The 184559-nt window shown below is 60.0% G+C and carries 160 protein-coding genes, 1 tRNA gene and 7 pseudogenes (1 of these 168 only partly in view); 77 read left to right on the top strand and 91 right to left on the bottom strand.

Features of this window, described 5'->3' with window-relative positions; all coding sequences use genetic code 11:
* Positions 1-230: hypothetical protein (locus tag AACY30_RS18090; protein WP_339540858.1), on the top strand; the 230-nt coding region annotated here is incomplete at its 5' end.
* A 4-nt stretch (positions 231-234) separates the two neighbouring features.
* Here the strand turns inward: AACY30_RS18090 and preA are convergent.
* The 3 genes from preA to hydA form a co-directional block, all read right to left on the bottom strand.
* Positions 235-1509, bottom strand: a complete 1275-nt coding sequence (gene preA / locus AACY30_RS18085) for an NAD-dependent dihydropyrimidine dehydrogenase subunit PreA (protein WP_339420064.1) — start codon at positions 1507-1509, stop codon at positions 235-237.
* Complete coding sequence (locus AACY30_RS18080; protein ID WP_339540857.1) at positions 1509-2876, bottom strand: NAD(P)-dependent oxidoreductase; 1368 nt, start codon at positions 2874-2876, stop codon at positions 1509-1511. Before AACY30_RS18080 ends, preA begins: the two co-directional genes overlap by 1 nt.
* Positions 2877-2954: 78 nt before the next feature.
* On the bottom strand, positions 2955-4394 hold the full coding sequence (gene hydA / locus AACY30_RS18075; RefSeq protein ID WP_339468921.1) for a dihydropyrimidinase: 1440 nt from the start codon (positions 4392-4394) through the stop codon (positions 2955-2957).
* Positions 4395-4985: 591 nt separating this feature from the next.
* On the opposite strand from hydA, the gene AACY30_RS18070 reads away from it, so the two are divergent.
* Positions 4986-6473, top strand: a complete 1488-nt coding sequence (locus tag AACY30_RS18070; RefSeq protein WP_339540855.1) for an NCS1 family nucleobase:cation symporter-1 — start codon at positions 4986-4988, stop codon at positions 6471-6473.
* A gap of 82 nt (positions 6474-6555) precedes the next feature.
* Complete coding sequence (locus AACY30_RS18065) at positions 6556-7839, top strand: Zn-dependent hydrolase (RefSeq protein ID WP_339468918.1); 1284 nt, start codon at positions 6556-6558, stop codon at positions 7837-7839.
* A gap of 11 nt (positions 7840-7850) precedes the next feature.
* Here the strand turns inward: AACY30_RS18065 and AACY30_RS18060 are convergent, their stop codons facing one another.
* Entirely contained in the window at positions 7851-8348 is a 498-nt protein-coding gene (locus AACY30_RS18060; protein ID WP_016974875.1) for an Lrp/AsnC family transcriptional regulator, read from the bottom strand.
* Between the two features lie 121 nt (positions 8349-8469).
* Positions 8470-9516: an ornithine cyclodeaminase gene (locus AACY30_RS18055; RefSeq protein ID WP_339468917.1), complete on the bottom strand. Its 1047-nt coding sequence runs from the start codon at positions 9514-9516 to the stop codon at positions 8470-8472.
* A gap of 267 nt (positions 9517-9783) precedes the next feature.
* Here AACY30_RS18055 and AACY30_RS18050 point away from each other — a divergent pair, with 267 nt between their 5' ends.
* Complete coding sequence (locus AACY30_RS18050) at positions 9784-10677, top strand: GNAT family acetyltransferase (RefSeq protein ID WP_339468916.1); 894 nt, start codon at positions 9784-9786, stop codon at positions 10675-10677.
* Positions 10678-10760: 83 nt separating this feature from the next.
* Here AACY30_RS18050 and AACY30_RS18045 read toward each other — a convergent pair whose 3' ends face one another.
* The 5 genes from AACY30_RS18045 to AACY30_RS18025 form a co-directional block, all read right to left on the bottom strand.
* Entirely contained in the window at positions 10761-11780 is a 1020-nt protein-coding gene (locus AACY30_RS18045) for a branched-chain amino acid aminotransferase (RefSeq protein WP_339468915.1), read from the bottom strand.
* Positions 11781-11977: 197 nt separating this feature from the next.
* On the bottom strand, positions 11978-13357 hold the full coding sequence (lpdA, locus tag AACY30_RS18040; RefSeq protein WP_339540853.1) for a dihydrolipoyl dehydrogenase: 1380 nt from the start codon (positions 13355-13357) through the stop codon (positions 11978-11980).
* Positions 13358-13360: 3 nt separating this feature from the next.
* Positions 13361-14620 carry a dihydrolipoamide acetyltransferase family protein gene (locus AACY30_RS18035; protein ID WP_339420082.1) on the bottom strand — a complete coding sequence of 420 codons (1260 nt, stop codon included), beginning with the start codon at positions 14618-14620 and terminating at the stop codon, positions 13361-13363.
* A complete protein-coding gene (locus AACY30_RS18030) occupies positions 14621-15679 on the bottom strand; it encodes an alpha-ketoacid dehydrogenase subunit beta (protein ID WP_049709033.1) in 1059 nt (352 codons plus the stop codon).
* Position 15680: 1 nt separating this feature from the next.
* Entirely contained in the window at positions 15681-16916 is a 1236-nt protein-coding gene (locus AACY30_RS18025; RefSeq protein WP_339420084.1) for a 3-methyl-2-oxobutanoate dehydrogenase (2-methylpropanoyl-transferring) subunit alpha, read from the bottom strand.
* A gap of 195 nt (positions 16917-17111) precedes the next feature.
* Here AACY30_RS18025 and bkdR point away from each other — a divergent pair, with 195 nt between their 5' ends.
* On the top strand, positions 17112-17600 hold the full coding sequence (gene bkdR, locus AACY30_RS18020) for a Bkd operon transcriptional regulator BkdR (RefSeq protein WP_049709031.1): 489 nt from the start codon (positions 17112-17114) through the stop codon (positions 17598-17600).
* Between the two features lie 67 nt (positions 17601-17667).
* Here bkdR and AACY30_RS18015 read toward each other — a convergent pair whose 3' ends face one another.
* Positions 17668-18531 (bottom strand): MBL fold metallo-hydrolase, encoded by an 864-nt coding sequence (locus AACY30_RS18015; RefSeq protein ID WP_339420086.1) that lies wholly within the window; start codon positions 18529-18531, stop codon positions 17668-17670.
* Positions 18532-18699: 168 nt separating this feature from the next.
* On the opposite strand from AACY30_RS18015, the gene AACY30_RS18010 reads away from it, so the two are divergent.
* Both AACY30_RS18010 and AACY30_RS18005 read left to right on the top strand, forming a co-directional pair.
* Entirely contained in the window at positions 18700-19944 is a 1245-nt protein-coding gene (locus AACY30_RS18010) for an NAD(P)/FAD-dependent oxidoreductase (protein WP_339436221.1), read from the top strand.
* Entirely contained in the window at positions 19945-20751 is an 807-nt protein-coding gene (locus AACY30_RS18005) for a sulfite exporter TauE/SafE family protein (RefSeq protein ID WP_339468911.1), read from the top strand.
* A gap of 34 nt (positions 20752-20785) precedes the next feature.
* On the opposite strand, the gene AACY30_RS18000 is transcribed toward AACY30_RS18005, so the two are convergent.
* Positions 20786-21433, bottom strand: coding sequence for a YceH family protein (locus AACY30_RS18000; RefSeq protein WP_339420092.1), 648 nt, complete (start codon positions 21431-21433; stop codon positions 20786-20788).
* Positions 21434-21548: 115 nt separating this feature from the next.
* On the opposite strand from AACY30_RS18000, the gene AACY30_RS17995 reads away from it, so the two are divergent.
* Positions 21549-22058 (top strand): DUF1993 domain-containing protein, encoded by a 510-nt coding sequence (locus tag AACY30_RS17995; RefSeq protein WP_339468910.1) that lies wholly within the window; start codon positions 21549-21551, stop codon positions 22056-22058.
* Between the two features lie 63 nt (positions 22059-22121).
* Here AACY30_RS17995 and sstT read toward each other — a convergent pair whose 3' ends face one another.
* Complete coding sequence (gene sstT, locus AACY30_RS17990; RefSeq protein WP_339468908.1) at positions 22122-23342, bottom strand: serine/threonine transporter SstT; 1221 nt, start codon at positions 23340-23342, stop codon at positions 22122-22124.
* A gap of 239 nt (positions 23343-23581) precedes the next feature.
* On the opposite strand from sstT, the gene AACY30_RS17985 reads away from it, so the two are divergent.
* The gene (locus AACY30_RS17985) at positions 23582-24739 is read left to right on the top strand and encodes an MFS transporter (protein ID WP_339468907.1); all 1158 of its coding nucleotides are present in this window, start codon (positions 23582-23584) and stop codon (positions 24737-24739) included.
* A 4-nt stretch (positions 24740-24743) separates the two neighbouring features.
* Here the strand turns inward: AACY30_RS17985 and nhaR are convergent, their stop codons facing one another.
* Positions 24744-25646 (bottom strand): transcriptional activator NhaR, encoded by a 903-nt coding sequence (gene nhaR, locus AACY30_RS17980; protein ID WP_339420099.1) that lies wholly within the window; start codon positions 25644-25646, stop codon positions 24744-24746.
* A 134-nt stretch (positions 25647-25780) separates the two neighbouring features.
* Between nhaR and AACY30_RS17975 the strand changes: the two genes are divergently transcribed.
* The 4 genes from AACY30_RS17975 (at position 25781) to mnmH (ending at position 29049) form a co-directional block, all read left to right on the top strand.
* Positions 25781-26032: a hypothetical protein gene (locus AACY30_RS17975; RefSeq protein ID WP_339468906.1), complete on the top strand. Its 252-nt coding sequence runs from the start codon at positions 25781-25783 to the stop codon at positions 26030-26032.
* Positions 26033-26073: 41 nt separating this feature from the next.
* Positions 26074-26823 (top strand): TerC family protein, encoded by a 750-nt coding sequence (locus tag AACY30_RS17970; protein ID WP_339420103.1) that lies wholly within the window; start codon positions 26074-26076, stop codon positions 26821-26823.
* Between the two features lie 94 nt (positions 26824-26917).
* Positions 26918-27952: a selenide, water dikinase SelD gene (selD, locus tag AACY30_RS17965; RefSeq protein ID WP_339420104.1), complete on the top strand. Its 1035-nt coding sequence runs from the start codon at positions 26918-26920 to the stop codon at positions 27950-27952.
* Positions 27952-29049 carry a tRNA 2-selenouridine(34) synthase MnmH gene (mnmH, locus tag AACY30_RS17960; RefSeq protein ID WP_339468905.1) on the top strand — a complete coding sequence of 366 codons (1098 nt, stop codon included), beginning with the start codon at positions 27952-27954 and terminating at the stop codon, positions 29047-29049. The genes selD and mnmH overlap by 1 nt, the downstream gene beginning before the upstream one ends.
* A 137-nt stretch (positions 29050-29186) precedes the next feature.
* Here the strand turns inward: mnmH and AACY30_RS17955 are convergent, their stop codons facing one another.
* Both AACY30_RS17955 and AACY30_RS17950 read right to left on the bottom strand, forming a co-directional pair.
* A complete protein-coding gene (locus AACY30_RS17955) occupies positions 29187-30242 on the bottom strand; it encodes a permease (RefSeq protein WP_339420107.1) in 1056 nt (351 codons plus the stop codon).
* Between the two features lie 44 nt (positions 30243-30286).
* Positions 30287-30988 (bottom strand): histidine phosphatase family protein, encoded by a 702-nt coding sequence (locus tag AACY30_RS17950; RefSeq protein WP_339420108.1) that lies wholly within the window; start codon positions 30986-30988, stop codon positions 30287-30289.
* Between the two features lie 251 nt (positions 30989-31239).
* Here AACY30_RS17950 and AACY30_RS17945 point away from each other — a divergent pair, with 251 nt between their 5' ends.
* The 3 genes from AACY30_RS17945 to hemB all read left to right on the top strand — a co-directional run bounded on the left by AACY30_RS17945 (position 31240) and on the right by hemB (position 33872).
* Entirely contained in the window at positions 31240-31938 is a 699-nt protein-coding gene (locus AACY30_RS17945) for a glutathione S-transferase N-terminal domain-containing protein (protein WP_339468904.1), read from the top strand.
* 2 nt (positions 31939-31940) lie between these two features.
* On the top strand, positions 31941-32783 hold the full coding sequence (locus AACY30_RS17940; protein WP_339468903.1) for a PhzF family phenazine biosynthesis protein: 843 nt from the start codon (positions 31941-31943) through the stop codon (positions 32781-32783).
* A 114-nt stretch (positions 32784-32897) separates the two neighbouring features.
* Positions 32898-33872: a porphobilinogen synthase gene (gene hemB, locus AACY30_RS17935; protein ID WP_339420111.1), complete on the top strand. Its 975-nt coding sequence runs from the start codon at positions 32898-32900 to the stop codon at positions 33870-33872.
* A gap of 119 nt (positions 33873-33991) precedes the next feature.
* Here hemB and AACY30_RS17930 read toward each other — a convergent pair whose 3' ends face one another.
* Entirely contained in the window at positions 33992-34606 is a 615-nt protein-coding gene (locus AACY30_RS17930) for a LysE family translocator (RefSeq protein WP_339468901.1), read from the bottom strand.
* A 146-nt stretch (positions 34607-34752) separates the two neighbouring features.
* Here AACY30_RS17930 and AACY30_RS17925 point away from each other — a divergent pair, with 146 nt between their 5' ends.
* Positions 34753-35838 carry a DUF1615 domain-containing protein gene (locus tag AACY30_RS17925; RefSeq protein WP_339468900.1) on the top strand — a complete coding sequence of 362 codons (1086 nt, stop codon included), beginning with the start codon at positions 34753-34755 and terminating at the stop codon, positions 35836-35838.
* Here AACY30_RS17925 and AACY30_RS17920 read toward each other — a convergent pair whose 3' ends face one another.
* On the bottom strand, positions 35839-36633 hold the full coding sequence (locus AACY30_RS17920; protein WP_339540851.1) for a DUF4349 domain-containing protein: 795 nt from the start codon (positions 36631-36633) through the stop codon (positions 35839-35841).
* 156 nt (positions 36634-36789) lie between these two features.
* Here AACY30_RS17920 and AACY30_RS17915 point away from each other — a divergent pair, with 156 nt between their 5' ends.
* Complete coding sequence (locus AACY30_RS17915; RefSeq protein WP_339468897.1) at positions 36790-37206, top strand: PaaI family thioesterase; 417 nt, start codon at positions 36790-36792, stop codon at positions 37204-37206.
* 105 nt (positions 37207-37311) lie between these two features.
* On the opposite strand, the gene AACY30_RS17910 is transcribed toward AACY30_RS17915, so the two are convergent.
* From AACY30_RS17910 to AACY30_RS17900, 3 genes are read right to left on the bottom strand one after another with little or no spacing between them, the layout of a single operon-like run.
* On the bottom strand, positions 37312-38493 hold the full coding sequence (locus AACY30_RS17910) for an acetyl-CoA C-acetyltransferase (RefSeq protein WP_339468896.1): 1182 nt from the start codon (positions 38491-38493) through the stop codon (positions 37312-37314).
* A gap of 11 nt (positions 38494-38504) precedes the next feature.
* Positions 38505-39164 (bottom strand): CoA transferase subunit B, encoded by a 660-nt coding sequence (locus AACY30_RS17905; protein ID WP_065872325.1) that lies wholly within the window; start codon positions 39162-39164, stop codon positions 38505-38507.
* Between the two features lie 34 nt (positions 39165-39198).
* Entirely contained in the window at positions 39199-39897 is a 699-nt protein-coding gene (locus AACY30_RS17900; protein ID WP_339420117.1) for a CoA transferase subunit A, read from the bottom strand.
* A 188-nt stretch (positions 39898-40085) separates the two neighbouring features.
* On the opposite strand from AACY30_RS17900, the gene AACY30_RS17895 reads away from it, so the two are divergent.
* Positions 40086-40991, top strand: a complete 906-nt coding sequence (locus AACY30_RS17895) for a LysR family transcriptional regulator (RefSeq protein ID WP_339468894.1) — start codon at positions 40086-40088, stop codon at positions 40989-40991.
* Between the two features lie 61 nt (positions 40992-41052).
* Here AACY30_RS17895 and AACY30_RS17890 read toward each other — a convergent pair whose 3' ends face one another.
* The 6 genes from AACY30_RS17890 to AACY30_RS17865 all read right to left on the bottom strand — a co-directional run bounded on the left by AACY30_RS17890 (position 41053) and on the right by AACY30_RS17865 (position 48805).
* On the bottom strand, positions 41053-41382 hold the full coding sequence (locus tag AACY30_RS17890; protein ID WP_339420121.1) for a hypothetical protein: 330 nt from the start codon (positions 41380-41382) through the stop codon (positions 41053-41055).
* A gap of 545 nt (positions 41383-41927) precedes the next feature.
* Positions 41928-42773, bottom strand: a complete 846-nt coding sequence (locus tag AACY30_RS17885; RefSeq protein WP_339540849.1) for an NAD-dependent protein deacetylase — start codon at positions 42771-42773, stop codon at positions 41928-41930.
* 8 nt (positions 42774-42781) lie between these two features.
* Positions 42782-43222 (bottom strand): CBS domain-containing protein, encoded by a 441-nt coding sequence (locus AACY30_RS17880; RefSeq protein ID WP_339420123.1) that lies wholly within the window; start codon positions 43220-43222, stop codon positions 42782-42784.
* Positions 43223-43352: 130 nt separating this feature from the next.
* Positions 43353-45302, bottom strand: coding sequence for a DNA topoisomerase III (locus tag AACY30_RS17875; RefSeq protein ID WP_339540848.1), 1950 nt, complete (start codon positions 45300-45302; stop codon positions 43353-43355).
* 165 nt (positions 45303-45467) lie between these two features.
* Positions 45468-47093 carry an MFS transporter gene (locus AACY30_RS17870; protein ID WP_339468890.1) on the bottom strand — a complete coding sequence of 542 codons (1626 nt, stop codon included), beginning with the start codon at positions 47091-47093 and terminating at the stop codon, positions 45468-45470.
* Positions 47094-47158: 65 nt separating this feature from the next.
* Complete coding sequence (locus tag AACY30_RS17865) at positions 47159-48805, bottom strand: GMC family oxidoreductase (protein WP_339540847.1); 1647 nt, start codon at positions 48803-48805, stop codon at positions 47159-47161.
* Between the two features lie 130 nt (positions 48806-48935).
* Here AACY30_RS17865 and AACY30_RS17860 point away from each other — a divergent pair, with 130 nt between their 5' ends.
* On the top strand, positions 48936-49826 hold the full coding sequence (locus tag AACY30_RS17860) for a LysR family transcriptional regulator (protein WP_339468888.1): 891 nt from the start codon (positions 48936-48938) through the stop codon (positions 49824-49826).
* Between the two features lie 47 nt (positions 49827-49873).
* Here AACY30_RS17860 and AACY30_RS17855 read toward each other — a convergent pair whose 3' ends face one another.
* The 3 genes from AACY30_RS17855 to AACY30_RS17845 are packed head-to-tail and all read right to left on the bottom strand — an operon-like array spanning position 49874 to position 52908.
* Positions 49874-50971: a DNA alkylation repair protein gene (locus AACY30_RS17855; protein WP_339540846.1), complete on the bottom strand. Its 1098-nt coding sequence runs from the start codon at positions 50969-50971 to the stop codon at positions 49874-49876.
* Between the two features lie 21 nt (positions 50972-50992).
* Positions 50993-52339: a glutamine synthetase family protein gene (locus tag AACY30_RS17850; protein ID WP_339540845.1), complete on the bottom strand. Its 1347-nt coding sequence runs from the start codon at positions 52337-52339 to the stop codon at positions 50993-50995.
* 11 nt (positions 52340-52350) lie between these two features.
* Complete coding sequence (locus tag AACY30_RS17845; protein WP_339468885.1) at positions 52351-52908, bottom strand: helix-turn-helix domain-containing protein; 558 nt, start codon at positions 52906-52908, stop codon at positions 52351-52353.
* Between AACY30_RS17845 and AACY30_RS17840 the strand changes: the two genes are divergently transcribed.
* The 3 genes from AACY30_RS17840 (at position 52897) to AACY30_RS17830 (ending at position 54987) form a co-directional block, all read left to right on the top strand.
* The gene (locus tag AACY30_RS17840; protein ID WP_339540844.1) at positions 52897-53322 is read left to right on the top strand and encodes a nuclear transport factor 2 family protein; all 426 of its coding nucleotides are present in this window, start codon (positions 52897-52899) and stop codon (positions 53320-53322) included. The genes AACY30_RS17845 and AACY30_RS17840 overlap by 12 nt on opposite strands.
* Positions 53323-53407: 85 nt before the next feature.
* On the top strand, positions 53408-53716 hold the full coding sequence (locus AACY30_RS17835) for an RcnB family protein (RefSeq protein WP_339420135.1): 309 nt from the start codon (positions 53408-53410) through the stop codon (positions 53714-53716).
* 77 nt (positions 53717-53793) lie between these two features.
* Entirely contained in the window at positions 53794-54987 is a 1194-nt protein-coding gene (locus AACY30_RS17830; RefSeq protein WP_339540843.1) for an MFS transporter, read from the top strand.
* On the opposite strand, the gene AACY30_RS17825 is transcribed toward AACY30_RS17830, so the two are convergent.
* Positions 54950-55222 carry a DUF1652 domain-containing protein gene (locus AACY30_RS17825; RefSeq protein ID WP_339468881.1) on the bottom strand — a complete coding sequence of 91 codons (273 nt, stop codon included), beginning with the start codon at positions 55220-55222 and terminating at the stop codon, positions 54950-54952. The two genes, AACY30_RS17830 and AACY30_RS17825, sit on opposite strands and share 38 nt — an antisense overlap.
* Before the next feature lie 132 nt (positions 55223-55354).
* The gene (locus AACY30_RS17820) at positions 55355-56848 is read right to left on the bottom strand and encodes a helix-turn-helix transcriptional regulator (RefSeq protein WP_339468880.1); all 1494 of its coding nucleotides are present in this window, start codon (positions 56846-56848) and stop codon (positions 55355-55357) included.
* 196 nt (positions 56849-57044) lie between these two features.
* On the opposite strand from AACY30_RS17820, the pseudogene AACY30_RS17815 reads away from it, so the two are divergent.
* A pseudogene (locus AACY30_RS17815) lies at positions 57045-57587 on the top strand (hypothetical protein).
* 48 nt (positions 57588-57635) lie between these two features.
* Here the strand turns inward: AACY30_RS17815 and AACY30_RS17810 are convergent.
* The 3 genes from AACY30_RS17810 to AACY30_RS17800 form a co-directional block, all read right to left on the bottom strand.
* On the bottom strand, positions 57636-58799 hold the full coding sequence (locus AACY30_RS17810; RefSeq protein ID WP_339540842.1) for a hypothetical protein: 1164 nt from the start codon (positions 58797-58799) through the stop codon (positions 57636-57638).
* Between the two features lie 14 nt (positions 58800-58813).
* Positions 58814-59701 carry a nitrilase family protein gene (locus tag AACY30_RS17805; RefSeq protein WP_339419497.1) on the bottom strand — a complete coding sequence of 296 codons (888 nt, stop codon included), beginning with the start codon at positions 59699-59701 and terminating at the stop codon, positions 58814-58816.
* Between the two features lie 103 nt (positions 59702-59804).
* Positions 59805-61763 (bottom strand): flavin monoamine oxidase family protein, encoded by a 1959-nt coding sequence (locus tag AACY30_RS17800; RefSeq protein ID WP_339540841.1) that lies wholly within the window; start codon positions 61761-61763, stop codon positions 59805-59807.
* A 262-nt stretch (positions 61764-62025) separates the two neighbouring features.
* Here AACY30_RS17800 and AACY30_RS17795 point away from each other — a divergent pair, with 262 nt between their 5' ends.
* The 7 genes and pseudogenes from AACY30_RS17795 (at position 62026) to AACY30_RS17765 (ending at position 71550) form a co-directional block, all read left to right on the top strand.
* A complete protein-coding gene (locus AACY30_RS17795; protein ID WP_339419495.1) occupies positions 62026-62370 on the top strand; it encodes an FKBP-type peptidyl-prolyl cis-trans isomerase in 345 nt (114 codons plus the stop codon).
* A 12-nt stretch (positions 62371-62382) separates the two neighbouring features.
* Entirely contained in the window at positions 62383-62982 is a 600-nt protein-coding gene (locus AACY30_RS17790; RefSeq protein WP_339469033.1) for a GNAT family N-acetyltransferase, read from the top strand.
* A gap of 561 nt (positions 62983-63543) precedes the next feature.
* Complete coding sequence (gene mgtA / locus AACY30_RS17785) at positions 63544-66249, top strand: magnesium-translocating P-type ATPase (protein WP_339540840.1); 2706 nt, start codon at positions 63544-63546, stop codon at positions 66247-66249.
* Positions 66250-66265: 16 nt separating this feature from the next.
* Positions 66266-66409 (top strand): annotated as a pseudogene (locus AACY30_RS17780) (MgtC/SapB family protein); the annotation flags it as partial.
* Between the two features lie 335 nt (positions 66410-66744).
* A complete protein-coding gene (locus AACY30_RS17775; RefSeq protein WP_339540839.1) occupies positions 66745-67371 on the top strand; it encodes a response regulator transcription factor in 627 nt (208 codons plus the stop codon).
* A 1-nt stretch (position 67372) separates the two neighbouring features.
* Entirely contained in the window at positions 67373-70987 is a 3615-nt protein-coding gene (locus AACY30_RS17770) for a transporter substrate-binding domain-containing protein (protein ID WP_339540838.1), read from the top strand.
* 134 nt (positions 70988-71121) lie between these two features.
* On the top strand, positions 71122-71550 hold the full coding sequence (locus AACY30_RS17765) for a chemotaxis protein CheY (protein ID WP_339468873.1): 429 nt from the start codon (positions 71122-71124) through the stop codon (positions 71548-71550).
* On the opposite strand, the gene dkgB is transcribed toward AACY30_RS17765, so the two are convergent.
* Positions 71547-72365, bottom strand: coding sequence for a 2,5-didehydrogluconate reductase DkgB (gene dkgB, locus AACY30_RS17760; RefSeq protein WP_339468872.1), 819 nt, complete (start codon positions 72363-72365; stop codon positions 71547-71549). The two genes, AACY30_RS17765 and dkgB, sit on opposite strands and share 4 nt — an antisense overlap.
* 140 nt (positions 72366-72505) lie before the next feature.
* Entirely contained in the window at positions 72506-72763 is a 258-nt protein-coding gene (locus AACY30_RS17755; RefSeq protein ID WP_445261443.1) for a hypothetical protein, read from the bottom strand.
* On the opposite strand from AACY30_RS17755, the pseudogene AACY30_RS17750 reads away from it, so the two are divergent.
* Positions 72701-72991 (top strand): annotated as a pseudogene (locus tag AACY30_RS17750) (NAD(P)H-dependent oxidoreductase); the annotation flags it as partial. The gene AACY30_RS17755 and the pseudogene AACY30_RS17750 sit on opposite strands and share 63 nt — an antisense overlap.
* Before the next feature lie 58 nt (positions 72992-73049).
* Here AACY30_RS17750 and AACY30_RS17745 read toward each other — a convergent pair.
* Positions 73050-74132, bottom strand: a complete 1083-nt coding sequence (locus tag AACY30_RS17745) for a 3-deoxy-7-phosphoheptulonate synthase (protein ID WP_339468871.1) — start codon at positions 74130-74132, stop codon at positions 73050-73052.
* Positions 74133-74742: 610 nt separating this feature from the next.
* Between AACY30_RS17745 and AACY30_RS17740 the strand changes: the two genes are divergently transcribed.
* The 11 genes from AACY30_RS17740 (at position 74743) to AACY30_RS17690 (ending at position 84632) form a co-directional block, all read left to right on the top strand.
* Positions 74743-75492, top strand: coding sequence for a carbon-nitrogen hydrolase family protein (locus tag AACY30_RS17740; protein WP_339468870.1), 750 nt, complete (start codon positions 74743-74745; stop codon positions 75490-75492).
* The gene (locus tag AACY30_RS17735) at positions 75493-75924 is read left to right on the top strand and encodes a GNAT family N-acetyltransferase (protein WP_339540837.1); all 432 of its coding nucleotides are present in this window, start codon (positions 75493-75495) and stop codon (positions 75922-75924) included.
* Between the two features lie 92 nt (positions 75925-76016).
* On the top strand, positions 76017-76367 hold the full coding sequence (locus AACY30_RS17730) for a helix-turn-helix domain-containing protein (RefSeq protein WP_339468868.1): 351 nt from the start codon (positions 76017-76019) through the stop codon (positions 76365-76367).
* Between the two features lie 166 nt (positions 76368-76533).
* Complete coding sequence (gacA, locus tag AACY30_RS17725) at positions 76534-77175, top strand: response regulator transcription factor GacA (protein WP_003190387.1); 642 nt, start codon at positions 76534-76536, stop codon at positions 77173-77175.
* A gap of 1 nt (position 77176) precedes the next feature.
* Positions 77177-79000 carry an excinuclease ABC subunit UvrC gene (gene uvrC / locus AACY30_RS17720; protein WP_339540836.1) on the top strand — a complete coding sequence of 608 codons (1824 nt, stop codon included), beginning with the start codon at positions 77177-77179 and terminating at the stop codon, positions 78998-79000.
* Positions 79001-79033: 33 nt separating this feature from the next.
* The gene (gene pgsA / locus AACY30_RS17715; RefSeq protein WP_339419471.1) at positions 79034-79594 is read left to right on the top strand and encodes a CDP-diacylglycerol--glycerol-3-phosphate 3-phosphatidyltransferase; all 561 of its coding nucleotides are present in this window, start codon (positions 79034-79036) and stop codon (positions 79592-79594) included.
* A 63-nt stretch (positions 79595-79657) separates the two neighbouring features.
* Positions 79658-79733, top strand: a tRNA-Gly gene (locus AACY30_RS17710).
* Positions 79734-80249: 516 nt separating this feature from the next.
* Positions 80250-81512, top strand: a complete 1263-nt coding sequence (locus AACY30_RS17705) for a serine hydrolase domain-containing protein (protein ID WP_339540835.1) — start codon at positions 80250-80252, stop codon at positions 81510-81512.
* Positions 81513-81628: 116 nt separating this feature from the next.
* Positions 81629-82966 (top strand): alginate export family protein, encoded by a 1338-nt coding sequence (locus AACY30_RS17700; RefSeq protein ID WP_339419467.1) that lies wholly within the window; start codon positions 81629-81631, stop codon positions 82964-82966.
* A gap of 40 nt (positions 82967-83006) precedes the next feature.
* Positions 83007-84110: a polyamine ABC transporter substrate-binding protein gene (locus AACY30_RS17695; protein WP_339468863.1), complete on the top strand. Its 1104-nt coding sequence runs from the start codon at positions 83007-83009 to the stop codon at positions 84108-84110.
* Between the two features lie 42 nt (positions 84111-84152).
* Entirely contained in the window at positions 84153-84632 is a 480-nt protein-coding gene (locus tag AACY30_RS17690) for a DUF3237 domain-containing protein (protein ID WP_339468862.1), read from the top strand.
* A gap of 19 nt (positions 84633-84651) precedes the next feature.
* On the opposite strand, the gene AACY30_RS17685 is transcribed toward AACY30_RS17690, so the two are convergent.
* Together AACY30_RS17685 and AACY30_RS17680 are read right to left on the bottom strand one after the other, a co-directional pair.
* A complete protein-coding gene (locus tag AACY30_RS17685) occupies positions 84652-85263 on the bottom strand; it encodes a TetR/AcrR family transcriptional regulator (protein ID WP_339419463.1) in 612 nt (203 codons plus the stop codon).
* Between the two features lie 98 nt (positions 85264-85361).
* Positions 85362-87116: a sigma 54-interacting transcriptional regulator gene (locus tag AACY30_RS17680; protein ID WP_339540834.1), complete on the bottom strand. Its 1755-nt coding sequence runs from the start codon at positions 87114-87116 to the stop codon at positions 85362-85364.
* A 271-nt stretch (positions 87117-87387) separates the two neighbouring features.
* On the opposite strand from AACY30_RS17680, the gene AACY30_RS17675 reads away from it, so the two are divergent.
* The 3 genes from AACY30_RS17675 (at position 87388) to AACY30_RS17665 (ending at position 90717) form a co-directional block, all read left to right on the top strand.
* The gene (locus AACY30_RS17675; RefSeq protein WP_339540833.1) at positions 87388-88863 is read left to right on the top strand and encodes a benzaldehyde dehydrogenase; all 1476 of its coding nucleotides are present in this window, start codon (positions 87388-87390) and stop codon (positions 88861-88863) included.
* Between the two features lie 57 nt (positions 88864-88920).
* Positions 88921-89688 (top strand): coniferyl-alcohol dehydrogenase, encoded by a 768-nt coding sequence (locus tag AACY30_RS17670; RefSeq protein WP_339419458.1) that lies wholly within the window; start codon positions 88921-88923, stop codon positions 89686-89688.
* An 81-nt stretch (positions 89689-89769) separates the two neighbouring features.
* On the top strand, positions 89770-90717 hold the full coding sequence (locus tag AACY30_RS17665) for a SphA family protein (protein WP_339540832.1): 948 nt from the start codon (positions 89770-89772) through the stop codon (positions 90715-90717).
* On the opposite strand, the gene mhpT is transcribed toward AACY30_RS17665, so the two are convergent.
* Positions 90695-91903 (bottom strand): 3-(3-hydroxy-phenyl)propionate transporter MhpT, encoded by a 1209-nt coding sequence (gene mhpT / locus AACY30_RS17660; protein ID WP_339540831.1) that lies wholly within the window; start codon positions 91901-91903, stop codon positions 90695-90697. The genes AACY30_RS17665 and mhpT overlap by 23 nt on opposite strands.
* A 305-nt stretch (positions 91904-92208) precedes the next feature.
* Here mhpT and AACY30_RS17655 point away from each other — a divergent pair, with 305 nt between their 5' ends.
* Positions 92209-93534, top strand: a complete 1326-nt coding sequence (locus AACY30_RS17655; RefSeq protein ID WP_339540830.1) for an OprD family porin — start codon at positions 92209-92211, stop codon at positions 93532-93534.
* A 5-nt stretch (positions 93535-93539) separates the two neighbouring features.
* On the opposite strand, the gene AACY30_RS17650 is transcribed toward AACY30_RS17655, so the two are convergent.
* Positions 93540-94028 carry a MarR family winged helix-turn-helix transcriptional regulator gene (locus tag AACY30_RS17650; RefSeq protein WP_339468858.1) on the bottom strand — a complete coding sequence of 163 codons (489 nt, stop codon included), beginning with the start codon at positions 94026-94028 and terminating at the stop codon, positions 93540-93542.
* Positions 94029-94241: 213 nt separating this feature from the next.
* On the opposite strand from AACY30_RS17650, the gene AACY30_RS17645 reads away from it, so the two are divergent.
* The 6 genes from AACY30_RS17645 to AACY30_RS17620 all read left to right on the top strand — a co-directional run bounded on the left by AACY30_RS17645 (position 94242) and on the right by AACY30_RS17620 (position 102306).
* A complete protein-coding gene (locus AACY30_RS17645) occupies positions 94242-95072 on the top strand; it encodes a p-hydroxycinnamoyl CoA hydratase/lyase (protein ID WP_010567568.1) in 831 nt (276 codons plus the stop codon).
* 76 nt (positions 95073-95148) lie between these two features.
* Positions 95149-96597 carry an aldehyde dehydrogenase gene (locus AACY30_RS17640; protein ID WP_339468857.1) on the top strand — a complete coding sequence of 483 codons (1449 nt, stop codon included), beginning with the start codon at positions 95149-95151 and terminating at the stop codon, positions 96595-96597.
* Between the two features lie 62 nt (positions 96598-96659).
* Positions 96660-98534 carry a feruloyl-CoA synthase gene (locus AACY30_RS17635; RefSeq protein WP_339468855.1) on the top strand — a complete coding sequence of 625 codons (1875 nt, stop codon included), beginning with the start codon at positions 96660-96662 and terminating at the stop codon, positions 98532-98534.
* Positions 98531-99766: a thiolase family protein gene (locus AACY30_RS17630; RefSeq protein ID WP_339540829.1), complete on the top strand. Its 1236-nt coding sequence runs from the start codon at positions 98531-98533 to the stop codon at positions 99764-99766. The genes AACY30_RS17635 and AACY30_RS17630 overlap by 4 nt, the downstream gene beginning before the upstream one ends.
* Positions 99767-99794: 28 nt before the next feature.
* The gene (locus tag AACY30_RS17625; protein ID WP_339540828.1) at positions 99795-101537 is read left to right on the top strand and encodes an acyl-CoA dehydrogenase; all 1743 of its coding nucleotides are present in this window, start codon (positions 99795-99797) and stop codon (positions 101535-101537) included.
* 55 nt (positions 101538-101592) lie between these two features.
* Complete coding sequence (locus AACY30_RS17620; RefSeq protein ID WP_339468852.1) at positions 101593-102306, top strand: GntR family transcriptional regulator; 714 nt, start codon at positions 101593-101595, stop codon at positions 102304-102306.
* 6 nt (positions 102307-102312) lie between these two features.
* Here the strand turns inward: AACY30_RS17620 and AACY30_RS17615 are convergent, their stop codons facing one another.
* The 3 genes from AACY30_RS17615 to AACY30_RS17605 form a co-directional block, all read right to left on the bottom strand.
* A complete protein-coding gene (locus AACY30_RS17615; protein WP_339540827.1) occupies positions 102313-103263 on the bottom strand; it encodes a PDR/VanB family oxidoreductase in 951 nt (316 codons plus the stop codon).
* Positions 103264-103291: 28 nt separating this feature from the next.
* Complete coding sequence (locus tag AACY30_RS17610) at positions 103292-104350, bottom strand: aromatic ring-hydroxylating dioxygenase subunit alpha (protein ID WP_339540826.1); 1059 nt, start codon at positions 104348-104350, stop codon at positions 103292-103294.
* A gap of 289 nt (positions 104351-104639) precedes the next feature.
* A complete protein-coding gene (locus tag AACY30_RS17605; protein ID WP_339540825.1) occupies positions 104640-105074 on the bottom strand; it encodes a DUF2169 domain-containing protein in 435 nt (144 codons plus the stop codon).
* A 54-nt stretch (positions 105075-105128) separates the two neighbouring features.
* Between AACY30_RS17605 and AACY30_RS17600 the strand changes: the two genes are divergently transcribed.
* A complete protein-coding gene (locus tag AACY30_RS17600; protein ID WP_339540824.1) occupies positions 105129-105395 on the top strand; it encodes a hypothetical protein in 267 nt (88 codons plus the stop codon).
* Between the two features lie 242 nt (positions 105396-105637).
* Here AACY30_RS17600 and AACY30_RS17595 read toward each other — a convergent pair whose 3' ends face one another.
* From AACY30_RS17595 to AACY30_RS17575, 5 genes are all read right to left on the bottom strand, one after another.
* The gene (locus tag AACY30_RS17595; protein WP_339468847.1) at positions 105638-106093 is read right to left on the bottom strand and encodes a YeeE/YedE family protein; all 456 of its coding nucleotides are present in this window, start codon (positions 106091-106093) and stop codon (positions 105638-105640) included.
* 2 nt (positions 106094-106095) lie between these two features.
* Positions 106096-106530: a YeeE/YedE family protein gene (locus AACY30_RS17590; RefSeq protein WP_339540823.1), complete on the bottom strand. Its 435-nt coding sequence runs from the start codon at positions 106528-106530 to the stop codon at positions 106096-106098.
* A 55-nt stretch (positions 106531-106585) separates the two neighbouring features.
* Positions 106586-107869: a C4-dicarboxylate TRAP transporter large permease protein DctM gene (dctM, locus tag AACY30_RS17585; protein WP_339468844.1), complete on the bottom strand. Its 1284-nt coding sequence runs from the start codon at positions 107867-107869 to the stop codon at positions 106586-106588.
* Entirely contained in the window at positions 107866-108498 is a 633-nt protein-coding gene (locus tag AACY30_RS17580) for a TRAP transporter small permease (protein ID WP_339468842.1), read from the bottom strand. Before AACY30_RS17580 ends, dctM begins: the two co-directional genes overlap by 4 nt.
* A gap of 65 nt (positions 108499-108563) precedes the next feature.
* Positions 108564-109559 carry a TRAP transporter substrate-binding protein gene (locus AACY30_RS17575; protein ID WP_370467854.1) on the bottom strand — a complete coding sequence of 332 codons (996 nt, stop codon included), beginning with the start codon at positions 109557-109559 and terminating at the stop codon, positions 108564-108566.
* A gap of 553 nt (positions 109560-110112) precedes the next feature.
* Between AACY30_RS17575 and AACY30_RS27550 the strand changes: the two are divergent.
* A pseudogene (locus tag AACY30_RS27550) lies at positions 110113-110199 on the top strand (Crp/Fnr family transcriptional regulator); the annotation flags it as partial.
* Between the two features lie 136 nt (positions 110200-110335).
* Positions 110336-111790, top strand: coding sequence for a TrkH family potassium uptake protein (locus AACY30_RS17570; protein ID WP_339468840.1), 1455 nt, complete (start codon positions 110336-110338; stop codon positions 111788-111790).
* A 91-nt stretch (positions 111791-111881) separates the two neighbouring features.
* On the opposite strand, the gene AACY30_RS17565 is transcribed toward AACY30_RS17570, so the two are convergent.
* The 7 genes from AACY30_RS17565 to AACY30_RS17535 all read right to left on the bottom strand — a co-directional run bounded on the left by AACY30_RS17565 (position 111882) and on the right by AACY30_RS17535 (position 119218).
* Positions 111882-112178 (bottom strand): DUF6388 family protein, encoded by a 297-nt coding sequence (locus tag AACY30_RS17565; RefSeq protein WP_339540822.1) that lies wholly within the window; start codon positions 112176-112178, stop codon positions 111882-111884.
* Between the two features lie 17 nt (positions 112179-112195).
* Positions 112196-113404, bottom strand: a complete 1209-nt coding sequence (locus AACY30_RS17560; RefSeq protein ID WP_339540821.1) for a D-alanyl-D-alanine carboxypeptidase family protein — start codon at positions 113402-113404, stop codon at positions 112196-112198.
* A gap of 86 nt (positions 113405-113490) precedes the next feature.
* Positions 113491-114906 (bottom strand): sensor histidine kinase, encoded by a 1416-nt coding sequence (locus tag AACY30_RS17555; protein WP_339540820.1) that lies wholly within the window; start codon positions 114904-114906, stop codon positions 113491-113493.
* Positions 114884-115564, bottom strand: a complete 681-nt coding sequence (locus AACY30_RS17550) for a response regulator transcription factor (RefSeq protein WP_083359030.1) — start codon at positions 115562-115564, stop codon at positions 114884-114886. The genes AACY30_RS17555 and AACY30_RS17550 overlap by 23 nt, the downstream gene beginning before the upstream one ends.
* A 214-nt stretch (positions 115565-115778) precedes the next feature.
* A complete protein-coding gene (locus AACY30_RS17545; RefSeq protein WP_339468836.1) occupies positions 115779-116165 on the bottom strand; it encodes a DUF1850 domain-containing protein in 387 nt (128 codons plus the stop codon).
* Entirely contained in the window at positions 116162-118189 is a 2028-nt protein-coding gene (locus tag AACY30_RS17540; protein ID WP_339540819.1) for a TRAP transporter permease, read from the bottom strand. Before AACY30_RS17540 ends, AACY30_RS17545 begins: the two co-directional genes overlap by 4 nt.
* 75 nt (positions 118190-118264) lie before the next feature.
* Positions 118265-119218: a TAXI family TRAP transporter solute-binding subunit gene (locus AACY30_RS17535; protein ID WP_339468833.1), complete on the bottom strand. Its 954-nt coding sequence runs from the start codon at positions 119216-119218 to the stop codon at positions 118265-118267.
* Between the two features lie 241 nt (positions 119219-119459).
* Here AACY30_RS17535 and AACY30_RS17530 point away from each other — a divergent pair, with 241 nt between their 5' ends.
* Positions 119460-120782, top strand: coding sequence for a chloride channel protein (locus AACY30_RS17530; protein WP_339468831.1), 1323 nt, complete (start codon positions 119460-119462; stop codon positions 120780-120782).
* Between the two features lie 5 nt (positions 120783-120787).
* On the opposite strand, the gene AACY30_RS17525 is transcribed toward AACY30_RS17530, so the two are convergent.
* Together AACY30_RS17525 and AACY30_RS17520 are read right to left on the bottom strand one after the other, a co-directional pair.
* Positions 120788-122065, bottom strand: coding sequence for a DUF2254 domain-containing protein (locus AACY30_RS17525; RefSeq protein ID WP_339468829.1), 1278 nt, complete (start codon positions 122063-122065; stop codon positions 120788-120790).
* Between the two features lie 107 nt (positions 122066-122172).
* A complete protein-coding gene (locus AACY30_RS17520; RefSeq protein WP_339540818.1) occupies positions 122173-123426 on the bottom strand; it encodes a cation:proton antiporter in 1254 nt (417 codons plus the stop codon).
* Between the two features lie 299 nt (positions 123427-123725).
* Between AACY30_RS17520 and AACY30_RS17515 the strand changes: the two genes are divergently transcribed.
* A complete protein-coding gene (locus AACY30_RS17515) occupies positions 123726-125606 on the top strand; it encodes a DUF294 nucleotidyltransferase-like domain-containing protein (RefSeq protein WP_339540817.1) in 1881 nt (626 codons plus the stop codon).
* Complete coding sequence (locus AACY30_RS17510; protein WP_339425983.1) at positions 125603-126325, top strand: 3'-5' exonuclease; 723 nt, start codon at positions 125603-125605, stop codon at positions 126323-126325. Before AACY30_RS17515 ends, AACY30_RS17510 begins: the two co-directional genes overlap by 4 nt.
* A 281-nt stretch (positions 126326-126606) precedes the next feature.
* On the opposite strand, the gene AACY30_RS17505 is transcribed toward AACY30_RS17510, so the two are convergent.
* The 3 genes from AACY30_RS17505 to AACY30_RS17495 all read right to left on the bottom strand — a co-directional run bounded on the left by AACY30_RS17505 (position 126607) and on the right by AACY30_RS17495 (position 131936).
* Positions 126607-128226 (bottom strand): methyl-accepting chemotaxis protein, encoded by a 1620-nt coding sequence (locus AACY30_RS17505; RefSeq protein ID WP_339468826.1) that lies wholly within the window; start codon positions 128224-128226, stop codon positions 126607-126609.
* A gap of 326 nt (positions 128227-128552) precedes the next feature.
* Positions 128553-130220, bottom strand: a complete 1668-nt coding sequence (locus AACY30_RS17500; RefSeq protein WP_339439203.1) for a BCCT family transporter — start codon at positions 130218-130220, stop codon at positions 128553-128555.
* A 228-nt stretch (positions 130221-130448) separates the two neighbouring features.
* Entirely contained in the window at positions 130449-131936 is a 1488-nt protein-coding gene (locus AACY30_RS17495; RefSeq protein WP_339469031.1) for a SulP family inorganic anion transporter, read from the bottom strand.
* Positions 131937-132324: 388 nt separating this feature from the next.
* On the opposite strand from AACY30_RS17495, the gene nhaA reads away from it, so the two are divergent.
* Both nhaA and AACY30_RS17485 read left to right on the top strand, forming a co-directional pair.
* On the top strand, positions 132325-133518 hold the full coding sequence (gene nhaA, locus AACY30_RS17490; RefSeq protein WP_339468825.1) for a Na+/H+ antiporter NhaA: 1194 nt from the start codon (positions 132325-132327) through the stop codon (positions 133516-133518).
* Positions 133519-133900: 382 nt separating this feature from the next.
* Complete coding sequence (locus AACY30_RS17485) at positions 133901-134206, top strand: YdcA family protein (RefSeq protein WP_339419505.1); 306 nt, start codon at positions 133901-133903, stop codon at positions 134204-134206.
* 201 nt (positions 134207-134407) lie between these two features.
* Here the strand turns inward: AACY30_RS17485 and AACY30_RS17480 are convergent, their stop codons facing one another.
* Positions 134408-135451 carry an LLM class flavin-dependent oxidoreductase gene (locus AACY30_RS17480; protein WP_339468824.1) on the bottom strand — a complete coding sequence of 348 codons (1044 nt, stop codon included), beginning with the start codon at positions 135449-135451 and terminating at the stop codon, positions 134408-134410.
* A gap of 188 nt (positions 135452-135639) precedes the next feature.
* Between AACY30_RS17480 and AACY30_RS27545 the strand changes: the two are divergent.
* Together AACY30_RS27545 and AACY30_RS27540 are read left to right on the top strand one after the other, a co-directional pair.
* Positions 135640-136728 (top strand): annotated as a pseudogene (locus AACY30_RS27545) (cache domain-containing protein); the annotation flags it as partial.
* Between the two features lie 90 nt (positions 136729-136818).
* A complete protein-coding gene (locus tag AACY30_RS27540; protein WP_406984843.1) occupies positions 136819-137586 on the top strand; it encodes a methyl-accepting chemotaxis protein in 768 nt (255 codons plus the stop codon).
* A 96-nt stretch (positions 137587-137682) separates the two neighbouring features.
* Here the strand turns inward: AACY30_RS27540 and AACY30_RS17470 are convergent, their stop codons facing one another.
* The gene (locus AACY30_RS17470) at positions 137683-138168 is read right to left on the bottom strand and encodes a flavin reductase family protein (RefSeq protein ID WP_339540816.1); all 486 of its coding nucleotides are present in this window, start codon (positions 138166-138168) and stop codon (positions 137683-137685) included.
* A gap of 320 nt (positions 138169-138488) precedes the next feature.
* On the opposite strand from AACY30_RS17470, the gene AACY30_RS17465 reads away from it, so the two are divergent.
* Entirely contained in the window at positions 138489-139895 is a 1407-nt protein-coding gene (locus tag AACY30_RS17465) for a purine-cytosine permease family protein (protein WP_339468821.1), read from the top strand.
* Here AACY30_RS17465 and AACY30_RS17460 read toward each other — a convergent pair.
* From AACY30_RS17460 to AACY30_RS17430, 7 genes are all read right to left on the bottom strand, one after another.
* The gene (locus tag AACY30_RS17460; RefSeq protein ID WP_339468820.1) at positions 139883-140449 is read right to left on the bottom strand and encodes a sarcosine oxidase subunit gamma; all 567 of its coding nucleotides are present in this window, start codon (positions 140447-140449) and stop codon (positions 139883-139885) included. The two genes, AACY30_RS17465 and AACY30_RS17460, sit on opposite strands and share 13 nt — an antisense overlap.
* A gap of 3 nt (positions 140450-140452) precedes the next feature.
* Positions 140453-143350 (bottom strand): 2Fe-2S iron-sulfur cluster-binding protein, encoded by a 2898-nt coding sequence (locus tag AACY30_RS17455; RefSeq protein ID WP_339468818.1) that lies wholly within the window; start codon positions 143348-143350, stop codon positions 140453-140455.
* Positions 143347-143646 carry a sarcosine oxidase subunit delta gene (locus tag AACY30_RS17450; protein ID WP_339540815.1) on the bottom strand — a complete coding sequence of 100 codons (300 nt, stop codon included), beginning with the start codon at positions 143644-143646 and terminating at the stop codon, positions 143347-143349. Before AACY30_RS17450 ends, AACY30_RS17455 begins: the two co-directional genes overlap by 4 nt.
* A 13-nt stretch (positions 143647-143659) precedes the next feature.
* Positions 143660-144901: an FAD-dependent oxidoreductase gene (locus AACY30_RS17445; protein ID WP_065881107.1), complete on the bottom strand. Its 1242-nt coding sequence runs from the start codon at positions 144899-144901 to the stop codon at positions 143660-143662.
* Positions 144883-145788, bottom strand: coding sequence for a bifunctional methylenetetrahydrofolate dehydrogenase/methenyltetrahydrofolate cyclohydrolase FolD (gene folD / locus AACY30_RS17440; protein WP_339468815.1), 906 nt, complete (start codon positions 145786-145788; stop codon positions 144883-144885). Before folD ends, AACY30_RS17445 begins: the two co-directional genes overlap by 19 nt.
* Positions 145785-146651, bottom strand: a complete 867-nt coding sequence (purU, locus tag AACY30_RS17435) for a formyltetrahydrofolate deformylase (RefSeq protein WP_339468814.1) — start codon at positions 146649-146651, stop codon at positions 145785-145787. Before purU ends, folD begins: the two co-directional genes overlap by 4 nt.
* 470 nt (positions 146652-147121) lie before the next feature.
* Positions 147122-147721, bottom strand: coding sequence for a helix-turn-helix domain-containing protein (locus AACY30_RS17430; protein WP_027603577.1), 600 nt, complete (start codon positions 147719-147721; stop codon positions 147122-147124).
* Positions 147722-148003: 282 nt separating this feature from the next.
* Here AACY30_RS17430 and glnT point away from each other — a divergent pair, with 282 nt between their 5' ends.
* From glnT to AACY30_RS17405, 5 genes and pseudogenes are all read left to right on the top strand, one after another.
* Positions 148004-149338, top strand: coding sequence for a type III glutamate--ammonia ligase (glnT, locus tag AACY30_RS17425; RefSeq protein WP_339468813.1), 1335 nt, complete (start codon positions 148004-148006; stop codon positions 149336-149338).
* A gap of 22 nt (positions 149339-149360) precedes the next feature.
* Positions 149361-150266, top strand: a complete 906-nt coding sequence (locus AACY30_RS17420) for a class II glutamine amidotransferase (protein WP_339468811.1) — start codon at positions 149361-149363, stop codon at positions 150264-150266.
* An 11-nt stretch (positions 150267-150277) separates the two neighbouring features.
* Positions 150278-150952 (top strand): protein glxC, encoded by a 675-nt coding sequence (locus tag AACY30_RS17415; protein ID WP_339468810.1) that lies wholly within the window; start codon positions 150278-150280, stop codon positions 150950-150952.
* A 14-nt stretch (positions 150953-150966) separates the two neighbouring features.
* A complete protein-coding gene (locus AACY30_RS17410; RefSeq protein WP_339468809.1) occupies positions 150967-152295 on the top strand; it encodes an FMN-binding glutamate synthase family protein in 1329 nt (442 codons plus the stop codon).
* A gap of 205 nt (positions 152296-152500) precedes the next feature.
* Positions 152501-153814 (top strand): annotated as a pseudogene (locus AACY30_RS17405) (ammonium transporter); the annotation flags it as partial.
* Between the two features lie 221 nt (positions 153815-154035).
* Here the strand turns inward: AACY30_RS17405 and AACY30_RS17400 are convergent.
* The 5 genes from AACY30_RS17400 to ribBA all read right to left on the bottom strand — a co-directional run bounded on the left by AACY30_RS17400 (position 154036) and on the right by ribBA (position 159301).
* The gene (locus tag AACY30_RS17400; protein ID WP_339468807.1) at positions 154036-155190 is read right to left on the bottom strand and encodes an ABC transporter ATP-binding protein; all 1155 of its coding nucleotides are present in this window, start codon (positions 155188-155190) and stop codon (positions 154036-154038) included.
* A gap of 17 nt (positions 155191-155207) precedes the next feature.
* Entirely contained in the window at positions 155208-156017 is an 810-nt protein-coding gene (locus AACY30_RS17395; RefSeq protein ID WP_339468806.1) for an ABC transporter permease, read from the bottom strand.
* A gap of 6 nt (positions 156018-156023) precedes the next feature.
* Positions 156024-156941: an ABC transporter permease gene (locus tag AACY30_RS17390; RefSeq protein WP_339468805.1), complete on the bottom strand. Its 918-nt coding sequence runs from the start codon at positions 156939-156941 to the stop codon at positions 156024-156026.
* A complete protein-coding gene (locus AACY30_RS17385) occupies positions 156938-157963 on the bottom strand; it encodes an ABC transporter substrate-binding protein (protein ID WP_339468804.1) in 1026 nt (341 codons plus the stop codon). Before AACY30_RS17385 ends, AACY30_RS17390 begins: the two co-directional genes overlap by 4 nt.
* Before the next feature lie 228 nt (positions 157964-158191).
* The gene (gene ribBA / locus AACY30_RS17380) at positions 158192-159301 is read right to left on the bottom strand and encodes a bifunctional 3,4-dihydroxy-2-butanone-4-phosphate synthase/GTP cyclohydrolase II (protein WP_339540814.1); all 1110 of its coding nucleotides are present in this window, start codon (positions 159299-159301) and stop codon (positions 158192-158194) included.
* A 68-nt stretch (positions 159302-159369) separates the two neighbouring features.
* Between ribBA and AACY30_RS17375 the strand changes: the two genes are divergently transcribed.
* Positions 159370-159663, top strand: coding sequence for a DUF1330 domain-containing protein (locus AACY30_RS17375; RefSeq protein ID WP_339468802.1), 294 nt, complete (start codon positions 159370-159372; stop codon positions 159661-159663).
* Positions 159664-159713: 50 nt separating this feature from the next.
* Here the strand turns inward: AACY30_RS17375 and AACY30_RS17370 are convergent, their stop codons facing one another.
* The 7 genes from AACY30_RS17370 to AACY30_RS17340 are packed head-to-tail and all read right to left on the bottom strand — an operon-like array spanning position 159714 to position 164903.
* Positions 159714-160277 carry an NUDIX hydrolase gene (locus tag AACY30_RS17370; RefSeq protein WP_339468801.1) on the bottom strand — a complete coding sequence of 188 codons (564 nt, stop codon included), beginning with the start codon at positions 160275-160277 and terminating at the stop codon, positions 159714-159716.
* A gap of 2 nt (positions 160278-160279) precedes the next feature.
* Positions 160280-161032: a GntR family transcriptional regulator gene (locus AACY30_RS17365; RefSeq protein WP_049708916.1), complete on the bottom strand. Its 753-nt coding sequence runs from the start codon at positions 161030-161032 to the stop codon at positions 160280-160282.
* A gap of 23 nt (positions 161033-161055) precedes the next feature.
* Positions 161056-161445 carry a 4-carboxymuconolactone decarboxylase gene (gene pcaC, locus AACY30_RS17360; protein WP_339468800.1) on the bottom strand — a complete coding sequence of 130 codons (390 nt, stop codon included), beginning with the start codon at positions 161443-161445 and terminating at the stop codon, positions 161056-161058.
* A 13-nt stretch (positions 161446-161458) separates the two neighbouring features.
* Positions 161459-161944, bottom strand: a complete 486-nt coding sequence (locus AACY30_RS17355; protein WP_339468799.1) for a flavin reductase family protein — start codon at positions 161942-161944, stop codon at positions 161459-161461.
* Between the two features lie 12 nt (positions 161945-161956).
* Positions 161957-163438, bottom strand: a complete 1482-nt coding sequence (locus AACY30_RS17350) for an aldehyde dehydrogenase (protein ID WP_339468798.1) — start codon at positions 163436-163438, stop codon at positions 161957-161959.
* Positions 163435-164268: an alpha/beta fold hydrolase gene (locus AACY30_RS17345; protein ID WP_339468797.1), complete on the bottom strand. Its 834-nt coding sequence runs from the start codon at positions 164266-164268 to the stop codon at positions 163435-163437. Before AACY30_RS17345 ends, AACY30_RS17350 begins: the two co-directional genes overlap by 4 nt.
* 44 nt (positions 164269-164312) lie before the next feature.
* Complete coding sequence (locus AACY30_RS17340) at positions 164313-164903, bottom strand: amino acid synthesis family protein (RefSeq protein WP_049708911.1); 591 nt, start codon at positions 164901-164903, stop codon at positions 164313-164315.
* A 511-nt stretch (positions 164904-165414) separates the two neighbouring features.
* Here AACY30_RS17340 and gabP point away from each other — a divergent pair.
* Positions 165415-166824 (top strand): GABA permease, encoded by a 1410-nt coding sequence (gene gabP / locus AACY30_RS17335; RefSeq protein ID WP_339468796.1) that lies wholly within the window; start codon positions 165415-165417, stop codon positions 166822-166824.
* On the top strand, positions 166821-167897 hold the full coding sequence (locus AACY30_RS17330) for a GlxA family transcriptional regulator (RefSeq protein WP_339540813.1): 1077 nt from the start codon (positions 166821-166823) through the stop codon (positions 167895-167897). Before gabP ends, AACY30_RS17330 begins: the two co-directional genes overlap by 4 nt.
* A 2-nt stretch (positions 167898-167899) precedes the next feature.
* Here AACY30_RS17330 and AACY30_RS17325 read toward each other — a convergent pair whose 3' ends face one another.
* The 4 genes from AACY30_RS17325 to AACY30_RS17310 all read right to left on the bottom strand — a co-directional run bounded on the left by AACY30_RS17325 (position 167900) and on the right by AACY30_RS17310 (position 172998).
* Complete coding sequence (locus AACY30_RS17325) at positions 167900-169243, bottom strand: c-type cytochrome (protein ID WP_339540812.1); 1344 nt, start codon at positions 169241-169243, stop codon at positions 167900-167902.
* Between the two features lie 16 nt (positions 169244-169259).
* On the bottom strand, positions 169260-171485 hold the full coding sequence (locus tag AACY30_RS17320) for a xanthine dehydrogenase family protein molybdopterin-binding subunit (protein ID WP_339540811.1): 2226 nt from the start codon (positions 171483-171485) through the stop codon (positions 169260-169262).
* A complete protein-coding gene (locus AACY30_RS17315) occupies positions 171485-171940 on the bottom strand; it encodes a (2Fe-2S)-binding protein (protein ID WP_339540810.1) in 456 nt (151 codons plus the stop codon). Before AACY30_RS17315 ends, AACY30_RS17320 begins: the two co-directional genes overlap by 1 nt.
* Positions 171941-172089: 149 nt before the next feature.
* Positions 172090-172998, bottom strand: coding sequence for a LysR family transcriptional regulator (locus AACY30_RS17310; protein WP_065876275.1), 909 nt, complete (start codon positions 172996-172998; stop codon positions 172090-172092).
* A gap of 106 nt (positions 172999-173104) precedes the next feature.
* Between AACY30_RS17310 and AACY30_RS17305 the strand changes: the two are divergent.
* Together AACY30_RS17305 and AACY30_RS17300 are read left to right on the top strand one after the other, a co-directional pair.
* Positions 173105-174465 (top strand): annotated as a pseudogene (locus AACY30_RS17305) (MFS transporter).
* Positions 174462-175736 carry a glucarate dehydratase family protein gene (locus tag AACY30_RS17300; RefSeq protein ID WP_339540809.1) on the top strand — a complete coding sequence of 425 codons (1275 nt, stop codon included), beginning with the start codon at positions 174462-174464 and terminating at the stop codon, positions 175734-175736. Before AACY30_RS17305 ends, AACY30_RS17300 begins: the two are co-directional and overlap by 4 nt.
* A 54-nt stretch (positions 175737-175790) precedes the next feature.
* Here AACY30_RS17300 and AACY30_RS17295 read toward each other — a convergent pair whose 3' ends face one another.
* Both AACY30_RS17295 and AACY30_RS17290 read right to left on the bottom strand, forming a co-directional pair.
* Positions 175791-177473, bottom strand: a complete 1683-nt coding sequence (locus AACY30_RS17295; RefSeq protein ID WP_339468790.1) for an AMP-binding protein — start codon at positions 177471-177473, stop codon at positions 175791-175793.
* A gap of 172 nt (positions 177474-177645) precedes the next feature.
* On the bottom strand, positions 177646-178581 hold the full coding sequence (locus tag AACY30_RS17290) for a LysR family transcriptional regulator (protein WP_339540808.1): 936 nt from the start codon (positions 178579-178581) through the stop codon (positions 177646-177648).
* Positions 178582-178690: 109 nt separating this feature from the next.
* Here AACY30_RS17290 and AACY30_RS17285 point away from each other — a divergent pair, with 109 nt between their 5' ends.
* From AACY30_RS17285 to AACY30_RS17275, 3 genes are all read left to right on the top strand, one after another.
* A complete protein-coding gene (locus AACY30_RS17285; RefSeq protein WP_339468789.1) occupies positions 178691-180190 on the top strand; it encodes a CoA-acylating methylmalonate-semialdehyde dehydrogenase in 1500 nt (499 codons plus the stop codon).
* A 239-nt stretch (positions 180191-180429) separates the two neighbouring features.
* Positions 180430-181368: a pectate lyase family protein gene (locus AACY30_RS17280; RefSeq protein ID WP_339468788.1), complete on the top strand. Its 939-nt coding sequence runs from the start codon at positions 180430-180432 to the stop codon at positions 181366-181368.
* A gap of 251 nt (positions 181369-181619) precedes the next feature.
* Positions 181620-182870 (top strand): glycoside hydrolase family 68 protein, encoded by a 1251-nt coding sequence (locus tag AACY30_RS17275; RefSeq protein WP_339439207.1) that lies wholly within the window; start codon positions 181620-181622, stop codon positions 182868-182870.
* Positions 182871-183170: 300 nt separating this feature from the next.
* On the opposite strand, the gene AACY30_RS17270 is transcribed toward AACY30_RS17275, so the two are convergent.
* Positions 183171-184307, bottom strand: a complete 1137-nt coding sequence (locus AACY30_RS17270) for a sugar ABC transporter permease (protein WP_339540807.1) — start codon at positions 184305-184307, stop codon at positions 183171-183173.
* A protein-coding gene (xylG, locus tag AACY30_RS17265; RefSeq protein WP_339468784.1) for a D-xylose ABC transporter ATP-binding protein crosses the window boundary here: on the bottom strand, positions 184308-184559 show its end. 1293 nt of this gene lie beyond the right edge of the window; the window shows 252 of its 1545 coding nt (coding positions 1294-1545); the start codon falls outside the window, past its right edge — the gene reads right to left on this strand; the stop codon is at positions 184308-184310.

Below are 184559 nucleotides of genomic sequence, written 5' to 3'. Positions count from 1 at the left end.
GGGGCGAAGCGTTTTGGGTTACTTTTGGCGCTCTTCCAAAAGTGACTCGCCGTAAGGGCGAAACCCTAAGTAGCCGTTACCGCAGAAATGGATATGTACTCATTCCAACCACACCGCATGGTCAGCCAGAGGCCGCCATCGCAGGCAAGCCAGCTCCCACCGTTGAGCGCATTGTTCCTGAAGGAATGCAGTCGAATGTGGGAGCTGGCTTGCCTGCGATAGCGATCTAGAGCGCTACACAGCCTCTCGATAGGGATTCCTCGGATCTTGCGTCCAGTTCAAATACGGCTTGCCCGAGTCGATCGGCACCATCTCGATGCAGTCGGCCACCGGGCAGGTGATCTGGCACAAATTGCAGCCCACACATTCATCATCGATCACTTCGTACTTATGCGTGCCATCCGCCAATTTCAAACTGGCAATCGCCTGGTGCGACGTGTCCTCACAGGCAATATGGCAACGCCCGCAGCCAATACAAGCTTGCTGATCGATCTTCGCAATCACCTGGTAGTTGATGTCCAGGTACTTCCAATCCGTCGTATTGCCCACCGCGCGCCCGGAAAATTCCTGCAGGCTGGCGTAACCCTGACTGTCCATCCACCGCGACAGCCCGTCCTTCATCTCTTCCACAATCCGAAACCCGTGCAGCATTGCCGCCGTGCACACCTGCACCGCGCCACAGCCAAGGGCAACGAATTCCGCCGCGTCGCGCCAGTTGCCGATGCCGCCAATGCCACAGATCGGCAGGCCCTGTGTCTGCGGGTCACGGGCGATTTCGGCGACCATGTTCAGCGCAATCGGCTTAACCGCCGAACCGCAGTAACCGCCGTGGGTGCTTTGTGTGCCAACCACCGGGAGCGCGACCATGCGTTCCAGGTCGACGCTGGTGATGGAATTGATGGTATTGATCAGCGACACCGCATCCGCGCCACCGCGATACGCCGCGCGCGCGGCCACGCGAATGTCGGTGATATTCGGCGTGAGCTTGACGATCACCGGCAGCGAGCAATACGTCTTGCACCAACGCGTGACCTGCTCCACATACTCCGGCACTTGGCCGACCGCCGCACCCATGCCGCGCTCGGGCATGCCATGGGGGCAGCCGAAGTTCAGCTCGATACCGTCGCAACCGGTGGCTTCCACCCGCGGCAGGATGTTTTTCCAGGATTCCTCAACGCACGGCACCATCAGCGACACGATCAACGCGCGGTCGGGCCAGTCCTTTTTCACCTGGGTGATTTCCCGCAGGTTGATCTCCAGCGAGCGGTCAGTGATCAGCTCGATGTTATTGATGCCCAGCACTTCACGGTTGGCACCGTAGTGCGCCGAGTAGCGTGACGACACGTTGACCGCCGCCGGGTCTTCGCCCAGGGTTTTCCACACCACGCCGCCCCAGCCGGCTTCAAACGCACGGACCACGTTGTAGGCCTTGTCGGTGGGCGGCGCGGAGGCCAGCCAGAACGGGTTGGGGGCTTTGATACCGGCGAACACAATCGAGAGATCTGCCATTACGCTGCCTCCACGTTCAGCATGAGTTGGGCGTGCATGGCTTCAGCGGCCAGCTTGCCGTGTTGCACTGCCTGCACGGTGAGGTCCTGGCCAAGGCTGACGCAATCGCCGCCGGCGTATACGCCGGGAATGCTGGTGCGCAGCTGTTCATCGACGAAGATTCTTTCACCGACACGCTGCAGTTGCTGGGCCAGCGGATCGTGCAGCGCCTCGCTGTCAAACCCTTGGCCGATGGCCTTGAAGATTGCATCGGCGGCCAGCTCGAAGGTTTCGCCGGTGGGGTGCAGGCGCCCGTTTTCCATGCGCGTGCGCTGGAAGCGCATGCCGCGCACGTGGCCCTGCTCATCCAGCAGCACTTCTTCAGGCTGGGCCCAGGTCAGCAGGCGGACCTGGTTGGCTTTGGCGATGTCCTGTTCGTGGTGGGTGGCGCCCATATCTGCCAACCCTCGACGGTAAACGAGGTTCACATCACGAGCACCGAGGCGGGCCATTTGCACGGCCATGTCGATGGCGGTGTTGCCGGCACCGAGCACGATGCAGCGGTCGGCCAGGGGCAGTTGGGTCAGGTCGTCGGCTTGGCGCAGCTCGCGGATGTAGTCGGTGGCGGCGAGCAGGCCGGGAGCGTCCTCGTGGGCTAAACCGAGCTGTTTACTGGCGGCCAGCCCGAGGCCGAGGAAGACTGAGTCGAATTGCTGGTGCAGGTCGCTCAAGGTCAGGTTGTCGCCCAGGCGCTGGCCGTGGCGGATCTCGATGCCGCCAATCTGCAGGAGGAAATCCAGTTCCTTCTGCGCGAAGTCATCCACCAGTTTGTACTTGGCGATCCCGTATTCATTCAGGCCACCGGCTTTTTCCCGTGCTTCGAAAATCACCACGTCATGGCCGTGCAAGGCGCTGCGGTGGGCACAGGCCAAGCCTGCCGGCCCGGCGCCGACCACGGCGATGCGCTTGCCGGTAGGCGCGGCGCGGTGGAAGGGGTGTTCGCTGAAGTGTGCATTGTCGATTGCATAACGTTGCAGCAAGCCGATCAGCACCGGGGCGCATTCTTCGGCGTTGTTACGCACGCAAGCTTGCTGGCAGAGGATCTCGGTGGGACACACCCGAGCGCAACTGCCGCCAAGGATATTGGCCGAGAGGATCTTCTGCGCGGCGCCTTGCACGTTTTCGGTGTGGATGTTGCGGATGAACGACGGAATGTCGATTTCGCTGGGGCATGCGTTCACGCACGGTGCGTCGTAGCAATACAGGCAGCGCGAGGCTTCCAGTTGGGCCTGGCGGGCGTTGAGCGGCGGCGCCAGGTCGGTGAAATGGCTGGCGAGCGTGGGTCCATCCTCAGCGGGATGGGGGAGGTGGGTCAGGGTCTGGATCACGGTGTTGGCCTCACGGTTATTGAGGTGCTGCCTCTGATGGGCATTGGTTTTTTGGTGCCTGTGCTCGCGAATGCGATATCAGCGGTTCACAGCGACTGGCTTGGAATACGCCGCCCGCTTGCTCAACTGCTCAAACACCGCCGGATACGCCGGCCGCTCCACATACCGCCCGGCACCGCGTTCGGCACGCAGGTCGCCATCGGCCCAGACCAGCTTGCCCTGGCTGATGGTATGGCTCGGCACGCCGCGCACGGTTTTGCCTTCGAAGATGTTGAAGTCGACTTTCTGGTGGTGAGTCTTGGCGGAAATGGTCCGTGTACCCTCGGGGTCCCACAGCACCAGATCAGCATCGGCCCCCACGCGGATCGCGCCTTTGCGCGGATAAAGGTTGAAGATCTTCGCGGTATTGGTGGAGGTCAGCGCAACGAACTCCTGCATCGACAGGCGCCCGGTGTTGACCCCTTCATCCCACAGCAGCGCCATGCGGTCTTCGATCCCGGCAGTGCCATTGGGGATCTTGCTGAAGTCGTCACGGCCAGCGGCTTTTTGCTCGGCGCAGAAGCAGCAGTGGTCGGTCGCGGTGGTGTGCAGGTTGCCGGACTGCAAACCATGCCACAGCGCTTCCTGATGCCCGCGCGGGCGGAAGGGTGGGCTCATCACGTAGCCGGCGGCGGTCTGCCAGTCAGGGTGCTGGTAGACGCTGTCATCCAGCAGCAAGTGGCCGGCGAGTACTTCGCCATAGACCGGTTGGCCTTTGCTGCGTGCGTAGGTGATTTCATCCAGCGCTTCCTTGGTGGACACGTGCACCAGGTATAACGGCGTGCCGATGGTTTCGGCGATGCGAATGGCGCGGCTGGCCGCTTCGCCCTCTACCTGCGACGGGCGCGACAGCGGGTGCGCTTCCGGGCCGGTGATGCCCTGGGCCATCAGCTTGCGTTGCAGGTGATACACCAACTCGCCGTTCTCAGCATGCACCGTGGGCACCGCGCCCAGTTCCAGGCAGCGTTCGAAGCTGGCGACCAGGGTGTCATCTGCCGCCATGATCGCGTTCTTGTAGGCCATGAAGTGCTTGAAGCTGTTGATGCCGTGGTGGCTGACCAGTTCGGCCATTTCCTCGCGCACCTGCTCGCTCCACCAGGTGATCGCGACGTGGAAACCGTAGTCGGACGCGGATTTTTCCGCCCAGCCCCGCCACAGGTGAAACGCTTCCATCAAGGGTTGCTGCGGGTTGGGAATCACAAAGTCGATGATCGACGTGGTGCCCCCCGCCAGGCCTGCTGCCGTGCCACTGAAAAAGTCTTCACTGGCCACGGTCCCCATGAAGGGCAATTGCATATGGGTATGGGGGTCGATGCCGCCGGGCATCAAGAATTGGCCGCTGCCGTCGAGTGTTCCAGTGCCGGCGGGAATATCCAGATTCGTGCCAATGGCCCGAATGAGACCGCCTGCGCATAAAACATCGGCGCGGTAACTTTCATCATGGGTAATAACAGTGGCGCCACGGATCAACAGCGACATGTCGAGTTCCTCACAGGCTTGACCGGCTTGTGCCAGCTCTAAGTGTTGTAATGCTGCTTACCGATGGCGGGTTAATTCCTGTCATCAGTGACAGGAATAGAAACTAGCCCGAGTTTTTCGATTGGGCAAGAAGATTTTTTATAAGCTTATTCAATTATTAACCTATTGATTTATATAGATAAAATATAAAAATCACCAAAATGTAGCGTTCACTCACCATTTTGACGCACTTGACAGGTTCATAAATTGAGCAACATTTCTTATTGCAAATCAGGCGCTTGAGACATGCCTCTTGACGGGGGAGGGAAATAAAAATAATTGTGTTGCACCAGATTGAGTCCTGAGGGTTCTGACAACTTTCGTATTGTTTAGCCTGAGCAGTGCGGCAAGTACCGCGGGATAAATCGGAAAGCTGATAAACATCAGCACGTTATATAAGCGGTGCGGGTTCAAGGTGGGGTGTCGGCACGGATATTGAGTGCAGTGGCGGCTGGCCGGGCCCGTGATGTCATGTTGTTTACGAGGTACTCCGGCCATCCAGCGCACAGCGTTGGATGAGCAAAAATAATTCGAAAAAACCGTGGAGCGGCCATGCAACAGAACAGATCGCAAGTCATTGAACGCAACGGCCTGTACGAATTAGACGCCGGCCCCGACGTCCTCGACAGCCCTCGCTACAACCACGACATGGCACCGTCCAAGGTGCACGAACGCACTTGGAACAAGTGGCACATCACCGCGTTGTGGGTCGGCATGTCGATCTGCGTGCCCACCTATACGCTGGGCGGGGTGCTCACCGCGTATTTCGGGTTGTCGGTGGGTGAAGCGCTGGTGGCGATCCTGCTGGCCAATATCGTGGTGCTGATCCCGTTGACCCTCAACGCCTTCCCTGGCACCAAGTACGGCATACCGTTTCCGGTGTTGTTGCGTTCGTCGTTTGGCATTCTTGGTTCGAACGTGCCGTGCCTGATCCGGGCGCTGGTGGCGTGCGGCTGGTTTGGTATCCAGACGATGTTTGGCGGGCTAGCGATTCACCTGTTCCTGGGCTCGATTTTCGAGGGCTGGAAGTCCCTTGGCGGCACCGGCGAGGTGATCGGGTTCATGATTTTCTGGACGCTGAATCTATGGGTGGTACTGCGCGGCGCCGAGTCGATCAAACGCTTGGAAACCCTGTCGGCACCGCTGCTGGTGGCAGTGGGGATTGGTCTGCTGGTGTGGGCGATGCCTAATGTGTCGATCAGCGAGTTGATGGCGATTCCACCCAAGCGCCCCGAAGGTGCGAGCCTCACCGGTTACTTCATGGCCGGCCTCACGGCGATGGTGGGTTTCTGGGCGACATTGTCGCTGAATATTCCGGACTTCAGCCGTTACGCCAAAAGCCAGAAAGACCAGATTTTCGGGCAGATCTTCGGCCTGCCGCTGACCATGTTCCTGTTCGCCTCTCTTGGTGTGATCATGACCGCCGCGTCGGTAAAACTGGTGGGTGTGAGCGTGTCCGACCCGGTGACCCTGATCGGCCATATCCAGAGCCCGGTGTGGGTCGCCGTGGCGATGGCGCTGATCATCGTCGCGACGTTGTCCACCAACACCGCCGCGAATATTGTTTCGCCCACCAATGACTTTCAGAACATCGCGCCCAAGCTGATCAACCGCACCACCGCCGTGATGCTCACCGGTCTGGTCGGGTTGGCGTTGATGGGGCATGAACTGCTGAAGAAGCTCGGGCTGATCGTTTCCGATGTAAGCCTGGAAACCGTCTACTCCAATTGGTTGCTGGGTTATTCAAGCCTGCTGGGACCGATCGCCGGGATCATGGTGGTGGACTACTTCATCACCCGCAAACAACAGCTTGATCTCGCAGGTCTGTACCGCGACGACGTGTACCCGGCGTGGAACTGGAGCGGGTTTATCGCGTTTGGCGTGCCGGTGGTGATGACCCTGCTGTCGCTGGGCAGTGATGCATTCAGCTGGTTCTACAGCTACGGCTGGTTTACCGGATCGGCGCTGGGTGGGTTGTTGTATTACGGCCTGAATGCCCTGCGTGGTGTCAGCCCGGCCACCGCCAAATTGCCTTTATAAACACGGTCAATGTGGGAGCAGGCAAGCCAGCTCCCACAGTTGACCGAGTCAGTTCATAAGAATATAGCCTGAGGAGATCCCCATGAACGCTGCCCTCGACGTTCTGCAATCCACCCATCAGCACATCAACCGCGACCGCCTGTGGCAGTCGTTGATGGACCTGGCCAGACTCGGCGCCACCCCCAAGGGCGGTGTGTGTCGCCTGGCGCTCACCGACCTTGATCGCAAGGCCCGCGACTTGTTTGTGCAGTGGTGTGAAGAGGCGGGTTGCACTGTGACCGTCGACGGCATCGGCAACATCTTCGCCCGTCGCCCGGGGCGCAACCCCAACCTGCCGCCAGTTATGACTGGCAGCCATATCGACACCCAGCCCACCGGCGGTAAGTTCGACGGTTGCTTCGGTGTGCTGGCGGGGGTGGAGGTGCTGCGTACGCTCAATGACCTCAAAGTGGAAACCGAGGCGCCGTTGGAAGTGGTGGTGTGGACCAACGAAGAGGGCTCGCGCTTTGCGCCCTGCATGATGGGCTCGGGCGTGTTTGCCGAGAAATTCACCCTGGCGGACACCCTGGCCAAGGTGGACGTGGACGGCGTCAGCGTGGGCGACGCGCTGAACGCGATTGGCTATGCGGGTTCGCGGCCGGTCAGTGGGCACAAGGTAGGCGCCTATTTCGAGGCGCATATCGAACAGGGGCCGATTCTTGAAGACGAGAAAAAGACCATTGGCGTGGTGCTGGGTGCCCTTGGGCAAAAGTGGTTTGACCTGAAACTACGCGGCGTTGAAGCGCACGCGGGACCGACGCCGATGCACCTGCGCAAGGATGCCCTGGTGGGCGCGGCGGCGGTGGTGGCGGCGGTCAATGCGGCGGCGCTTGGGCATCAACCGCATGCGTGCGGCACCGTTGGCTGCCTGCAGGCTTACCCCGGTTCGCGCAACGTCATTCCGGGGGAAGTGCGCATGACCCTGGACTTCCGTCACCTGGAGCCGGTGCGGCTGGACTCGATGATTGCCGAAGTACGCAAAGTGATCGATGAAACTTGCGCCAAGCACGGTTTGAGTTTCGAGATGGAACCTACGGCAGATTTTCCACCCCTGTATTTCGACAAGGGCTGCGTGGACGCTGTGCGTGATGCCGCGAATGGGCTGGGGTTGTCGAACATGGACATCGTCAGCGGGGCAGGGCATGACGCGATCTTTGTTGCCGAACTGGGCCCGGCGGGGATGATTTTTGTGCCCTGTGAAGGCGGCATCAGCCATAACGAAATCGAAAACGCCGCACCGGATGACTTGGCGGCGGGGTGTGCGGTGCTGCTAAGGGCGATGGTGGCCGCGTCGGCGGCCATCGCCAGCGGCAAACTGGCGGCCTGAATGGCGCCCGCTCAGGCCAATTCGGTGGCGGTGTTTTTCACCACCGCCAACTCCGGATGCGCCACCAATTTATCAATGTGCAACTCGTCATTGTTCAACCAGGTCTCGGTCAGTACCCGGTAATGCTCCATGTCTCGGCAGCGCATGCGCAGGCTGTAGTCAAACGGGCCGCTGATCAGCTGGCACTCGAACACCTGCGGGCAGGCCTTCACACAGGCTTCGAAGGCTTTCTGCGCCGAACGCCCGCTCTGGTTGGACAAGGCCACCAACACCAGCAACGACAGGCCTGGTGAAACCATCTGCACATCAATGATCGCCCCATACCCACGGATCACCCCGCGTCGCTCCAGCTTGCGCACCCGCTCCAGGCAGGGCCGGGGCGTGAGGTGCACCAGCGACGAGAGCTTTTCGTAGGTGATACGCCCCTGGTGCCGCAGCACTTCGATGATGGCTTCATCGATGCGGTCCAGCGCAGGGGAAGAATGGGGTCCGTTGGCCTTGGTATCCATGGTTTTCACTTCAAACGGTTGAGAAAAAATGGCGGCAAACGCCTCGCGTTTGCCTGACCCGTCACATGGTACGGCCTTCCTGCGTCAACGTCTGTATGCGGTCGAGGGCTTGCAGCACGCCTCAGGCGCGCTTTTTCTGCTGCGCGCGCGGCTGCTGCGCCAGGCGTGCGAACAGGTCTTTCGGATCCGCCAGGTCCGGCACCAGCGCCAGGTCGCTGCCCACGTCCAGCGCCTTGGCCACGTCCAACACGTAGCGCAGGGCCGAGTAATCTTCGATGGCAAAACCCACCGAATCGAACAGGGTCACTTGGCGCGCGTTTTCGCGGCCGGGCTGCTGGCCGTTGATCACTTGCCAGAGTTCAGTCACCGGCGAATTGTCCGGCATGTGCTGGATTTCACCTTCGATGCGGCTTTGCGGTTCGTACTCGACGATCACCCGGGCGCGCTCGACGATACGTCGGTCCAACTCGGTCTTGCCGGGGCAGTCGCCACCGACCGCGTTAAGGTGCATGCCGGGTTCGATCATGTCATCGGTGAGGATAGTGGCATAGGCCTTGTCGGCGGTGACGGTGGTGACGATGTCCGCACCTTTCACGGCGTCGGCCACGCTGCTGGCCAGGATCACCTTGATCGCCGGGAACGCCTTGAGGTTGGCCGCCAGTTTGGCGGTGGCCTTGGCATCGATATCGAACAGGCGGATCTCATTGATGCCAAGCATGGCATGGAAGGCCAGGGCCTGGAATTCACTCTGCGAGCCGTTGCCGATCAGCGCCATGCTGCGGCTGTTGTCGCGGGCCAGGTAGCGGGCGACCAGGGCCGAGGTGGCGGCAGTGCGAATCGCGGTAGTCAGGGTCATTTCCGCCAGCAGCACCGGTTTGCCTGTGTCGACATCGCCCAGCGCGCCAAAAGCCATCACGGTGAGCATGCCGGCCAGGGTGTTCTTCGGGTGGCCATTGACGTACTTGAAGGCATACAGCGACGCGTCGGATACCGGCATCAGTTCGATCACGCCATCCGGTGAGTGGTTGGCCAGGCGCGCGCATTTTTCGAAGTCCTGCCAGCGCAGGTAGTCGGCGCGGATGTACTCGGCCATCTCGGTGATGCAGGTGGGCAGGCTTTTTTGCGAGACCAGGTAGCAGAGGTCGTTGACGTCGATGTAGCGGGTCATGTGAGGCTCCTTGTTATTCGAGGGTACGTCCAACGTTTTCTGCTGCGCGTGAGGCGGCACGGCAGGCAGGTGCAGTCGGGTTATTGTGTGGGTTATCTGCGGATTTTCCCGGCTGAAACGCAGGGATGGCTCAGCCGGGAAAGCTGAAAAGTGCGGTCCGTCAGCCGAATCGGCTGTGAAAGTGAGATGTGATCGAAATGGGGGAGCTGGCTTGCGCCTGCATTGGTATTGTGGTGTCAGGTCTAGCGCCGCCAGTCAGGAGGAATCATGTCGACCGCAGTACGTCTTGCCCAACCCGCCGATGCCGAGGGGATCAGCCAGGTCATCCTGGCGGCTTTGCACAGCAGCAATGCACGGGATTACCCGGCGGATGTGATTGCGCGGGTTGCGACCAACTTTACCCCGGAGGCCGTGCTGGCGCTGCTCACGCGCCGGGTGGTGCTGGTGGCGATCAAGGATCAGGTGATCGTTGCCACGGCGGCCCTGGACGCCAATGTCGTGCGTTCGGTGTTCGTCAATCCGGCGCTGCAAGGGCAGGGCATTGGCCGGCTATTGATGATCGAGATCGAACTGCGCGCCCGTGAGGCCGGGGTCACGGTACTGAGTGTGCCGTCATCGCTGACCGCCGAGCCGTTCTATACCAAACTGGGGTTTTACACCGTGCGCGATGTTTACCATGGCAACGAGCGTACGTTGGTGATGGAAAAGGCGCTGCTGTCCCGGCATCCCATAGGCCCGTATCGCGACCGTCAGCATCGCGCGCAGGTGGTTGCGTTGTGGCAGGAGGCTTTTGGTTACGAGACGGCGCATAACCTGCCGAGGCTCGCGATCGATAAGAAGCTGGCGGTCAACGATGGGCTTTTTTTCGTCGCGACGGATAAAAAGGTCGTGATCGGTACGGTGCTTGCCGGGTATGACGGGCATCGTGGGTGGCTGTATTCGGTGGCGGTGCACGCAGATTATCGCCGGCATGGCCTGGGTTCCTCGCTGGTGAGGCATGCGGAACAGGCGTTGACTGCCTTGGGTTGTATGAAGATCAACCTGCAGATCACCGGGGGGAATGATGCGGTGGTGGGGTTTTATGAGGCGCTGGGGTATGGGGTGGAGCCGAGAATAAGTATGGGGAAGAAGATTGCGGGGAATATTCCGGCTCAATCTTAAGAACACTGGAGATCCAATGTGGGAGCGAGCAAGCCCACTCCCACATTGGTTTTGTGGTGTTGCCGGTGTTGCGGGTGTTCTGGTTAGACTTTGACGATCCAGCCTTCTGGGGCTTCGACTTCGCCGGTCTGTACGCCGGTCAGCTCTTTGTAGAGCTTCTGGGTGATCGGGCCGACTTCGGTTTCGCTGTGGAACACATGCAGCTTGCCGTTGTACTGGATGCCGCCGATTGGCGAGATGACCGCAGCCGTACCGCAGGCGCCGGCTTCCTTGAACTGGTCCAGCTTGTCGATGAACACTTCGCCCTCGACCACTTTCAGGCCCAGGCGGGTCTGGGCCAGTTCGATCAGCGACAGGCGGGTGATGCCTGGTAGCACCGAAGGCGACTTCGGCGTGATGAACTGGTTGTCGTGGGTGATCCCGAAGAAGTTGGCCGAGCCGACTTCTTCGATTTTCGAGTGAGTCATCGGGTCCAGGTAGATCGCATCGGCGAAACCGGCTTTTTTCGCTTCCGAACCTGGCATCAGGCTGGCGGCGTAGTTGCCACCCACTTTGGCAGCACCGGTGCCTTGTGGCGCGGCGCGGTCGAAAGTGGAGATCTGGAAGTTGTGTGGCACCAGGCCGCCTTTGAAGTAGGCGCCGACCGGGATCGCGAACACCGAGAAGATGAACTCCGGTGCGGTACGTACGCCGATGTTGTCACCGGTGCCGATCACGAATGGGCGCAGGTACAGCGCGCCGCCACTGCCGTACGGCGGGATGAACCGCTCGTTGGCCTTGACCACTTGTTTGCAGGCGTCGATGAACACGTCGGTCGGCACATGCGGCATCAGCAGACGGGCGCAGCTGCGCTGCATTCGGGCGGCGTTCTGGTCCGGGCGGAACAGGTTGATCGAGCCGTCCTTGCAGCGGTAGGCCTTGAGGCCTTCGAAGCATTGCTGACCGTAGTGCAGGGCGGTGGAGCCCTCGCTGATGTGCAGCACGTTGTCGTCGGTCAGGGTGCCTTCTTGCCATTCGTCGTTTTTCCAGACCTGGAGAAACCGCTTGTCGGTCTTGATGTAGTCAAAACCCAGCTTGTCCCAATTGATGCTTTCGTTACCCATGACACCCTCTATCTCTGGTCAACCGCCTGGTCAGAGGCAGGCTTGTCGGTTTTTTTCTGGATGGGCGCAACAATACTTCATTCTTGCTTTATGTGGGAGCGGGCTTGCTCGCGAATGCAGAGTGTCAGTCAGTGCGCCTGTGACTGATCCACCGCATTCGCGAGCAAGCCCGCTCCCACAGGGGAATTGCATCAGAATTACAGGTGTAGGGCGTGGCCCAGGGCCCTTAAAGCGGCTTCCTGGACGGCTTCGCCGAGGGTCGGGTGAGCGTGGATGGTGCCGGCAACGTCTTCCAGGCGTGCGCCCATTTCCAGGCTCAGGCCGAACGCGGTGGACAGTTCCGAGACGCCAGCGCCAACCGCTTGCCAGCCGACGATCAGGTGATTGTCACGGCGTGCAACGACGCGCACAAAGCCGGTTTTCGACTCCAGGGTCATGGCCCGGCCATTCGCGGCGAACGGGAAGCTCGACACGATGCAGTCCAGGCCGGCAGCCGTGGCCTCGTCTGGGGTCTTGCCGACCACCACCAGTTCCGGGTCGGTAAAGCACACCGCCGGGATCGCGGCCGGGTTGAATTCGCGGGATTTACCGCTGATCAGTTCGGCCACCATTTCGCCCTGAGCCATGGCGCGGTGTGCAAGCATCGGTTCGCCGCTCAGGTCGCCGATGGCCCATACGTTGCGCATGCTGGTCTGGCAGTGCTTGTCGATCTTGATCGCCGCACCGTTCATGTCCAGGTTCAGCGCTTCGAGGTTCCAGCCCTGGGTATTGGGTTTGCGGCCCACGGCGACCAGCACTTGGTCCGTTTCCAGCGACAACGTGTCGCCATTCGGATCGCGCACTTGCAGGCAGTTGTCCGCAAAACCGGTGACGCTGTGCTTGAGGTACAGCTTCACCCCCAGTTGCTTGAGGGATTCATTCACGGGTTGGGTCAGCTCGGCGTCATAGGCTGGCAGGATGCGGTCCTGGGCCTCGACCACACTGACCTCGGCGCCGAGCTTGCGGTAGGCAATGCCCAGCTCCAGCCCGATATAACCCCCACCTACCACGATCAGCCGCTTGGGCACGCGTGTCGGTGCCAGGGCTTCGGTGGAGGAGATGATCGGCCCGCCAATCGGCAGCATCGGCAAGTTGACGCTTTTCGAACCGGTGGCCAGCAACAGGTGTTCGCACTGAATGCGCTGGTCGCCGACGTCGACGGTTTTGCCGTCCACCACCTTGGCCCAGCCGTGGATCACTTGCACCTTGTGTTTCTTCAACAGCGCAGCGACGCCCGTGGTCAGGCGGTCGACGATGCCGTCTTTCCATTCCACGCTTTTGCGGATGTCCAGGGTCGGCACATCCACTTCAATGCCCAGTGTCGAGTTCTGGCTGTGGTGGATGGTTTGCTGGAATTGCTCGGCCACGTGGATCAAGGCCTTGGACGGAATGCAACCGATATTCAGGCATGTGCCGCCGAGCGCCTGGCCTTCCACCAGGAGGGTCTGGATGCCCAGTTGGCCGGCGCGAATCGCTGCCACATAACCGCCAGGGCCGCCGCCGATAATCAGCAGTGTGGTATTCAACGTCTGAGACATGCCTTACTCCAGAAACAAGCTGGCGGGTTGTTCGAGCAGGCCACGAATGGCCTGGATGAATTGCGCCGCGTCCATGCCATCGACCACGCGGTGATCGAAGGAGCTGGAGAGGTTCATCATCTTGCGCACCACGATCTGGCCCTTGATCACCATTGGCCGTTCGACGATGCGATTGACGCCAACGATGGCCACTTCTGGCAGGTTCAAGACCGGCGTGCTGACAATGCCGCCGAGTGCACCCAGGCTGGTCAACGTGATGGTGGAACCTGACAGCTCATCGCGGCTGGCCTTGCCATTGCGCGCGGCGGTGGCCAGGCGTGCGATTTCCTCGGCATTGCCCCACAGGCTGCGGGCTTCGGCGTGACGTACCACCGGCACCATCAAGCCGACGTCGCTCTGGGTGGCGACGCCCACATGCACCGCGCCGAGGCGGGTGATGACCTGGGCTTCGTCGTCGTATCGCGCATTGATCTGCGGGAAGTCACGCAGGGCCACAACCATGGCGCGCACGATGAATGGCAGCAACGTCAGCTTGCCGCGCGTGGCGCCGTGTTTCTCGTTGAGGTGCACACGCAGCTCGTCGAGGGCGGTGACGTCGATCTCTTCCACATAGCTGAAATGCGCGGCGCGCCGGGTGGCGTCCTGCATGCGCTGGGCGATCTTGCGGCGCATGCCGATCACCGGGATCTGTTCTTCGACGTTGCGTTCGGCGTAGGGGTTGGCTGCGTTTTTATTTTGCGTCGGACTCTGGAGCAAGTAAGCCTCCAAGTCTTCGTGCAGAATCCGGCCCGCCGGGCCAGAGCCCTGGACCAGGCGCAGCTGAATCCCGGCGTCCAATGCGTGTTTGCGCACAGCCGGGGAGGCCAGCGGACGTTCGTCGGCTTCACGTGCAACAGGCGCCTGGGCCGCGATCACCGGCGCAGGTTTGCTCTCAACCGCCACCGGCGCAGGCTTGGCCTCCACCACAGGGGCGGCCTTCGGCGCTTCCTTCGCGGCGGGCGCTTCCTTGGCGTTGCCGGCACCTTCCACTTCAATACTGATCAAGATACTGCCCACGGCCATGACTTCGCCTGGCTCGCCGCCGAGGGAAATCACCTTGCCATGCACCGGCGAGGGGATATCCACCATCGCCTTGTCGGTCATTACATCCGCCAGCACCTGGTCTTCGACGACCATGTCGCCGACCTTCACGTGCCAAACCGACAATTCAACTTCTGCGATGCCTTCGCCGATGTCCGGCATCTTGATAACGTGCGTGCCCATTCAGACCTCCATGACCCGTTTCAACGCCGCGCCCACGCGGGACGGTCCAGGGAAATACGCCCACTCCTGCGCGTGCGGGTAGGGGGTGTCCCAACCGGTCACGCGTTCGATCGGCGCTTCCAGATGGTGGAAGCAATGCTCCTGAACCAGCGCTACCAGCTCGGCGCCAAAGCCGCAGGTGCGGGTGGCTTCGTGCACCACCACACAACGGCCGGTTTTTTTCACCGACTTGACGATGGTTTCCAGGTCCAGTGGCCATAGGCTGCGCAGGTCGATGACTTCGGCGTCGATGCCGGTTTCTTCGGCGGCGACTTGCGACACATACACAGTGGTGCCGTAGGTCAGCACGGTGACGGCCGAACCGGGACGCACGATGGCGGCCACGTCCAGCGGCACGGTGTAATAACCGTCCGGGACTTGCGCTTGCGGGTGTTTCGACCACGGGGTTACCGGGCGGTCGTGATGGCCATCGAACGGGCCGTTGTACAGGCGTTTTGGCTCAAGGAAGATCACCGGGTCATCGTTTTCGATGGAGGCGATCAACAAACCCTTGGCGTCATACGGGTTGGACGGCATGACCGTGCGCAACCCGCAGACTTGGGTGAACACCGCTTCGATACTTTGGCTGTGGGTCTGCCCCCCGTAGATACCACCGCCACACGGCATGCGCATGGTCAACGGTGCGGTGAACTGGCCGGCCGAGCGATAACGCAGACGCGCGGCTTCGGAGATGATCTGGTCGGTGGCGGGGTAGACATAGTCGGCGAACTGGATCTCGGCGACCGGGCGCAGGCCGTAGGCACCCATGCCCACCGCCACGCCGATAATGCCGCTTTCGGAGATCGGCGCGTCAAACACGCGCGAGCTGCCGTATTTGGTCTGCAAGCCTTCGGTGCAACGGAATACGCCGCCGAAATAGCCCACGTCCTGGCCGAAAACCACCACGTTGTTATCACGTTCAAGCATCACGTCCATGGCCGAGCGCAGCGCCTGGATCATGGTCATGGTTGTGGTGGTCATGGCGGTTTCCACTTCAATACTGTTGTTGTGATCGTTCATGTCAGATCCCCAACGCTTGACGCTGGCGCTTCAAGTGCTCCGGCATCTCTTTGTAGACGTCTTCGAACATGGTCGCGGCGCTTGGAATCTGGCCGCCGGCGAGGGTGCCGTGCTGTTCGGCTTCTTTCTGCGCCTTGACCACTTCGGCCTCAAGTTCGGCACTGACCGCCGCGTGTTCCTCTTCGGACCACTGGCCAATGCGGATCAGGTGCTGCTTGAGGCGGGCAATCGGGTCGCCCAGTGGGAAGTGGCTCCAGTCATCGGCTGGGCGGTATTTCGACGGATCATCAGAGGTGGAGTGCGGCCCCGCGCGGTAGGTGACCCACTCGATCAGCGTCGGCCCGAGGTTGCGGCGCGCACGCTCGGCGGCCCAGGCGGAGGCGGCGTACACCGCGATGAAGTCGTTACCGTCCACGCGCAGGGAGGCGATACCGCAACCCACGCCGCGTCCGGCGAACGTTGTGGCTTCACCGCCGGCAATGGCCTGGAAGGTGGAGATGGCCCACTGGTTATTCACCACGTTGAGAATCACCGGCGCGCGGTACACGTGGGCGAAGGTGAGGGCAGTGTGGAAGTCGGACTCGGCGGTGGCACCGTCGCCGATCCAGGCGGAGGCGATCTTGGTATCGCCCTTGATCGCCGAGGCCATGCCCCAGCCCACGCCTTGGACGAATTGGGTGGCGAGGTTGCCGGAAATGGTGAAGAAGCCGGCGTCTTTTACCGAATACATGATCGGCAACTGGCGGCCCTTGAGCGGGTCACGCTTGTTGGACAGCAGTTGGCAGATCAGGTCGACCAGCGGCACCTCGCGCGCCATCAGGATGCTTTGCTGGCGGTAGGTGGGGAAGCACATGTCGTCGATGTTCAAGGCCAGGGCCTGGGCGCTGCCGATGGCTTCTTCGCCAAGGCTTTGCATGTAGAAAGACATTTTTTTCTGACGCTGGGCGACCACCATGCGGTTGTCGAAGATCCGCGTCTTGAGCATGGCACGCATGCCTTTGCGCAAGATCTCCACGGGGACACCTTCAGCCCACGGGCCCAGGGCCTGGCCCTGGTCGTCGAGCACGCGTATCAGGCCTTTGGCAAGGTCGGCGGTGTCGGCAGGTTCTACGTCGATGGCGGGTTTTCGCACCAGGCCCGCGTCGGTCAGGCGCAGGTAGGTAAAGTCGGTCTTGCAGCCTGGGCGGCCCGAGGGTTCAGGGACGTGCAGGCGCAGTGGTTCATACTGCTGGGTCATGGCTTTCTACGCTCTATCTTGTGAATTTCTTGTAGTGGGCGCGCTAGCTGACAGTCAGTCTCCGGGTAGGAGAAATCTTGTCCTACAACAATCATAGGCGGGGCGTAGAAGAATATTTATCTGTGTTTCATTGCGCTCGGGATCATTTGCGGATAAAAAAACTGCATAAACATAATAAACAGGTGATTTTGTCTCATGCGCAAACTGGATCGTACTGATATCGGCATTCTCAACGCTTTGCAGGAGAACGCCCGCATCACCAACGCCGACCTGGCCCGCTCAGTCAACCTGTCGCCCACGCCGTGTTTCAACCGGGTGAAGGCGATGGAAGAATTGGGCTTGATTCGCGACCAGGTGACCTTGCTGGACGCCGACCTGCTGGGGCTGCACGTCAACGTGTTCATCCACGTGAGCCTGGAAAAACAGAATGAGCTGGCGTTGCAACAGTTCGAAGGCGCGATCGCCGACCGTCCGGAAGTGATGGAGTGCTACCTGATGGCCGGCGACCCGGACTACCTGATTCGCGTGCTGGTACCGACGATCCAGTCACTGGAGCGCTTCATGATGGACTTCCTGACCAAAGTGCCAGGCGTCGCCAACATCCGCTCCAGCTTCGCCCTCAAGCAAGTGCGTTACAAAACCGCACTGCCGCTGCCCGCCAACGGCATCAACCTGGGCGGCTGATAATTAACTGAATCACCGCGGGCCAAATGTGGGAGCAGGCAAGCCAGCGACCACAGGGTTAAACGTTTCAAAGTTGATTGAGTGGGATCTTCAGGTAAGTCACCCCATTGCTCTCTGCCGGCGGCATATTTCCCGCTCGCACGTTCACCTGGATCGCCGGCAACAGCAACGTCGGCATCCCCAGCCCCGCATCGCGCGTTGTACGCATCTCTACAAATGCCGCCTCATCCACCCCGTCGTGCACATGAATGTTACCCGCGCGCTGCTCAGCCACGGTCGTCAGGCATTTCGCCTCACGCCCCTCAGGCGGGTAGTCATGGCATACGTACAATTGAGTCTCCAAAGGAAAGGCCAGCAACTTGCGCATCGACGCATACAGTTGCCGCGCATCCCCACCGGGAAAATCACAACGCGCCGTGCCCACATCCGGCATGAACAACGTGTCACCCACCAGGATCAACCGGTCGTCGATCAAATAGGCCATGTCCGCAGGGGTATGACCGGGCACATGCAGGGCCTGGGCCTTGATGTTGCCGATGTGAAACACCTCATCCGGCGCAAACAAGTGATCGAACTGCGAGCCGTCGGCACGAAACTCCGGCTCGAGGTTGAACAGGTTCTTGAACACGCCCTGCACTTTGCTGATGGACTGACCGATGGCGATCTTGCCGCCCAGCGTGCGGCGCAAGTACGGCGCGGCGGACAGGTGATCGGCATGGGCATGGGTTTCCAGCAGCCACTGCACCTGCAAGCGATGTTCACGCACATAGGCGATGACTTTGTCGGCCTGGCGTGTGTCGGTGCGCCCGGAGGCCGGGTCGTAATTGAGCACCGAGTCGACGATGGCACAGGGGCCATCATCTGCTTCATGTAGGACATAGGTGTAGGTCGACGATGCCTCATCCAGAAAGGCTTGAATCAAAGCGGGCATGGCGGCGGTCCTTGGTAGCGGATTGCGGCTTACATTCGAGATGTTTTCCACATAGGCTTGCGAGCTTAAGGGAAAAAAACGGTCCGAGGCAAAGGATCGACCTGTAACGGGACGTGACGCCATACGGCAACGCCCCTTGTGTGCATTGACGATAAAAGGCGATAGACCATGACCGAACAACACTGGGGCCCTACCATCAGTGGCGATATCGTCGTCATCGGCGGCGGCTCGGCGGGCATCGGCCTGGTGGCCAGCCTGCTCAAGCGCGACCCCCAACTGAATATCACCCTGATCGAACCGAGTGAATACCATTGCTACCAGCCTGCCTGGACGTTGGTCGGCGGCGGCGCATACGACGTCAAAAAGACCCGCCGGCCACTGGCCGACGTACTGCCCAATGGCGTCACCTGGGTGCAAGCCGCCGTCACCGAACTGCTGCCGGACGAGCAAACCCTGGTCCTCGACAGCGGCCAGCGCGTCAGCTGGAACAACCTGATCGTCTGCCCCGGCCTGCGCCTGGCCTGGGAAAAAGTCGAAGGGCTGCAGGACACCCTCGGCCAGCATGGCGTGACGTCCAACTACAGCTACGAGCACGCTGCCTATACCTGGCAGTTGGTGCAGCAACTCAAGGGCGGCAAGGCGATCTTCACCCAGCCGGCCATGCCGATCAAATGCGCGGGTGCGCCGCAAAAGGCCATGTACCTGTCCTGCGATCACTGGCTAAAACAGGGCACTCTGAAAAACATCGACGTTGAATTCAACCTGGCCGGTGCAGCACTGTTTGGTGTGGCGACCTTTGTGCCACCGTTGATGAAGTACGTGGAAAAATACAACGCCCGCCTGGCGTTCAACGCCAACCTGGTGAAAGTCGACGGCCCGGCCCGCAAGGCCTGGTTCGAAGTGAAAGACGCCGAAGGCAGTGTCAGCGTTGAAGAAAAATCCTTCGACCTGCTGCACGTGGTCCCACCGCAGGTGTCCCCGGATTTCATCAGCCAAAGTCCATTGGCTGACGCTGCCGGCTGGTGCGAAGTGAACCCCCATAGCCTGCAACACCTGCGCTACCCGCACATCTTCGGCCTGGGTGATGTATGTGGCACCACCAACGCCAAGACCGCCGCCGCCGTGCGCAAGCAGATCGTGGTGGTCGCCGAGAATCTGCTGGCCCTGCGCAAGCAGGCGGCGCTGCCGCTCAAGTACGACGGTTACGGTTCGTGCCCGTTGACGGTGGAGAAGGGCAAGGTGGTGCTCGCCGAGTTCGGCTACGGCGGCAAGTTGCTGCCAACCTTCCCCCTCGACCCGACCCAGGCCCGACGTTCGATGTGGTTCCTCAAGGCCACCTTGCTGCCGTGGTTCTACTGGAACGGCATGCTCAAGGGCCGCGAGTGGCTGACCCGTCTGAGCAAGGTGGACTGAATGCTGCTGGCCAGTGTGTTGGGATTATTGATGGGCTTGGTCATGGGCCTGACGGGCGCGGGCGGCGGCATCCTTGGCGTGCCGGCGCTGGTGCTGGGCTTGGGCATGAGCATGACCCAGGCTGCGCCGGTGTCGCTGCTTGCCGTCGGCGCGGCGGCCGCGGTGGGGGCGATCGACGGTTTGCGCCATGGCTTGGTGCGCTACCGCGCCGCGTTGCTGATCGCCTTGCTTGGCGCGCTTTTTTCGCCAGTGGGGGTGTTTCTCGCCCACCAGTTGCCGGAAGCGGTGTTGATGGGCCTGTTCAGCGCGTTGATGCTGCTGGTGGCCTGGCGCATGTTGCAGCGCGAAAAGTGCGACGCCGGGCCGAGTGACCATGGCACCGCCTCCTGGGGCCAGAAGAACTGCATGCTCAACCAGCAGACCGGGCGCTTCGCCTGGACCGCCAAATGCAGCGCGACCCTGGCCGCCCTCGGCGCGGTGACAGGGGCTGTATCGGGCTTGCTCGGCGTGGGCGGCGGCTTCCTCATCGTGCCGGCGTTCAAGCAACTGACCGATGTGCAGATGCGCGGAATTGTCGCCACCTCTCTGATGGTGATCAGCCTGCTCTCGCTGGTCGGTGTTGCTGGCGCGTTTCATGCGGGGGTGCGCATCGAGCCGGTGGGCTGGGTATTTATCGGCGCAAGCATCGTCGGCATGTTGGCGGGTCGACGCCTGTGTTCGGTAATCCCTGCGCGCGCCTTGCAGGTCGGGTTTGCCAGCCTGTGCGTATTGGTGGCCGCAGGCATGCTATTTAACGCCTTGATCTGAAACGGTGGCGAGGGAACTCGCCACAAGGATGCCGTCAGCCCTGTTCCAACTGAGCCAGCCGCTCTTCAAGCGCCGCGATCCGCGCTTCAAGTTCTTCAAGGCGGTCTACCGAAACCCCAGCCCCGCGCTCCACCGGACTGCCACGCGCCGCGAGTATCAATTCGATATCGGCCGGATCACCCAGCGCATGGGTGTAGCGATCTTCGCGCTGGCCCGCCTGACGCGGCACCAACACCGCCAGCCCTCGCGCAATCAGGCGCTCAAGTTGATGCACCACCTGTTCGGCATCTTCGAAATCATGCATGCGCCCGCTGCGGGTCAGCAGTTCATTGACGGTCTGCGGCCCGCGCAAAAACAGCAGCCCGGTCAGGATCACCTGCGCCGGCACCAATTCCAGCGCCTTGTCCACGCGATGCTCCCAGCGGTCGGCGCGGCTGCCCATCACCAGGCGGGTAAAACCTTGGCCTTCCAGCGCGCGCAGGCTTTGGCCGACCTGGCCCTGGCTCAGGTTCATCACCGGCTCGCGGCTGGTCTTCTGGTTACAGGCCAGGACCAGGGCATTGAGGGTCAGGGGATAGGTTTCCGGGTTGGTCGCCTGTTTTTCGATCAGGCAGCCCAAAACGCGGATTTCCGTGCTGTTCAGGCGCGGCTCAGGGGTGTCGGTGTCGTGCTCGGCGGTCATCGCGCTTTCCCTATGCAGTGAGCTGCCTAGCCTAATCCTGAAAAAATAAAAGACAAGCGATGGGCATGGCTATAATCGCCGCTGGTTCCAATCCTGCCATTACTGCGAGACTGCCATGACTATTTCCCTGTACGCCGCTTCCATCCCAGTCTTCAAGCAAATGCTCACCGCCCTGAGCGGCGTGCTGACCAAAGCCGAAGCCCACGCCACCGCCAACAACATCGAGCCGAACGCCTTGCTGCAAGCGCGCCTGTTCCCGGACATGTTCCAACTGGTGCGCCAGGTGCAGATCGCCGTCGACTTCGCCAAGGGCGTGTCCGCACGCCTGGCCGAGATCGAAGTGCCGAAATATGAAGATACCGAAGTCACCTTCGCCGACCTGCAAGCGCTGATCGCCAAGGTCCTGGCGTTTGTCGACACCCTTAAGCCTGAGCAAATCGACGGCAAGGAAGGCATCGAGATCATCACTCGCCCAGGCACGCCTAAAGAGAAGCGCTTCAGCGGCCAGTCCTACCTGCTGACCTACGGCCTGCCGCAGTTCTTCTTCCACGTCACCACCGCTTACGCTTTGCTGCGTCATAACGGTGTGGACGTGGGCAAGCGCGACTACATGGGCGCGTTCTAAACACCCATAAAAAAACCGGGGCGGTTCATTCAAGAACCGCCCCGGTTTTTTTATGCGCGGCGTTTAAGCCGGTTGTTCTTCTTTGCCCAGGCATGCAGCTGCGGTGAACAGCACGTCGGTAGAGGAGTTGAGCGCTGTTTCCGCCGAATCCTGCAGCACGCCGATGATGAAGCCTACGGCCACTACCTGCATCGCGATTTCACTGGGAATGCCAAACAGGCTGCACGCCAGCGGGATCAACAGCAGCGAACCGCCCGCGACCCCGGATGCGCCGCAGGCGCAGACGGCTGCAACCACGCTGAGCAGCACCGCGGTAGGCAGGTCGACGGCAATGCCCAAGGTGTGCACGGCGGCCAGGGTCAGCACGGTGATGGTGGTCGCGGCACCGGCCATGTTGATGGTGGCACCGAGCGGGATCGACACCGAGTAAGTGTCTTCATGCAGGCCCAGGCGCTTGCTCAACGCCAGGTTGACCGGGATATTCGCTGCGGAGCTGCGGGTGAAGAACGCGGTGATCCCGCTTTCACGCAGGCACAGCAGCACCAGCGGGTAAGGGTTGCGACGCAGTTTCCAGAACACGATGGCCGGGTTGATCACCAGCGCCACAAACAGCATGCAGCCGATCAGCACCACCAGCAGGTGGGCATAACCGAGCAGGGCGCCAAAACCGGAAGTGGCCAGGGTCGAGGCCACCAGGCCGAAAATGCCCAGCGGCGCAAAGCGGATCACTACGCGCACAATCAGCGTGACCCCGTTGGACAAGTCATCCAGCACCGTGCGGGTGGTTTCGCCCGCATGGCGAATGGCAATGCCCATGCCGATGGCCCAGGCCAGGATGCCGATAAAGTTGGCATTCATCAGTGCGCTGATCGGGTTGTCCACCACACTTAGCAACAAGCCTTGCAACACCTCGCCAATACCACCTGGGGCACTGAGCGTCGCATCGTGGGTGGCGAGTACCAGTGGCGAGGGGAACAGTGTGCTGGCGATCACGGCCACCACTGCAGCGGCAAACGTGCCCAGCAGGTACAGGAACAGGATCGGTTTGATATGGGTTTCCTGGCCATGCTTGTGGTTGGCGATCGACGCCATCACCAGCACAAACACCAGGATCGGTGCCACAGCCTTGAGCGCCGCGACGAACATCTTGCCGATAAACCCGGTGGCTTTCGCCGCCTCGGGCAGCAGCAAGGCCAGCAGAATGCCCGCGATCAGGCCAATGACGATTTGCGTGACCAGGCTGACGCGCGCTAGTCGTTGCAGGAGGGAAGGGGCAGCAGTCATAAGCAGTTGTCTCTAGTTTTTTTAGTGGGGCGCAGCATTGCAAGCAGGGAGGGTGTAGGAAGCAGGCGCGGAGTCTAGCATGCTGTAGGAAATGTCCCTGTCGGTGCGGCATTCCGTCACCCGCGTTCTTCGGTTTTCGCCCAGCCCGACAGACTCTGTTAAGATTCCGGCCTCTCACGTTTCCTATCCTTCAGCGAGCCCTCCGGGTTGTCGTTGATGTCGTTGTTTCTGGAGTTTTCATGCTGTTTCCCATTCTGCTCCTGTCGGCCGCTGGCTTTACTGTGCTGACCACAGAATTCGTCATCGTCGGCCTATTGCCGTCCATCGCCCGCGACCTGAATGTCAGCGTGTCCCAGGCCGGGCTGCTGGTGACGTTGTTTGCGTTCACCGTGGCGGCGTTCGGCCCGTTTCTGACGGCCTATTGCGCGCGTTTCCCACGCAAGCGGCTGTTTATCAGCATTTTGATCATGTTTGGCGTGGCCAATACCGTGGCGGCACTGGCACCGAACATCTGGGTGATGGCGGTGGCGCGGTTGATTCCGGCGCTGGGTTTGCCGGTGTTCTGGGCGCTCGCCAGCGAAACGGCGGTGGACATCGTCGGCCCCGAGTTCGCTGGGCGCGCCATCGAGAAGATTGGCTTCGGTATCGTCTGCGCTACGGTGTTCGGCATTCCGGTGGGCACGCTGATTTCCGACATGTTCGGCTGGCGCAGCGCGTTTGCCATTCTTGCGGTGGTGGCGGTGGCCAAGGCCTTGTTGTTGTTTATCTACCTGCCAGTGACGGCGCCGAAGCACGATGAAGTGACGTTGCGCTCGCAATTCAAGATCCTGCGCAACCCGCTGATGCAGGGCCATATCCTGCTGTCCATCCTGGTGTTCAGCGGCATGTTCACCGCTTACACCTACCTGGCAGACATCCTTGAGCGCCTGGCCGGGTTCGATGGCACGTTGGTGGGCTGGTGCTTGATGGGCTTTGGCGCGGTCGGTTTGATTGGCAATTCGTTGGGTGGGCGCGCGGTGGATCGCCATCCGTTGATCGCGTCCATGCTGTTCTGCGGCTTCATGATCGCCGGCATGGTGGCACTGGTGCCGGCGATTCACTCCACCGTCGGCCTGGCGGCGGCGATGGCGGTGTGGGGCGTGACCCAGGCGGCGATGTTCCTGGTCAGCCATGTACGACTGATGAAAGCCGCCCCCCATGCGCCTGCGTTTGCTGCGTCGCTGAATATTGCCGGGGCCAATCTGGGGATCGGCCTTGGGGCGCTGGTCGGCGGCCATGTGATCGACACACTCGGCCTGGGCAGCCTGGGTTTTGCGGCGTCCGGGTTTATCCTGCTGTCGATCCTGCTGGCATTGTGGCTGATGACCGCCAAGCAACCGGTCGCCTCCAACGCCTGATCCGTCAGGACGGGGGGGTAAACAACTCCCGCCGAGCACCTTCGGTAATCGCCACGATGCCGGGGTGCTTGACCTTGCGTTCCACCGAGATCGCGTAGAAGGACTCGGTCACCGCGACGGTCTGGCCAATCAGTGCAACGCCGTACTGGCGCACCACCTCATCGGCGATCACGCTGGGGGCGATGAAGATGCCGCTGCCGGACTGGCCAAACGCCTGCATCAAGGCGCTGTCATCGAATTCACCGATGATCCGTGGTTGAATCTGTTGCTCGGCAAACCAGCGCTGCAAACGGCTGCGCACGACGGTTTCCGCACCCGGAATCAATAGTGGTGCGCCATGCAGGCAGTGTGGGAAGTCGCCGCTATATCTGTCAGCCAAGGCTTGGGTGGCGAAAAAACTGATGCCACATTCTCCCAGCTTCTGGCTGTAGCCTTTGATATCCAGGTGCGTCGGCATGGGGCTGTCGGAAATCACCAGGTCCAGGCGCTGGATCGCCAGGTCAGCCAGCAGGCGTTCGAGTTTGTCCTCGCGGCACGTGATGCGGATCGGCTCGCTCAGCTCCATGGTCGGCGCGATCAGCCGGTAGACGATGGATTTGGGCACCACGTCCGCCACCCCGACGCGAAACTGGATCTGTTGTTCGTCGGGTTGTGCGCGCAGCATGGCTTCCAATTCATTACCGGTCTGGAACATCTGCTCGGCATACGGCAAAGCCTGGCGCCCGGCTTCAGTCAGCTCCAACTGGCGACCGACGCGCTGAAACAGCGCGACACCAAAGGTCTGCTCAAGCAGGCTGATCTGCCCGCTGATGGTCTGGGGCGTGAGGTTAAGCTGCTCACAGGCGCGCACGATGCTGCCAGTCTTGGCCACCACCCAGAAGTAGTGCAGTTGTCGGTAATTGAGCATGGCGGCCATCACTTCGTAAAAAGCGAAGTATACGCGGGGAAAATACGAATTTTCCTGAACTGTTCTCCTGCATAGAATGCCTCGCTATCGCGGGGCCACTATTTGGACCCAATGGTTCTAACGAGGAATACGTCATGAAACTCAATTCTCTGGGCGCGGCATCGTTGCTTGCGCTTTCATTGGTAGTGATCAGCGGTTGCGATCAGGTCGAAAAAAGCGCCCAGCAAGTGTTGGGCAAGGCTACCGAGTCGGCCAAGCAAGCGATCGATGACACCCACAAAGCCGCCGAACAGGCATTGAGTGAAGCGACAAACGGCCTGATCACCCCGCAGCAGAAGGATGATCAGGAAGAGAAAGCATCAGAATCGAACAGTAAAGAAGCCTAACTGCCCGCGCTTAATTTCCCGTACAACGTCAGGACTGACCTATGGATTACCTGTTACAGCTGGCTGCCAGCCCCACCGCCTGGGTTGCCCTGGCCACCTTGATCGTCATGGAAATCGTGCTCGGCATCGATAACCTGATCTTTATCTCGATCCTCACCAACAAGCTGCCGCAGAAGCATCGGGCCAAGGCACGGCGCATTGGTATCAGCATGGCGTTGATATTGCGCCTTGGCCTGTTGAGCACCATCGCGTTTATCGTGCAACTGACCACGCCGGTATTCGAAGTACTCGGCCAGGGGTTCTCGTGGAAGGACATGATCCTGATCGCCGGTGGCCTGTTCCTGGTGTGGAAGGCGACCACCGAGATCCATCACAGCATGGACCCCGAGCCCGAAGAGAAGGCCAGCGTCGGCAATACGGTAGCCATCGGTTTCGCCGCGGCCATCGGGCAGATCCTGTTGCTTGACCTGGTGTTCTCCATCGACAGCATCATCACCGCCGTGGGCATGACCGAGCACTTGCCGATCATGATCATTGCCGTGGTGACCTCGGTGATCGTGATGCTGGTGGCGGCCGAACCGTTGGCCAAGTTCATCAATGACAACCCGACCGTGGTGATGTTGGCCCTGGGCTTCCTGATCATGATCGGTATGACCCTGATCGCCGAAGGCTTTGGTGCCCATGTGCCTAAAGGCTACGTTTACGCGGCCATGGCGTTCTCCGCGGCCATCGAATGTCTGAACATTGCCAGGCGCAACCGCCACAAGCGTTTGCTGGCGGCCCGGCAGTAACGGCTGAAACCAAAAGGCCGGCTGCGCTCACAAGAGCTCAGCCGGCCTTTTGCTGTCTGTTAGAATTCGCGCACTTGATAGCGTGAGGTCATACATGAACGAGCCGATTCGTCTTACCCAGTACAGCCATGGCGCGGGGTGTGGCTGCAAGATATCGCCCCAGGTATTGGAGGTGATCCTTGCCGGCAGCGGCGCGCAGAACCTCGACCCCAAGCTGTGGGTGGGCAACGCTTCGCGCGATGATGCAGCGGTGTACGCCATCGACGATGAGCGCGGCGTGGTCTCCACCACTGACTTTTTCATGCCGATTGTCGATGATCCCTTCGACTTCGGGCGGATTGCAGCGACGAACGCCATCAGCGACATCTACGCCATGGGCGGTGACCCGCTGATGGCCATCGCCATTCTCGGCTGGCCGGTCAATGTACTGGCACCGGAGATTGCCCGGGAAGTGATCCGTGGCGGCCGTTCCGTGTGCGACGAAGCTGGAATCCCCCTGGCGGGCGGCCACTCCATCGATGCCCCGGAGCCGATCTTCGGGCTGGCGGTCACCGGCATCGTGCAAAAGCGCCATATGAAACGCAATGACACCGCAACCGTGGGTTGCCGGCTTTATCTCACCAAACCCCTGGGCATCGGCATCCTGACCACGGCTGAGAAGAAGGGCAAATTGCGTGAGGCGGATATCGGCCTGGCGCGTGACTGGATGTGTACGCTGAACACACCTGGCAGCCGTTTCGGCAAATTGACGGGTGTCACGGCGATGACCGATGTCACCGGTTTCGGCTTGCTGGGCCATCTGGTGGAAATGGCCGACGGCAGCCGCCTGACGGCCCGCATCGAATACAACAAAGTCCCACGTCTGCCGGGGATTGAGGACTACCTGGATCAAGGTTGCATGCCGGGTGGCACCCTGCGCAACTTCGACAGTTACTCCGCCAGGCTCGGGCGCCTGCAGGAGTTGCATAAGCGTGTGCTGTGTGACCCACAGACCAGCGGTGGCCTGTTGATCGCGGTCACCCCCGAGGGTGACGCCGAGTTTCATGTCGCCGCCGCCGAACTGGGCCTGGCCCTTGAGCCTATCGGCGAACTGGTTGAGCGACAGACCCACGCGGTAGAGGTGTTTTGATGGCCGCTGACATCACCGACTACCGCGATATCTTCCTCAATGACCGGCCGATGATGGATACCCGCGCGCCGGTCGAGTTCGTCAAAGGTGCCTTCCCGGGTGTAGTCAACCTGCCGCTGATGAGCGATAACGAGCGTCAGCGGGTCGGTACCTGCTACAAACAGCAAGGCCAGCAGGCCGCAATCGTGCTGGGCCACGAGCTGGTGTCCGGGGCAATCAAGGCTGAACGCATCGATCAGTGGGCGCTGTTCGCGAAGACCAATCCCGATGGCTACCTGTATTGTTTTCGCGGCGGTTTGCGCTCGCAGATCGTGCAGCAATGGCTCAAGACTGAGGCGGGCATTGAGTACCCGCGTGTGGGCGGCGGTTACAAAGCCATGCGCACCTTTTTGCTGGAGACGCTCGAGCAAGCGGCAACGCAGTGTGATTTCGTATTGCTCGGCGGCATGACCGGCACTGGCAAGACCGAGGTGCTCGGCCAGTTAAACAACGCCCTGGACCTGGAAAACCATGCCAACCATCGTGGTTCCAGCTTCGGCAAGCGCGCCACGGCGCAGCCGTCCAACATAGACTTTGAAAACCGCTTGGCGGTGGACCTGCTGAAAAAACGCGCAGGGGGTATCCAGCAGTTCGTGATCGAGGACGAAAGCCGCATGATCGGCAGTTGCGCGCTGCCGTTGCCGTTGTACAAAGGCATGCAGACGTATCCGATGGTATGGCTTGAGGACAGCGTCGAAGGGCGGGTCGAGCGCATCTTGCGCGATTACGTGGTGGACCTGTGTGCCGAGTTCATCGCGCTGTTTGGCGAGCAGGGCCACGCGGTGTTTGCCGGGCGTCTGACCCAGAGCCTGGCCAACATCCACAAGCGCCTGGGTGGGGAGCGCTTCCAGCGGCTGCAGGCGATCCTGCAGGACGCGCTGGCGGAGCAGGCGCGTAGCGGTGCAGTGGATTTGCACCGCGTGTGGATCGAAGCCTTGTTGCGCGAGTATTACGACCCGATGTATGCGTTTCAGCGGGAGAGCAAAGGCGCGCGGGTCGAGTTCGCGGGAGAGCAGAGGGCAGTAGTGGAGTATCTGCGTAACAGGGTGAATGGGTGATATTCAAGGGCCTATTCGCGAGCAAGTCACTCCCACATGTTGACCGTGTTTCTGCAGGGTAAACGCGGTCTGGATGGGCGCGCGGCGGTGCGACGATTCGACTTGCTCGCGAAAGGGCCATCAGCCCCACTGAATAACTACAGGATGAGCGCCCCGATCAGCCCACACACCACCCCCGCCAGCATGGTCAACCCGGCCACCGTAATCAGCACCCTTGCATCAAAGTCCTTACGCAGCATCAGCAGCGACGGTAGGCTCACGCTGGGCAGGGTCATCAGCAACGCCACGGCCGGGCCGGTGCCCATGCCCAGGGTCATCATGGTTTGTACGATGGGAATCTCTGCGGCGGTCGGAATCACAAACAGCGTGCCGACGATTGCCAGTGGCACCAGCCACATCAGGCTGTTGGTCATGGCGCCGTCCACATGGGGGAATAGCCAGACTCGCGCCGCGCCCAGGACCAGCACCGCCAGGATATAGATCGGAATTGTGCTCCAAAACAGCTGCCACAGGGTGCGTAACCAGCGACTCAGGAACGGTTGCGAGTCGACAATATTGACCTCGGCTATCGCATCCAGTGCGGCTGCCGGCACCTGTTCAGACCGCGCAATGCGCTGCGCCACGAGAGAGACACCCACCACCAGCACAATCCCCGCCACCAGCCGCAGGGCGGTAAAGCCCCAGCCCAGGACAAAACCCATGAACACCAGGGTGGCCGGGTTCAACACCGGGTTGGCGATCCAGAATGCCAGCGCGGCCCCCACCGATACTTGCTGACGCCGCATACCCGCCGCGACCGGCGCCGCACAGCAACTGCACATCATCCCCGGCAAAGCAAACAGCCCGCCGCGCAGGGTGGAGCCCAGTCCGGCGCGGCCAAACAGACGCAGCAACCAGTCGCGGGGAATCAGCACTTGCAGCAATGAGCCAAGAATCACCGCCAGCACAGCGGCCTTCCAGATCGCCAGGAAATACACCTGGGCATAGGCCAGCGCCGCCGCCAATGGTGAGCGTTGTTGATCGTTGAGAATCGAGGCGCCGATGCTGTGGTTATCGGCGGCAACGAAGGCCTTGAGGTAGTAGGGGGACCACTTCACATAGTAGAGGCCAACGCAGGCTACCAGCAGGAACAGTGCAGGTTTCCACCAGATAGACCAGCCCCGGTTGGGCTGGGAGGAAGTGAGGTTAGGCATGGGGATGATCCGCAGGTGAGTCGATAGCGGCATATCATACGCTGTCAGCTATCGGCACTCACCTGCGTGGGGTTCGGGCAGGTCTGTTCACCGTTGTTCAAGCCTTGCTTGTAGTTGCGGCTCAGCAGCGAGGCCTTGCCGTTGTGCCAGGTCAGCGTCAGCACATACAGGGTGTCGTAGTCGCTGCCCGACCAATCGTCGGTGATGGTGTGCTTTTCGCCCGACGCTTCACTCGCCACCTTGTTGATCAACTCCGGCAGATAGCCGTGGGACCAAGCGGTGTAAATCGTGGCGTTGTGGTACTTGTCTTCCACCAGCTCATCGGCGAGGGCGCTGGTGTCGTTCGCGGAAAATTTGATGTTGACCGGCAGGCCGAGCTTGATCGCGCTGGGGCTGATGGTCATCAGGGGGCGAATGTAGCTGTAGGAATTGTCCAGCTCACCTTCCTCCACATTACGTGTGGGGTTGGCCGCAAATACGAAGTCGGCATTGCCGAATTTTTCCGGCAGCAGGGTGGCCAGGTTCATTGCTCTGTTGAGGCCTTGGCAATTGAGTTGGCCCAGGCCGCCTGCCGGTTTTTCACCATGGCGCAGGAACACCAGGGTTTGTACGCCGTTCACCTGTTCGGCCCTGCTGACGCGCGATTCAAGGGTCAGGCCGATAGCGCCGCCTACGAGCAACAGCGGCAACATGATGTATGAATATCGTTTTAGGCGTAGCGCAAGGCACAACGGCTTGATGGTCATTATTGTCGAGTCTTCAGTGCATCGGATTAAGGCGGACAAGCCCGGCCCCAGTGACGCATCCGGCGTCCTGCGGTGTTCCCTGTCAGTATTGCGGTTCGCCTCCGTTCACCGTTTAAGCGCACTTAAGAGTGCGCGAGGGCCTATTGGTTCGCCCAGACGGGATAATAGCCAGCGGTTGTTGCGTATTGATGACCCATGCAGGACACGGGACAGATGTCTATCATGGAGCCTTTCTGTTCAGGAGCTCCCCGATGAACTCACTCGCTGCCTTCCCGATCAACAGCAAATGGCCCGCCCAGCATCCCGAGCGCTTGCAGCTGTACTCGCTGCCGACACCCAACGGGGTAAAAGTCTCGATCATGCTCGAAGAGCTGGGGCTACCTTACGAAGCGCATAAAATCAGCTTCGAGACCCAGGACCAGTTGTCTCCCGAGTTCCTGTCCCTGAACCCCAACAACAAGATCCCCGCGATCATCGACCCCAATGGTCCCAGCGGCCAGCCACTGGCGTTGTTCGAGTCCGGCGCGATTCTGATCTACCTGGCGGAAAAAACCAGCCAACTGCTCTCCGAAGACCCGGCCACCCGCTATGAAACGATTCAGTGGCTGATGTTCCAGATGGGGGGCATCGGCCCGATGTTTGGCCAGTTGGGGTTTTTCAATAAATTTGCCGGCAAAGCCTACGAAGACAAGCGCCCCCGCGACCGTTACGCTGCCGAATCCAGGCGCCTGCTGGACGTGTTGGAAAAACGCCTGCTGGGCCGCACCTGGATCATGGGTGACGACTACAGCATCGCCGACATCGCCACCTTCCCGTGGATCCGCAACCTGATCGGTTTCTACGAGTCCGGTGACCTGGTGGGCATCGCCGACTTCCCCAATGTACTGCGCGCGTTGGACGGTTTCGTCGCACGGCCAGCGGTGATCCGTGGCCTTAGTATTCCGAGCTGAGCATGCCGACCTTCGATTTCAAACAGCTGGATGTCTTCAGCAGCGTTTCGCTCAAAGGCAACCCATTGGCGGTGGTGTTCGGCGCCGATAGCCTGACCGACCAGCAGATGGCGGACTTTGCCAACTGGACCAACCTGAGCGAAACCACGTTCCTGCTGACCCCGCGCGACCCCGAGGCGGACTACCGGGTGCGGATTTTCACGACCTTGCAGGAACTGCCTTTTGCCGGGCATCCGACACTGGGCAGTTGCCACGCATGGCTGCAGGCGGGCGGTATTCCCAAAGGTGAGGAAATAATCCAAGAGTGCGAAATCGGCTTGGTGCGTATCCGTCGCCAGCATGATGAGCTGGCGTTTATCGCACCGCCTTTGTTGCGCGCCGGGCCGGTGGAAGCGCCTGTCATAGAGCGCGTTCGCCTGGCGTTGGGCTTGGCGCCAGAGGCCATCTTGCGTAGCCAGTGGGTCGACAACGGCGCGGGATGGTTGGCAGTGATGCTGGCTGATCGCAATCAGGTGCTGGATCTGCAACCGGATTACTCACAACTGCTCGGTTTGGCCGTGGGTGTGATCGCCCCCTGTGATCCCGCGAGGGACGACGTGGATGCGCAATTTGAAGTTCGCGCCTTTATCGCGGGCGACGGCGCCCCGGAAGACCCCGCCACCGGCAGCTTGAATGCCGGTGTCGCGCAATGGCTGCTGGCCGAAGGCCTGGCGCCTGAGCGCTATGTGGTCAGCCAGGGCACTGCGCTGGGGCGTGCGGGGCGTATTCGCATTGAACGCCAGGGTGAGGAAATCTGGGTGGGTGGCGCTGTGGCGGTGTGTATCGAAGGGCGTTTACAGCTCTAGATCAATAAATTGTTACGGCCCTCGCAATACACTATTGGGCCCTCCGGGTTTGTGTTGCCGGTGCCTGGGGGCATAAGCTTCGCCCCAAAGTTTTGACCTTTATCCAGGATTGCCATGACCAGCCAGTTCCCCCAAGCCCGTCCACGCCGCCTGCGCCGCTCCCCGGAGCTGCGTGGCTTGTTTCAGGAAAGCGAGTTCACCCTCAACGACTTGGTGCTGCCGATTTTCGTCGAAGAAGAAATCGATGACTTCGTACCCATCACCAGCATGCCGGGCGTGTTACGCATCCCCGAGAAAAAACTGGCCGGTGAAATCGAGCGCTATGCGCGTGCCGGCATCAAGTCGGTGATGACCTTTGGCGTGTCCCACCACTTGGACGCCAACGGCAGCGACACCTGGAAAGAACGCGGCCTGGTTTCGCGCATGTCCTCGATCATCAAGGACGCGGTGCCGGAAATGATCGTGATGTCCGACACTTGCTTCTGTGAATACACCGACCATGGCCACTGCGGCGTGATGCACGGTGCGCATGTCGACAACGATGCGACGCTGGTCAACCTCGGCAAGCAAGCCGTGGCCGCTGCCCGTGCAGGCGCTGATGTGATCGCCCCTTCGGCAGCGATGGACGGTCAGGTCCAGGCAATCCGCCGCGCCTTGGACGACGCCGGTTTCACCCACCTCCCGATCATGGCTTACTCCACCAAATTCGCCTCGGCCCTCTACGGCCCGTTCCGCGAAGCCGGCGGCAGCGCGCTCAAGGGTGACCGCAAAAGCTACCAGATGAACCCAATGAACCGCCGCGAAGCCGTGCGCGAATCGCTGCTGGACGAACAGGAAGGTGCCGATGCGTTGATGGTCAAGCCGGCCGGCGCCTACCTCGATATCATTCGCGATATCCGCGAAGCCTCGCGTTTGCCGGTGGCGGCTTATCAGGTCAGTGGCGAGTACGCGATGATTAAGTTCGGCGCCCAGGCTGGCGCGATTGATGAGGATCGTGTGGTGCGTGAGACCTTGGGGTCGATCAAGCGCGCGGGGGCGGATTTGATCTTCACCTACTTCGCGATGGACCTGGCACTGGCCGGGATCTAGAAAAAACCGCAAGTCTAAATGTGTGTGGGCTTGCCCGCGATGACGGCAGGTCAGTTGCAAATATTCAGCTGACCCACTGCCATCGCGGGCAAGCCCACATTGTTTGATTGCAGTGTTTATCAGCGCTGCGCAAACGCCAGGTTCAAGCCCAACCCCGCAAAGGCCGCCGCGAAACTGCGGCGCAGCCAGTTCTGCACCCGTGGCGACTCGATCACTGCGCGGCGAAACACATTGGCCAGCAGGCCATACATCACGAACACCGCAAACGTCATCGCCATGAATACAGCACTCAGCACCAGCATTTGCTGGGCTGGGGCCGTGCTGCCTGGCGTGACGAACTGGGGCAGGAAGGCCAGGAAGAAAATGGTCAGCTTCGGGTTGAGAATGTTCATCAACAGGCCGCGCAACATCAGGGTCCGTGCACTTGAAAGCGCAGGGGTGTCGCTGACCGCAAACGCCGAGCGATCCCGCCAAGTGGCGTATGCCACGTACAACAGGTAGGCGACGCCTGCGTACTTGAGCGTATCGAACGCTAATGCACTGGTGTGCAATAGGGCGGACAGACCAAGAATCGAAGCCAGTAAGTGGGGAATGATCCCGGCGGTACAGCCCAGCGCGGCGAACACACTGGCGCGCTTGCCGGCGGTGAGTCCTGTGGACACGGTAAAAATCACGCCGGTGCCGGGAATCAGCACGACGATCAGGCAGGTGATGAGGAAGTTCAGGCTGAGCATGGCATTCAAACGCCGTGTACGAATGGTCGATGACAGATCCTGTCACGTTTGTGATTGCCTGGCGAGCACGCCAACGCGGCGAACCCTGGTTAGACTTACCGGTCGATATCTGCAACGCCCGGCCCGCCGTCATCCAAGGAAACCCCATGTATTCAAGCCGCCTGATCCTGTGCCTTGCCACGTTGCTGGTGCTGGCCGGTTGCTCTACAACCCGCAACCCGCAACAGCCCGAGCGCAGCGAGGCTGAGGTGAAGGCGCAGATCGTGCGCTTGCTGCCGGCTAACGTCTCGGACCGCAACGGTTGGGCCCAGGACATCTACACCGCCTTCGACACCCAGAAAATCTACGCCAGTACGGAAAATATCTGCGCCGTGCTGGCGGTGACCGAACAGGAATCCACTTACCAAGTCGACCCGCCCGTGCCGAACATGGGCAAGATCGCCCAGGATGAAATCCTGCGGCGTGCCGGTAAGGTCCATGTGCCAGCCTTTTTCGTACGCAGCGCACTTCAATTGCGCTCGCCCACGGGCAAGACATACGCCGATCGCCTGAGCGCCGCTCGCACGGAGAGGGACCTGAGTGGCATCTTTGATGACTTCATCAGCATGGTGCCCCTGGGCAACACGTTATTCGGTGGTTTCAACCCGGTGCATACCGCAGGTCCGATGCAGGTCAGCATCGACTTTGCGCAGAAACAGGCACGGGGTTATCCCTACACGGTGGACGGCACTATTCGCCGTGAAGTCTTCAGCCGCCGTGGCGGCATGTACTTCGGTATCGCGCATTTGCTGGGTTACCCGGTGAACTATGACCAGCCTCTGTACCGCTTCGCCGACTTCAATGCCGGTTGGTATGCCAGTCGCAATGCCGCGTTCCAGGCCGCCGTCAGCCGTGCCTCGGGCACCGAGTTGGCGCTGGATGGGGATTTGATACGGTACGGCTCATTGCTACCCGGCACCACCGAGTTGGCAGTGCGTTCCCTGGGCGCGAAGCTGGATATGCGCAATCCGAGCATCCGCAGCCAGCTGGATCAGGGTAAGCAACTGGATTTTGAAGAGACCGCTCTGTACAAACGCGTGTTCGCACTCGCGGACAAAGCCGCCGGCAAGCCGATGCCACGGGCGATCCTGCCGGGCATCGTGCTCAAGAGTCCGAAGATCACCCGCAACCTGACGACGGCGTGGTTTGCCAAGCGGGTGGATGAGCGGTATCAGCGTTGCATGAAGCGCTGATCAGGTGCGGCGTTTGACAAAGCGGCGCCACAGCCACACCCACAACCACACCACCGGGAACGCCAGGATCACGAACGGCAGCACATAGCTTGAGCGTTCCAGGGCGTCGGCAGTGCCCTCGACCATATTGTCCCCCAGGTTGCTGAACATCCGACTGAACCGTGACGGCTGGTTCGCGCCGTCAGAGGAACGGAAGTTCAGGGTCACGCGGTTGGTGTCGAGACGGCGTTGCTGGCCGGCAGCGACTTGGGCGAGCGCCTGCAATTCGTTCTCTATACCCGCCTGTTTATTGCTCAGGGCGATCAGGTCACTGACCGTGATGTCCTTGCGTTTGGCCAATTCATCCAGGCGTTGTTGCTGGGCCAGCAGGCGGTCCTGGCGGCGGCGTACGTCGGCGACCGCATCGGCCAGGTCCTCGGCGGTGGTGATGCGTTGGCCGAGTTTGCCACCTTCAGCGGCCATCGTGACCATCGGCTCCACACCAGTCGGCGCGATACGCAGAATGATCTGGCCACCGTTGCCGTCTTCGGTGATGCCCAGGATATTGCACGCGCCAAAGCGTGCTGTTTCGCAGGCCTCGCGTGTCGCCTGCATGCGCGGCGCGAGCAGGGCGCCGGGCAGGGCCAGGCTCAGCTCGTGCTCGTAGGCCAATTGCGCACCGGCACGACTCTGCTCGCCGTTGATCACCCTGGCGCGGGAGTGGTCCTTGGGCGAGCAGCCAACCAGGGCCAGGCCGGCGACCAAGATTATTAAGCCGGTGCGAAGCGGATGGGGCTTGCCGTCCAGATGGCGCATTGCTGTTCCTTGCGGGGTGCGGGGGATTTTACGGCGATTAAAGCGGGTCTGGTGGATTAACGCAAAGCATCGCGGGGGATTTGCGTGATGGATGGTAATGGCTGCTGCTTGTGGCGTGGCGTACACCTCAATCTTCAGTTCAAGGAAGCGTTCGCCATGATCGCCCACTCAGTGCCCGAAGGTTTCGTTTCGCTGCCCCGCAGCAGCCCATTGCTTGATCTGCTTGGCCCGGCGTATTGCCGGGGTGATGGCGTGCACCTGGAAATCGCCCTGCGTGCCGACAATCGCCACGCCAATGGACGCGGCACGGTGCATGGCGGCGTGTTGGCGACCTTGGCGGATGTCGGCATGGGCTACGCGATGGCGTTTTCCAGTGAGCCGCCACTGCCGCTGATTACCGCGAGCATGACCTTGGATTACCTGGGGGCGGTGCAGGTTGGGGAGTGGATCGTGGTGCGCATGGAGCATTACAAACGCGGGCGGCAGATGGCGTTTGCCACGGTGAGCCTGCAGGTGGGGGAGAAGGTGGTGGCGCGGGCGAGTGCGGTGTTTGCGGTGCCGCGCAGTAGCTAGCGAGCAAGCTCGGCCCCACATTTGAACTGTGTTTTTTCAGGCGTATCGCGAAAAGAAAAGGCCCGGTTTTCGTGGAACCGAGCCTCCTCCCTGTTGCTCTTTGAATCAGCTGCGCTCGAGAGCGAGTGCCACGCCTTGGCCGCCGCCGATGCACAGCGTCGCCAGGCCTTTCTTGGCGTCGCGTTTGATCATTTCATGCAGCAGGGTCACCAGCACGCGGCAGCCTGAGGCGCCAATCGGATGGCCGATGGCGATGGCGCCGCCGTTGACGTTGACCTTGTTGGCGTCCCATTCCAGTTCTTTGCCTACCGCCAGGGATTGCGCGGCGAAAGCTTCGTTGGCTTCGATCAGGTCCAGGTCGCCCAGGCTCCAACCGGCTTTGTCCAGGCAGCGGCGGGTGGCCGAGACTGGGCCGATACCCATGATGGCCGGGTCGACGCCTGCGTTGGCGTAGCTGGCGATGCGCGCCAAGACCGGAAGGCCGAGGGCCTTGGCCTTGTCTGCACTCATCAGCAGCACCGCAGCAGCGCCATCATTCAGGCTGGACGCGTTGCCGGCGGTGACGCTGCCGTCTTTCTTGAAAGCAGGTTTGAGCTTGGCCAGGGACTCGGCGGTGGTGCCGGCGCGCGGCTGTTCGTCCACGGCGAAGGCTACCGGGTCGCCTTTGCGCTGGGGAATCAGGATCGGGGTGATCTCATCCACAAAGCGGCCGGCTTCGATCGCAGCAGTCGCTTTTTGCTGTGAGGCGGCGGCGAACGCATCCTGGGCTTCACGGCTGATGCCGTACTTATCGACCAGATTCTCGGCGGTAATGCCCATGTGGTAGTCGTTGAACGCGTCCCACAGGCCGTCGGTGATCATGCTGTCGAGCATCTTGGCATGGCCCATGCGCAAACCAGTGCGCGCGGCGGGCAGTACGTACGGGGCCAAACTCATGTTCTCCATGCCGCCGGCAATGATGACCTCGGCGTCACCGCAACGGATGGCTTGGGCGCCCAGGTGCAGGGCCTTGAGGCCTGAGCCGCAGACCTTGTTCAAGGTCAGGCTTGGCACCGCATGGGGTAGGCCGGCGAGGATCGAGGCCTGGCGCGCCGGGTTCTGGCCGCTGCCCGCGGTAAGCACCTGGCCGAGGATCACTTCATCCACTTCGGCCGGGTCCAGGCCGGTCTGTTCCAACAAGCGACGGATCACGGCGGCGCCCAGTTCGGGTGCCGGGATATTCGCCAGCGAACCCTGGAAGCTGCCCACGGCGGTGCGGGTGGCAGCAACAATCACGACGTCTTGCATGAGCTCTGTCCTCACTGGAAGTGCATTTCTGGAACGTGGTCCGGGACGATCAGTTTACCGGCGGTCTTGCTCACAATCTCTTCCACGCTGACGCCAGGTGCGCGTTCCTTGAGGACAAAAGCGCCATTTTCGATTTCCAGGTACGCCAGGTCAGTCAGCACACGCTTGATGCAGTTCGCACCGGTCAGCGGCAGGCTGCACTGGCTGAGCAGCTTGGATTCACCATCCTTGGACGCGTGGGTCATGATCACGATGATGTTTTCTGCACCGGCCACCAGGTCCATGGCACCGCCCATGCCTTTGACCAGCTTGCCGGGGATCATCCACGAGGCGATGTTGCCCTGTACGTCCACTTCAAATGCGCCAAGCACGGTGAGGTCGACATGGCCGCCGCGAATCATCGCGAAGGACTCGGCGGAGGAGAAGATCGACGCACCGATGCGTGCGGTGACGGTTTGCTTGCCGGCGTTGATCATGTCGGCGTCAATGGTGTCTTCGGTTGGAAACGGGCCCATGCCGAGCAGGCCGTTCTCCGATTGCAGCATGACTTCCATGCCTTCGGGAATGTAGTTGGCCACCAGGGTCGGAATGCCGATGCCAAGGTTGACGTAGAAACCGTCCTGCATTTCGCGGGCGACGCGTTGAGCCATTTGTTCGCGGGTAAGAGCCATTTTATGAGTCCTTATTGTTCGGGCTGGAGGCGGATTATTTGCGCACGGTGCGCTGTTCGATGCGCTTCTCGAACGTGCCGCAGATGATCCGGTCGACGTAGATGCCAGGTGTGTGGATCTGCGCCGGGTCCAGCTCGCCCGGTTCGACGATTTCCTCGACTTCGACCACGGTGATCTTGCCGGCGGTGGCTGCCAGCGGGTTGAAGTTCTGGGCGGTGTGGCGGTAGATGACGTTGCCGAAATGGTCGGCTTTCCAGCCTTTGACGATGGCGAAGTCACCGGTGATGGATTCTTCCATCAGGTACGGGCGACCGTTGAATTCGCGGGTTTCCTTGCCCTCGGCAACCGGGGTGCCGACGCCGGTGGCGGTAAAGAAGGCTGGGATGCCGGCGCCGCCTGCGCGCATTTTCTCGGCCAGGGTGCCTTGGGGGGTCAGCACCACTTCTATTTCGCCGCTGAGCAATTGCTTCTCGAACAGGGCGTTTTCACCGACGTAGGACGCGATCACTTTGCTGATCTGCTTTTCTTCCAGCAGCACGCCCAGGCCAAAACCGTCGACGCCGCAGTTGTTCGAAACCACGGTCAGGTTGCGGGTGCCTTTGCGCTTGATTTCGGCGATGAGGTTTTCCGGAATGCCGCACAGGCCAAAACCGCCGGAGAGGACGGTCATGCCGTCTTCAAGGCCTGCCAATGCTTCCTCGTAGGACGCCACGCGTTTATCGAAACCTGCCATATGCACCTCTATTATTGTTTGTGGGCCAGCCAATGAACCGAGTGTTGCTCTGACGGATTGATTTGTTAAGTTGTTTTTTTAGGTTGATTGATTTAGAAAACAGAATAATTGGCTTCAAGCCGCAAGCTTCAGCCTAGTCAGCGGCCGCTTTAACTTGCAGCTTTCAACCAGGCACTTGGAGCTTACCCATGACCGTTAAACAGATGAGGGCGTTTCTCGCCGTGGCCCAGAGCCTGAGTTTTGCCGCCGCCTGCGAGCGCCTGCATCTTTCCCAATCGGCGCTGAGCCTGACCATCAAGGGGCTGGAAGAAGGGTTGGGCGGGCGCCTGTTCAGTCGCAATACGCGTAACGTTGCGTTGACCCCTGAAGGCGAATCCCTGTTGCCCCTGGCGCGCCGACTGATTGCCGACTGGGACAACGCCGAAGACGAACTGCGCCAGCGCTTCACCTTGCAGCGGGGGCGCGTCACGGTGGCGGCGATGCCGTCGTTTGCCGGCAATTTGCTGCCGCCGATCCTGAAAATATTCCGCGCGCGTTACCCTCAGGTAAATGTGACCGTGCATGACTTGATCAATGAGCAGGTGCTGGAGATGGTCCGCGATCGCCAGGTGGAGCTGGGCGTGGCATTCGAGCCCTCCGCAGGATCATCGCTGGCGTTTACCCCACTGTACCTGGACCGGTTTATTGCGGTTGTGCCGGGTGACTCAGTCTTGGCGCAATGCACAGAAATCGATTGGAAAATCCTGCTGGAGCAGCCGTTCATTACGCTGCAACGGCCTTCGACGGTGCGGGTGATGCTGGAAGAACACCTGGGCGCCCTGCAGATGAAGTTGCCTGTAGCACTGGAGAGTCATCAACTGGCGACAGTGGGCAAGATGGTGGCGAATGGTTTGGGTGTCAGTGCCGTACCTGCATTGTGCGCGCGGCAGATGGTCGAGGCGGGTGCCCATTGCATCACCTTGAGCAATCCGGTGATTGAACGGCCGATTGGGGTGCTGACCAAGCCAGGGCATGAACTTTCGGCGGCAGCGCAGGTGCTGTTTGATATTTTTTGCGATGAGGCGGGGAAGGGACGATTACCCGCGTTGTTATAAAACACGTATTAAAAAGCCCGCTCGAATTAACGAGCGGGCTTCAATGTTTAAGGCTGTGTAATCAGCAGTATCTATCAATCACTTTAATCTGCGATTGGCCGTTGAGGTTCTGCCATTCGGTATTAAGTGTGTGGAAGACCTGTTCGATAAAGTTGCGATCGGCAGCAGCCTTCTTGCCAACATAACCCTGGCCACGGCGGTACATCTTCAGGCGTGCAGCCAGTTCACGGTTATTGCGGTCGAACTCGGCTTCTTCGGTATGGGGCGCCAGGCAGTCAATTTGGACTTCGCCCGATTTGCCAATCCACAGGATATGGTCGTCGAGCGTGTCTTTTTGCGCTGCGAACATCTCAGCCAATTCATCGATAGTGGGTTGGTTGTTCAGATTCATGTGTAAGCCCCTTGACCAGTTGGCGATCTATCAATTGATTCGTTAAAACTGCTTAGTTGTCTCCGGTTTTGAAAACCGGGCGTCAGCGACTGTCTGCCGAATACGGGCAGGGTCTTGAACCTGATGCATGTAGTCTTGCTGATGAACTGCTACGCAATGCTTTCTCAACGAAGACAAGCAGCACTTGCGCTCCTTGTACCGATCCTCTCGGGCCGGTCAGCTTCATCAATCCGCCTTGTGGGCAGTGCACATCCGGAAAAAACAGCTCGGCGGTCAGACGAGCTCTTTCAAAACGCTTGTTGCCAACGCTCCCGATCCGGGAGACGTCTCGATAATGCAAGGACAAAAACGTTACGTCAACGATTATGTAGTGATTATTTTTGGTCACTACATAATTTGTTGTGGGGGCGGGGTAATGCGGAGAAACGTGACTTGGGCGTCATTTTTTGGAAGGGTGGGTCGTAGGCTTTCCGTCGCTAATTCACCGCATCACCCATGGGGGAGCGAGCACGCCCGCCCCACATTTTTGAATTGCAGTGTTTTTGCTATTGCAATCGTTCAGCCAATAACGGCAACAGCAGCTCGCAGGACGCTTCGATCTTCACCTGCAGCAGCTCATCCCCCCGAGTCTTGCCCAGGTTGATGGCGATCACCGGTTTGCCTTGCTCGACCATCGCTTTGCACAGACGAAACGCCGAATAGGCCATGAGCGACGAACCCACTACCAGCAAACCTTGCGCATGTTCCACCGCAGCCATTGCCTTGGCCGCTGTCGGCGGGGCTACGTTTTCGCCAAAAAACACCACGTCCGGCTTCAAGCGTTCGCCGTTGCAATGGGGGCAGCGGGGGACCTGGAAGCGCTCTTCGAAGGCCGGGTCCAGCAAGGTGTCGCCATCGGGCGCTTGCACGGCATCGACGCCGGCCAGGTAGGGATTTTCGATTTCCATCACGTGCTGGATCACATCACGCCTGCTGTGTTGCAGGCAATCCAGGCACAGTACCCGGTGCAGGCTGCCGTGCAGTTCGATCACTTCATCGCTTCCGGCTTGATCATGCAGGGTATCGACGTTTTGGGTGATCAGCCCGCTGACGCGCTCCCGATGCTGCAGTGTCGCCAGCGCCAGGTGGGCCTTGTTCGGTTGCGCAATGCGTACCCTCGGCCACCCGAGCATCGCCCGCGCCCAATAACGGCGCCGCGCCTGCGGGGTGGCGAGGAACTCTTGATACATCATTGGCGCTTTACCTCGGCGCACGCCTTCGCTGTCGCGGTAGTCGGGAATGCCCGACGACGTGCTGATCCCCGCACCGGTCAGCACCACAAAGCGCCGTTCGGCCATGGCTCGCTGCAGGGTGTCGAGGTGATCCTCTTGATGTTCCAGCGTGTCGAGCATGGGTTCCCCTATTCGCCGCGGATGTATTGCTCCAGCTGTTTGATCAGGTCAGCCTGTTCGGCAATGGCTTCTTTCACCAAGTCACCGATGGACAGCAGGCCCAGCAGTTTGCCTTCTTCCACTACAGGCAAGTGGCGCAGGTGACTGTCGGTCATGATGTTCATGCATTCATCGACGCTCTTGTGGGTGTCGACGGTTATCACCGGAGAGCTCATCACCTCATGGACTTTTGTGGTGACCGACGATAGTCCCTTAAGCATGATTTTGCGTGCGTAATCGCGTTCACTGATGATCCCTACCACCACGCCATCCTGGACGACCGGCAAGGCCCCGACGTTTTTCTCCGACATCCGCACCAGTGCTTCAAACACGGTATGGTCATGTTTGATGGTATGGACGTCCTGGTTTTTCTGGTCCTTGGCTTTGAGCACTTGTGCAACGGTTTTCATGGCGGCCACTCCGGTGTTGTTGTTAGGAAGTCCAAGTCTCTTTAAGAATCCTAGACGGCCCGCGCGAGGGCAAGGTCCAAAGCGGCGTTAAACCCGTCGAAAAACGTCATTCGCCGGATTTTTTCGGTGTTTACCCGGCATTTGTAGGCTTTCTTGCCCGCTTGGGGCTGGCTACGGTTTTGCGTGGCGCGCTTTTGCGTTTCTTTTTCCACGGCGCGGCGCCTTTGCCTGCCGGGCTGGCCGGGCCAGTGATGGTCATGCGCATGCCATTGCAGCGCGCGACTTGCTTGCTCATCCAGGCTGCCTGTTTGGCGACGAACTCCTCCAGGCTCATTTCGCCGCTTTGCACCATATCCAGGGCCTGCTCCCAGATCGCGGTAGTGCCTGGGTCGGCGATGGCGCGGGGCACCGCGTCGATCAGGCTGAATGCCGCCGGGGTAGCCGACAGCGCCTTGCCATTCTTCACCAGGTAACCACGGTCCAGCAGGCCCTGGATAATCCCGGCGCGGGTGGCTTCGGTGCCAATACCGGTAGTGTCCTTGAGCTTTTGCTTGAGCAGCGGGTCTTCCACCAGCTTGGCGACGTTTTTCATTGCCTTGATCAGGTCGCCTTCGGTAAAGGGCTTGGGCGGTTGGGTCCACAAGTCCTTGAGGTTGACCTTGGCCACCGCGTAATCCTGGCCCTGCACCAATGTCGGCAGCGCTTGGGGGACCGGCGCCTCACGTCCCTTGGCTGGCGCCAGGGCTTCGGGCAAGGCGCGTTTCCAGCCGGGCTCGATCACCACTTTGCCCACTGCGCGCAACGCTTGGCCGGCACAGTCAAAATCCGCCTGGGTACGATCGTATTCATGGTTGGGCAGAAACTGCGCCAGGTAACGCGCGCGAATCAAGGTGTAGACCGCACGATGCTTGCCCGAGAGTTGACCCACGTCCTTGCCGGCGCCGGTAGGAATGATGCCGTGGTGGGCGCTCACCTTGGCGTCGTTCCATGCCCGCGAGCGCCGCTGGGCATCGATATGCGGCATCAACTCGTTCACCGCTGCATCGGCGCGCCCCAGTGCGGCAAGGATCTTCGGTGCTTCACTGTGCTGACTTACCGGCAGGTAGCCGCAATCGCTGCGCGGATAGGTGATGACTTTGTGCGTTTCATACAGCGACTGAGCGATATCCAGGGTTTCCTGCGCGCCGAGCCCGAGTTTCTTGGAGCAGATTTCCTGCAGGGTGCCCAGGTCGAAGGGCAGGGGCGCCACTTCGCGCATGCGCTCGGTACGCAACTTCACCAGCCGTGCGCTGGGGGCATTGCGCATGGCATCAGCGGCGTCCCGCGCCACTTGCAGGTTGAGGCAGCGGCCCTGGTCATCACAGGTGTCCTCGGCCGCACGCCATTGGGCGGTGAAGGTCATGCGCTCATGGTGCAGGTCGACATCGATGGCCCAGTAAGCCACCGGTACGAAGTCGGCAATGCTGCGGTCGCGGTCCACGACCAGGCGCAAGGTCGGTGTTTGCACGCGGCCTACTGGCAGCACGCCTTGATAACCCGACTGGCGCCCAAGCAATGTAAACAGGCGGCTCATGTTCATGCCGATCAGCCAGTCGGCGCGTGAGCGGCCCAGGGCCGAATGATACAGGCTGAAAGTCTCGGTGCCTGGCTTGAGGGACGCCAGGGCCTTGCGAATGGAGGCATCGTCCAGCGCCGACAGCCACAGCCGCTGGATCGGCCCGCGATAGCGACAATGCTCCACCAGTTCGCGCGCAATCATCTCGCCTTCACGGTCGGCGTCGGTGGCAATTACCAACGCCTGCGCTTCTCCCAGCAAACGCTTGACCGCCTTGAATTGGCTGGCGGTCTTGGGCTTGACGCGCATCTTCCATTTTTCCGGGACGATCGGCAGGTCGGCCAGCACCCAGCGCTTGTACTTGGCGTCGTAGGCATCCGGCGGGGCGGTTTCCAGCAGGTGGCCGATGCACCAAGTGACGGTGACCCCATTGCCCAGCCAGCACCCATCGCCGCGCCGGTTGGCGCCGAGCACGGCCGCGATATCCTTGGCCTGGGAGGGTTTTTCACAGAGGTACAGCCGCATGGTCATCACATCAGATCGGGTTGATGCTGTGCAGGATGCTTAGTAAGCGGCGTTGGGGCAACCATTATCTGTATGGATGTACAGCTGAAAGTTTCAAGCGACAAGCTGCAAGAAAGAGCCCATTGCCTTTTACTTGCTGCTTGTCGCTTGCCCCTTGAAGCTTATTCAGTTGTTATCAATGTCCACGTGCCGCGTTTCTTTGAGGCAAATCAACCCCACAATCAGGCTCACCCCGGTCACCACCACCGGGTACCACAAGCCATAGAAAATATCGCCGGTGTACACCACCAAGGCAAACGATACGGTCGGCAGGAACCCGCCAAACCAGCCGTTACCAATGTGGTAGGGCAGCGACATCGAGGTGTAGCGGATACGCGTCGGAAACAGTTCCACCATCAGCGCTGCCAGTGGGCCGTAGCACATGGCGGCGATCAGGATCAGCGCCACGATCAGCACCACTACCATCACCTTATTGACCTGGGCCATATCCGCCGAAGACGGATAACCGGCCAGGGTCACGGCGCCACGCAGGGCTTTTTCGTCAAACCCATCGATACGCACGTCGCCCACACTCACCTGCACCGGGCTGCCCGCCGGTGCGGCAGCGCTGCTGTAGGGCAGGCCTTGCTTGACGAGGAAGGTCTTGACCTTGTCGCACGGGCTGTCAAATTTCGCCTTGCCCACCGGGTCGAACTGGAAAGTACAGGTGGCCGGGTCGGCCAGTACGGTGATTGGGGCCTGGCGGCTGGCCTGGTCCATTGCCGGGTTGGTGTAGTGCGCCAGGCTCTTGAAGATCGGGAAGTACAGCGCGGTTGCCAGCAGCAGGCCGAGCATCAGCACCGGCTTGCGCCCCACCTTGTCTGACAGCCAGCCAAAGAAGATAAAGAACGGCGCGCCAATCACCACGCTGATGATCAACAGCATATTGGCCAGGGCAGGGTCCATCTTCAGGAACTGCGTGAGGAAGAACAGCACGTAGAACTGGGACGCGTAGAAGGTCACTGCTTGCCCGCCGTTGATGCTGAACAGCGCGATCAGCACCACCTTGAGGTTTTCCCATTTGCCGAACGACTCGCGGATCGGCGACTTGCTGGTCTTGCCTTCCTCTTTCATTTTCAGGAACGCTGGCGACTCATGCAGGCTCATGCGGATCCACGTGGAAATACCCAGCAGCACAATGGAAAACAGGAACGGAATCCGCCAGCCCCACACTTCGAACTGGTCACCGGTGAAGTAACGGCAGGCCAGTACCACCAGCAGCGACAGCAGCAAGCCGATGGTTGCGGTGGATTGAATCCAACTGGTGTGGAGCCCGCGTTTGCCGGCTGGTGCATGCTCGGCCACATAAGTCGCCGCGCCGCCGTATTCGCCGCCCAGTGCCAAGCCTTGCAGCATGCGCAGCAGGATCAGAATGATCGGTGCCGCAATGCCAATGCTGGCGTAAGTCGGCAGCAGCCCGACGCAGAAGGTCGCCAGGCCCATCAAAATGATGGTGACCAGAAAGGTGTATTTACGCCCGATCATGTCGCCCAAGCGGCCAAACACCAACGCACCGAACGGCCGCACCACAAAGCCGGCGGCAAAGGCCATCAAGGCAAAGATGAACGCCGTGGTGTCGTTGACCCCGGCAAAAAACTGCTTGCTGATCACCGCCGCCAGGGCGCCGTAGAGGAAAAAGTCATACCACTCGAACACCGTCCCGAGGGACGAGGCGAAGATGACTTTCTTTGAGTCGTTGCGGGTACTGGCGGTGGTGACCGCCGAGCCCAGGGGTTGAGCATGTTCTGACATCGGGTAGCCCTCACAGTGATTATTTATTGTTGTTCCACTGTCGGCGCCAGTTTCAGCGCCGCTATTCAGATTGCATGAACCAGTTCTTTCTCCGGGGCGAGACTCCTTGTATTCGGCGAAAGGATCAGCTGCGCGGCCTTCTCCGCGATCATCAGCGTAGGTGAACAGGTGTTGCCGGACGTAATGCGCGGCATGATCGACGCATCGGCGATGCGCAATCCAGGCACACCATGCACGCGCAGCTGGGCATCGACCACCGCGTCTTTATCGCTGCCCATGCGGCAGGTGCCGACCGGGTGGAAGATGGTCGTGCCGATGCGCGCGGCGGCCTCGTGCAGTTCGTCCTCGGTTTGCAGTGAATCGCCCGGTAGGTATTCCACCGGCTTGAATGGGCTCAGGGCCGGGGCTGCGACGATGCGGCGCGTCAGGCGGATGGCATCGGCGGCCACGCGCAAATCTTGCGGATGGCTGAGGTAGTTGGGGCGGATCAGCGGTGCGTCCGCCGGGTTGGCCGAGCGAATGTCGATACGTCCGCGACTTTGCGGGCGCAGGTCGCAGACCGACGCGGTAAACGCCGGGAACGCGTGCAGCGGCTCGCCAAAGCGCTCAAGCGACAGCGGTTGCACATGGTATTGAAGATTGGCCGAGGTTTGTTCCGGGCCCGAGCGGGCAAACGCGCCGAGCTGGCTGGGTGCCATCGACAGCGGGCCGCTGCGGTCGTACAGGTAGCGCAGGCCCATGCCCATCTTGCCCCATACGGTGCCAGCGATCTGGTTGAGGGTGCGGGCGTTTTCCAGCTTGTAGATCAGCCGCAATTGCAGGTGATCCTGCAGGTTACCGCCCACGCCCGGCAGTTCATGCAGCACGTCGATGCCCAGCGGCTTGAGCACGCTGGAAGGCCCGATCCCCGAGCGCTGCAAAATCCCCGGCGAGCCGACGGAGCCGGCGCACAGCACAATCTCTTTGCGCGCCTTCCAGCTCACCTGCTGGCCCTGCTGACGACCAACCACCTGTGAGGCTCGGCCGTTTTCCAGCAGCACGCGGTCTACTTCCACTTCGGTCAGCACGGTGAGATTGGGGCGCTGACGGATCGGCTTGAGAAATGCCTTGGCCGCGTTCCAGCGCACACCGGCTTTCTGGTTGACCTGGAAATAGCCGCAGCCTTCGTTGTCGCCCTGATTGAAGTCGCTGATCGGCGCGATGCCACTTTGCGCCGCCGCGTCACGAAAGGCGTCGAGGATCGGCCAGTGCAGGCGCTGTTGTTCGACTCGCCACTCACCCCCATTGCTATGGAATTCGGAGCCACCGGCAAAATGATTTTCGCTCTGTTTGAACAACGGCAGCACGTCTTTCCAGGCCCAGCCGGCGTTGCCTTCTGCCGCCCAGCCGTCGTAATCCTGGGCCTGGCCGCGCATGTAGATCATGCCGTTGATCGATGAGCAGCCGCCCAGCACCTTACCGCGTGGATAGCTCAGTGCACGGCCTTGCAGGCCTTCCTGGGCTTCGGTCTTGAAGCACCAGTCGGTGCGCGGGTTGCCGATGCAGAACAGGTAACCGACGGGGATATGGATCCAGGGGTAGTTGTCGCGGCCGCCGGCTTCAAGCAGTAGCACGCGGTGAGCGGGGTTGGCGGACAGACGATTGGCGAGCAGGCAGCCCGCGGGGCCGGCGCCTACGACGATGTAATCGTATTCAGCAGTTGCAATGGGCATCTGAAGGTCTCGCTTGTTTTTCTTATTGGCTCCATCCTAGTTGTTAGTTTTCGTCTTAAAAATGTTAGTTTTTACCCAGCTGCTGTGCGTTTTTAAACAGTACGACCCCGTGTCACGCAATGGAGGCGCCATGTTCGATTGGAATGACCTGCGGTACTTTCTTGAGTTGCAGCGCAGCGGCCGCCTACTCACCGCCGCGCAACGTCTGAAAACCACCCATGCCACCGTGGCACGGCACATCGAGGCGATCGAGAAAAGCCTCGGTACTGCGCTGTTCGTTCAGCATGCCCAAGGCTACGAACTGACCCCTGCCGGCGAAGCCTTGCTCAAACACGCCGAAGCCATGGAAAACGTCGCGCTGCTGGCTGAAGACGAACTGACCCACTCCGCCGCGCCTTTGGGCAAGATCCGCCTGGGCGTCGCCGAAGGGCTGGGCGTGATGTTCCTGGCCAGCCGCATGGGCGGGCTTTTCGAACGCTACCCCGGGCTGGAAGTGGAGCTGGTTGCAGTGCCGCGCTTTGTCAGCATCCTCAACCGCGAGGCGGAAATCAGCATCCACCTTGAACGGCCCAGCGTCGATCAATTGGTCACCCGCAAACTCACCGACTACCGCCTGGCCCTCTACGCCAGCCGCGCCTACCTGGACCGTAACCCGCCGATCGAAAAGCGCGAAGACCTCGCGGTGCATTCGTGGATCGATTACGTCGACGACCTGCTGTTCAGCCAGGAACTGAAGTTCCTCAGCAGCTTCTGCCGCAACCCCAAAGTGGTGTTCCACAGCACCAGCGTGATAGCCCAGCACCAGGCGGCACGCTCAGGGTTGGGCATTGCGGTGTTGCCGTGTTTCATGGCCTCGGCTGATCCGGATCTGGTGGCTTTGCTGCCGGGGGAGGGAATTCAGCGCAGCTACTGGATCAGTTCGCGGCGGGAGTTGCACAAGTCAGTGCGGTTGCGGGTGTTGTGGGATTACGTGGTGGAGTTGTGCGCGCGGGAGCAAAGCTTGCTCCTCGGCGAGATCTGACTGAACGGATCAAAACTGTGGGAACTGTGCAGATTCACTCAATCGTGTCAGGCGCGCAACTCGAACTCTGCGCTGCCCAACCGCTCTCCATTCACCAACACGTGCACGCTATGCCTGCCGGGGTAATGCCTGCGCGTGGTCAGCTCGCGAATATGCTGCTCGCGCCGGATGCTGAGGTGTTCCCCAGCGCCGAGGGTAAGCGTCTTGAGTTTGAACACCTTTGCCGCGCTGTGCCCGGCACTTTTCACATAGTCGATCGCGTAATCCACCACCAGTTTCTGTGGGGCGGCGGCGGTTGATTCCAGGCTGAAGGACAGCTCGATCCGTTCCCCCAGGTTGATCACCGCCGGCGTCACCTTGAGGTCATGGATATTCACCTCGGCCCTGGCCCCGGCGCCCATGATCGTCAGCGCCCGGGTGTTGCCTTGCTTGATCAGGCTGCGCAAGGCGTGGCGGGCGATCCAGGCGGTGTGCGGGTTGTCCAGGTTCCAGCCCTCGATCAGGCTGAGCACCCACTCCGGGTGGTCCTTGGTGATGTCGTTGAGGTGGTTGGCCACGGACTTGCGCACATAAAGGCTGCCGTCGGCCTTGAGGTTGTCGAGGATCGACGCGCACAGTTCAGGGTTCGCCTGGATTTCGGCCAGGCGGAACGACCACGGCAGACGCGGCCGCGAGCCTTCGCTGGCGAGGCGGCGCACGTGTTCGTTGTCATCCAGCGACCATGTCTGCATCACCGCCAACGTGCGCTGGAAGTCATCCAGCAGGAAGTGGCGGATGGCGAATTCGGCGGAGCCAAAGGTGGTGAAGTATTTGAGTGCAGCCATGGAGCGCTTGAAGTCATCCCGCCCGTAATTCGCCACGAAGTGCGGCAGGAACAGGCTGACGAACGCGCTGTTCAGGCGCGGGGCGAGGGCGTAAAGCAGCTTGAGGGTGTGCGCATAATCCAGCGGGATCACTGCATGCAGGCTCTCGCTGACCCGCGCCATGCGCTGCATCACCGACAACTCCGTCAGCCCGGACTTGGCGTGCTGGAGGAAGCCCTTGGCGTCGAACGCCGGGTACACCGCCGTCATTTGCGTGGCGATGTGGTGCAGGCGTTCGACGTTGAAGATTTCCTTGAGGGCCGGGGCGCTTTGGTCAGTCATCGGTGATTCCATAGGGGATGTTTAGAGAAACCAGCGGTATTCCCGCGCAGGGATCTCTTGCTGGAAAGCCAAGTGGTCCTGGCGTTTGTTCTCGCAGTACACGTCGACAAATTCGGCGCCCAGCTTATCGCGCAGTACCGGTTGATGTTGCATGGCGCGCACGGCGTCGAGCATTTCCAGGGGGAAGTCGGTACCGCTGGTGCGATCTTCGTTCAGTGGGGCGATGGGTTCGCGCTTGGCTTCAAGACCGTGCTCCAAGCCCACCAGGATCGCCGCCAGCACTAGGTACGGGTTGGCATCCGCACTCGCCAGGCGATGCTCTATGCGCAGGTTGCGCGGGTCGGACTCTGGGATGCGCACGCACGCGTCACGGTCTTCAAAGCCCCAACTGGCGCGCGTTGCCGCGTTGACCGTGCCGCCCAGGCGGCGAAAGGCGTTGTGGTTGGGCGAAAAGATCGGCATGCAGTGCGGCAACAATTCCAGGCAGCCGGCCACGGCATGGCGCAATGGCTGCTGCTGGTGCGCCGCCAGCAGGTTATTGCCCGCGCCGTCATACAGGCTGACATGCACATGCATGCCGCTCCCGGGGAATTGCAGATAGGGCTTGGCCATGAAGCTCGCACGGTAACCGTGCTTGAGCGCTACGCCGCGGGTGCTGCGACAGAACAGGGCGGCCCAGTCGGCGGCGCGCATACCGTCGCCCTGGTGACCGAAGTTGATTTCGAACTGGCCGGGGCCGATTTCGGCAGTGATCACCGTGATGTCGATGCCCTGGTCCTTGGCGGTTTGCGCCATGTCGTCGAGCACTTCGCTGAAACGCGATAGCCGTTCGATATGCAGGTTGGGTTGGTCGTCGGGGTCATCACTCAGTGGGTCGCGGGCGCATTGCGGCAGGCCATTGTCGAGTTTTTTGTCGAACAGGTAGAACTCCAACTCGAACGCCACCACCGGGTGAATGCCCTTGCGTTGCAGGCGTTCCAGCACCTTGGCCAGCACTTCGCGAGGTTCGAATTCGATGGGCGCTTCGCTACCGTCTGAGGTGATCAGCATTTGGCCCAGCGGCTGCGACTCCCAGCTCACCGGCTTGAGCGTGCCCGGCACCAGACGGCGGTTGGCATCCGGATCGCCGTCGTTGAAGCAATAGTCACCAATCTTGAACAGCCCCCCCTGAACCCCCAGCAGCACGGCGTTCTGCGGCAGCTTCAGCGGGCTGCCGGCGGCGACTTTTTCCAGCATCTCGATGGGGTAACGCTTGCCGTAGAAGTGCCCTGGAATGTCCAAGGCGATCAAGTCTACGTAACGCACGTCGGGATGGTTCTGGCGAAAGGTCCGTACTTCGGCCAGTAACGTGGTGGCATGGCTTTTCACGAGTGCAGCTCCTAGTTGTAAACCCACAACACGCGGGCGGGCAGGTCGGTCAGATTGGCGTAGCGGCAATGGGCGAAGCTGGCCAGGTGGAAGCTGTCGCCGGGGCCGAGGGTGACCGGATCGGTCTCACCGTCGACCCACAGCGTCAATTCGCCCTCCAGTACAAAGCCGGCCTGCTCGGCGCGGTCGCTCATGGTTTGTTCACCGCTGTTGGCTCCGGGAGCCAATAGACTGTCGAGCATCGAAAAGGCGCCGTTCATGCTGGGCGAGACGAGGATGTCGGTGATGCCATTGGCGTAATACACCGTGCGCCGTTCGTTGGGCCGGGTGATCCAGTCCACCGCCTTGGGTTTGGCCTGGCTGTAGAAGTAGGTGGTCGGTACATCAAGGGCGTGGCTGATAGCGGTGAGGTCCGCCACGGTCGGGCGCGACAGGCCGCGTTCGACCTGGGACAGGAAACCCACGGATCGCTCGATTTTCTGCGCGAGCTGGGCGAGGGTAAGCTTCTTGTGCTTGCGCAGATCGTGGATCAGTGCGGCCAGGGTGGCGAGTTCTTCTTGTGGGGTCATGAAATTTATTTCGATAAATTTCATGAAAAATTACATGATTTATTTCACGGAGGCAATGGAATGGATTTAGACGCGCACTTATTTGAGCTTGAACAGGGGCTGCAGCAAACGGCTACCCGTTCGAATGCGACGCGGTTGGCGGAGCTATTGGCGGATGATTTTGTTGAGTTTGGTGCCAGTGGAAATGTGTGGGGCAGCAAGGCAGAGGTGATTTCCGGACTGCAGGATGAGGTGTTTTCTGCGCGCTGTATAACTGATTTCACGGTGAAAAGGCTGACTGAAGGTGTGGCTCTGGTGACCTATCGCTCTCATCGGGACTCAGGTGGGGCTTCGCTGCGCAGCTCGGTATGGCGAGCTGAAGAGGGGCAGTGGCGGATGGTGTTCCATCAAGGCACACCTGTGGCAGTTGGGTAGCTCACTCCGTGCCAAGGCTTGATTGAATGATCAGACCCGCCAGCGGTCCGAACCTGGGTAAGCGCCATTAATTGAAGGAGCACCCATGAAGTCCAAGTCCCTAATCGCCTGCCTGCTGGTTGCCGCCAGCCTGTCCACCGCCAGCTTTGTCGTGCACGCCGGTGATACCCCCCAGGAAACCGTGCAACCTTCGAATATCAACGCCCGTGACTTGAAAGAGGGCGACCGCGCACCGGATATGTTGATGCGCAAGGAATCAGCCGTCAGCGACTGGAAAAAACGCGGCCTCAAGCAGCCTGAAGAAGACAGCCAGTGGGCGCGGGTGGGCGATAAATTCGTCCTGCTCAAGACCACTAACGGCACCATCCTTGAGATCACTCCCGTCAAGAAATGACCTTGCTTTCTTGCCCTGTTCCTGAGTTAAGGTAGCCGGCCGTAAAGGCCGCGTTACCTTCCAGGAAAGAAAGCAGGATGCTTGCCACAATAAGAAACTACCCCCGCACCGTTAACCTGTTGCTGTCCGCCACGTTGATGCTCACGTTGGCCAAGGCGATCACGTTTCCGTACTTGGTGATTTACCTCACCAGCCACTTTGCCCTCGATATCACTCAGGTCGGTCTGGTGATCGGCAGTTCGCTGATTGTCGGCTCGCTGCTCAGCGTGTATGGCGGCTTCCTGGTCGACCGTATCAACAGCTACCGATTGCTGCTCGGCATGAGCGTGCTGTTTGTACTGGGCTTTATCGGCACGCTGCTCGCGCAGAATATCTGGGCGTTCTACAGCTGCCTGATCCTGATCAACCTGGCCTACGCGGTGATCGATATCGCGGTCAAAGCCGGTTTTGCCAGCTTGTTGCCCGAAGAGGCACGCAGCGAAGTGTTTTCCATCAAGTACACCCTGACCAATATCGGCTATGCCGTAGGGCCTTTTTTCGGGGCGATGATTGCCAAGCTGGACATCAGCTTGCCGTTTATCCTTTCGGCGCTATTGGGTGTAGGGTTTTTCCTGCTGTATTGGCGTTGGGGTGACCGCGCGCTGGCGACCGTTGATGCCACGCAAAAGCCGGTGCCCTTTCTTGCCGTTGGCCGCGTGCTGTTGCGCGACCGTCGCCTTGTCTGCTTCACCGTTGGCGGCGTGCTCAGTGCCGTGGTATTCGGTCAGTTCACTGCATGGCTGTCGCAATATTTGGTCACCACCACCACCGCCGAATACACCTACACCGTGGTCAGCGCCGTGCTGACCACCAACGCCGTGTTGGTGATTGCCCTGCAGTATGTGATTGGGCGGCGCATCTCGCATCGCTACTTGGGCCAGTGGCTGATCGCAGGACTGGGCATGTTCATGCTGGGGATCATTGGTTTTGCGCTGTCCACCAGCGTGCTGTGGTGGGTAACGGCAATGGCGGTGTTCACGGTGGGGGAGATCATCGTGTTTCCGGCCGAGTACATGTTTATCGACCGCATCGCCCCGGACCACCTGCGCGGCATGTACTACGGGGCGCAGAACCTGTCCAACCTGGGGGCTGCCCTTGGGCCGGTGTTGTGTGGGCTGGTGCTGGCCAGCTTGCCGGCCCACTACATGTTCTACATGCTGGGGGCGTTTATCATTGCGGGCGGGGTGTTCTATTTCATGGGTGCGTCGTTGAAGGCAAATCATCCAGCGTGAGCTTGCCCACGGTGTTGCATTGCAGTTCGTAACGCAGCTCTTCCACCATTTTTTCGACTTCTTGCGGGGTCTGCAGCCGGTTCGTGCTGATCCCGGTGACAACCAGGTCGACCCGGCCGGTCTCCGCGTCGTAGACCTTGAGGGTCAGCGACGCGTCCCGGCACAGGGTGAATTCGCACGTCAGTGGCGACAGACCTTCTTCGATGCAATTGCGCAGTTGAGAGAGGGTAAACATGTGGGTTCCTTCAGGGTGTAAATGCGGTGGCACACGATCAAAGCCTTGTGCCCACGCCCTGAAGATTAGGGTTTACTTGCCCGCGTCATAAGTTGAATTCGCACTAGACGCACTAGTGCATTTGCACCGCGTTCACTTGTTCTTGAGCCGCAATTCGCGGGCAAACAGTCCGCGTTCGCGGGCCCAAACGATCGCTGCACTACGACTATGCACCCCCAGCTTGGAGTACACCGTGGCCACATGGTTACGCACCGTGTTGGGCGCCAGTTTGAGGCGCGAGGCAATTTCCTTGTCAGCCAGCCCTTCGCAGATCAACCCCAAAACATCCCGCTCACGGGCCGTGAGGTCGGTGAACGCGACATTCGGCAGGTTGGGGCTGTTGACGCTTTTGGCGTTCGCCAGTTTCTCGATCAGTGTCTGGCTGAACCATGAAGCGTCTTGCATGACTTCCTCGATGGCGGCCACCAGTTCCAGCTCCGAGCGCTTGCGTTCGGTGATGTTCATCAGCACCAGCAGGTAGCAGGGCACATCCTGAATGATCACGGTGTCGGCGGACACGACACAGTCGATAACCTCATCGCCTTTCTTGCGCACCTTCAAGTCCTGGCCGTCAACGCTTCCGGCTTTTTCCAGGGTGGTGAACAACAGGGCGCCAGCCGTTGCGCTGTCGATAAAACCAATGTCTTCGATGGCCTTGCCGATCAATTCTTCGCTGGTGTACCCCGTGATCGTCATGAACGCCTCATTCACATCCACCACTTGGCGGTTGGCGGCGCTGCAGACCAACGTCGGCACCGGGGTCAGGCGAAATGATTTGGCAAACCGTTCTTCACTCTGGCGCAGCGCGGTTTCGGCCTTGCGCCGAGGCTCCAGGTCAGTGAAGGAGAACAGCATGCAGGCCTCTTCGTTCATGTCCAGCGGCTGGCCGGCGGCGATCACCAGTTTGCTGCCGCCTTCGGGCAATCTCAGTTCGGCCTGCATCTGCGGTATGGTCGCGCCATCGCCCAAGCGCTGGATCGCCAGGCCCTTGCGCTCGGCCTGCTCCAGTACGTCCAGCTCATAGACGGACTTGCCGATGACTTGGTCGCGGTTGTAACCGGTCATCTCCAGAAAGCCTTGGTTGACCTTGATATAGCGCAAGTCGCTCAGACGGCAGATCACCGCAGGCGCCGGGTTGGCGTTGAAGGTTTTCTCGAAGCGCTGCTCGGCACTGGCCCATTCGGTAGCGTCGCTGAGGATCAGTACCAGCAGCTCCGGTTCGCCACGCGAGTCGGCGATCACCAGGCTGCGCAGGCGGTGTACCCAGGTTTTGTCCGAATCGGCGTTTGGAATCACCTCCACCACGACGTCGCTGAATTCGTCGCCAGCGGCAGCACGGGCCAGGGGATAGTTTTCCGGCAGCAGTGGGTGATTGTTGCGATAGCGCAGCGTGAAGCGCTCGGCATACTCCCGCGCATCCGCGCCTAGCCCCATCACGTCGCCCACGCCGTGCATGGTCAGTGCGGCTTCGTTGGCCCACAGGATGGTCTGGTCGACCTCGGCGAGAATGATCCCATCGGATAACCCGGAAATGATCTGCTGCAGTTGGCGGCGGTTGGTTTCTTTAGCGAGGACGTCCTGGCTCATGATTTCTCCGGAAAAAAGCGCATAAAAACTCCGACATGCACGCTTCAGGATAGTGCAGAGAAAGTGAGGGGGACGGAGTGCGAATGCATCAGGCAATCTGGTGCATTTGCGCCACGACTGAACAGATGTCGTTTCGCCACACTCCCACTCAACAAGGCACATCACCTTGCTCCCATAACGTGTGAAGGACCTCTGTATGACCGCTGTCTATGAAACCAATCGGTCGCTGTTCGCTTGCCCTGAAGCGCGGTGTTGGCCGGTAGTGCAATTGCCCTGGTAACCTACCTGGTCCTTAGTGTGCTCGGCACCGCCGGCAACATGGTGGGTAAAGGCTTGTTGGCTGCCAGCAGCGGTATTGCCGCGGCGACGGATGCAGCGACCAATCCTGCGCAGGCGGGCGACCAAGTGAAGGAGTGGTTTGAACGCGTGATAGCGTCCGGTGAACCTGCGCTGAACGCGGCGGATAAAGAAGCGCTGGTCAACTTCGTGGCGGCGCGTACCGGCAAGAGTAAGAAAGAAGCCACGCAGATCGTCGACAATTGCGGCCAGGCTTATCAGCAAGCCATGCAGAAGGTCGAAGAGCTGAAGCAACAGGCTCAACAGAAAGCCCGTGAAGTGGCTGCCAAGCAGGTTTCCCGTGCGGCCTGGAGCACCTTGGCGATGCTGCTGTTGGGGGGCGGCGCTGAGCTTCTTTGTGGGACGTATGGCGCTGACTAATCGTCGCGTACCGTTGGCCTGACGTGTTGTGATGAGGGTGGTGAGAGGGGGACCTCTCACCACGCTTATGCTAAACCACTAACCATCCCACGACTGGTACGATGATCAGCGTACTCAACGCCATTGAGAGCACGTTACCGATGTAGGGGTGGAAGTGGGCCGGCAACCTCCCCGCGATGGCGCACGCTAAAGGTGGAGCAATCAATGCACCGAGCAGCGCACTTGATCCCATCACCATCCAACTTCCTCCATGGGTCAACACGGCAGCCGGTACTACTGACACCAAGGGAACATAGGTGGGATACCATCCTCGCTTGATCCACTCACGTCGCCAGATGACCACACCCAGCGCAGACGTCAGTGCTTGCGCGCCGATCAGGTGCAATATGAGGCCTGAGCCGTACGCCGGGCTCACGGGATTCAGGGCGTACGCCAAGAGGACTCCCGCCAACAGACCCAGACTGGCTAGCTCGTTTCCAAAAAACGGCGCTTCGGAGAAATCTGCCAGCACCCGGCGCAGGCTCCAAGTCACGCCATAAGTGGGAAGAGCGGCAGGCTCCGGTTTGGCCGGTGGGGTAAAGTCCGAGCGCACCACAGAGGGCATCCGACGGCATAGCATAAACGCGATCACGCTACCGATGGCCATGCCCATCACATTGCCAATCACCGTCGGCAACCCCAGCGGCACGCAGACAAAGTTGACGATCAACAGGCACATCGGCGTAACGAGCACAGCGCCCAGTGCTGCGCCAGTGAGGGTGACCTTCCACCCGCCGCCAAACATCAGCACCATTGCCGCCGGCAACGAGACGAACGCCGCGAACGTCGGTTGCCACGTCTGAGCGGTGACAGCCCATCCCCACAGCAGGTTGCTGAGTAGCAGGCCGAGCAACGAGCTGGTTATCAGCCAAGGCCATAATCCGGTCCCATAGGAAATGGAGAAACCTTGCCAGGCCTTACCCCTTCGGCTGGCCCACCAGGCCAGGTAGGCACCTCCCAGCAGGCCGAGCGACGCCAGTTCATGTTTGTAGAAAGCGACCTCGCTGATATCGCCAAGTACCCAGCGCAGCCAGGCAACAGGGTGTGGGAGGCTTTGCACCATATCGGTGTAGCCAGGCCAGGGCTCGGTGAACGCTAACCACACAATGATCAGAGCGCTGGTCAGCGCAATGACAACAACAGTCTTGTCAATGTTGGGCCAGGGGGTTCGTGGTTTTTCTAAGAGGTTACCCATAGTCAACCCTCCAATCAGCGCGGCAGGGCAGGGTGTTGGGCGTAACCGAGCATTTGATCGTAGAGATCATTGCGTCGATCACGTTGCAAATCGTTGAGGCTGTTCCAGATCGGTGCACTGCGGGCGCTGGTGATATCAATGTCGGCGAACAAAATTTCCTGGCGATTGGCCGAAGCGACAGCGCCAATCGGCCAGCCATTGGTTCCGGCAATCAATGAGCATCCGAGGTAACGGGCGTCTCGCTCCTCGCCAATGCGGCTGGCGGCAGCGATAAACACGTTGTTGACGTGGGCGGCGGTCATCGTCAGGTACGACGCCATGCATTTTCCCGCGTCATCGAATAGCGGCGGTGGTGTCCACACCCAGTTGTTCAGGCTGCAAATAATATCTGCGCCTTGTTGGCTGAGAATGCGTGGTACCTCCGGGAACCAGATGTCCCAGCAAATCAGCAAGCCAATACGGCCGATCGGCGTTTCAAATACCGGAAAGCCTGTATCGCCGGGGGTGAACCATAGCTTTTCCAGGTTCCACAAATGCGCTTTGCGGTATTTTCCGATGTAGCCTTCGGGACCTAACAGCACGGCCGTATTGAATAGCTGCATACCGTCTATTTCACATAGGCCTGCTACCAGATACACCTGGTGCCTGCAGGCAAAATCTATCCACGCCTGCACGCTGGTACCGTCTGGCACTCGTTCTGCGTGATCAAAAGCATCCTGGCGACTGCTGAAGAAATACCCGCAATTGGTGAGCTCGGGCAGCACGATCAGGTTGGCTCCGCCGTTCGCGGCTTCGGCCGCCAGTGCGAGGCTCTGACTCAGATTATTGGCGCGGTTGGCCATGCCGACCTGTGGATCAAGTTGAATGACCGCTACGCGTGCAGGGCTTACTGGTTCGCTCATTGAGGTGACCTCTTATTGTTATACAACCGGAAAATGGTTGGATGTTTATAAGAGGCGACAATATGTTTAATTGAAAGTCAGACGGTTCTCATTACTGCGTAGTCTATTTCCTTTGTTGCTCGGTTTTGTAGGCTGGGTAGTCCTGCATGTCAAAGCCGCCGTTGAAATTGGCGCGTGTTTTATTGCAGATGTTTATCACGGTGTCGACGGCGCCTCTGAAGCAAGGCTCAGTCCAGCCAGCATCAACGGAAAACGACTCGCCGCAGAGATAAAGTCCCGATTTGTGCGAGAAGTCCCTGTTGTATTTCATTAAGGACACCGCGGCGTAGTAGGTGCCTGCGCGATAGAGCTTTGCACAACCCAGCGAGTGCTTGTCGTTCATCCAGCGTTGAACGACGGCCTGTTTATGCCCTATATAAGGTGATATTTTTTCTTTGATGTTTGTGGACTTCAAGAGGATTCGGTCAAGCTCTTTTATGCATTTATCGACCAGTTGTTCGTCGTCAAATACCGATAGCTTGGTCGCGTCGTCTTCCCACGTGTAGCTGAGGAGGATGCAGTCATAGGTATTATTATTGTGGTAGCGGTAGGTATATACATCATGTACCCAGCTGTCCGTAACGATCGCTTGAGGTATGTTCTTGTTCTCTGAGAGAAACGACTTTTTTAGTGGCGCGTAGACTTTGCAGCTGGTTTCCCAGTGGGCGGTCTTATAGGCTTCTATGATGTTGAATGGGAGTGTCTCCTGGCTGAAGTTTTCAATTGATACTTGTGTCTCGATCAGCCAGGAGGGAAGTGTCATTACGACAGCGTCACAATCGATAAATACGTTTTCTGTTTTGTCTTTTTGTGTGGCATTCCAGCTGTAATACACCCGTATTTTTCCGTTCTTGAGTTTTTTCAGTGTTGTCACTGCACTGCTGGTCAGTAAACCGGATGGGCGCTTTAAAAGGTGTTCGTACAAAGAATCATCGGTCTCGTCGGGTTTTATGAAGAGCAGCGATTCCGCCAGCGATCCAAGGCCAATATAGTTTGGTTTGTTGAATTTCAGCCCTCTGGAGTCCAGGGTCTCTTTAGCATTCAAGTACGGCGCGTCCATGGGAGTACCGTCTGCGTCAACCCGTCCGTGGATTAACTGCAGATGACTGCTGAATCCAAATATCGCCGTGCGCAGAGGGTAAAGCGCGCAGACGTCATAGAAGGCGCCCCAACTGCCATCACCTATTCCGATGGCGTAGAACACTGCAGATTCCTGGGCACTCATACCCAGGCCGCCAAAGTTTCCAGGATCCCTGTGGTGCCACGTATCAATACTTGGCAACTTGACCAGATCCCGAAAGGACATACCTTCGTATTTTCTTACTATCGATGCCCACATGTCCTCCCAGCGTTCGGAGCCGTAATTTTCGGAGACGCACAGCGTCATACGCTCGGCAAATGTCTTCCATTTCCCGAAAACGTGGCCCAGCGTTTGCCCTGGCGGGGCTGTTTTTCCATCGGCGTTTTTCCAGATCAGCAGGGTGGGTTCACTGCTGTTATCTATGCTCCCTTCTCTGAGGAATATACCTGTTGAGCGGACGGCCGGGCTGCCCGGGTTTGGAAAGTCTGAATAGCGCAAATCGAATTCGTTAGCGTAATAGGCCATCAGTGAGCGACCGTCTTTGGGAGGCTCATTTGTCTTGTTGAAGAACGGCATCCTCATTGCACCCATCTCGAAAGGGGGCCTGCCTGGCGTGTTGGTGTGATTGTTCCCTAGGGCGGTAAGGTGTCGGCCGCCAATACGCTTGGATTTTTCGAGTAAGGTAATGTTTGTGAACCCGCACCTGTAAAGCTCGCGTGCAGTCGTCAGGCCGGTAATGCCAGCGCCAATAACGCAGATCTTATGATTGGGTTCAGTGGCCTGGGCAATCCCGTTTACCTGTTCAACCAACGCGCGGTAGTCAAAGCACAGGTCGGGTGGATTAGGAAATGTTGCCCTCCATTTTTTCTCGGTAGAGCGCTTTTCTCGATGCTGCCGCTGGGCGATGTCTGCGGGGTAGTTGAAGCCGGAACCGATGGTCATTCTGATATTCCCTATTCAGCGTAATGAACGCTTCATAGGTTGAGCGTCAGCACTGTGCGCGAGAAATAAGCTGAAGGTGTTTTGGGGGGAGGGGACATCGTGTTTTTTTGTAAGTGAATTTCAGGCAGCAAGCGCAGAGAGCGCCCTCTGATCCTGAAAGACGCTGCGGCGCGTAGAAACTGTCAGTGTTGCGTTTGAAGCTTGCCAAACCCGCTTGATTCTGGGAGAAACGCCATCCTTTGCGCCCTCAATGAGAACCGCCATGAGCCACGACGAACTCCAAATCACCGACATCCGCCCCGGCACTGGCAAAGCCGTGGTCAAGGGCGCGTTGATTACTACCCAATACACCGGCACCCTGGAAGACGGCACGGTATTCGATTCGTCCTGGGAGCGCGGCAAGCCGTTCCAGTGTGTGATCGGCACCGGGCGGGTGATCAAGGGCTGGGACCAGGGGCTGATGGGCATGCAGGTGGGCGGTGTTCGGACCTTGTTCGTGCCGGCGCATCTGGCGTATGGCGAACGGTCGATGGGCGCGCATATCAAGCCCAACAGTAACCTGTGTTTTGAGATTGAGTTGTTGGAAGTGCTGACGCGTGATGATTGAGGGCGGATGAACATGGATGTTGATGAGCACGTGTTGCCCGGTTGCTCTGTTGCAGGTATTCGGGTGGTTGAGCTGTGCGCTGGCGACGAGGCCGAGCTGCAACTTTTTTTCGAGCGAGCGCCGGATTACTTCATTGCGGTGAACGGCGAGCCCGCCACGCCGACTGAAGCGCGCGAGGAGTTGCACGGGCAGCTGCCCACAGGATGGACGTGCCGCCGGATGTACTGGCTGGGTTATCGCGATGCTGACGACCGATGGGTCGCGGTGGTGAACATTGCGGCGGACTTGCTGGCGAGCGGTGTCTGGCATATTGGGCTGCTGCTGGTCGACTCCTGCCTGCATGGCACTGGCCTTGCGCAACGACTGCATGCGGACCTTGAAGAATGGGCTGCGAAGAAGGGCGCCCAATGGCTGCGGTTGACGGTGGTTATCGGCAATATCAAAGCCGAGCGTTTCTGGCCCAGGCTTGGGTATGCGCAGGTACGTACGCGGGAGGGCGTCACGATGGGACGGCAGGTGAACCGGGTGTCGATTCAGGTCAAGGCGCTGGCGGGTGGGGCGGTTGAGGATTACTTGAGGCTGGTGGCGAGGGATAGACCGGGTACCGCGTAGCAACAGATGTACGCTGTCCGAAATGTGGGCTTGCTCGAGAATGCGGTAGCTCAGTCGACATCTGCAGTGGCTGATACACCGTCTTCGCGAGCAAGCCCGCTCCCACATTTAGATCTCTGGAGGGTTCAGGAAGATGCGTTCCTGAACCCTCCCTGAAGAATCTTCTTATTCCTCACGCAGACACTTTCCTACGGTTTACGCTCCTGAAATCGAGGCGTAAGCTTCGCGCGTTTTCATCAATAGCGGAGACCCTCAGTGGGTACTTGTTCGAGTGACAGTAGTCGGCCGGTTCTGGTAGCCGGCACAGGCTTGGCAAGGTAACGCGCATTCTTCTGATGCCGTTGTCTCGCCAATAAAAGCGAGAAGCGGCATCCCGGCAGCAGCCAATCCTGGCGCCTGCCCGAATCCCTCTCATCGACGCTGACCAGCACCTGACTCACCTCGGGATGCTACGGACGCGCCTGCCTTTACGGTGGGCGGGCCAAGCTGACTGTGCCTATAAAATGGCGCGGGGCAGACGGCCGTACCTGCACGAGTGTTTCCTCGCGCAGGAGTAACACCATGAACTTCACGCTGCTCAAAGAGTTCTTCGCCGGCTTCCTGCGGACCCGGCATATTGCCCGGCATTTCCGCCGCCTGGCGATGCTCGAAACCGTGACCGACGCCAGTGTCAGCCGCGAAGTACCGCCGACCCTGGCGCAAACCCTCGTGGTCTCGGCCAACAACAGTGCCGTGCAATTGCTCGGCACGCTAGGCAGTCATTGCGAAGGTTTGAACACCCAAGAGGCCGATGCCCTGCGCGTGCAATACGGCCTCAACGAAGTCGAGCATGAGCAACCGCTGCCCTGGTGGGCGCACCTGTGGCACTGCTACAAGAACCCGTTCAACCTGTTGCTGACCCTGTTGGCGGTCATCTCCTGGCTGACCGAAGACATGAAGGCCGCCACGGTGATTTTCTCCATGGTGGTGCTGTCGACGTTGCTGCGTTTCTGGCAGGAGGCCAAATCCAACAAGGCCGCCGATGCCCTGAAGGCCATGGTGAGTAACACCGCCACGGTGCTGCGTCGCGATGAGGCCAAGCGCATTGAGTTACCGATCAAGCAGTTGGTGCCCGGCGATCTGATTGTACTTTCGGCCGGCGACATGATCCCGGCCGACTGCCGTGTGCTCAGCGCCAAGGACCTGTTCGTCAGCCAGGCGGCGATGACCGGGGAATCGATGCCGGTGGAGAAGTTCGCCCACCAGCAGGACGCCAACACCCGCAATCCGCTGGACCTGGAAAATATCCTGTTCATGGGCACCAACGTGGTGTCCGGCGCGGCGACGGCGGTGATCCTGACCACCGGTAACAGCACTTATTTCGGCGCGTTGGCCCAGCGTGTGACGGCCACCGATCGCGCGACCACGTCGTTCCAGCACGGCGTTAACAACGTCAGCTGGTTGCTCATTCGGTTCATGTTCGTGATGGCACCACTGGTGCTGTTTATCAACGGTTTCACCAAGGGTGACTGGACTGAGGCGCTGCTGTTTGCATTGTCGATTGCCGTGGGCCTCACCCCGGAAATGTTGCCGATGATCGTCACCTCCACCCTGGCCAAGGGTGCGGTGTTTCTGTCGCGCAAAAAGGTCATCGTCAAGCGCCTGGACGCGATCCAGAACTTCGGCGCCATGGACGTGCTGTGCACCGACAAGACCGGCACGTTGACCCAGGACAGGATTTTCCTGGCGCGCCATGTGGATGTGTGGGGCGAAGAGTCCGACGATGTGCTGGAAATGGCCTACCTCAACAGCTACTACCAGACCGGCCTGAAAAACCTGCTGGACGTGGCAGTGCTGGAGCACGTGGAGGTGCATCGCGAGCTGAAAGTCGGCACCGCGTTCCACAAGGTCGATGAGATCCCGTTCGATTTCAATCGTCGCCGCATGTCAGTGGTAGTGGCCGAGGAAGGCTTGCCGCACCTGTTGATCTGCAAGGGCGCTGTGGAGGAAATCCTCTCTGTGTGCAACAACGTGCGCCATGGCGACACCAACGAGGCGCTGACCGATGAACTGCTGGCACGTATTCGCCAGGTCACCGCTGCGTTCAACGAAGAAGGCCTGCGCGTGGTGGCCGTGGCCGCGCAACCCATGACGCCGGGGCGCGACACTTACAGCCTGGCGGATGAGCAAAACCTCACGCTGATCGGCTACGTGGCTTTCCTCGATCCACCAAAGGAAAGCACCGCTCCCGCCCTCAAGGCGCTCAAAGCCCATGGCGTTGCGGTAAAAGTGCTGACCGGTGACAACGAGCTGGTCACCGCCAAAATCTGCCGTGAAGTGGGCCTGGAGCAACAAGGCCTGCTGATGGGCAACGATATCGAGGACATGACCGACGCCGAGCTGGCAGAGGCCGTGGAAACCACCAACGTGTTCGCCAAGCTGACGCCGAGCCACAAGGAGCGCATCGTGCGCCTGCTCAAGGCTAACGGACATGTGGTGGGCTTTATGGGCGATGGCATCAACGACGCGCCGGCGTTGCGTACCGCCGACATCGGTATTTCGGTGGACAGCGCGGTGGATATTGCCAAGGAAGCCGCCGACATCATCCTGCTGGAAAAAAGCCTGATGATCCTGGAGGAGGGCGTGCTGGAGGGGCGGCGTACCTTCGCCAACATGCTCAAGTACATCAAGATGACCGCCAGTTCCAACTTCGGCAACGTGTTCTCGGTGCTGGTGGCCAGTGCATTTATCCCGTTCCTGCCGATGCTGCCGATGCATTTGCTGGTGCAGAACCTGCTGTATGACATTTCGCAGATCGCGATTCCGTTCGATAACGTCGATGAAGACATGCTCGCCAAGCCACAACGCTGGCAACCGGGCGATGTCGGCCGCTTCATGCTGTTTTTCGGGCCGATCAGTTCGATCTTTGACATCTCCACGTTTGCACTCATGTGGTATGTCTTCGATGCCAACACCCCCGACCACCAGACCCTGTTCCAGTCCGGCTGGTTTGTGGTGGGGCTGCTGACCCAGACGCTGATCGTGCACATGATCCGCACCCCGAAAATCCCGTTCCTGCAAAGCCGTGCGGCGATGCCGTTGATGGTGATGACCGGTGTGATCATGGCCGTGGGGATTTTCCTGCCGATGGGGCCGTTGGCGCATTACTTTAAATTGCAGGCGCTGCCATCGCTGTACTTTGTGTTCCTGCCCGTGATCCTGCTGGCGTACATGGCCCTGACCCAGGCGGTGAAGGGTTACTACATCCGTAAGTTTGGCTGGCAATAAACAGGGACGATTTCCTTTGCAAGCAATCAACAACATCAACCTCAATTCCCTGATCGACACCCTGGTCAGCCTCACTGCGGCATTCATCCTTGGTGGCCTGATCGGTTTCGAGCGTCAATACCGCCAGCGCACTGCAGGTCTGCGCACCAACGTGCTGCTGGTGCAGGCGTTCTGGAGTCCGAGTACCACCGAGTAGCCCCCCGGCTGTCAGGCTTTGTCCCGCGCAAAGCTGACTATGCTACTACGAGGAAAAATCCTACAAGCAATCGAGATGATCCCTTCATTTGATAAGGCGCGACGTTGCTAAGGTTGCGCGCTTGCGCCTCAGGAACAAGGGCGCGGCTCTACGTGTTTACCGTGCTTTATCAAAAGGAGGGGTCTGTACTGCCTGAAGTGTCATGCAGAGTAATCAGCACCGTTTGTCGGAACTGTTACTTTTCACAGGTAGATAGGTCCCGTGTGATATGTAAGCGTATTGATCCCTCGGGGAGTCTTATGAGCAAAGCTTTAATTGTGGATGATCACCCTTTCATACGTGCCACCGTGAAGTACCTGTTGAAGCAGGAAGGATTCTTTGAAATATATGAAGCAGGCAACGGTGCAGACGCCATGCAGATTGCTCGTGAGAAATGTCCGGACCTGGTCATCCTTGACCTGGCGATGCCCAAGCTTGGCGGGTTGGAGGTGATCAGCCGGATCAAGGCGCTGGAACTGCCCTGTAAAATCCTCGTGCTGACTTCGTACCTGGCGGTGTTCTTTTCTACCCGCTGCATGCGCGCCGGAGCCATGGGCTTTGTTAACAAGACCGGTGAACTGGATGAGTTGCAAAAGGCGATCAGGGCGATCAGGTCCGGTTACAGCTGCTTCCCCAGCGTGGCCACCAGTTCGGTGCGCCGTGATGATTTGCAGACCACCGAGCAAGAACTGGTGGACGCGCTGTCGGATCGCGAATTGACGGTACTGCAAAAGCTGGCGCTGGGCCTGGGCAACAAGGAAATCGCTGAGGACATGTTGTTGAGCCACAAGACCATCAGCACCTATAAGACACGACTCAAGGAGAAGCTGCGTATGTCCTCGGTGGTGCACCTGTCCAAGTTCGCCCAGCGCAATCATCTGATCTGAAATGACCATCTCCCGGCTGTTGATTTTCATGGCCATCCTGCTGATGGGGCTGTTGCCCTGTGCAGCGATGGCTCTGGATGAGCCACATACACTGCGGCTGTTCGGCCATTCAACGCTGGAAAACCCCCGTCTGGAACTTGAGGAAAGTGACTGGCGCTGGCTGCGCGAGCGACGGATGTTGGTGATGGGGGTGTCAGCACCTGACTACATACCTTTCGACCGGTCCAACGGAAACGACTTTGAAGGCATTACAGCTGACTATGCGTGGCTGATCAGCCTGATTTTAAACATGCCTATTGAGGTTCGACGCTACGACACTCGTGATGAAGTCATCGAAGCGCTCAAACGCGGCGAGGTGGATTTAGTCGGGTCTGCCAACGGTTACGAAGCGGCCGATAAGGCACTGATACTGTCGCGTTCCTACGCTAATGATCAACCCGTGCTGGTGACCCGCACGGGTGACAGTCATTCATTGAGCGCCGACCTGGCTGGCAAGCGCGTAGCGATGCTTTACCACTATATGCAGCCTGACGCTGTCCAGGCCTTTTACCCCCACGCGCAACTGCAGCTGTATGGCTCGACTCACCAGGCTATCGGCGCCTTGGCGTTCGGTCAGGCGGATGTCTACTTGGGCGACGCTATCAGCGCCCGCTATCTGATCAACAAGAACCACCTCAATAACGTCCGCATGGCAGATTTTTCCGCATTGGAGGTCAACCCGTTCGGGTTTGCCTTCAACCAGGACAACGAGCGCCTACTGAATATCATCAACGAAGCGCTGGCCGTTATCCCGGCCAACCAGCAGATGGAGATCCTGCGCCGCTGGAGTGCCGGTGACAGCGGTTTCCTGGCTGCCGACCGTTTGCGTTTGAGTGAGAGTGAGCAGCGTTGGCTGCAGAAGCACCCACGGGTGAAAGTTGCAGTGCTCGATAAGTTCGTGCCGTTGTCTTTTTTTAATGAGCAAAGGCAGTTTGTGGGCTTGAGTGACGAGGTATTGTCGCGAGTCAGCTTGCTTACGGGCTTGAAGTTCGAAGTGGTGCCAGGGAGTTCGCAGCCTCAGCAGATTGAAGAGGTCAGTACCGGCAGAGTGGATATGCTGGCGGTGATCACGCCCAGCGTCGAGCGGTCCGAAAAGCTGCGCTTCACTCGGCCTTATCTGTCCAATCCCTATGTGTTAGTGGCGCGTACCGGTGACGAACGCCTGGTGACGCTGGAGGACATGCCTGGAAAACGCCTGGCATTGCTCGCCGGTAGCACGCTCTCCGTGCAGATTGCCCGGGACTATCCAGGCATCGAGTTTGTCAATGTCGAGAACCCCGAGCAGGCCATGGATCTGGTCGCCAAGGGCAGCGTCGATGCGAACGTTATTTCGCTGATCAGTGCACGCTACATGATTGCGCGCCATTACCGTGATCGCTTGCGTATCACCAGCACCGTCGGTACGGAGCCAGCGCGCATTGCCTTCGGTGTCAATCGCAGCCAACTGGAGCTGTATTCGATCCTCGAAAAGGCGCTGTTGTGTATCACGCCTGAAGAAATGGACGAACTGACCAACCGTTGGCGCAGTGAGATCATCATCGAAGACAGCTACTGGATCAGCCATCGCAACGTGATTATCCAAGGGTTTGGCCTGGCCGCGCTGCTGCTGCTGATCACTCTGGGCTGGGTGCTCTACCTGCGCAACCTGATTCACAAACGCACACAGGCCGAACGGGCCCTGAGCGACCAGATGCGGTTCATGAGCGTTCTGATCGACGGCACGCCGCACCCCATTTACGTGCGCGACCGCCAGGGCCGGTTAATGGCCTGTAATAACGCTTACCTCGATGTATTTGGCTTTAAGTTGGAGGACGTGATCGGCAAGACCGTGGTGCAAACCGATACGGGCAACCCGCCCCAGGCACAGTCGTTCCACGCCGAATACTTGAGCTTGATGGCGCGGGGGGAGCCGCAGATCCAGGATCGCGTACTTAAGGTTCCCGGCGGCGGTGTGCTAACCATCTACCAGTGGATGCTGCCGTACCGAGATAGCAATAGCCACGTTGTAGGCATGATTGCAGGTTGGGTGGATGTGAGCGAGCGCCAGCGGCTGTTGAGCCAGTTGCAGGCAGCCAAGGAGGACGCAGACTCGGCAAACCGTGCCAAGACCACATTCCTCGCGACCATGAGCCATGAGATCCGCACGCCGATGAATGCCGTGATAGGCATGATCGAATTGGCCCAGAAAAACGCCGAGCAGGGCCGCGTCGATCAGGATGCGCTGGAGGTGGCGTCGATGGCATCCCGAAGCATGCTGGAATTGATCGGCGATATTCTGGACATTGCGAAGATAGAATCCGGCCACCTGTCCCTGACCCTGGCGCCGGCCAATCTCCACGAGTTGTTGGCATCTGTGGCGCGTGTGTTTGAGGGGCTGGCGCGGGACAAAGGTTTGCACCTGCAAGTGGATCTCGATCCGATGATTGACCGCCCGGTGCTCATCGACCCTTTGCGCTTCAAGCAAGTGGTGTCCAATCTGCTGGGGAATGCCATCAAGTTTACCGCCACCGGTCAGGTGCGCCTGGGTGCCCAGTGCGCCCCGGCGTTGGCCGGGGACCACTTGAACCTACGGTTGTATGTCGAAGACACGGGGGTTGGCATCAGTGCTGAAGATCAGCAGCGGTTGTTCAACCCATTTATCCAGGGGAGTAACAACGACCAATCGGCGCGCAGTGGTTCCGGACTCGGGTTGGCGATCAGTCGCAACCTGTGCGAGATGATGGGCGGTCAACTGCACTTGAGCAGTGTGCTGGGCAAGGGGACGCGGGTGGACGTGACGTTGGCGCTGGCGTTGACCCGCGCAGCACGGGTTTCGACTTCCGTCGCTGGTGTTCCACCGACGCAGGCGTTGAACCTTCTGGTGGTCGACGATTATCCGGCCAACCGTTTGTTACTGACTCGTCAACTGAGCTTCCTTGGGCATCACATCGTCACGGCCGAAAATGGCGCCGAGGGCTTTGCACTGTGGCAGGCCGGGCATTTTGATGGCGTCATCACTGATAGCAACATGCCGGTTATGGACGGTTACACGCTGGCCCGTGATATCCGTGCCCAAGAGCGTCAGCGTGGTCTGGTGCCGTGCCTGCTGCTGGGGTTCACCGCCAACGCCCAGCCGGAGGAAACCGAGCGCTGCAGGCAGGCGGGCATGGATGGTTGCTTGTTCAAACCGACCGGGCTCGATGATTTGCGTGCGGCGCTGGCTCCTCGCACCGCAGCAGCCGTGAAGGGTGAGGTCGAGCCGGTGTACGACCTGAGTACGCTGACTGCGCTGACAGGCGGTGACACTGCCGCGCTTAACGAGTTACTGATGCCATTGCTCATCAGTCTTGCAGACGATCGCGTGCTGTTGTCGACGCTGAAAGATCACGCGGATATCGCCAAGTTGCATGACCTGGCCCATCGCGTTAAAGGGGGCGCTCGCATGGTCAAGGCCCACAGTTTGGTCGCCTGTTGCGAAACCTTGGAGGGGGTGTGTGAAAGGCACGACCATGGAGCACTGGCGGCTGCGAAACAGGCGGTTGGCATGGCCATCGATGGTTTGCATCACAGCCTGAGCCAGCACAGCAAGCAGGCTTGACTGAGGTGGATAGCCATTCGGCGGATTTGGGAGAACTCCTACATGGAAGGGGAATAAGCCTGATTTTGTCTTCGGTATATGTCTGGAAAATGGGCCTCGCTCACTGACGAGCACTGCCTGCCCAGGGGTTTTCCATGCCAAACAAAGCACTGACTATCCTGATTGCCGATGAGCAGCACCTGCAACGCCTGTACATCGAGAAAATGCTCAACCAGTTGGGGTATCACCGGATCGTACCGGTGCAGACCTTCGAAGAGGTCCAGCTACTCACTGCTATCCCGGCCCAACCTTTTGACGTGCTGATCATCAGTGCGGGGCTGGCGGTCCAAGCTTGCGGGCCTCAACCCCAGGCACATCATGTGCTGGTCTACGATCACCAGGACCTGAGTCTGGATCTGAACACCCCCGCCGATGCAACGCCGGCGGTGCTGGTACGGCTGCCCGGCATGCCGGATAACGTCAACCTCGAACACTTCATGGACATCATCGACCCACCCGCAGCCACCACCGGCCTGCGGGTTTTACCGTGGCTGCGGGAGTTATCGCGCGCGCCCGTGGCCTAGTCCCACTGTGGCGCGATACCTTTCGGGCTGGTCAGGCGATGGCCGCGCTCCAGTTCGGCAATCTGCGCCATGTCGGCCGCACTCAAGGCCAGTTGCAAGGCCTTGAGGTTGCTTTCCAGGTTGGCACGTTTGGTCGACGATGGGATGACCGCGTAGCCCAGTTGCATGGCCCAGGCCAACGTCACTTGCGCCGGGGTAGCCTGATGGCGCTCGGCGATTTGCTCAATCACCGGGTCTTTGAGCACTTCGCCGTAGGCCAGGGTCATGTATGAGGTGATCTGGATACCGTTAGCGGTGGCAAAATCCACGACCTTGCGATTTTGCAGGTAGGGGTGCATCTCGATCTGGTTGGTGGCGATGTTCTCGGCACCAACGGCGGCAATCGCTTGCTTCATCAGGTCGATGGTGAAGTTGGAGATGCCGATCTGGCGGGTCAGGCCCAGGCGTTTGGCTTCAAGCAGTTGGCCCATGAATTCGGCGACAGGCACCTGGTCTTCCGGCGATGGCCAATGGATCAGGGTGAGGTCCAGATAGTCGGTTTTCAGTTTGCTCAGGCTTTCACGCAGGCTTGGAATCAGCTTGCCTTTGGCGAAATTGGCGATCCAGATTTTGCTGGTTATAAACAGCTCATCGCGCGGTATGCCGCTGTCGACAATGGCTTGTCCGACGTCTGCTTCGTTCTCATAGATCTGCGCGGTGTCGATGACGCGGTAGCCCAGTTCCAGGCCGGTGCTGACCGAATCGATCACCACCTGGCCCTGCAAGCGGAAGGTGCCTAGGCCGAAGGCCGGAACGTTTTGCGTTGGGATAGACATTAGTAACTCCTGAAGGGGTGTAAACAATGGAGTCGAGTATCCGCTCGTCGTTCCTCTGGAAAAACCGCCGAATCCGAAAAGGACTCTTTACCCCAGGTCACGAGTATGGGCGCGTGCCAGGTCGGCATCCAGCGCATCGCTCAACATTTGCGTGCGCTGGGGGGCAGCAGGGCGCCGAGGGTGAACAGGTCCTGGCGGATATGCCCGAAGTCATCCAGGGAGTGACCCGCGCAGGCTGATTCCCGCAGGTACGATGCCACCCTGTTGTTCGCCAGCCCGGTGCGCGAGGTGATCCCATCGCCGAAGGCACTGGCAAAGCCGCCAACGAAGAGGTCCGGGCGCTGCTCACGGTCACCTTGGGCGGGCGTGAACATATGTTCGGCGAGGGCGCGCTTCACGGACCGCTGGCGGATATGTTGCGACCGATTCTGCGCGGGACGCTGGCGTATGGGGGCTATGACGTATTGGCGCCGTTTGTGGCGTGGCACGTTCCGTATATCAGCGCTGAGGCGCGCCAGGATTTCCTGCTGGGGTATGAGACACGACGGCAAGGGTTGGCGGATGAGCCGCCCTTGGTGTTTCCGAAACTTGAGCAGTTTGATGAGGCGTTGTACCCACGTCTCTGAACCGAGCATTGATCAAATGTGGGAGCAGGCAAGCCAGCTCCCCACATATCGATCTTCATCAGTCAGTGATGTTTCGTTGTCCGCGCAACCGCTCCGCCGCACTGCGCAGCAGTTGCTCGGTGCTGCTCCAGCCCAGGCAACCATCGGTCACTGACACGCCGTACTTCATCGACGCGCTCAACGGCTGGCAACCTTCGAACAGATGACTTTCGAGCATCATGCCGATCAGCGCGGTGTCGCCCTGCAGGCGTTGCTCCAGTACGTCGTTGAATACGGCCGGTTGACGCAACGGATCCTTGCCGCTGTTGGCATGGCTGCAGTCGACCATGATGCGCGCCGCCACCTTGGATTTGGCCAAGTCGTGTTTCACCTGCGCCATGCTTTGCGCATCGTAGTTCGGCCCACGGTGACCGCCGCGCAGTACCAGATGAGTATCGGGGTTGCCCGGAGTCTGGATGATCGCCGGGTGGCCCTGGCTGTCGACGCCGAAATGGCGGTGCGGGTGTGAGGCCGAGCGCATCGCGTCAGAGGCTATCGCCACGCCGCCGTCGGTGCCGTTTTTGAAACCCACCGGCATGCCCAGGCCGCTGGCCATTTCGCGGTGGATCTGCGATTCGGTGGTGCGCGCGCCAATCGCGACCCAACTGAGCAGGTCATCGAAGTAGCCGGCGGCCATGGGTTGCAGCAGCTCGGTGGCTACTGGCAGGCCCAGGCGCAGCATTTCGCGCATCAGTTCGCGCGACAGCGTAAGTCCGGCAGCCATGTCATCGCTGCCATCCAAATGAGGGTCGTAGGCCAGGCCTTTCCAGCCGATGGTGGTGCGCGGTTTTTCGACGTAGGCGCGGATCACCAGCAGCATCTGGTCGCTGACTTCAAGCGCGAGCTTCTTCAGGTTGCGCGCGTATTCCATGGCCGATTCCGGATCATGGATCGAGCACGGACCGACAATCACCAGCAAACGTGAATCGTCGCCATTGAGGATGCCGCGTACGGCTTGGCGATGGGCATGGACCTGCTCGTTGAGGAACGGGCTGAGCGGCAACTTGAGCTTTAAATCAAGGGAACTGGGCAGGCGCTGGGTCAGCGCTTCGTTGGCGCTGGTCAGGGCAGAGAGGGGCAGGGCGGCAATGGCAGTGTTCATATTCAAGGCTTCCTGGGCAAGCGGCGGGCTATTCCCGCGCGCTCTGCCCTACTGGGGTGTTCGACAATTGGCCGTATCGGCTGCGTGTGTTGTCTTGCCACCAATAGGTGACCGATCGGAGGCGGCAGGCTGTCCCGAACGGAGCTTGCTAAATCGCCATGCAGTGGAAGTGTCGTAGCGGTAATAGGTGGCGTAGTTCATGTCGTGAGTCCTTTAAGTGTTCTTGCAAAATTGATGGAGGCCTGAAAAAACAAAACCCCCGGTCGGGGAGCCGACCGGGGGTTAGATTTCTCTGGTAGGCGACCCCTTGAGTAGTGGGCGCCGATTTCAGGTATCAGGCGCGCCAGTGGCTAAACCAATACCCAAAATAAAAGCATACCGCAGCGCTCGAACCGTTCACACGGGTAGCCGATACCGGACGCGGGGCGCTGGCAGCAGGGCAAACCTGAGTGTGGGTGAGTTGCAACACGGTATGTCTCCAAATGATGGGGGCAGCTTACTAGAGGCACACGGGGGGATTCAATCAGAAATTTCTATCGTGCCGGGGTACTTACTGCTATCGGCCGGGATATGCTTCTAACACTTCGACAATAATTGCTTGGACGCGACCATGACTGCCCTGACCCTTGCTGCGGCTCAATCCATTTCCATTGCGGGTGATGTGCCGGCCAATATCGAACGGCACCTGGCGTTCATGCACGTGGCGGCCGAGCATAACGTGCAATTACTTGTATTTCCCGAGCTTTCGTTGACCGGGTACGAGCCGTCATTGGCTGCCGGTTTGGCGATTACGCCAGATGACCCAGTCCTGGCGCCGCTGCGTGAAATAGCCCGGGCGTTGCAATTGACGGCGGTAGTGGGAATGCCTGTCCGCCTCGCACCCGATGCCGGTGTATTGATTGGCGCCCTGGTACTGGGCGCGGATGGCTCCCTGGCGCTCTATACCAAGCAGCATTTGCACCCAGGCGAAGAGGTTGCGTTCGTCCCGGGCCAGGGCGGTGCGGCCCTCGAGTGTGAGGATGAGCAGATAGCATTGGCCGTGTGCGCGGACTTCTCCCACGCCAGTCATCCGCGCCTGGCGGCAGAGGCGGGCGCCACTGTCTACGCCGCTGGCGTGCTGGTTAGCGAGGGCGGCTACGCAACGGACAGCGCGTTACTCCAGGGCTATGCGGCTGAGCATGGCCTGCTGGTGTTGATGGCCAACCATGGCGGCCCGTCCGGTGGCTATGTTTGCGCCGGTCGCAGCGCCATCTGGGCGGCTGATGGCGGTTTGCTGGCCGCCGCTCCCGGTGTTGGCGACGCGCTGGTGATTGCCCGTCGTGTTGGCGCCGTGTGGGCTGGCCAAGTGGTAGCTCTCTAAATGGCGTTCCACTTACGCGCGGCGACGGACCACGACCTGCCATTCGCGCGGACGTTGACGTTCGAAGCCATGAGCCGCTACTACGTGCAATACGGCTTGGTGTGGTCCAACGATGGCTTTGATGTTGCCTGGGCGGGCCGTGAAAACTGGCTGATCTGCAATGATGACGTCGTGCTGGGCTTTATCAGCCTGAGCCGCGACAGTCGCGCGCTCTATATCCGCGAGTTGCATATGCTCGAGGCGTGTCGCGGGCTGGGCGCGGGCAGCTGGGTATTGGAGCAGATGGCAGCCAAGGCTCAAGCCTTGGGTTTGTTACGCTTGACGGTGTTCAAGAGTAATCCTGCCAGGCAGCTCTATCAGCGCAGTGGGCTGAACATTGTGGGTGAAGATGATTGCTTCTGGCGCATGGAGCGTGCCTGTCAATCGAGCTAATCCCTATGGTCCATTCTAATAAGCGCATACTGGGTACAGGAGGCGACTTTCTTGTTGTCGCTTCAACGTGTCAAACAGGAATGCGTATTCAAATGAGTGGAATCAGTTCGCGTTTGAGACAAGAAAGGGAGCGACTTGGCCTGTCGCAAAAATTATTTGGTGAAATAGGCGGCGTTGAAGCCAATGCACAGGGTAAGTACGAAAACGGAGGGCGAGCGCCCAAAGCCGACTACTTGTCGCGTGTCGCCGAAAGAGGTGTAGACGTGTTGTACGTGCTGACCGGTGAAACCACGCCGCTTCAACTGGAGAATCTCAGCAAGCTTGAAGAAAAAGTACTGGGTGACTACCGCGCGATGTTCAAGGAAGACCAGGCTGCAATCCGTCGTTTGACGTCTAGCCTTGCTGAGCATTGTGTGGCGCATAACGGTAAAACCACGCCCTAGCCCCGGGATGCCTGACCTGTTGCTCAGAAAGTTGAGCCGTCCGGCCCACACTGGGCGGCTACTGTGTGTGCTAACGCTATATATATGACGCTTGCAGCTAGGTCTGCGCCTAGGTTTTTTGCTAAGGTGTTCAGCAACCTATAAGACCATATCGCGAGGTGTCTGCTTGATTAGGGTGCTAGTAGTCGATGACCATGATCTCGTTCGTACAGGCATTACACGAATGCTGGCTGACATCGATGGCCTGCAAGTAGTCGGCCAGGCCGAGTCCGGGGAAGAGTCCCTGATCAAGGCCCGGGAGTTGAAACCCGATGTGGTGCTGATGGACGTCAAGATGCCCGGTATCGGTGGTCTTGGCGCCACGACCAAGTTGTTGCGCAGCCACCCGGACATCAAAGTCGTGGTGGTGACCGTGTGTGAAGAAGACCCGTTCCCGACACGCCTGTTGCAGGCGGGTGCGGCCGGTTACCTGACCAAGGGCGCAGGCCTGGCGGAGATGGTGCAAGCGATTCGCCTGGTATTTGCGGGCCAGCGTTACATCAGTCCGCAGATTGCCCAGCAACTGGCCATCAAATCCTTCCAGCCCACCAGCGACTCGCCATTTGATGCGCTGTCGGAGCGGGAAATCCAGATCGCCTTGATGATTGTCGGTTGCCAGAAGGTGCAGACGATTTCAGACAAACTGTGCCTGTCGCCCAAGACCGTCAACACCTACCGCTATCGCATTTTCGAGAAGCTCGCCATCAGCAGTGATGTTGAATTGACCCTGCTCGCGGTGCGCCACGGCATGGTGGACGCCAGCGCCTGACATGACCACATTGTTTGATCCAAGTGCTTTCCTCTCGACCTGCAGTGGCCGTCCTGGCGTGTACCGCATGTTCGACAGTGAGGCGCGCCTGCTGTATGTCGGCAAAGCCAAGAACCTGAAGAACCGTCTGGCGAGCTACTTTCGCAAGAGCGGTCTCGCGCCCAAGACCGCTGCGCTGGTGGCGCGTATCGCCCAGGTCGAAACCACCATCACCGCCAATGAAACCGAGGCGTTGCTGCTCGAGCAGACGCTGATCAAGGAATGGCGGCCGCCTTACAACATTCTGCTGCGTGACGATAAATCCTACCCCTACGTGTATTTATCCGACGGTAATTTTCCACGCCTGAGCATTCATCGTGGCGCGAAGAAGTCGAAGGGTAAGTATTTCGGGCCCTATCCGAGCGCCGGCGCGATCCGCGAAAGCCTTAGCCTGCTGCAAAAGACCTTTTTTGTGCGCCAGTGCGAAGACAGCTTCTACAAGAACCGCACCCGGCCGTGTCTGCAGTACCAGATCAAACGCTGCAAGGCACCCTGTGTGGGCCTGGTTGAACCGGCCGAGTACGCCGAGGATGTGCGCCATTCTGTGATGTTCCTCGAAGGACGCAGTAATGCGCTCACCGACGAACTCTCCAGCGCCATGGAGCAAGCCGCCAGCACCCTGGATTTCGAGAAGGCCGCCGAACTGCGCGACCAGATATCCCTGCTGCGCCGCGTGCAGGACCAGCAGAGCATGGAAGGCGGCACCGGCGACGTGGACGTGATCGCAGCCTTCGTCAACCCAGGCGGTGCCTGTGTGCACCTGATCAGCGTGCGTGGCGGGCGGGTGTTGGGCAGTAAGAATTTCTTCCCACAGACCGGTATCGACGAGGAGGTCGCCGAAGTCATGGCGGCGTTCCTTGGCCAGTACTACGTCAGCAGCCCCGAGCGCGACCTGCCAGCGGAGCTGATCGTCAACGTGGTACATGAAGACTTCCCCACGCTGATCGAGGCGATCCACGAACTGCGCGGCCGCGAGTTGGACATCAGCCACCGCGTACGCGGCACCCGAGCGCGCTGGCAGCAATTGGCCGTGACCAATGCCGAACAGGCCCTGGGAGCACGCCTGGCCAATCGACAGCATGTCGCAGCACGCTTTGACGCCCTGGCCGAAGTCCTCAACCTGGACGAGCCCCCGCAGCGCCTGGAGTGCTACGACATCAGCCACTCCAGCGGCGAGGCCACCGTGGCCTCCTGCGTGGTGTTCGGGCCGGAAGGGCCGATCAAATCCGATTACCGGCGCTACAACATTGAAGGTGTCACCGCTGGCGATGACTATGCAGCCATGCACCAGGCCCTCACGCGGCGGTTCAGCAAGCTGAAGGACGGCGAGGGCAAACTGCCCGATATCCTGCTGGTGGACGGTGGCAAAGGCCAGCTGTCGATGGCTCGCGACGTGCTCAACGAACTGGCCGTGCCCGACCTGATCCTGCTCGGCGTGGCCAAGGGCGCCACACGCAAAGCCGGTTTCGAAACGTTGTACTTGAATGATGCCGCCCACGAGTTCACCTTGAAGGGTGACTCGCCTGCGCTGCATTTGATCCAGCAGATCCGCGACGAAGCCCACCGTTTCGCCATTACCGGCCACCGCGCCCGCCGTGGTAAAACCCGGCGAACGTCAACCCTGGAAGGGGTGTCGGGGGTTGGGCCGACACGGCGTCGCGACTTGCTAAAACATTTTGGTGGCTTGCAGGAGCTGTCCCGTGCCAGCATTGACGAAATAGCCAAAGCACCCGGTATCAGTAAAAAGCTCGCTGAGTTGATTTATGCGAACCTGCATAGCGAATAGAATGCCCTTTCCACCTCGTAGCCAGTTGTGCCGATGAATATCCCTAATCTGATCACCGTTCTACGCGTCCTGCTTATCCCCATTTTCATTCTGTTGTTCTATTTGCCGTACGAATGGAGTCATATGGCCTCCAGCTCGGTGTTTGCGTTTGCCGCCGCCACCGACTGGCTCGATGGCTACCTGGCACGCCGACTGGAGCAGAGCACGCCGTTCGGCGCGTTCCTCGACCCTGTGGCCGACAAGCTCATGGTGGCCGTCGCCCTGGTCCTGCTGGTTCAGGAACACGGCAACCTGTGGCTGACCCTGCCGGCTGCGGTGATCATCGGCCGCGAGATCGTGGTGTCGGCCCTACGCGAATGGATGGCCGAAATCGGCGCCCGCGCCCACGTTGCCGTCTCCAACATGGGCAAATGGAAAACCGCTGCGCAGATGCTCGCATTGGTGATTCTGCTGGCCAACCCGTCGGATTTCTCTTTCTGGGTCCTGAGCGGCTACGCCTTGCTGCTCATCGCCGCCGGCCTAACCTTGTGGTCCATGCTCCAGTATCTGCGCGCCGCCTGGCCGCATCTGCGCACCACCATTGAAAAGAAATAAAACTTTTTTGAATCAAGGGGTTGACGGGTTCTGATATTTCTATAGAATGCGCACCACCAAGACGCGGGAATAGCTCAGTTGGTAGAGCACGACCTTGCCAAGGTCGGGGTCGCGAGTTCGAGTCTCGTTTCCCGCTCCACATATTAAGAATGGACCTCTGAAAAGAGGTCCATTTTTTTCGTCCAGAAAAAGTCGTTCTATGACTTTTGCTGCGCACCTCCCTGAAAACACTCCGATCCAGTTCTTATGTGCGCAGTTTTCAGTGCATCAATCCGCGTATCCATCGGCAGCAGAGGTACCACGGCATGGGCTTTGGCAGGCTCTCTGTATCCGGGATCGTCCGGCAGAGGCGTGACCTTGGGCCGCTGCTGGGGGCGTGTCACACCTGCCGCTGCCCTACGACGCCGGAATGCGGTTCAGCGCCGTGCAGGCGCAGCAGGGGCGCAAGACCGTCGATGAGGTGCATGGGATCGGTAGGCATGGGGCATTTCAAAATTTGCCCCTGTTGCAGGGGCTTATCAGGACGGCGTAGAACTTATCCAAGCTTGCAGAACAATTTGTTTTTTTGGTAAAAAGTTTTATTGACTAAAATATTATATGAGGTAATTATTTCTCTGCATCTGCTTCATGCAGAGTCATCTTCAGGGTTATCCCGATGAGTCATAATGCCCAATTCTCCCTTGCGACTTCTTACGTCGAGGCCAATGAGTCTTCATTGGCCACTCGCGTGGCACCGCTGCTGATGCAGAGTTTTCCCGCCGCGCTGGAACACCGGGTAACGTGGAACAACTGGATGCGCGCGCCCTTCAATCAGTGGGGCTTCCGTCATCTGGCGCGACTGCGCCCCAGCATTGATGTGTCGGCGGGGCCAGGGCCTGCCGGTCAGCTCCAGGAGGCTCCCCGCGCTCTGGATCAACTGTGTTTCGACAGTGAGAGCGGGCTGGGCATCCGTGTGATCGAGCACCTTGTCGCCAGCCAGACCGACGCCTTTTTGGTGATGCAGGGTGACACGGTGTTGTTCGAGCGTTACTTCAACGGTCAGCACGCCTGTGACCGGCATATCATGTTCTCGGTAACCAAGTCGCTGATCGGTACCTTGGGTGAACAGCTGGTGACGCGCGGTGTGCTCAAGCCCGAGCGGCCGGCCGCTTATTACGTGCCTGAACTGGCGGGCAGCGCGTTTGGCGATGCCACGGTGCGCCAATTGTTCGACATGGCGGTGGGCATCGACTACAGCGAAGTGTATGACGACCCCAATTCAGAAAGCTCGCAGTACGGCTATGCCTGCGGCTTTCAACCGGCACCGGCGCAGTACGCGCAGTTCGAATCGTTGTACCAGTACTTGCCCTCCCTCAAGAAGCGCGGCAGCCACGGTGGGTTTTTCCATTATGTGACGGCCACCACCGAAGCCTTGGCGTGGGTCATGGAGCGTGCCTCGGGCAAAGCGTGCAGTCAGATGCTGGAGGAGGTCTGGGGGCGCCTGGGGTGCGAGCGCGACGGCTATTTCCTGGCTGATCCCTGGGGCCGTAACGTGGCCGGAGCGGGCTTCAGCGCCACCTTGAGAGACATGGCGCGTTTCGGTCGCCTGCTGGCCAACAACGGTCGCCACGACGGCGTTGAGCTGCTGTCGCCCGAGACGGTGGCCCGTATCACCGCCGGCGCGGATCCGGCGGTCTACGCGCAAAATGCCGAGTTCTCCCACTGGACGCCCGGTGCGTCCTATCGAAGCCAGTGGTACGTGTTCAACGACCACAGCCAGGCCCTGATGGCCGGGGGGATTCACGGCCAGTACCTGTTCATCGACAAGCCGTCCGGCGTAGTGATCGTCAAGCAATCTTCGCTCACCGATGCGGTCAGCCCGTTCGATACCGACAGCGTGCGCATGCTGCGCGCGATCGCCGCCCACTTGAGCCACTGACCCACGCCAAAAAATAAGAGTTTTGCGTTCTATTCACCTGGCTTGCCCAGGTGTTGGCGGCGCCCTGCGTCGCCATTGACTGCCCTGTAACAACAATAATTCCACAGGAGCTTCTTATGGTATTCAGCAAGCGTTTCTCTCGAGCGCTGTTGGCGGTCGGCTTACCCTTGACCACCCACGTCGCATTCGCGGGCTACACCTTTGAGGACGGCGATCTCAAGGGCGAAGTCAATCTCACGGCAGGCGGCGCAACGTTGTTTACCCGTGGTGTCAACTTCGGCAGCGGCCAGGTCGATGCGCGCAACGGTAAAAACGGCGGCGCCCGGATCAACTGGCAAGAGGTCTACGTAAAACCGGGGGTCAAACTCGAGTATGCGTTGCAACCGGATTTTAGCCTGCTCGCGGGCGGTTCCCTGGTGGCAGCGAGCACCTTCGGCGATGGCGACGCGGGGGGCTTCAGCCGCAGCTCCGATGGCAAGGCCGCAGCCGAAGAACTCTACGGCGGTTTTCGCGCCGGCGAGTGGACGCTCACCGCCGGCCGCCAGAACTACATGATCGGTACGGGGTTCATCGTCATGGACGGTAACCTCGACCAGTACAAGGATGGCGCCTACTGGCTCGGCCCGCGAACCGCCTTCAAGGATTCGGCGATCCTCGCCTGGGATCATGGCGCGCTGAAGTCCCAGGCCTTCACCTTGCGCACCGATGATGACTTGGGCGATTTCCGCATGACCGGCGTCAACGTGGATTACAACGTTGATGACCAGGTGACGCTCGGCGCCATGGCCATGAAGGTCAATGCCCTTGGCCCCAGAGGCAGCACGCTCCCGCGCCGCCGGGACGGGATGCAGGTGTACAACCTGCGGGCACTCAACGCCAAGGTGCCCGGTGTACAGGCGCTGACGCTGAATGCCGAGTACGCGCTGGAGCGCGGCAGCGGCGAGGGGGTCGACTACGATGCCAACGCCTGGTATGCCCAGGCCGACTATGCCTTCAACACCTTGCCGCTGACGCCGGTCCTTGGCTACCGCTACGCGAGCTTTTCCGGCGACGACAACCTCACCGACAACCGGCAAAAAGCCTGGGACCCACTGAGCAAAGGCTTCGTCGACTGGAGCACGTGGCTGGTCGGGGACGTGGTCGGCAACTACCTGTTGTTCAACAGCAACGAAAACGTCCAGCAGTTCTCCCTCAAGACCCACCTCAACGAAACCCTGACCCTCGGCGCGATTCACTATCAGTTCTGGCTGGACGAGAAAAACTACATGGGCGCACCGGTCAGTGATCGGCGCTTTGCTGACGAAAGTGTGGTTTTCCTCGACTGGACACCCACGCCGTCGTTCTATACGTCGCTGTCGTACAACTGGGTCAAGCCACTGGCCGCCGCCAAACAGGTGTTCGGCAACGACCAGATGTTCAGTGCGCTGGAACTGTATTTCACCTACCGCTATTAAGTGCTGCGAGCCATCGCGGCCGCGCTGGAGTGTTTTGATCATGAACAGATTTTTGCGTAACACCGTGCTGGGCACTGTCGCCTCGTTGCTCATCAGTGGTGTTTGCCTGGCTGAAGAACGAACCGTACGGATCTACAACTGGATCGAATACCTGCCACCCGAAGTGCTCAAGAGCTTCCAGGAGGAAACCGGCATTCGCCCGATTTACGATGTGTTCGATAGCGTCGAAACCATGGAGTCCAAGCTGCTGACGGGCAACTCCGGGTATGATGTGGTGTTTCCCGGCTCCGCCAACCTGGGACGCTTGATCACGGCCGGTGCCGTGCAGCCGCTGGACCGCAAGCAGTTGCCGAACTGGCAGCACCTGGACCCGCAATTCATGCAAACCCTGGAAACCGCAGGTGACTCAGGCAATCGCTACGCCGCACCTTACCTGTGGGGCACCACGCTGATCGGCTACAACGTCGACAAGGTGCGCAAAGCCCTGGGCCCCGACGTGCAGATGAACAGCTGGGACATCATCTTCAAGGAAGAAAACCTCGCCAAGCTCGCCAGTTGTGGCGTGGGTTTCCTCGACGCCGGCAACGAGATCCTGCCGATTGCCTTGCACTATAAGGGCCTCGATCCTAATAGCCAGAAGCGTGAGGACTATGTGCAAGCCCAGGCCGTGATGATGAAGATTCGCCCTTACGTCAGTTACTTCAACTCGTCGCGCTACGGCATGGACCTGGCCAACGGTGATATCTGTGTGGGCGTGGGTTGGTCCGGCGGTATCGCACTGGCCACACGACTGGCAGATGCCGCTGGCAAGGGCGTCAAGGTCGAGATGGCACTGCCCAAGGAAGGCGCGCCCATGTGGTCGGACGTGATGATGATCCCGGCGAAGGCCCCCGATCTGGAGGAGGCCCATGCGTTCATCAATTACATCCTGCGCCCGGACGTGATTGCGCGCATCAGCAACAAGATCGGCTACCCCAACCCGAACAAGGACGCCACCGCGCTGGTGGCCGCCAGCATCCGTAACGACCCCAACATGTATGTGCCGGACGAAGCGCGCAAGACCCTGTTTGCCCTGGAGCCGATTCCGGCCGCCGTGGAGCGCATCCGTACCCGCACGTGGACCGCCATCAAGAGCAACCGCTGATCAGTGTGGCCCGGTGCGTGCGCGCCGGGCTTGGAGCTTGCCATGACTGAACGGATGGACATTGCCCCGAACTTGCAGCGGGTGCTGACCCTTCGCGTCGCGATAGGGCCAGGTGTGATGCTGGGCGACAGCGTTGAAGGTCTGCGCTGTAACTACCCGATTCTGGGCGGGGATTTCGATGGAGTCGGCATCAGCGGCCAGGTCCTGGCGGGCGGAGAAGATTGTTTTCTTTTGCGCCAGGATGGTATCGGTCAACTGGATGCCCGCTACAGCGTTAGGACCGACGAAGGCGAGGTGATCAACATCCGTAACCGGGGTGTGCTGAGCATGACTGAGTACGGGCGCCAGCTGGAGCGCGATGGTCAGTGGCCGATTCCTGAGACGGAGTACCGCTGCACCTGCACCCCGGTGTTCCAGGTGCCCAGGGGGCGGTTGGACTGGCTCACCCGATCAAGTTTTATCGGCCTGGTGCATTATCCGTGCGCCGACCAGGTGATGATTCGTTGCTATCGCTTTTACTGAGGCCCGACCCCAGAAGCTGTCAGGCCTGCATGCCGTAGAACAGCAGCTCGGTGATACGCCTGACCTGGGTTGAGTGCGCGTCGATATCCGGGTGTTCCTGGTTCACCAGTCTGAACAGTTGCAGGTGCGAGTAGTCATTCAAGAGGAACGCGGCCAACTCCACATCGAGTTGCGGGCGCAGCTTGCCGGCCCGTTGCAATTCCCGAAGCAGTTCGCTGATTTCGGCCCTGAGCGCATCGTTCATGGCCCGATAACCCGCGGGCAGTTCGTTGCTGCCACCGAACAGGATCAGCGGCAGCAGTTCACGCCACAGGCTGGGGTGCATGACTTCCAGGGCATAGCCCGTGAGCAGGCGTTCCAAGTGGCAGAGCGCTTCGACCGGGTCGTCTATTTTGTGGATCAGGCTGCGGGTGTCGGTGATCGCGCGTTGATCGGCGTGGTGCAGGATCTCCAAGATGATTTCCTGCTTGTTGCCGAAGTACTTGAACACCGTCGGCGGCGACACCCCGGCCTGGCTGGCGATCTGTTCGATGGTGGTGTTCTGGAAACCCTGGCGCTCAAACAGTTCGATCGCGGCTTTACTGATAGCTTGCCGGCGCTCGGCTTTCTGACGTTCACGCAGTCCGCTCACAGGAGATCCTTGTCACGAATTAAAAGAGGGGCGCGTGTTGGCCCCAGACCCCTGCAAAATACTTAATTGGGTAAAGCTTTTAAAGCACTCATTGCCATTCAAGGGGTTTGCCGCTGATGCTTCTTCATACGGTAAGCAAATTGAGCCCGGCTGAGCCCCACGAGCCTGGCGGCCGCGGCCAGGTTGCCGGCGCTTTGTTGCAACGCTTCATTGATCAGGCGCGATTCAAGGCCTTCGATGGAAAACCCCTGGTCCAACTGGTCGAGGGTATCCAGCAGCGTCGAGCGGGGCGCCTGCCCGGTATTTGACAGGCTGCCTTGGTCGTCCAGGCCATAGGGCTCGGCGGGCATCGGTTCGTTGCGAAACAGATGCCCCAAGTCAATGGCTTGGCCTTCGTCGCTGGCGATCAGGCCGCGTTCGATGAGGTTTTGCAGCTCGCGCACATTGCCCGCGAAGTCGTAGCGCAGCAATGTCTTCAGGGCGCGCATGGTCAGGCCTGCCGGGGTCCGGGCGTAGTCTTGGCAGAAGCGCGTCAGGAACGCATTAATCAGCAGCGGGATGTCGTCCCGGCGTTCACGCAGCGGGGGCAGGGCGATGGGGTATACGTTCAGCCGGTAGAACAGGTCTTCGCGAAAGCTCCCGTCTGCCACGGCTTTACGCAGGTCGATATTGGTGGCGGCGACCACGCGCACATCCACCTTGATCCCGCGCACCCCGCCGACCCGTTCGATTTCCCGTTCCTGCAAGGCTCGCAGCAACTTGCTTTGCCCGGGCAGGCTGAGGCTGGTGATTTCATCCAGGAACAAGGTGCCACCCTGGGCCCGTTCGAATCGCCCGGGGCGCGAGTGCGTCGCGCCGGTATAGGCGCCGCGTTCGACACCGAAGAGTTCGGCCTCCACGAGGTTATCCGGGATGGCGGCACAATTGAGTGCCACAAACGGGCTGTCATGGCGACGACTGAGCTGGTGCAGCTGGCGCGCAAACATCTCCTTGCCCACGCCGGACTCACCGCTGATCAGCACCGTCGCGGGCGTCAGTGCAACCCTTTGCAGCGCTTGCATCGCCGCGTTGAACGCGGCACTGGCGCCCACCAACGGTTGGGGCTGGCGGGTTCCGCCACTGCTGCCCACGGGGCCTGCGAGCGTGGGGGCGGCAGGGCCGGTGACGGCCTGGGACACATTCAGGTAGCGCAGGTCCTGCTCGACATCACCCCATTGCTCGGCCGTCTTGCCAATCACGCGGCAACGGCGATGGCCCATGCCACGGCATTCCACTTCGCGGAAAATCACCATTTGCCCGAAGAGGCCACTGACGAAGCCGATGGCGTAGCCGGTTTCAGTCCAGCACACCGGGTCCTGGCCGATGCCGTAGGCCCCTACATGTTCATCGGCTTCGCACGAGTGGTGCCAGAGAAATTCCCCTTCATAGAACCCTGAGTCGGCATCGAACTTGAAGTGCAGCGGTTCGACCTTGGTCATGCCTTCCAGGGTGTGCAGGTGTGTGCCGGCGCGAAACACAGCGGCGGCATCGGCCTGCGGCCAACGCTCGCGGATCAAGCGCGCATCCCGGGCGCCGGAGGCATAACCGGTGCGGGTGAACAGACCCCGAGCCTGGTCCAGTCCCAGGCGCTCGATGACCTCGGCGCGCAGGGCGCCGAACGACGAACTGTGCAGCAACAACATGCGTTGATCGTTGAGCCAGATGCGCCCATCTTCAGGGGAAAAGAACAGGCAGTCGGCCAGTTCCGCCGTGGTGGGCGAGCTGCTGTCACTGAGTTGGCGACTGTCGCCACGCGGAGGGTAGGGCGCGGTGGCCACCCGGTCGTCGGGCAGCGCGCTGTGGGGATTAGTCATTGTTATGCCCCTGCAAAGCGAGTGATCGATATGAGCAATTGCTCAGATAGTTATAAAACATAACCTTATCAATTGAACAAGTGGCAGAACCCGGGTTTTTTGCGGGCGATCGCCCCAGGCGTGTGAACGCTTCGTGGCAGGCCTCGACCCAGAGCCTTCGCCGGTTTATATGCGCGTCGTTGCGTGCAAGCGGCACAGCCTTTGCTCAAGGCTTGATGCGGCGTTTGCACCTTGTGCAGACGATGACAATTACAAGAACCGGGAGTTGCCAATGTCAGTGTCTGAAACCACCCCCTTTCTACAGCGGGCCATCGCGTCCGCATGCCTGTTCAACGGCGATTGGATTCCCGCTTCGGGATCTGTGATTGACGTGATTGAACCCGCCACCGGCGAACCCCTGATGCGCTGCGCCATGGCCAACCCGGCCGACATCGCCATCGCCTGCCGCAGCGCGGCCCTGGCGCAGCCGGCCTGGGCTGCACTCGGCCCACGGGAACGCGCCGAGGTGTTTCGCAGGGCGGCGGACCTGGCCCAGCGGTCCTTCGCCGAACTGGCGCTGTACGTCGCCCGGGAAACCGGGGGCGCGTTATTCAAGGGCGAACACGAAGTGCGCGAAGCGATTGTGCTGCTGCATCAGGCGGCGGGGCTGTTGTCCCAACCTCACGGGGTGGTGCTGCCCAGTGCAGCAGGCCGACTGTCCTATGCCCGGCGCCAGCCCCACGGCGTGGTCGGGGTGATTTCACCGTTCAACTTTCCGCTGGTGCTGTCGCTGCGTTCAGTGGCCCCGGCGCTGGCGGCGGGCAATGCAGTGGTGCTCAAACCCGACCCGCAGACCCCGGTCAGCGGAGGGTTTCTCATTGCCCGGCTGTTCGAAGAGGCGGGCTTGCCCAAGGGCCTGTTGCAGGTGTTGCCCGGCGCGGCGCCAGCGGGGGAAGCGCTGTGCCGCGATCCTAATGTGCGGATGATTGCGTTCACCGGGTCCACTGCGGCGGGGCGCAAAGTTGCTGAAGTGGCCGGGCGACAGCTGAAAAAAGTCGCGCTGGAACTGGGCGGCAAAAACCCGCTGATCATTCTCGAAGACGCCGACCTCGATCTGGCCGCGAGCAATGCTGCGTGGGGCGCCTGGCTGCATCAGGGGCAAATTTGCATGGCGACCGGGCTGATTCTCGTGCATGAATCCATCGCCGAAAGCCTCACCCGCAAGCTGGTGGACAAGGCCCGGGCGCTCACCGTGGGCAATGCCGCCCGCGGTGAAGCCGCGCTCGGCCCATTGATCAACCAACGGCAATTGCAGCGCGTGCACGAGATCGTCAGCGACAGCCTGCAAGCGGGCGCGCGGTTGGAGGCGGGCGGCGACTATGACCGCTTGTTCTACCAGCCCACTGTGCTCAGTGGCGTGCGTCCGGGCATGCGCGCGTTTGAGGATGAAATCTTCGGCCCGGTGGCCACGGTGGTCAGTTTTGCCACGGACGAGGAGGCCATCGAGCTGGCCAACCGCACCGAGTACGGCCTCTCGGCCGCGATCATCTCACCGTCGGTCGGGCGTGCCATGGCCATCGGCGAGCGGCTTGACTGCGGCCTGCTGCACATCAATGACCAGACCGTCGCCGACGAATGCATCAACCCCTTTGGTGGGCGCGGCGCTTCCGGCAATGGCGGCAGCGTAGGCGGGCCGGCCGACTGGGACGAGTACAGCCAGTGGCAGTGGGTCACGGTGAAAAACACTCCACCTGCCTATCCGTTCTGAGTCCTGGCTCATCGTTTTGATCCACCCATGCCTATACAAAAATAAGAGGGCTTGAACATGAACCTGCACAACAAAACCCTGATCGTCACCGGTGTCGCTTCCGGCATTGGTGCCGAGTTGGCGCGCCTCGCGCGTTTCCAGGGCGCCACGGTGATCGGCGTTGATCGCCATGAACCGCAACTGACCCTGGATGGCTTCTTCCAGGCTGACCTGGGCGATCCGGCCAGCATCGATGCCCTGGTGGCACGCCTGCCATCGCGGGTCGACGGGCTGTGTAACATCGCCGGGGTGCCCGGTACGGCGCCCGTGCAAGCGGTGGCCACGGTCAATTATCTGGGGCTGCGGCACCTGACTCAATCGTTGCTGCCACGCATGCCGGCGGGCGGCAGCATCGTCAATGTTGCCTCGGTGCTCGGCGCGCAATGGCCGCAACGGCTGGCGCTGCACAAGGCCCTGGCCGAGACGCCCAGCTTCGAGGCCGGGCAGCAGTGGCTGGCGGCCAATCCGGTGGAGCCGGCCAGCTGTTATCAGTACTTCAAGGAAGCGCTGATCGTGTGGAGCTTCCAACAATCCCAGGGCTGGTTTCGCGATCACTCGGTGCGTATCAACTGCGTGGCGCCGGGGCCGGTGTTTACCCCGATTCTCGGCGATTTCGTCAGCATGCTCGGGCCGCAGCGGGTGGCCGAGGACAGCCAGCGCATGACCCGTCCAGCCCTGGCCGATGAGGTGGCGGCGGTGATTGCCTTCCTCTGCTCGGACGCCGCGCGCTGGGTCAGCGGGGTCAATCTGCCGGTGGACGGCGGGTTGGCGGCGACCTACGTGTAGGGGTTGCACCAGCGGTAAACCCCGGCGCGGATCCACCGTGCCGGGCGTCTTGAACAACAACAAAAATACAGGACATACAAGATGCTCAAGCCTATCTTGCGGACGGTTGCGGCCACGACTTTTGTCGCACTGTCACCGATTGCACACGCTTACGACCTGCCCGGACTCAACCTCGGCAGCACCAGTTTCTACGACGGCTCACCGGCCCCGGCCGGCCCGGGCTGGTACCTGGAGGAATACCTGACGTACTCCCGGGCCAGCCGCTTCAATGATGCCAACGGCAACAAGCTGGCGCTGCCCAAGCAGGACGTGGAAGTGGTGGCGCCTACCACGCAGATCATCTACGTCGGCCAACCCCTGGCCAATGGCGTGATGCCCGGATTCACCCTGATCAACACCTCGCTGGCCCATGTGAATGTCGACGATGGGTTGAACAATGCGGCGCTGAGTTCCCGTGCTGGCTTCGGTGACCTGACTGTCGGTGCCTTCCTGCAACTGCCAACCCTGAACCGCGCTGATGGCAGCCCGCTGTTGACCCAGCGTGTCGAGGCTGATGTCTCGATCCCGGTGGGGGCCTATGACCGCAATCGCTCGATCAACCCCGGCAGCAACTTCTGGTCATTCAACCCGTATTACGCGGCGACGTACTGGTTCAGCCCGAAATGGTCGGCGAGCGGACGCTTCATGTACCTGTGGAATGGCAAGAATGATGATCCGCAGGCAGGCTTTGGGGATGTTTCCGATACCCAGGCCGGCCAGGCATTGCATGCCAACCTGACGCTGCAATATGCCTTGAGCCAGCAACTGAGCGTGGGGGTGAACGGCTACTGGTTGAAGCAGATCACCGACACCAAGGTCGATGGGCGCGCCGTGAGCGGGCGTCGTGAGAAGGTCTGGGCCATGGGCCCAGGCCTGGTCTATGCGTTCAGCAAGGAAGACGTGCTATCGGTAAACGCCTACTTTGAACAGCAGGCGGAGAACCGCACCGAGGGCAACAAAATGGTGCTCAATTGGCTGCATAAGTTCTAGTGGGCGCCGTACGCACCATCACGCTGATGATGGTGAGTGCGGCAATCACCACCCCGGGTGACGTCGCCAGCAGTACCCCCGCGGTGCCGGCGCCGGCGGCGAGCAGTTGCCCGGCCGCCAGCGGCCCGGCCACCGAACCCAGGCGGCCGACGGCCACCGCGGCACCGACACCGGTGGCGCGCACCGAGGTTGGGTAGGAGGGCGGTGCCGACGCATACAGCACCAACTGCGCGGCCATGACGAACAGGCCGGCGGCAAAACCGGCGATGGCCATGGGCACGATGCCCACCGACAACCCGACCCCTGCCAATGCCGCCAGCAACCCGGCATACACCGACAGCACCACTTTGAGGGCATTGCAGCGGTCCAGCAACACGCCGCCGAGCAGCGAACCGAGGGCGCCGCCGATATTGAAGAGCATCTGCACCATGCCCGCCTGGGGTTTGCTGAAACCCTGTTCCAGCAACAGCGACGGCAGCCAGTTAAGCAGCATGTACATCACGGTCAGGGTGAAGAAGTAGCTGAGCCACAAGGCCAGTGTGGTGCGGGCGCGGCCTTCGCCGAACAGCGCCTGGCCGGTGGAGGGGCGGGCGCCGTGCGTGTGGTCGAGTTGTTGGCGAAAGGCGCTGGATTCAGGCAGCAGCAGGATCATCAACGGCACGGCCAGCAAGGGCGCCAGGCCGCCGATGATAAACGTGGTCTGCCAGTGCTCACTGGAAAACATCGCCACTACCGCGGCCAATGCTCCCCCCAGCGGCACCCCGCAGTACATCACGCTGATGGCCGTGCCACGGTTGCGCTCGGTCACCGCTTCGGCGCACAGGGCGATCAGGTTGGGCAACGCGGCGCCCAGGCCCAGGCCGGTGAGGAAACGCACCAGCAACAAGCTTGAGTAGCTGTCGACAAAGGCGGTGCTCAGGGAAAACAGCCCGAACAGCAGCACCGCGCTGACCAGGATTTTCTTGCGCCCGATCCGGTCGGCAACCCAGCCGCCGAAGAACGCCCCCGGCAGCAGCCCGATGATTCCGACGCTGAACACCCAGCCGAGCATCTTCGGATCCAGGGCGAAGGTTTGACGTAACCCCGCAGCGGCGGTGCCGGCGGCTTGCAGATCGAACCCTTCGATCAGCGCAACGATAAAGCACAACGCAATAGTCAGCGTCGAACGACGCGATGGACTGTTCATGGCAAACCTCATTGTTGTTTTTGTTGTGGTGGCCAGCTTGAGTGGCTGCTGGATATTAAGATAACAAATATAACTAAAAAATGAATCGCGGAATAAAGTCTGCAAAAAAGCAGAATAAAGCCATTTAATTCAATCAATTGAGATATGGATGTGGGCTTGGCCAAAAAATAGATAGTTTTATTAATGTTCGATTATCGGTCATGTGTGGTTGACGAGTGCCGTCGGCTGTTTCCATTCTTGGCTCGCGAGGCTGACAAGGCCGAGCGTGTGCCAACCCAAAAAAACAACAAAAATGGACATCGAACATGCCAGAACTCCCTATGGAGGACGCCGCTGCAGCGGCGTCTGTCTCCTGTGTGTCGAACAACACTCCACGCCGGCTGATGGCTTTGCTGGCCTTGAGCGTGCTGCCCGGTTCGCTGTGGGCTGCAGGCTTTATCGACGACAGCCACGGCACCCTGACCTTGCGCAATTACTACCTGGACCGTGACTACAAGGACGACGGTGCGAAGACCGCCGCGCGGGAATGGGCCCAGGCATTCATCCTCAACCTGGAATCGGGTTACACCCCTGGCCCAGTGGGCTTTGGCCTGGATGTACGCGGGTTAATGGGGGTCAAGCTCGACTCTTCGCCGGACCGCAGCGGTACCGAGTTGTTGCCGGTGTCGGCGAGCGACAAACGCGCCGCCGACGAGTACTCGCGCCTGGCCCCAACCGCCAAGCTGCGGTTTGCGCAAACCACGGTCAAGGCCGGCGATGTGTCGATCTTCCTGCCGTTTGCCTTTGCCAGTCCGTCGCGGCTGCTGCCGCAAACGTTTCGCGGCACCACGTTGAGCTCCAAGAACATCGATGGCCTGACACTCAACACTGGCTATATCGATCGCATCAACAAACGCGACTCCACCGACTACCAATCCATGACTGTCGCCTCACCCAACCGGCGTTTCAACGCCACCGCCACCACGTCGCACCTGGCTTACGTGGGCGGTGATTACCAGGTCAATAAAGATTTCAGCCTGCGCGCCTACCATTCGCAGATCGCGGACCTCTACCAGCAGGACACCCTGGCGCTGCTGCACAACCTGCCGGTAGGCGATGGCGTGCTTACCAGCGACCTGCGCAGTTTTTTCAGCCGTGAGGATGGCAGTGCCAAGGCGGGCAACGTCGATAACCGCAACCTCTCGGCCTTGTTTGGCTACCGCCTGGGCGGCCATCGCGTCAGCCTTGGCTACATGCACTCAAGCGGGGAGACGGCCACGCCCTATATCTCGGGAACAGAGTTGATGGGCATGAGCGAACTGACCATGAGTTCAGACTTTCTCAACGCCAAGGAGCGCACCTGGCAAGCCATCTACGACTATGACTTCGCCGCATCGGGTGTGCCGGGGCTGAAGGCTCGGCTGCGGTATGTGCGTGGCGACCATATCGAACTGGCGGCTTTGAATGCCGAGGATCGCAAGGAGCGCGAGTTCCAGATGGAACTGGGGTATGTGATTCAGAGCGGCCCGTTTAAGGACGTCGGGTTTATGGCGCGCAAGTCGATCTACCGCAATGACTTCCCGAGCGGCGCGGCTTTTCGCGATGAAAACCAGACCCGTTTCCTGGTGCTCTACACCGTGGCGCTCTGGTAAGCCGATCAGTCCTGATAGACCTTCTTCAGCAAGCGCAGCAGCGCTTCACGCTCCTGGCCGTCGAGGGCGGCGGTGGCGTCCAGGTCGCTCTGTGCGGCGATTGCCTTGAGCTCTTTGAGCAGGGCTTCGCCGGTCTTGCTGAGGAAGATCCCGTAGGAGCGCTTGTCCGGCTTGCAGCGTACCCGCACGGCAAGGGCGCGGCTTTCCAGCTTGTTCAGCAACGGCACCACCTGGGGTGGCTCGATGGCCAGGGCACGTGCCAGGTCGGCCTGCATCATCCCGGGGTTCTGCTCGATGATCGCCAGGGCCGAGAACTGCGCAGGGCGCAGGTCGTGGTCCGATAACCGACCGATCAGGTTCTGGAACAGCTTGAGCTGGGCGCGGCGCATGGCGTAACCGATCAGATCGTCCAGGGCTGAATCCAGCGGCGGCCGTCCCTCATCGTTGTCGGGCAGGCCCTGGCTGGCGGTGGCGATGTTGGAAGGCTTGGCCATTGGCAGTGCAATCCTCAGAAGGTGGAGGTTAAGAAGGCTATCTAGTTTGCCGGTATTGGCGGGCTATGGCTACGCCGGGTTTTTACGGCGCCTGCAATGTAAGGGGTTTAATCACGTGAAATATTGGTTATTCAAATTAATAGTTAATTGACATAACTATATTTGCGGTTTAATTTCGAATCATCTTCACACCCAGAACAAGAGCGTACCGCCATGAGCAATTACGAAGGCCGTTGGACCACTGTCAAGGTTGAGATCGAAGAAGGCATTGCCTGGGTCATTCTCAATCGTCCGGAAAAACGCAACGCCATGAGTCCGACCCTGAACCGGGAAATGATCGACGTCCTGGAAACCCTGGAGCAGGACCCTGCCGCCGGCGTGCTGGTACTGACCGGCGCCGGGGAAGCCTGGACCGCCGGCATGGACCTCAAGGAATACTTTCGCGAGGTGGATGCCGGCCCGGAAATCCTCCAGGAAAAAATCCGCCGCGAAGCCTCGCAATGGCAATGGAAACTGCTGCGCATGTACGCCAAGCCGACCATCGCCATGGTCAATGGCTGGTGCTTCGGCGGTGGCTTCAGCCCGCTGGTGGCCTGTGACCTGGCAATCTGCGCCGACGAAGCGACCTTCGGCCTCTCGGAAATCAACTGGGGTATCCCGCCGGGCAACCTGGTGAGCAAGGCCATGGCCGATACCGTGGGCCATCGTCAATCGCTGTACTACATCATGACCGGCAAGACCTTTGGCGGGCAGAAAGCCGCCGAAATGGGCCTGGTCAACGAAAGCGTGCCGCTGGCTCAACTGCGCGAAGTGACCATCGAGCTGGCGCGTAACCTGCTGGAGAAAAACCCGGTGGTGCTGCGTGCCGCCAAGCATGGCTTCAAGCGTTGCCGCGAACTGACCTGGGAGCAGAACGAGGATTACCTCTACGCCAAGCTCGATCAGTCGCGCCTGCTCGACACCGAAGGCGGTCGCGAGCAGGGCATGAAGCAGTTCCTCGACGACAAGAGCATCAAGCCTGGCCTGCAGGCGTATAAACGCTGAAGGGCGCGGCCGCCTGGCCGCGCCGTTGTACTCTGCTTGAACGTATTCCCGATAAAGACAATAAAGAGGAATCACCATGCTGGACGTGCCCCTGTTGATCGGCGGCCAGTCGTGCCACGCCCGTGACGGTCGAACCTTCGAACGTCGCAACCCGGTGACCGGTGAAGTGGTCTCTCGGGTGGCCGCCGCGACCCTGGAAGATGCCGACGCCGCCGTCGCCGCCGCTCACGCCGCGTTCCCCGCGTGGGCGGCGCTGGCGCCCAACGAACGCCGCACCCGCTTGCTCAACGCTGCCGAGCAATTGCAGGCGCGCAGCAGCGAATTCATCGCTGCCGCCGGCGAGACCGGCGCCATGCCCAACTGGTATGGCTTCAATGTGCGCCTGGCGGCCAATATGCTGCGCGAAGCGGCGTCGATGACCACCCAGATCACGGGGGAGGTGATCCCCTCCGATGTCCCCGGCAGTTTCGCCATGGCCTTGCGTCAACCTTGCGGTGTGGTGCTGGGCATCGCGCCGTGGAACGCTCCGGTCATCCTCGCCACTCGCGCCATCGCCATGCCGCTGGCCTGCGGTAATACCGTGGTGCTCAAGGCCTCGGAATTAAGCCCGGCGGTGCACCGCCTGATGGGCCAGGTATTGCAAGACGCAGGCCTGGGCGATGGTGTGGTCAATGTCATCAGCAATGCCCCGGCGGATGCCGCCGCGATTGTCGAGCGGCTGATCGCCAACCCGGCGGTGCGGCGGGTCAACTTCACCGGCTCGACCCATGTCGGGCGCATTGTCGGCGAGCTCTCGGCGCGTCACCTCAAGCCGGCGTTGCTGGAACTGGGTGGCAAGGCGCCGTTGCTGGTGCTCGACGATGCCGATCTTGACGCTGCTGTGGCGGCGGCGGCTTTTGGCGCCTATTTCAACCAGGGCCAGATTTGCATGTCCACCGAACGCCTGATCGTCGATGCCAAGGTCGCCGATGCGTTCAGCGCCAAGCTGGCGGCCAAGGTTGCGACCCTGCGTGCGGGTGATCCAGCGGCGGCTGATTCGGTGCTGGGTTCCCTGGTGGACGCCAGCGCCGGCACACGCATCAAGGCCCTGATCGACGATGCTCTGGCCAAGGGCGCGCGGCTGGTGGTAGGCGGCCAACTGGAGGGCAGCATCCTGCAGCCGACCCTGATCGATGGTGTCACCGAACAGATGCGCTTGTACCGCGAAGAGTCCTTTGGACCGGTGGCCGTACTGCTGCGTGGTGAGGGTGATGAAGCCTTGTTGCGCCTGGCCAACGATTCCGAGTTCGGCCTGTCGGCGGCGATCTTCAGTCGAGACACCGGGCGCGCGCTGGCGCTGGCGCAGCGGGTCGAGTCGGGTATTTGCCATATCAACGGCCCGACGGTGCATGACGAGGCGCAGATGCCGTTTGGTGGGGTCAAGTCCAGTGGGTACGGCAGCTTTGGTGGCAAGGCGTCCATTGAGCACTTCACGCAATTGCGCTGGGTGACCTTGCAGAACGGGCCACGGCATTACCCGATCTGAGCAGGCGCCGCGACATAACAATAACAAGGCGGCTGTGATCCGCCTTGCTGGAGGACATCCTTGTGAGTTCCGAATTTCGACCGCAACCCCAGCCCGTACCGCGATACCGCGAGGTCTCCATCGGCCACGCACCGGTGGCGGTCACTGAAGAGCAGGGCGTGTTGCACATGCGCTCCCTGGAACCCCTGGCCGAGTTGCCGGCGCGCTTGCTCGATCGCCTGGTGCATTGGGCGCGGGTGCGGCCCGAGCAGACGTTTATCGCGGCACGCCAGGCCGGCGGTGATTGGCGCCGTGTCAGCTACCGCGAGATGCTCGACAGCGTGCGCGCGATTGCCCAGGGCCTGCTGAGTTACGGGCTGTCGGCGGACAAGCCGCTGGCCTTGCTGTCGGGCAACGACATCGAGCATTTGCAGGTCGCCCTCGGCGCTATGTACGCCGGCATTCCCTACTGCCCGGTATCGCCCGCGTACTCGTTGTTGTCCCAGGATTTCGCCAAGCTGCGGCATGTCTGCGACTTGCTGCAACCCGGGCTGGTGTTCGTCAGTGATGCGCCGGCCTACCAGCGTGCGATCGACGCCGTATTGCCGGCCGAAACCCCGCTGATCTGCGTGCGCGGCCAAGTGCCCGGGCGCAGCCAAATAAGCTTCGCCAGCCTGCTGCACACACCGGGTGGCGCAGAGGCTGAAGCGGCGTTCAAGGCCACCGGGCCTGACAGCATCGCCAAGTTTCTCTTCACCTCGGGCTCGACCAAATTGCCCAAGGCCGTGGTCACCACCCAGCGCATGCTCTGCGCCAACCAGCAGATGCTGTTGCAGACGTTTCCGGTGTTCGGTGAGGAGCCGCCGGTGCTGGTGGACTGGCTGCCGTGGAACCATACGTTTGGCGGTAGCCATAACGTCGGCATCGTGCTCTACAACGGCGGCACCTTTTACCTCGACGACGGCAAACCCACGGTCCAAGGCTTTGCCGAGACCCTGCGCAACCTCAAGGAGGTTTCGCCCACGGCCTATTTAACGGTACCCAAGGGCTGGGAAGAATTGGTCAACGCCCTGGAACAGGACGCCGAGTTGCGCGAGCGTTTTTTTGCGCGCATGAAACTGTTCTTCTTCGCCGCCGCCGGCCTTTCCCAACGTATCTGGGATCGCCTCGACCGCGTGGCCGAACAGCACTGTGGTGAACGCATCCGCATGATGGCCGGGCTGGGCATGACCGAAGCCGCACCGTCCTGCACGTTCACCACCGGGCCGTTGTCCATGGCCGGTTATATCGGTTTGCCCGCGCCGGGCTGCGAGGTGCGCCTGGTGCCGGTGGATGGCAAGTTCGAAGGACGCTTTCGCGGGCCGCATATCATGCCGGGGTATTGGCGGGCGCCCCAGCAAACCGCCGAGGTGTTCGACGAGCAGGGGTTCTACTGTTCAGGAGATGCGATCAAGCTCGCCGACCCTCAGCAGCCGCAACTGGGCCTGATGTTCGATGGGCGGATTGCCGAGGATTTCAAGCTCTCTTCCGGGGTGTTTGTCAGCGTTGGTCCGTTGCGCAATCGCGCGGTGCTCGACGGCTCGCCCTATGTGCAGGACCTGGTGATTGCCGCCCCCGACCGCGAGTGCCTCGCAGCACTGGTGTTCCCCAGGCTCCACGAATGCCGTCGGCTAGCGGGCCTGGACGCCGACGCCAGCGACGCCCAAGTGCTGGGCAGCGCGCCGGTGCGCCAGTGGTTCGGCGACTGGTTGCAACGCCTCAATCGTGAGGCCACCGGCAATGCCAGTCGCCTGGAATGGATTGCCCTGCTCGACGAGCCGGCGTCCATCGATCGTGGGGAAATCACCGACAAAGGTTCGATCAACCAGCGGGCGGTACTGCAATGGCGCGCCGCCAAGGTCGAGGCGTTGTATCGCGGCGAAGACACCACGCTGTTGCGTGCCGAGCCCAAGCCTTGAACGGGCAGTATTCGGCATTTGCCGATGTGGCGATTTTCGAGGCCGTGCGCACCCCCTGGATTGACCTGGGTGGAGCACTGTCTCAGGTCTCACCCATTGACCTGGGGATCAAGGTTGGCCGTGAAGTACTGGCCCGGGCGGGTATTGAGCCGCAGGCAGTGGACAGCGTACTGGCCGGCTCCATGGCCCAGGCCAGCTTCGATGCCTACTTGCTGCCACGGCATATCGGCTTGTACAGCGGTGTGGCGCAAGCGGTACCGGCACTGGGGGTGCAGCGCATCTGCGCCACCGGTTTCGAGTTGTTGCGCCAGGCCGCTGTGCAACTGCGGGATGGCGTGCAACTGGCCTTGTGTGTGGCCAGTGAATCCATGTCGCGCAACCCGATTGCGGCCTACACCCATCGGGATGGGTTTCGACTCGGCGGCGAGGTGCAATTTAAGGATTTTCTCTGGGAGGCCCTTTATGACCCGGCCCCTGGCCTGGACATGATCGCCACCGCCGATAACCTGGCGCGCCGTTATGGCCTGAGCCGCAAGTCCGTGGACCGCCACGCCTGTGACAGCCATCAGCGAGCGTTGCAGGCGCAGCGTGACGACGCGTGGGCGGAAGAAATCGTCACGGTCGACAACCAGGTGTTCGAGCTTGAGGGGTATCAGCCCAGGGGCATCAGCCTGGCGCGTCGGGCCAGTGCCGTCAGCACGGACAGCCACCCACGTCCCACCGACCTTGAAGCCCTGACACGCTTGCGCGCCGTGCACCCTGGCGGTGTACAAACCGCCGGCAACAGTTGCGCCGTGGTCGATGGCGCAGCCGCCGCACTGGTGGGGCGCGCCTCGGCCTGCACGCGTCCGGCCCTGGCGCGTCTGTTGGCCAGCGCGGTGGTCGGTGTGGCCCCCGAGTTCATGGGCATCGGCCCGGCACCGGCGATCCGCCTGCTGCTGCAACGCAGCGGGTTGAACCTGGGTGACATCGGCCGCTTCGAGATCAACGAAGCCCAGGCCGCCCAGGTACTGGCGGTGGCCTATGAACTGGAGCTGGACAGCACCCGCCTCAACGTCCAGGGCGGCTCGCTTGCGCTGGGGCATCCACTGGCTGCCACCGGCCTGCGCCTGGTGATGACCCTGGCCCGACAACTGCGCCAGCACAACCTGCGCTATGGGATTGCCGCAGCGTGCGTGGGCGGCGGGCAGGGCATGGCGTTGCTGATCGAGAACCCTGTCTACCGCGCTTGATTGTTTTTTTAGTCGATGAGGTGTCCCGATGTGGAGCTACGAGGCGCCTTTGCGCGATATGCAATTTGTCTTTGAACACTGGTTGCAGGCGCCCGAAACCTGGCAGCGCCACCCGGCGTTCGCGGCCCTGGACCTGCCGCTGGCGCTACAGGTGCTGGAGGAGGCGGCACGCTTCAGTCAGGGCGTATTGGCACCGTTGAACAGCAGCGGTGATCGCCAGGGCTGCCGCTGGCAGGCGGGCCGGGTCAGCACCCCGGACGGCTTCGTCGAGGCCTATCGCGCCTATGTCGACGGTGGCTGGCCGGCGCTGGCGTGCGCTGAGGAGCAGGGCGGGCAGGGCTTGCCGCAACTACTCGATGCGGCGCTGCAAGAGATGCTCTACGCCAGCAACCACGCCTGGGCCATGTACACCGGGATCGCCCATGGCGCCTACCTGTGCCTCAAGACCCACGCCGCTCCCTGGCTGCAGGCACGCTACCTGCCCGAGATTGTCAGTGGCCAGGCCTTGCCCACCATGTGCCTGACCGAGCCTCAGGCCGGCAGCGATGTCGGCTTGCTGCGCTGTCGCGCGCAGCCCCAGGCGGATGGCAGTTATCGCCTCAGCGGCAGCAAGCTGTTTATCTCCGGCGGTGAGCACGACCTCACGGCCAATATCCTGCACCTGGTGCTGGCGCGTTTGCCCAATGCGCCGCCGGGCAGTCGCGGCCTTTCACTGTTCCTGGTGCCCAAGCAACTGGACGACGGCCGTGCCAATGGCGTGCACTGCGACGGCATCGAACACAAGATGGGCATCAAGGGCAGCGCCACCTGCTCCCTGGTATTCGACGCCGCCCAGGGCTGGCTGATCGGCGAGGCCAATCAGGGCCTCGCGGCGATGTTCGTGATGATGAATTCGGCGCGCCTGCATGTCGGCCTGCAAGGCCTGGGTCATGTCGAGGCAGCTTGGCAGAATGCTCGGCAGTACGCCGCCGAGCGTGTGCAGATGCGTGCACCGTCAAGGCCCGAAGGCGTGGCGGCCCAGGCCGCTGACCCGATCCGTTATCACCCGGCCATGCGCCGCGTGTTGCTGGAGCTGCGCACCACCAGCGAGGGTATGCGCGCCATCGGCTATTGGGCGGCGCACCTGCTTGATCAGGCCGAGCATGGCCAGGACTTGTCGGCCGCCCGTTTGGCGCCTTTGCTGACACCCATCATCAAGGCGTTTTTCACCGAACAGGGCTTTCGCCAGGCGAGCAATGCGTTGCAGGTGTTTGGCGGTTACGGCTACGTCACCGAGTTCGCCATCGAGCAAACCCTGCGGGACAGCCGCATCGCGATGATCTACGAGGGCAGTAACGAGATCCAGGCGAATGACTTGTTGCTGCGCAAAGTGCTGGGGGATGAAGGTCGAGCCTTTGGCCTGCTGCTGGCCGAGTTGCGTGCCGAGGCCGGGCAGGGCTTGCAGTATGTCGAGTGTGCAGGGTTCTCCCGTGCATTGGGCAGTCTGTGCGACTCGCTGGCCGGTGTGGTGACTGCCCTGCGTGAACGCTCGCAGGAAGACAGTGAATACCCCTATCGGGCTGCGCCGGATTTCCTCCAGCTATGTGGCGTGGCGTTACTGGCCTTTGCCTGGGCGCGGGCTGCGCGTGTCTCCAGGGCATTGCCCGAAGACGATCCGTTGCGTGCTGCCAAGCTGCACAGCGCCGGGTTCTTTTTCGATTACCTGCCGTCGCGGCTGGCGCACCACCTGGGTGCCATAGAGGGTGCCCGCGCCGCGCTGGCGTTCGTCTGACGGGATCGGATGCTTGCGGTACTATGGCCGGCCATGTTTTCTGGAAGTTGCCTGGATGAGTAAGCCCGGTCAATTGGTGCTGGTTGCACTGCGCAAGATGATTGCCAGCGGGGAGTTGGTGGCGGGGGAGCGCCTGATGGAAATCCCTACGGCGCAACGTTTTGGAGTGTCGCGCATGCCGGTGCGCATGGCATTTCGTACCCTTGAGCAGGAAGGGCTGCTGGTGCCGTTTGGCGGGCGCGGCTATCAGGTGCGCTCGGTCAGCCCCAGTGACATTGCTGGCGCCGTCGAAGTGCGCGGTGTGCTGGAAGGCCTGGCTGCGCGGCAAGCCGCCGAGCATGGCCTGTCGGATGCGGCGCGTGCGGCGCTGGAGCGCTGCCTGGTGGAAGGCGACCAACTGTTCGACAAAGGCTACGTGACTGAAGATGACCTTGAGGTTTACCACGACCTGAACATGCGCTTTCACCAGGTCATCGTCGAAGGCAGCCACAACCCGGCGATCGCGGATGCGCTGGCTCGCAATGATCACCTGCCATTCGCATCGGTGACCGCGCTGGCGGTGGATCGCGAGGACATGGCCCGTGAATACCGGCGCTTCAACTATGCCCACATGCAGCACCATTCGGTGTTTGACGCCCTGGTCAATCGCCAGGGCGCGCGCGCCGAAGCCATCATGCGCGAGCACGCCAATGCGACGTTGCGTTATGCCGAGATCTTCAGTTCAGCCACCGCCGACGCGCGCATGAAGGTGATTTTGCCCGCGTCGTGACACCTGTCAGATATCGAGCACCAGCAGCGGGGTCCTCGAGCGTGAACAGCAGGGCGTGAACTGATCATTCAGCGCCTGTTCCTGCTCGGTGAGGAACAGGTCGCGGTGCTCAGGTATGCCCTCCAGCACACGGGTCAGGCAGGTGCCGCAAATCCCCTGTTCGCAGGACACGGCAATCTCGATACCGTGGCTTTCCAGGACCTGGACTACGGTCTTTTCGGCGGGGATTTCGAAGACCTGGCCGCTGCTGCCGAGCTTCACCGAAAAGCTCCCGTCGAGGCTGTTATCCACCGGTGCCGCGCTAAAGTATTCGCGGTGCAGGCAGTCCTCCTGCCAGCCCTGTGCGCGTGCGCTGTCGAGTACATGCTGCATGAACCCGCCAGGGCCGCAGACATACAGGTGCACATCGTCTGCGGCCCCGGCCAGCACCTCGGCAGCATTCAAGGCCGTGTGCGGCTGCTCATCGAAATGCAGGAACACCCGCTCGGCAAACGGCGACGCCTTGAGCCGCTGCACAAACGCCGCTCGCTCACTGGCGCGGGCGCAGTAGTGCAGTTCGAAGTCGGCCCCCGCATGGGCCAGGCGCTCGGCCATGCACAGGATCGGGGTGATGCCGATGCCGCCGGCGAACAACAGGCTACGGCGTGCTTCATGGGCCAGGGAGAACAGATTGCGTGGTTCGCTGATCGTCAGGCGGGTGCCCTCGTGTACTTTCTCGTGCAAGCTGCGCGAGCCGCCGCGAGAAGCCGGGTCGTTGAGTACGCCGATCAGATAGCGATGACGCTCCTCGGGGTGATTGCACAGCGAATACTGGCGCACCAGCCCATCCGGCAGATGCACGTCAATGTGCGCGCCGGCACTGAAGGCTGGCAGCGGCTGGCCATCGACCCTGGCCAGTTCATAGCTGCAAATGTCCTGGGTTTCGTTATTACGGGATACCACCACCACATCGATCATGTTCGGTCCTCGCAGAGTGTCGCGCCGTTCAGGCGGTGGTGGTCGTGATCAGTTGCGGTTCGAGGGCGCGTTCCTTGGCAATCAGTCGCTCAAGGATCTTGCGCGACTGCACGCCGCCAGCATCGATATTCAACTTGAGCAGGTTGCGTTGCGGGTGGGCCAGCAGGTTCTGCTGCTGACGTTCGAGCATCTCCAGGTCTTCGCTGAAAATCTTCCCCTGGCCCTCGCGAATGCTGGCGGTCAGCGCTTCATCGTGAGGGTTGAAGTTGCGCGCCATGCCCCAGAAATACCAGATTGATGTCTCGGTTTGCGGGGTGATGAAGTCGACCACGATGCTTGCAGCCTTGTGTTCGGGCGCTGCGTGGTAGCCGCCCTTGCCGGCGTGGGCCACGCCGACTTCGATCAGCACATGGCTGGGCGGGGTGAAGCGACAGATCTGCCAGCGGTCCACCGGCACGTCCTCGGCAAGGTTGTTGCCGCGCAGGGCCATGCGCCAGAACGGCGGAGCCATGATGTTTTCCATGTGCCGGGCGGTAACGACTTCGTCGCCTTCAACCGTGGTGACGGGTGGGGCTTGATCGATTTCCTTTTGGCCGATGCTGGAGGCGTGGACGTAGGTTTCGTGGGTCAGGTCCATCAGGTTGTCGATCATCAAGCGGTAATCGCACTGGATATCAAAGAGCCCGCCGCCGTAGGCCCACTGATCGCTCACGGCCCATTCAAGATGATGAATCAGCGCGGGGTCCGCCTGGGCCTGATCGCCGGGCCACACCCAGATGAAGCCGTAGCGTTCCACCACCGCAAATGTCTTGTTGCACGGAAAACCGCGCACCCGCTGGCCCGGCATTTCCACCGTCTTGCCGTCGCTCCCCATGACCAGGCCGTGATACCCACAGACCAGGTTGCCGTTTTCGACATAGCCCAGCGAGAGCGGCGCGCCACGATGGGGGCAGAAATCCTCGACAGCCACGACGCCTTCCAGGCCCCGATAAAACACCATTTTTTCACCGCAGATCTGCCGACCCAGAGGTTTTTGAGCGATTTCATCGGGTGTGCAGGCGACATACCAAGTGTTCTTGGGGTACATAGCAACTCTCCAGGCGAGGTATTATTCTTATTTAGTGGATCCATTAAATTTCTGGATCTGCTTTGAGTCAATATGTAAATCAGTAATTTCAGGTTATTTTGGGCGATTATCGACAAAATATATTTTAATGGATCCATTGAGTTGGAGTGGTTTCGTGCGCCGATGGCAGAAGCGAAAGGCCTGCCCGCTGATTTGATTTGCTCATTAAATCCGACCTCACTAGCGAGTCTCCACCGACTTCAGTTAGGTGTAATCATCAATGAATGCTCTGCCAAACCCGCGACCCACTTTAACGAAAACGCCGATCAGAAATGGTCGGCGTTTTTGTTTGTGCATTTTTATATTCGTCGCTGTGCGTAGGGTAATCAGCATCCGGCGGCAACCCTGGCGAACGCTCCCGCGTCCAGGTTTCGTCATAGGCTGCGGCGAGCGGCAAACGTGGCGCCCAGGCGCGGCTCACAACGCCAAATCCGGGCGGTTGGTTTTTGTAGTAGGCCGCGTTCTGCGCTATGCCGTTGGCATCGAGTTCGCCGTCGTGATGGTTGGCCCGATCGAGGCACCACACCGGTTTGTCGATGGGCTCGATCTCTGGCCCTCGAAGATCCCCCAGTTGGAACGCATATTGAAGCGAGCCAGGGTCTTGTACGCCTTTGTCGAACGGCGGGTCGAGTAGCAGAATGGCCCGAATTTCAGGTTTTACCAGATAACGGTCAAGCGCCTGCATTGCCAAGCACTGGCGTTTTAGCGAACCAACGCCGGACAGGACTGACCCGCTGTCATGCAGGCGGCGATGATTCTGATGTTCTTCTCGAACAACGCGTGGAACGTGATGCTCTCCATCACTGGCGTGATGATATTGCCGGCCTACATCGGCGCCACGGGCTTCTTGTGGAAAATCATCGCGAATGGCAGTTACCCGACGACCGCAAAGGTCGGTAAAACCACGGCGTTGGTTAACAGTGTGTTGGGTACGGTCTATGGGTGTTGGCTTGTTTATGCCGCTGGCCTTGAATACATGCTCGCCGGCGCCATGTTCTTTGCATAGGCAACGGGGTGTTTACCTGGGCACGCAAAGAGCACTCGCCGACTGAGCCTGTGTTCAAAAGGCTCGAGATGATTGTTGCCGTGCTGCTTGTCGTCCTTGGCGTATTAGCGCTGTGGATGCTTTTCAGCGGCCACCTGGCACAGGTCTATTCTCGCGTTCCCGGTTGAACTGTTGTGACGATTCATTCGGCGCAGAGGCCTTGATCGAAGCACAGTCGAGGTCGACAGACAGCGATTTGTGATTCAGTTGGCTTTATCTACGCTGGCGCTGATCGACGCTCCACGACGTCTGCGTCGCTCGAGCCATTCAAAGAGTCCCATGCCGGCTAACATGGCGATGACAAAAACCACACCTTCAGGAATGCCCGAGCCTAGCAGCACCAAGGCCGGCCCCGGACAAATACCCGCCACGCCCCAACCGACGCCGAACAGAAGGCTACCCATGACCAGGCGCCGATCAATATTTCGAGCGGTGGGCAGGTTCATCGGCAGCCCCAGCAGCGATCGGGTTCGCGTTCTTGCGAATTTGAAACCGACTGCCGCCACCGCAATGGCGCCGCCCATGACAAAGGCCAGTGAGGGATCCCAGCGTCCGCTCACGTCGAGGAAACCTATGACTTTGGCCGGGTTTGTCATTCCGGAAACCAGCAAGCCGATGCCGAACACCAAACCGGCAACCCACGCATAAAAAAGCGGCATGTTCAAAGGCCTCCCAGGAGATGGCCAACGACATAAACGGTGATGAAACCCGCGCTCATGAACACGAGTGTGGCGACCACGGAGCGCGGGGATAAACGCGACAGGCCACACACACCGTGACCACTGGTGCACCCAGTCCCATAGCGCGTGCCAATACCGACCAGCAGGCCGGCAAGGATCACGAGTGGATAACCGGCGTCGATCTGCACCGCAGGCAATGGCGCGATAAGTTGGTAAGCCACGGGTGCCATCAGCAGCCCCAGCACAAATGCCGTTCGCCAGGCCACGTCCCCGGTCACCGGGCGTAGCAGGCCGCCGACGATGCCGCTGATGCCGGCGATGCGACCGTTGAACAGTATCAACAGCACGGCGCCCGAGCCGATCAATAGGCCACCGACCCATGCACTCAGCGGCGTGAAGTGGCTCATATCGATCATAGCGATTTCCTTTCAGGGCGCTGCGAGGAGGATGACTGATTGGGGCGGGCGGGCATTAATTCATGCCCAGCCAGTTGGGCAGTGCCAGGGTAATCCAGGGTACATAGGTAATCAGCACCAGGAACAGCAGCAAGAGCACCAGCCAGGGCATGGCTGCCTTGATGGTGGCAGGCACTGACATGCCCGTCACCGCGGACGTCACGAACAAGTTCAGACCGACCGGGGGCGTGATCAAACCGATCTCCAGATTGACCACCATGATGATCCCAAGGTGAATCGGGTCGATACCCAGCTTCATGGCGATCGGGAAAAGGATCGGCGCCAGGATCAGGATAATGGCCGAGGGCTCCATAAAGGCACCTGCCACCAACAAGACGATGTTCACCACCAGCAGGAAGGTCACCGGTGTCAGCCCCGCCTCGATCACCCAGGCCGTGATTTGTTGGGGTAACTGCTCGGTGGTTAATACGTGAGCGAAGAGCATGGCGTTGGCAATGATGAACATCAGCATGATGCTCAGCTTGGCAGCGTCCAGCAGCACTTTAGGTGTCTCGCGAAACGTCAGATCCTTGTAGACGAACAAGGCGATGAACGCCGAATACACGGCCGCCACGGCAGCGGCTTCCGTCGGCGTGAACATCCCGGTGTAAATGCCACCCAGGATGATCAGCATCAACAGCAATCCCCAGACGGCTTTACGCGCAGCACTCAGAAACTCACGCAGGGTTGCGCGTGGCAGGGCCGGCAAGTTTTTCTTAACGGCGACGATGTAGATTGCCACCATCAGCGTTATCCCCAGCAACAGGCCAGGTATGACGCCGGCCATGAACAGCTTGCCAACGGATGTCTCGGTGGCGGCGGCATACACCACCATCACGATTGAGGGCGGTATCAGGATACCCAGTGTGCCCGCGTTACAGACGATTCCCGCGCCGAATGCCTGCGGGTAACCAGAGCGCACCATGCCGGCAATCGCGATCGAACCCACCGCCGCAACCGTTGCGGGGCTGGAGCCGGAGAGGGCTGCAAACAGCATGCAGGCCATTACGGCGGCGATGGCCAACCCCCCACGGATATGGCCGACGCAGGCGTTGGCAAAGTCGATCAGCCGGCGTGCGACGCCGCCGGTGGTCATGAAGGCGCCCGCAAGCAAGAAAAACGGAATCGCCAGCAGGGTGTAGTGCTCTGATGTTTCAAACAACTTTATGGCGAGGGAGCGAACGGAGTCCGGGCTGAAAAATACAAGGGTCAGCGAGCCCGCCAGGCCCAAGGAAATGGCAATGGGCACACCAATGAACATCAATGCGAAGAGTGCCGCGAACAGGAAGGCAATGGTCATGGTTTATTGTCCTCGTGTTCGGTCAGTTTCATCACGTCGGCGGCTTCATCGGCCAGGCCGAGACCGGTTTGGCGGTGCAGCAGGATGCGCACGAAAATTTCAGCGAAACGGATGAATACCAATGCAAAACCCACAGGGACAATCAGCCCTATGTGCCATTGCATGATCCCGAAATGGCCAAGGTCCTCGGCGCCTATTCCCGCCGACATCAAGGTATGAATCCACTCGAAGCTGGCCACGCTGAACAGGCCGGCATAGAGCAGGCAGCAAAGACAGGCCAAGATCCCAATGAGCCGTTGGACGGGTTTACTCGCCAGCTTTACCAGCGCGTCAACGCCAATATGCCCGGCGGTGCGCACGCCATAGGACAGGCCGAAGAAGATCAGCCAGCCGAACAGCGCCTTGGTGAGTGAGGTGCTCCAGGTCATGGCTTGAGCCATGCTCATGACGCCATCGCCGATGGTGAACAATAGGTTGCTGGCGCCTTCCCAGTTATCGGCAAGCCGGTAGAAAAGCGTATAGAGATTGTTGAGAATGACGTAGACGAACGTTACCAATGTCATCGCGGCCAAAAGGAAGACAATGAAGCCTTCCTCAAAGTGTTCCCAGATGCGCCGAAAGGCCTGCATGGATGGCATCTCCCGTATCGTGATGACTGGCAGGTGCTACCACGTCGGCAACACCTGCCTCCCGGTCATTGAGCCTTGTTGGCGGCTTCGGCTGCGGTGATCAGCTCAGGGCCGATATCGGCTTCGAATTTTTTCCAGACGGGTTTCATCGCGACGCGCCATTGTTCGCGTTGTTCAGGTGTCAGGGTAATGATTTCGGTGGTTTTGGCGGCAATGATGCTTTGCTTGGCGTCCTGATTGAGCTGCTCGGCATCTTTGTTAACCTGCGCGGTCACCTGCACAATAATCTTGTCCAGTTCACTGCGAATGTCCGGCGGCAGGCCATTCCAGAACTTGGTGTTGGTGATCAGCATGTAATCGAGCACACCATGGTTGGATTCGGTGATGTATTTCTGCACCTCATGCATTTTCTGGCTGTAGATGTTCGAGTAAGGGTTTTCTGCACCGTTGACCACACCGGTTTGCAAGCCCTGATACACCTCGGCAAAGCTCATTTTGCGCGGGTTGGCGCGCAGGGCCTTGAACTGCTCCTCAAGCACGGCAGAGGCCTGCACCCGAAACTTCAGGCCGCGGGCATCCCCAGGAACACGCAGCGGTTTGTTGGCCGACAACTGCTTCATCCCATTGTGCCAATAGGCCAGGCCGGTGATGTTTTTACTCTCCATGGACTTAAGCAGCCCCTGGCCCTGCGGGCTCATCTGGAAGCGGTCAACCGCAGCGATGTCATCAAACAGAAAGGGCAGGTCATACAGTTGCAGGGTCTTTGTGTACTGTTCGAACTTGGCCAGTGACGGCGCAATTAACTGCACATCCCCCAACAACAGGGCTTCCATCTCTTTGCCGTCACCAAACAACGATGAGTTGGAATACACCTCGACCTTGACCTTGCCGGGTAAGCGTTCCTCTACCAGTTTCTTGAACAGCAGTGCGCCTTGGCCTTTGGGCGTATGGTCGGCGACGACGTGTGAGAACTTGATGATGATTGGATCAGCTGCCATGACTGCACTCATGCTCCCTAGAGCAACCGTGCAGGCGAGTGCCTTGCAGATGGATTTGAACATTTTGGGGGATTCCTCTTATTTTAGTTTTTGTGCGGCCTGTGCTCTGACGCGCATTTGGTTATACGGCTAAGCGTCCAGTCTAGGCAAAAAAACATCACTGGGTGCAGGCGCGTCAGCGTGACAATGGAAAGCGCCACTGCGTAGTTTTCGCACCTTTTGCCCCTGCGCGACATCTGCGGCTTTAGAACGGGCCAGACTCTGGGGGCGCACGGGCCTCCTGGTATCCGCCCAGTCATACCGCCCATGCTTGTCTGTAGGCAGTTTCCGAGGCTACTCAAGCGCCTCTCAGGCCGCTAACGTGGGGGTATGCCGTATTGGCGTAGAGCGCACGCTCAGGTCGGCGTTGCCTGGCCGCTGAACTCGCGTGCTCCGCACCGTGTCAAGGGTGCCGAAAAAAAGGTTACTGAATATGTCGGAGACGCCAACCCCCCAGCAGAACCGTTTACTCGCCTTACTCCCTGGCGATGTTCGCCATGGTCTGTTTCCTGAGCTCGAGTGGGTATCAGTTCCCGTTGGCAGGGTTTTATATAACCTCGGGGAGGTGCTGCGTTGAATCGGCCAGCAGCGGTGTCGTTGGTTATTACTGCCGTTGGATCGCCTACCCGATCACGCATTGGTGATGACCCAAGAACGCATTGCCAAAACCGCGCAGTCTTTGGAATAGGCTAAGGTTGACGAAGCGACCCGTCGGCCCTAAAAAATTTACGAGAAATTTACGGGTGGAGACGTTTTGGCGCCGCGATACTGCGCGGCGCTAATTTGCCAGGTTATTGTTTATGTCCCACGCGGCAATACGACTCATCGGCTTTGTCTTAGGTCTGTTTCTGATTACGTTGGCCATCAGCATGGCCATCCCCATGATCACCTTGGTGGTCTATGAGCGCAGCGACGATCTGTCCGCCTTTCTTTGGTCCAGCTTGATTACGTTCATCTGCGGCCTGTTGCTGGTCATGCGAGGGCGCCCAGAGACCGCTCAACTTCGCCCAAGGGACATGTACCTACTGACGACCGGCAGTTGGGTGGTGGTGTGTATCTTCGCGGCGTTGCCAATGGTGTTTATCAGTCACATCAGTTACACCGACGCTTTTTTTGAAACGATGTCTGGCATTACAACCACCGGCTCAACGGTGTTGAGTGGTTTGGACACCGCCTCGCCGGGGCTGTTGATCTGGCGATCGATGCTTCACTGGCTGGGTGGGATCGGTTTTATCGGCATGGCCGTGGCGATTCTTCCGCTGCTGCGAGTAGGGGGCATGCGGCTGTTCCAGACAGAGTCTTCAGACTGGTCGGAAAAAGTGACGCCGCGCTCCCATGTGGCAGCCAAATACATTCTTTTTCTGTATCTGGGACTCACGGGGGGCGGAACGCTCGCGCTCTGGATTGCCGGGATGACGCCATTTGACGCCGTCAATCACGCCATGTCGTTGATCTCTACCGGTGGTTTCTCGACGTCGGACGCCTCGCTTGGGCATTGGACACAGCCTGCTATTCACTGGGTGGCAGTTGCCATCATGATTCTGGGTAGCCTGCCTTTTACGTTATACGTCGCGACATTGCGCGGCCATCGGCGCGCGCTGCTGAAGGATGACCAGGTTCGTGGATTTATTGGGTTCTTGGTCTTCGCGTGGCTGGCGGTAGGTACTTGGCTTTGTCTTCACAGCGATTACGGATGGTGGGATGCATTTCGTATCGTGGCGGTGAATGTGACATCGGTTGTCACCACCACCGGCGTCGCTGTCGGCGATTACACCGTGTGGGGCAGTTTCTCCGTGTTGCTTTTTTTCTATTTGACCTTTGTGGGGGGCTGCTCAGGTTCCACAGCGGGTGGTCTTAAAATCTTCCGTTTTCAAGTGGCGGCAACTTTACTGGTGAGCAGTTTGAAGCAACTGATCCATCCACGCGCCGTGATTCAGAAAAAGTACAATGGCCACCCCATCGACGAAGAGATCTTACGTTCGCTTTTGACGTTCTCATTCTTTTTCACCATCACGATTGCTCTGATTGCCTTGGGCCTGAGCCTGATTGGGCTGGATTGGACAACGGCGTTGAGCGGTGCCGCTACGGCGGTGTGTAACGTCGGGCCTGGGCTTGGCACAATCATTGGGCCGGCCGGTAATTTCTCATCACTGCCGGATGCCGCCAAATGGCTACTGACCCTAGGCATGCTACTTGGACGGCTGGAAATCCTGACAGTGTTAGTGCTCGTCACGCCGGTATTCTGGAGATATTGAGTGTTCACTGTTGAGAGGCTTTAGCCAGGATAGACGGTCAGCACTCAGGGCCGTCGCGACGCGAAGCGCCGATGCATGTGCGGCCCAAAGGCTACTCGGTGATCCCATTCAGCGTGCAGTAATCCTTCCATGGCATCTCAACCATTTCTGACACTTCCCGATGAAACGCCAGGGTCAGGCGTTTCAGCTCTTGGGGAGGCTGCGAAATCATTGTCAGCGTCAGCTCCCACACTTCTACCCCAAGCCTTGCGGCCTCTTGCTCAAAGGCCGATTCGATACACAGTTTCCTTTCAGCCTGACTCAGTCCCTGTACAGCGTCATTGAGGGATGAATCGCCTTCGAAGAATTTTGATAGCGCGAGTTCTTTGCGTAGATCATCGGAGTTCATGACCTTCTCCTCACTATTCACGTTACCTGGGCCTCATCGAACCAGCTGCGGACCGTCTGGGTAAAAAACAAATGCACGGTATCCCACCAGCGTTGCCACCAATGACCTTGCTCTGCGTCCACAAGGACCACCAATGACCGACTCCCCAGCTTATGCTCGGCGTCGAACAGGTCGAGCCTTCCGACGACCGTGCCTGCCGTGATAGGGGCTTCGATGGGGCCATCAAACGCCAGGCGCATCTCGACGTCTCGGTTTTTATTCTTGGGCAGCGTGAGGGTCATGTCTTTAAGCAAACCCACATTCACGTAGGGTTGTATGCCTTTCCAGAGCGCGACCTGCGAGAGTACTTCGCCACCTTTCTTATAGGTTTGGGTGTCGTAGAAGCGAAAGCCATACCCCATCAGCTTTTCCGTTTCTGCCGTGCGCTTGTGGGCGCTACTGGCGCCCAGGACTGCGCTGATCAAACGTTGCCCATCGCGCTGTGAGGAGGCGACCAAGCAGTAGCCCGCTGCCTCTGTGTGCCCGGTCTTCAAGCCGTCGTAGGTGGAATTACGCCACAAAAGCGTATTGCGGTTGGATTGCTGAATGCCGTTCCAGGTGAAGGTTTTCTTGGCGTAAAGAGGGTAGTAGGTGGTCCCTTCGTTGATGACTTTTCGAGCCAGGGTTGCCATGTCACGTGCGGAAGAATAGTGCTCCGGGTCCGGTAGGCCGGTGGCGTTCATAAAGTGGGTGTTGAGCATTCCCAGTGTTGAAGCGGTTGAGTTCATCATTCCGACAAACCCGGCTTCGCTTCCAGCGATATGTTCGGCCAGCGCAACGCTCGCGTCATTGCCTGAGTCGATGATCACGCCGTTTAGCAAATCGTGAACCGAAGCAGAGCTGCCGGGCTTGAGAAACATCCGTGATCCACCTGTTCGCCAGGCATTTTCGCTCACGACGACCTCATCATCTGCGCTGATCAGGCCGGCCTTAATCTCATGCGTCGTGATGTACGCAGTCATTAACTTGGTCAGGCTGGCCGGTGGTAGGCGTGCATCACTGTTGTGGCTGGTAATGACCCTGTTCGTTTCCGCGTCGATGAGTATCCAGGCTTCGGCGCCCAGCTTCGGCGCAGCGGGGATCATTGTCCCCAGGGTTGCGTTGGCAGCCAGAGCGGCATTCGCCCAAAGAAGCGGTGGTGTTACACAGAGCACGGTTAACACACGCAGCAACAACAGATATTTCACAAGCAAAAGGCCTTGGGTCAGCAATATGTGCTGCCAAACTAGGCCTGGGCGCAGAGGCGCTCAAATTAACCAGTATTAAGTTAAATTTAATGTTGAGGTACAAATCGATCCGTGGCTTGACCGCTGAACATCGGGCAGTGAATCAATACGCGTGTTCCCCTGCCTGAGGCACCAGGGTGGATATCCAGTGTGTATCCGTGCAATTTCACGATGGCGGCGACTAATGACAGGCCTAAGCCGTGGCCTGGGTTTATCTGGCTTCCCTCGCCGCGATAGAGCCGGCGAATGACATGCGTACGGTCCGCTTCAGGGATGCCGGTACCATCGTCCACGACTTGAATAATGACAGCTGAGTCCTTGATGCTCCCCCGCAATTCGATATGGCCGCCCTCCGGGGTAAATTTAATGGCGTTATCGAGCAGATTGACCAGCGCTTCGAACAGTAACGAAGAGTCGCCATACACCTGGGCGCAATCGCTGGGAATGTCCAGCGAAAGCGTTTGGGCGCGGTCAAGTGCCATCGGCTCGTAAAACTCATGCGCCTGTTTCAACAACGTCATGATCGGGAAGGGCGCAAAGGCAGAACGGCGACGAATATCCTCAAGCTCAGCGACCCGCAGCAGTCCTTGAAAGCGCACCATGATCGACTCGCTCTCCTCAAACGCCTGGTTCAAGGTCTGCTTATGTTCACGGGCCAGCGGCAATTTCTGGAGCTGATAGAGCCGTGCGCGTAAGCGTGTCAAGGGCGTGCGCAAATCATGGGCAATACCGTCGCAGACGCTTTTCACCTCGTGCATCAACTGCTCAATGTGATCGAGCATCGTGTTGACAGCGTTGGCCAGCATATCCAGTTCATCGCGGCGTGTTGACAACGGCAAACGCTCAGCCAGGTTGCCCGAAACGATACTTTCGGTACACAGCTGCAGGCGTTTGACACGGCGCAATGGGCGACGTCGCAGTAAGCGCCAGCCAATCAAACCGGGGATAAGGGTTAATGACAACCCCCACATCAGGGCCTGCTCAATAATGCCACCCACGGCGGAAATCGACCCGCCGTCACGTGCCAAAATCAGGATATGCCCGTCGGCGCGCCGTGCCAGCAAGGCATAGCTGCTTCGGGTTTCTGTGTTGGGTAACGCAATGCTCAAGCCGCGCTCAAGGTAATGAACCTGGCCATCGTCGGGCAGGTTGGAGCGCAGCTTCAGCAGGTCGCCGGCGACATGGGTGCCATCGGGTGCAAATAACCCGTAGGCGTCGATCCCGGGGGTCGAGTAAGCCTCACTCGCCGCCAACTCAGCAAGCAGGTTCGAGTCGTCGACCTTTTGATAGTAGTGGGCGCGTTGCAACAACGTACGCTCGGCAACCGTGCCCAGATAGTGGGAGATTTCCCAGTACAGCACACCGGTAAAGAGTGCTCCCCAGGCCACGAAGAACACCGCGTAAAACCCGATCAATCGACTACCGGACGAGCGCCATTCCTCATTTTTTGGTGGCGAGGACATAGCCGGCACCGCGTATTGTATGGATCACAGGTGAGTCTTTGTCGCTTTCCAGCTTTTTACGCAGCCGACCGATGTGCACATCAATGATGTTTGTCCCGGGGTCGAAGTGATAGCCCCAGACGCCTTCAAACAGCATGGTGCGAGTGACCAGTTGGCCGGCACTGCGCATCAGGAAGTTGAGCAGTTTGAACTCGGTGGGCAGCAATTGGATGTCTTCGTCATTGCGCGTCAGCTTGTGCTCCACCAAGTCCAGTCGCAGGTTGCCGCAACTGAGGTGTGGGTTGCTGGGGTCTGCGGCGGTGCGTCTGAGCAATGCGTCAAGGCGCGCGACCATCTCGACGGCCGAAAAGGGCTTGGTCAGGTAGTCATCGCCGCCCGCACGAAGTCCCAGAACGCGCTCATCCACGTCCGAAAGAGCGCTGATCATCAGGACCGGCGTCTGAATCCCAAGACTGCGCAAGGTGCTGACAATCGTCAGCCCGTCAAAGTCCGGCAGCATGCGATCCAGCGTGATGGCGTCGTAGCCGCCTGCAATCGCCAGGGCCAGCCCGTCGCGCCCGGTGGCCGCCCACTTTGAGCTGAAGCCGTGGCGCTGGAGTTCGGCGACGATGATTTCCGCCGTTACTTGGTCGTCCTCTATGACCAACGCATTACTCATGATGTCCTCCCTTTGAACCTGTTTTTCGGTGTTCCCGACTCAATGCCGACACCCAGTGCCAGCGAACCCTATTGATCTAAGGCGCGTGCGAACACTAACTATTTCTTAACCCACCTTAACCTTCCCACCTCGCCTGCATGGATATATTCCTGATAACACCCTAACGTGCTGGCTGAGATGAGCGGAAATGAGGGTGAACGTGGTCATCCGGCCATCAGTCGGTTTTGCACGTCCACAGTTGAATGAACGGATGGCGAGTGGTTGGCGCGCCCACCCAATGACTCAGGGCGGAACACTGGCCATCAACACACAGCTGGTAATCGCCAGCCTCCGGTGTTCGCCCCAGGCGCAAGGGTTGCAAGGGCGGCAATAGGCGCCGGTAGTGCCAACTGCCATTTTCCAGTCGCGCGTCGTCTGGAACCTCCATCCCTGCGCCGTTACCGCGTACACGTGCTTCTTCCAGCACTAGCCCTTGCTCGGTCACGCGGTAGTCTTCCTCCCAGCGGATCTTTTCAATGGTGTGATCCCAGGCCAGCGTGAAGTGGGAAATCGACAGCTGGGCCCACACCACACCCGTCAGGCCCAGGCACACGCCGATCATGGGAGGGCTGGCTCGGCACGACGGGACCGCCAGATATGCTGGAATATCACCACGATCCCCAGCGCGAAGCCCAATTCATCGGTCAGCGGTAACGCCACCACCAGCAAGGCCCCAGCAACCACACACAGCAATCGCTCCCATAAGGGCATTTTGCGCTGCAAATACCCGGTGGACGCCATTCCCCAGAGCCCGACCGCCAGCAGGGTCTTGATCAGCATGTACGCGGTCATCCACAAATTACCACCTTGCAGCATCAACGCCGGGTTGTAGACCGCCATAAACGGTATGACAAACCCCGCCAGGGCAATTCGCACCGCCCACAGGCTGATCTTGAACCCGGTCTCTTTAGCGATGGGTGCCGCGGCAAAGCAGGCGAGGGCGACGGGGGGCGTCAGGTCGGCGAGGATGCCGAAATAAAATACGAACATGTGCGACACAATCAACGGCACGCCCAATTCCAAGAGGGCAGGCGCTGCGATCGAGCTGGTGATGATGTAGTTGGGAATGGTGGGAATCCCCATGCCCAGCACCAGGCACGTGATCATCGTCAGGATCAGCGAAAGCAGTAGGTTATCTCGGCCGATCGCCAAGATATACCCCGCAAACGTCGAAGCGACGCCCGTCAGTGAAACCACGCCGATAATGATGCCCACCAAGGCACACGCGATGCCAACCGGTACAGCATGGCGTGCACCTTCTACCAGCGCGTGCAGGCAAATGGTCAAGGTCTCGTGCCCGCCCTTGATGAACCCACAGACCGCCACCAGCACTGCAATCACGGCAAAGATCACGCCGATTCCCAGTTGGAAAAAACCGGTACATAGGATGCCCAGCGCTATCCAGAAGGCGCAGCGCAAGCCAAAGCTTTGTACTCTCAGGATGATCGCCGAGCCGAGAATCACGATGGCCGTGAGTGCCAGTCCGACCATGCCGGAAAACAACGGCGTACGCCCTGAAAACAGTAAGTAGACCAATACCAGCAGTGGGATCAGCAGGTACCAGTTCTCCTTCACAGCGTTCAACGCACTGGGGCATTGATCCTTGGGCAACCCCTTGAGGTTGGAGCGCTTGGCTTCCAGGTGGACCATCCAGAAGACCGAACCGAAATACAGGATGGCAGGGATCAATGCCGCTTTGGCGATCTCCACAAACGGTACGTTGATGGTTTCGGCCATGATGAAGGCGACGGCGCCCATGACCGGCGGCATCAGTTGACTGCCCATGCTGGCGGTCGCTTCCACCCCGCCGGCAAAGGCAGCCCGGTAACCAAAGCGCTTCATCAGCGGGATGGTGAATTGCCCTGTGGTCACCACGTTGGCGATCCCCGAGCCGGTAATAGTGCCCATCAGCGCCGATGAGGCCACGGCGACTTTGGCCGGCCCACCCAGTCTGTGGCCGAACAGGCCCATCGCAAAGTCGGTGAACAGTTTGATCATGCCTGCCTGTTCGAGGAATGCGCCGAACAGGATAAATAGGAAGATGTAGGTCGCCGAAACATAGGTGGGCGTGCCGTACAGCCCTTCGGTGCCAAAAGACAGTTGGTTGATGATTTGGTCGAAGCCATAACCTCGATGGGCCAGTTCACCCGGTAGATACTCGCCAAACAAACCATACGCCAGGAACAACCCGCATATGATCGGCAGGGCAATGCCCATCACCCGTCGCGCGGCTTCGAACACCAGCACCACCAGCACAATGCCGATCACCGTGTCCGCGGTTGTCAGGTCCCCAGAGCGCTGGATCAGGTCAGCCTCGTACCGCCATTGATAAAAGGCGGTGGCAATGGCTGCCAGGCTGAGAACCCAGGCCAATGGTTGCCAGGGGCGCTTGTTGCCATAGGCCGGATAGCTCAGGTAGACCACCCACAATAAGAAGCCGACGTGTATGGCGCGCAGTACCTGGCTTGAAAAGGGTGAAAACGCTGCCGTGACGATCTGAAAGATCGAAAATAACAACGCGACGTAAAACAGCGTTTTTGGCCAGTCTCGCGGGTTCGCAGAGATGCCGTGATGATCTTCACTCATTAGCTGCCTGCCTCACTGCATGGAAAAAGGGCGGACCGTTGGCGCAGCGATCGGGTGCCGCTGCGCCGTGCGTCGCTAGAGCGCGCCTTTTTCGGTGTAGTAGCGTTCGGCACCCGGATGCAGCGCAATCGGCAGGTTCTTGGTGGCGTTTTCCAGGGTGATGTCCTTGGCAGCCGAATGAGCGTTACCGAGGCGGGGGAGGTTTTCGAACAATAATTTTGTCATCTGGTAGGCCAGCTCATCGGGTACATCCGAGCGGGTCACCAGAATGTTGGTGATCGCAACCGTCGGCACCGCGTCAGGTTGGCCGTCATAGGTGTTGGCCGGAATCACCGCGCTGTGATAGGCCGCGTTGCCGATGTTCGCCACCACTTCAGGGGGGATCGCCACATAGTTCAGCGGCATCACCGATGACAAGTCGCGGATGGCGGCCATGCCCAGTCCGGAAGACTGCAGCGTGGCATCCAGTTGCCGGTTCTTGATGAGCTCAACTGACTCGGCAAACGGCAGGTATTGCACCTTGCCCATGTCTGCGTAGGTCAGGCCCGCTGCCTTGAAAATCGCCCGTGCGTTCAACTCGGTACCCGATTTCGGCGCTCCGACTGAGAGGGTCTTGCCTTTAAGGTCCGCCAGCGTCTTGATCCCCGACTCTTTGCTGGCCACGATTTGAATGTAGTTGGGGTACGCGCCGGCAATGGCGCGTAACTTGGTCAGTGGTGTATTGAAGCCTGCCTCCTCGACGCCGTTCTTGGCATCCGCCACCGAGTCACCCAGCGCCAGTGCCAACTCGCCTCGACCCGATTGCAGCAGGTTCAGGTTCTCCACGGAGGCCTTGGTGGCCTGAACCGAAGTCTTTACGCCGGGGATGCCTTCATTGTAGATCTGGGAGAGGCCGACCCCGATCGGGTAATACACCCCGCTGGTGCCGCCTGTCAGGATGTTAATGAATACCGGGGCTGCCTGTGTCGCGGTGGTGAGTGTCAGGGTTGCGGCGGCTGCCAGCAGGATGAAGCGGTTCTTTACTCGCATGGGAATCTCTCCGGCTTGTCTTGTTTTTATTCAGAGCGACTCAACTGTAGTTGATTGATCACCGCAGTGGCGAGCAGACAGTCATACTATGTATCAGAATGGCTGGATGAGGGGGCCGAGCGAGCGGTTAGACGCGAGCCGGGGTTGTAGTGATCGGGTCACTGCCGGTTGGACCTGACCGTTTAACCCGTTAATCTGGTTATTACATTTTATTGAATCTCAACAACGGGAATCCGCTCGGGTGATCAAACCGATATTGCTGATACGTCGTCGTTTTGCCTCTATCCGATGGCGTACTCGAGTGACGCTCTGGGCTGCTGCTACCCTCGCAGGGTTGCTGGTTGTGATGTTCGCCCGGCTGGCTGACCTTGCGCTGATGCAGTTCGCCCAACAGGCCGCCGCCCGGCCGTGGCTGCCGTTTATCTACACGCCGCTGATCGGCATGTTTGTGGTGTGGATGACCTCGCGTTTTTTTACAGGCGCCCAAGGCAGCGGTATTCCCCAGGTGATCGCGGCCACACGGTTGGCCCACCAAGGCAAGCCTGTGAATACGTTGGTGTCATTGCGTCTGGCCTTCGCCAAGATAGGCCTCGGTACCCTGGCCCTGACCGGTGGCTTTTCAGCGGGGCGTGAAGGGCCTTCGGTGCAAGTCGCCGCTTCAATCATGCATTTCTTTCATCGTTACCTGCCCAACGCACGCATCATTCGCCCTGAAGACCTCATCCTGGCCGGTGGCGCAGCGGGTATTGCCGCCGCCTTCAATACGCCCCTGGCCGGTGTGGCCTTTGCGGTAGAGGAGCTGGGGCGCAAGTTGGAAACCCGCACCAGCGGAGTGTTGCTCAGCACGATCATCTTGTCGGGGATGGTCGCGATTGCCTTGCAGGGCAACTACAACTATTTCGGGCACTTCGACGTACAAGAGGCCAATCTCGATATCGTTCTTCCGATACTGACGATTGGTATTGGCTGTGGCCTTATGGGGGGATTGTTCAGTCGGATGCTCCTGTGGCCACAGCGCTATCGCCGTTTTGTCGTCTGGGAATGGCGCCGCCTGCATCCAGTCTGGTTCGCCGGTGGCTGCGGCATGATCGTGGCGATTCTCGGTTGGCTCAGCGGTGGCATGTCCTTTGGCAGCGGTTACGGGATCACCTCCCAGATCATCGTGTCCGATGTCGGTTTGCCGTGGCACGCGCCGATTACGCGTTTTCTTGCGACCGTCGTGACTTATTTTTCCGGTATACCGGGCGGTATTTTTGCCCCTTCTTTGGCGGTAGGCGCTGCTGTGGGGGCCAATGTCGCTGAATACTTCGCCCTGGCGGCACAGCCCATCATTGCACTGTGCATGGTGGGGTTTCTGGCAGCAGTCACGCAATCGCCGATCACCTCTGCAATCATCGTGATGGAGATGATCGACAGCCATGGCATGGTCATCAGTCTGATGGCTGTTGCGCTGATTGCCAAAGCAGTCAGTGCCAGGATGGGCCCCGAGCTCTATCAGCAGTTGGCGCGTGGCTTTCTGCAATCGGACGGCAGTGGCGCCGCCGCGAAAAAAATTAACACGTAGAGTGGTCAGTGCAGCAGCGGTCGCGCCGCTGCGCTGAGCGTGTGCCGGTCCTCTTCGAGTACAAGCGCAGTGTTCGCGTGCTTGAGCAGCCGTTCTGCGTGCCGGGTACAGGCACCCCTGAACATCGCCGGGTTTATCTGTGCCAGGCTTACAAGGGTCTTCATCATGCGTAGGTCGACTTCCAACAGGCCCGCGCCATCTCTGGCAATCGGTGCGAAGAAGTCATCGAATAGGTCATCCACGGTCAAACCGCGCAGGTAAACGTGCTGGCAGTCAGCGTCGATTTTCGCGGCGGGTTCTTTAGGTTTACCCCAACATGTCAGGCTTCTGACACCGCGCCCAATGACGTCAATGGCGGTGCCGGGGTCATTGACGGCCGGCGACAATGCGCGGGAGGCGATCTCCGACAACACTGACAAGCCGAACCGGGGGTCGTGTTCGAACGTTCGACGCACGCCGATAGCCAGGGTAGCGATGATTTTTTCGTTGCTCGACGCCAGTTCTTCCCCGCGTGCCTTGTTCAAGCTGACGGTTCTTGCGAGCGGCATGCCGACATGCACAAAGCTTCCCGGCAGGACGTCCATAAATATCTGTATCTCGTCTGCTTTGGCGATCGCGCCTAACGCCTGAACGTCAATGTGCTGAACGTACCCCGTGTGGAGGCTTGTGATGATCAGCGCAGAACGGGGGATCACTGACTCGCAAGGGTAGGCGGCTGCCCCCAAATGCGGCCATTGGACTCGATTGTTAATGGCATCTATGGTTGCCTGCTCGACACGGTCAATGGTTTCTCCCACCCGGCCAAGCTTGGACAAATGATCGATCCAGCGCAAAAGGGTGTAGACAATCAGAATGACCACGGCGATGGTCACCGCGAATAGCAAAACCCTCCCTTGTGTACCGTAGGCGCCGGTACTCAGCGCAATGATCCCAACCAGGCTGAACAGGAATGAGCCGATAAAGGTGGCCAGGGCATTTTGTGTCGTGGTGTCTTCCATCACCAGTGTAGTGGCGCGGGGCGTCACGCCGCTGCTCGCTGCAGCGTAAGCGCTGACCATGGTACTTAACGAAAAGGTCGTCACCGCGAGCATACTTGAGGCAATGATGCCCAATATCTTATCGACGGCGTCGGCACCGATGCGGGCGGGCAACGACTCGGGAATGTAGTCCTTGAAGACAACGGCGAGTAACGCGGTCGCAATACCCAGCAAGGAAAACAGACTCGCCCTGAACCACAGCCGTTTGGTCAATTGGTGTAGCACCCAGCGCCAGCGTGCGAGCATTTTTTATCCCTTCTGCCAATAACACGATGGAACCCACCGCAAGGATTCAGGGAAACGAAGGCGGTGAGTTGATTATCCTTAATAGAGTCTTTTGCCGGGCCAAGGGTTCATCCAGCGTCTTTGGTTGCTGCACAAGGAATGACTCGCTTGACCAATTTACCGATCGACATGCCTTGGATCAGGATAGAAAAAACGACCACCAGGTACGTCAGGGAAACCACGATATCGCGAGCTGCGCCTGGGGGCAGCGACAACGCCAATGCCACCGATATCCCGCCACGCAGGCCGCCCCAGGTCATCACACTCCAGGCACCTTCCGGTAGGCGGAAGCGTTTACCCAATACCGCAATGGGAACCCCTACAGTCAACAATCGTGATAACAACGTCAGCAATATGACCAGCAGGCCCGTGGTGAGCAATGGGTTGGAGAACTGGATCAGAACGACTTCCAAGCCGATCAATACAAACAGCACTGCGTTGAGTATTTCATCGATCAGTTCCCAGAACATGTCCAGGTTTTTTTCAGTCTGCTCGGACATGGCATGGGAGCGTCCTTGGTTACCCACAATCAGTCCCATCACCACCATCGCCAATGGGCCCGAAACATGGAACTGAGTGGCGACTGCATAGGCGCCGAGAACCGCGGCCAGGGTGATGAGCACCTCCTCCTGATAGCTATCGATACTCTTGAGCATTCTGTAAGTGATATAGCCCACGCAGGCGCCTAACAGGGCACCGCCCCCGGCTTCCTTCAGTAACAGCTGCGATGCGCCGATAATCGACGGAGCCTCCCCGCTGGCAATCATTGCGACGATCAGCGAAAACAGCACGACACTCACACCGTCGTTGAACAGTGACTCACCGGAAATGACCAGCTCCACGCTATTTGGCGCGCCGGCAGATTTCAGAATACCCATCACGGCGATGGGGTCGGTGGGGGAGATCAGCGCGCCAAACACCAGGCAATAAGATAACGGTAGCTGCAGTTCGGTAAGGGACAACAGCGCCCAGAGCCCAAAGCCGATGAACAATGTCGAGAGCGTTGTCCCTACCACGGCCAAGGATGCAACCTGCCATTTGTAGGCCCGCAGCTCCGACAGGTCCACATGCAACGCGCCAGCAAAGAGCAGCAATGACAACATGCCTTGCATCAGCAGTTCGGAAAAGTCGATGGACTCCACCAGCGATTGCTCAAGGGTATGCAAGGCATGAAAGCCCAGCGCATCGGATGCCATATTCAACAGTGACAGGCCCAAGGCAATGCCCATTACACCGATGGCGGATGGCAGGCCGACGTAGCGCCGATTGAGATAGGCGAGTACTGCTGTGATGCAAAGGAAGATCGCAATAATGTTCAGCATTGACCCGCTCCAAAAACACAGGATGAGGAAAGCACCCTAGGCAATGCAGATCGCAAATACCTCTGAGCGTTCAGAAATAACCGCCGCCTGCGCTGTGCATTCAGTGATGCCGCGCCTGCCGGGAGTGTAAATATGACGGCCAGCCGTTACGCAGCAGTTGTTGCCACTCATAGCGTAGATCAGACGTGGCGCTTGATCCTCGTATCGGGATGTGATGTGGTGGGCGACACAGAAAGACCACTGCCCTTTGCGATGTAGGGCGCTCGCAAGTTTAATTCTTTTCAGCATTTCGAGGTTTCATGCAAATCGAGTTACAGGAGATTAGCGACCACCTCTACCGTTTCGCTCCATTTGATACGCTGCCAAAGGAATCGGTAGACGCCATCGCTCGGCGGGTAGAAGTAAGTTATTTCAAGGCCGGCAGTGACATCCTTGAAGCGGGCGCGATCATTCATGACTTGCACTATGTGCGTAGTGGTGCGGTGGAGATTTACCGGCGCAATGGCGAGCTCTACAACCGACTTGTCGAAGGCGACCTCTTCGGTCAGGCCGGTTTGCTGCGCAGTAACAAGGTGCGTTTTCCCGCCAGAGCCTTGGAAGATAGCCTGATTTATTACATACCCGCCGACGTCTTCGCCGACCTGTGTGCGCAGCATGATGCGTTCGCCGACTTCGTTGAAGCTGAGGGGCACTCCAGGCTCAAGACTGCCGTTGAGGCGCAGGGGCGTGCGAGTGAGCTTATTCAGCTCAAATGCCGAGGCCTTATCTCTCGGCCTTTGGTATGGGTCACGTCGGATACCTGCGTTGGCGACGCGGCAAAAATCATGACAGAACAAAGCGTTTCTTGCGTGCTAGTGATGTCATCAGCGGGCTTGCAGGCGGCTCAAATCCAGGGAATCGTGACGGATCGGGACCTTCGCACACGCGTTGTCGCGGCCGGCCGAAACGCTGGCGAAACGGCTGCCCGAGACATCATGACGGCCGAGCCGGTAACGATAGGCGCCGACGACTCAGTGTTTGAAGCGATGCTGGTTATGTTGCGCCGTAATATTCACCATCTGCCGGTGGTCCACCATGGCCATCCGATCGGGCTGATCAACCTGTCGGATATCATCCGCTACGAGTCACACAGCAGTCTGTACCTGGTCAACAGAATCTCTAACCAGACGTCGGTCGACGGTCTGAAATCGCTTTTGCGTGACCTGCGCGGAACCTACATCCGCATGGTGCGTGACGGCGCGACGGCGCACATGATTGGTAGCGCGATTTCCGGCATTGGCCGTGCCTTTACCCAGCGTTTGCTGGAACTGGCAGAGAAAAAGCTGGGGCCGCCTCCGGTGCCTTACTGCTTCATGGTGCTGGGTTCCATGGCGCGTGATGAGCAGTTATTGGTGACTGACCAGGATAATGCCCTGGTGCTCGACGACGGCTTCGATCCACTCCAGCACGATGCTTACTTCCGAGCGTTGGCGACGTTTGTGAGTGATGGCCTGGCCGCGTGCGGTTACAGCTATTGCAAAGGCGGGATCATGGCGACGAACGACCAGTGGCGTCAGCCATTGAAGGTATGGCGAAGTTATTTTGATCAGTGGATCGAAAAGCCTAACCCGACGACATTGCTCAATAGTTGTATTTTTTTTGATCTGGATGGTGTGTTTGGCGAGCTCGAGCTTGTTCAGGAACTGAAGGTGCTGTGCGCTCGAAAATCCAGCGCACATCCTGTTTTTTTGAGTGCCATGGCTCGGATTGCGCTTAACCGGACGCCGCCATTGGGCTTTTTCCGTACTTTTGTCGTTGAGACAGACGGGCAGCACAAACGGATCATCAACCTCAAGGGTCGAGGCACCGCACCGCTGACGGACCTGATCCGCATTCATGCGCTCGCGTGTGGCAGTACCGCGCAGAATTCATTTGATCGCATGGATGCCATCGCGAAGAGCAACGTCATTCCGCCTGAAGCATTAAAGCAACTGCGATACGCGCTGGAGTTCCTGTCGATGGTGCGAATTCGACACCAGGTTGACGCACTGGAGCAGGGCGCTGCGCTGAATAATTACGTCGAACCGGAACGCTTTTCCAACAGTGAGCGACATAACCTGAAAGAGGCGTTTCAGGTTTTGAGTAATGGCCAGAATTTCTTAAGATTCCGCTATCCATCAAAGGGTCGCCTGCCGTCATGAAACACGTGAAAGCGCAACCCGATCATAAAATGCTGGAGTGGTCTTCGAGGTTCGAGACCCTGGCAGACAATGCCGTTAACAGCCGCTTGCGACAGTTCTATCAAGCCGGCGCGGTCTCTGCGCAGGCCTCCATTGACAGCGTGCAACTGCTGGCCATGGACGTGGAAACCACCGGCCTTGATGCGCAAGCTGACAGCGTTGTGAGCATCGGGGTCATGCCGTTCACGCTGCAGCGCATTTATTGTGGGAACTCGCTTTACTGGGTAATAAAACCAGCGTCCGAGCTGAATGAAAAGTCGGTGACGTTTCATCACATAACCCATGCTGAAATTTCAGATGCGCCCACCTTTGAGCAGGTGCTGGCCCCATTGCTGGAGGCCATGGCAGGCAAGGTGATGGTGGTCCATTATCGGAATATTGAGCGGGCCTTTTTGGATCAGGCAGTGCGTAGGCATTTAGGGGAAGGGTTTGAGTTCCCGGTCATCGATACGATGCAGTTGGAAGCCCGACTGCACCGGCAAAAGCGCGGGTGGTTTGCCCGACTTATGGGGCGCTCACAACCGTCCATAAGGCTGGCAGATAGCCGAGCGCGCCTTGGCCTTCCGGCTTATCACGCGCACCATGCATTAACCGATGCCCTGGCAACCGCAGAACTGCTGCAGGCGCAGGTAGCGACTTATTACTCAGCGTCCACGCCTGTTGGCGAGTTATGGAACTGAGTCACCGCTTGATAGTGAAACGCTAACGCCTGTCCGACCGATATTCCTGTGCGCATTGACTCGCCAGCGGTACTCAGTACGGTGAATGCTTGTGACATCCTGGCTCAGGCATTGGCCGTAACCTGACCGAGGTGCGGGAGGAATAGCCCGCAAGCGCGGGCTGCCATTACCTCGGCCATTGAGCTTGCAAAAGACTGCCAGTCAAGCTCTCAGCGTGTCTCATGATCCGTTTGAGAGCCCTCATCGCGCCAGGCACACATCGCGTGTCCTGCGTCATTTTTTCAAACGACGAAGCGATTCACCATCCTATTAAGGTCAACCGCCAACTTTGACATTTCCCCGCACGCGCTGGCTGTTTGACTGGCGCCCGCAGAACTCTGCACGGCAAGCTCTCGAATGCTGACGAGATTACGATCAACTTCTCGGGCAACATGGGCCTGTTCTTCAGACGCCGTTGCGATCAACATATTTCGCTCATTAATCTGCGTAATGGCCTTGGCGATCTGATCGAGTGAACTGCTGGCCTCCTGTGCCACATCGAGGGATTGGGTTGCCAGCTCTTTACTTTTACTCATGGCTTCCACTGCTTCAGCTGAATCGCTCTGCATTGCAGAGATCATCTGTTCGATCTCTTGAGTGGAAGACTGCGTTCTGTGCGCCAACGCCCTGACCTCGTCAGCAACGACTGCAAAGCCGCGGCCTTGCTCACCAGCCCTGGCAGCTTCAATCGCTGCGTTCAACGCCAGAAGGTTAGTTTGCTCTGCGATTGCACGAATCACTTCGACGACTTTGTTGATGCTTTGAGCCCGCTGTGACAAAACCTGAATCTTGTCACTCGTGGCTTCAACATTGCCGCTGAGTTTTTCAATCGACTTCAACGTTTGAGAGACTCGCTCTAAACCGGTTTCAGTAAAGCCCTGGGTGCGACGCGACTCTTCCGAGGCCGACTCCGCATTACGGGCCACCTCATCAACCGCCGCACTCATCTCAGTTACCGCAGTGGCCGCTTGGTTGACTTCATCATTTTGGGAGATGAGACCTCGACTGGATTCCTCAGTGACCGCTGTCATTTCTTCTGCGGCTGAGGCCAGCTGTGTAGATGAGTCGCCGATTTGCATGATGGTTCTGCGAAGGTTCTCTTGCATCTGGGCCAGCGCTTTTAACAGGCGTCCGGCTTCATCCTTCCCGCTGACGTGCACTTCTTTGGAGAGATCACTGCCGGCGATGCGTTCTGCCACAGATAACGCTGCACCGATTGGGGTCGTAATGCTCTTGGTCAGAAGTATTGCCAACCCGACAGTCAGGACGACGACGACGGTAATAAGGCCAATTATTGTCCAGATGCCGTCGGAGTACGTATTGGTTGCGTATTGCCCAGCCGCTGTGGCGCCGTCGTTGTTGAAGTCAGTCAGGGCTTTGATTTCGCCCTCCAACCTATTCGTCAACGGCCGTATACTTGTACTCACGAGGTTAACGGCGGCAGGTATGTCACCGCGCGCCATCAACGGTTCGAGGATATCCAGTTGTTTGCCGTACGCATCGGCGGACGCCATCACTACTTGATAACGCGAGCGTTCGTCGTTACTAGTGATCAGAGGTTCATAATTTAGCACCGCATCCGCGAAAGCCTTCCGGTAGCCTGGGAAGGACGCAACCGTCGATTGAACTGCTTGAGGGTCAGCAAGTGCACGCTGGGTTTCAAGCCTGAGCCGCATTGCGCCAACGTTCATAAGCGCCGTTTGTCGGATACTTGCAAGCCAATTGTTTTCGACATCTTTTTCGGCGTCCCGCAGCTTGCCCATTTGCACAGCAGCGACCGCGCCGAGTACAAAGACCAATGCAATGATCGACGCGAAAAACAAGGAAGCTCGGGGTGCTACGTTAAGGTTTCTAAGGTTCATGCGAACTTCCTGACGCGAGGGAATGATCTAGGTAACCAGTCTATCGACCTGACGGTAATAAACTTAATCAGGCCTCTCGCTTTAGGTGCTCTGCTCAGTCGTCTGCGCGCATCAGTCGATGCACTAAAGTGCTGCGCTACGTTTAAGTGTCTAATACCAAGCGCTGCTGACAACCAGAACGTGAGCGTTCATGCATGCATGTACCAAGTTCTTACCGGGGTGGTTTTTTCTGTCGTTAATACCCGCCTGCTCAGACGGACGCCATCGCCCCGGGCGATGGCGTCACGGGTGTGTTTGCTGTGCGCTGACAGCGAAAGCCCTAAGTGCTAACGGGGCTCAGACATCAGTCCTTTCACGAGGGATATGCATCCCAGCATTAAAACGATTGCGAAAGGCAACCCGGTGGACACTGCCATTGCCTGCAGTGCTACAAGACCGCCGCCCAACAAGAGGGCAATCGCAATCACGCCTTCGATGACCGCCCAGAACACTCGCTGAGGCACAGGCGCATCCACCTTGCCGCCGGCGGTGATCGTGTCGATTACCAAGGAGCCTGAGTCCGAAGAGGTAATAAAAAACACAATGACCAGAACGATGCCCAGGAAGGAGGTGATCTCTTTAAGCGGCAGCTCTCCCAGCATGGCGAACAACTTCAGCTCCAGCACAGCGTCCTTGACGCCCACCAGGCCCTGTAAGGTCGCTTGGTCAATGGCGGTTCCGCCGAACGTTGTCATCCACAGCACAGACACCACTGAGGGAACGAGCAAGACCGAGATCAGAAACTCTCTGACCGTGCGACCACGACTGACGCGCGCGATAAACATGCCTACAAACGGCGACCAACTGATCCACCACGCCCAGTAGAAGGCCGTCCAGCCTTGGGTGAATTGGGTGTCAGTGCGGCCGAATGGGTTTGACAGTGCCGGCAGGTATTCAGCATACGTCACCAGGTTCTTGAAGAACCCTGTGAAGATGGCCAAGGTCGGTCCCACTACGATGATAAACACCAGTAAGAGCAATGCGAGTCCCATATTGATCTGGGAAAGCATTTTGACGCCCTTGTCTAAACCGGCAAGGACTGACCACAGCGCGATCAAGGTAATGCCAACGATCAGCACGACTTTACTGAGGTTCGTCGATTGTATCCCGAAGAGGTATTCAATCCCCGCGGCAGCCTGCTCTGCACCAATGCCCAGAGAGGTTGCCAACCCGAATAGCGTGGCGAATACCGCCAGGATATCGATGATATGCCCCGGCCAGCCCCAAACGCGCTCACCCAACAGTGGATAGAAAATCGAGCGTATCGAAAGCGGTAACCCCTTGTTGTAAGAAAACAACGCCAAGGACAACGCCACAATCGCATAGATCGCCCAGGGATGAAGTCCCCAGTGAAAGATCGTAGCGGCCATTGCCAAGTCGGCGGATGCTTTCATATCGCCTGCTGCACCGCCCAACGGCGCCCAGTCCGTACGCACGCCGCTCGCATCGACTGTCACGCCTCCCATGGACGCCGCGTAATGCGACATCGGTTCGGCGACGCCATAAAACATCAAGCCGATGCCCATGCCCGCGGCAAACAGCATTGAAAACCATCCGACGTAGGAGTGATCGGGTTTGGCATCTCTGCCGCCCAAACGCACCTTCCCCAGCGGGGAGAAAATCAGCGCAATGCACAGCACCACAAAAACGTTCGCAATGCTCATGAAAAGCCAGGCGAGGTGGCTGGTTAACCAGTTCCGGATAGCGCTGAAGAGGGGTTCTACTTCATTCTGCAAGGCCAGTGTCAAAATCACGAACAGCAGGATGGTGGCCGCTGAAATGATGAAGACTTTGCCGTGGATATCGAGCGAGAACGAAAACTCTCCCTTGATATTGTCTTGACCAATAACATAGTCGGTGTCGATCAGATTGGCAGCTCCACTTGGAGCCGGAATACCGTCCTCACTGGCAATGTGAGGGGTGTTAGGCCGATCATCCGTAGGCTTTTCAACCATAAGAATCTCCTTATTGTTGGCACGTCTTAACGTGTAGTTGTGATTATCCCCGCTGTTCCTATGGTAAAACGAGATGTAAACGCCTGTATCCTAACAAGCTTTTAGAACAAAACCGCCAAAACCTGCCGATTGCATAGCCCTTCGATCGAATATGTCACCGTCACATGACGTCTTTGTGGGCTGCAATCTATTCGATTGAGTGCAATGAACAGGTTTGCGCGGGCCCGCTTAATGCCCCATCAACTTATTTATGCCATCGGGTTTGTCGTGAACGCCAAAGCGATCCACGATCGTGGACGTAGCCTGGTTCATCCCGATGACATCTACGTGAACCCCTTCTCGGCGTAGCTTGAGCACGACCTTATCGAGCGCAGCGACTGAAGTGATATCCCAAAAGTGGGCCTCTCGAAGATCGATGGTCAGGGTCTCCAGTCGTTCCTTAAGATCGAACGAATGAGTGAACCTGTCCGCAGAGCCAAAAAACACCTGGCCTGTGACGTAGTAAGTGCGATGGGCATGTGCGGGGTCACGCTGAGAAGTGACCTCCAGGTAATGTCCGATCTTGTTGGCGAAGAACATGGCGGCCAGCAAGGTGCCTGCGACAACGCCGTAGGCCAGGTTATGGGTCGCGACGACCACGACCACCGTGACCAGCATGACGATGTTCGTTGAGAGCGGATAGTCTTTGAGATTGCGGATGGAGTCCCAACTGAAGGTGCTGATGGAGACCATGATCATCACGGCGACCAACGCGGCCATCGGTATGCGGGCGAGCCAGTCGCCCATGAAGATCATCATGATCAGCAGTGAAACGCCTGCACTCAGCGTAGACAAGCGGGTTCGTCCGCCAGATTTAACGTTGATCATCGACTGCCCGATCATCGCGCAGCCTGCCATGCCGCCAATGAGGCTGCTGGTGATGTTGGCGATACCCTGGCCTTTGCATTCACGATTCTTGTCGCTGCTCGTGTCTGTCAGGTCGTCGACGATGGTTGCTGTCATCATCGACTCCAGCAAACCGACCACTGCCAGCGCGGCAGAGTACGGCAGTACGATGATCAGTGTTTCAAGGTTTAGCGGCACGCTTGGCCACAAGAATATCGGCAGACTATCAGGCAGCGAACCCATGTCGCCTACCGTATGTATATTCAGGCCCATGTAGATCGAAATCGCCGTCAGCACGATGATGCATACGAGCGGCGAGGGGAGCAGTTTTCCTACGCCCGGCAGCCTTGGGAACAGGTAAATAATCGCCAGTCCGCCAGCAGTCATGGCGTAAACGGGCCAGGTTACCCCGGTGAGTTCTGGCAGCTGCGCCATGAAAATCAGGATCGCCAAGGCGTTAACGAAACCTGTGACGACTGATCGCGATACGAAGCGCATCAGCTCGCCCAGCCGCAGATAGCCCGCGATGATTTGAAGTACGCCGCACATCAGCGAGGCGGCGAGGAGGTACTGAAGGCCGTGATCCTTGACCAGGTTGACCATGAGCAATGCCATGGCGCCGGTGGCCGCCGAGATCATCGCCGCACGCCCCCCGACAAACGAGATCACAGTGCAGATACAGAAAGAGGCATAAAGGCCAACCTTTGGGTCGACGCCGGCAATAATAGAAAAGGCAATAGCCTCTGGAATAAGGGCCAGTGCGACAACGAGGCCCGCGAGGACATCGGCTCGGATATTCGACAGCCAAGCGACTTTGATCTTTTCAAACATTGATTCACCCATGGCAGGTACCACATCCCGCGCAGCGGTGGGCGCTGAGCAGTGCGTGTGTATCTGTCTTCAATTGAGTTGTGGAGTGGCTGCGGCCAAAAAAGCAGGCGCGGCAAAATACGACCGCAGCTAGGGGGCGGTCAGGGGCGTGCGAGGGGGCGGTGCGCTATGGCGGCGTAGGCAGCCAGCTGGAACGGGGCAAGGTAACTCCTTTGGCGTGTCGTCGATAGACCGCAGGATAATAACCGGCAGTAGCGCACGCGCACAACCGATAGGCGGGTTTGCACGAACGTATCATGTAGAATGCGCCCATGGGTGTCACCGCAAAACGCGGGAGGGCAGGTTTAATTCAGCGCAGGTCGGGCCGCCGCGCGGAGTGGCTGTGCCTATGAGCTTGAAATCTTCACGTCCTGATAAAAACCAGGGCCATCGTGAATCACGCGACACGCGTGCTTTTTTCTCCCGATTCCTGGCCGCGGAATCCGCGGGTGGCCTGATACTCATGGCCGCTGCTTCGATAGCACTCCTCGTCGCCAACTCCCCGTTGGCAGACATTTACTTCTCGTCACTGCACGTAAAAGTCGTTGGCCTCTCGATTGAGCACTGGATCAATGATGGCCTGATGGCTGTCTTTTTCATGTTGGTCGGGTTGGAGATCAAGCGTGAAATGCTGGTTGGCCAATTATCGAGCTGGAGCCAGCGCGCACTTCCAGGGTTCGCCGCGGTAGGCGGTATGCTGGTGCCTGCTTTGATCTACATTGCGGTCAACTGGGGCAATGCCGAAACCTTGGGGGGTTGGGCTATTCCTGCAGCGACCGATATCGCGTTTGCCTTGGGCGTACTGTCGCTGCTCGGTAAACGTGTGCCCATTTCGTTGAAAATCTTTCTATCCGCGCTGGCGATTCTTGATGACCTTGGCGCCGTACTGATCATCGCCCTGTTTTACACCAGCGGCTTGTCGGTCAGCATGTTGCTGGCCTCACTGAGCGTTATTGTGTTCCTGGTGATGCTCAACCGATTCGGTGTGACCCGGCTCTGGCCTTACCTGATAGCGGGCGGTCTGCTGTGGTTCTTTATGCTTCAGTCGGGTATCCACGCAACCCTGGCAGGTGTCATTCTCGCACTGTGCATTCCGATGCGGGCGGCGAGCAGCGAGCGCAAATCGCCGCTCATCCACTTGGAAGAAAAGCTGCACCCGTGGGTCGCTTTCGCCGTTGTACCCATCTTCGGTTTTGCCAATGCGGGTGTATCTCTTGCCGGTATCTCGCCCAATAACCTGATCGACCCGGTACCTCTGGGGGTTACGCTTGGGCTATTGTTAGGCAAGCAAATTGGCGTGTTTGGTTTGGCTGCGTTGGCGATTCGCGCAGGGCTGGCCAAGCTGCCTGAGCAATGTAATTGGTCTCAGCTGTACGGTGTAGCGCTGCTGTGCGGCATTGGTTTCACAATGAGCCTGTTCATCGGGGCGCTGGCCTTCCCGGATAACCCGCATTTGGTCGATGAGGTGAAGGTTGGCGTGCTTATGGGCTCTATTCTTTCCGCTGTCCTCGGTGTGGCTGTTCTTTTGAAGGCTAAACGTTAATCCTGAGCTTATCTGTCCGTTGATAACTGCATGGGGGGATGAGCATCCAGTCGCGCCGAGGGGTTCAGGCATCACGAAGGCTGATGTTCGATTAATTTTTTGGCCTTGAGATGCTCCGAAAACAAATCCAGAATTAAATGATTTCCTGCTCCGGCAAGAAAAGCCACTCTGGTGAGTGGCCTTTTTTTGCCTGCGATTTATGAAATAGACGCTTAAGTGTCTTTTTTGTAAACGCCGTCAGTCGCAAGCAGTATCTGAGCCATTTCACCTGTTAGGCGTCTTTATAGAACAACGGACTATTTTTAAAGCCAGGCAAAGGTTGATAGCATCAAGCCACCCTTTTTGAGTGTCCGCAATGTCTCGTTCTTACAACCGTAGAGTGATGCTGGGCCTCGTTTTGATGCTATCAAGCACGATCACCCTGGCTGCCAATACGCCTTGTTCAGGTCGCAAGGGTGGGATTGCGGGCTGTGATGGTGACGCGTTCCTGTGCAACGACGGCTCCATCAGTGCTTCGAAAAAAAGTTGTCCGGCCTACATCGGCAATCGCCAGGCACGGCCCGCGTTGCAACCGCTGCAAGATCTTAAAGATAGCTGCGGCTGCGGCAGTGGTGCTTACTGCACCGGACCAAGGGGTGGGGTTTACTGCCTCACGCCTTCCGGGCAAAAAAGTTATCGGCGTCGTTGACATCATCGCCTGCGCTTACATGCACCACGCATGATTGCCCATTGATGCGGCTCTCTGCGCAGGCGCTTATGCCTTATCCAGCAACCCAGGCAGATGGATTCTGCCCGAGCCCGTAAGAGCGGTGAGGGGCGGGGGACAAGCGTTGTGCCCCGGCTTCACCCAGTGTCCGCAGCTTTTCGATCTACGCAGTTCGCCGCGTACTCAACGAAACGCCGGCACCACATGCTTGATAAACAATTCCAGGGATTTTTTCTTCTCTGCGTGGGACAGGCTGTTGTCACACCAGAAGCTGAACTCGTCGACACCCAGCTCCTGGTAGTACTGGATGCGCGGAATGATCTCTTCCGGCGTTCCAATCATCGCAGTCTTATGCAGGCTTTCCAGTTCAAACTCAGGGCGACCGGCGAATTTTTCTTCCGGGCTAGGGTCGAGGAAGCCGTTGACCGGCACGCTCTTGTTACCAAACCAGGCATCGAAGGTGCGGTAGAACTTCGAGATTGCCTTGGCCCCGACTTTCCAGCCTTCCGGGTCGTCAGCCGTATGCACATGGGTGTGGCGCAGCACCATCAGTTGCGGGCGAGGTACGTCAGGGTTGTTGTCCAGAGCGGCCTGGAATTTGTTTTTCAGGTCGAGGACTTCTTCATCACCCTTCATCAGCGGCGTGACCATTACGTTGCAGCCGTTGGCCACGGCGAAGTTGTGGGAGTCCGGGTCGCGGGCGGCGATCCACATCGGCGGGTTAGGCTGTTGGATCGGTTTGGGCACGCTGGTGGAGGTGGGGAACTTCCAGATATCGCCGTCGTGGGCGTAGTCGCCTTTCCACAGTGCACGCACCACCGGTACCATCTCGCGCAGGGCCTGACCGCCGCTTGAGGCGGGCATGCCGCCAGCCATGCGGTCAAACTCGACCTGATAGGCACCCCGGGCCAAGCCGACTTCCATACGCCCGTTGCTGATCACGTCGAGCAGGGCGCATTCGCCTGCCACCCGCAATGGATGCCAGAACGGCGCGATGATGGTGCCAGCGCCCAGGTGAATGGTGGTGGTCTTGGCCGCGAGGTAAGCCAGCAGCGGCATCGGGCTTGGCGAGATGGTGTATTCCATGGCGTGGTGCTCGCCAATCCATACGGTGCTGAAGCCACCGGCCTCGGCCATCAGGGTCAGTTCGGTCAAGTCTTCGAATAGCTGGCGATGGCTGACACTCTCATCCCAACGTTCCATATGTACGAACAGGGAAAACTTCATGACGCTTACCTCGGATCTATTGTGATCGGCCTGTCGACTGCGGGCCCTTAAGTGCTCTCGCCAATGTGACGCGTGCCGGTGATAACGGCTGTTCGGCGGATTGATTGTTGGTATACCATAATACGGAATATCCGCAAAACTTTTCTCTCCAACGGTTGCACCCTCACCTCACAAGGAAGGCGAGCTCGATGAACATAAAACAAAAATTAATCCTGGCCTTTGCGGTGATCGCCAGCCTGCCGGTGATTCTGGTGGCTGTGCTGATCATCCTCAATGTGCGTCATGAGGCCAGGGACGGCTTTGTCGACAGCAATGGGCGCGAGATCCGCCAGGTGGACAATGCGATGCAGCTGTTTTTTGAAGGCATCAGCCAGAACGTCGCCTATCTGGCCGGACACCCGCAGTTGCAGAGTATCAATGGTGACGTGAAACGCTACCTGGCCAGTGATGCGGCGCAGATCGCTCCCGGTGCGCGTGACGGGCAACTGTTCACGTTGTTCGAGGGGCTGGCCAAGAGTCACTCGGCCTACACCTATCTGTCCCTGGGCACCGAGGACGGCGGCTATGTGTTCTGGCCCGGCGACCCCAAGCTGGCCAGCTACGACCCACGCACGCGGCCTTGGTATAAAACGGCCATGGCCCAGCCAGGCAAGACCCTGCGCACTGAAGCCTATTACTGGGCCGCCGACGATGTGGTGCTGGTCAGCACCGTGCAAAGCTTCAACGACCGCCAGGGCAAGGCGAGCGGGGTGGTGAACATCGACGTGTCCCTCAAGCAACTGACCGACCTGGTCAAGCAGATCAAGCTGGGCGAGAGCGGCTACCTGATGCTGATGGAGGCCAATAACACCGTGCTGGTGGACCCGAATGACCCGTCCCACAATTTCAAGAAGCTTGGCGAGCTGGGGGAAGGCTATCGGCAGTTGAGCGAAGCCGGCGAGGGCCTGGTGCAAGTCGAACTGGCGGGTGAGCGCTATATGGCCTTGGTATGGCCATCAAAGGCCTTGGGCTGGCGGTTTGTCGGGCTGGTGCGTGAGAGTGAGGTGATGGCCGGCGCAGCACGCCTGACCTGGCTGATTGCGGCCATCGCGCTGGTGTGCGGTGTGTTGTTCGCGGTGGCCGGCGCCTGGTTTGCCGGGCTGATCGTCAAGCCGATTCGTGGCGTGGCCAGCGGCCTGGAAGGCATTGCCCAAGGTGAAGGTGACTTGACCGCGCGCCTGGAGGTGAAAGGTCGCGATGAAACGGCGCAGCTTGCCGGTTGGTTCAACCAGTTCCTCGAAGCCATCCGCACGCTGATCCAACGTATCGGCCAGGCCGCCGCGCAGATTCACACCAGCTCAGGCAGTGCCACTGAAGTCTCGGTGGAGATGGCCGAAGTCGCCGAGCGCCAGCGCGAAGCGGTGGACATGGTCTCCACGGCGTTTCATGAAATGGTCGCCACCTCCAACGAAGTCGCGCGCTCCTGCAGCCAGGCGGCCGACTCGGCCGACAACGGTCAGCGTCAGGCCCATACCGGGCAGCAGCAGATCGACGCGGCGGTGAGCAGTGTCGGGCGCTTGAGCGAGGAAATCGGCCACTCCGCCCAGGCCATGGAGCAGCTGGAAAAAGACAGCAATGACATACAGTCGATCCTCGGCACCATCCGCTCCATCGCCGAGCAGACCAACCTGTTGGCGCTGAACGCCGCTATCGAAGCCGCGCGGGCGGGTGAACAGGGTCGCGGTTTTGCGGTAGTGGCGGATGAGGTGCGCGCACTGGCCAAGCGCACCTCCGACTCCACCGGTGAAATCGACGGACTGCTCGGCAACCTGGCACGCCGCACTCATCAGATGGGCAAGCAGATGCATGCGAGCTTGGAGGTTTCCCAGGAAACGGTGGTGTCGATCAACGACGCGCGGGCCAGTTTTGGCCTGATCCGCGAGTCGGTCGACGTGATCCGCGACATGAACACGCAAATCGCCACCGCCGCTGAAGAACAGCACCAAGTGGCCGAAGACATCAATCGGCACATCAGTCAGATTCATGGGGATGCGCAGTTAGTAGCGAGCCTGGCCGACTCCACGCGCCAGGATGCGCAGCAATTGACGGCGCTGTCGCAGACGTTGAATCAATTGGTCAGCCGCTTCCGAACCTGACTGACACCGCCCTCCCTTTGGAGTAGGTTCGAATGTGGAAGCGAGCAAGCCCGCTCACACATTTGATCTTCGGTGTTTTCAGAAAGGTGTCGGGGATCAGGCAACCAAGGGCAGGGCGCCCATCTTGCCGTGGCAATACACCAGTGGCCCGGCGTTCTGCTGGGGCACGATCAAGTTTTTCACCGAGCCGACCATGATTGCGTGGTCGCCGCCTTCATATTCGCGCCACAACTCGCATTCGATCACCACTGTGGCATTGGCCAGAATCGGGTTGCCCAGTGCGCTCAATGTCCACTCAATGCCTTGGGCCTTGTCTTTGCCCTTGCGCGCAAAGGCATAGGCTTCGGTCTGCTGCCCACCGGAGAGCACGTGGATGGCAAAGCGTTTGTTCTTGATCAATACCGGGTACGAGTCGGAGCTGTAGTTGGGGCAAAACAGTACCAAGGCCGGGTCCATCGACAACGAACTGAAAGCGCTGGCGGTCAGCCCGACGATTTGCCCGTCGTCATCAAGCGTTGTGATCACGGTGACCCCAGACGGAAACGAGCCCATCACTTGTTTGTAGATAGCGGCATCGATCATGGGACGGTCCTCTGAAAATAAGCAGTTTTATGAGTCTTGTAGGTCTGATGGTATACCGTAATACAATCTGTGCAACAGCTTTTTCAACCGTCCGATGAACGTCAAATACCGGTAGTACAGTCAATAAATACGGGGAATCAGTCGGGAGAAGGCGCGACGTCATGTGGCACAATTACGGATCAGATGCGCTCCGAAACTGCGGATCAGTCTTGTGGAAATATTGGAATACCATAATATGGTGTTCATCTGAGGGTGACCATGAAGCTCCCCCGGTTTGGCGTCAAACAACTATAAGATCAGACAAGCGCGAGTTCATTTCCATGCCCCAGATGTCCCGGCAAGACCCCTTGATCGAGAATCACACGGTCGACTACGTCCCCTTCGCAGAGCGCCATGGAAAGGCCCGCGACCTGTTCACCTTATGGTTCAGCACCAACATTGCACCGCTGCCCATCGTCACCGGCGCCATGGTGGCCCAGGTGTTTCATCTCAACCTGATGTGGGGGCTGCTGGCGATTGCCCTCGGGCATATGCTCGGCGGCATTGTGATCGCTCTTGCGTCGGCTCAGGGCCCACGCATGGGCATTCCGCAGATGGTCCAGAGCCGTGGTCAGTTTGGCCGTTATGGCGCGCTGCTGATCGTGTTTTTTGCGGCACTGATCTACATCGGCTTTTTCATCTCCAATATCGTGCTGGCCGGCAAGTCGATCGTCGGCATTGTGCCTTCGGTTCCGGTGCCGGCGAGCATCCTGATCGGCGCCCTCAGCGCCACCGCCATCGGCGTGATCGGCTACCGCTTTATCCATACCCTCAACCGCATCGGCACCTGGGTAATGGGCAGCGCGTTGCTCGCCGGCTTCATCTACATCTTCGCCCACGACTTGCCGGCGGATTTCCTCACCCGTGGCGGCTTCCACGTGGCTGGCTGGCTGGCTACTGTGTCGCTGGGCGTGATCTGGCAGATCAGCTTTTCGCCCTACACCAGCGACTACTCACGCTACCTGCCGGCCGATATCGGCATTGCGCGGCCTTTTATCGCGACCTACCTGGGCGCGACCCTCGGCACCATCCTGTCCTTCGCGTTTGGCCTGGTGGCCGCATTGGCCACACCCGAAGGCACCGAAGCCATGGTCGCGGTCAAGCAGGCAACAGGCGTCCTGGGGCCGATCCTGATGGTGCTGTTCCTGCTCAATATCATCAGCCACAACGCCCTGAATCTGTATGGCGCGGTGCTGTCGATCATCACTTCGATCCAGACCTTCGCCAGCCAATGGACCCCGAGCATCAAGGTGCGCGTGGTGCTGTCGGGCGTCGTCCTCACCGGTTGCTGCGTGGTGGCGTTGGGGGCGTCAGCCGACTTCATCTCGCAATTTATCGGCCTGATCCTTGCGCTGTTGTTGGTACTGGTGCCATGGGCGTCGATCAACCTGATCGACTTCTACATCATCAAGCGCGGCGCCTACGACATTGCCTCAATCTTCCGGGCGGACGGTGGAATCTACGGTCGATTCAACCTGCATGCGATCGTGGCGTATTTCATCGGCATCATCGTGCAACTGCCGTTTGCCAATACGTCGCTGTACGTGGGGCCGTGGGCCAACCTGGTGGAAGGCGCGGACTTGTCGTGGCTGGTGGGATTGGTGGTGACGTGCCCGTTGTATTACTGCCTGGCGACACGTCAACACACCCAAAAGGTCAGGGCGGCGCGGTTGGGCTACACCGACTGAGCCTCCCCGCCGAACTCCTCCAGCGCATCCCGCAACGCGCCCTCGAAGTATTCCTTCGAGGCGCGATCCCAGAGGATATGAAACGCCGGCAGTTCCACACTGCTTGTGTGGATGACAATCGCATTGACCCGCGCCACCGACGTCTGCGCCACCATCCCCGGCTTGAAGGCTGGAAAACTGAGATCCACCCCGCACAGCTTCGCCATCACCTGCGCAATCACCTCCCCGCTGAGCCGCACACAGGCATGGCTATCCTGGCGCGGCAGCAGGTAGTTGGCGCGGTGGTCCAGTTCCCAACGCGCTTCTTCATCGGCAATCCGTTGCCCCTGATCCCGTGGGCTGCCCAGCACTAGGTATTCGTTCTGCGACAGGCGCGCCACCCAACTGCCGTCCGCTTGCTCGCAGGCTTGGTTAGGCGCGCCTGGCAACGTGAAGCCGCGCGCTGTGAGGTACTCGGCGCTTTGTGCGCCGCGAAAGCCGACCCGGGGCAGGTCGGTCTGATCTTGCAGTTGGCAGGGCGGGGTGAACAATTCGTGGGCCTTCAGACTGGTCATGGCTTAACCCTCCTGGCGTTGGTTGGTGGGGTCGAAGAACGGCAGTTGCACCACCTCGGCCTGGACGACGATGCCGCCTTCGACGCGAATCGGAATGCGCTGCCCCGGTGTGCTTTGATCGATCCCGGCATAGGCCAGTCCGATGATGCGGCCCAGGCTGGTGGAGTATTCGCACGAGGTGACGTTGCCACTGATGTCCGCGCCGTTGAGTACCAGGTGGCCTTCCAGCGGTTGCACACTGCCCTTTGGCAGGCTGAAGCCCACCAGTTTGCGTTTCAGCGGCTGGGCTTCGAGGATGTCCACCGAGCGGCGGCCGACGAAGAACGGCTTGTTGCGGCTGACCGCCCAGCCCATGTCGATTTCTGCCGGGTGAGTCATGCCGTCGGTGTCCTGACTGATGATCACGTGGCCTTTTTCCAGGCGCAGCAGGCGTTGGGTTTCGACGCCGAAGGGACGCATGTCAAAGGCCTTGCCGGCCGCCATCAACGCGTCCCACAACGCCAGGCCGTGGCGTGCCGGTACGTGGATTTCATAGCCCAGTTCGCCGACGAACCCGACCCGCAGCAGGCGTGCCTTGATCCCGGCCACCGTGCCCTGGCGCACGCCCAGATAGGGGAAGCCTTCGGCACTGAGGTCGAGATCGCTGCACACCTGTTCCAGCACCTTGCGCGAATCCGGCCCGGCGACGTTGACCGCACAGATCGCAGCGGTGACGTTCGCTACATCCACGTCCAGGCGCCACTGCGCGTTCCACTTGAGCATCTGCTGGTAGATGCGGTCGACGCCGCTGGTGGTGGCGGTGACGTAGAAATGGTTGTCGGCCAGCCGTGCGCACACGCCGTCGTCGATCACCACGCCGTGTTCGTTGGTCATCAGCGCATAACGCGAACGACCCACCGGCTGCTTGAGGAACGCAAAGGTGTACATACGGTTGAGCAATTCGGCGGCGTCTGGGCCACGCACGTCGAGGCCGCCGAGTGTGGACACATCGATCAGCCCGACCTTGTTGCGCACGTGCAGCGCTTCGGCCTGCATGCACGCTTCGCGGTCCTGTGTCTTGCCGTAATAGGCCGGGCGCTGCCAGATACCGGCGGGCATCATCTTCGCTCCGGCTTGCACATGGCGCGCGTGCATCGGCGTTTGACGGTAAGGGTCGAAGGCGCGCCCGGCGACATGCGCGAGTTTCTCCGCGACGAACGGCGGCCGTGCGGTGGTGACCCCGGTTTCGCTGATATTACGCTGGGTCGCCCAGGCCACCAGCCGTGCAGTCGGCAGCGCCGAGTGGCGCCCCTGGGACGGGCCCATGCCGACTGTGGAATAGCGCTTCACCAACTGCACATCGCGGTAGCCGATGCGGGTGGCGTTGACGATGTCCGCCACTTGCAGGTCTTCGTCGAAGTCGACGAAATCCTTGCCCTTAGGGTGCGCGAAGATCGGCCAGTGGAAGTTGACCTGGGCTTCGCTGCGCAGCGCTGCAGGCGAGCTGGCGCTGTTCAAACCGAGGGCGCGCAGGCTGTCGGCGGCGGCGTTGGTCGCATCCGCCAGCACATTGTCCAGTTGATGCCGCCCGTTTACGGAACCGGCCACTCCCAGGTTGCGCGGCAGGCCACTGAGACTGAACTCTGCCCGCGAGTCGTCATAGGCCAGCTTGCCACCTGCCTGGCATAGCAGCTGATAGACCGGCATATAACCGGCCGACATGCACAGCAGGTCGCAGTCGATCACTTGTCCGCTGGCGCTGACCTGGCCCTGGCCGGTGATCTGGCGCACGTCGACGCCTTTCACATGGCGCAGGCCTTTTTCATACAGGGCTTCGAACACCGTGCTGTTGCTCAGACACGGGATCTTGCGCTGGGCCAGGGCGCCCGGCAGGGCTTTGTCCGCCGGGGCGTGACGCAGGTCGACCAGAGCGGCCACGTCCACGCCCTGGTCATGCAGGTCGAGGGCGGCCAGGTAGCCGTCATCGTTGCCGGTGAGCACCACCGCGCGCTTGCCGGGCTTGACCGCATACAGCTTCATCAGGCGTTGCGCCGCGCTGGTGAGCATCACCCCCGGCAGGTCATTGTTGCGGAAGACCACCGGTTGGTCGAACGAACCGCTGCACACCAGGCACTGCTGCGCGCGCACTTTGTACAGGCGCTTGCCCTGGATCACCGGCAGGTAGTTGTCGGTGAACCAGGCATTGCAGGTGGCGTCGGTGAGTACCTGGATATTCGCGTGTTGCTGCACCGTGCCCAGCAACTCGCGGCGCAAGGTGTCGGCACGGGTGCCGGCAATATCGAAGCGCGCGTAGGTCAGCGACCCGCCGAGGATCGGTTGCTGCTCGATCAGCAACACCTTGGCGCCGGCATTCGCGGCGGTCAGCGCGGCCTGCAAGCCAGCGGGGCCGGCGCCGATCACGGCGAGGTCGGTAAACAGGTAGGCCTTGTCGTAGTACTCGGGTTGGAACGTCAGGTCGAGCACGCCCAGGCCGGCCTTTTTGCGAATGATCGGCTCCCAGACTTTCCACATGCCCTTGGGCTTGTAGAACGAACGGTAGTAGAAACCCACCGGCATGAACTTGGAGAACTTGCCCAGGTAGGCGTCCTTGTCGTTGTCCAGCGAGCCGTTGACGTTCTGCGCCGTCACCGCCAAGCCGGCGGACAGCGTGTGGGCGTCGGCTAATACGTTGGGTTCGCGAGGCAGTTGCACCAGGCTGTTGGCGTCCTGGCCGGCCATGGTCAACGGGCCGCGTGGGCGGTGGTATTTGAACGAGCGCGACATCAGGAAGCGCCCGTTGGCGAGCAGGGCGCTGGCGATGCTGTCGCCCTGCAAACCTTGGTAGGGCAGGCCGTCGAAGCTGAAGTCGAGTGGCTGGTCACGCTGGATCAGCAGGCCCATGGGGGCGGGGAGGCGGTTCATCCGGCGATCTCCTTGGCGGTGGTGATGTCGACGCGGGTGGTGAACACTTCGCGCGGATCGAAGGTGCGCACGATCTCGTCGGTGACCGTATGGCGCTCGGCGAGGAACCAGTAGCTGGACGGCGTGTGCATCCACCATTCGCGCACCACACCGGCGAGGTTGTCGGTGTTGAACACGTAGTCGGCCCATTCGGCATCGCTGCAGGTCACCGGGTCGGGCATCGGTTTGAATTCACCGCCGTAGGTGAACTCGCTGATATTGCGCGGCCCGTTGAGCGGGCAAATCATGATTTTCATCGTCTGCTCTCCGTCAGTGGCTGGCCGCTGTGGCGCCCATTTCGTTGACCTGCTGGAAGGTCGAAAAGCGCTCGAGGCCGAAGGGTTTGATCAAGTCCGGCACCTTGCCGCCGCTGGCGACCAGTTCGGCCATGGTCTTGCCGCAGATCGGCGTGGCCTTGAAGCCCCAGGTGCCCCAGCCGGCGTCGAGGTAGTAATTCTTCACCGGCGACAGGCCCATGATCGGGCTGTAGTCGGGGGTCATGTCGGTGATCCCGGCCCACTGGCGCATCAACTTGGCGTTGGCCAGGAACGGGAACATCTCGATGGCATGGGCCAACAGGCTTTCCTTGAGGTCCAGGGTCGAGCGCGTGTTGAACAGCGGGTACGGGTCGGAACCGCCACCGAACACCACTTCGCCACGGCTGGTTTGCTGCACGTAGCAGTGCAGGGCCGAGGAGCTCACCAGCGGATCGAGGAACGGCTTGAACGGCTGGGTGACCATGGCTTGCAGCGGGAACGTCTGGATCGGCGAGCGGATACCGGCCTTGGCCATCAGCAGCGAGCTGTGCCCGGCAATCGCTTGCACCGCGCAACCACACTTGATGGTGCCGCGATTGGTTTTCACGGCGGTGATAGTGCCGTTTTCGATGACCAGATCCTGCACTTCAGTAAGCTGGTGGATTTCCACGCCGCGCTTGGCCGCCTGCTTGGCGTAGCCCCACGCCACGGCATCGTGGCGCGCGGTGGCGCCGTCGATATGCCAGAGCCCGGCAATCACCGGCAAGTGGCCGGGGTCGAGGTTGAGGCTGGGCACCAGCTCGCGGATCTGCTGGCGGTCGATCATCTCGGTACGCCCGCCGAAGTGCTTGTTGACCTCGGCGCGCTGGCGGAACGAACGCACAGTGGCGTCGGTGTGGGCCAGAGTCAGTTGGCCGCGCTCGGAGTACATGATGTTGAAATCGAATTCGTTGGACAGCGACTGGAACATCTTCACCGACTCGGCGTAGAAACGAACGCCTTCGCTGGTGAGGTAGTTGGAGCGGATCACCGCCGTATTGCGCGCGGTATTGCCGCCACCCAGGTAGGCCTTTTCCAGCACCGCGATATTGGTGATGCCGTGGTACTTGGCCAGGTAGTAAGCCGTCGCCAGGCCGTGGCCACCGGCGCCGATGATCACCACGTCGTAACTCGACTTGAGTTCCTTGGGCGGTGGCAGGTCCACCTCCACCGGGTACTCCGAACTCAGCCCGTATTTCAATAGATTGAATGGCATACGGCCTCCGATTGGCTGCGTAGGGCGTGGTGTTGCGCCTGGGCGGCGGCCACGGTGTTTTTCATCAGGAAGGCAATGGTCATCGGCCCGACACCGCCGGGCACCGGGGTGATGGCGGCGACATGGGGCAGGGCGCTGTCGAAGTCGACATCACCCACCAGGCGGCTGCGGCCGTCGTCGTCGATGCGGTTGATGCCGACATCGATCACCACCGCGCCGGGTTTCAACCAGCTCGCGTCAATCAAGCGGGCGCGGCCCACGGCAGCGATCACGATATCGGCCTGGCGGCACAGGGCCTGGGCGTCGTGGCTGCGTGAGTGCAGCACGGTCACCGAGCAATCCGCCTTGAGCAGCAGCGCGGCCATGGGCTTGCCAACGATGTTCGAGCGGCCGATCACCACCGCGTGTTTGCCGCGCAGGTCGCCGCAGGTTTGCTCCAACAGGTACAGGCAACCACTCGGCGTGCACGGCGTGAGCACCGCGCGCCCCTGGCTGAGGCCGCCGACGTTCTGGCTGTGAAAACCGTCGACGTCCTTGTCCGGCGCGATGGCCTCCAGGGCGCGCAGTTCGTCCATCTGCGGCGGCAACGGCAATTGCAGGAGGATGCCGTGGATCGCCGGGTCGGCATTCAATTGGCCGATCAGGATCAACAATTGTTCGGTGCTGGTATCGCTGGGCAGGCGACGCTCCACGGAGCGGATGCCCACCTCTTCGGCGCGCAGGATCTTGTTGCGCACATACACCTGGCTGGCCGGGTCGTTGCCCACCAGGATCACTGCCAGCGCCGGTTGAATAGCCTGCCCATGCAGACGCGTTACGTCCTCGCGCACTTGCAGCAGCACCCGTGCGGCGGCGGCTTTGCCGTCGATCAGTTTATGCGCGTTCACCGGAACACCACCGTTCTGTCCTGATTGAGGAAGACCCGGTGCTCCAGGTGGTACTTGACCGCCTTGGACAGGGCCACGGTTTCGGTGTCGCGACCGATGGCGACCAGGTCGTCGGGCTTGTACACGTGGTCGACGCGCTGCACTTCCTGCTCGATGATCGGGCCCTCATCCAGGTCGCTGGTCACGTAGTGCGCGGTGGCACCGATCAACTTCACGCCGCGTTGATAAGCCTGGTGATAGGGCTTGGCACCCTTGAAACCGGGCAGGAACGAATGGTGGATATTGATCGCCCGCCCCGACAGTTGCCGGCACAGGTCGTCGGAGAGGATCTGCATGTAGCGCGCCAACACCACCAGTTCGGTGCGGGTGTCGTCGACGATCTTCATCAACTCGGCTTCCTGCGCGGCCTTGTTGTCCTTGGACACCGGCAGGTAGATAAAGCGAATGCCCTCGCGCTCGGCCATCGGCCGCAGATCGAGGTGGTTGGAGACGATGGCGGTGATGGTCATGTCCATCTCGCCCTTGTGGTATCGGTAGAGCAGGTCGGTGAGGCAGTGGTCGAACTTGCTCACCATCAGCATCACGCGCATTGGCTCGCGGGTGTCGTGCAGTTCCCACTGCATGTCGAAGGCCTGGGCGACATCGGCGAAACCGTCTCTGATCTGTTGCAGGTTGCCTTCGTGGCCATCGTTGAAGCGGAACACGGCGCGCATGAAGAAGCGGCCGCTGAAATCGTCATCGAACTGCGCCATCTCCCCGATGTAGCACGCCTTGTCCGCCAGGTAAGTGGTGACGGCAGCGACAATTCCGGACACCGCGGGACAAGTGACCTTGATGATGAAATGGTTTTTTTCGTGTTGCATGACACGTCCTCGGGATGATGGCGGCAGCTCATCGCATAGCGAAAAATGTCTGAGGACAGCAGGCTCATTCCATGAGCGCGTTTTCTTTTGGGGAATAAAATATTCCTGAATTGGCTTTATAGGGGAATGAAGGCGGGGCGTCTAGGGCTTTTGGGAAAGATTTTTAACTGGGGGGAATTTTTTTTTGCGGGGCGACGGGGAGGTCCAATGCGATCAAAGGTGGGCGCTGGCTTGCCTGCGATGGTCATAGGTATCTGCAAAAACTGTGAGCGGGCTTGCCCCGCGCTGGGCGGCGAAGCCGACTCAAACCAGGCGACTTGGTCTTATCTGGAACTCGGCGATGTTTTTACTGGGGCGGCTTCGCCGCCCAGCGCGGGGCAAGCCCGCTCACTACAAGGTGCTCATGTGCCCTTAAAAGATGTGCAGATACCCATCAGGCTCCCACAGCAGAGCCGCTCTCGGTTCGTGCATCACTCCTTGTCGTTACCGTAGTTCATGATCGACAACAACCGAATCGGCACCCTGACCAACTCCTCGGGCCCATGGGGAATCTCGCCCTCAAACGTCAGGCTGTCCCCGGCCTCCATGCGATACAACTGGTTGCCGTGGCGATAAATCAGCTCCCCTTCAAGCAGGTGCAGAAACTCGGTCCCTGGGTGCGCAAACGTAGGAAACTCCTCGCTCGCATCATCCATGCTGACCATGTACGCCTCGAAGCTCTTCTTCGGCCCGCGCGTATGGTTGAGCAGGTGATAGGTATGGCCCTTCTCGGTCCCCCGGCGCACCACTTCCATGCCTTGGTCGGCCTTGACCAGCAAGGCGCTGCCATCCTGCTGGTCGTATTCGCTGAATAATTTCGACAGCGGCAGCCCGAGCACATCGCACAGGCGGCTCAAGGTATCGAGGCTGGTAGAGACCTGGGCGTTCTCGATCTTGCTCAACATGCCCTGGCTGATATCGGCAATTTTTGCCACGTCAGATAGCTTCAGGTCCTGGGCCTGGCGCTGGCGTTTGATCTGCAGCCCCAGGTATTGCTCAAGCTTGAGGCGCGGGGCGGTTTCGGTGGACATGATCATCGGCTCCTGCACGGTTTCCGTTCAGTAATATTATTTTCGCACTGGGAAAGTGCAAAGTCTGGCGCTTAAAGGCCGCCCCGCTGTACGTATTCCTGCGGAGAAAAGAATTTTCTCATATATACAGCACAAAAGCGCTTTTCACCGGCACATCAAACAGTCGTCCGCGATTCTGGCAAGGGTATTGCATTCCTGTAGGGAAACTAACTTTCTTTTTAGGAATAAAAAGACAGCCTAGCCCACCCACACGGTTTTGCCTTTCGCGAGGAGTGACGAGCAATGTTGCCAGCAGAAACCCAGCGCATCATCGATAAGCACGGGATCAAGTACGTGCTTGCGCAGTTTGTGGATATACACGGTGCGGCCAAGACCAAGTCGGTGCCGATCTGTGGGCTTAAGACGGTCGCCAAAGAGGGCGCGGGGTTTGCCGGATTCGCCATCAGCGGCATGGGCATGGAGCCTCACGGGCCGGATTTCATGGCGCGGGGCGATCTGTCGACATTGACCCCGGTGCCGTGGCAGCCGGGTTACGGGCGGGTGGTGTGCGTCGGTCATGTCGACGGCAAGCCCCATCCCTACGACAGCCGCTACGTGCTGCAGCAACAGGTGCAGCGCCTGCAGGACAAGGGCTGGACGCTGAACACCGGCCTCGAACCCGAGTTCAATCTGATGCGCCGCGACGAGCAGGGCACGTTGCAATTGGTGGACCCCAGCGACAACCTCGACAAGCCTTGCTACGACTACAAGGGCCTGTCGCGTTCGCGGGTGTTCCTCGAGCGCCTGACCGAAGCCTTGCAGGCGGTGGATTTCGAGGTCTATCAAATCGACCATGAAGACGCCAACGGCCAGTTCGAGATCAATTACACCTACAGCGACGCCTTGACCTCCGCCGACCGTTTCACCTTCTTCCGCATGGCCGCCGGCGAGATCGCCAATGACCTGGGCATGATCTGCTCCTTCATGCCCAAGCCCGACCCGAAACGCGCCGGCAATGGCATGCACTTTCACCTGTCTATCAGCAGCGCCGAGAACAAAAACCTGTTCCATGACGCCAGCGACCCGAGCGGCATGGGCTTGTCGAAACTCGCCTATCACTTCGCCGCCGGCTTGCTCGCCCACGGCCCGGCGCTCTGTGCGTTCGCTGCGCCCACGGTCAACTCGTACAAGCGCCTGGTGGTCGGCAACTCGTTGTCCGGCGCCACCTGGGCCCCGGCCTTCATCGCGTTTGGCGCCAACAACCGCTCGGCCATGGTGCGCGTGCCGTACGGTCGCCTGGAATTTCGCCTACCGGATGCAGGCTGCAACCCCTATCTGGTCAGCGCCGCGATCATCGCCGCGGGCCTGGACGGTATCGATCGCCAGCTGGAAATCGACCACGTCTGCAATGAAAACCTCTACAGCCTGAGCCTCGAGCAGATCGCCGAGCGCGGCATCAAGACCCTACCGCAATCCCTCAAGGAAGCCTGCGACGCACTGGAAGCCGACGCGCTGTTCGCCGAAGTGCTTGGCCCGCAGATCGTGGGCGAGTTCATCACGCTCAAGCGCATGGAGTGGGTGGAGTACAGCCGCCATGTGAGCGACTGGGAAATCCAGCGCTATACCGAATTTTTCTGACACCGTGTGACGGAGACTTGTTATGTGTGGAATCGTAGGCCTGTACCTGAAGAATCCGCAGCTGGAACCCCAGCTCGGCAAGCTGTTTGAACCCATGCTGCAAGCCATGACCGACCGTGGCCCGGACAGCGCCGGTTTCGCCATCTACGGCGATGAAGTCGCCGATGGCTGGGTCAAGCTGACCCTGCAAGCCACCACCGAAGCCTTCGACTGGAAAGGCTTGATGGGCGAGTTGGAAGGGCGCCTCGGCTGTTCCCTGGATTGGTTCCAGAACGCCAGCGCCGCTGTACTTAAGATCCACGCCGACGAAGCCCCGGTACGCCTGGCCCTGGCCGAACTGGCGCCGAGCGTGCGTATCATGAGCGCCGGTCAGAGCATCGAGATCCTCAAGGGCATGGGGCTGCCCCAGGAGATTTCCCAGCGCTTCGGCCTGGCAAACATGCAGGGCAGCCACATCATCGGCCATACCCGCATGGCCACGGAAAGCGCGGTGACCATGGAAGGCAGCCACCCGTTTTCCACCGGCGCCGACCTGTGCCTGGTGCACAACGGTTCGCTGTCCAACCACTTCCGCCTGCGCCAGGAACTCAAGCGCGAAGGCATCCATTTTGAAACCGACAACGACACCGAAGTCGCCGCCGGCTACCTGACCTGGCGCTTGCAACAGGGCGATTCGCTCAAGGAAGCGCTGGACCATTCCCTGGAAGACCTCGACGGCTTCTTCACCTTCGCCATCGGCACGCGCAATGGCTTTGCAGTGATCCGCGACCCGATTGCGTGCAAGCCGGCGATCTTGGCCGAGACCGACGACTACGTCGCCATGGCCTCCGAGTACCAGGCGCTGTCGAGCCTGCCGGGCATCGAGAACGCGCGGATCTGGGAGCCGGCACCGGCCACGTTGTACATCTGGGAACGCCATTCAGCTTAAGGAGCGCACACATGAAAACCATCGATCTTTCCACCGCCACCGTGCGTGACCTCAACCAGGCCCTGCACGCCCATGCCATCGACAACGAGTGGCGCATCACCCATTCCAACGGCAAGCACAACCTTGCGGTGGGGGTGAACCAGGCCGTGTCCATCGATATCGAGGGCCACGCCGGCTACTACTGCGCGGGCATGAACCAGCAAGCCTCGATCACCGTGCACGGCAATGTCGGCGTGGGCTGCGCCGAGAACATGATGTCCGGTTCGGTGCGCGTCAAAGGCAGTGCGTCCCAGGCGGCCGGGGCCACGGCCCATGGCGGTTTGCTGGTGATTGAGGGCGACGCAGGCGCGCGTTGCGGGATTTCCATGAAGGGCATCGACATCGTCGTCGGCGGCAGCATCGGCCATATGAGCTGCTTCATGGGCCAGGCCGGGCGTCTGGTGGTGTGCGGCGACGCCGGCGATGCGCTGGGGGACTCGCTGTACGAAACCCACATCTACGTGAAAGGCACGGTGGAGTCCCTGGGCTCGGACTGCGTCGAAAAAGAGATGCGCAGCGAACACCTGCACGAGCTGCAGGAACTGCTCGACCGCGCCGGTTTCGCCCACCAGGCGGCAGATTTCAAGCGCTACGGCTCGGCCCGTCAACTCTACAACTTCAAAGTCGATAACGCCTCCGCGTACTGATCAGGAGCTCCACCATGACTGAACAAACCCCTCCGGTCCTGCGCGAGTCGGCCACCTTCGACCGCCTGACCATCCAGGAAATCCAGCGTGCCGCCGAAACTGGCATCTACGATATTCGCGGCGGCGGCACCAAGCGCAAGCTGCCGCACTTCGATGACTTGCTGCTGCTCGGCGCCAGCGTGTCGCGCTACCCGCTGGAAGGCTATCGCGAGAAGTGCGGCACCGATGTGATCCTCGGCAATCGCTTCGCCAAGAAGCCTATCCACCTGAAGATCCCGGTGACCATCGCTGGCATGAGTTTCGGTGCGTTGTCGGCCAACGCCAAGGAAGCCCTGGGCCGTGGCGCGACGATCGCCGGCACCAGCACCACCACCGGTGACGGCGGCATGACCCCGGAAGAGCGCGGCCAGTCCCAGCACCTGGTGTATCAGTACCTGCCATCGCGCTACGGCATGAACCCGGATGATCTGCGCAAGGCCGATGCCATCGAGATCGTCCTCGGCCAGGGCGCCAAGCCCGGCGGCGGCGGCATGTTGCTCGGCATGAAAGTCACCGAGCGTGTGGCCGGCATGCGCACTTTGCCCATCGGCGTGGACCAGCGCAGCGCCTGCCGCCACCCGGACTGGACCGGCCCGGATGACCTGGCGATCAAGATTGCCGAGCTGCGCGAAATCACCGATTGGGAAAAACCGATCTACGTGAAAATCGGCGCGAGCCGGCCGTATTACGACGTGAAGCTGGCGGTCAAGGCCGGGGCCGATGTAATCGTGCTCGACGGCATGCAAGGCGGCACCGCCGCGACGCAGGAAGTGTTTATCGAGCATGTGGGCATTCCGATTTTGTCGGCCATCCCGCAAGCGGTACAGGCTTTGCAAGAGATGGGTATGCACCGCAAGGTCCAGTTGATCGTGTCGGGCGGGATTCGTAATGGTGCCGATGTGGCCAAGGCCATGGCGATGGGCGCGGACGCGGTGGCCATCGGCACTGCGGCGCTGATCGCCCTGGGCGACAACCACCCACGGCTGGACGCGGAACTGAAAAAGATCGGCTCGGCCGCCGGCTTCTACGACGACTGGCAGAACGGCCGCGATCCGGCGGGCATCACCACCCAGGACCCGGAGCTGTCCAAGCGCCTCGACCCGGTGGAAGGCGGACGGCGCTTGGCCAACTACCTGCGGGTGATGGTGCTGGAGGCGCAGACCATGGCGCGTGCGTGCGGCAAATCGCACCTGCACAACCTCGACCCCGAGGACTTGGTGGCGTTGACCGTGGAATCGGCGGCCATGGCCCGGGTGCCGCTGGCGGGTACCCGTTGGGTGCCGGGTTCGGGTAGCGGTTACTGAGGCGGGATAAGCATCTGTGGCGAGGGAGCTTGCTCCCGTTCGACAGCGCAGCTGGAGCCGGCTTTTTAGGGCTGCTTCGCACCCCAGCGGGAGCAAGCTCCTTCGCCACAACAGATAGGCAAATCAAGGCGCCCGCCAAGAGGCTCTCCAAACAACAACTGCTCGCTGCCCGACACTTCCCATTTCTTTTGCAGGAGCTTTGAACATGGTCAATCGTCTTCTCGGCAAATCCCTCTTCGGTTTATTGGCGGCCGGTGCCTTTGCACCCCTGGCCCAGGCCGCCGACGCACCCACCTTGAACACCGGCAGCACCGCCTGGATGGTCACCGCCGCCGTGCTGGTGCTGTTCATTTGCCTGCCGGGGCTTGCGTTGTTCTATGGCGGCCTGGTCCGTGCGAAAAACATGCTCTCGTTGTTCACCCAGTGCTTCGGTATCGCCGGCCTGGTGGGCGTGCTGTGGGTGGTCTACGGCTACAGCATGGTGGTCGACACCACCGGTATGGTCGAAGGGCAGGTGACTTTCAACAGTTTTGTTGGCGGCCTGAACCGCGCCTTTCTGGCGGGCATGACCCCGGAGAGCCTGGTGGGGGATATTCCGGAAGGGGTGTTCGTGACCTTCCAGATGACGTTCGCCATCATCACCCCGGCCCTGATCGCCGGCGCCTTTGCCGAACGCATGAAATTCTCGGCGGCGCTGCTGTTCATGGCCATCTGGTTCACCCTGGTCTATGCCCCGGTGGCGCATATGGTCTGGGGCGGATCGGGGGTCTTGATGCATAACTGGGGCGTGCTCGATTTTGCCGGAGGCACCGCCGTGCACATCAATGCCGGTGTGGCTGCGCTCGCTGCGTGCCTGATCCTCGGCAAGCGCAAGGGCTACCAGAACACGCCGATGCCTGCGCATAACCTCAGCCTGACCATGGCCGGCGCGGCGATGCTCTGGGTCGGCTGGTTCGGCTTCAATATAGGCCCCGGTGGCGGCCTCAGCGGCACCTCGGGCATCGTCATGCTCAACACTCAGTTGGGCGCCTGCGCCGGGATTCTTGGCTGGATGTTCACCGAGTGGTTCAAGGTCGGCAAGCCCAGTGCCCTCGGCCTGGCCAGTGGTGCGCTGGCCGGCCTGGTGGGGATCACCCCGGCGTGTGCCTACGTGGGCGTCGGCGGTGCGTTGGCCATCGGCTTGCTGTGCGGGGTGTTTTGTTATTTGAGCGTGACGGTGTTGAAGCGCCGCTTCGGCTACGACGACAGCCTCGACGTGTTCGGCTTGCACGGCATTGGCGGGATGATCGGCGCGGTGTTGACCGGTGTGTTCTGTGTACCGTCCATGGGTGGCCTGGTGGAAGGCGTGACCATGGGCGGGCAGGTGGTCGCCCAGCTTAAGGGGGGGCTGCTGACCACGGCGTACTGCTTTGTGATCAGTTGGATCATCCTCAAGGTGGTCAATGCCTTGGTTGGCTTACGTGCCCATGAGTCGGTGGAGGAGATGGGGTTGGACCTGGCCGAGCATAATGAGCGGGCCTCAACCACTGAAGTAAACGCAGCTCAAACTGTTTGCCAGTCAGTTAAGGGCGAGCACTGTACCTGTGGTGAGGGAACAAGCTCCCCTCGCCACAGACCGCTGAAAAAAGTTGTGTAGATACCCATGCCCCGATGAGGGAGTGTCAGTGAATGCACCTGTAACTGACACACTGCTATCGGGGGCAAGTCGAATCATCGCACCGCCCCTCCTACATGTGTGACTCAATGGGCGCCGGCCGCCTTGTTCAGATCGCTTTCGGCCCACTCCGTATACACACACGCATCGGCCGTCGCCCAGCGCACACGCACCGGGTCGCCGGCCTTGAGCGGCATGCCCGCAGCGGACAGCGCCTTGACCGTCATCGATGTGCCGCCGAGGGTCTTCACCGCGCAGGTCTGGCTTTCGCCAAGAAACAACACCTCACCGACAATCGCCGACACTTCATTCCAACCTGACAGCAGCGGTTGCTCGGCGGCTTGTTCGGCGCTCAGTGCCAGGGCTTTTTCCGGGCGCACCATCAGCAGCACGTCCTGTTCTGTACGCAGCCCGCTGGTCAGGCGGATCGACAACGATTGGCCTTCGAACGACGCCACCGCGTTGCCCTGAGCCTTGAGTTTGAGGAAGTTGGAGTTGCCGAGGAACGACGCCACAAAAGCGTTCGGCGGGTTCTGGTAGAGGTCGAAGCCGCTGCCCAGGCCGACGATCTTGCCGTGGCTGAAAATCGCGATGCGCTGGGACAGACGCATCGCTTCTTCCTGATCGTGGGTCACGTAGACGATGGTGATGCCCAGGCGCCGGTGCAGTTGGCGTAGTTCGTCCTGCAGGTCTTCACGCAGTTTCTTGTCGAGCGCGCCGAGGGGTTCGTCCATCAGCAGGATGCGTGGCTCGTACACCAGCGCGCGTGCGATGGCGACCCGTTGCTGTTGGCCGCCAGACAATTGAGAAGGGCGGCGATGGGCGAACTGTTCCAGCTGCACCAGCTTGAGCATGGCGTCGACGCGCTTCTCACGTTCGGCGCTGGGCAGTTTGCGTATCGCCAGGGGGAAGGCGATGTTGTCGCGCACCGACAAATGCGGGAACAGTGAGTAACGCTGGAACACCATGCCGATGTCGCGCTTGTGCGGCGGTACGTTGACCAGTGATTGGCCGCTGACAAGGATCTCGCCGCTGCTCGGCGTTTCGAAGCCGGCAAGCATCGAAAGCGTGGTGCTTTTGCCCGAGCCGCTGGAGCCGAGGAAGGTGAGGAATTCGCCGTCCTGGATGTCCAGCGAGATGTTGTCCACGGCGGCAAACTCGCCGTAGTACTTGTTCAGGTTGCGCAGGCTGACCAGGGGCTGGCCATGGCTCTGCGCGACGTCTTGGATCACTGCACTCATGTTCTACTCCTCGGCGCTCAAGCGCGGGTTTCAGTGCGTCGACGAACGACGGCGGCAATCACCATGACCAGTACCGACAGGCCGATCAGCAGCGTCGAAGCGACGGCGATCACAGGCGTCAGGTCCTGGCGCAGGGTGGTCCACATTTTCACGGGAAGGGTTTGCAGGGTTGGGCTCGCCATCATCACGCTGAGCACCACTTCGTCCCACGAGACCAAAAAGGCAAACAGCGCACCGGCGACCATACCCGGGCGGATCGCCGGGAAGGTCACCTTGAACACCGCCTGCAAGCGTGACGCGCCGCAGATCACCGCCGCGTCTTCAATCGACTGGTCGAAAAGCTTCAGCGAGTTGATGATCGAGATGATGGTGAAGGGCAGCGCGACGATCACATGGCTAACCACAAAGGCGAACATCGTGCCGGTGTAGCCCAGCTTGAGGAACAGCGCGTACACCGCCACGGCAATGATCACCAGCGGCACGATCATCGGCAGCGTGAACAGGCCGTAGAGCAGCTCGCGGCCGGGGAAGCGTCCACGCACCAGGGCAAAGGCGGTCGGCAAACCCAGCGCCACCGCGAAGATCGTTGTCAGCACCGCCACCTTGAGGCTGGCCATTGCAGCGTTCATCCAATCCGCGTTGGAGAAGAACTGGTCGTACCATTTGAACGTCCAGCCTGGCGGCGGAAACACCAGCCATTGCGACGAACCGAACGATAACAGCACGATAAACACGATCGGCAACAGCAGGAACAGGCCGATCAATCCGGTGGTGGTGTAGAGGCCCAAGCGCATCCTGCGGCTCATGGCGTTGGGGGTCAGGAGCATGACGGCTTACCTCGCGTCGCTGGCGCCAACCGGGGATTCCGGCTGGAGTTTCAGGTAGAAGTAGAACAGCACCAGCGTGATGAAGATCAGCAACGCGGCGCCGGCACTGGCCAGGCCCCAATTGAGGAACGATTGCACCTGCTGGATGATGAACTCGGGCAACATCATGTTCTGCGCACCGCCGAGCAGCGCCGGGGTGACGTAGTAACCGAGGGACATCACGAACACCATCAAACCGCCGGAGAACAAACCCGGCCGACACAGCGGCAGGAACACCCGGAAGAAGTTGGTCCACGGGCTGGCGCCGCAGATGGAGCCGGCCTGCAGGATCATCGGGTCGATGGCCTGCATGGTCGCCTGCAAAGGCAGCACAATGAACGGGATCATGATGTAGCTCATGCCGATCACCACGCCGGTCAGGTTATGCACCATCTCCAGGGGCACATCTATGATGCCCATGGCCATCAACGCCTTGTTGATCACCCCGGAGGCTTGCAGCAAGACCAGCCAGGAATACGTGCGGGCGAGCAGGCTGGTCCACATCGACAGCAGCACGATGTTGAGGATCCAGCGTCCCCAACCGCGTGGCACCAGGGTGATCGCCCAGGCCAGCGGAAAGCCCAGCAGCAGGCTGAACAAGGTCACCAGGCCCGCCACCGAGAACGTGTTGAGCAGCACCCGGGCATAGGCCGAGTTGGCGAACAGCTGTTCATAGTTGCCCAGGCCCGGCACCGGCTCCAGCACGCCGCGCAGCAACAGGCCGATCAGCGGCGCCAGGAAGAACAGGCCGAGGAACAGCAGGGCCGGGATCAGGTTGCTCGACCCCCGCCAGCGCTGCGCCAGGGACGGCGCCCCGGCCTTGGCCGAAAACGCGCCGGCAGCGCCGAGGGCGCTCCCGGTCGGTGTGGTTGCCGTCATTTTCATTTGACTAGCCATTCATTCCACCGTGTCGCAATGGCCGGGCCGTTCTTGGCCCAGTAGGCGAAATCGAGGGTGATCTGGTCCTTGACGTAGGCGGTCGGCAGGTTCGGCGCTAGCACCGAATCCAGACGCTGCACGCTGTCGATGTTCACCGGTGCGTAGGCGGTCAGGTTGGAGAAATCAGCCTGGCCCTTGGCGCTGCTGGCGTTGGCCAGGAACTTCATCGCGGCGGCTTTGTTTTTCGAACCTTTAGGCACGACGAGGATGTCGGCCATCACCAGGTTTTGCTTCCAGCTCACGCCAACCGGTGCGCCGTCTTCCTGCAGGGCATGGATGCGGCCGTTCCAGAACTGGCCCATGCTGACTTCGCCGGAGGCCAGCAGCTGTTGCGACTGCGCGCCGCCGCCCCACCAGACGATGTCTTTCTTGATGGTGTCGAGTTTCTTGAAGGCGCGGTCCAGGTCCAGCGGGTAGAGCTTGTCGGCGGCTACGCCGTCGGCCAGCAGCGCCAGTTCAAGCACGCCAGGGCTTGGCCATTTGTAGAGGGCGCGTTTGCCAGGGTAGGTCTTGGTGTCAAACAGCGCGGACCAATCCTGAGGCTTGCCAGCGCCGAGCTTGCCTTCGTTGTAGCCGAGCACGAAGGAGAAGAAGAACGAGCCCACACCATGGTCGGAGACAAACCGCGGGTCGATCTTGTCGCGCTGGATCACCGAGAAGTCGAGGGGTTCGAGCAGGCCTTCGGCGGCGGCGCGCAAGGCGAAGTCGGCTTCGACATCCACCACGTCCCACTGCACGTTGCCGCTTTCGACCATGGCCTTGAGTTTGCCGTAGTCGGTGGGGCCATCCTGGACCACGGTAATGCCGCTGGCCTTGCTGAACGGGTCGGCCCACGCCTGCTTCTGCGCGTCCTGGGTGCTACCGCCCCAGCTCACGAAATTGACGCTTTCGGCCGCCATGGCCGCGTGAGTGGCCGTAGCCAATAAACCCGCGAACAGCACCGCGGTTGCACGTTTATTCAACACCATTTTCACGCCCTCATTTGTTTTGTTATTGAGCGGGCTTGGTAATGCCCGCCTATCGGGAGCAGTAGGTCCATCGGGAGCCTCTAATCGAGACCCCAAAAGGCGACCGTGCCAAGGGCTTTTATTGGTGCTCTCCCTGGCGGGCGCACTTGGCAGAAGCGTTCGGTCTATGGAATATCATATTATGGTATTCCAAACTTTGTGCAAGCATTTTGCCTTACCGGTTATCCGTCATTCGGTGAAGGGAATGCTCTCGATCACCTCCAGGTCGTAGCCGGTCAGCCCGGCGTATTTGAGGGGCGGGCCGAGGTGACGCAGCTTGCCGACGCCGAGGTCCTGCAAGATCTGCGCCCCGGTGCCCACTTCAGAATAGATGCGCGACTGCGAACGGTTGAACTGGCGCGGCGCCTGGGTCAGTTGCGGCACGCGTTCCAGCAGCGCCTGGGACGACTCATGATTAGCCAGCACTACCACCACGCCGCTGCCTTCAGCGGCGACACGTTGCAAAGCCGCCCACAGCGTCCAGTTGGACGGGCCGCTGTAGTCGGCGCCGACCAGGTCGCGCAGCGGGTCGATCACATGCACGCGCACCAGCGCAGGTGCATCGCGGCGCAACTGGCCCATCACCATCGCCATATGCACACCGCCGTCGATGCGGTCTTCAAAGGTGATCAGGCGGAACGTACCGTGCACCGTGGGCAGGTCGCGTTCGCCAATGCGCACCACGGTGCGTTCGGTGCTGAGGCGGTAGTGGATCAGGTCGGCGATGGTGCCGATCTTGATCCCGTGTTTGCGCGCGAAAATTTCCAGTTCGGGACGCCGCGCCATGGTGCCGTCGTCATTCATGACTTCTACGATCACTGAGGCGGGCGTGTGCCCGGCCAGGCGCGCCAGGTCGCAACCGGCCTCGGTATGGCCGGCGCGGGTCAATACACCGCCGTCTTTAGCGCGCAACGGAAAGATATGCCCCGGCTGCACGATATCGGCAGGCCCGGCATTAATATCGACGGCGGCCGCGACGGTGCGCGCCCGATCGGCGGCTGAGATGCCGGTCGTCACGCCGGTGGCGGCCTCGATGGACACGGTAAATGCCGTGCTGAACACGCTTCCATTGCTCGGCACCATCTGTTCCAGGCCCAGGCGCTGGCAATGTTCATCGGTGAGGGTCAGGCAGATCAGGCCACGGGCTTCGCGGGCCATGAAGCTGATAGTCTCGGCGGTGCAGCACGCGGCGGGCAGCAACAGGTCGCCTTCGTTTTCTCGGTCTTCGTCATCCACCAGGAGCACCATCTTGCCTTGGCGGTAGTCTTCGATGATGTCTGCGATGCTGTTGAAGGACATGGAGAGTGCTCGATTTGTTGGTTGTATGTATTATGGTATACCACAAAATTCAACAAGAGGATGTTACGATGAAGGCCTACTGGATTGCCCATGTGGATGTGTCTGATGCAGAGCAGTACACGCAATACACTCAGCGCGCGCCGGCGGCGTTTGCCTTGTATGGCGGACGATTCCTGGCCAGGGGAGGGCGCAGCGCAGCGATGGAAGGCGGGCCAGCACGGCAGCGGAATGTGGTGATCGAATTCGACAGCTACGAGCAGGCGGTGGCGTGTTATGAGTCGGCGGAGTATCAGGCGGCGAAGGCGCACCGAGAGGGCGTGGGGCAGGCGCAGATTATTATTGTGGAAGGCCTGGCACCTTAGATTTTTCGGGTGTAAGCCGATTTAAATGTGGGAGCGGTTCGGCCTGCAAGTCAGCGGATGAAGTGAATCTTGCCGCTGTCGTCATTCCCAATGTAGATGCCATACACCCCAGCCTGCCGCTCCTCGATATACCGCTCAAGGATCTGCCGGATCGCCGGATAGTAGATGCTGTCCCAGGGAATGTCCTCGGGGGCGAAAAACTTGTAGTCGAGGGTCTCGGGCCCGAACTGGCCGGTGATCTCCAGCGCGATGGCGCGGAAGATGATGTACACCTCGCTGATCCTGGGCACGCTGAAGATCGAGTAGGGCGAGAGGATCTCGGCACGTACGCCGCTTTCTTCCCAGACTTCGCGCAATGCGGCCTGTTCGGTGGTTTCGCCACCTTCCATGAAGCCGGCGGGCAGAGTCCAGGTGCCGGGGCGCGGCGGAATCGCGCGTTGGCACAGCAGGTATTTACCGTCTCGCTCGATGATGCAGCCGGCGATGATCTTGGGGTTGATGTAATGGATATAGCCGCAGCCCCGGCACATCAGGCGCTCTTGGGTATCGCCCGGTGGCAGCTGGTGACCGAGGTCACTGCCGCCGCATGTCGGGCAAAAGCTGGGGCCGGGCATGGTCAGTGACCTATGCGCGGTTCTTTGAGCGCGATGGGCAGGGTGATCTCGGGGAGTTTGCCGGTCTCTTCCTGTTTACGCTTGAGGTAATCCAGGGCGACGGCGGCGGCGGCGCGCACGTGATCGACACAGGCCTGGTGGGCGGCGAGGGGGTCACCGCTCTTGATCGCCTGGACCATGCGTTCCATTTCCTGGTTGCTGGCGCCACGGCGGTTTTCCTGGGACACCGAGGTCGCGCGCAAGTAGCTGATACGCGCCTGCAACTGGCGCAGCTGGGTGGCGGCCACATGGTTGCCGGAGCCTTCGAGCAGCACGTCGTAGAAACCCTGCACCGAATCGATCACCTGCTGCAATTCGCCTTCCTTGAGGGCCTTGCGGTTTTCCTCGAGGGCTTTTTCCAGGGCCTTGATGTCCTTGGCCTTGGCGCGCAGGGTGAATAACTGCACGATCAAGCCTTCAAGCACGCAGCGCAGTTCATAAATATCGACGGCATCGGCGAGGGTAATGATTGCCACCTGCGGACCCTTGGCATCGGCGAACTCCACCAGACCTTCCGACTCCAGGTGGCGCAAGGCTTCGCGCACCGAGGTGCGGCTGACGCCGAGGCGGTCGCACAGGTCGCGTTCTACCAGGCGGTCACCGGGCAGCAGTTGGAAATTCATGATGGCGCTGCGCAGCTTTTCCAGCACGATTTCGCGCAGGGTGACCGGGTTGTGATTGACCTTGAAGCTGTCGTCGAGGGGCGCGCGTTTCATGGGGTCTGCTCTGAATGTAACGGTTAACTGGAGGTCTCGGCATCGGCTTCAGCGAAGGCTTCACGGGCCAGCCGGAAGCTGTCCACGGCGGCGGGAACCCCGCAATAAATACCGACTTGAAGCAAAATTTCGCGTATTTGTTCACGACTCAGCCCGTTACGCAAGGCGCCGCGTACATGCAGCTTGAGTTCGTGGGGCCGATTGAGGGCTGAAATCATTGCCAAGTTTATCATGCTGCGTTCTTTAAGCGACAAACCCTCCCGGCCCCACACGTGGCCCCAGCAGTACTCGGTGACCATCTCCTGCAGCGGCCGGGTGAAGTCATCGGCATTCTCGATCGAACGCTGCACATAGGCGTCACCCAGTACCTGAGTACGAATCTTCAGGCCCTGCTCGTATTTGTCGTTACTCATGCTTCAGCGCCCCTCAGGCCAGGGTGGGCAGCGGGCCCAGCTTGCCTTTGTGATAGATCATCGGTGTGACCGGCTGCTCGGGCAGGATCAGGTTCTTCACCGCGCCAACGATGATTGCGTGATCGCCGCCGTCGTATTCGCGCCACAGTTCGCACTCGATGATCGCGGTGGCCTTCGCCAGCAGCGGGTTGCCCAGTTCGCTCAAGTGCCACTCGATACCTTTGGCTTTTTCCTTGCCCTTGCTGGCAAAGGCATAGGCTTCGGTGGTCTGGTCGGCTGACAGTAAGTGAATCGCAAAACGCTTGCTGTCGCGCAGGATCGGGTAGGTGTCGGAGGCGTAGTTGGGGCAGAACAGCACCAGCGCCGGGTCGATCGACAGCGCGCTGAACGCACTGGCGGTAATGCCGACGATGCCGCCGTCCGGGTCAAGGGTGGTAACCACCGTGACGCCGGAAGGGAAGGAACTCATGACGTCTTTGTAAATGCTGGGTTCGATCATGGTGGTGGACTCTTAACGCATCACAAAAGGATCAGGCATGGGCGCCTGGGAGAGGTTGATCCACACCGTCTTCAGCTCGGTGTAGGCGAGTACCGAATCGATGCCGCTTTCACGTCCGTAGCCGCTGTTCTTGAAGCCGCCGATGGGCGCCATGGCCGAGACGGCACGGTAGGTGTTGACCCAGATGATGCCCGAACGCACGTCGCGGGCCAGGCGATGGGCGCGGCCCAGGTCACGGGTCCAGATGCCGGCGGCAAGGCCGAACTGCGAGTCGTTGGCGATGGTCAGCGCTTCGGCCTCGTCCTTGAAACGGATGACCGACGCCACCGGACCGAACACTTCTTCCTGCATGATCTTCATCGAGTTGCGGTCGCACTCGAACAACGTCGGTTCGTAGAACCAGCCTTCGCCAAGGTTCGGCGGGCGCTTGCCGCCGGTACGCAGGCGTGCACCTTCAGCGATGGCATCCGCCACCAGGCCTTCGACCACGGCCAGTTGCTGTGCGGTGGCCATGGGGCCCATTTCACTGGCGTCGTCCTGAGGATTGCCGATGCGTATGCGTTGGGCGCGCGCCACCAGGCGCTCGACGAACTCGTCGTAGATTTCATCCTGCACCAGCAGGCGCGAACCGGAGACGCAACTCTGGCCCGATGCAGCGTAAATACCGGCAATCGCACCATTGATGGCGCTGTCCAGATCCGCGTCGGCAAAGATGATATTCGGTGACTTGCCGCCCAATTCCAGGGACAACTTGGCGAAGTTCTCCGCGCTGCTGCGCACCACATGCCGTGCCGTGGCCGCGCCGCCGGTAAAGGCGATCTTGCGCACCAGCGGGTGGCGGGTGAGGGCGGCTCCGGTACTGGGGCCATACCCTGTGACCACGTTGACCACGCCAGGTGGGATGCCCGCTTCCAGGGCCAGGCGCGCCAGCTCGAGGATGGTCGCCGAGGCATGCTCGGAGGGTTTGATTACGATGGTATTGCCTGCTGCCAGGGCCGGCGCGAGTTTGATCGCGGTCAGGTACAGCGGGCTGTTCCATGGAATGATCGCGGCGACCACGCCCATGGCTTCGTGCACGGTGTAGGCGAAGAGGTCGGGCTTGTCGAGGGGCAGCGTGCCGCCTTCGAGCTTGTCGGCCAGGCCTGCGGTGTAGTGGAAGAACTCCGGCAGGTAGGTGACCTGGCCACGGGTTTCGCGGATCAGCTTGCCGTTGTCGCGGCTTTCCAGCTGGGCCAGTTGCTCTTTGTTCTCGGCGATCAGGTCTCCGAGGCGGCGCAGCATTTTACCCCGCGCGGTGGCAGTAAGGCCACGCCAGGCCGGGCTGTCAAAGGCCGTTTGGGCAGCCTGTACGGCGCGCTCCACGTCCGCTTCGTCGGCGTCGGGCAGTTGCGCCCAGGGCTCGGCCAGGGCCGGGTTAAGGCTGTCGAAGGTCTTGCCGGAAAGGGCATCGACCCATTCACCGCCGATGCACATCTGGAAGCGTTCAAGCATCATGCAACGATCCCCTTTATTGGATTATTGTGGGCGTATACGGTGTCAAGAAACCCCAGCAGCAACTGATTGACCAGGCGCGGCGATTCCACCGGCATCATATGCCGTTGCTCAGCCAGCACCGCAACCGTGGCACCTGGAATACGATCGGCGAGTTGCCGGGCCATTTCCGGCGTTGAGCCGGGGTCCAGTTCTCCGGTGGCGACCAGGGTGGGGGCACGCAGACCCTTGAGGTCATCGGCGCGGTACATGTCCTGGGTTGCAAACAGCTCATACGTGGTCAGGTAGCCTTGGGGGTCGTTGCCCGCAAGGGTCTGACGCAACGCGGCGATCTGCGCTGGGTTGGCCGCCTGATATTCGCGGCTGAACCAACGCGACAGCGCCGATTCGGCATTCGCATCCGGCCCGTGTTCGGCGGCCTGGGCGGTGCGTTCGATCACGCCGGCACGCTGCTCGGGGCTGCGGTTGAACACACTGTTGAGCACCACCAGGCTTTTGAGGCGGTCGGGGTAGTGCAGGGCAAACGCTCGCGCCACCAAACCGCCCATGGAAAACCCGATCACAGTGGCCTGGGGCAGTTGCAGGTGGTCGAGCAGCTCCAGCAGTTGGTCGGCATAACCCAGCAGCGGCGTGCCGGCGGCCGGGCGCGGGCTGGCGCCATGGCCGAGCATGTCGTAGGTGATCACGCGGTAGTTTGTGGCTAGGCCAACGACTTGCCCGCCCCACATTTCTTTGTTCAGGCCCACGCCGTGGATCAATACCACAGGCTGGCCTTGGCCGGTCGCCAGATAACTGGTGCCAGCCGGGGTGCGTTCAGCGGTGAGCCGAATCATGGAGCGCTCCTGCATGCCTTTTCTTATTGGGGTGCTTGCCTGGCTTACTGGGCCTTTTCGGCGGCCAGTTCTTCCAGGTCGATATACCGGTTGCCGATGCGCGGGTGCAGGCGGCCGCCATCGGCGCAACCCAGCACCACGACAATTTCATCGGCCCGCGGCGCGTCTTCGATCTGCATTTCCAGAGTGATGTAGTGCGAGCGAAGGCCTTCGTCGTCCTTGTGCATCATCGGGATTTGGATCGAGGTGCCCGGGCCGCCACGCTTGTTGGTGAAGCTCAGGTAGCTCTTGGCTTTTACGGCTTCACGGTAATGGTTGCCGAAGCGCAGGGTATGGATGATCGCGCTGGCATGTTCTATCTCGCCGTCGGCACCGACAACAGCCGCTTTGCCGTAGGCCTCGATGTTCTCAGCACCACCGATGATGCCCACCAGGCGCTCGACCATCAGCGCGCCGAGGTCGGAGCAATTGGCACGGATCTCCGGCTTCAGATCTTCGACGAAACCACGCCCCAGCCAGGGATTTTTCAACACCACGGCCAGACCCACCATTTTCACGGGGGTGTCGGAGGCCTTGCCTCCTTCGATAAAGGTTTCTTCTACGTAGCTGACGATCTTGCGGATTTCGAAACTCATGGCTGCTCCAACGGGATACGATTGGTTTGCGTATGATGGTATACCATAATACCAGAAGCGCAAGAGTCAGAAATGAACCGAGGACGGAGTGATGCGATGAAAGGTCGAAGAGATGACTTGTTGTGGAGGGGGGTAAACGTCTCCTCATCAAGGTAAGTTTGTGGAGCAGGGAGCATCAAGTGGTCATGAACGTTGTCGACAACCAGCAGGGCACCGATCCAATACCTGAGTTCGCCTTCAGAAGGACGCCTGGCAACATCGATCTGATCCCGACGGTTTGCCTGCCAGTACCCACAAGGCTTACAAGCCGGGGCTCCGCGAGAGTCTGCCCATAACAGAGCGGCATAAACGCAGGCCGTACACCGATGTCGATATCAGACCAATCCCTGCCGCTTTCAGGCTGTTTTCAGTGAAGTCAGGCCGCGTAAGGTGACCCATCATTAAGAAATGATGATCGCCTGACCCTTCAGTCAGTACGCCCTGACGTCGATCACCGAGAACAACAAAAACAATGAATAGCCTGAATTCCAACGATTCGAACGGCCAGTTGGCGCAGGGCTTCAAGCCGCGTCATGTCACCATGCTTTCCATTGCGGGCATTATCGGCGCGGGGTTGTTCGTCGGTTCCGGACACGCGATCGCCGCGGCTGGGCCGGCGGTGCTGCTGGCCTATCTGTTCTCCGGCACGCTGGTAGTGCTGGTTATGCGCATGTTGGGGGAGATGGCGGTGGCCAACCCCGATACGGGGTCATTCTCGACCTATGCCGACCAGGCCATCGGCCGCTGGGCCGGGTTCACCATCGGTTGGTTGTACTGGTGGTTCTGGGTGCTGGTGATCCCCATCGAAGCCCTGGCCGCCGGGCATATTCTCAACCAGTGGTTCCCACAGATCGACGCTTGGCTGTTTGCCTTGCTGTCGATCTTTTTGTTGGTGGTCACCAATCTGTTCAGCGTGTCCAAGTACGGTGAGTTCGAGTTCTGGTTCGCCATGGCCAAGGTAATTGCGATCATCGGCTTCATCGGTCTGGGCTTCGCGGTTTTGATGGGCTGGATTCCCGAGCGGGAGGCCAGTGGGTTGAGCCGGTTGATGGAGGAACATGGCGGTTTCGCGCCCAACGGGCTGTCGGCAGTGGTCGGGGCTTTCATCACGATCATGTTCAGTTTCATCGGTACCGAAGCGGTTACCATCGCGGCGGCCGAATCCAGTAACCCGGCGCAGAACATCGCCCGGGCCACGCGCTCGGTGATGTGGCGCATCGGCGTGTTCTATCTGTTGTCGATTTTCGTGGTGATTTCCGTGGTGCCATGGAATGACCCGCTGTTGGCGTCTGTAGGGTCGTATCAACGGGCACTGGAGCTGATGAACATTCCCCACGCCAAACTGCTGGTTGATGGGGTGGTGTTGATCGCCGTGGCCAGTTGTATGAATTCCTCCATCTACATCGCCTCGCGCATGCTGTTTTCCCTGGGCAAGCGGGGCGACGCACCCCAGCTGATGAGGAAGACCTCGGCGGCGAGCGTGCCAAGGGCGGCGGTGATCGCCAGCACGATCCTGGGCGCGGGAGTGACCCTGTTCAGCTACTTCGCGCCGGCCGGGCTGTTCCACTTCCTGCTGGCCAGTTCGGGCGCCATCGCCTTGCTGGTGTACCTGGTGATCGCCATTTCCCAGTTGCGCATGCGCAAGATCCTACGACAGCGCAACGTCACGCTGACCTTCCAGATGTGGCTGTTTCCGTGGCTGACCTGGTTGGTCATTGCGTTCATCTGTACCGCATTGACGGTGATGTTGGTGACCCCCGAGCACCGTTCTGAAGTGTCCTCGACAATCGGCCTGGCCTTGATAATTTCCCTGATTGGCTTGCTCACCGCGCGGCAGCCTGAACGCGCGCAAAAAACAGTGGCCGCAGCTTCGCAGCCATGAGTGCCCGTCCTGTCAGCAGCATCGTTTTCGTTCTGCTGGACCAGTTCACCTTGATGTCACTGGCGGCTGCAGTCGAGCCCTTGCGCATGGCCAATCAGTTGTCCGGCCAGGAGCTTTACAAGTGGCATACCGCGAGCCCGGACGGCAACCCTGTGTGGGCCAGTGACGGCGTGCCCATCACGCCTGACGGTTCGATAGTCAGCGTGCCGCCCGCCGACATTGTGATTGTCTGTGGCGGCATCGGCATCCAGGGCACCGTGACTGGCGAACTGGTCAAGTGGTTGCGCAGCCAGGCGCGTTACGCCAAGCGATTGGGCGGTATTTGTACCGGTAGCTTTTTGTTGGCTCGGGCCGGCTTGTTGGATGGCTATGAATGCAGCGTGCATTGGGAGTGGTTGGCCGCCATGCAGGAGGCCTTCCCACGGGTGACTGTCAGTTCCAGCCTGTTCAGCCTCGACCGGGACCGTCTCACCAGCTCGGGCGGTACCGCGCCCTTGGACATGATGCTGCACTTGATCGGTCGGGATCACGGGCATGAGCTGTCGGCGGCCATTTCCGACATGTTTGTGTACGAGCGGATCCGCAACGAGCAGGACCATCAGCGCGTGCCCCTCAAGCATATGCTGGGCACCCAGCAACCCAAGTTGCAGGAACTCGTGGCATTGATGGAGGCGAATCTGGAGGAACCGATCAACTTGGACGAGCTGGCCGCGTATGTCGCGTTGTCGCGTCGCCAACTTGAGCGCATGTTCCAGAAGTACCTGCACTGTTCGCCTTCGCGCTATTACCTCAGGCTGCGGCTGATCCGTGCGCGGCAGTTGCTCAAGCAGACACCCATTTCAATCGTGGAATTGGCCGTGCTTTGTGGCTTTGTGTCCACGCCGCACTTCTCCAAGTGCTACCGCGAATACTTCGGCGTACCGCCCAGCGATGAGCGTTCAGTCACGGACAGCGAGCGATCCGTCGCGCTCAAGCCGGTGCTGCACGCGTTGCCTTCGCCTGCGCCCATGAACGTGTTGGAGCAGGCGCGGGGCGAGGCCACGTTTGCCAGCGTGAAAAACCTGAAGTCCTGAATTCAGCGCATATGCAGGATGATCGGGCTGCTGCTCGCCGGGTCGGTATGCCCGCGCAGCTTGCCCACCGCCTTCGCGTCCACCGTGCCACCCTGATTACCCCAGGTTCCGCGCACGTAGCTCAGAACTTCAGCGATTTCCTGGTCGGACAATTGCTCACGAAACGCAGGCATGCGGTAGGCGTCCGGTACACCGGCCGCGACTACGCGTTGCGAGCCGTTGAGGGTGATGTTGATCGCGGAGGCGCTTTCCTTGGCCAGTGCCGAAGTGGCGCCGGCCAGCGGGGGCATCCACTCGGGCTGGCCCTTGCCGTCCAGGCCATGGCACGAGGCGCAACGGGTCGCGTAAGTACGGGCGCCGGGGACGTCCTGGTTCGTGGTCACCGCCTGATACTGCCAGGGCGTGCCGTCGCGCTGCGGGTCGCCAGGCAGCGACTTGAGATAGCGAGCGATAGCGGCCAAATCGTCGTCCTGCATGAACTGCGTGGAATTGTTAAAGGCTTCGGTCATAGAGCCGTAGACCACCGCATGCGCGTTACGCCCGGTCTTGAGGAACTGCACGATCTGCGGCTCGCTCCAGCGCCCTAGCCCAGTATTGGGGTCCTGGCGCAGGCTCGGTGCGTACCAGCCGTCGAGCAGGGCGCCGGCGAGGAACGGCTTGCCGGATTCATCCAGCGCTTTTTCGTTAAAGGCCAGGCCGCGTGGCGTGTGGCAGCTGCCGCAGTGGCCGGGGCCTTGAACGATATAGGCGCCGCGGTTCCACAGTGCGTCCTGGTCTGGCTTGGCTGCATAGGTGGCAGTGGGGGCGAACACGCCATTCCACAGCGCGATCGGCCAGCGCATATTCAGCGGCCAGGGAATATCGCTGGGGATATTCGGTTGGTTGGCCGGCTGTATGCCCTGCATGAAGAACGCGTACAGCGCTTTTATATCGTCATCGCTGAGTTTTACGTAGGACGGGTAGGGCATGGCCGGGTACAGCCGTCGCCCACCCGGCGCCACGCCATGGCGCACTGCGCGGTCGAAGTCAGCCAGGCTGTAAGTGCCGATCCCGGTGTTTTTGTCCGGCGTGATGTTGGTGGCGTGAATCGCCCCCAACGGCGTGGCCATTTCCAGCCCCCCGGCGAACGGTGCCTTGCCTGCCAAACTGTGGCAGGCCACGCAATCGCTGAGGCGGGCGACATACTCGCCACGGCTGACCAAGGCGGGTTCGAAGCTGGCACCCGCCTGTTCCTGTTCGAACGCAGTAGCAGGTTCACGGGTGACATACCAGGCCAGCAGGCCTGCGGCAGCCAGGCAGGGCAGCGCCAGCCAGCCTGCGGTTCTTGCGAATCGACGGTTGTTCATGGGCGTTTCCTGAGGGTCAGCTGAAAGTGTGTCGGCTCAAGGGCAGGCTGCGCACGCGCTGGCCCGTCAACTGCGCCACCGCATTGGCCACGGCCGGTGCCACGGCGGGCAACGGCGGTTCGCCGATACCGCCCATTTTTTCGCCACTCTCGACCACCCGTACATGCACCCGCGCCATCTGTGCGGGCGCCAGGATCGGGTACAGGTCGTAGTTGCGCGCCCGTGGTTTTCCATCCACGTACACCGCTTCTTCCAGCAAGGTCTGGGACAAGCCCAACGCCACGGCACCATTGACCTGCGCCTCGACAATCGCCGGGTTGACGATGCTGCCCGGGTCGATGGCCTGCCAGATATCGTGCACCTTGACCTTTCCATTCTCGATGGACACTTCGGCGATCGCTGCCGTGTGGGAGCCGAACGGTGAGGCCATGGCCACGCCGCGAGCGCGTCGGGTACCGTCCTCGGCGGTGAAGGGGCCACGCTTCCAGCCACCGGACAATTCACCCGCCGCTTGCAGCAACGTGGTCAGCCGTGGGTTGTCGCGCAGCAGATGCAGGCGCAGCTCATAGGGATCATGTCCGCCTTTGTCCGCCAGTTCGTCGAGAAACGACTCATAGAAGAAGTCGTTGAGCGAGTTGCCCACCGAACGCCAGTAGCCGAGCATGGGCGCGCCTTTGACGTAGATCTGCGCGATGCGTTTGTTGGGAATGGTGTAGGACTTGCCCGACAACCCTTCGAGGGCCGTGGGGTCGATTTTATCGCCCTGCTTGCCGGCCAGCGCTTCGGCCGGGCCTTCGGTCGCGCTGACCGCTTCGATGGCCACCGGGAAGCCTTTTTCATCCAGCGCAGCGCGGAACTGGACCACGGCCAGCGGGCGCAGCACGTCGCGCAGGAATTCTTCTTCACGGCTCCAGATCAGCTTGATCGGACGCCCCACGGCCTTGGCCAGCGCAATGGCCTGGGGGAAGGGATTGGCGGAGTCATACAGAAAGTGCCGCCCAAAAAAGCCGCCCAGCAGTGGCGAGTGCAGGGTGATTTTGTCGAGGTCGAGGCCGGTGCGCTTGGCGATGTCGGCGCGGAACATGTCAGGCGCCTGGTTAGGCAGCCAGATCTCCAGGGTGCCATCGGGGTTGAAGCGTGCGAGTGCCGACGGCGGCTCCAGTTGGGCGTGGTTGAGGTATTGGTTGTGATACGTCGCTTCGATTTTGGTCTTGGCGCCTGACAAGGCGGCGGCCACGTCACCTTCGTTTTCGTCGTCACGGGCCGGGCCTTGCTGGGCAGCGAGGAAGTCGCGGTGCTTGTCGCTGGAGAAGTCTGCCGGCATGACGCGCAGTGTCGAGTCGGCAGCCGCTTCTTGCCAGTCGACCTGGACCGCTTCAACCGCACGCTTGGCGTGCCACCAACGTTCAGCCACCACCGCCACTGCGCCGGGCAGCACGTGCACCGAATGCACGCCTTTCATGGCTTCCACTTGCGACTGGTTACGCACACTGCCCACGGTCATGCCCAGGCGTGGCGCATGCTGGACCGCCGCGTGAAGCATGTTGTCGACTTTCAGGTCGATGCTGTATTGCGCCTTGCCGGTGGATTTGTCGTAGGCATCCAGGCGTTTGACCGGCTTGCCGATCCAGCGGAACTGGCTTGGGTCGCGCAGCGTGACGCTGGCCGGGTCGGGCACTGGCATGTCCAGAGCGCGACTGGCCAATTCGCCGTAGCCCAACGAACGGCCGGAAGCCGTATGTACCACCCGGCCAGGCTGGGTGGTCAGTTCCGCAACCGGTACACCCAACTGCGCGGCACCGGCTTGCAGCAGCATCGCGCGGGCGAGGGCGCCCAGGCGGCGCATGGTCGGGTAGCTCATGCGCACCGACATGCTGCCGCCGGTGATGCGCAGGCCGTTGTCCATCACCACATACGCTTCGCCGGGTGGCGCGGCTTCGACGATGAACGTGGCGGGGTCGGCATCCAGCTCTTCGCCGACAATCTGCGCCATGGCGGTGTGGGTGCCTTGTCCGCCTTCCATGAACGGACTGAGCAGGCGCACCGTGCCGTCCGGGCGAATTTCAAGAAACGCTGGCACCTGAGTGCCCCGTTCTGCGGCGTTGGCCGTGGCCGCCTGCACCCTCGACGAGCCAAGCGGCAGGCCGAAACCGATCACCAGCGCGCCCACCGCCGTGCTCGCCAAGAAGCGGCGGCGCGACAGGTTTACCGGTGCCTCGAGCAGTTCATTGAGGATGCCCATCAGACGCTCTCCTGCTTGGCCAGTGCGTCGACCGCCACATGGATGGCGTTATAGGTGCCGCAACGGCACAGGTTGATCATTGCCGCATCAATCTGCGCTTTACTAGGGGCGGGACTGTGTTTGAGCAGCGCAGTCGCGGCCATTACCTGCCCGGACTGGCAATACCCGCATTGCGCCACCTGATGCTCGACCCAAGTCGCGACCACGCGCTTGCCCACCTCATCGTCTTCAATCGCTTCGATGGTGGTGATTTCACGCCCGACCACTCCGGCCACTGGCGTGACACACGAGCGCACCACATTACCGTCCACCAGCACCGAACAGGCCCCGCACTGGGCCAGGCCGCAGCCGTATTTGGTGCCGGTCAGGCCCAGGTCGTCGCGGATCACCCACAGCAGGGGCGTGTCAGCGTCGGCTTCGACCTGATAGGTTTTCTGGTTGATTCGTAATTCCATGGCTCACCTGCTGATCATCGGTGTATGCGGCCATTTTTAGTATGAGGTTGCGGCGGCCGCTTATTGTCGAACTCTAGACCACGGTGCAAGGGCTATCTATCCGAAATCCGAGAAGTCGGAGGATCAGGCAAGTATTCAAGAGGATTGAGCTAGCGTGCCTGATCCCATTCTTGACGTACCGCACTGCGAATCCCGTCCAGCAACATTGCAAATGCCGGGTTGTCGTTGTTCTCGCGCCAGATCAAATGCAGCTCACTCTGCGCCCCTTCACCCAAGTCGATATCGCGGAACACCACGTTCTTGAACACCACACTGCTGGCGCAACGTGGCACCAATGCCAGGCCCATGCCCGCATTGACCAGCGCCAGGATGGTCAGGGATGACCCCAGCCACTGCACAAACTCCGGCGCCACGCGCGCTGAGCGCAGCAGGCCGGTGAGCAGTTCGTTGAACGGCGGGTAGGCCGAGTGGGCGTACATCAGGAAGGGCTGGGCGTCCAAGTCGTGCACGCTGACCGTCTCGGCATTGGCCAGCCGATGGCTGCTGGGAACTGCCAGCACGAAGGGCTCGCGCACCAGGCACTCGGTGGCGTAGCCCGGCTCCAGCAGCGGCGCGCGGACGATCCCCAGGTCGATCCGGCGGGCGCGCAGCGCTTCATATTGCTGGTAGGTGTTCATCTCTGACAGGTCGATCTTCACCTGGGGCTGCCGGAGCCGCGCCTCGGCGATCACGCGTGGCAAAAACTCGTACACCGCGCTGCCGACGAAGCTGATATTGACCGTGCCGATATCGCCCTCTGCGAAACGACGCGCCGTCACCGCCGCTTGCTGGGCGCGCTCCAGCAAGTTCTGCGCCTCGATAAAAAATGCGCGGCCGGCAGCGGTGAGGGCAACGCTGCGGGTGGTGCGGGCAAACAGTTCGACCCCCAAGTGATGTTCCAGCAATTGGATCTGTCGGCTGAGCGGCGGCTGGGTCATGTTCAGCCGTTCGGCCGCCCGCCTAAAATTCAGCTCAGTGGCCACAGTGGTGAAGCAACGCAGTTGAGTGAGCTCGAACATTGATCTAATCCAGGTATCAATCGGATGCCAAGTTAGATTAGACGGGATCAATGCCCGGCGTCCATGATCAACGCGTCCCTAAAAAAACAATGATTGGGAGTTGCCCTTGGACACTGTTCAGAATCCGCCAGATCCGACCGTGCTCGCCCGTGCGGCCACCAAGGTCAAGCGTCATGTACTGCCATTATTTGTGGTGATGTTCATCGTCAACTACATCGACCGGGTCAACATCGGCTTTGTGCGCAGCCATTTGGAGATCGACCTGGGCATTGGCGCGGCCGCCTACGGCCTCGGTGCCGGTTTGTTCTTCATTGGCTACGCGATCTTTGAAGTACCGTCCAACCTGCTCCTGCAGCGCTACGGCGCAAGGGCCTGGCTGACGCGCATCATGTTCACCTGGGGCGCGGCCGCGATGGCCATGGCCTTCGTCAAAGGTGAAACCAGTTTTTATATCTTGCGCTTTGTCCTCGGCGCCGCCGAGGCGGGGTTTTTCCCCGGTGTCATCTACTACTTCACCCAGTGGCTGCCAGCCTCCGAGCGTGGCAAGGCGATGGCGATTTTCCTCAGCGGCTCTGCGATTGCCTCGGTGATCTCAGGCCCGGTGTCGGGGGCCTTGCTGCACATCAATGGGTTTAGCCTGCATGGCTGGCAGTGGATGTTTCTGATTGAAGGGTTTGCCTCGATCGTGCTCTGTGGCTTTGTATGGTTCTGGTTGCAGTCCCGTCCCGATCAGGCGAGGTGGCTCAGCGCAGAGGAAAAACACGCGTTGGTGAGTGCTATCGAGGCGGAACAGCTAGCGCGTGAAGCCGTCCGGACTGTCCGGCCCTCAATGTTCAAGCTCCTCGCCGACAGACAGATCGCGCTGTTTTGCTTTATTTACTTTTCCATCGCCCTGACCATCTATGGCGCCACCTTCTGGCTGCCCAGCATGATCAAGAAAATGGGCAACCTGGGCGACTTCCAGGTGGGCTTGTTCAATTCGATTCCCTGGTTGATTTCCATCGTCGCCATGTACGGTTTCGCCGCCCTCGCCAGCAAATGGAAACATCAGCAGGCATGGGTTGCGCTGATGCTGGTGATCGCCGCCTTCGGTATGTTCATGTCTACCACCGGCGGGCCGGTGTTTGCCTTTGTCGCCATCTGTTTTGCCGCGATTGGCTTCAAGGCCGCCTCTGCCTTGTTCTGGCCAATTCCCCAGGGTTATCTGGATGCCCGGATCGCCGCGGCGGTGATTGCCTTGATCAATTCGGTCGGCAACCTGGGAGGCTTTGTCGCCCCACCACCTTTGGTTTGCTGGAACAGACCACCGGCTCCATCGAAGGCGGGTTGTATGGCCTGGCCGCTACCTCCCTGGCGGCGGCGGTGGTGGTGTTTTTTGCGCGCACCGCACCACGGGGCACCGTGCCCCCCACACCGACTGCACATCAGCACGCCTCGCGTCCAGGCCCACAGGGAGCAGCCTCTTGAAAATCGTCCGCGTTACCGTCACGCCCATCGCCTTTCGCGACCCCCCGCTGCTTAACGCCAGCGGTATCCACGAAGCCTTCGCACTGCGCTCGATCATCGAGGTCGAGAGCGACACCGGCTACATCGGCCTTGGCGAAAGCTACGGCGATGCCCCGGCGCTGGCGATCCAGCAACAGGTGCAGCCGCAACTGATCGGCCTCGATCCCTTCAACCTGAACGGGCTGCGTGCGATCGTCCAGGCCACGGTGGCCGCGCACAGGCCCGTGAGCCTCAGCGGCGCAGAACTGGCGCCGGGCTCTCACGCCAGCAAGGCCGTGAGCAATGCCTATTCGGCGTTCGAAGTGGCCTTGCTCGATCTGCAGGCCCACGCCTTGAATGTACCAATGGTGGATTTGCTCGGTGGGGCTATCCGCGACCGGATTCCGTTCAGTGCGTACTTGTTTTTCAAGTACGCCGAACACATCGACTCGCCCTACAAGCCTGACAGCTGGGGCGAAGCGCTCAACGAACAGCAGATCGTTGCCCAGGCCCGGCGGATGATCGAAGCCTACGGCTTCAAAAGCATCAAGCTCAAGGCCGGCGCGCTGGAACCGGAACATGAGGTGCGGTGCATCAAAGCGCTGAAAAAAGCCTTCCCCAGCGTGCCGCTGCGCATCGACCCGAATGGCAATTGGTCGCTGGAAACCTCGATTCGCATGGCTGAACTGCTGGGCGATGACCTGCAGTATTACGAAGACCCGACCCCGGGCCTGGAAGGCATGGCCGAGCTGCACAAACGCACCGGCTTGCCCCTGGCGACCAATATGGTGGTCACCGATTTTGACGAGTTCCGCCGCAGCGTTGCCCTGGACAGCGTGCAGATCGTCCTCGCTGACCATCATTACTGGGGCGGCCTGCGCGACACCCAGGTGTTGGCGAAGATGTGCCAGACCTTCGGCCTGGGCGTGTCGATGCATTCCAACTCACACCTGGGCATCAGCCTGATGGCGATGGCCCATGTGGCCGCGTCGGTGCCCAACCTTGATTACGCTTGCGACACCCATTACCCCTGGCAGGAGCCGGACGAGGAAGTCATCAAGGGCGGCAAGGTGCCGATTGTCGATGGCTGCGTGACGATCACCCGTGCCCCGGGGCTGGGCCTGGAACTTGACCATGACCAACTGGGCAAGCTGCATGAGCAGTACCTCAGTTGCGGCATTCGCCAGCGCGACGACGTAAAGCAGATGCAGCGTTACCAACCGGATTGGAAGACTGTGAAACCGCGTTTCTGAAGCTGGTCGCTTCGCTTTGCCCGGCAACACACATGTGTGTCGCCGGGCTTTTTTTCAGCCAAAATCTTCTTCGAAGTGTTCCTGTTCGCCCCGCGTATCACTCTGGCGACGCAGTACTTCCATCTGGCGCAGTTCCACCCGACGGATTTTCCCGGAAATGGTCTTGGGCAGTTCGGTCACGAATTCGATACGCCGCACCCGCTTGTAGGGCGCCAGATGTTCGCGGGCGAAGGCGAGAATATGCCGGGCCAGCTCGGCGCTGCCGGGGGCGTCATGGGCCAGGATCAGGAAGGCCTTGGGCACGGCCAGGCGCAATGGATCGGGGCTGGGCACCACGGCCACTTCCATCACTGCCGGGTGCTCGATCAGCGAGCTTTCCAGCTCGAATGGGCTGATGCGGTAGTCGGAGGCCTTGAACACATCGTCGGCGCGACCGACAAAGGTGATGTAGCCGTCGGCGTCGACCTGCGCGGTGTCACCGGTGCGGTAATAACCGTCACGCATGACTTCTGCAGTTTTTTCCGGGCTGTCTTCGTAGCACAGCATCAGGCCGAGCGGGCGCACGTCCAGGGGCAGGGCGACTTCGCCTTCATTGGCGGGGTTGCCATCCGGGTCGAGCAGGGCCACTTGATAGCCCGGCAGCGGGCGGCCCATGGAGCCTGGCTTGAGCAACTGCCCGGGCGTGTTGCCCACCAGTGCGGTGGTTTCCGATTGGCCGAAGCCATCACGCAGCGGCAACCCCCAGGCCTGCTGGATCTGCTCGATGATTTCCGGGTTCAGCGGCTCACCGGCGCCGACCAGTTCGCGCAGGTTCAGGCGCGATTTGTAGCTGGCCAGATCTTCCTGAATCAACATACGCCACACGGTGGGCGGCGCGCACAGGCTGGTCACGCCGTAGCGTTCCAATGCACTGAGCAAGGCCGGCGCGCTGAACCGCGCGACGTTATGGATAAAGATGCAGGCGCCGGCGTTCCACGGCGCAAACAGGCAGCTCCAAGCATGCTTGGCCCACCCCGGTGAGGAAATATTCAGGTGCAGGTCGCCCGGTTGCAGGCCGATCCAGTACATGGTCGACAGGTGCCCAACGGGATAGCTCTGGTGGCTGTGCAACACCATCTTCGGTTTTGATGTGGTGCCCGAGGTGAAATAGAGCAGCATCGGGTCGATGGCCAGGGTGCGGCCTTCGGCTTCAAACTGCTCGGGATATTCACAGGCGGCGCTGTGTGGGAACCAGCCGGCGGGCGCCGAACCCACGCAGATGCGGCTGCAGCCTTCAGCCAGCCCGGCGAATTTGCTCACATGCGCCTCGCCGACCACCAAGTGACGAACCTGCCCGCGCTCAATACGGTCACGCAGGTCGTCGGCATTCAGCAGGGCGGTGGCGGGGATGACCACTGCACCGAGCTTGAAGGCGGCGAGCATGGTTTCCCAAAGCGCCACATCATTGCCGAGCATCAGCAGTACGCGATCACCGCGCCCAACCCCGTGGGCGCGCAGGTGGTTGGCCACTTGGTTGGAGCGTGCGGCCAGTTGCTCGAAGCTGTAGCGCTGCTCGCTGCCGTCTTCCTCGACGATCCACAGCGCATTGGCCGCATTGCCCTTCGCCATGGCGTCGAAATAGTCCAGGGCCCAGTTGAATTCGCCCAGTTGCGGCCAACGGAAATCCCGTACGGCGGTGGCGTAGTCGGTGCGGTGAGCGAGCAGAAAATCCCGAGCGGCCAGGAAGGGCTGGGTCATGGTGGCTGTCCTTAATTATTGTTGTGGGACTGGCCCTCGGCTGAACCGAGAGGCTGGACCGAGTATAGGCACGCATAAATCAGAGAAGAACGCCCAAAAATACCGGTGCGTTGTGCAAAAAAGTCATGCTCAGCCTTCCAACATGACGGTGCCTACGCGCAAGCGATGGCCGTCAATCAAACCTGAACCCACCTGACAGTTTTTCCTTAAGGAAGCCCACCAATGCCGTCACCGACTTGGGCACATGCGGTGAATACGGCCGGATCAGGTAGATCTCATCGGCAAACGCGCCCTTGAGCGTCCAGCCCTTGAGCACCTGTACCAGCTTGCCGCTGGCCAATGCGGCATGGGCGCTGAAGTCCGGGAGCAGGGCGATGCCCAGGTGGTTGAGGGCCGCATCGCGCAGGGCTTCGCTGTTGTTGGTGGCAAAGCTGCCGGCGATGGGCACGGTAAGGCACTCGACGTTTTTGCTGCCGCGCTCAAAGGTCCACGCCGGCTGGTCGGTGCCGCGCGGGTAGAACAGGCAGTTGTGGGCTGACAGGTCGCCAGGCTCACGGGGTTCGCCGTGGCGTTGCAGGTAATCGCGGGTGGCGACCAACACCGAGCCGGTGTCGCACAGCTTCCACGCCACGTGGGTTTCCGGCACCTGGAAGCCGTGGCGCACGGCGAGGTCGTAGCCCTCGGCTGCCAGCGAGCTCAACGCATCCGACACATCCAACTGGATACGTACTTGCGCAAACTGCTGCAGGAATTCCGCCAGGTGTGGCACCAACTGCTGCCTGGCGAAGGCCACCGGCGCGGTCAAGCGCACCAAACCACGAATCTCGCCGGCAGAGTCGCGCACCGACGAGAAGCTGCGCGCGATCTGCTCATAGGCACTGCGGACCTCCCGGGTCAGCGACAGCCCGGCATCGGTGAGCCGTACGCTGCGCGTCGTTCGCGTGACCAACCGCGTACCGGTAGCTTTTTCCAGGTCCGAAATGCGCTGGCTGACGGCGGACTTACTCACCCCCAGGCGCGCGGCTGCGGCGGTGTAGGTGCCTTGTTCTTCCAGCACCGACAGCCAGTGAATGTGGGTCCACAGCCCTTCGATCTCAGACTTTTCCATGCGGGTATTGTTCGCTTGTATGGACAATAAGTTCTGGATTCTGCTCTGGTTTGGAACAAACCGAAAGCCTATCGTGTGTCCCAACGCTACCCACCTGGGATCTACTGCCATGACTAAAACAATCGAGCACTACATCAACGATCAGCGCGTGTCCCGCGATGATCGCTATCAGGACGTCTACAACCCGGCCACCGGCGAAAAGACCGGCCGCGTCGCCCTGGCCAGTCACCAGACCGTGTCCGAAGCCGTCGCCGCCGCCCAGGCTGCCTTCGCCGACTGGGCCGACACCCCGCCAATCCGCCGCGCCCGCGTGCTGTTCGAATACCTGCACCTGCTGCGTGCACGCAAGGATGACCTGGCGCGGATCATTGTCGCCGAGCACGGCAAGGTCTTTACCGACGCCCAGGGTGAAGTCGACCGTGGTCTCGATATCCTCGAATTTGCCTGCGGCATTCCGAACTTGCTCAAGGGCGAACACTCCGACCAGGTTTCCCGTGGCATGGACAACTGGACACTGCGCCAGCCGCTGGGCGTTGTAGCCGGTGTTACACCGTTCAACTTCCCGGTGATGGTGCCGATGTGGATGTACCCGATCGCCATTGCGGCGGGCAATACCTTCATCCTCAAGCCAAGCCCGACCGACCCAAGCGCATCGTTGTTCATGGCCGAACTGCTGCGTGAAGCCGGCTTGCCCAAGGGCGTGTTCAACGTCGTGCAGGGCGACAAGGAATCGGTGGACGCGCTGATCGAACACCCGGACGTCAAGGCCGTGAGCTTTGTTGGCTCCACGCCGATTGCCCAGTACATCTACGAAACCGGCGCGCGTAACGGAAAGCGTGTGCAAGGCCTGGGCGGCGCCAAAAACCACATGGTAGTAATGCCCGACGCGGATATTGAAAAAACCGTCGACGCCCTGATGGGCGCCGCCTACGGCAGTGCCGGCGAACGCTGCATGGCCATCTCCGTCGCCGTGCTGGTGGGTGATGTGGGTGACAAAGTCATCGCCGCCTTGACCGAGCGTGCCAAGCAACTGCGCATCACCGACGGCCGCGACCTCAAGGCCGAAATGGGCCCGATCGTGTCCCGCGCGGCGCTGGAGCGTATCAGCGGCTACATCGAACAAGGCGTACAGGCCGGTGCGCAACTGCTGCTCGACGGGCGCGACTACGTGCCCACCGAAGCGGGCCTGGAAAACGGCTTCTGGCTCGGCGCGACCTTGTTCGATCACGTGACCCAAGAGATGAGCATCTACCGTGAAGAAATCTTCGGCCCGGTGCTGGCGTGCGTGCGCGTAAGTGACTTCGCCGAAGCGATCAAACTGGTCAACGACCACGAATTCGGCAATGGCGTGAGTTGCTTCACCCGCGACGGCAATATCGCCCGCGAGTTTGCACGGCGGATTGAAGTGGGCATGGTCGGCATCAACGTACCGATCCCGGTGCCGATGGCATGGCACGGGTTCGGCGGCTGGAAGAAGAGTTTGTTCGGCGACATGCATGCGTATGGCACGGAGGGTGTGCGGTTTTACACCAAGCAGAAGTCGATCATGCAGCGCTGGTCGGAGAGCATCGAGCAGGGCGCGGAGTTTGCGATGCCGGTGTCGAAGTAAGGTTGAACAGATGCTGTAGGACCCAATGTGGGAGGGGCTTGCCCCTCCCATTTTTTTTTGCCCGCACAAGGGTTGACGTTTTGGTGAATGCCGAATACTGTATATAAACACAGTGTTTAAGCGCTGATCGAACCTCACACGGCAATCTCAGTCCTGCCAAACACTGTGTGCAAGTTAACGGATTAACTTGATGCACCCGCTCGTCATAGCGAGCTGTTTTTATTTTAGAGAGGGAACTCATGTCGTATCCAGAAAGCAAACTCACCGGTTTGACCGGTTTCGCCCAAGCGGCAAAAGTGACAGGTGGCTGGTCGGGTCCCGTGGTCAGCATCACTACGCTCGATCAACTCAAGGCCAATATTGGCGACACCACCCCGCGGGTATTGGTGATCAACAGTAATCTCTCGGCCTCGCGTCTCACCAAAGTGACGATGGGCGCTAACAAGACCCTGATCGGCTCATTCCAGAATCGAACCTTGGAAAATATTCACCTGCGGGCAACGGCGCAGTCGCAGAACATTATTCTGCAGAATATTATTTTCAAGCACTCGGCGACTATCAAGGCCAATGACGATATTCAGGTTTACCTGAACGACGGCAGCAAGTACTGGATTGACCATTGCTCTTTTGTTGGGCACAGCTGGTCCACCACTGACGGCAGTGAAGATAAGCTGCTGTATATCGGTGAGAAGGCCGATTATGCCACCCTCAGCAACTGCTTCTTTGGCAGTCACAAGTACGGGCTGATCTTCGGTCATCCGGCGGATGACAATAATGCGGCGTTCAACGGGTACCCACGCCTGACGGTGTGCCATAACCGCTTCGAGAATATGGAAGTGCGTGCGCCGGGCTTGATGCGTTACGGATACTTTCATGTTTATAACAACTACATCAATAACTTCCACCTCGGTTTTACCCTGGCGCAGAACGCCAACATCCTTTCTGAAAGTAACTACTTTGGTGAGGGCAGTCAAAACAACGGCATGTTGGATGACAAGGGGACTGGGACGTTCACTGATACCAACAGTGTTCCACCGATCACCAACCAGAAGTCACCAAAGGCGCAATGGACGGCCACTTCCAACTACGCCTACACCTTGAAAACCGCAGCCCAAGCCAAAGACTTTACGCAGAAGAATGCCGGAGCCCAGTCCGGTGCGCTGGTATTCGGTAGTTGATTAGCTAGCTTTCTAGTTGGTTGGCATCGATTGCAAGTGCCACTGTATTTATATCAAGGATATAAATACAGTGATGGCCTTTTTAATCTAAATAATTCTTCACGCTGCGATAGGCGGGTGGTCATGTTAAACCTGGTTCCGCACTTCAGGGCCAACTACGGCTCATTCTTTTCAGTCACAGCAACGTTGCTGGCTGTTATGTGTTATTCAATCTTCGCTTGTCACGTAAGCATCAGTAAAAGGACATCATCATGAAACATGCGAATCACGCACCTACTCGCTGGACACGGGCCGATGCGCTAAAAGTTAATGAAAATGACCCGACGACCACACAGCCGCTAGTGAGTCCTGACTTTCCTGTCATGAGTGACACTGTATTCATTTGGGACACCATGCCATTGCGTGAGCTGGATGGCACGGTTGTATCGGTCAATGGCTGGTCGGTGATCTTCACCCTGACCGCCGACCGTCGCCCCCATGATCCACAATTCATCAATGCCGATGGCCGTTACGACATCAAGCGCGATTGGGAAGACCGCCATGGCCATGCGCGTATCTGCTATTGGTACTCGCGCACCGGCAAGGACTGGATCTTCGGCGGCCGGGTCATGGCCGAAGGGGTTTCGCCGACCACGCGTGAATGGGCGGGTACACCTATCCTGCTCAACAATAACGGTGACATTGACTTGTATTACACCTGTGTAACGCCGGGTGCCACCATTGCCAAAGTCAGGGGCCAGGTGGTCACTTCCGACACCGGTGTCGAGCTGCAAGGCTTCACCCAGGTCAAGTCGTTGTTTGATGCAGACGGCACCTATTATCAAACCGAAGCGCAGAATGCGACCTGGAACTTTCGCGATCCAAGCCCGTTTATCGATCCAAATGACGGCAAGTTATACATGGTGTTTGAGGGCAACGTTGCCGGCGAGCGCGGGACTCACGAAGTGGGCCCGAATGAACTGGGCCTGGTACCGCCGGGCCACGAAGATGTGGGCGGTGCCCGTTACCAGGTCGGCTGTATCGGCATCGCGGTCGCCAAGGACCTAAACGGTGATGAATGGGAAATCCTGCCGCCGCTGGTCACCGCCGTCGGGGTGAATGACCAGACCGAACGCCCCCATTACGTGTTCCAGGACAACAAGTACTACTTGTTCACCATCAGCCACAAATTCACCTACGCGGATGGCGTGACGGGTCCGGATGGCGTCTACGGTTTTGTCGGCGATCATCTGTTCGGCCCCTACACGCCGATGAACGCCTCGGGGCTGGTGCTGGGCAATCCGCCTTCGCAGCCGTTCCAGACGTATTCCCACTGCGTGATGCCCAATGGCCTGGTGACCTCCTTTATCGACAGCGTGCCCACCAGCGGCGATGACTACCGCATCGGCGGCACCGAAGCACCCACTGTGAGGATTGTATTGAAGGGCGATCGCTCGTTTGTGCAGGAGGCTTATGACTACGGTTACATCCCGGCGATGCGCGATGTTGTGTTGAGCCAGTAACTGACTAAAAAGCCACTCTTCGGAGTGGCTTTTTTACGGCTGTTTTTCTTGCAGGCGCTGTTGATGGCTTCAGACACTCGAGGGGGGGATCACAGGCTCGCCATTGATGCCTGCAATTAAACGCGACACGTCTTACTGGCGCTTTACGAATCATGACCCAAAGCCACTCACGCCACCTATCAAATGTGGGAGAGGGCGTGACCGCAATAGCGCAGTATCAGTCAGCACATCGGGTACTGATAGACCGCTACCGCAGGCAAGCCAGCCCCCACATTTGAGCGTCGGTGTTCTTCCGGATCTTTACCGCCGGCCCGTGCGCGTACTCACATCCACCCACACCGCCAGCACCAGAATGCTGCCCTTCACGATCATCTGCCAGTAACTGTCCACATCCAGCATCGACATCCCATTGTCCAGGCTGGTAATCACCAGCGCGCCCAGCAACGCGCCGTACACCGTGCCCGAGCCGCCACGCATTGACGTGCCGCCGATAAAGCACGCAGCGATGGCATCCAGCTCGCCCATATTCCCCGCCGACGGCGAACCGGCCGCGAGCCGGGCAGTATTGACCAGGCCGGCGAGGGCGCACATCACGCCCATGATGCCGAAGATCCATAGCTTCACCGCTTGTACGTTGATGCCCGACAGGCGTGTGGCTTCCATGTTGCTGCCCACCGCGTAGATGCGGCGGCCGAACACGGTCTGGCGGGTGACGTAGCTGAATACACCCAACAGCACCAGCAGAAGCAAGACGGGGACGGGAATGCCGTCGTAGCTGTTGAGCGTGGTGACGAACCCGGCCAGCACGGCGCCGATAAGTACCACGCGCACCAGATCACGCACGAGGGAATGTGCCGCAAGACCATGCAGCGCGCGATTGCGACGCTGTTTCCATGCCAGGAACAGTGTCAGGGCAAACAGCAAAACCCCGAGGCCAATACCGACAGAGTGTGGTAAATACCCCTGGCCCACATACACCAGCGACGGTGAAACCGGTGCAATGGTGGTACCGCCCGTGATCCCCAGCAGGATCCCGCGAAATGCCAGCATCCCGCCCAAACCGACGATAAACGACGGGATGCGCAGATAGGCTGTCATGTACCCATTTGCCAACCCGATCACCAACCCGCACAACGCTACCAAGCTCAGGTTGGCCAGCAGCGGAATGTGATAAACCACATCCAGGATCGCCGCCAACCCGCCCAGCAACCCCAGTAATGACCCCACCGACAAATCGATCTCGCCGCTGATGATCACCAGCACCATGCCGCACGCCAGGATCCCGGTGATCGACATCTGCCGCAGCAGGTTGGACAGGTTGCGTGGTGTGAGAAACCCGCCCTCGGTCTGCCAGCTGAAAAACAGCCAGATCACCGCCACGGCAATCACCAGGGCGAGCATTTTGTAACGGGTAAACAGCTGTTTGAGCTGATTCATCTACGCGGTCTTCCGATCATTATTGTTATGGCTGAGCGCAGCCGCGAGCACCTGCTCCTGGGTGAGGCCGTTGTTGACGAAATCACCGCGCAGTTGGCCTTCGCCGATCACCAGCACGCGGTCGGAGACCCCAAGTACTTCGGCCAGCTCCGAGGACACCATGATGATTGACACCCCTTCGGCCGCCAGGGCGTTCATCAACGTGTAGATCTCATATTTGGCGCCCACGTCCACGCCGCGCGTGGGTTCGTC

Source organism: Pseudomonas sp. RA_5y_Pfl1_P24 (genome assembly GCF_963970945.1).
Classification (GTDB): Bacteria; Pseudomonadota; Gammaproteobacteria; order Pseudomonadales; family Pseudomonadaceae; genus Aquipseudomonas; species Aquipseudomonas tritici.
This window is presented reverse-complemented; position numbering and strand designations above follow the sequence as displayed.

Coding starts and splice junctions, on each gene's coding strand:
- AACY30_RS17500 (WP_339439203.1), bottom strand. CDS start 130,220: ATGGTTGAAAAGCCTACGGATGATCGGCCTAACACCCCTCACATTGCC.
- AACY30_RS17910 (WP_339468896.1), bottom strand. CDS start 38,493: ATGCAAGACGTCGTGATTGTTGCTGCCACCCGCACCGCCGTGGGCAGC.
- AACY30_RS17565 (WP_339540822.1), bottom strand. CDS start 112,178: ATGAACTCCGATGATCTACGCAAAGAACTCGCGCTATCAAAATTCTTC.
- AACY30_RS17550 (WP_083359030.1), bottom strand. CDS start 115,564: ATGAGTAATGCGTTGGTCATAGAGGACGACCAAGTAACGGCGGAAATC.
- mgtA (WP_339540840.1), top strand. CDS start 63,544: ATGAACTTCACGCTGCTCAAAGAGTTCTTCGCCGGCTTCCTGCGGACC.
- AACY30_RS17820 (WP_339468880.1), bottom strand. CDS start 56,848: ATGAGCCAGGACGTCCTCGCTAAAGAAACCAACCGCCGCCAACTGCAG.
- nhaA (WP_339468825.1), top strand. CDS start 132,325: ATGAGCTTGAAATCTTCACGTCCTGATAAAAACCAGGGCCATCGTGAA.
- AACY30_RS17995 (WP_339468910.1), top strand. CDS start 21,549: ATGACTATTTCCCTGTACGCCGCTTCCATCCCAGTCTTCAAGCAAATG.
- AACY30_RS18045 (WP_339468915.1), bottom strand. CDS start 11,780: ATGGGTAACGAAAGCATCAATTGGGACAAGCTGGGTTTTGACTACATC.
- AACY30_RS17395 (WP_339468806.1), bottom strand. CDS start 156,017: ATGCTCCTGACCCCCAACGCCATGAGCCGCAGGATGCGCTTGGGCCTC.
- AACY30_RS17670 (WP_339419458.1), top strand. CDS start 88,921: ATGAACCTGCACAACAAAACCCTGATCGTCACCGGTGTCGCTTCCGGC.
- AACY30_RS17340 (WP_049708911.1), bottom strand. CDS start 164,903: ATGAGTTTCGAAATCCGCAAGATCGTCAGCTACGTAGAAGAAACCTTT.
- AACY30_RS17450 (WP_339540815.1), bottom strand. CDS start 143,646: ATGAAAATCATGATTTGCCCGCTCAACGGGCCGCGCAATATCAGCGAG.
- AACY30_RS17285 (WP_339468789.1), top strand. CDS start 178,691: ATGACTAAAACAATCGAGCACTACATCAACGATCAGCGCGTGTCCCGC.
- AACY30_RS17525 (WP_339468829.1), bottom strand. CDS start 122,065: ATGCTCGCACGCTGGCGCTGGGTGCTACACCAATTGACCAAACGGCTG.
- AACY30_RS17865 (WP_339540847.1), bottom strand. CDS start 48,805: ATGCCCATTGCAACTGCTGAATACGATTACATCGTCGTAGGCGCCGGC.
- AACY30_RS17825 (WP_339468881.1), bottom strand. CDS start 55,222: ATGTTTACCCTCTCTCAACTGCGCAATTGCATCGAAGAAGGTCTGTCG.
- AACY30_RS17800 (WP_339540841.1), bottom strand. CDS start 61,763: ATGACCATCGGTTCCGGCTTCAACTACCCCGCAGACATCGCCCAGCGG.
- AACY30_RS18035 (WP_339420082.1), bottom strand. CDS start 14,620: ATGGGCACGCACGTTATCAAGATGCCGGACATCGGCGAAGGCATCGCA.
- AACY30_RS17690 (WP_339468862.1), top strand. CDS start 84,153: ATGACTGAACGGATGGACATTGCCCCGAACTTGCAGCGGGTGCTGACC.
- AACY30_RS27540 (WP_406984843.1), top strand. CDS start 136,819: ATGGCCGAAGTCGCCGAGCGCCAGCGCGAAGCGGTGGACATGGTCTCC.
- AACY30_RS17645 (WP_010567568.1), top strand. CDS start 94,242: ATGAGCAATTACGAAGGCCGTTGGACCACTGTCAAGGTTGAGATCGAA.
- AACY30_RS17310 (WP_065876275.1), bottom strand. CDS start 172,998: ATGTTCGAGCTCACTCAACTGCGTTGCTTCACCACTGTGGCCACTGAG.
- AACY30_RS17520 (WP_339540818.1), bottom strand. CDS start 123,426: ATGCTGAACATTATTGCGATCTTCCTTTGCATCACAGCAGTACTCGCC.
- AACY30_RS17330 (WP_339540813.1), top strand. CDS start 166,821: ATGAGTGCCCGTCCTGTCAGCAGCATCGTTTTCGTTCTGCTGGACCAG.
- AACY30_RS17650 (WP_339468858.1), bottom strand. CDS start 94,028: ATGGCCAAGCCTTCCAACATCGCCACCGCCAGCCAGGGCCTGCCCGAC.
- AACY30_RS17945 (WP_339468904.1), top strand. CDS start 31,240: ATGAACTCACTCGCTGCCTTCCCGATCAACAGCAAATGGCCCGCCCAG.
- AACY30_RS17280 (WP_339468788.1), top strand. CDS start 180,430: ATGTCGTATCCAGAAAGCAAACTCACCGGTTTGACCGGTTTCGCCCAA.
- AACY30_RS17320 (WP_339540811.1), bottom strand. CDS start 171,485: ATGGGCATCCTCAATGAACTGCTCGAGGCACCGGTAAACCTGTCGCGC.
- AACY30_RS17400 (WP_339468807.1), bottom strand. CDS start 155,190: ATGAGTGCAGTGATCCAAGACGTCGCGCAGAGCCATGGCCAGCCCCTG.
- AACY30_RS17830 (WP_339540843.1), top strand. CDS start 53,794: ATGCTTGCCACAATAAGAAACTACCCCCGCACCGTTAACCTGTTGCTG.
- AACY30_RS17480 (WP_339468824.1), bottom strand. CDS start 135,451: ATGAAGTTTTCCCTGTTCGTACATATGGAACGTTGGGATGAGAGTGTC.
- AACY30_RS17375 (WP_339468802.1), top strand. CDS start 159,370: ATGAAGGCCTACTGGATTGCCCATGTGGATGTGTCTGATGCAGAGCAG.
- pcaC (WP_339468800.1), bottom strand. CDS start 161,445: ATGAGTAACGACAAATACGAGCAGGGCCTGAAGATTCGTACTCAGGTA.
- AACY30_RS17290 (WP_339540808.1), bottom strand. CDS start 178,581: ATGGAAAAGTCTGAGATCGAAGGGCTGTGGACCCACATTCACTGGCTG.
- AACY30_RS17765 (WP_339468873.1), top strand. CDS start 71,122: ATGCCAAACAAAGCACTGACTATCCTGATTGCCGATGAGCAGCACCTG.
- AACY30_RS17555 (WP_339540820.1), bottom strand. CDS start 114,906: ATGTCCTCGCCACCAAAAAATGAGGAATGGCGCTCGTCCGGTAGTCGA.
- AACY30_RS17610 (WP_339540826.1), bottom strand. CDS start 104,350: ATGTACCCCAAGAACACTTGGTATGTCGCCTGCACACCCGATGAAATC.
- AACY30_RS17700 (WP_339419467.1), top strand. CDS start 81,629: ATGGTATTCAGCAAGCGTTTCTCTCGAGCGCTGTTGGCGGTCGGCTTA.
- AACY30_RS17770 (WP_339540838.1), top strand. CDS start 67,373: ATGACCATCTCCCGGCTGTTGATTTTCATGGCCATCCTGCTGATGGGG.
- AACY30_RS17595 (WP_339468847.1), bottom strand. CDS start 106,093: ATGCCGCTTTTTTATGCGTGGGTTGCCGGTTTGGTGTTCGGCATCGGC.
- AACY30_RS17295 (WP_339468790.1), bottom strand. CDS start 177,473: ATGACCCAGCCCTTCCTGGCCGCTCGGGATTTTCTGCTCGCTCACCGC.
- hemB (WP_339420111.1), top strand. CDS start 32,898: ATGACCAGCCAGTTCCCCCAAGCCCGTCCACGCCGCCTGCGCCGCTCC.
- AACY30_RS17545 (WP_339468836.1), bottom strand. CDS start 116,165: ATGATCGGCGTGTGCCTGGGCCTGACGGGTGTGGTGTGGGCCCAGCTG.
- AACY30_RS17730 (WP_339468868.1), top strand. CDS start 76,017: ATGAGTGGAATCAGTTCGCGTTTGAGACAAGAAAGGGAGCGACTTGGC.
- AACY30_RS17925 (WP_339468900.1), top strand. CDS start 34,753: ATGTATTCAAGCCGCCTGATCCTGTGCCTTGCCACGTTGCTGGTGCTG.
- AACY30_RS17870 (WP_339468890.1), bottom strand. CDS start 47,093: ATGTCAGAACATGCTCAACCCCTGGGCTCGGCGGTCACCACCGCCAGT.
- AACY30_RS17905 (WP_065872325.1), bottom strand. CDS start 39,164: ATGGCTCTTACCCGCGAACAAATGGCTCAACGCGTCGCCCGCGAAATG.
- AACY30_RS17875 (WP_339540848.1), bottom strand. CDS start 45,302: ATGCGGCTGTACCTCTGTGAAAAACCCTCCCAGGCCAAGGATATCGCG.
- AACY30_RS17535 (WP_339468833.1), bottom strand. CDS start 119,218: ATGCGAGTAAAGAACCGCTTCATCCTGCTGGCAGCCGCCGCAACCCTG.
- AACY30_RS17515 (WP_339540817.1), top strand. CDS start 123,726: ATGCAAATCGAGTTACAGGAGATTAGCGACCACCTCTACCGTTTCGCT.
- uvrC (WP_339540836.1), top strand. CDS start 77,177: ATGACCACATTGTTTGATCCAAGTGCTTTCCTCTCGACCTGCAGTGGC.
- AACY30_RS17665 (WP_339540832.1), top strand. CDS start 89,770: ATGCTCAAGCCTATCTTGCGGACGGTTGCGGCCACGACTTTTGTCGCA.
- lpdA (WP_339540853.1), bottom strand. CDS start 13,357: ATGTCTCAGACGTTGAATACCACACTGCTGATTATCGGCGGCGGCCCT.
- glnT (WP_339468813.1), top strand. CDS start 148,004: ATGTTGCCAGCAGAAACCCAGCGCATCATCGATAAGCACGGGATCAAG.
- AACY30_RS17510 (WP_339425983.1), top strand. CDS start 125,603: ATGAAACACGTGAAAGCGCAACCCGATCATAAAATGCTGGAGTGGTCT.
- AACY30_RS17940 (WP_339468903.1), top strand. CDS start 31,941: ATGCCGACCTTCGATTTCAAACAGCTGGATGTCTTCAGCAGCGTTTCG.
- AACY30_RS17620 (WP_339468852.1), top strand. CDS start 101,593: ATGAGTAAGCCCGGTCAATTGGTGCTGGTTGCACTGCGCAAGATGATT.
- AACY30_RS17625 (WP_339540828.1), top strand. CDS start 99,795: ATGTGGAGCTACGAGGCGCCTTTGCGCGATATGCAATTTGTCTTTGAA.
- AACY30_RS17540 (WP_339540819.1), bottom strand. CDS start 118,189: ATGAGTGAAGATCATCACGGCATCTCTGCGAACCCGCGAGACTGGCCA.
- AACY30_RS18030 (WP_049709033.1), bottom strand. CDS start 15,679: ATGAACGATCACAACAACAGTATTGAAGTGGAAACCGCCATGACCACC.
- AACY30_RS17640 (WP_339468857.1), top strand. CDS start 95,149: ATGCTGGACGTGCCCCTGTTGATCGGCGGCCAGTCGTGCCACGCCCGT.
- AACY30_RS17600 (WP_339540824.1), top strand. CDS start 105,129: ATGCAGGCGGCGATGATTCTGATGTTCTTCTCGAACAACGCGTGGAAC.
- AACY30_RS17420 (WP_339468811.1), top strand. CDS start 149,361: ATGTGTGGAATCGTAGGCCTGTACCTGAAGAATCCGCAGCTGGAACCC.
- AACY30_RS17570 (WP_339468840.1), top strand. CDS start 110,336: ATGTCCCACGCGGCAATACGACTCATCGGCTTTGTCTTAGGTCTGTTT.
- AACY30_RS17275 (WP_339439207.1), top strand. CDS start 181,620: ATGAAACATGCGAATCACGCACCTACTCGCTGGACACGGGCCGATGCG.
- AACY30_RS17580 (WP_339468842.1), bottom strand. CDS start 108,498: ATGCAGGCCTTTCGGCGCATCTGGGAACACTTTGAGGAAGGCTTCATT.
- AACY30_RS17740 (WP_339468870.1), top strand. CDS start 74,743: ATGACTGCCCTGACCCTTGCTGCGGCTCAATCCATTTCCATTGCGGGT.
- AACY30_RS17470 (WP_339540816.1), bottom strand. CDS start 138,168: ATGATCGATGCCGCTATCTACAAACAAGTGATGGGCTCGTTTCCGTCT.
- AACY30_RS17355 (WP_339468799.1), bottom strand. CDS start 161,944: ATGATCGAACCCAGCATTTACAAAGACGTCATGAGTTCCTTCCCTTCC.
- AACY30_RS17680 (WP_339540834.1), bottom strand. CDS start 87,116: ATGACTAATCCCCACAGCGCGCTGCCCGACGACCGGGTGGCCACCGCG.
- dkgB (WP_339468872.1), bottom strand. CDS start 72,365: ATGTCTATCCCAACGCAAAACGTTCCGGCCTTCGGCCTAGGCACCTTC.
- AACY30_RS17370 (WP_339468801.1), bottom strand. CDS start 160,277: ATGCCCGGCCCCAGCTTTTGCCCGACATGCGGCGGCAGTGACCTCGGT.
- AACY30_RS17950 (WP_339420108.1), bottom strand. CDS start 30,988: ATGACCATCAAGCCGTTGTGCCTTGCGCTACGCCTAAAACGATATTCA.
- AACY30_RS17810 (WP_339540842.1), bottom strand. CDS start 58,799: ATGGGTAACCTCTTAGAAAAACCACGAACCCCCTGGCCCAACATTGAC.
- nhaR (WP_339420099.1), bottom strand. CDS start 25,646: ATGCTCAATTACCGACAACTGCACTACTTCTGGGTGGTGGCCAAGACT.
- AACY30_RS17775 (WP_339540839.1), top strand. CDS start 66,745: ATGAGCAAAGCTTTAATTGTGGATGATCACCCTTTCATACGTGCCACC.
- AACY30_RS17615 (WP_339540827.1), bottom strand. CDS start 103,263: ATGATCGATGTGGTGGTGGTATCCCGTAATAACGAAACCCAGGACATT.
- AACY30_RS17955 (WP_339420107.1), bottom strand. CDS start 30,242: ATGCCTAACCTCACTTCCTCCCAGCCCAACCGGGGCTGGTCTATCTGG.
- AACY30_RS17860 (WP_339468888.1), top strand. CDS start 48,936: ATGTTCGATTGGAATGACCTGCGGTACTTTCTTGAGTTGCAGCGCAGC.
- selD (WP_339420104.1), top strand. CDS start 26,918: ATGAACGAGCCGATTCGTCTTACCCAGTACAGCCATGGCGCGGGGTGT.
- AACY30_RS17505 (WP_339468826.1), bottom strand. CDS start 128,226: ATGAACCTTAGAAACCTTAACGTAGCACCCCGAGCTTCCTTGTTTTTC.
- AACY30_RS17745 (WP_339468871.1), bottom strand. CDS start 74,132: ATGAACACTGCCATTGCCGCCCTGCCCCTCTCTGCCCTGACCAGCGCC.
- AACY30_RS17795 (WP_339419495.1), top strand. CDS start 62,026: ATGAGCCACGACGAACTCCAAATCACCGACATCCGCCCCGGCACTGGC.
- AACY30_RS17465 (WP_339468821.1), top strand. CDS start 138,489: ATGCCCCAGATGTCCCGGCAAGACCCCTTGATCGAGAATCACACGGTC.
- AACY30_RS17315 (WP_339540810.1), bottom strand. CDS start 171,940: ATGGAATTACGAATCAACCAGAAAACCTATCAGGTCGAAGCCGACGCT.
- AACY30_RS18005 (WP_339468911.1), top strand. CDS start 19,945: ATGCTGCTGGCCAGTGTGTTGGGATTATTGATGGGCTTGGTCATGGGC.
- AACY30_RS17445 (WP_065881107.1), bottom strand. CDS start 144,901: ATGCCATTCAATCTATTGAAATACGGGCTGAGTTCGGAGTACCCGGTG.
- AACY30_RS17705 (WP_339540835.1), top strand. CDS start 80,250: ATGAGTCATAATGCCCAATTCTCCCTTGCGACTTCTTACGTCGAGGCC.
- preA (WP_339420064.1), bottom strand. CDS start 1,509: ATGGCAGATCTCTCGATTGTGTTCGCCGGTATCAAAGCCCCCAACCCG.
- AACY30_RS17895 (WP_339468894.1), top strand. CDS start 40,086: ATGACCGTTAAACAGATGAGGGCGTTTCTCGCCGTGGCCCAGAGCCTG.
- AACY30_RS17970 (WP_339420103.1), top strand. CDS start 26,074: ATGGATTACCTGTTACAGCTGGCTGCCAGCCCCACCGCCTGGGTTGCC.
- AACY30_RS18010 (WP_339436221.1), top strand. CDS start 18,700: ATGACCGAACAACACTGGGGCCCTACCATCAGTGGCGATATCGTCGTC.
- ribBA (WP_339540814.1), bottom strand. CDS start 159,301: ATGTCCTTCAACAGCATCGCAGACATCATCGAAGACTACCGCCAAGGC.
- AACY30_RS17345 (WP_339468797.1), bottom strand. CDS start 164,268: ATGATTCGGCTCACCGCTGAACGCACCCCGGCTGGCACCAGTTATCTG.
- AACY30_RS17455 (WP_339468818.1), bottom strand. CDS start 143,350: ATGAACCGCCTCCCCGCCCCCATGGGCCTGCTGATCCAGCGTGACCAG.
- bkdR (WP_049709031.1), top strand. CDS start 17,112: ATGCGCAAACTGGATCGTACTGATATCGGCATTCTCAACGCTTTGCAG.
- hydA (WP_339468921.1), bottom strand. CDS start 4,394: ATGTCGCTGTTGATCCGTGGCGCCACTGTTATTACCCATGATGAAAGT.
- AACY30_RS17930 (WP_339468901.1), bottom strand. CDS start 34,606: ATGCTCAGCCTGAACTTCCTCATCACCTGCCTGATCGTCGTGCTGATT.
- AACY30_RS17655 (WP_339540830.1), top strand. CDS start 92,209: ATGCCAGAACTCCCTATGGAGGACGCCGCTGCAGCGGCGTCTGTCTCC.
- AACY30_RS18060 (WP_016974875.1), bottom strand. CDS start 8,348: ATGGATACCAAGGCCAACGGACCCCATTCTTCCCCTGCGCTGGACCGC.
- AACY30_RS17735 (WP_339540837.1), top strand. CDS start 75,493: ATGGCGTTCCACTTACGCGCGGCGACGGACCACGACCTGCCATTCGCG.
- AACY30_RS17695 (WP_339468863.1), top strand. CDS start 83,007: ATGAACAGATTTTTGCGTAACACCGTGCTGGGCACTGTCGCCTCGTTG.
- AACY30_RS17325 (WP_339540812.1), bottom strand. CDS start 169,243: ATGAACAACCGTCGATTCGCAAGAACCGCAGGCTGGCTGGCGCTGCCC.
- AACY30_RS17890 (WP_339420121.1), bottom strand. CDS start 41,382: ATGAATCTGAACAACCAACCCACTATCGATGAATTGGCTGAGATGTTC.
- purU (WP_339468814.1), bottom strand. CDS start 146,651: ATGCAACACGAAAAAAACCATTTCATCATCAAGGTCACTTGTCCCGCG.
- AACY30_RS17885 (WP_339540849.1), bottom strand. CDS start 42,773: ATGCTCGACACGCTGGAACATCAAGAGGATCACCTCGACACCCTGCAG.
- AACY30_RS17835 (WP_339420135.1), top strand. CDS start 53,408: ATGAAGTCCAAGTCCCTAATCGCCTGCCTGCTGGTTGCCGCCAGCCTG.
- AACY30_RS17385 (WP_339468804.1), bottom strand. CDS start 157,963: ATGGTGTTGAATAAACGTGCAACCGCGGTGCTGTTCGCGGGTTTATTG.
- AACY30_RS17485 (WP_339419505.1), top strand. CDS start 133,901: ATGCTGGGCCTCGTTTTGATGCTATCAAGCACGATCACCCTGGCTGCC.
- AACY30_RS18000 (WP_339420092.1), bottom strand. CDS start 21,433: ATGACCGCCGAGCACGACACCGACACCCCTGAGCCGCGCCTGAACAGC.
- mnmH (WP_339468905.1), top strand. CDS start 27,952: ATGGCCGCTGACATCACCGACTACCGCGATATCTTCCTCAATGACCGG.
- AACY30_RS17270 (WP_339540807.1), bottom strand. CDS start 184,307: ATGAATCAGCTCAAACAGCTGTTTACCCGTTACAAAATGCTCGCCCTG.
- AACY30_RS17605 (WP_339540825.1), bottom strand. CDS start 105,074: ATGCAGGCGCTTGACCGTTATCTGGTAAAACCTGAAATTCGGGCCATT.
- AACY30_RS17985 (WP_339468907.1), top strand. CDS start 23,582: ATGCTGTTTCCCATTCTGCTCCTGTCGGCCGCTGGCTTTACTGTGCTG.
- AACY30_RS18025 (WP_339420084.1), bottom strand. CDS start 16,916: ATGACCCAGCAGTATGAACCACTGCGCCTGCACGTCCCTGAACCCTCG.
- AACY30_RS17415 (WP_339468810.1), top strand. CDS start 150,278: ATGAAAACCATCGATCTTTCCACCGCCACCGTGCGTGACCTCAACCAG.
- AACY30_RS17675 (WP_339540833.1), top strand. CDS start 87,388: ATGTCAGTGTCTGAAACCACCCCCTTTCTACAGCGGGCCATCGCGTCC.
- dctM (WP_339468844.1), bottom strand. CDS start 107,869: ATGACCATTGCCTTCCTGTTCGCGGCACTCTTCGCATTGATGTTCATT.
- gabP (WP_339468796.1), top strand. CDS start 165,415: ATGAATAGCCTGAATTCCAACGATTCGAACGGCCAGTTGGCGCAGGGC.
- AACY30_RS17495 (WP_339469031.1), bottom strand. CDS start 131,936: ATGTTTGAAAAGATCAAAGTCGCTTGGCTGTCGAATATCCGAGCCGAT.
- AACY30_RS17920 (WP_339540851.1), bottom strand. CDS start 36,633: ATGCGCCATCTGGACGGCAAGCCCCATCCGCTTCGCACCGGCTTAATA.
- AACY30_RS17880 (WP_339420123.1), bottom strand. CDS start 43,222: ATGAAAACCGTTGCACAAGTGCTCAAAGCCAAGGACCAGAAAAACCAG.
- AACY30_RS17915 (WP_339468897.1), top strand. CDS start 36,790: ATGATCGCCCACTCAGTGCCCGAAGGTTTCGTTTCGCTGCCCCGCAGC.
- AACY30_RS17790 (WP_339469033.1), top strand. CDS start 62,383: ATGGATGTTGATGAGCACGTGTTGCCCGGTTGCTCTGTTGCAGGTATT.
- AACY30_RS18055 (WP_339468917.1), bottom strand. CDS start 9,516: ATGACCCGCTACATCGACGTCAACGACCTCTGCTACCTGGTCTCGCAA.
- AACY30_RS17430 (WP_027603577.1), bottom strand. CDS start 147,721: ATGTCCACCGAAACCGCCCCGCGCCTCAAGCTTGAGCAATACCTGGGG.
- AACY30_RS17410 (WP_339468809.1), top strand. CDS start 150,967: ATGACTGAACAAACCCCTCCGGTCCTGCGCGAGTCGGCCACCTTCGAC.
- AACY30_RS17855 (WP_339540846.1), bottom strand. CDS start 50,971: ATGACTGACCAAAGCGCCCCGGCCCTCAAGGAAATCTTCAACGTCGAA.
- AACY30_RS17365 (WP_049708916.1), bottom strand. CDS start 161,032: ATGAAACGCGCGCCCCTCGACGACAGCTTCAAGGTCAATCACAACCCG.
- AACY30_RS17845 (WP_339468885.1), bottom strand. CDS start 52,908: ATGACCCCACAAGAAGAACTCGCCACCCTGGCCGCACTGATCCACGAT.
- mhpT (WP_339540831.1), bottom strand. CDS start 91,903: ATGAACAGTCCATCGCGTCGTTCGACGCTGACTATTGCGTTGTGCTTT.
- AACY30_RS17590 (WP_339540823.1), bottom strand. CDS start 106,530: ATGATCGATATGAGCCACTTCACGCCGCTGAGTGCATGGGTCGGTGGC.
- AACY30_RS17390 (WP_339468805.1), bottom strand. CDS start 156,941: ATGAAAATGACGGCAACCACACCGACCGGGAGCGCCCTCGGCGCTGCC.
- AACY30_RS17805 (WP_339419497.1), bottom strand. CDS start 59,701: ATGAGCGAACCAGTAAGCCCTGCACGCGTAGCGGTCATTCAACTTGAT.
- AACY30_RS17350 (WP_339468798.1), bottom strand. CDS start 163,438: ATGATGCTTGAACGCTTCCAGATGTGCATCGGCGGTGAATGGGTCGAT.
- AACY30_RS18070 (WP_339540855.1), top strand. CDS start 4,986: ATGCAACAGAACAGATCGCAAGTCATTGAACGCAACGGCCTGTACGAA.
- AACY30_RS18015 (WP_339420086.1), bottom strand. CDS start 18,531: ATGCCCGCTTTGATTCAAGCCTTTCTGGATGAGGCATCGTCGACCTAC.
- pgsA (WP_339419471.1), top strand. CDS start 79,034: ATGAATATCCCTAATCTGATCACCGTTCTACGCGTCCTGCTTATCCCC.
- sstT (WP_339468908.1), bottom strand. CDS start 23,342: ATGACTGCTGCCCCTTCCCTCCTGCAACGACTAGCGCGCGTCAGCCTG.
- AACY30_RS18065 (WP_339468918.1), top strand. CDS start 6,556: ATGAACGCTGCCCTCGACGTTCTGCAATCCACCCATCAGCACATCAAC.
- AACY30_RS17900 (WP_339420117.1), bottom strand. CDS start 39,897: ATGGCAGGTTTCGATAAACGCGTGGCGTCCTACGAGGAAGCATTGGCA.
- AACY30_RS17975 (WP_339468906.1), top strand. CDS start 25,781: ATGAAACTCAATTCTCTGGGCGCGGCATCGTTGCTTGCGCTTTCATTG.
- AACY30_RS17575 (WP_370467854.1), bottom strand. CDS start 109,559: ATGTTCAAATCCATCTGCAAGGCACTCGCCTGCACGGTTGCTCTAGGG.
- AACY30_RS17460 (WP_339468820.1), bottom strand. CDS start 140,449: ATGACCAGTCTGAAGGCCCACGAATTGTTCACCCCGCCCTGCCAACTG.
- AACY30_RS18050 (WP_339468916.1), top strand. CDS start 9,784: ATGTCGACCGCAGTACGTCTTGCCCAACCCGCCGATGCCGAGGGGATC.